The sequence below is a fragment of the Synechococcus sp. MEDNS5 genome (assembly GCF_014279875.1).
GTDB lineage: Bacteria > Cyanobacteriota > Cyanobacteriia > PCC-6307 > Cyanobiaceae > Synechococcus_C.
The window spans coordinates 1315688-1534498 of sequence record NZ_CP047952.1 but is presented as its reverse complement, the minus strand read 5'-3'; the positions used below and the strand labels follow the sequence as shown (position 1 = coordinate 1534498).

Below are 218811 nucleotides of genomic sequence, written 5' to 3'. Positions count from 1 at the left end.
TTCCGGAGGAAACAGTTCATCGAGCCAAGGCATCACCCCCAGCACGGGGATCCCGGTGTTTTGCTCCAGCCAGCGCCGGCCTTCATCGAACAATTCGCGGCGACCGCGGAAGCGGTTGATCAGCAGACCGCCAATCAGTGGGCGCTCCACGGGCCTGAGTAGAGCCAGGGTGCCCACGATCTGGGCAAACACCCCGCCGCGTTCGATGTCGGCCACCAGGAGGCAACGGGCCCGCAGGTATTGGGCCAGGCGCAGGTTCGTGAGGTCGCGGGCCTGAAGGTTCACTTCCACGGGACTGCCGGCTCCCTCGAGCACGAGCCGCCCCTCGGGGTGCTGGACCTGCAGGGTGTGCAGGCCCTGGCGGATTGCTGCCCAGCCTGGCCGGAACCAGTCGCGGTAGTAGTGCTCGGCGCGGCAGGTGCCCACCGAACGGCCCAGGTGGATCACCTCGCTGGTGCTGTCGCCCTGGGGTTTCAGCAACACCGGATTCATGGCGCATTCGGGTTCCCGTCCTGCGGCCCAGGCCTGGAGTGCCTGGGAGTAGGCCATTTCCCCGCCGCCTGGGTCCACCCAGGCGTTGTTGCTCATGTTCTGACCCTTGAAGGGCAGGGGGGTCTCTCCGCGCCGTTTCAGCACCCGGCACAGTGCGGCGGTCATCAGCGATTTCCCCGCTCCACTGCTGGTGCCGAGCACCATGAGTGGGGTGTGGGTTTGCGCCTGGCTCACGGCTGCCTCGAGGAGGGTGCTGCAGCGAAGCATCGCAGCGCGTCTGGGGATGGAGCGACTCTCACCAGCGCGGGCGGCGACGCCGGCACCAGTGCATCACCCGACTCAGCGGGCCGGCAGCAGGAATCTCCTCGGGCCAGTCAGCCAGAACATCCCGGCCCAGCGGTGTGATTCTCACCCGCTCGGTGAGCCCCTGACCATCCACTTCACGCCGCAGAACGCCCAGTTGGATCAGCCAGATGAGCAACGTTTCGGTTTCTCCTGCTCCCAGCCGCTGCGTTGTGTTCACATGCCAGTCGGGTCGGTTGGCCAGCTCCTTGCTGCTTTGGGCGCTCTCGTCCAGGAGCCGGTAGAAGCCGCGCCGGAACGGCAGGCAGCGCACGGCCTGGCGGGCCCGCCGCTGGGCGTGCTGGGTGAGTTCGCTGGGGTCCTGGGCGATCACGCGCATGCTGCTGACGCTGTCATTCTCGGGGTCTGCAGCGTTCTCTGAGGCCCCCATGCTTCTGCTGGCTTCCGCGTCCCCGGCCCGCCGTCGTCTGCTCGAGCAGGCCTGCATCCCCCATCGGGTTCAGGTGAGTGGGGTGGATGAAGACGGCATTCACCATCCCCAGCCAGCGGATCTCGTGTGCCTGTTGGCTGAGGCCAAGGCCGCAGCGGTGCATGCCCAGCTGACGGATCCAACGATCCATGCCGTGTTGGGGTGTGACTCCGTGCTGGCGTTTGAAGGTGAGGTGTTCGGCAAACCCGCCGATGCTTTGGAAGCCAAAGCCCGGTGGCAACGGATGCGGGGCCATTGGGGCGACTTGCATACCGGGCACTTTCTGATCGCGACGTCGCAAGCGATCGCGATCTCCAGCCAATGCCAATCCGTCACTACGCGGGTGTTGTTTGCCGATCTGAGTGATGCGGAGATCGACGCCTACGTGAGCAGTGGTGAGCCGTTGCAATGCGCCGGAGGATTTGCGTTGGAAGGGCGTGGCGGGTGTGTCGTTGAGCGCCTTGATGGCTGCTTTTCGAACGTAATCGGATTGAGCTTGCCGCTCCTGCGGCAGTGGTTACCGCAGGAATCTTGAGCGTCAATGGGCTGCGTTGCCATTTTTCTTTTGCCGTAGCTAAAGCAAAAGCAGGCCCTTCTCACACCTTTGGCCATGCATCGTTTTCTGCTTCCCGGACTCGGCGCTTTGCTCCTCTCCGGAACCCTTGCCCTGAGCGCTTCTGCCATGGAGCCTCTCGCCATCAACGCCACGAATCAGGCCGACGCGTCCCTCGTTCTCAGCGCTGAACAGGCTTACTTCGCTGAATCAAGCGACGACTGGAGTCGTTCCGTGCAGGGCTTCCGTATGCCAGCCGGTGGGGACAAGAAGCATCAACCGCCGCAGGGCCATACCCTGCTGGACATGAGTTTCTGATCACGCATCCTTGTTGCGCTGCTTTCGCCGATCCTTCAAAGCAGTGCTGGTGGCGTTGCTGGCTGTGGTGTTGTCCATGGCCATTCCCTCTATGGCAGCGCCCTCCAGCGGACCATCAGGCTTCGGGGTTCCTGGTTTCAATGTCGATGTCCTCAATCGCACCCTGCCGGAACGGGGGCTTTCCGTTGGCAAGTACGAACTGGCCAAGGTCAACATCCTCGGAGTTCCGGCCATCACCGTGTCGAGTTCGGTGCTCAACAGTGATGGTGGATCGCCAGCGGCCCGGCAACGCGCTGCCGTGATCGAAGGCAACCTGCGCCTTCTCTACGACCCCAACCAGCTCTGCGGGCAAGGAGAACGCTTGAGCGAATGGCTGCTCGACAGCGTGTTGGGCGGCGAGACCAACGTCTGCACCGCCGGCCTCGGTCCGGGTATGGCGATGAGTAATGGTTTGGTCAGGCTTGAGATCGTCTCCGATGGCAAAGGCAATCAGGTGCTTGAAGCGCGGCTACCTGATCGCAAGCGCGCCTTCCCGTTGCTGTCGGTCACGGAAGCCGACGCGGAGATCAACGGCGTCACCACCGAGCAGCTGGCCAGGCGCTGGCGCATGATCCTGGAGAGCAGGATCAACCATGCGCGCTCGACCCTCCGGCCGAGACAACTGGCCCAGCGCTGGCGAATCACCCTCGTGGTGGAGCTCCTCCTTCTCGGGATGATTGCGGTGTCGCTGTTGGCCTGGAGAGGGTTGCGGCGCAGGGTGTCGCGCCTGCAGCGCCGTCGCTTCACGGAGGGCTATCGGGTGCCTTCTCTGGAGGTGCACCTGCATCTCACCCACACCGTCACCCGGGTGCTGATGGTGTGGATTCTGTTTCTGCTGGTGATGATGGTGGGCCTCGGCGTGATGGCTGTGCCCGGGCAGATCCCACTGGCGCTCGAGCTGCTGCTGCAACCCTCGTTCGCTTTGATCAAGGCGGGAGTGGTCACATTGGTGGGCTTGCTGTTGCGGGCGCTCAGCACGTTTCTGCTGCACCAATGGGCCGACAATGTGGACGTGGTCGTCCAGGAAAGGGCGCGTCGGGATCAGCGCTACCGCAGCCTGCTGCGGGTGAGTCATCGACTGATCGATGTGTCTTGTCTGCTGGTGGCGGGGCTTTGGGTGTTGATCGATGTCCCTGGCGTACGCACCGCTTCCATTTCCATCCTTGTTGCAGGTGGTGCCTTGTTGGGTGCCCTGGCCTTTGTGTTCCAGGGGTTATTGCGCGACTTTGTCGCCGGGATGCTGGTGCTGATTGAGGATCGCTATGCCATCGGCGACTGGATTGAGATTGATGGCGTGGAAGGGGAGGTGGTGGATGTGGGGTTGTTCAGCACCCAGATCCGCTGCCTGGATCAGCGGGTCGACACGCTTGATAACAGCACGATCCGCCAGCTGCGTAACCACACGAAATTGCGATCAGGCAGTTTGGTCACCTTTGTGGTGTCTCACCGCCAGAGCTCCATTGATCAGGCCATCACCCTGATCCGCGATGAGATCGATCTGTTCGTGAATGACAGCGATTGGAATCACCGTTTGCTCGGGGAACCCGTGTTGCGGGGGGTGCGCCGGGTCACTCCGCTGGGCACCCATCTGGAGGTGCTGCTGATTACCAAAGCGGGTGGGCAATGGGTGAGCGAACGCGAATTCCAGCTGCGTGTGCTGCGCCGCTTTGAAGCGGAAGGCGTGGTGCTGGCCGATGGATTGGAGTTAACGCGGCTTACTTGAACAGGTTGTTCAGCATCGTGCCCACGGCCGCACCCAAAGCGGCTCCTGCAGCGTCCTGGTTTGTGCTGCCGCTGTTCTGGGTGGCCACAAGCTTGTAATCGGCAAAGCGGAACACGCCTGTGTTGCCGTGATCCACGAAGGTCACCGGCCAGCTCCCACCGAAGGAATCACTGATGGTGTATGTGCCGCTGCCGTTGTCTTTGAACACGTACTTGCTGCCGTTCTCCAGCTGAATCTTGTAACGGTTGCGATCACCCTTCGACACCTGCTTGAGCTGGCAGGGGCCATCGAACACCCGCTGTCCTCTCTGGCTGAGGCTGCAGTAGCCCGCGTCTGTGGCCACCTGGCGACTGCTGTTACTGGCACTGGCGTTGTTACTGCCGCTGCTGCCGAAGAGCTGCTTTGTGAGGCCCTTGGCCACGTTCGACGCACTTCCTTGGTCAATAGCTAAGGATCGATTTCACAAACATCAGAACGTGTTCTGCGATTGTTCTCGCCTGCGCGGAATCTCTTGCGTCAAATCTGTCCATTGGAGCTTCGTCGTCTCGTGGATAACGGGTTTCGCTATTCATCCTGCTGACAGCCTTCAGATGGACATCTCCCAGAGAGTCAGTGTTGATCCCCTGCCGCTCAATCTCTTGGACGAGTCGATCGAGTGAATGGCTATGTGGCGGTAAGACTCCAAGAGAAATCAAGATACCTTTCAGAGCTTTTTCTGCTGCTTGGCTTTAGTGGTAGCAGGCTTGGCTGTGAAATTCTTCCGCTTCAGTGAGCTTGCCCACCGCGAGGTCGCTTTCTGCTTTTCGTAACCAGGCCTGAAAGCGCGTTGTCATCCTTTCGCCAGGATTCGGACATCGCGGCCGATCGCTTGCCAATAGGGATCCTGGCTGCAACGAAGACGATCCCAATTCGCTGAGCTGAGAGCCAGCACATCGTCGGCAAGTAGATGGCTCAACACTGCATCGGCCAAGGTTTCGGCATCCGCAGGAGTGGCTGCGATGGCGAGCATGTCGACATCAGAGTACGCATCCCAGTCTCCCCTCGCCAGGGAGCCAAACAGCCACAGGCTGCTTTCCCGGTGTTGAACGACCAGTTTCTCCGCTTTCTCCTGCAGTTCCGGGGGGCTGTTCAAGTTTGTGCTTCCGCAGCTCTGCTAGTGAGTTTGAGGTTGGTGCAGGGAATGCCGTGGCCAAAGCTTAATCAGCTTGCGGCCTTCGCGTTTAAGCCAAATAAAAAACCCCTGCCTTGCGGCAGGGGGTGATGACGATTGTTGGAGGTGAATCCTTGAATCAGTCGAGGTCGGGCATCGCCAGGGTGGGCTCGGCCTGACGATCGATGCCTTTTTCGAAACCGGCAGCAGCAGCACGGGCGCGGCCCGCATGCCAGAGATGACCGATCAGGAAGAAGAAGGCCAGGATGAACTGCGTGGCAGCCAGCCATTGGCGGATGTTCACGAAGTTCACCGAGTTGGGCTCGGTGATGATGCCGCCTACGGAGTTGATCGACGCGTTGGGAGCGTGGGTCATGTACTCAGCGGCACGACGCACTTGCCAGGGCTGGATGTCATTCTGCAACTTGTCGAGGCTCAGGCCGTTGGGCCCACGCAGGGGCTCCAGCCAGGGACCACGGAAGTCCCAGAAACGCATGGTTTCGCCGCCGAAGATGATTTCACCGGTGGGGGAGCGCATCAGGTACTTACCCAGGCCGGTGGGGCCCATGGCGGAACCGATGTTGGCGCCGAGGCGTTGGTCACGCACCAGGAAGGTGAAGCTCTGGGCCTGGGAGGACTCGGCATTGGTGGGGCCGTAGAACTCCGAGGGATAAGCGGTGTTGTTGAACCAGATGTAAGCCGAGGCGATGAAGCTCATGAAGCTCAGGGCGCCGAGGCTGTAGCTCAGGTAGGCCTCACCGTTCCAGATGAAGGCGCGACGCACCCAGCCGAAAGGCTTGGTGATCACGTGCCAGATGCCACCGAAGATCAGGGTCAGACCCAACCAGATGTGGCCACCGATGATGTCCTCCATGGAATTCACACCGATGATCCAGCCTTCGCCGCCGAAGGGGGCGCGGAACAGATAACCGAAGATCACACCGGGATCCAGAGTGGGATTGGTGATCAGTCGCACATCACCACCACCGGGGGCCCAGGTGTCGTAGACGCCGCCGAAGAACATGGCCTTGAAGACCAGCAGCAGACAGCCGACGCCCAGAAGGATCAGGTGATAACCAATGATGTTGGTCATCTGATTCTTGTCACGCCAGTCCTGTGAGAAGAACGTGGAGTAGTTCTCGAGAATTTCAGGACCACGCAGGGCGTGATAAAGGCCGCCGAGGCCGAGCACGGCGGAGCTGATCAGGTGAAGAACACCGACCACGAAGAAGGGGTAGAGATCGGTGACCTCACCACCAGGTCCAACGCCGTAACCAAGGGTGGCGACGTGGGGGAACAGGATCAGACCCTGCTCATACATCGGTTTGTCGAAGGTGAAGTGGCTCACCTCGAAGAGCATCATGGCGCCGGCCCAGAACACCATCAGACCAGCGTGGGCCACGTGGGCACCCAGCAGACGGCCGGACAGGTTGATGAGACGGGCGTTTCCGGACCACCAGGCATAGCCGGTGGAGTCGAGGTCTTTACCGCCAGTGGCGATAAGACCGGAATTAAAGGGCGTTTCCACGGGGCAGAACCTCTTCAGGGAAGACGAAGTTTTCGTGCGGCTGGTCAGCCGGTGCCATCCAGGCACGCAGACCTTCATTGAGAAGGATGTTCTTGGTGTAGAAGGTCTCGAATTCGGGATCTTCTGCAGCGCGGATCTCCTGCGACACGAAGTCGTAGGCGCGCAGGTTGAGGGCCAGGCCGATGATGCCGATGGAACTGGTCCACAGGCCCATCACAGGCACGAACAGCATGAAGAAGTGCAGCCAGCGCTTGTTGGAGAACGCGATCCCGAAGATCTGGCTCCAGAAGCGGTTGGCGGTGACCATTGAATAGGTCTCTTCTTCCTGAGTGGGCTCGAACGCCTTGAAAGTATTGGCCTGCTCGCCGTCCTCAAACAGGGTGTTTTCCACGGTTGCGCCGTGAATGGCGCAGAGCAGTGCGCCGCCGAGGATGCCGGCCACGCCCATCATGTGGAAGGGGTTCAAGGTCCAGTTATGGAAGCCCTGAAGGAAGAGGAGGAAGCGGAAGATCGCAGCCACACCGAAGGAGGGCGCGAAGAACCAGCTGCTCTGGCCGAGGGGGTACATCAGGAAGACGCTGACGAACACCGCAATCGGACCGGAGAAGGCGATGGCGTTGTAAGGGCGGATGCCCACCAGACGAGCGATCTCGAACTGACGCAGCATGAAGCCGATCAGTGCGAAGGCGCCGTGCAGGGCCACGAAGGCCCAGAGGCCGCCGAGCTGGCACCAGCGAACGAAGTCGCCTTGGGCCTCAGGGCCCCAGAGCAGAAGCAGGCTGTGACCCATCGCATCAGCGGGGGTGGACACAGCAGCGGTGAGGAAGTTGCAACCTTCCAGGTACGAGGAGGCAATGCCGTGGGTGTACCAGGAGGTAACAAAGGTGGTGCCGGTGAGCCAGCCACCGATGGCCAAATAGGCCGTTGGAAAGAGAAGAATGCCGGACCAGCCGACAAAAACGAAGCGGTCGCGCTTGAGCCAGTCATCGAGGACGTCGAACCATCCCCGCTGTGGCGCGCGTCCTACAGCGATCGTCATGAGAGGAGAACGGTGCGGTTACCCGCAGGCTGTGGGATACCAGGCGACCTTAACAATCTCAACGGGCTCTGCGGGGCTGATCGCTCTCAGCTGAAATCCGTTGTATCGGAGTGTTTCTTCGCTCTTTCTTTCGTTTTTTCGCGCCCTTTTGTGGCAGCTCCTGCATGGGGCGTCCGCGCAACGGCATGAGCGTTCACAATGTGCGCTGTTTCCAGGCTTCGATGGCCGCTGAACTGCTCGAACAGCCGGTGCTGGGATCGCGCCGTCTTTCCAACGTATTGGTTGCTGCGATGGTCACCATCGGCGGCGTGGGCTTTCTGTTTGCGTCCCTCTCCAGCTATCTCGGTCGGGACTTGCTGCCCCTTGGGCATCCGGCAGGGTTGGTGTTCGTCCCTCAGGGACTGGTGATGGGCCTGTACAGCATTGCTGCAGCCCTTCTGGCCACGTACCTCTGGGCGGTGATCGCCATCGATGTGGGATCGGGTTCCAACCGCTTCGATAAGCAGGCGGGTGTGATCACCATCTCCCGCCGCGGGTTCCGCAAGCCGATCAGCGTTGAGATTCCTCTGAAGGATGTTCAGGCTGTGAAGGTGGAAGTGCGCGATGGCTTCAATACGCGCAGGCGCGTGTCGTTGCGCGTTCAGGGTCGGCGAGACATGCCGCTTACCCGCGTGGGTGAACCCCTTCCTCTCGCCCAGCTGGAGCAGGATGGAGCCGAACTCGCTCGGTTTCTGGGCGTGAATCTCGAGGGACTTTGATCTCACCATGTGCCACCGCTCACTGTTCCAGCGTTCCTTGCGCGCCCTGATCACTCTTGCGCTCTGCATTCCCCTGCTTGTGAGCTGTGCCTCCACCACCACAGCCTCCGTGCCGGATGGCTGTGAGCAGGCCTCGAGTCCCTGTCTTCAGGGCAAGGCCAGCGTTGCCATGGAGACAAGCCGCGGAATGATCACCCTTGAGCTGGATGGTGATGCGGCTCCGGTCACGGCCGGCAATTTCGTGGATCTCGTGAAGCGCGGCACCTACAACGGCACCGTGTTCCATCGCGTTGTGAGGGATCCCGTTCCCTTCGTGGTGCAGGGGGGCGATCCTGCTTCAAGCAATCCCCAAACGCCCAAGGCTCAATACGGCACTGGCAGCTTCATCGATCCTGAGAGTGGCCAAGCCAGGTTCATTCCCCTGGAGCTGGCGTTTGAGGGTGAGGATCAACCCCGTTACGGGCGGGTGGTGAGCAACCCCAGCGAACTGCTGAAGCTGAAGCTCAGCCATGCGCGCGGCGCCCTGGCCATGGCCCGATCCCAGTCACCGGATTCCGCCAGCGCGCAGTTCTACATCGCCTTGAAGCCCCTGCCGGAATTGGATGGTCGCTACGCCGTCTTCGGCCGTGTCACCGAGGGCATGGAGGTGGTGGATGCCATCCGTCAGGACGACAAAATCATCAAAGCCACCCTGCTCACGCCTGGGCTCTGATCCGATTCCCGAGTTTCTCAGGCGGGAACCCGCCCTCCTGAGATCGAGGCTTTGAGAAGTTCCGTGTTCACGCCGGAAGCCCGCTCCAGGGCGACCTTGCCGGTGCGCGCGATTTCCTGAATGCCGTAAGGACCCATCAGTCGCTCCAAGGCGACCAGTTTTCCTGGATCGCCCACAACCTCCAGGGTGAGCGCGTCGTCCGCCACATCCACCACCTTGGCCCGGAAGACCTGCACCAGCTCGAGAATGGCACTGCGCTGGCTGTCTGGCGCCGACACCTTCATCAGCATCAGTTCCCGTTCCACCGCGGGGCGCTGGGAAAGATCGAGCACCTGCAGAACATTCACCAGCTTGTCCAGCTGTTTGGTCATCTGCTGGAGCGTCTGCTGATCGCCCTCCACCACCATCGTCAGCCGCGAACGTCCGTCCGCTTCTGCAGGGCCCACGGCCAGGCTGTCGATATTGAAGCCTCGGCGGGCGAACAAACCGGCAATGCGGCTGAGGGCACCGGATTCATCTTCCACCAGAACCGACAGGGTGTGCTTCATGCCTGTTGCTCGATCCCGGATGCGTGTTCGTGTCCCAAATTACGGTCCAGCCAGTGCAGCAGCTCTTGATGAAACCGTTCGGGGGTTTCGTCATGGGGGCAGTGGCCGCTGTTCTCCACCACCTTGAGCTCGATCCACGGGTGTTCGTTTTGCACACGTTCACCGATGAGCAACGGCACGAAGCGATCTTGACGCCCCCAGAGCAACAGCACCGGTGGGGGCTGGGGGCTCTGGCGCAGCCGCTGCAGCAGAGCCGGAGCCGTGGCGCCTCTCGGACGCAGGGCCATGCCGACGCTCATTGCCCGCAGCGCCCTCGGTGCCGTGGCCCGTCGTGCCGGCTGGGCGATCAGGCGCTCCAGTTCCCGGTCCATGCCGATGGGCCGGTGGTAGGCCCCCTGGAGCCCTGCCTTGATCAGCGGCGTTCGACTGATCAGCGGCACCACCAGCTCAAGTGGCAGCAGCCTGCACAGCACCGTCACGATTGAGCGCCTGAGTTGCCTCTGCCCTCGTTTCTGGCGCGCTGCGACAGGGTTCAACAGGGCCGGGTCCGGCAGGGGGGCGGCCGCCACTGCGGCCACAAGCTGGGGGGCCAGCACTGCGGTGGTAAGGGCTGTCAGACCTCCCAGGGAATTGCCCACCAGCACCGCCGGTGATTGCACTACCTGTTCGAGAAAGGCAGCCAGTTGCCGGCCCCATAACCTGTTGTCGAGCGCTGTCCGGCGCCCAAGACCGGGCTGATCAGAACGACCGAAGCCAATCAGATCCAAGCCAAAGACCCGGTATCCAGCCTGTGCCAGTGGACCGGCGTTATGGCGCCAGTGGCTGCTGCTGGCACCAAAGCCGTGCAACAGCACCACGGCGGGAGCGCTTGTGGCTCCAAGAACCCGCCAGTGGCATTGGAATCCCTGCCATGTCCAGGTGGCCGCATCGCCCCAGTCAGCACCGGTGGAGGCAGGCTGGAGGGTGGTTGCAGGCACGCGGCTGGACTCCCGGGATCTTCACTATCGCGAAGGCGCTGCCTGTTTGCAGACGGGATCGGGTTTCTTCCGCCCTGAGTCGCGTCCATCCAGGGACCTGTCTGTTCTGCTGGCTGCCCATCAGGCCTCCAGGGCCCAGGGGCCCCAGCACTGGCTGGATCTGATGGCCGGTTGCGGCATCCGTGGCCTGCGCTGGGGGTTGGAAGGCGCGCCCCAGTCACCGCACCCGCTGGCGCTCTGGCTGAATGATGCCGATCCCGAGCGGATGGATCTTCTCCAGGCCAATCTCAAGCCTCTGTCTGGCCTCGCCGGCGTGGACCTCACGTTTAGTCAACAGCCTGCAGAACGTCTGCTGCGGCAGGCCTATCTCGATCAGCGCCGCTTCGACCTGATCGATCTTGATGCTTTTGGTTGCCCGAACGGGCTGTTGCAGTCGGCGCTTTCGGTGCTGCGCTTCGGAGGGGTGTTGATCCTGGCCAGCACCGACGGTCGCTCGCCCACAGGCCATGACCGGGTGGCCGCTGTGCGGCGGTTTGCTGCGGCGGCACGGGCCCATCCATCCAGCTGGGAGCTGGCCTTGCGGCTTCAGCTTGCGGCTTTGGCGCGGGAGGCCTGGATGTTGGGCCGAGGGCTTGAACCGCTGGCTTGCTTTAGCGATGGGCGAACCTTCCGCTTGGCCGTGCGCCTGCACAGGCGTATTGGCGCTGATGAGGAAGGCAGTCTGGGCCTCCTCGCCCGCTGTGAACACTGCGGTGATCAAGCCGTTCAGCCTGTGCTGAAGCTCAGCGGCTGGCGGGCCTGTGCCTGCCGGGCTGATTCGGGGCGCTGGGCGGTGTCGGGCCCGCTCTGGCTGGGTCCATTGCAGTCCCCGGCGCTGTTGCAGGAGCTGCTCAACCTGAGTGAAGCCATGCCGCACACCATGGCGCTTCCCAGTCGGCGTCTGCTCGAACGCTTGCAGGGGGATCCGGGGTTGCCGGTGTGTTGCTGGTCCACCGATGAACTGGCGCAACGCCTTGGGCTTGCCGGCCCGCCTCCTCTGCACAGGCTTGTGCAGGCGCTGCAAAGCGAGGGCTATTGGGCCGGCGTCAGTGGCGTGATGGCCGGGCAGCTGCGCACGGATGCGCCATGGAAGGTGTTGTTACAACGGTGTGCCGATCTGGCCTGAGGGCAGCTTTTAATAGGTGCTGATCGTGAACACATCCCCATGGCTTCGGAGATTTTCGGCATTGCAGCGGTGTTCTGGGTGCTGATTCCTGTGGGTCTGGCCGGTGGTGCCCTCCTCTTGAAGCTGCAGAAGGACTGACTCTCAAACAAGGTTGGACGCCCCTTAGGCTCCTGCCTTGGAAGAGCGAGCCCCATGCAGGTTCTGGTGGTTGGTGGAACGGGAACCCTGGGCAGGCAGATTGCCCGTCGAGCCCTGGATCAGGGTCACGATGTGCGCTGCATGGTGCGTTCTCCGCGCAAAGCCCCCTTTCTGCAGGAGTGGGGGTGTGAGCTCACCCGCGGTGATCTGCTCGAGCCGGCCAGCCTCGATTACGCCCTCGATGGGGTGGACGCCGTGATTGATGCGGCCACCAGCCGCCCCAACGATCCCCAGAGCGTTTATGTGACCGACTGGGACGGCAAACTCAACTTGCTCAGAGCCTGCGAACGCGCGGGAGTGAAGCGGTTTGTGTTCCTCTCATTGCTGGGTGCGGAGAAGCATCGTGATGTTCCATTGATGGACATCAAGTACTGCACTGAGAAGCTGCTCCAGGAATCAGACCTCGACTACACCATCCTCCAGGGTGCTGCCTTCATGCAGGGGGTGATCAGTCAGTTCGCCATCCCTGTGCTGGAGAGCCAGACCGTATGGGTGAGCGGTAGTCCCACGCCGATTGCCTACATGAACACTCAGGACATGGCCCGCTTCGCGGTGGCAGCTCTGGATCATTCGGAAACCGTGCGCGGCAGTTTCCCGGTGGTCGGCCCGAAAGCCTGGAACACAGGCGAGGTGGTTCAGCTCTGTGAGCTGGCCTCGGGGAAGTCAGCTCGGGTGTTCCGGGTGCCCCCCGTGCTGATGCGCTTGATGGAAGGCGCCTGCTCCTTCTTCGAGCCTGCGGTGAATGTGGCGGAGCGTTTGGCTTTTGCTGAAGTCACCGGTGGTGGTGGTGCCCTCGACGCACCGATGGAGTCCAGCTACAGCCATTTCGGTATCGATGCTTCGGAGGTGACCGGCCTGGAGGCGTACATCCGGGAGTACTACGACACGATTCTCAAGCGCTTGCGTGCCATGGAGGCGGATCTCGACAGGGACGCCAAGAAAAAGCTGCCGTTCTGATGACCACCACCACCGGCGAGTGGTTGATTTGTACTGGCTTTCGTTAATGTCGGGTCCCGCCCGCTCTGTTTTATGTCGGTTGCTCAAGTCAAGAATCTGCAGCGACGGCTCGATAACCTCTGCCGTGAGGCGGAAACCGAGCTCACCCGCACGTGCGGGCACGAGCTGTGGCGCACCTTGGGATTCGATGCCTTCGACGGCCTTGAAGACAGCGACCGCCGGGCCAGCGCCAATTATTACTACGGTCAATGGATGACCGCACGTGAGCTGCAGGAGGCCCTGGGGTGATGGCTGAACAATGCTGTGGACCGTCTTTGGACCAGACCCAGGCCGTTGAATCCCGGTACGGAGCAGCGGCCCATCAACAGGAAGCTTGCCTTTGCACCCCTGTCGCCTTTGACGCCTCGTTGTTGAAGGTGATCCCCACGGATGTTGTGGAGCGCGACTACGGATGCGGTGATCCCACCCGATGGGTGCAGGTCGGCGACGATGTGCTCGATCTCGGAAGCGGCAGCGGCAAGAATGCCTTTATCTGCTCTCAGGTGGTGGGTGAAAGCGGATCGGTGATCGGTGTGGATCGCAACGACGACATGCTGGCCCTGTCCTGCGCGGCGGCGCCGGTCGTGGCCAATCGCATCGGATTCGCCAACGTGCGCTTTGTGAAAGGTGCGATTGAAGCCCTGGATGCTTCAACGCCATCAGGCTCCGCCTTGATTGAATCCGCCAGTGTGGATGTGGTGTTGAGCAATTGTGTGCTCAATCTGGTGAACCCCTCGGCCCGTGCTGCACTTCTGGCCAACATCCGCCGGGTGTTGCGTCCGGGTGGGCGCGTGGCCATCAGCGACATCGTTTGCGATCGGCCTGTGCCGCTGGGTCTTCAGCAGGATCCTGAACTCTGGAGCGGTTGCATCAGTGGTGCCTGGCTTGAGGATGCCTTCCTGGCCGACTTCCGTGCCCTTGGTTTTGAGCAGGTGGGCTATGCCGACCGTTCCGACACGCCCTGGAGGGTGGTGGAGGGGGTTGAGTTCCGGGCGGTCACTCTCACCGGCGTGCTCCCTCGGTCCTGAGCAAGGCTTTGAGCCGCTCCTGTTCTGGCGGCTTGACCGGTCTCCATTGCCCGGATGCCAGGCCCTCAATGCTGAGAGGAGGGTCACCGTCCATTAGATCGACGCTGCGGCGAATCAAGCGCAGGGTCGGCAGTCCCACGGCAGCCGTCATCCGCCTGATTTGGCGGTTGCGGCCTTCGCGCAGGCTGATGCTGAGCCAGGAGGTGGGAATGGAGCGGCGCTCGCGGATGGGAGGTGTTCGCTCCGGCAGTTCACGCCAGAGACTTGGGTCGAGGGATGACGCCCGGGCCGGACGGGTGCGCTGGCCTTTGATCACCAACCCTTGTTCCAGGGCAGCCAGTTGGACGTCGTCCGCAAGACCTTCCACCTGCACCCAATAGGTTCGCCAGTGGCCGAAACGGGGGTCGGTGAGCCGTTGCTGCAGGCGTCCGTTCTCGGTGAGGATCAGCAATCCTTCACTGTCCGCGTCCAGCCGGCCGGCTGCGTACACATTCGGCACGTCAACCCAGTCGGCCAGACAGCCCCAGCGGCTGCCGGGCTCTCGGGTGAATTGACTGAGAACCCCGAACGGCTTGTGCAGCAGCAGGGTCAGGAATGGCCTCCGAAGCAGAGAAGCAGGGCCTCTCCCCAGCTGGAGGCCTTGTTCAGATGGTCGTCATGCAGGTGCTTCATTTTTTCGGCCTGCATTTTCAACATTGTTGCCTGGGTGAACTCGTGACCCTGCTCCTTGGCTAGATCCACCACATGCTGGGGGCTTCCGGCTTGTCTGACCTGCTCTCTCATCTGAGAATCAGACTGCACCAGGGATGCAAAGGCAGCGAGGGCTGATTCGGACACGGACTTGAGCGCTTTTCTCGAAGATTAAGTGGATTTCTGCCGTGACCGCCACAGATTCACAGCCCCGATAGAAATCATTAGCAGGCCTAGGTCCATCGACAGTGGGGGCAGGATCATGAACCTTGATGCGAGAAGGCTGACCCTAGGGGCGGGGTTCCGCTGCTGCGACTGAGCGCAGCGCCGGTGGCCTTCTAAAATTCAGTCATTCTTGATTCAGGTTTATTCCGGCGCATGATTGAAACCTCGGGTGTAATTGAAAAAGAGCAGGGCAACGGGTTCTACCTGGTCACCCTCGAGCAGCCCGCAGGTCATCAATGCCTCTGCCGTGCGGCTGGCAAGCTCACCAAATTCAGGATCAAACTCCTCGCCGGTGACAAGGTGCTGGTGGAGATCAGTCCTTATGACCTCACCCGAGGACGGATCACCTACCGGGAACGCAATGCCGGCGCACCAGGTGGTCGTCCCGGTGGCAACCGCCCCGGGGGACCTCGCCGCCGTTGAGCGTCAGCCCTCAGGCAGAAGTGAGCGAATCGAGGCCATGAACTCGCTGCGCTGCTTCACTCCCCGCCACTGCTGCTTGAGCTCTTTGTCGTGAAAAAGCTGCACGGTTGGTGTGCCATTCACGCCGGCTTGTTCAGCGATGGCCTGGTCGGCTTCGATGTCGATTTCGATCCCCTGGGCGCGCCCTCCAAGTTCGTCGAGCACACGCTTGAGTTGTGGCTTCAGCACGTGGCAGGGGCCGCAGCTTGGGGATGTGTAGACAACCAGAAGCGGCCGCTGGCTGTCGTGGTACAGCTTTCTAAGGGCATAACTTCCCTTCTGCCAGAGCGCATCCGGGTCGTAGCTGGATTCCGTGGTTTCCGCTGTGGCTTTGGGTGTGTCTGCCTTGGCGGGCTCGGCCTGATCGCGCTTGATCAGTTGGGCCAGGTCGTTGTGGCTGAGCCATCGCTCGGCGGCCAGGGCCGCCTGGCAGCCGCTGCCAGCGGCGGTGATGCCTTGGCGCCACTCCGCATCCGCGACGTCTCCCGCCGCGAACACACCCTCTTTGGAGGTTTCCGGGCGTCCTGGCTGGGTGATCAGATAACCGGTGCCGTCGCAATGGAGCTGATCACGCACCAACTCGGTGTTTGGTGTGTGTCCGATGGCGTAGAACATTCCCCTCACTGGGAGGTGCTCCTCCAAGCCGCTGTCCCGTCGATGGAGCCGTAACCCACTGAGCCATTCCTCGCCTTCGGCGTCGGCCACCTGGGTGTTCCAGTGGACGGTGATCTGGGGGTTGGCCTGCACCCGGTCGGCCATGGCGGCACTGGCTCGCAAGCGGTCAGAACGCACCAGTAGGTGCACATGGCTTCCGTATTTGGTTAGGTAAACAGCCTCCTCGCAGGCGGAGTCACCGCCGCCCACCACGGCCAATTCCTCGTTGCGGAACTGGGGCGTCGCGCCATCGCAGATGGCGCATGCGCTGATTCCCTGGCTCCAGAAACGTTCTTCATTCGGGAGGCTCAGGCGATTGGCGCTCGCGCCAGTGGCGATGATCAGAGCCTGGGTTTCGATGGTATCTCCGTCGGCTTCGATTCTGTAGGGCCTCTGGCTCAGGTCGATTCGGTCTGCATCAGCCTCCAGCAGGCGCGTTCCCCAACGCTCGGCTTGGGCCTTCATCAGGTCCATCAGTTCAGGGCCCAGCACCCCATCGGGAAACCCTGGGAAATTTTCCACATGGGTGGTGGTCATCAACTGCCCACCAGGAATTCCACCCCGTTGGAACCCCGTGATCAGAAGCGGATTGAGGTTGGCGCGGGCGGCATAAATGGCTGCGGTGTAACCAGCAGGGCCAGACCCCACGATCACCAGATTTTCGACCGCCATGGCTAATGCGGAGTGATTATGAGTTAAGTGTAGATGGTGGGGTGGGGCCGATGGGTTGTTTGTTCGACAATTTGGCCAGGATTTTTCCGATCGAAGCGATCCGGAATTCGGCTATTTAAGGATTTTATTAGATTTCGAGTGTGTCTTCTGCTGGATTGTCTGCGTGCAGGTGTCGGCGTTTTCCATTTGATTGCTTCAGGCTCATGACGGACTCTTCAAGCATTTCCGGATGCTCTCCGATGCAGAGGATCCATTCCCGGTATTCCTGGGTCAGCGCATAACTGTCTTCATAGCGCTCAGCGCTGTCCAGTACGGCGATCCGGGTTGTCGCCCAGCAAGTAGCGACGCTGACGCGACGTTCAAGAGCTGCGTCCATGACTGTCTCCCAGATGGTGCCCAGATTGCATGCTGATGGCTTTGCATCAGGGCTGGATTTGCAGAACGTCGCATTTTTTCTCGCGGAAAGATGTTTTCAGCGCTGCAAAAATTTCGGTAATTCCGGTGTTCGTACACGGATCACCGCACCGGCACCATCGCCGACGGCTTCCAGGGGCAGGCTGGGCCCTCGCCACGCTCCTCCCTGGCCTGTCTCCTCCGCGATCCGTGGCTCAGCAGGAGCCGCAATGCGATAGGGCTCCGTGAGCGACCAGTTGCGTGCGTACTGCATCAACAGGGGGTCGGCTGGCGCGAACACAAAGGAGGGATCGCGGGGAATCGCTTCCTTGCTAGCCCGTTCCCCGCAGAGGCGTACCGCCCGGGTGATGCCCTGGATGAAACGGCTGCGGGTGGCCACTGTCGTTAGGTAGGCCACCACTCGTAGCCGGGGAGCATCGAATCCTTCGGCGCACATGTCGATGCTCACAAGCCAGTCGGCATCGCCGCGTTCAAAGCGGTTGAGTCGATCCGAGGCGCCTGGGTCTTGTGAGTGAACCAGATCCACCCGGTCGCCCTGCTCCTCGAGAAGGGAGGAGATGGTTCGGGCGTGGTCGATGTCCCGAGCAATCACCAGGCCCGCGGCACGGGGATGGTGCTGTCGAACCCGCTCCAGTTGGGTTCGGGCCCGCAGCAGCAGCTGCAGGGCGATGCTGCTGCTGTCCGCCAGGCGAATGGCCCTGCGCAGGTTGCGCGCCCGCCAGCTCTCCCGCTGCTCAGACGACAACGGCGACACCTCCCGGTCGGGCTGACCGTCCTGGCTGTGTTCTACCCATCCATCTTGGAATCGGAATTCCAGCGGTCTAACGTCGCCGGCGGCGATCAGTTCCCTCGGCTCCACACTGAGATCCGGCTGGATCTGCTCCATCCGCTCGCCGGCCTCCTCCACCTCCACTCTCCGCGCTGCACAGAACGCCAGGTTGTCTGCGCGGAACGGGGTTCCGGTGAGACCGAGCCGCAGCCTGGCTCTCTGGCTCAGGTCCAGAAACGTGCGACCCCATACCGGCCCTTCCGGTTCTTCCGGCTCCACACCGAGATGGTGGGCTTCGTCTGCGATCGCCAGATGCTCGCCATCGCTCCATAGGGCGAGCTCGGCCTTGAGCGCTTCAGATTGTCGGCCAGCCCCCTGATAACTCACCAGCCAGCCGTCGGCCTGGAGTGGGGCACTGCCAGGACCGTTCCAGGGCTGTAGGTGCAGTCCCAGGCGCTCCGCTGCCCGTTGCCATTGCTCGAGGATCGAGGTGCGGTGACAGAACACGAGCACACGACTGAAACGCCCTTCCCGCTGCATCGCCTGGAAGGCCAGCAGGGCGCCGAGGGTCTTACCAGCACCCGGCCCCGCATGGATCAGCACATCCCGCGTTCCCGGAGCAACTGGATCCAGGCGTCGGCGCAGCAGTTGGGTGAGTTGCTGCTGCCACTGACGGGGCCGAATCGTGTGGCCTGGTGCAATTCCCTCTAGAGCAAAGGACGGCGTCGTGATGGCGAATAGGAAAGTTAGGTCTTTCTAACCATTCCAATCGCTTGCGCCACTCTTACCTTCCGACCATCAGCCCTCGGGTTTTTGCCCTTCTCTCTATGGCCCGACGTCGCTACCAGCCCATGACCGGTCCTGAATCCAGGCGCACTCTCGAGCGCTGTTGGCCCCTTGATTGTGATCTGGATCCGCTCATCCTTCGCGCACGACTGCTTCATCACCAGGGCCGCCGGCCCATGGCGCAGTCGGTGGAGCAGGAACTGATGCCCATGTTCTGAGGGCGTTCAGTTCCTGTTCGTGAGTGACTGATCGTTCGTTTTTGCTCGATCGTGCGATTCGTCTGCCTTCAGAGCGATTCGGTGTGGTTGCAGAGCAGCCGCTCCACTTCCACAAGTCCATCTTCGGCCGCCTGATGGGCACGGTCCATCCGTCCTCCTGCAGGCTCTAGCAAACGGTTGGTGAGCCGCTGGAGAAGCTGATCCCGTTGCGATTCCAGCAGTCCAAGAATCTCTTCCTCGATCAGCTGGCGCACAGCCTGGCTGCGCAGGTGGTCGTCAGACGCCTCATCAAACGTGCCCTGAACCAGCTCCTGAATGAACAGGCGGTGCACCTCACTGCTGCGCAGAAAGCTTTCCGTGGCATTGATAATGCCGTCGACCAGGGTGCGGTCAGGTTCTGAATCCTGTTCACTCAGCTTGAACTCCCAGTCCAAGTGGCGTCGCTGCCATCCGGCGGCATGGAGGCTGGGCATCACGGTCTGGGAAAAGGTATCCACAGACATTTCGTAGATGCGCTCGGCCAGCCGTTCGCACCATTCACGGCCATGGTCGGCCAACAGCTTTTCCATGGCATCGCGCTCAACGGCGTGGCCGCCGTGATGGCTATGGCAAACGCCGTCTGGGCATTCGATCGCTGTGAGTCCCATCTTGATGCAATCAGGATCCTTTCCATAGCCACAGCCAGCCATCACATATCCGCATCTTCAGAAAAGATCCAGGCGCAATCCGGCGACGGCCTAACCTCGCCTGGGTCGGCGGCATCACGATCTTGCCCATACTTTTGATCCCGGTGGAGACAGCGGCGGGGGAAACCCGCGTCGCGGCCTCACCGGAAACCGTCAAGAAGTTCATCGCTCTCGGTTGTCGGGTGGTGCTCGAACGGGGAGCCGGACGGACGTCCGGATTTCTCGATGAGGCCTACGCCGAGGTGGGTGCACAGCTTGTGACTCCCGGAGATAGTCAGGCTTGGGGAGAGGCCGACGTGCTGCTGTGCGTCCAATCGCCCTCCCCTCTCGACCTCGGCCGATTGCGCCGTGGTGCGCTGGTGGTTGGGCTACTGGCTCCATACGCCAACGTCGAGCTCGATGCAGCACTGAAGAGCTGCGGCCTCTCCGCCATGGCCCTGGAGCTGCTGCCTCGCATCAGCCGTGCGCAGTCAGCCGATGCGCTGTCTTCACAGGCCAACATCGCCGGTTACAAGTCTGTTCTGCTCGCTTCGGCCGCTCTGGATCGTTACTTCCCGATGCTGATGACCGCTGCCGGCACGGTGCAGCCTGCCCGGGTCGTGGTGCTCGGTGCAGGGGTGGCCGGTCTTCAGGCCGTGGCGACCGCGCGCCGACTGGGTGCTGTGGTCTACGTCAGCGATATCCGTCCTGCGGTGAAGGAGCAGGTGGAATCCCTCGGTGCCCGCTTCATCGACCCTCCCGAGATGGAGGACAAACCCGCCGAGTCGGGTGGTTATGCGAAACAGGCCTCCGATGCCTTTCTTGCGGCACAGCGTCAGCAGCTTTCCGATCAGCTGGCCGAGGCTGATGTGGCCATCTGCACCGCACAGGTGCCAGGTCGGCGTGCACCACGTCTGATCAGTGGGGACATGCTTGATCGCATGCGTCCCGGGGCGGTGGTGGTGGATCTGGCAGTCGCGCAGGGCGGTAACTGCGCCGACACCATTCCCTCCCAGACCGTGGATCGCAAGGGCGTGAAGTTGATCGGTGCCAACGACCTCCCCTGCTCCGTTCCGAACCACGCCAGCTTCCTTTACTCCAAAAACCTGCTGGCGCTGCTGCAGCCCATGCTTCAAGACAGCCAGCTCACCCTCGACCTCGAGGATGAGCTCTTAGCCGGTTGCCTGATCAGTCAGGACGGCAACATCCGCCGCAGCGACGTTCTCACCCCAGGAGCCAACTGATGGAAACAAGCTTTGTGGAGTTCCTCTGGGTGCTGCTGCTTGGCAGCCTTCTGGGACTGGAACTGATCGGCAAGGTGCCACCTACCTTGCACACTCCGCTGATGAGCGGGGCCAATGCCATCTCAGGCATCACCGTGCTGGCCGCGCTCACCGCGATCATCCGCTCCGGGGACAACCTGGTGCTGCTGATTCTTGGGGCCGTATCCCTGGGCTTTGCACTCTTCAACGTGATCGGGGGGTTCCTGGTCACCGATCGCATGCTGGCCATGTTCAGCCGTAAGCCCGCCCGCAAGGAGAACCGCTGATGGAATTTCTCAAGTACGCCGTTGAACTGGTTGCCGTTCTGCTGCTCGCTTTGGGCATCAAGGGCTTGTCGAAAGTGCGTTCTGCCCGCAGTGCCAACCAGCTGGCGGCTGTGGCGATGGCCCTGGCTGTTCTGGGCCTTCTGATCAACTACCTGGGTACATCAGGCATTTCGGCTGCGGCCTGGACGTGGATCATCACCGGCACGCTGATCGGCGGCGTTCTCGGTGCGATCACGGCTCAGCGGGTTCCAATGACCTCCATGCCGGAAACGGTGGCGCTGTTCAACGGCTGTGGTGGTATGTCATCGCTGCTCGTGGCCCTTGCCGCAGCCTTCTTCCCACGCCAGCTCGAAGCCGCGGGGCTGGTCGCTGTGGTGTCCATCGTGATTTCCGTGTTCGTTGGTTCCATCACCTTCACCGGATCGATCGTGGCCATGGCCAAGCTCCAGGGCTGGCTGTCCACGCCCGCCTGGATGCAGAGCAAGGCCCGTCATGTGGTCAACATCGCTCTTGCTGTGGCCTCCCTCGTGGCGGCCATCAAGCTGATCACTGATGGAAACGGCACCCAGGGGCTGTGGCTGCTGGTGGTGGCCTCCGGTCTGCTGGGGATCGGCGTCACCTTGCCCATCGGCGGCGCAGACATGCCCGTGGTGATTTCACTGTTGAACAGTTATTCCGGTGTGGCGGCAGCCGCTGCTGGTTTCGTGGTGGGGAGCCAGTTGCTGATCGTGGCGGGTGCGATGGTCGGCGCCGCCGGCCTGATCCTCACCCAGGTGATGTGCAACGGCATGAACCGTTCGCTGGTGTCGGTGCTCTTTGGCGGTGCTCTGGGCGCAAGTGCTGCATCCGGAGGTGGTGGTGAGTACACCAACATCACCAGTTGCAGTGTGGAGGAATGTGCTCTCACCCTGGAGGCTGCTGAGCGGGTGGTGATCGTGCCCGGTTACGGCCTTGCCGTCGCCCAGGCTCAGCACACTCTGCGTGAGGTCACGCGTTCATTGGAGGCTGCCGGTATCCAGGTGGATTACGCCATTCACCCCGTGGCTGGTCGCATGCCGGGTCACATGAATGTGCTGCTTGCTGAGGCCGATGTGCCCTACGAGCAGCTCAAAGAGATGGATGTGATCAACCCCGAGTTCCCCGCCACCGACGTTGTTCTCGTGCTTGGTGCCAACGATGTGGTCAATCCCCAGGCGAAGAGCGATCCCAACTCACCGCTCTACGGCATGCCGGTGCTCGATGTGCAGCAGGCCCGCACCGTGTTCGTTGTCAAGCGGGGCATGAGCGCCGGCTACTCCGGCATCAAGAACGACCTGTTCGACCTGGCTAACACCTCCATGGTGTTTGGTGATGCCAAGAAGGTGCTGGGCGATTTGCTGGGCGAGCTCAAAGAGCTTGGTGTCGGCAAGAAGTGATCAGCGGGCTCCCATCCGGCTTTTGACGGCTTCGTACGCCAATCATTCAGACAACCCCCACCTGTTGCGGCAGCTGGGGGTAGCTCCCTATCGACAACGTTTTCCCTGGATCGGAGGAGACCTTCAGACCCTGCGCGACACGCTCCGCCCTGTCGGGCTTCCTCCTGACTGTGGGGAACCGATTCCGATCGCTGTTCCTGCTCTGGCCAGTGGCGCCGCAGCCGCTGGTGAGTTGCTGGCGTTTCTGGATCGCCCTCATCCCAGCTTCGTCCTGCAAGGCGAACCTCCCCGAGCGCTGGTGCTTCTGTTGCATGGTCTCGGCGGCTCCAGTCGCCGCGAGGGCCTGAGGCGTCTTGGTCTAGCCCTCCAGAACAGCGGCTTCGCGGTGCTTAGGCTGAATCTGCGCGGAGCGGATCCCGGCCGCCATCTTGCTGGTGGCACCTACGCCGCTCACTGCAACAGTGATCTTCTTCCGGTGATCCAACGCGCGCGCCAGTTGTGTAGCGAGTTGGTCGCCCCTGCCAGGCCATTGGCCCTGTTTGGGGCCGGAGTGTCCCTGGGTGGCACCATGCTTCTCAATGCCTGCATGGCCAGCGTGGAGGAGAGAGCAACGCATGGCTGGCAAGGCCATGCACCGCTGTTGGATGCTCTGTTCTGCGCCAGCAGTCCCTTGGATCTTGCTGCTTGCAGTGCCTCCATCGAACGTCCGCGCAATCGCGTGTATCAGCGTTGGCTTCTGCAGCGCCTTGTGCGCCAGACGCTGGCTGACCCCTTCGGCGTCAGTGCCCAAGAGCAGCAGCAACTCACTGGTGAACCGCCCCGCTCGATTCGTGCCTTTGATGCGGCGGTGACGGCACCACGTTGGGGCTTCTCGTCTGTTGATGACTACTACGCCGGTGCTTCACCCTTGCGGCACCTTTTGGCGGCATCGGTACCAATCCCTCCAACCTTGATCTTGCAGGCCCTTGATGACCCTTGGGTGCCAGCGACCTCTGCGATCCAACTCCAAACCATTGGGGTCGCTGATGGCTTGCGCGCGAGTCGACGCCGCCTTGAGGTGTTGTTGACGGCCAAGGGAGGCCACAATGGCTTCCATGCACCCGGTGACAGTCTCCTTCAAGGGTGTTGGTCTGACCGCTTGGCTTGTGCCTGGTTCAACCATGAGATTGAGACCTAAGCCATCGAATAAGCCATGGGTGTGTAATTCATCCTGAAACTTTTGTCTAAAAATAGTAAGCTTCATCGCAAGAATTTTTATACACAGCGCCGCCACATCGAGTTGCGACTCTCCAAAGCGCTTCTGGGATTGGTGTGGAGTCGTAGCGCGCCAATTCAGGAAACCGTTGTCTGAGTAATGCGGTGCCCCGCCAGGCGTTGTAGTGAGGAATGGCGGAATTCACATGGTGGCAAACATGGGTGGATCCAATGCCGTGGTGCAGCAGATTGAGGACCGGGCCGTAGGGGCGATCAACCGTTTGCAGCGCTCCCTTCGCCCACGACCATGTTTTATTGGAAAAATGAGGAATGTTCTGGTCGGTGTGTTGTAGCCAGGTATAAGTGGTGAGCCATACATTGATCACCAGGTATGGCAATCCATACACGCATAGCACACGTAATGGAGACGATTGAATAGCGGCGATGATGAGAAAGGTGATCATCGCCAGGCAGCCGATGTTGGATCGCACCATCAAAGTGCGAAATGCTTCAGGGAAGAGATTTCGCTTTCCGTTTGTGAATGGATTGCCATTCCAGAAGTGAGACGTAGGAAATCCATAGTCTTCTCCGCCAGTGGCTCCAAGAAGCAGGTAGAGCTGCCAGCCGATCACTAAATGATTGAACAGAGAAATGATCCCAAACAATGTTGGGTTCAGCTTCCTTTTGAGTTGTTCTGTGATTTGACCTAGAAGCGATGTGGCCCGCGGAGGCACGTGGGTTTCTCCTTGCTCAAGGTGATTGCAGTGGGCGTGGTGAACGCTGTGGCTGCGCGCCCAGCTGTAGTAAGGCACCAGCAGTGCGCTGTGAAGCAGGAATCCAACGACGCCTTCAATGCGTCGGTTCGGGTGAAACGCGTTGTGGCCACATTCGTGGGCCAAGACCCAGCAGCCCATGGCGATGGTGCCGCAACCGATGCCGTAAAGCCCCCACAGCGGAGTGGCTTGGAGGGTGAGGGGAATTTGCGTTCCGATCCCTAAAGCAGCAAGAGACAGGCCTGCCGACATGATCAGGCTTCCCCACGCTTTGATGGGGTTGTAATGAGTGAGCTCCGGCGGTAATGCGCTGAGGAGTTCAGCCTTGCTTGGATAAGTTTCTATTGAGGAGGTGCGGTTGAAGATGGGTGTTGATGCGCGAGTGGTGGAGGTCGCCGTGGTTGCCGATGCCAAATGAATGCCCGCAAAAAGCGCCCTGAAGGACGCTTTAGATTTGCTTAATATCCTAGAGGATCGTTGAGCTCCTTGGCTTGTGGGCCGATGTCTGTTTGTGTCCCGAGCCGTGACTACTTTTTTGCCTGATCAATCTTTTGCGTCGTGAATGATTGACCGCGATGTTTTTTTATACGCTGATTCGCTAGGCCGATTGGAGTGGGCCAATTTGAAAAGGAGTGGTCTTATAAATCCATTGTTCAACTGGCTGATTGTTGATGATATGGCTGCGGAGAATGGTCTCAATTTTGTTAGACGTTACGTTGGCGTACCAAATGCCCTCGGGCCAAACCACGAGGATTGGCCCGCGTTCGCACACCCTCAGGCAGTCGACTTTGCTTCGTAAAACGATCCCCTCCTGGCGCTGTTCGTTTTCGAGCCCCAGATTTCGCAGGAGGCGCTTCAGCTCATTCCAGGTTTCCAGTCCTTCAGCGGGATCACAGCACTTCGCTTTGGAGGCTGTGGCGCAGAGCAGCAGGTGATGGCTGATCAAGCAGCCACCGCCGCCATTGACATCCGCTGGGTGCCCCGAGCCACCTGCTCACGCACGGCAAGGCGAGCCCATTGATCCACGGCCAGCACATCATCCAGCTGGGGGTGGTCGATGCGATCGGGCTTGTGCCGTTCGCAGGCCGCTTCGATCAGATCGGGAATGTCGAGGAAATGGATTCGTTCCTCGAGGAATTGGGCCACGGCCTCCTCATTGGCCGCATTCAGCACCGCTGGCATGGTGCCGCCAGCACGCCCTGCTGCGTATGCCAGTTCCATGCAGGGGTATTTGGCGGGATCGGGGCTTTTGAAGGTGAGCTGCCCCACCTGGGTGAGATCAAGGCGTTTCCAAGGGGTCTCAAGCCTTGAAGGCCAACTCATGCAGTACAGAATGGGCAGTTTCATATCGGGCCAGCCCAGCTGGGCCAGCACCGAAGAATCCGCCAACTCGATCATGGAGTGGATGATGCTCTGGGGGTGGATCACGATTTCGATGTGGTCGTAATCCAGCCCGAAAAGGTAGTGGGCTTCGATCACCTCTAGCCCCTTGTTCATCAGGGAAGCGGAATCCACGGTGATCTTGCGGCCCATACTCCAGTTGGGATGCGACGTGGCATCGGCAACGGTGGCGTTCTCAAGCTCGGCTGCGGCCCAGTCACGGAAGGCGCCACCGGAGGCGGTGAGCTGGATGCGCCGCAGGCCGGGGGTTGGCACACCGGTGGAGAGGCGGGCGTTTTCAGCCCAGGGCGTTCCCTGCAGGCACTGGAAGATGGCCGAGTGTTCGGAATCCGCAGGCAGCAGTCTGCTGCCGCTTTTCTTGAGCTCCGGCAGCACCACCGGACCGGCTGCGATCAAGGTTTCCTTGTTGGCCAGGGCCAGATCCTTGCCAGCGCGGATGGCTGCCAGGGTGGGCAACAGCCCGGCGCAGCCCACGATCCCGGTTACGACGAGGTCGGCTGTGTCCCAGGAGGCCGCCACATTCAGTCCGCTGGGACCACCAACGAGCTGAGGTTTGCATCGCGGCTGGTGTTCAGACGGCAGGGCCTGGAGGCGCTGCTCCAACTCTGGGAGCAGGGCTTCATCAGCCAGAGCCACCAGCTCGGGGCTGTGGCGTTGGATCTGCTCCACGAGCAAAGAGAGATTGCGGCCCGCCGAAAGGGCCACCACCCGGAACTGCTCTGGAAAGTCCTCAACGATGTCGAGGGTCTGCGTACCGATTGAGCCGGTGGAGCCCAGCACGCTGATGGCTTTCACACGGATCCCGGCAAGTGGAGCCATCCTCCCACTTTGATTCCGGAAGCTGGCAAACTTCCGCCGAGAGGGCTGGACAGCACGTTCATGGCGGCGGTGAGAAAAGAGCAGTGGAAGTCCGGTTTTGGGTTCGTGCTGGCGGCTGCCGGCAGTGCCGTGGGTCTGGGCAATCTCTGGGGGTTCGCTTACCGCGCATCCCAGGGAGGCGGTGGCAGTTTCGTGCTGCTTTATCTGCTGATCGTGGGGCTGATCTGCCTGCCCGTGCTGGTGGCGGAGATGGTGTTGGGCCGCAGTACAGGCAGCAGTCCTTTGCTGGCTCCCACCAAAGCGGCTGGCAAGGCTTGGTGGCCGATGGGCTGGTTGTTCATCGCGGCATCCTGCGGAATCCTGGCCTTCTACGCCGTGTTGATGGGATGGACGGGGCACACCCTCGTGCACGCCCTTCTGGTTGGTCTGCCTGAGAACAAGCAGGCTGCTGATGCGTTCTTCGCGTCCATCAGCGGGGGCAACAGTGCTCTGGCCGGTCAGGGAATCAGCCTCCTGCTCACGGCCCTTGTGGTGGCTGCTGGTGTTCAGGCGGGAATCGAACGACTCTCGCGTTGGGCCTTGCCTCTTCTGTTGCTTCTGCTGATCGGTCTGGCGATCTGGGCCAGCACGCTTCCAGGCGCTGGTGAGGGCTATCGCACCTTCCTGCTGCGCTGGGATGGGGAGGAGCTGATGAACATCACCACCATCCGCAATGCCTTCAGCCAGGCCTTCTTCTCAATCGGTACGGGCATCGGCTCGATTCTTGCCTATTCGGCCTACTTGAATCGCAAAGCACCACTGCCACAGGAAGCCGTGGCTGTGGTGGGTCTGGACACAGCCGTGGGGCTTCTGGCCGGCATGCTCACCTTTCCTGTGGTGATCAGCTTCAACCTCACCGAAGTGGTGAGCGATTCCACGATTGGAGCCATCTTCATCGCTTTACCCACAGGATTGGCCTCCATTGATGGGACGGGCCAGGTGGTGGCTGTGCTGTTTTTTGCCTTGGCCTATCTGGCGGCGATCACATCGTCGGTGTCTCTGCTGGAGGTTCCAGTGTCGTCCCTGATGGATCGCTTGAGCTGGAACCGCGGCAAGGCCACATGGGTCAGTGCCGCTGTGATTTTTGTCGTCGGAATCCCCTCCAGCATGAGTACGGAGGTGCTGGGAACGATGGATGCCCTCTTCGGCGGCGTGCTGTTGATCGCTGGTGGCCTGCTGATTGCCGTGCTGATGGGTTGGGTCGTGCCGAATCTGTTTCTTGAGGATCTCCAACAGAGCGACGCCGCTTCGCCCCTGGTCAGACGGGTGATGATGTTCTGCCTGCAATGGATCTCACCGGTGGTGATCGCCGCCGGATTGTTGATCAGCACGGTGGATCTGCTGCGCAACTGGTTCGGCGCCGCCTGATTGGCGGGCAATCCGCTGATTTAAAGCAGCCGGTTGAGCAGCGCAGATGCCATGCGCACCTCCCTGAGAAAGAACACCGCTGCAAGCATCACCAGCCCCATCGAGGCGATGAACAGAGGCACCACCACCAAGGTGAGATTCACCCTGGAGATCACACTCAGGAACATGGCGGCCACCATTGCGGCGATCAGCAGCGTGGCGGCAGTGAGCAGCTCGATCGAGCGGATCACCAATTGCATCCGGCGCTTGGCCAGTCGTCGCTCCAATTCATCCACTTCACCACCGGCATCGGCGGTGAGGCGCAACTGCTTGGCGTTATCAACGATCCTTGCCAAGCGTCCGGAGAGGACATTCATCAGTGCCCCGATGCCCGCTAGCAGGAACACCGGGGCAACAGACAGCTGGATTGCTTTAGAGAGGCTTTCCGGCTGCATGGGCGATCAACAACCTTCCTTTCCCAGAACCTAGGTCTGATCGTCGCTTGAATCCGGTAGACAGGTGCCCTGATGCAGGTCTTCCCATGCTCTGGCTCAAACGCTGGAACTTCATTGAGCGCGCTCGGCTGGAGCGGGAGTTGTGGGATGCCTTCGAAGCCAGGGAGAACCCAGAGGCCAAGATCACGGAATTGCAGGCCTGGATCGACAGTGCGGACCCTGCCGATCCCACGCTTGGCGACCAACGCTTTCGGCTTGAGGTGTGGACCACCACCCTCACGAGAATCCGCAAGATCGAAGCGCTAATGGCCAATCAGCAGCGAAAGTCCTGAGCTCTGCTGGTCAGCCCCGTCGCCACTCGGTGATTCCGCCCGGTTTATCGATCAGTTCGATGCCCTGGGCGGTGAGCTCCGCCCTGATCCGATCCGCTTCCGCGAAGTCCTTCGATTGTTTGGCCAACTGGCGCGCATCAATCGCAGCTTCGATGGCTTGGCTGTCGAGATCCGTCTCCGCCTCGTTGCCTAAGGGGCGCTCCAGCCGCAGCCCCAGAACCCCTGCGAGCTCCCTGAGCAGCAACCAGCGGTGTTGAAGCTCCTGGCCTTCATCCTCAGGGTGGTTTGGTGCGTCACCCCGATCCAGACGATTGGCCAGTGCTCTTAATGGACGGGCCAGGTCGAACAGCACCGCAAGTGCTCCGGAGCTGTTGAGGTCATCGTCCATGGCATCGCTGAAGCGCTGCCGGGCGCTGAGCAGCGTGTCGATGGCTGAGGGCTCCGAGGCGAGAACGGCTCCGCCGTCCATGGGGTCTGCAGCACCCCATCCCAGTGCTTCTGCATGGAGGTCCCCAAGGCTGAGTGCAGCGTTTAGCCCTTTCCACCCGGTCGTTGCGGCCTCCAGTGCCTCGGCGGTGAAATCGAGCGGCTTGCGGTAATGGGCCTGGAGCACAAAGAGCCGCAGTGTCATGGCGGAAAGGCCACTCTCCAGCAGGGCGCGGATGGTGGTGAAGTTGCCGAGTGATTTGCTCATCTTTTCGCCGCCCACATTCACCATGCCGTTGTGCAGCCACACGCGCGCCAGCTCCTGGCCGGTTGCTGCCTCGGATTGGGCGATCTCATTCTCGTGGTGTGGGAACACCAGGTCGGCGCCCCCGAGGTGGATGTCGATGGTGTCGCCGAGCTCCTCGCGCACCATGGCGGAGCACTCGATGTGCCAGCCGGGCCGGCCATCCCCCCATGGTGAGGGGAAGCTGGGTTCACCGGCCTTGGCACCTTTCCAGAGGGCGAAGTCGAAGGGGTGTTGCTTGCGCGCCTCTTCGGCATCGGCCACGCGCCCGTCCGCGTTGGTCTGTTGGTCGGCGAGGTCGCGGCCGCTGAGCTTGCCGTAGCCGGCGTGTTTCATCACCGCGAAGTACACATCTCCATCGGCGGAATAGGCAGCACCCTTCGCTTCCAGCTCAGCGATCAGGGCCCGGATCCCTTCAAGGCAGCGGGTGGCTCGGGGCATGCGATCGGGACGCAGGATGCCGAGGGCATCCATGTCGGCATGAAACGCCTCGATGTTGCGCTCACTCACCACCTCCATCGACGAACCTTCCTCCGCAGCACGTTTGAGGATCTTGTCGTCGATGTCGGTGAAGTTCTGCACGAAGGTGACGGCGTAGCCACTCCAGATCAGATACCGGCGCAGCACGTCCCAATTGATGTAGCTGCGGGCATGGCCCAGGTGGCAGAGGTCGTAGACCGTCACGCCGCAGCAGTAGATGCTCACCTGCCCGTCCTTCAGGGGCTGAAACGGTTCCGTGCGGCGGGTGAGTGTGTTGGTGAACCGCAGGGACACAGGCATTCGGGATCTGCGGGCGAGGCTACGGCCTAAGCGGTAAACCGCTGCATGACTGCTATTTCGCTTCCATCCAATTGCTGCCGCAGCCGGTTTCGGCCACCAGGGGCACCCTCAGCTCCACGGCCTTCTCCATGGTGGAGACCACCAGAGCTTTCACGTTGTCCAATGCAGAAGGCTCCACCTCCAGCACCAGTTCATCGTGCACCTGCAGCAGCAGGCGAGCGGGTAGGGAGTGTTGCTGCAGTGCTGCCTGCAGCTGAATCATCGCCACCTTGATGATGTCGGCACTCGAGCCTTGAATCGGTGCGTTGGCCGCGGCGCGCAGCTGCTGGGCTTCCATGCCACCGCGGCGGGCCACATCGAGATCGATCTCGAAGGGATCCTTGCCAAGGAGACGACCGAGACCGTTGCGGTCGAAGTGGAAGGGCCGGCGCCGGCCCAGGATCGTCTCCACGTAGCCACGGCTCAAGGCCAGGCGTTCCTGCAGTTCGAGAAAGGCGAACACCTTGGGATACCGCTCCCGGTATTTGCTCAGGAACTCTTTGGCCTCCGCTTGGCTCACCCCGGTTTCGCGGGCGAAGCGCTGGGCGCCCATGCCGTAAATCACACCGAAATTGATCGTCTTGCCCAGCCGGCGTTCATCGGCGCTCACTTCGTCTTTCTCAAGCAGGAGCCGTGCGGTGAGGGCATGCACGTCGTTTCCATCGCGGTAGGCCTGCAGCAGCGCCTCCTCCCCGGAGAGGTGCGTGAGGATGCGCAGCTCGATCTGGGAGTAGTCCGCACTGAGCAGAGTCCAGTGCTCCTTGGGCAGGAAGGCTTTGCGGATGCGACGGCTGTACTCGGTGCGAATGGGAATGTTCTGGAGGTTGGGATTGCTGCTGCTGAGCCGTCCGGTGGCCGTCACGGCCTGGTTGAAATCCGTATGCACGCGGCCGGTTTCGGCCTCCACCAACTGGGGCAGCGCATCCACGTACGTGCTTTTGAGTTTGCTCAGCACCCGATGCTCCAACACCAAAGGCACCACCGGATGGTCGTCAGCGAGCTTGTCCAACACTGTGGCATCGGTGCTGTAGCCCGTTTTGGTGCGGCGTGATTTCTTGCGGTCCAGGCCCAGCGTCTCGAAGAGCAGCTCACCCAGTTGCTTGGGAGACGCCAGGTTGAAGTCCACGCCGGCCGCCTGTTTGGCATTGGCTTCAAGCCGCGTCAGGGTCTCGCCCATCTCCTTGGAGAGGGTGTCCAGATAGGTGAGATCGATGCGGATGCCGGTGGCCTCCATCAAGGCCAGCACAGGCTCCAGCGGCAGTTCCACCTGATCGAGCAATTGGGTCAGCTGCTGGCTGGTGGCCTGGAGCTGCTGGCGCAGATCAAGCGCAAGCTTGCGGGTGAGGTGCACATCCATGGCGCAGTAAAGCGCTGCCTGATCGATGGGAACCTCGGCAAAGCAGCTGGCCTTGCCGTCTTTGGGCTTGCCCACCAGGTCACCGAACACCGTTGGCGTGATGCCGTAGTCCCGCTCGGCCATCACATCGAGGCTGTGTTTGGCCGCGGCATCGCGGAGGTAATCCGCCAGCAGGGTGTCCATCACCACGCCGCCCAGAAGCAAGCCGTGACGCAGCAGGATCAGGCGGTCGTATTTGGCGTTCTGCAGCGCCTTGGGATGGCTGGGGCTGTTCAACCAGGGGGCGAGCTGCTCCAACACGACCTCCAGCGGCAGCTGGGGGCTCTCGGGGTCTTGATGTCCCACGGGGAGATAGGCCAAATCGTTGAGCCCGGCCCCCCAGCACACGCCGATGCCCACCAGTTGGGCTTTGAAGGGGTTCAGATCCGTGGTTTCGGTGTCCACGGCCACCGGCTCCGATGGGTTGGTGCATCCCATCAGCCGCTGCATCAAGCCCTGCAGTTGCTCCTGCGTGCTCACCACCTGCGGCGCGAGCTGGGGCAAGGTGGATGGGGCGATGTCCTCCGCAGGCGCTGAATGCGTAGGCGCTGGATCTGTGCCTGCAGCGGCGACCTTTGACGTTGATCCCTTGCTGGTTGCAGCCTCCAGCAGATGGGCGTTCGCCGTCAGTCCGCCGCTGGAGAAGGTGGCCACGAAGCTCGGGATCTGGCGGACCAGGCTGTTGAGTTCTAGGTCCTGAAGCTGCTCCTCCAGTCCTTCACCATCCACCGGGCCCAGCTCCAGAACAGGCTCCTCGGGCAGGGGGATGTCGATGAGGATTTCAGCGAGATGGCGGGAGAGGTAGGCGTTGTCGCGATCGGCGCTGAGCTTTCCCTTCAGTGCGCCCTTCAGGGCACCACGACTGGCCTTGGGCCCCTCGGCTTCCACTTCCTCCAGCACGCTGTACACGCCGTCGAGGTCTTCGTTTTCCTTGAGCAGATTGATGGCCGTCTTGGGGCCAACCCCCCTCACGCCAGGGATGTTGTCGGAGCTGTCGCCGGTGAGGGCCTTGAGGTCCACCACCTTGTCGGGCATCACGCCCAGCTTGGCCACCACGCCGGCTTCATTGATCAGGGTCGGTCCGCTGCTCTTGGCATACGGTCCGCCCCCCATGTAGAGCACGGCAATGTCCCGCTGGTCATCCACCAGCTGGAACAGGTCCCGATCCCCGCTGAGAATGCGCACGCGCCAGCCCGAGGCGGCAGCACGGTTGGCCAGGGTTCCCAGCACGTCATCGGCTTCGTATCCAGGCGCCAGGCAGAGAGGAAGTTTCAGGCGTTCGCGCAGGATCGTTTGCAGTTGATCCAAGTCTTGGAAGAACACCTCAGGAGCCACATCGCGATGGGCTTTGTAGTTGGCATCGGCTTGATGGCGGAAGGTAGGTTCAGCGGTGTCGAAGGCGATGGCCACCCCTTTCGGTTTCAGGCCTTTGCTGTTGTCGAGCAGGGCTTTGAGAAAGCCGTAGGTCACGCTGGTGGGCCTGCCGTCTTTCGTGGCCAGTCCACCCTCACCGCCTTTGCTGAAGGCATAGAAACTGCGAAAGGCCAAGGAGTGGCCGTCCACAAGCAACAGCAGGGGTTTCTCGAGGGTTTCAGGCATGGATTCGGGCAGGTCGGATCTCGATCAGTCGCGCTTCTTCGCCCAGGGCGGAAGGTCGATGAACACCTTGGAGCCGGGTTTCACCCCCGAGAGAATCGCACTCTGGCCGCCGCTGCTCGAGCCCAGTTCCACCGGTTGGAAGCGGGGCTGATCATCCTTGCCAACGAGGAGTACGCCGGGTTGGCCGTTTTCCGTGACAATCGCCACGTTGGGAACCAGTGTGCTCTCAGCGGTACGCCCCGTTTGGAAATCCACGTCCACCGTCATGCCGATGCGCAGGGTTGGCGGTGGATCGATCAAGGACAGCTCCACCTCAAAGGAGATCACGTTGTCGGTTTTCTCGGCTCGCGGAGCGATATCCCTCACCCGGGCAGGGAAGCGCTGATCGGGGAAGGCATCCACACGCACCGTGGCGTTTTGGCCGATCCGGATGCGGCCGATGTCGCTTTCGGGAACTTTTGCGGCCACTTCCAGGCCTTCGGAGAGCTCAACGATGGAAGAACTGGTGGCTCCGGCATTCGCTGATGCGGTGGTGGTGGGTGTCACGAAGGCACCCGGTTCGGCGAACCGTTCGGTGATCACACCGCTGAAGGGTGCTCTGATCAGGAGTTCATTCCCTTCCACATCGCGCTGCTGAATGCGCTCCCTGGCTGCCGTGAGCGCTTCCTTGCTGCTTAGGAAGGCTGCGCGGTAGCCATCCAGGTCTGACCCACTGATCGCTCCGCTGTTCTCGAGTTTTCTGTAACGGATGTAATCAGCCCGTTTCCCCTCGTAGTCCGCCCGGGCTTGACGTTCCAGGGCCGAGAGCTCATCCATTCGGTCGGTGAAGTCTCCGCTGTCCATGCGGGCCAGCACCTGCCCCTTCGTGACCGCATCGCCTTCATCCACATACAGGGCATCCAGCAGGCCTCCACGCTTGGGGCTCACATTCACGCGCCGGATGGGCTCCAATTCACCACTGGCGGTGATCACTCCCGGCAGGGTCCCCCGTTCAGCAGTGGCGGTGTAGTCCGCCAGTTGGCGCCGTCCCGTGCCGGCTCCACGGCTCCAGATCAGGGCTCCGCCACCGACCACCAGAACCACAGCTGCGGCAGCAATCAAGCGTTGACGTCGGCGTTTGATGCCGCTGAGGCGGGTGAGCGGCCTGAGGGCTGCGTGCGTGGCCCCGGCGGAGGTCTCGCTCTTCTGGCTGCCCATGGCCCCTGCACATGTTTCGTTACGCAGTCTCGCGCGTAGGCGGCGCAACCGTGTAAGCCGCAGCCCTGCCGATAGATTCGCCGGCATGCTTAAAGCCGGAATCGTCGGGTTGCCCAACGTGGGCAAATCCACTCTGTTCAATGCCTTGGTGGCCAACGCGCAGGCGCAGGCGGCCAACTTTCCGTTCTGCACCATCGAGCCCAATGTCGGCACGGTGGCCGTCCCGGATTCCAGGTTGGAGTTGCTGTCTGCTCTCAGCAGCAGTGCGGAGATCATCCCCACGCGGATGGAGTTCGTGGACATCGCCGGGCTCGTGAAGGGCGCCAGCCAGGGGGAGGGACTGGGCAACAAATTCCTTGCCAACATCCGTGAAGTGGACGCGATCGTTCATGTGATCCGCTGTTTTGAAGACGACGACGTCATTCACGTGTCCGGTGCGGTCGGCCCGGCCCGGGATGCGGAGGTGATCAACCTTGAACTGGGTCTGGCGGACCTGTCGCAGCTCGAGAAGCGGCGGGAGCGCCTCAAGAAACAGGTGCGCACCAGCAAGGACGCCCAGGTTGAAGATGCGGCTCTCGAAAGAATTCAAGCGGTGCTTGAGCAAGGAGGTGCCGCCCGCAGTGTGGAGCTCAGCGATGAGGAGGCTCTGATGCTGAAACCTCTGGGTCTGCTCACTGCCAAGCCGATCATCTATGCCACCAACGTGAGCGAAGACGATCTGGCGGGTGGCAATGCGTTCTGTAAGGAGATTGTGGCGTTGGCGGCTCAAGAGGGCGCGGAAACCGTGCGCATCTCAGCCCAGGTGGAGGCTGAGTTGATCGAGCTCGGGGATGAGGAGCGTCAGGACTACCTCGATGGCCTGGGCGTGAAAGAAGGGGGATTGCAAAGCCTGATCCGGGCGACTTATCAGCTCTTGGGGCTTCGCACTTATTTCACCACCGGGGAGAAGGAAACCCGCGCCTGGACCTTCAAGGCCGGGATGACCGCACCGCAAGCTGCGGGTGTGATTCACACCGATTTTGAAAGGGGTTTTATCCGCGCCCAGACCATCGGCACCGACAAATTGCTGGAGGCCGGTTCCCTGGTTGAGGCGCGCAATAAAGGTTGGCTCCGCAGTGAGGGGAAGGAGTACGTGGTGGAGGAGGGGGATGTGATGGAGTTCCTTTTCAATGTGTGATCACATTCAGCCCTTCCTTCACAGCGCATCGAGGGCCTTCATCGCTGGGATGAAGTCAGGGCTGTTCTGATCAAAGTCGTCGCAGGTTGTATTCATGGCTTCGCTGGTGAGGGCCACCAACCGGATGGCTTGCGGCGATTTCAACCATTCAGCCTGCTGCTGCCATCCATTGCTTTTGATGCCGCTCTGCACGATCGCCTGCGCCCTCGCCCGGCTGTAGCCGGAGCGCAGCACCTTGCATTCGGCATAGGCCGCCAGTCCCACCAGAGCCTGGCGGGTTTCGCTGTCGGCGGCTTGAGCGGGTTGAACAAGCTCCCCGATGCTGAAAGCCAGCAGCGCGAGTGCGCTCGACGCCCCCGCCAGGATTTGCACGGTTGAGCGAGAGAACGCCATGGCTGTGGCAAGACTGGCGGCAGTTTATGGATCTCGCCGATCCTTCATGCCATGGACGTGGATGCGATCGGTTACACCGCTGCAGCCCTCACCACCATCAGTTTCTTCCCGCAGGCGATCAAAACCCTGCGAATGGATGACACGCGATCCATTTCGCTTTCGATGTATGGCTTGTTCACTACCGGGGTGGCGATCTGGGGGGTGTTCGGCTGTCTCACGGGGAATGGTCCTTTGATCGTGGCCAATGGCCTCACCTTCATTCCGGCGGCTTTCGTGCTTCAGAAGAAGATCCGCCATCGCCTCCTGCGCGGCGAGCGCTAATACACCGCCCCGAAGGCTTCGCCTTCCGCGCTGTGAACACCAAGTTCCTGCCGCCACTGGCGAAGGGGCTTGTCCCAGGCCTCTTCCCAGCGCTGCAGCACCAGGGGCTTCGCCTCCAATCCGATGCGGTTGCCGAAGGCAATGCTCCGGCTCACGCCGGCCAGCTCTGCCGGGGCGAAGCGGAAGGCGCGGAAGGACGCCAGGGTATTAATGAGCACGTAGGCGGGAAAGCCGATCTGTGTCGCTGTGATCGCCAACACGCCCGACTCACCAGCGCTTTGGGTGTTGAACCCGCCGATCACGTGATGGAGGTCGTGGGTGGTGGCGATCCGTTGGGTGAGCCAGAGCGCCTCACTGCTGGTATCCCGAGGGCGGAAAAAGTCTGGGTCGTAGTTGAGCTTGCCGATCATGCCCGCGTAGGCCCGGCCCAGGCTCCCCTCCGGAAGCGCCTCCAGCGCAGCAAGATCTGGCTGGAAGGGTGGATAGCGTTGCTCGATCATCTCCGCACCTCCCGGCAAGGCCTTGAAGCGCTCCAGGCAGACGACCATCGCCTCGCTGTCAATGAAGTTGTCGACCAAATCACCGACGCTCTGCAGGCCACCTTCGCTGACGGCCATCTCCCGGATGATCGAGAGATTCCTAACGGAGCGAAGCAGTTCTCGGGCTCGAGACATCGTTGGACTTCTCCAGGGGGATGGCACTCAACCCTGGTGTATAGCGGGGCCTTACCGCTTTGAGCAGCGGCACCATCAGAAGGCACACCGAAGCCATCAGGATCCAGAGCAGCAGGCCATGGCCCTGCTGATCGAGCAGGAATCCCGCCATCAGAGGAGCTCCAGTGGCGCTGATGGCAAAACACTGGGAGAACAGCGCCATCGCCAGCCCGCGATGTTGAAGGGGCGTTTCCTCCACCATCGCTTCAGCGGCGGTGGGAAGGAAGGCGGCTTCGCCGAAGGCAATCGGCAGCATGGCCAGCGCAATCAGCGCGATTCCACCACTCCAGAGCGCGGAGGCGGCCAACAAAAGGCACCCCAACACAAACCCTCCGAGCCCCATCCCCAGGCCAAAGCGCAGGCTGCGACGGGCCACCCAGTTGCCAACGGGCCATTGCAGCGTCACCAGCAGTGTCAGCTGCAGGGCGATCAGTGAGCCGCTCCAGGCTTCACTCAGGGGTGCTCTGGCCATGCCGCCGCGCACCAGATCAAGGGGAAGGGCGCTCTGCATGAGCGCGATGATTCCGGTGGCCACAATGCTCACCGCCAGTACCGGCGCCAGAGGGGGCAACCAGTGCCAGCCTTCTGAAGCCGCATCCTTGTTGATTGGGTCGTCAGCGGCGGGATGCAACAAGGCGGCACGGCCATCCGGAAGGGGGCGCAGGCTGAGCACCACCAGCATCAGGATCACCGCTGCCGCCTCCACCAGATACACCGCCCGGATCAGCCCCAAGGCGGTCACCACCGCACCGATCAGGGCTCCAACGGCGACGCCGAGGGCGTCGGCACTGCGCGCGAGGGCATACCCACGGCTGGAGTTGAATCCAGTGCAGCTCAGGGGAACGGCCAGTTCAATCGCTGGGAAATACAACCCAGCCGCAACACCGATCAGCAACTGGCCGGCGAGGTATCCGTTGAACCCCTGGGCCTGAAACAGCACCAGATCAGCGAGAAAAGCCAGCACGGCTGCTGCTCGCACAGGCCAGGAGCAGGACAGGCCCCGATCGAGCAGCACGCCACTCATCAACCGTGCTGCTGTGCCGATCAGTGCCGAAGCCGCGAGTCCCTGGCCGACTTGACTGGCGGTGAAGCTCACCTGATGGAACACCATCGGGGTCATGTAGATCACCCCTCCCGCACCGAGGGACGCCAACAAACGGATGGACGCCACTTCCTGCAGAGATGCGGGAAACTGGTTCCACCAGTGCATGGGCCTTGGCCTTGGGAGGACGCTTAACAGGACGAAGGGTGGCCGCAGGAATGGTAAGCAGTCTGCTGCTCTGGGCTACCTCTCCGCGACCAGCGCAGGCAGCCGGTGAGCTGGAGGTTCGTCTGGATGGCATGGCATTGCCGATTTCCATCGACGATCTGAGTGCCTGGGTCCGCAGTGGTGGGGCGCGTTCTTCTGAGTTGGGCGTTTGGTTCAACCTGCTTGAGGAACAAAGCAGGACAGGGGTGGTTGATCTGCTGCAGGCGCCCCTGATCAACGACAGCAGCATGACGCGCCAGATCCTCAACAGCTGGGCAGGGCGGCAGTTGTTGGATCAGTTGGGTGATCTGGTGCAGGTGGATGACGAAACAACAGGTCTGACGGTTCAGACCACCCTTGAGCAACTTCTGGAGCAGCGCCCGGAGGTGACCACGCTTGAGTTGCTGGAGGCTCTCCCGGCCAGGACGGTCCGTCTCGATCTCGATGCACTGCTGGAGGTGGCGGCCAGTTGGCGCCTGCAGCTCGAACGTCAGCAGCTGTTGGTGGAGCGTCTGGGACGCCAGCCTGTGTCCCGGCAACGCTTGGAACAAGCCAGTGAATCGGCAGCGTCCGCCGATGGGGCGCTCGAACGCTTGGCTTTGCCGGTGCCCCATCGCGAGCGTGCTCTTCAGCTGCAGCTGTGGCTGCCCGAGGCATCGATTGAAACTGAACGCCGCTCTTGGCTGGTGCTGATGCCGGGATTGGGCGGAAGCCCTGATCACTTCGGCTGGTTAGGGCGTGCTCTCAGCCGCAACGGCTGGCCTGTGGTGGTGTTGGAGCACCCAGGAAGTGATGCGGTCGCAGTGCAGGCCCTCTTGGAGGGGCGGCGTCCGCCGCCGGGCGCCGAAGTGCTTCCGGAACGTCTGCGTGATCTGCAGGAAGTGCTCTCTGCTCAGGAGAGGGGAGAGCTGCCGCTTTCGGGGGATCAACTGGTGCTTGTGGGGCACTCCCTCGGTGCTCTGACGGCTCTGCTTGCCAGTGGAGCCCAGCCGGAGCCGGGACTGGGACGACGCTGCAGGAAGGTGATGGATGACTTGCCGCTCAGCAATCTCTCCCGCCTGTTGCAATGCCAGATCCAGGATGTGGCGCTGCCAGCCTCGACTCCGCCAGCTTCATTGGCGGGTGTGGTGGGTCTCAATAGCTTCGGCAGCCTGCTCTGGCCGCGGCGCGTGCCTGTTGCCAGCGATGTTCCCGTGTTGCTCAGCGGTGGATCTTTGGATTTGATCACACCGCCGATCAGCGAACAGCTGGGTCTCCTGCGGGCGTTGCCGTCCAATCCGGGCACGCGCGCTGTGCTGGTGGAGGGCGCCAGTCATTTTTCGCCGGTGCGTGTCGAGGGGCAAAGCGGTGGCCAGGGGGAGGATCTTTTCCAGCTCGGGGAGGAGTTCGTCGGCGTGCAGCCGCTTCAGGTTCAGGCTCTCCTGGAACGAGAAATCCTGCGCTTTCTTGAAATCTTGGAAAGCGGTCGCCGGGGTGAGACCGCAGGGGGAGACGCGGAACATGTCCAGGTGGGTTCCTTGCGTCTCTATCGGTTGAATCAGGCGGGAGCAGCGCGTCTGCTTGATTGAAGCCGCAACACTCTGGCCCTGAGCTGACCCATTTTCATTTCCAGAATTGGTAGAGCATGGTGATCTCGCAGCCTGTAAATCCCCAGAGGACTTAATTTCGACTCCTTGGGGTCTGGAATCTGGCGTGGGTCTGGCACTTGGAGACCTTCGTAAACCAGACAGGCCATGTTGAAGGCTTCAGGTTCAGAGGTTTGGCGCTCCGCCATCGTGGGCCTGCTTCATCTCCTGAGATGGTGCGACTGGGATAGGCCCGCTCTTTCAGATTTCCGTGAAGCTCCACTGAGAGTTCTCTGAACAACTTTCAGCTGCGCTAGCGGCTTCAGTACTTCACCCGAGGGTCCAGCAGGGCCACAAGCAGATCCACCGCCACGCTGATTAACACCACCAGGGAGGCGACCACCACCACGATTCCCTGCACAACGGGGTAGTCGCGTTGGTTGATGCTTTGCTGCAGCCGTAAGGCGATCCCGGGCCAGGAGAAGGTCACTTCGATCAGCAGCGCACCACCGATCAACGACGCCACGGTGATGCCAGCGATGGTGAGCACTGGGAGAAGGGCATTGGGCAGCGCGTGCCGAAGCACCACCTGCGTCTCGTTCAGTCCCCGGCTGCGTGCCGCTTCCACGTAATCGGAACGCAGGCTGCGATTGAGATTTAGGCGCAGGGCATTGGTGAACACTCCGCTCAAAAGCAGCCCCAGGGTGCAGGCGGGGAGCACAAGGTGGCGCAGGCTTCCCTGCAGAGCTCGCCAATCACCGCTGAGCAGGCTGTCGGCAATCAGAAAGCCGCTTCCTTCCGGGGAAACCATCCCCGGGGGGAAACGACCCCCCACCGGCAACCAGCCGAGCATCACGGCGAAGAGAAGCTGGGCCAGCATCGCCACCCAGAATGGCGGCAGGGCGTAGGTGCCGATCCCGTAAAAACGGCCGGCAAGATCCAGACGTCCTTCCGAGCGGGCGATGGCGGTGAATCCCACAGCGAGTCCAACCACTGCAGCCACCACTAGGGCGGTGACACTGAGCTCCAAGCTGGCGGGGAGGGCCTGGCCGATGATTTCGGTGACGGGCTTTTCATCGATCAGCGAGAGGCCTAGATCGCCATGCACAAGATCCCAGAGGAAATCGAGGTACTGCTTTCCCAGGGATTGATCGAGGCCGAGTTGGGCGCGCAGTTCTGCCTTGACGTCCTCAGGTGCACGGCTTCCCAGTACCGCATCCACAGGATCGCCAGGAGCGACCCTCAGAAGCAAAAACACGAGGGTGGAGATCAGCCAGAGCATCACCGGCGCCAGAGCCAGGCGCGTGCTGACGTAACGCAGCAGTTCGCGTCCGCGACTCATCGGCGCACCTCCTCGAGTTGGGCCAGCTTGACCTGACCGTTGCCGTCGAATTCCGGCGTGGCGAGGCTGGCCTGGCTCCAGGCCCGGGCTGTGACCAGCCAAACGGGGATGTAGGCCGCTCCCTGGGCGGCCATCGTTTCGATGGCTTCGAGCTCCTCCAGACGCTTGCGGCCGAGGCTGCGATCGGACCGCTGCAAGGCTTGATCGAGACCAGGTGCTGTCCAGAAACTGCCGCTCTTCGCCGCTTCACCGCGTTCGCAGGTGGAACCGTTGGAGACTTTGCAGCTCAGCAGCGGCGAAAGATAGGCCTCGGGATCCGGATAAGGCCCGCGCCAGTCGAGCATCACAGCTGCAAAGGTTCCATCGCCCAGCTGGCGATACACGGTGGTTGATTCCACGCCGTTGAGGTCGAGAGTCAGGCAGTCGGGAAGGTCTCGCTGCAGCTGCGCTTGCCAGATCAAGGCCATCAGGCGGTCCGCCGGCACATTGGAGCGATAGGTGAAGGGCACAGTGAGCACCCTTCCATTGCAGTATCCGGCGTTCTGCAGCAATGTTCTTGCCTTGGCGATGTTGAGGCTGGGCCAAGGATCACCCTCTCCCCCCACCAGACCGGGCGGAACGAGCGAGCGCAAGGGTGGTCGCAGGCCGTGGCTGACCCTGCGGCTGATGAGGTCTCGGTCGAGGCTGAGGGCCATGGCCCTGCGCACTCGAGGGTCCTTGAACGGCGGGGCGTTGCTCAGCAGGGTGATGTATCCGATCACCAGGGCCGGACCTTTGCCTTCTCGCAGCGTCCCCTTGTCGGCCAGGCGATTCAAGGCCAGGCGCTGATCTTCGTCGATGGCATCGGAGAGAAGCACATCGACCTCGCCGCTGCCCATGGCGCCGAAGAGTGCCGTGGAATTGCTGAGATAGATCATGTCCAACCCCGCATTGCGCGGTGGCTCTCCCCAGTACTGGTCGAAGGGCTCAAGGCGCTGCTCAACCGCTCTGAAATAGGTCAGGCGGTACGGCCCCGTGCCGACAAAGCGGTCGTTGAGTGCACGATTTTCGTAATCCCGGTAGGCGGTGGGGGACACCGGCGTGAGATTCGTGGAGGTGAGCAGGTTCACCAGGGAGGTGGACGGGCGGCTGAGCTGAAGGCGCAGCAGGAATGGCTTCGGGGTCTCCACCGTGGTGATGCGTCCGCCCACGATGTAATTCAGACGTCCGATGCGTAGAAACCGGCGCAGGCTGAAGGCCATCGCTTCAGCGTCGAAGCGTGTGCCGTCGTGGAAGAAGACATCCTCACGAAGCGGAATCGTGATGGTGCGTCCGTCGGCGCTGATCTCAGGCAGGGCGGAGGCCAGGGACGGTTGCAGATCACCGTTGGCTGAGCGCTTGTAGAGCGTGTCTCCGATAGCACTCAGCAGCTGCAGAGCTCCGAAGGTGCTCGCACGGGCCGGATCGAGTGCACTGATTCGCCCCGCGCTGGCCACGATGAGGCGGTCGCTGGTGCGGCTGGGCTGACAGGCCGTCTGGCCGAAACAGAGCGCCAGGGTCCCAATGAGGGTCAGGGAACCCCTGATCCAAGGAGACGCGGCTTGGCCGCGGCCTGTCGTGCTGGATTCGCTCACGCCTGGGGGATCAGACCCGGCCATTCAAAAGCCCTGAGGCCTCAATCGGCACCTGATTCGCTGTGAATCTGATGGAGAGGCACTTCAAACACAGGCGACCCTTTGGGTTCGAGAGGCCATTGGCGCACCCAGCAGCGATCGTGATCGCCATCGATGCCAATCACCTGGAACAACCCGTGGTTGCTGCGAAGCCGGATGCAGTCCCCCTGGTGAAGGCTCATGGCGGATCTTGTTACGAGCTGTTCGCAGCGTTGCCCGAGCAGGACGGAGGTTTCGTTCGGCATGAACGGTTTGCAGCACAGATCTGCGAATGCAGATCCGCTCTGTGATGGTTCTTACGACTCTGCCCCATGCCGGGGGGTGTCCGCCAGGGGTCAGAGGCAACCCAGGTGGGATGCGAGAAGGCGAACTTCCGGTAGGGCCGTGATCGCGCTCAAGGCTTTCTGCATTGCACCGCTGCTCACTTCATGAGTGATCACAACGATCTCAGCGCCTTCGTCGCAGGCGTCGAACTGCACGATCGACTGGATGGAGACCTCTTGGTCTCCAAAGCAACTGCCGATTCGGCCGATCACCCCGGGGGCGTCATCCGTGTTGAAACGCACATAATTTCGCTGACGGATCTCCCCTCCCTGCACCAGGCGGCATGCGCGCCAGCTGCTTGCCGCCAGAAGCGGGTCGAGGCCGCCAGGCGCGGCATTGAGCTGGCGGATTCCAGCGATGTTGAGGATGTCGGCCATCACCGCCGAGGCGGTTGGCCCTGATCCGGCGCCCGGTCCGTAGAACATCACCCGACCCACCGGGTCTCCCTCGACGAGAATGGCGTTGTTGACCCCATGAACCCCGGCTAGGGGATGGTCTTTCGGAACCAGAGTGGGTTGCACGCGTACGGCGAGGGGCAGCGCCGGTGAAGCCTCGCTGGTAGTTTCAATCCGCTCAGCAATCGCAAGCAGCTTGACGCCGTATCCGAGCTGCGTGGCGTAGTCCACATCCTTGCTCTGCAGGTTGCTGATCCCGCTGGTTGGTATGGCGTCGCGATCGATCGGTCCACCGAAGGCGAGGCTCGAGAGAATGGCAATCTTGTCTGCGGCATCGTGGCCTTCGACGTCTGCGGCGGGATCGGCTTCGGCGTAGCCGAGATCCTGAGCGTCCTTGAGAACGGCGAAGTAATCAGCCCCCTCATCAGCCATGCGGCTGAGGATGTAATTGGTCGTGCCGTTGATGATCCCGCTCACCCGGTTGATCCTGTTGCTGCCGAGGGACTGCTTAAGCGGTTCGATGATCGGGATGCCACCGCCAACAGCGGCTTCGATCAGCACATACACACCTGCGGCAGCAGCGGCGGCAGCGATCTCCTCGCCATGGCGGGCGATCACGGCTTTATTCGCGGTGACCACCGACTTGCCCGCAGCGATCGCGCGCATGATCAGGGTGCGGGCTGGCTCAATCCCGCCCATCACCTCCACCACCACCTGAACCCCGGGATCGTCCACCACGGCCTCAGGATCGGTGGTCAGCCTCTCTTGAGGGATGGCGACCGGACGGGAACGATTGAGATCGCGCACGGCGACCCGAACCAGGTCCAGCTCGGCGATGAGTGGGTGGCGGCCTTCAGGACTCGTGAGAATGCTGGCTACACCGGCTCCGACGGTTCCGAGGCCGAGCAGGCCAATGCCGATCCTTGTCGCCATGGGGCGGGTCCGCTAACTGCGATGAACTCCCGACTTTAGGCAGCGGTCGACCCTGATTCGCTCGTCAGGGCTTCGGCCTGAGCTTGCATGGTGCGCAGGATGTTCAGAAAACCGTTGGCGCGTGATGGCGTCAGGCTGGCCTGCAGTCCGGTGGCGGCGATCACGCCCGGGTCCACGGCCATCACCTCCGCTGGGGTGAGATCCGTCAAGCCCTTGATCAGAAGCGCAAGAAGTCCCTTGGTGATCAGGGCATCCGAATCACCCTGCCAGCGCAGGCGTCCATCGACCAGGTCGGAGGCGATGAACACCTGGGACACACATCCCTTCACTTTGCGCTCCTCGGTCTGAAGTTCGGCGGGCATCGCCGGTAGTTTTTTGGCCAACCAAAGCACGTATTCGTAACGCTTGCGTGAGTCTGGCGTGCCACTTAGGCGCTCGGTGAGCTGATCCAGGGCTGCGCTGCCATAGCGGGTCGACGCGTTGCCTTGGTCTGCCATGGCCGAGTCAGTGATCGCGATCGTGGCCTCGAACCTTAGCCATTGTGCGCACCAAGCCAAGCAAAGCCGGTGCGGACAGCCAGGCAATCCAGGGAAGAGGCTTTGGGGTTTCAACCACTTCGTCGAGATTCACAACGCCCTGCTGAAGCGGAAGGGTGAGGTAATCGCGATGACCGGGTCCCCCGTCCACCTGAAGGTCCACCAATCCATCCTCCACTGCCGAGAGCTGAAGCTGGAGTCGCCCGTCGGCGTCGATCGTGCCAAGTTCTTCGCCAGCGCTGCCGTCAGCCTGAAGCAGCCTCACAACAGCCCCCTCCACGGGCTCTCCCGTTGAGAAACTGCTGGTCAACTCAAGTTGTCCCTCGAGATAACGCAGGCTGCTTTCCACGCCATGGGCATCAGCCGATGGCTGGTGGATCACACCGGAGATCAGGGCGACGGCGGAGAGTGCGCAAAGACGGGGCCACAGGGGCATGGGCTTCCGGGGCTCGGGTCCCCATTCTGCGGCTGATGTGGGCCTGAGGCCAGAGGGGGCGTCAGGTTTCGTTGGCAACAGCGCGGAACATGCGCCCCATGGCGTCCAGCATCAACCCAACGGCCTGGGGCTGATCCGGTCCTCGCTCGCTGAGTTCACGGGCAATCACCCTCTGGGCAAGGGTCAGGTCTTGCGGGTCAGATGAATCCTGCAGGCGCCGCGCCGGGCTGATGGGAGTGTTTGGATTCACCGGCTTGCCTTGGGATCTCTCCCTTCGACCCTACAAACGCCCCGTTCACTCGCCCATCCATCGAAGGGGCGATCCCAGGGATCGCGGGGCAAAGCCTCTTGGCTGATGCAGGCTCCTGGAAGCACCACCAAGGCCGGCACCTCGCACCAGAGTGGCTGGGCCCTGAGGCGGTCGTAGTAGCCCCCGCCGTAGCCGAGGCGAATGCCGTCTCGGTCAACGGCTAGGGCTGGAACCAGCAGCAGATCGAGCTGATCAGGCGTGAGGGGGGGGTGGTTGAGAGGGGCAGGAATGCCGCATCCGTCAGCGACTAAGGGTTCAGGGCCCCAGAGGTGATAGCTGAGATGACCCTGGCCATCGGCGGCCGGCAGGGCCAGCTTCAACGTCAGCTCGTCTTCAAGGCGGGGCTGCAGCACCGTGAGGTCCACTTCCCCGGGGAGGGGCCAGTACAGACCGAGATGTCCTCGGAATGGGCGCTGAGCATGCCGCTCGCGGATCTCGTTGAGAACCTGTTGGGCGATCACGGTCTGCAGATTGTGGTGATTGCTCAGAGCCTGCGACCGTCGCTGTCGGTACGTGCGGCGCAGCTCCCGTTTGCTGGTGTTCATCGGAATCAAGCCTCTCAGCGTTGAAACCAACCCGTCAGGGCGACAGCAAGGGCGTCAGCGGCATCATCGGGTCTTGGTGGGGTCTCCAGCGACAGCTCGCGCATCACCGCCTCGAGCACTTCATCCTTGTCCGCATGCCCATGGCCTGTGAGGGCTTGTTTGATCTGCATCGGCGGAAATTCCACGATCGGCAGTCCGAATCGGGTCAGGGTCATGATCACCACACCGCGGGCCTGAACAACAGCGATCGTGTTGCTTGAGCGGTAGAAGAAGAATTTCTCGACGGCCGCGAGCTCCGGTTTCCAGGCTCGGATGAGCTGGCGCAGATCCCGGGCGATCTCCACCATGCGTTCGCCCTCCGGACGCCCTGAATCGGTTCGGATGATTCCGCAGTCGAGCATGGTCTGCTCCCCACCTGCGGTCTCGATCACGCCGTAGCCCACCCGAGCGAGGCCGGGGTCGATGCCGAGAATGCGCACTGGGAAAGGGGGCGGTGCTCAGGCCGCCAGAGCCAGTTCGAACTCGGTGCGATCGCCGCTTTCGCTGCGTTCAAACACCTTGCAGAACACCTTCACCACCCGATCGCCGGAATCGATCTGCTCGAGAGGATCCTTGCGCAGACGGTGACGCAAACAGCAGGACGCCACGCGGGCCACGTCGTCTTCGCTGACTTCCGTACGACCCTCAAAGGCTGCGAGAGCCCGGGCCGCTCGGTTGGTCACGATGTCTCCGCGCAGTCCGTCCACATCCAGCTCACCACACACGGCGGAGATGCGCAGACGCAGGTCATCGTCGATCTCGACCTGATCCAGGCGCTGCTGCGCCTCAACAACACGCTGCTGCAGAGCTTTCTGCCCTTCTTCCACGGCGTTGGAAAACCCGTCTGGATCCGTGTCGAAGGCTGTCCGTTGGTCCACCACCTGAACACGCAGCTCGGGGTCGCGAACGGTGCGTACCTCCACGCTCATGCCGAATCGGTCGAGCAGCTGCGGACGCAGTTCGCCTTCTTCAGGGTTGCCGGATCCGATCAGAACGAAGCGCGCTGGGTGACGCACTGACACCCCTTCCCGTTCCACGGTGTTCCAGCCCGAGGCTGCTGAATCCAGCAGCACGTCCACCAGGTGATCATCGAGGAGATTCACCTCATCCACATACAGAAGCCCTCGGTTGGCTTTGGCCAGCAGGCCAGGCTCAAAAGCGCGAACCCCTTCACTGAGGGCTTTCTCGATGTCGATCGTGCCGCAGAGTCGGTCTTCGGTGGCACCCAGAGGGAGATCCACCATGGGCACCTGACGCTCCTCAGTGGTGAGAGTCTCGCCATGGTCCAGGCGCTGGCGCACATCACTGCTCTGAAGATCGGGATCGCTTGGAGAGCTGTTGTAGGGATCGCCGGCGACCACTTCGATTCCCGGCAGAAGATCAGCCAGTGCACGGATCGTGGTGGATTTCCCAGTGCCACGGTCACCCATGATCATCACGCCGCCGATGCGGGGATCGATCACGTTGAGGAGCAGCGCAAGCTTCATTTCCTCCTGACCGATCACGGCGGTGAAAGGGAAGACTCTGCGCTTGCGCGGTGCACTCACGGACGACGGTTTGAAACTGTTGAGGATTGTTTCACAGGCAGGAGGGATAAAACCTGTGGTGGGGTTGCATCCGCCGGGTAGATCAGCCTGATTCGCACCTGGCGACGCTCGCCCGGTGCCAGGGTCACCCGACCGAGTTCCGGGCCCTGCTGTCCGCGGCGCAACACCAGGTGGAATCGCCTTCGGCCTTGCGCTTGGCCCTGCGCGTCATCCAGGCCGCGGATTTCAATCGGTCCGCGGAACATCACTGGGCTGCTGTTCCCGCCACCAAAGCGAAGCTGCTTGGCGTTGCTTCCGTTTTTATCGGGTGATTCCAGGGCCAATGCCACCGTGCGCGGCGTGGAGCCTGGGTTCTTCAGGGGAAGGGTGAGGTTGTAGTCCACGCCGTAGTTGCCATGGGCGGCCCAGGCGGTGCCCTCATCAAACACCTTGAGTTCGGCCGTCTGCACCTGGCCCGTCTGCAGGTCTCCGCGTTCCAGGCTGCTGATCGGCCAGGACACGGGCTCTCCGCTCAAGGCCAGATCACTGGACCCTGGATCGGTGAGGGTGGCTGTCCAGGTGGAGCCGATCTGGACGCCGCTCACCCTGGAATAAATGATCTTTCCCGTGCTGCCGCGCGGCGTGGGGGTGTGCTCCTTCGGGCTTTGCTGGCCTGAGGCCAGCAGGCTCTGCAAACGGCTGAGCGACGGTGCCCGATCGCCTTCTCCGTAGGCGGCCACCGTGGCCAGATGCACGGGCCCGGAACTCTGAAGGCGCATCTGCAGATTGCGGCCGTTCAGGAGGGGGTCGAGACCTTCCACGGGAATCGGCAGCACCACGAGGGCACTGGCCGATCCAGGGGCGATGCGCCAGGTCTCCGGCAGTTCCGGTGCGCTCTCACCCCGCAGGATGTCTCCCGCAACACGGCTTCCAGGACCGGCAGCGATGGGGGTGCCGGTCTCGCTCATCAGTGCAGGCAGGGGCAGGAAGGGAGCCGCTGTTTGGCCCTTTTGGGTGGCCTGCGACAGGGAGGTGCTGCCTCCTAGCAGCTCCAGGGTGACGGCTGCATCGCCGGCTGGTTGCGCCAGCACCGCAAGCCAGAGCGTGGACTTCAAGGCGTCTTCTTTGCCTGCAAACACGTGATGGCTGAAAAGGTCGAAGCGACCGTTCAATGCCAGATCAAGGCCAGGTGGTTGGCGGAACGTGGACACCAGGATGCCTTCACCGGTGATCAGTTCAGGGTTGTTGTCGTTCACCACCAGCACTTCATCCAGCTGGCCAGGAAGGGCCCGCACCTGCTGGCTGCGAATCACAGCCTTGGGAGCGTTGGCCATGGAGGGTGTGCCGATCCAGGGCAACACCAGCAGGGTGAGGGCTGTTAATGCGCGCCGGGAGTGGAAACAGGTCATGGATTGATGCTGGCGGCGGCGGCGGTGTTGCGGGCCACGGCGGGTTTGGGTTTGAGAACCGGCGCCATGGCGGCAGCCAGTTTGCGGATCAGTTCTGTGGAACGGGGATCATTGAAGGGGCCCTTGACCAGAAAAGCGGCAACGGCTCTGCTGCCATCAGGAAGTTCAATCAGCCCAGCGTCGGCGTAGGCGATTCCGATATCGCCGGTCTTGTTGAGCACCCTGTACCCCTTAATCATCAGGCTGTCGTCAGGTGCACCCTGTTGACCGCCAAGTCCTCGCAGCAGCCCTTTTGGCAGCAGCGTGTTGGTCACCGAAGTGCCCATCACTTCGCGGAAGAGATCGCGGCTGCGGATCGATAGGGCTTCGCCAGTGTCGACGAGGGCGATGGAGCGGGCCAAATCCCTTGCGCTGGTCGTGTTCGTTCCCTTGAGGTCCGGCAACCAGTTGTTCACCGCCGTGGCGCTCAAGCCAAGGGTGTTGAAGCGAGCATTGAGGGCGTCCTTGCCCCCGAGCCGTTCAATCAAGAGGTTGGTGGCCGTGTTGTCGCTCACCCGGATCATTTCCGTGGCGACCTCATGGGTCGGGAAGCGGGTGCCGAGGGGCTTGGAGGCCATCCATCCCGCACCGCCGCCCACCACGGGTTTGGTGAGTGTGAGCGGTTCATTCCAGCTGAGCTTCCCCGCATCCAGTTCCTCAAGGGTCACCAGCAAGATCGGTGTCTTGATGGCGCTCGCAGCGGGGAGGGCGGTATCGGGTGACAGCTGCGCATAGCGGCCGTCATCGAGCACCAGCATGAAGGCGCTCACCGTGAGATCAGGCTCGCCTGCCGCCAGTTGCTTCCAACGCTCACTTAATGCCTTGAGCTCGTTCTTCGTCTGAAACAGTCCGAGCGATGCGCTGCGCTTGGCCCGCTGAGGCGGTTGGGCTTGCGATGCGGCTCCCGTTTCTGCCGTGGGAGGGGAACCGGGCTGGGTGAGCCATGGCGGCAGGGTGAGTTCTCCTCTTTGAACCGCTGGACCTGCCAGTTTGAGCAGAGAGCCAGTGATCACGCCGAGCCCGACGCCCATCAGGATGAGTCTGAGCAGCAACCGCAGCGGGCGTGCCCAACCCGAGGACTGGCGACTGGATCGACTGGAGGACAAGGGGCAGCGCTGGAAAACCAGAGATTACGGGCGGTGGCAACGGATCGCCCAGCGCAGTTGACGCACCATGCCGCGCAGCATGGCGAGCTCCTGCGCCTGAACGCTGGCTCGCCGCAGCAGGCCCTTGATCTTCGCCATGCGCGCTCTGGCGGTATGGGGCAGCAGAAATCCCGCCTCCAACAGCAGCGCTTCAGCGTCCTGCAGGCAGGCATCCAGCTGGGGTGGTGCCGCTGCTTCTGACGTCTGGGACGGGTGCGGATTGTCCGCTGCATGGAGATGCCTGTTGCGCTGGAGGTCATGCAGCAGGATTGCCACGGCATGGGAAAGATTGAGCGACGGGTAGTGATCGCCTGTGTGAAGCCGCACCGCGCGATGGCTGAGCAGCAACTCCTGATTGCTGAGGCCTCGATCTTCGCGACCGAAGACCAGGGCCACCTGAGCGCCGCTCCTCAGGCCTTCCTCAACCCAGGGCATCGCCTGATCGGATGTCTGCAGAGGGATGTCTCCATGGTCGATGCGCCCGCAGCTGGCCACCACGCGCTGGCAGTCGCTGAGGGCCTCAAGGAGCGTCGTGAAGCTGCTGGCCCGTTGCAGCACCGTTTGGCCATGCACGGCCATGCGCAGGGCTTGCGCATCGGCGGGGTTGCAGCGCGGGGCGACAAGCCTTAGGTCATCGATTCCGAAATTGGCGCACAATCTGGCCACGCTGCCCACGTTGAGAGGGCCGGCTGGCTCAACCAAGACAACAGCAAGACCCAAGAGCTTTAGGTAACGGTCTTGAGGTAGCTGAGCAGATCGGCCATCCCCTGGGGTTCGATCTCGAAGCGAGGCATCGGTGGCGTCTCTCCGCTAACGATCTGATGAATGATCGATCGATTGGATCGCTTTGCAGCGACCCCTTGAAGGCTGGGTCCCACAAGGCCCTGGCCTGCGATGCCATGACAGCCAGCGCAGTTGATGCGGAACAGTTGGCCACCGTGAACCACATCACCACCCAGCGACAGGGTCGCCTTGCTGTAGGGGTCGAGACGGTTCACCCCGAACATCCACACCAGCATCACCAAAGCGGTGGCCCCTGCAACGGCTACGAGTGCTGAAACCAGCCCGCGTTTGCGGTCAGCGGGTGCAGCAGTTGATGACGGAGCCGTCACAGAGACCATGAATGCATGGAACAATTGTGCTTAATCAATCAACCGGGCGCGACCAGATGATCGAACCCCTTCTATGCGGCATTGTTTTGGGGCTGATCCCGGTCACCCTTCTGGGTTTGTTTGTGGCTGCTTGGAACCAGTACCGCCGCGGCAGTGCTCTCGGGGGCTGAGAAACAGAAGCGAGCTCGTTCCGTAACGTCGACGATCCACTTCAGTCCAGCTGGCTGGTGGATCAAGTTTGTTTTCACTGGCGTACTCGCAGATCACGATCCCATCGCTGGTGATCCACTCCTTTGTCTGTAAGCGTTCAAGGGTGGATTCATAGTGGTCCGCTGCATAGGGTGGATCGACATACACATGGGTGAAGGGTTTCACGCCCACGGGACGACCAGCATCGAGCCAAGGCATCAGATCCCTCCTGATCACGCGGATCTCGACAAGCTCACCCCTGGATGCCGACACCAGTTCCAGGTTCTGGCGGCAGACAGCTGCGATGCGTGCATTGTTTTCAACGGCCCACACCCTTGCGGCACCCCGTTGAATCGCCTCGCAGCCCATCACCCCGCTGCCGCTGAAGAGATCAAGCCAGTGCGCATCCTCCAAGCCATCGGCGAGCACATTCATCAGGGCTTCGCGCACCCTCGCCGTGGTGGGCCTTGTTCCCTGACCCTGGGGACTGCGCAGGCGCCGACCACCGATCATCCGCAACTGGGCGCTGCTCACGCGGCCAAGGGTGCCCCCGCCTGAAGCCACATCAGCCAACGTTGCAGCAACACAGCGCCGGCGGGCCCTGATTTTTCAGGGTGGAACTGACAGGCGCCGACCCGTCCGTGCCAGACCATGGCCGTGGCGACGCCGCTGCCGAAACTGACATCGGCAGCACGATCCCGCTCCAGATCGGGATGGGCTGCGAAGGAATGCACGAAGTACACCCAGGGGGTGTCCTCTCCGGCGGGCAGGAGAGGGCTGAGATGGCGTTGCTCTAATTTTCCCCAGCCCATGTGGGGGATGCGTTCACCCTGACCGCTTGGCAAGCGGCTCACGCTGCCTTTGAACAGGCCTAAACCCTGGGAATCACCTTCCTCGCTGCGTTCGAAAAGAAGTTGCAAGCCCAGGCAGATGCCCAGAAGCGGTCGATCATGCTGACCCCATTCCCTGAGGTGAGGAATCAAGCCTGTGTTGCGCAGTTGCTCCATGGCCGGATCGAAGGCTCCGACACCGGGAAGGATGAGCGCATCACAGTGCTCGAGGTCGTCTGGGGCACGAACGGGCGTGAGTGTTTGGCCGAGCCGCCCGAAACACATGCTCACGGAATGGAGGTTTCCCATTCCGTAATCGATCAGGCCGACTGTTGGTGAAGCCAGTGGTGGACTCAGAGATATTTAGCAATCGTGCCAGACAGGGTTGCCTTGGGTACGGCGCCCACAACCGTGTCAACTTTCTGGCCACCCTTGAACACCATCAGGGTCGGGATGCTGCGGATCCCGAACTGACTGGCCACGTTGGGATTTTCGTCGGTGTTCAGTTTGAACACCTTGATCTTGCCTTCAAATTCCTTGGAGATCTCGTCCACGATGGGGGCCACCATCCGGCAAGGGCCGCACCAGGGAGCCCAGAAATCAACCAGCACGGGGACGTCACTTTGGAGGACGTCCTGTTCGAATGAAGCGTCGGTAACAGCGGCAGCGCTGGACATTCCGTGGCAGTCGAGATGGGCGAAATTTAGCAACCGTTTTCATGGTTGCCCTTCATTGTCATCACTCAGCGCTTGAACTGTGATGGATGACTGAACAAGACAGAAAGCCCGAACGCGTCGGGCCGGGGGGTGTGAGGAGTGTGTGGGCATACGCCCGCACACTCTGAGAGTACCGCGCGTCTCGCTTTGGCGTCATGTGTCTCGTTGCGAGACTTGTGACTATTTGCCCATGCCCAGTTGCTGGGCTTTCTGGTACACCTTGCCTTCGGTTAGCAGGGAAGGGGCCACCACCACCTCAACGGATTGCATCTCCTTGATGGTGCGGGCTCCGAGGGTCCCCATGGAGGTTTTGAGGGCGCCGAGCAGGTTGTGTGTTCCGTCATCCAGCTTCGCTGGCCCCCGCAGGATTCTCTCCAGGCTTCCAGTGCTCCCAACGTTGATCCGAGTTCCTCGAGGCAGCACTGGGCTGGGTGTGGCCATGCCCCAGTGGAACCCACGTCCTGGGGCCTCCTCTGCCCGGGCGATGGGCGAGCCGATCATCACGGCATCAGCGCCGCAGGCGATGCATTTGCAGATGTCTCCCCCAGTGACGATGCCCCCGTCAGCAACGATCGGCACGTAACGACCGCTTTCCCGTTCGTAGTCGGCGCGGGCAGCGGCGCAGTCGGCAACAGCGGTGGCCTGGGGGATGCCTACACCCAGAACGCCCCGCGATGTGCAGGCCGCGCCTGGGCCGATCCCCACCATCACGCCTGCAGCTCCAGCGCGCATTAGTTGAAGTGCCACGTCGTAGGTGACGCAGTTTCCAATCACAACCGGCACACCCATATCCCGGCAGAGCGCTTCCAGGTTCAGGCTTTCGCGACCTTCCGGGCCGATGTGCTCCGTTGAGACCACCGTGGCCTGAACGAAGAACAGATCGGCACCCGCTTCGGCAATGGCCTTGCCGAAGCGCATGGCGGCAACTGGGGTGCCGCTGACGGCGGCGATGCCGCCATTGGCCTTGATGGCCTGGATGCGTTTGCGGATCAGGCGCTCCTGCACGGGCTCGCTGTAGAGCTCCTGCATCAGCGGTACGAACGCGTCTTTCCCGACAGATGCGATGCGATCGAGGGCATCGGTGGGATCGTCGTAACGGGTTTGGACTCCTTCGAGATTGAGCACACCGAGAGCACCCAGCTTGGACAGCTGCACGGCCATCTCAACATCCACCACACCATCCATGGCGCTGGCGATGATCGGGATCTCCCGTTCAATGCCACCGAGCGTCCACCGGGTGTCTGTGACCTCGGGATCCACGGTTCGACCGCCTGGAACCAGGGCAATCTCATCGATGCCATAGGCCCGGCGTACAACCTTGGAGCGTCCGAGCTGAATGTCCACCGCAGTCGTCACAGAGTGTGATCAAGCTACCAATCGGTCGCGCAGTAGATCGCAACCATCAGGTGGATTGCTTGCCGCGCATGCTGCTCCAGAGGTCGCTGACCGCGGCGCTGATTTTGTGGCGCTCCTCGCTGCGAACCAAGCGTGTGGTGGCAAACCAGGTGGCGTAAATCACACCCACCAGCTCAAAAAGCCGTGGGGCGAGGGGAATGGTGGCAATGGCATCCAGGATCCCTCCATAGATCCTGAGCACGAGAATGAAGGCGATCAGCCCTGCAATTAGAAGAAGCGGCTTGCGCAGCCGCTGCCATTGATCGGCCAGGTCATTCTCAGCCAGCCACTGACGAACCTTGGTGCTGAGCAGATCCCATTCGCCGCCTTCTTCAGAGGCGTCGCTGCTGGAGGGCGTTTCAGGAACGCTCACCCTCTCGGCGATCGAGGGCGAGGTCAGCTCGGGGGCTGGGGCTGGATCTGCAGCCGGAGCTGGAACTGGAGCCGGGGCTGCGTTTTGAACATCCTCTTGACCCAGCACCGTGATGTCGGCTTGGGGTGGCTTTGATTCGGAGGGTGTGTCGGACGCCATCGACTGCGAAACCTGCGAGATTCGGCAAATGGTAAGGGCGTATTGCCTCTTGATCCGCCAGCGCGAGCAAACGAAAACCGGCTTGGTTGTGGCTTGCCAGGGGCGCGATAAACTGGTCTACGGCGTTTAGGTCTTGTATGGCGGATCCAGTGGGGCCAGGCAGTGGCGGTCCCGGAGATTCCGACGATCGGATCATCCAGACGGATCTGCGCAACGAGATGTCGCGCTCGTATCTCGAGTACGCGATGAGCGTGATCGTGGGCCGGGCTTTGCCCGATGCTCGCGATGGTCTCAAACCCGTGCATCGGCGCATTCTTTACGCGATGTACGAGCTCGGACTCACCAGTGATCGGCCCTACAGAAAGTGTGCCCGTGTGGTGGGTGAGGTGCTCGGTAAGTACCACCCCCACGGCGACACGGCGGTCTACGACGCCCTGGTGCGCATGGCCCAGGACTTTTCCATGTCGATGCCCCTGATCGACGGCCACGGCAACTTCGGGTCGGTGGACAACGATCCGCCGGCGGCCATGCGTTACACAGAATCGCGGCTGAAGGCGCTCACCACCGACAGCCTGCTGGAAGACATCGAAGCTGAAACGGTCGACTACGCCGACAACTTCGATGGATCTCAGCAAGAGCCCACGGTGTTGCCATCGAGGATTCCTCAGCTGCTGCTGAATGGGTCTGCCGGCATCGCCGTGGGGATGGCCACCAACATCCCTCCCCACAACCTCGGAGAGTTGATTGCCGGCCTGCTGGCACTGATCGAGAACCCCGAACTCAGTGATCAGGAGTTGATGGCTCTGATCCCTGGGCCGGACTTTCCGACAGGGGGGCAGATTCTTGGACGCACAGGCATCAAGGAGGCTTATCTGAGCGGGCGAGGGTCCGTGACGATGCGCGGAGTGGCGGCGATCGAGACCCTTGAGGTGCCTGGCCGCCCGGACCGTGACGCCGTGATCATCACAGCGCTGCCGTACCAGACCAACAAGGCGGCGATGATCGAACGCATCGCTGAGATGGTGAACGACAAAAAGCTCGAGGGGATTTCGGACATCCGCGATGAGAGCGACCGCGATGGCATGCGCATCGTTGTGGAGCTGCGCAGAGATGCCTACCCCCAGGTGGTGCTGAACAACCTCTACAAACTCACCCCACTGCAGAGCAATTTCAGCGCGCACATGTTGGCGCTGGTGAATGGTGAGCCGATCCTGCTCACCTTGCGCAAGATGCTCGATGTGTTCCTCGACTTCCGGGTCGAGACCATCGAACGCCGCACCCGTTATTTCCTGCGCAAGGCGGAAGAGCGGGACCACATCCTGCTGGGCTTGCTGCTGGCCCTCGATCAGCTCGACCCGATCATTGCCTTGATCCGGGCTGCTCCCGATACGGCCACAGCGCGCACGCAGCTGCAGGAGCGTCATGGTTTGTCTGAGGTGCAGGCGGACGCGATCCTGCAGATGCAGCTGCGGCGGCTCACGGCCCTCGAGGCGGACAAGATCCGGTTGGAGCACGAGGATCTGGTCACCAAGATCGCCGACTACAAAGACATCCTTGGCCGGCGCGAGCGGGTGTTCGGAATCATTCAGGACGAACTGGGTCAGCTGCGCGACCGCCATGCCATCCCCCGGCGCACTGAAATTCTCGATCTCGGCGGCGGTCTGGATGACATCGACCTGATCGCCAATGAGCGCTCGGTGGTGTTGCTCACGGAAACCGGCTATCTGAAGCGGATGCCGGTGAGTGAATTCGAAGCCACAAGCCGTGGAACCCGCGGCAAGGCCGGTACCCGCAGTCAGGGTGAAGAAGCGGTGAAGCTGTTCATCGGCTGCAACGACCACGACACCTTGCTCTTGTTCAGCGATCGGGGCGTGGCCTATGCGCTGCCGGCTTATCGGGTGCCGCAGTGCAGCCGTACCGCCAAAGGCACGCCGGTGGTGCAGCTGCTGCCCATTCCTCGGGAGGAGGCGATCACCTCGTTGTTAGCCGTTTCGGAATTCAACGACGAAACCGATTTGTTGATGCTCACCCAGGGTGGCTTCATCAAGCGCACGCGGCTTTCGGCGTTCAGCAATATCCGTTCCAACGGCTTGATTGCCATTGGTCTGGAAGATGGCGACGCGCTCACCTGGGTGCGGTTGTCGGTTCCTGGCGACAGTGTGCTGATTGGCTCGAAGGCGGGGATGACGATCCACTTCCGCTTGGCCGATGGTGAGTTGCGCCCCCTGGGTCGCACCGCCCGTGGCGTGCGTTCGATGAACCTGCGCAAGGGCGACAGCTTGGTGAGCATGGATGTGCTGCCAGCGGAGTTGGCCGATCAGATTGCCGCCAGTGCTGATGATGCCGGGGATGGCGACGACGCCGGAGACGTTGCTGAAACGGCTGTGGCCGCGGAAGGCCCATGGGTGTTGGTGGCGTCGGCCTCTGGACTTGGCAAACGGGTGCCGGTTACGCAGTTCCGTTTGCAAAAGCGCGCTGGCATGGGCTTGCGGGCGATGAGGTTCCGCACCGATGCCGATGAGCTTGTGGGCTTGCGGGTGTTGGGGGCTGGAGAAGAGCTGTTGTTGGTGAGTGAAAAGGGTGTGATTGTGCGCACCAGCGCTGATGCCATTCCTCAGCAATCCCGCGCAGCCACCGGCGTTCGCTTGCAGCGGCTCGATAAGGGCGATCGCTTGGCGGATGTGGTGCTGGTGCCGCCCGAGGCGGAAACGGATGACGACAGCGAAGCCAGTGCAGAGGAGTCGTCTGAACCATCAGCTGAGAGCTGAACTTGGCTGATACCGCCGATGTGTTGGTGATCGGGGGCGGTCCGGCCGCCCTTTGCATCGCTTCTGAATTGCATCAGCGCGGCGTGGTGGTTGAGGGCATTGCACCGAATCCGGTGGATGCCCCTTGGCCGAACACCTACGGGATTTGGGCCGATGAACTGAAAATGGTGGGACTCGAGCAGCTACTGGAGCACCGCTGGAGTGACACAGTCAGTTATTTCGGCGAAGGCGGCATAAAGGCTCAGGATCAGAGTCATGGCCATGGCATCGACTACGGCCTGTTCGACCGGTCTGCCCTCCAGCGCTATTGGCTGGAGCGGGCTGAAGGGGTGGTGTGGCATCAAGACACGGCGGAACGGGTGGAGGCTGGGGCTGCGACCACCACGGTGACAAGCGCGTCGGGCGTCACGTTGCAGGCGCGTTTGGTGATTGATGCCTCCGGTTCACGCACACCCCACATCCGGCGGCCGGATCAGGGGCCGGTGGCGGGCCAGGCGGCCTACGGCGTGGTGGGGCGCTTCTCCAAGCCGCCGATTGAGGCCGGCCGGTTTGTGTTGATGGACTACCGCTGTGATCACCTCAGTGAGGAACAGCGCAGCGAACCACCAACGTTCTTGTACGCCATGGATCTGGGCGAAGGGGTGTTCTTCGTGGAAGAAACCTCGCTCGCTTTGGCGCCCGGTGTTCCCTACGACGTGCTCAAGCAACGCCTGCAGCAGCGCTTGGATCAGCGTGCTGTGGAGATCACCGAGGTGATCCATGAGGAGTTCTGCCTCTTTCCGATGAACCTGCCGCTGCCAGACCGGAGCCAGCCGCTGCTGGCCTTCGGTGGTGCGGCGAGCATGGTGCACCCGGCCTCGGGCTACATGGTGGGAGCGCTGCTGCGCCGGGGGCCTGATCTGGCTCAGGCCTTGGCGGAAGTGCTGGCTAATCCAGCGTTGGGCTCAGAGGCTTTAGCGCGTCGGGGCTGGCAGGCGCTCTGGCCAATCGAGTTGGTGTTGCGTCATCAGCTCTATCAGTTTGGCCTGAGCCGCTTGATGGGCTTCAACGAAGCCTTGTTGCGCACCCACTTCGCCACCTTCTTTTCGCTGCCGCGGGAGGAGTGGTTTGGCTTCCTCACCAATACGTTGCCCTTGCCGCGCTTGATGGGCGTGATGCTGCGCTTGTTTGCCCTTTCGCCCTGGGAGTTGAGGCGGGGGTTGGTGTTGGGGGCAAGCCCTCGCAAGAAGCCCCGTTGGTGATTGAAGCGGTGGCGCATTGGATTGCGCTTAGGCAGTTCGCTTGTTGTGGTTTAAGGCTTTGATCCGTTCCCGTTTCATGGGTGCATCGTTAACTGTTCGCTCAACGTATGCAGGCCTCCAAAGACGTTTCAGCGTCTAATACTGAGACTCAATCAAGAAGCTGAGTTTTGCACTACTGGGATCAGTAAAACAAAAAGAACCCTTTACCATAACAGATGAAACAGATGAACAAACGTGCGCCTTACTCAACTTCTGAATGCAATCAAGCATCCCATTCTGCTTGCGTTTCTTCTTCTTCTTGGGGAAAGTTGTTTTGGATTTGTTGGTGCGCAAGCTCAGGCAAAGCCGCCAGGGTTTCCTGACGGTCAAACACAGCCCAAGCCTGGTCCAATCACCAGTGGCACTGTGACCTTATGGCAGCTGCCAGATGATGCCAAGGCGATTATTCAAACAGACAGCGGAGATCTTTACGGGATTTATTACAGTGCTTGGTCAAATCCCAGCAATCAATTGCCGGGTGTTTCGGACTCTCAGTGGATTAATAAAGACAATCCATATGTTCCTTGGAAGGGGAATGAGGATTTGGCTAAAGAGCTTTCCTCGAAGTACCAACTTCTTAAGGATGATCTCTTAGTTAAAAGTTGCAGTATCCAAGATCAATCGGGTTCTAATAACACCTGTGTAGACGGTGTCGAGAATCTCTATCTCTATGGCTATTGGAACGGAGGTGGTTTTGCCTATGGTTCTGGAGGGGATGCTGCGAAAAGACCTACAGACACTCCTAATTCAAAGCTTATCAATTATTACTGGAATGGAGAGGTTTATCGAACCATCGCCTCGGATCCACCCTATCGCATACAGGCATTTTATGGATGCAAGGTTGGTGCAGGGCAAACGATTAGCATGGGCACAAGAATTTCAACTTCCGATTTAGGTGCTGGTGATCAGGACTGTTACGGGGAAGATTTCGTTGCCCCTATATTTACGGGTGGAGAATTGGTAGCAGGTGAAAGTGCTGATAATGTTTTAGGTCAGGATTTTTATGTTACTTATGGAACAAGTAACAAGTTTGCTAATGCCGGTGGTATAATTAATAATAATGGAAAAGCTTTAGCATTTAATGGGTCGTTCTCGTCTTTGGGTGCTGGTTCCTATGGCAACCTAGCCTTTACAGGATCAGGTACTACAACCTTAAAAGACCAGGTTTCTTTAAGGGGAAATCTGCTCCTTAAGGAGGGAGTATTGAATGTAGATGCCTCAAATGTCATTTCGGCGACCCCTTTGATTTTCGAGGATGGAGATAACACACTAACGGTTGCAAAGAATTCAGTTATGCGTGTTACCGGTGATGATTTGGTGATTGGTTATGGGCCGCGTAAGCCAGGGGATGGTAATGCGGTTCCGATTAATGATCTTGATAGCTTTGGAAAGGGTAACCATCGTGCATCAGTGATTGCATTTGGAGATGGAAAGAATATCTTGCAGATTGATCAAGGTGGTTTGTTGGTGGCCAGTTATGTGGGTATGTTGCCCTCGGAATTCAGTGGCAAAGATGGATATTCTCAGCGTTGCAAGGAAGGCCAGCCAGAAGTCTCTTGCTATCGATCAATTCCTCAGATCGAGTTTGGTAAGGGGAATGATTCCATCATAAACAAGGGCGTTGTCGTCGGTCCGGGTGATGCTTCTACGGGAAACGCATTAGACATTAAGTTGGGGAATGGCGATGATACTGTTTTAAACGAAGGCTATTTGGGTTGTTTGACCAGTGGAGCTGATGCAGGTGGTTATAATGGATTTAAGGGTCAAAATACTTGTGCTGATGCTTCTAGTGAAGTGAATGATGTGTTGCCCGAAGATTCTGATCTTTCCCGAAACTACACTGTAAATCTTAAATTTGAGGGTGGGAATGATCTTTTGGTTAACCGAGGATATGTTCGTGGCTCGGTCAATATGGCAGGCGGTGATGACACTATTGTTTCTAGTGGCGGTCTGCGTGGTCCGATTACTTTGGGGAAAGGCAGTGATGAATTGACGCTGCAAGCTGATGGTGAATGGATTGGTTCGGGTGTTGTCGATGATTGGATTGCTCTTGGTTCGAAGAGGGAATCTGATTCTGGTGATGTAAGTGATTTAAATAAGGTGACTCTTGTTGGCCCTGCTGTGGTGGCCTATCGTAATTCATTAGGTTTTGGTAGTGCATCATGTGGTACGACAAAGAATCCTGGTGGATACGGTTGCCGTTGGGAAAATAGTGCAGCTGGAGCTGGCTTTTCTTATATCGCGATCACTGGCAGTCAGGGTGATGATCAAATTGTCGTTCGTGGTAATGGGCGTTCAGCCAAGCCTGCTGAGATTTGGGGAAAAGTTGAGTTTGGGCCTGGTAACGACAGCTTGAGTGTTGAGTCGACGGGATCCTTGAGTGCTTATGGAGATCTCGACTTTGGTAGTGGTGATGATCGCCTTGTGAACTATGGTGCGATTGCGTTGCCTTCGGGCTCAAATGTGGGCTCCAAGCTGCTTCAAAGCGGAAGTATATTGATGGGTGATGGTAATGATGTGGTGATTACAAATTCCAATATTTCTGGTGCTGGCTACATTGATGGTGGCAGCAGATCGGGCGATGTTGATGAGGTTGTGTTTGGCTCTACAGGTGATGTGATTAATGAATTCAAGGTGAATAAAATTCGTAATTTTGAGCGGGCTAGTCAAAGGTCTGGCTCTTGGGATTATGACGGTGATTATGCTGCTGCAGGTATCGGAACGATGACAATCGAAGGCGGAATCATGCGGCTGACGGATTCCGGCACAAGTATTTTTCAAGATGTTGTGATGACTGGTGGTGTCATCTTTGCCGATATTTCAGATAAAGATAGTGCGCCTTTGAAGGCTCGCTCTTTTGTCTATACCCCAACTGAAGGTAAGGATCCTGGTCAGTTGGTCATCCAGGCAGGCTCGACAACAGATCCGGAAGGCACCTATCTCATTCTTGATGTGCCCGAGACCAGTCAATCGGAAATGAACGAGTTGGCTGCTAATGCAACTTTGAATTATGACGGAGAGGTTGGTGAATTTTCGGGCCTTGGTGATGCAAATGGAATTCAAGGAACTGCCAATTTTGAGGTCTACTTGATCGAAGGCAGTCTGAATGTTCAAGTTGATGTCAAGCCAGCTTCTGAAATTATTGACGGTTTGGATGATCTAGACCCAAGTGAACCTGACCTTGGCCTGGATCAAGCCGAGCAGGACTTGGTTGAAATTATTCAAGATGGAGGCGCTGGTTCGGAAACTGTGGATGAAATCTTAGACGATGTACTAGAAAACATTGATCTTCCTATCATCAGCTATGGCACCCTTGCCAAGTTAATTGTTTCAGGTTTAGCTCCACGCAATATTGACGGCGCTGGTCGTGGGATTGCGACCTACAACAACCTGCTGACGGATGTTGTGTTTGAACGCCTCCCCCTCCGTCAGTTTGACCCAGTGGTTGTTCAAGAGACCGTGGTGGAGCAGGAGGAGGTGATGGAAGAATCAGCACCTCCAGTGCGTGGTCTTTGGAGCAAGAGTGGTGAGCTGTCTGATCAGCAGGCGCAACAGGCTCTGGATCAAGCCATTGCCCAGGCAGAGGTCACTGGCGAAACCACGATTGAGTCATTGGAAGCCTCTGGTTTCATCGAAGACACCTCACTGACTGCTCAATATGCACGCCGTGACGGGGTGAGGGCTTGGTTCCGTGGCTTTGGTGGTGATGACAATGACAGCTACAACGACAACTTCTACAACCCCTATTACGTCAACGCTGGTGGCGGTGTGCTGGGCGTTGACGTCTCAGTCACTGACAACTTCCAGATTGGTGCCTTTGCCAACTACGGCAACATCAACCTGATTCAGCAGAACGCGCTGGCCGGTGGTGGTTCTTGGAACTCCGATGGTTGGGGTGGAGGCGTGAAGGCTGACTACTGGTCCGACAATTTCTATATCCAGGGTCTGTTCAGTGCCACTGGATTCAGTGGCAACCAGAAGCGGGAGATCATTGAAATCACAGATCAGTTGGGTGATGACACTGCTTCAGGTGACAAGAGTGCCACTAGCTATGGCTTGGCCTTCCGGATCGGTGCTCCCTTTGAGGCAGGCAAGTTCGTTCTCGAACCCCAGTTCACTACCACCTGGAGCTTCAACAACGAGCACCAGTTCACTGAGAGCGGTGCTGGTCAGCTGAACCTCACCTACAAGGAGCGCTCGACCACGTACGTGCAAACCGACCTGGCGATGAAGTTCTCCTATCCGATCAACACAGGTGAGACCTCTCAACTCGTGCCTTCACTGCGTGTGGGTTGGCTGGGTGACTGGAGCGGCAACCTCAGTGATCAAACCTTGGGGTATCGCTTCACCAACAAGGAGGCGACTATCAAGTCTGCCAATAAGGACACCAATGGAGTGTTGGTTGAAGGCGGTCTGGACTACACCATCGCCAACGTCAACAGCAGCTCCTACAAGGTGTATCTCCGTGGTGGCATCGAAGCCTGGGGAGGTGCGAGAGGGACTGACTACCGAGCCTCTGGTGGCTTTGAGTGGCAGTTCTGATTGGTTGCTTTTCAGCTGGCCACGCTGACCCAGTCGGCTGGCTGAATTAAGGGGAAAACAGCATCCTCGGCTTCTACGTCCTCCAGCCAATGCTCAGGCAGGTCTTCATGCCTGTCGATAGCTGACATTAGCCGCCAGAAGCGTTCGAGGTGGCGCTCGATCCTGTCTTTGGCGAGTTCGGTGGTGGTGCCGGCCCGCAGAATGAAGCTCCAATCGGATGACTGGGCCAATAGGAGCTCTCGGCCCGCCTGATGGAGCAGCCTCAGATCGGTTTCGCTGCCCACGCCGCGGCTGCAGCGCTCCACCATGGCCCGTCCGGCTCGGCTCCATTCAGGGATGATCCAGGCATTGGTTTCATTGAGCCAGTAATCGTGAAATCCTCCCCTTCCCCAGCTGGATGGGCACGGTGCACACAGCTGCAGGTTTGGGGTGCTGGCCAAGACTCCGCGCAGGCTAGTGAAGCGCACGCCTTCTGCAGGCCCTTGACGGAAGAGCTCCCGCAGAAAGTGCGGACCCTCAAACCACCAGTGGCCAAATAGTTCGGCATCAAACGGTGCCACCAGCAGTGGCTCGGTGGCCATGCCCGCCTGCAACCGCTCAAGTTGTTCCCGCCGACCCTGCAAAAAGTGCTTGGCATGCTCCTGCGTTCGTTGGCGTGCTTTCTCCGGTTGATAAGGGCATTTGCCATCAAGCCCCCCGCTCGGATCGCTCACTCGATGCAGCTTGAGCCCCAGAGGGCGTCCCGTGGGTAGGCCATGGGCCTCGATCTGTTCTGCGGGCAGATCCCAACCCAGATCACGGTGGAATTCCCGGTACAGGGGATCCCCGGGGTAGCCGTCCCTTGCTGACCACACCGGCAGGGTGGCATCGCTGTCGCGCCCGAAGAAGGCCACGCCTTGCCGGCTCACGATCGGGGCATAGACCCCGTAGCGCGGACGTGGCTGTGCGTGGAGCAGGCCATGGCCATCAAGCACCGCGTAGCGCAAGCCGGCATCCCGCATCCAGCGGTCCAGGCCCTCGTAATAAGCGCATTCCGGCAGCCAGATCCCCAGCGGTCGCTCGCCGATCAGGCGGTGGTGTTCCCGTACGGCCGTGCGCAGCTGGGCGCGCACGGTTTCTGGGTGTTCCCGCAGCAGGGGCAGATAGCCATGGGTGGCTCCGCAGGTGAGCAGGTCGAGAACGCCCTTGCTCTGCAGAGCCGCGAAGCGGCCGATGAGGTCGCCTTCGCAGGCTTTCCATGCCCTCAGGTGTTTCTGAAACAACAGGCCGAGGTCTTCAGCAGCTTCCTGTCGATCCTCGGGTGCTTCCTTCAGCAGCGTCAGCCTGGCCTCAACCCAGGCGGGAAACCGGGATTGCAAGGTGCGGTCGGCCAGGAGCGAGAGCAGGGTGGGCGACAGGCCCATGGTGAGCCGAGCCTCTTGCAAAGGATCGGCCGCCGCTGCCTCCAGGGTGTCCAGAAGCGGCAGGTAGCACTCGATCAGTGCCTGAAAGAACCAATCCTCTTCCAGGGACTGTGGTGCAGCTCCGCGCACGTAAGGAAGGTGGGCGTGGAGAACGAGCGCGAGAGCTCCGTTGGCCACCATCCCCCTGTGCAGTGGGACGAATGTACCCGGCATCAGGGCCATTTCCCTGGTTTTTCCAAGGTCCGCTCCCCTAAAGTGGGCTAACTCATAGTCATTCCGACTAAATCGCGTCGAGGCTGTTGCCATGGCCCACGATCCAGGCCGCGTTCTGATCTTCGACACCACCCTTCGGGATGGTGAACAGTCCCCAGGAGCCAGCCTCAACCTTGAGGAAAAGCTGGCCATTGCCCAGCAGCTGGCGCGGCTTGGCGTTGATGTGATCGAAGCGGGCTTCCCCTTCGCCAGCCCTGGCGATTTCGCTGCCGTTCAGCGCATTGCCCAGCAGGTGGGTGGAGAGCAAGGACCGATCATTTGCGGTCTGGCCCGCGCCTCCCGTGGGGACATCAAGGCCTGCGCTGATGCGGTGGCCCCCGCCCCTCGCCGCCGCATTCACACCTTCATCGCCACAAGCGACATTCACCTTGAACACAAACTGCGCAAGAGTCGTCAGGAAGTGTTGGCGATCGTGCCCGAGATGGTGTCTTACGCCCGCTCTCTCGTTGACGATGTGGAGTTCTCCTGTGAAGACGCCGGCCGCAGTGACCCCGAATTCCTCTACGAGGTGATCGAAGCGGCGATTGCTGCCGGCGCCAGCACAATCAATATTCCCGACACAGTGGGCTACACCACACCGGCCGAGTTCGGCGCCTTGATTGCCGGTATCGACCAGCACGTGCCCAACATCGGCGATGCAGTGCTGTCGGTGCATGGCCACAACGATCTCGGTTTGGCTGTGGCCAACTTCCTGGAGGCCGTGAAAAACGGGGCCCGCCAGCTGGAGTGCACGGTCAACGGCATCGGCGAAAGGGCCGGTAACGCGGCCCTTGAAGAGCTGGTGATGGCCTTGCATGTGCGCCGCCGCTACTTCAATCCCTTCTTTGGCCGAGAGGACGACTCACCCACCCCCCTGACGGGTGTGCGCACCGAGGAGATCACGAAGACGTCGCGCTTGGTCTCCAATCTCACCGGCATGGTGGTGCAGCCCAATAAGGCAATCGTGGGAGCGAATGCCTTTGCCCATGAATCGGGCATTCACCAGGATGGCGTTCTCAAAAACCGCCTCACCTACGAGATCGTTGATGCTCGCACCGTTGGTCTCACGGACAACCGGATCTCCCTCGGGAAGCTGAGTGGCCGCAGTGCGGTGCGTGCCCGTCTCGAGGAGCTTGGCTACAACCTCAGCCGTGAAGACCTAGACGACGCGTTCGCCCGGTTCAAGGAGTTGGCGGATCGCAAGCGCGACATCACCGATCGCGATCTCGAAGCGATCGTGAGCGAGCAGGTTCAGCAACCCGATGCCCGCTATCAGCTCAAGTCTGTGCAGGTGAGCTGCGGCAGCAACCTGCAGCCCACGGCCACCGTCACCCTGCTGGATGAAGAGGGCCAAGAACAGAGTGAGGCGGCGATTGGTACTGGCCCTGTGGATGCCGTGTGCCGTGCCCTCAATGCATTGGCCGGGGAACCCAACGAACTGGTTGAGTTTTCGGTGAAGTCCGTCACCGAGGGCATCGATGCCATGGGTGAGGTCACGATCCGGTTGCGACGTGACGGTCAGCTCTTTTCCGGCCATGCTGCCGACACCGATGTGGTGGTGGCCGCCGCTCAGGCCTTTGTGAATGCCCTGAATCGCCTGGTGGCCGGGGCCTTGAACCCGGCCCTGCATCCCCAGCGGGATGCAACTCCTTTGGATGCCAGCCCGACCCTCTGATCCGATGGCCCGTCACCAGACCCGCGCTGTCCCGGCGAAGGACCGCATCACGCTGCGCTCGGTGCTTCAGCTTCTGTTGCTGATCCTGCTGGCTTTGGTGGTGCTGGTGCCGCTGCTGTGGCTCGTGAGCACGTCGCTGAAGGGCCCCGCCGAGGACATCTTCACCAGCCCCCCGGCGTTGCTTCCGGCTCAACCAAGCCTCGACGCCTACGTGCGGCTGTTCCAGAACAACCCTCTCGGTCAATACCTTCTGAACAGCACCATCGTGAGCCTGGTGGCTGTGGTGGCCAATCTTCTGTTCTGCTCGCTGGCGGCCTATCCCCTGGCGCGCATGCAATTTGCAGGACGGGGACTGGTTCTGGGCCTAGTGGTCGCCACCATCCTCATCCCTTTCCAGGTGGTGATGATTCCGCTGTATCTGCTGATGGTGCAGCTGGGTCTGAGAAACACCCTTCTGGCTCTTGTGATTCCCCAGGCTGCAACGGCCTTTGGTCTCTACCTTCTGCGTCAAAGCTTTCTGGGCGTGCCGGTGGAACTGGAAGAGGCCGCTCGCATCGATGGCTGCAGCAAGCTGGGGGAATGGTGGAACGTGATGATTCCAGCGGCCCGGGCCGACCTGATCACGTTGGCGATGTTTGTGTTCATCGGAACCTGGAGCGATTTCCTCTGGCCTTTGGTGATCCTTGATGATCCCCAGTTGTTCACCCTGCCCCTCGGGCTCCAGCAGCTCGCCAGCAGCTTCTCGCTCGACTGGCGCATCGTCGCGGCAGGGTCAGTGGTGTCAATCCTTCCTGTTCTGATCCTGTTCGTGCTGCTTCAGCGCTTTATCCTTCCCAGCGCCAGTGGTGATGCGGTCAAGGGCTAGGGGCTGATGGATTCGTTATGACGGGATTGGGGATCGCTGACTCGTCGGCCGATATCCCCTCCGGCGTGGATGGAAGGGTGGCGTCTTGCCTGAGGGTCTCCAGCAGGCGTGCCTCCCGTTTGGCGTATTCATTCTGAAAGCTCTGCAGGCTCTGGATGTCTGTTTGCAGCTTCTGTTGACGGGTCTTCAACACGCCCAGCTGCTGCTCCAAGAGCTGCCGGCTGTTCACTTCTTCGCGTTGTTCCAGGTCTTTCACGCGATTCGTGAGGCCCTGCAATCGGATGTTTTGGTGTTGGCTGGCTTGCCAGAGCACAACGAATAACACCAGCAAACAGCTGAAGCCTGTGACTGGAATCAGGAGCAGGAGTCGCTCACGCATGTTGTTGAGCAGCCTCTAGTTGCAGCTTTGAACGGAAATTCCGTACCCGAACCCTGTGGAGTTCGAATCGCTGATTCCGTCGCCTTCAACGGGCGGCAGAAACGTGCCGGCAGCTCCGAGCAGCACCGAGGTCAGGCGTTGGATCGCCATGGATCTGAACTGGGTTGAAGCAGTCTTAACACCGTGCGGTGATGGAATGGTGGGCCTCAACATCAGCAGCGAATGTCGCTCCAAGATCTTGATGCCTTCCTACGCCTGCGTGAAACCGACGCGGCTCTGGCGGCCAGCTTGGCCGAGCCCCTGTCGGTTGAGGCTCTGATCGAGCTCGCTCGTGGGCATGGATTCCATATCACTGATGAGGATGTTTTCTCAGCCCAGGCCAGGGAAGAAGCTGACGCCCCGTCGGCTGAGTTGCAGCGCAGGATGGCTGAAGACTCAAGGCGATTGCGCCATTTCATTCAGGGTTGATTTTGTGCCCCTGTGCACCTTCTCAGGTAGCCCTGGACACGGATATTTCGAAGCAGAAACTCAATGCTGGTCTCAGGAATAAAGCTTGAGATGTCGTTCTGGAACGAATGGTCGAGAGGTCACCGGGCAGAGACAGCAGTTGAGTGTTGCGACGAGGCCCTGGTCCCCGCCCGCGATCAACGAACTTCATCCACAGATCAGGTGGACAGTCGTCAGTTCTTGACGTGGGAAGACCTGGTCGGCCAGCGTTGAACCTGCATCAGTCAGGGATCACGCACGCAGGGCTGATATCTGCGCCATAGATCACTACCAAAGAATTGATTGCTTGAAATCCCATGGCATCTTTCACCATCACTCTTGAAGGCGGAAAGAGTTTTTCCTGCGCAGACGATCAATACATCCTTGATGCCGCAGAAGAGCAGGGTGTCGACCTTCCTTATTCCTGCCGAGCCGGTGCCTGCAGCACCTGCGCCGGCAAGGTGTTGAGCGGAAGCGTTGATCAGTCTGATCAAAGCTTCCTGGATGATGAGCAGATGGGGAATGGTTACGCCCTGCTCTGCGTCAGCTATCCCATGGCTGATTGCACCATCAAGCCTGAGGTCGAAGACGAGCTCTGATCGCGCTGATTGCTCAGCGCATCTTCACCACATCAGGGGTCTGACCATGCACTTCGCCGATCCAGAGGGCATGGGTGATGGCCCCTTCATGGCTGTGGAAATTCCAAGCGGACTCGGGGCTTTCGATCGCCTCGATCTGCTGGCTTTGGTCATTAACGCGCAGATACTGTCCGCTGCCCCTGTGGCGCAGGACGTAGCGCTCCGGGAGGGAAGTTCTCATCTTTGATCCACTGAGACTTAATTCCGGCTTAGCCAGGCTCGCGCGTCCGTGCGTTGGCTTTCAGCTTTTCATGGGTTTTCATCCTGCAGAGTTTTTTGGACGTCCTGGTAACGGGCTTCCCGCATCCAGTTCAGGGGGGCGGGGAGTGTCAGGCGCTGCTGGTGGCCACCATCTCGAAACCATGGGTCCTCGCAGGAGTGGAGTGAAATGTCGGTGAGATCCCAGGTTTCGCGCAGGTAGCGCTCCACAGCGTTGTGATCGGCAGGTTCAGGGTTCTGCCAGTGGACCAAGGCCAGCTCCTCGGTTCTGGCTTCGAGGCGGGCAATGCGTCCATGGGGTGGTGCCTCTGGGTCGGGGTTGATGGTTTCGTTGAGACTTTCGCTGGCCACAAACAGGCGTAAGGGGCTTTCGCTCTTGCGGCCATCCAGGGCGTATTTCTTGAGATAAAGGTCTCTGGCCTTCTGGAAGAGGGGGGCTGGGGCGCAGCTCAGCAGGGCCTCGTAGGCGTTGGTGAGAACGTGGCTCGTCATGGCGTTGGGGTGGATGGAGTCGGCTTCCGGGATGGCGCACCCTTCGGAAGCATGGAACACTGGTGACAGTTGCGAAAGTGGAATAGTGCCCGACTCCAGACGCCCCCTGTATCGATTGGTATCACTGGACGGCAGCCCCCATCCAGTGCTGGATGCGCCGTATGAATCGATCGCTGCTGCGGAGGCGGCTGCCAGTCGTTGGTGTGAAAGGCAGGGACGCTCCCCTTCAGCTTCTGAGCAGGGGATCGGGCTTGAAGTTCAGACAAGCTGCGGCGAGTGGCGCACTCTTGGCTACCCCAGTGCCTGTCTTCTCGGGCATGGTGATCGCTCAAAAAAAACCGGAGCTCCCTGAGGAGCTCCGCAGCGCTGGGGTTCTCGCCGGCCGTGCCGCCCCCGCTGGGCCAAGTCTGGCCTGTTGCATGGGCTTGCATCTGTCTGGGATCCTGATTAACCATGACAGGGCATGACTGGAGCCACCGATGCGCGTGAGCGTTGATCTCTGCCTCGTGCCGCTCGGTGTGGGGGTATCCCTTGCGCCCTACGTGGCGGTCTGCCAGGAGGTGATTGAGGCTTCGGGGCTCGAGCATCAGCTGGGACCTGATGGGACGGCGATTGAGGGTGAATGGGATGCCGTGTTTGCTTGCGTTAAGGCTTGCCATGAGCGCTTGCACCAGAACGGGGTTCCCAGGATCCATGCCACGTTGCGCGTCAATACGCGCATTGATCGCGAGCAGTCCTTCCGGGACAAGGTGTCCAGTGTTCAGCGGCTGAATCGGTAGAAGAACCGAACCTTCGGCCTGCATGTGTCTCTGCTGTCTCTAATGAGAACAGGAGTGGGACTGATGGATGGGATTTGCGTTTGGTCGTTCCGTTGCGGTCGCGCTGGCGATGACCTCTCTTGCATCTCTGGCCTCCGGGCCAGTGCGCGCGGAGAGCTGGGATCGCATCGGCCGCTATGCCTCTCTGATCCGGCGTGCCGGCACCGACACGATGGTCGCCAAAGATTGCCCACCCTCGCTTCTGGGCGCGTTTCACTCGCAGCGCAACGCTCTCCTTCTTTGTGCCAACAATCTTGAGAACGATCCCAAGCAGATCTGGGTGGTGCTCGCCCATGAATCCGCGCACGTGATGCAGCACTGCCAAGGTGGTGCCCTTCTCGCCGACCATCAGATCGGCGATGCCCTGGAGGCCATTGAAGCCCGATCCAGAGCAACGCTTCAGGAACTCCGTCTTTATCACCAGTCGCAGCAGCGAGAAGAGATTGAAGCCCGTTTGGTGCAGGGTCTGCCTCCCAGGGAGGTTGAAGCACTGTTTCGCAGTTTCTGCGCCGATCGTCTGCCTCGGGGCTCCGTATCGGCTCCCCCAGCGATCTCCCCTGAAACTCCCAGAGGCTGAAGCAACCATGGACGAGCCATCAGTCACTCCCATCACCGCACCAAAACTGGATGACGCGGGTCATCTCACCTATCTCGGTAACGACGGTCGCTTTTATCGGGTGCTGGACCGTCTTGAGATTGATCAAGACGCGTCCCAGCGCGTGAGTGATGTTTTGCAGGCCACAGGCCCCTTGTTCGATCAGATCGAAGCGCTCTGCCACGACTGGATCAGTCGGGTTGCCGAGGGCGCCATGGAGCGTGATGAAGCCGTTGCGATGCTGCTTAGCACCCTGGAATCCGTGTTGCACGCCGACGATGAAGAGAGCGGCGGCCACGGCCCCTTACGGTGAGCAAGTTTGCACGCTGACTCCATGGGGCCCAGGCTGCGCGGGTATTGGTTGATGACCTGGATTGGGTTGCTGGCCAATCTCCTGGCCTTACCCGTGATCGCTTGGGGGGCCTTTCAGGCTGATCAATCCACAGGCCTCAAAATCACCAACATCACCCTGGCCTTTTCGCTGGCCTGGCCTGCGGCAATCGTGGGCATCGTGGCGGCGGCCGGACTGCTGGCGCAGCGGCGCTGGGGAGTGATTCTCACCATCGTGGCCCTGTCCATGGCCCTTGGAGGTGCCTTGCCTTACGGGATCGTGCGCCTGGTGCTCGGCCCCGAGGCCCGCACCCTCGGGTTTGCTTCAGTGTCGCTTGGGCTCTTGAACGTGCTGGCTCTTGTCTACTGGTGCCGTCCAGCCCATCGGCGCGGTGGCCGTTTGTAGGCCAGGGCTCTTGGCAGACCGCCTGCTGGCTGGGCTGCCCCTCGTTCTCGATCATCCACGTTGGATGGTGGTGGACAAACCGTCAGGACTCCTCTGCCAACCCGGTCTGGGTGCTCACAAGCAGGATTCGCTGATCAGCCGCCTTCAGCTGTCGTGCCCAGACCTACGCCTGGTGCATCGCCTCGATCGCGACACCTCGGGACTCGTGCTTCTGGCGAAGGATCCAGACACACACCGATTGTTGGGGTCTTTGTTCGCAGCGCGAAGGGTCAGAAAGCTGTACATCGCTGATGTTCAGGGACAGATGGGGACTGTCAGCGGACTGATTGATCTCCCTCTGGCTCGTCTGAAGCGTCAACCGCCCACCTATGGCGTTCATCCCGATGGGAAGGCATGCATAACGCTGTGGCGTCGTTTGCAATTGGTGGAGAACAGCACGCGTCTCTGGCTCTGCCCAAGAACCGGCCGATCCCATCAACTGCGCGCCCATCTGGCGGCCCTGCACCATCCGATCATCGGTGACCCGATCTACAACCCTGGATGTGCAGCTGAGGGGCTGCGGCTCAGGGCGATGGCCTTGGGTTTTCCCGATCCTGATCATCCCGGCCATACGGTGCGCGTCCGTGCTCCGTGGCCAGCCTGGACCCACCGTTAAGCCGTGAATCGACGCTTGGCTGGGATCGGGTAGGGAATGCGGCGATGGCGCATGCGGCGCCAAACCTTCACGAACGCCCGCATCACAAGCTCGAGCTCTGCGCGACTGAGGCCGCTTTGACGCAGCTGACCATCGCTGAGCCGTGCTTCCACGATGCGTTTCACCGTGGCTCGGGCTTCCGCATCGCTCGTGTCGGGTGGCAAGGAGCGCAGGGCGGCCTCGCAACCATCAGCCACCATCATGATTCCCGTCTCCTTGGAGCGGGGAGTTGGGCCGTGATAACGAAACCGCTTCTCTGAAATCTTGGGATCCTTCAGCCGTGCCTGGTGCAGGAAATACCCCATCCGCAAGGTTCCCTGATGCTCGGGAATGAAGTCAGCGATCGGTCTGGGCAGTCGGTGGCGTCTGGCCAATTTCAGGCCTTCATCAACATGGGCTTGCAAAACGCCCGCGCTGGCGACCGGATCATTGAGTTCAGTGTGGGGGTTGTGGTCTGTGGTCTGGTTCTCGATGAACCAATTCGGCGCATGCAGCTTGCCAACGTCGTGATACAGCGATCCGGTGCGGATCAGATCAACATCGGCACCGATCGCGCGCGCGCCCTCCTCGGCCAAGCTGCAGATCATCAGGGTGTGCTCGAACGTGCCTGGAGCTTCTGAGGAGAGCCGGCGCAGAAGGGGGCGTTCCTGGTCGGCCAGCTCCATCAGCCTTGCCCGGGTCAGCAGACCAAAAGAACTTTCGAGCAGGGGAATGACCAGGATTGCCAGCATCATCAGCAGCCCCAGCAACAAGGCTTCGGATGCCAGATCTCCCGAGTTGGGAAGCAGTCGGGTCCAGTCCTGTTCCACAAGGGATCCTGCAGTCCTGTTGAGGAGAAGCAGCTCCAGGACCAGCGCTCCCAGAGGCAGGAGCACCGCCAGTTGCAAAAGCTGGGCACGACTTCTGAGCCTGCCCGCCTGAAGGGCGGCCACGGTGGCTGTTGCCGCAGCGATCAGCAGGCGCCCCTCTCCAAGGCCCGGCACCGGTGTGGGCCAGAGCAGGCTGGCAACGGCCATCCACGCCAGGGCGCTGCTGGTTCCAAGGCCCTGGGCCAGCAGCAACGTTGGCGGCACGATCACCGCCAGTGGGCTCACGGCCGCGCCGAACCAAACCTTGCAGGCCTGGGAGATCAGCAGCAACCCCAGGGCCAGCAGTCCATGGGGCGCTTCGAGGCAGGGGCGTTCGCGGCGCATCACGAGCAGGAGAATCCCGCAGGCGGCGAGGGATTCTGTAAACCGGACCAGCCAGATTCCCAGTTTGGGTCTGCGGTTCACCAGGCCAAAGAAATCGAGAACGTCGTAAGCCTGGGAACTGATCGGTTCGCCCTTCTGTGTGATCAGGTCACCTTGGCTGACCTCGATCACTGGGATGCCTTGCTGGGTGATCAGCTTCTCGATCAGCCTTTGGCTGCGTTGCGGATCGGTTTTGAGATTGCTGGCCCCCTGCAAGGTGGTGGTGAGCAGCTTGGAGCCAAGGGTTCGCGCTGGCGCGTCGGCAGCTCCGAGTTCCTCCAGCTGCAGGGATGTGGCCTGACGCAGCTGTTCTTCGGCCAGGTTGTTGACCAATCCCTGGCTGAGCATGCGTTCCAGCGCCCGGCGCAGACCCATATCCCAGTTCAGGCGTTCTTCAGGTACACGTTCCTCAAGCCAGCCCTGTTCTTCGGTGCTGAGGTTCACTGGACCGATCCGTTCGGCATCATCGCTGCTGGCGACCCGTTCCAGCTCCCCCAGATAGCGCTCGAGACGCATGCGCAGCTGCTGATCCTGCTGGTTGTCGATCACCTGAACCAGCGTGCTCGGCACCAGGCTCGATCGTCGTTGCTTCAGCGCTTCGCTGTCGACCACCCGTGCATCTTTCGGTGCCACCGCGTCAAACGGCGCTGCCAGACCTGGTCGAATGTCTGGCTCCACCAGCCATGGCCAACTCGAGATCAGGGCCACCAGCAGGCAAAGCGCCAGGAGAACACTGCGTTGCAGGCGATTCCAGCGCAGCACAGGGCGGCGAGGAGATTCACTCCTGAGCCAGGACCTCCAGAACCTTGCTAGGGGATGCGAACGCAAGATTGGTGGATACTTTCGAATGAAACGCTAGCTCTGCCGGAGCGGCATGCTGGTTTCACGTGCATCAGTCGGCGATGGCCCTCAGATTGGATGGAAAAGCTCTGGCCAAGGAGCTGGAACAACGTCTGGCACAGCAGGTCCGCAATGGTTGTGCTCAGGCCGGCCGCCCGCCGGGTCTTGCGGTTCTGCGGGTGGGTGATGATCCCGCCAGTGCGGTGTACGTGGCCAACAAGGAGAAAGCCTGCGCCAGGGTGGGAGTGGAAAGCTTCGGGGCCCACCTGCCTGCTTCGTCGCAACCGCAGACCCTTCTGAAGGCTATCCAGGCGCTCAACGCCGATGCGCGGGTGGATGGAATTTTGCTGCAGCTGCCCCTGCCGGAAGGCCTTGATGAAACCCCTCTACTGGCAGCGATCGATCCTGATAAGGATGCTGATGGTCTGCACACACTCAACCTTGGCCGGCTGTTGAAAGGTGAGCCAGGGCCCCGCAGTTGTACGCCCGCAGGCGTGATGGCCATGTTGCGCAGTCAGGGCATTGATCCCTCAGGCAAACGGGCTGTTGTGGTGGGACGCAGCATCCTTGTGGGCCAGCCGATGGCCCTGATGCTTCAGGCAGCCAACGCCACAGTCACCGTGGCGCACTCCCGCACCCGCGATCTCCCTGCTCTAACCCGTCAGGCCGACATTCTTGTGGTCGCAGCGGGACGTCCGGAAATGATCGGGGCTGAGCATGTGGCCCCCGGTGCCGTTGTTGTGGATGTGGGCATTCATCGCAGACCAGAGGGTGGATTGTGCGGAGATGTCAACGCTGCCGAGCTGGAACCCTTGGTTGCAGCTCTTTCCCCCGTGCCGGGCGGCGTCGGTCCGATGACCGTCACCATGCTTCTGGTGAACACAGTGCTGGCCTGGAGCCGACGCCATCAGCTCGATCATGATCTTGACGACCTAGTGCCGTGATCGCGCTCATGGGACCTGCGGCCTGACAGAATCCGGCCAGCATCATGTTCTTCATGACCGCCACGGCGAGAAGCCCTGAAGGTGTCACGCCGTCGGGTGAGGATCAGGCAGGTTTTGACTTCGGTGCCTATCTGGCCAAGACCCGCGACATTGTCGAGCAGTCCCTGGATGCGGCTTTAGGTCCTGAGCGACCGGAGTCTCTTCGCGAGTCGATGCGCTATTCGCTCCTGGCTGGAGGCAAGCGGCTCAGACCGATTCTCTGCCTTGCAGCCTGTGAGCTGGTCGGCGGTGATGCCTCTCTGGCGATGCCGACGGCAGTGGCCCTGGAGATGATCCACACCATGTCGCTGATCCATGACGATCTGCCGGCGATGGATAACGATGATTTGCGCCGTGGTCGCCCCACCAACCACAAGGTCTACGGCGATGCCATGGCCATTCTCGCTGGCGACGCTCTGCTCAGCCGGGCCTTCGAAATGGTGGCCGTGCGCAGTGCAGGGCTTCCGGCTGAACGGTTGCTGAAGGTGGTGGCTGAGCTTTCCCTGGTGTCTGGAGCACCGGGGCTGGTGGGTGGCCAGGTGGTGGATTTGGAAAGTGAGGGTCGCGAGGTTGACCTGGAAACACTGGAATACATCCATCTCCACAAGACCGCAGCTCTGCTCAGGGCCTGTGTCGTGACCGGTGCCTTGATCGGCGGTGCCGATGCCAATCAGGTCGATGCCATGCGGACGTATGCCAATGGAATCGGCCTGGCCTTCCAGATCGTGGACGACATTCTGGATGTCACGGCCAGCAGTGAAGTGCTCGGTAAAACAGCGGGTAAGGATCTCATCGCCGATAAAACCACCTATCCGAAACTTCTTGGTCTCGAACCGTCGCGGTCTCGCGCACTTGAGTTAGTGGCCCAGGCCAAGTCTGCCCTCGAACCTTGGAAATCCAAGGCTCAGCCGCTTCTGGCTCTCGCTGACTACGTCGCGAGCCGGGACCGTTGACCATGCTGATTGCCTCGTTGAGCGCGCCGCTTCAGCTTCTGGACAACGCCTCCCTGGCCTGGGGGCTCGCTGCCTGCGGGCTGGCTCAGCTGTCCAAGCTGTTCATCGAGTTGGTCACCCAGCGCCGCTGGCGCCCGCAGGTGTTGATCGAAACCGGTGGAATGCCATCAAGCCATTCGGCACTGGTGACCGGTACAGCCGCTGCCGTGGGTTGGCTCGATGGATTTGACTCCCCCGCTTTCGCTTTGGCTTCCACGGTGGCCTTTGTTGTGATGTACGACGCCAGTGGCGTGCGGCGGGCGGCGGGGTTCACCGCGGAGAGAGTGAATGCTCTGCCCAGCAATCTCTGGGATCCATCCCCTGACAAACCCCTGAAAGAACGCTTAGGCCACTCCAGGCTCGAGGTGTTGGTTGGAAGCTTGCTCGGCCCAGCCATCGCTCTTCCAGGCTTGGTGTATGTCGGCTCGCCCCTGCATCTGGCCCACGTCCTGTCCCAGGCGTTCGGGTGAGCTCGCCCGCCCATTCCGCGCTGGCTCTTACCAGTGACCAGCAACAGGCCGCCGATGCCTTCGCTGACTGGCTTCATCAAGCCGATGCAACCGTCCCGTTCGTGTTGAGTGGCTTCGCCGGCAGCGGTAAGACCTTCCTTTCGATGCGTCTTCTGCAGCAGGTGGAGGCCAGTGGTCTTTGCTGGACTGTCGTCGCCCCGACCCACAAGGCCGTGGGTGTGCTCAGGCAAGCCCTGGCGCTTGAGGGTCTGCGCCCAACCTGGTATCCATCCACCATCCACCGCCTGCTGCGCCTCAAGCTCAAACGACAGGGTGATCGTGAGTTGTGTGAATCCACCGAGCAGACGGCAGCAGCCCTTGAGCACCTCGGTCTGGTGCTGATTGATGAAGCCTCCATGGTGGATAGTTCGTTGTTGTCGATCGCGCTGCAGTGCGCGCACACCTTCAGCACCCGGTTGGTGTTCGTTGGGGATCCGGCTCAGCTGCCGCCGGTGGGAGAAAGCGACAGCCCTGTCTTTGCCATGACGCGGGCCGTGAATGCCTGCCTGCGGCAAGTGGTGCGTCATCAAGGCCCCGTGCTGCAGTTGGCCAGTTGCCTGCGTGATGGCCGGTTGCCCTGTGAGGTGCCACCGCTTCTGGCTCCGGTGCTCACGGATCTGGGACAGGTCGGGGTGATGAACCGCTCCGATTGGCTCAGTCGTGCTCAGGAGGCTCTGCGACAGGCGGCAGCCTGCGATAACCCCGATGCAGCCAGGATTCTTTGCTATACCAATCGCAGGCTTGAGGTGCTGGTCCCCCACGCGCGCCGGGCGATTCATGGCGAGATGGCCGATCAGATGGCGGTATTGCCTGGCGAGGTGCTGATCACCCGCACCGCGGTGATGGCCCCCGCCTCACGGGATGGTGGCGAGACCGGAGAGGAGCCCGATCTGGTGCTGGGTTCCAATCGTGAACTCGTGGTGGAGGATGTCGCCCCTGAACGCTTTGACCTGGCGGAGTTCGGCGTCGCCGGCGATGCCCAGCTCTCGTTGGCTGGTCTTGGTGCACCTGTGATTGAAACCCTTAATGCACGGGTGCGTAGCGGGGAGCTCGAACTCAATCTGCGCCTGCAGCCGCCTGCCGGCACCCCAGCCAGGCAGCAGCTGGATGCCCTGCTCCAGCAGTTGCGAACCCAGGCCCGTGACGCTGGTAAGCAAGGGGGACGTCCGCTCTGGCGCCGGTATTTCTTGGTGCGTGATGCGTTCGCTTCGCTGGGACCTGCGGCTGTACTGACCGTGCATCGCAGCCAAGGCAGCAGTTTTGGCGAGGTTTACGTCGCAGATGATGTGTTCTGGCCTCAAGACCTTGATCTGCGCAGGCAGCTTGTTTACGTGGCAGTCAGCAGGGCCCGTCAGGGCGTTTGGATGGCAGGTCGCACTGGTTCTGAAGGGGCCACGCAACGTTGGGCCAAAGCCCTCAGAGCAGGCTGAGACCGCTGATTCCCTGCCATCCCAGATAGCCCCCCAGGCCCAGGCTGACGCCTCCCACCACCAGTCCGCCTCGGGCAAACAGCACTTGCTTGCCTTTCTCCAGGATTGGAATCACCTTGTCCCGTCCGATGATCACGGCGATCAGTGGGGCCAACAGAAAAAGGCTGGCCCCAAGCGTGAAGGCCGCCAATCCCACGATCTCCTGCCAGGTGGGCAACTGGGCTGCGAGAACAACGCCTGCCGACTTGGCAAAGAGCACGAGGTCGTCGGGACTGATCACCTCCCCCGCTGCGCCAAGGAGCAGGAGAAGCGGCAATGGCATGGCCACAAAGCGGTCGATGCTGGTGGTCCAGGCTGGTGGTTCGGCTCCATCGGCAAAGGAACGCAGCAGCTCCCTGCCACCGATGGCGACCAAGGCTCCTCCCGCCAGCAGGTCAAGGCCCGTGCGGTGATGAGAGCCGTGGCTCATATCGAGAACAAGGGTGTGGCCCACCGTCACCAGCAGGGTTGCGGTGAGCAGTGTGGTGACCACCCATCCCGCAACAAACCAGCCGCCGCGGCGCAGGGGTTGGGGGCCCAGCAACAGGAGCAGCAGAACGGCAATGTGGATTGGTGAAAGGCCGATGCCTGTGCCGTAGGCCAGCAGTTCTGCCCAGAGAGTGGTGTCGCTCATCAGAACCGGCCGTCGACCGGAGCATTCCAACGAACGATCGCACGGTTTTCGCGCTCGAATCCCAGCACGCAGATGCTTCCTGTACTGAGCTTCAACAGGCTGCCACCCACAGCACCCAGACCAAGCCAGGTCCCAGCCAGCGACCGCAGCAGATGTCCATGGGCGAACAGAGCAACATCCCCTGGTTCGGAGACTTCCAGGGCGCGTTGGATGGCGATTTCGCAGCGCTTCTGCACGGCCTCAGCATCCTCCCCGTTGGGGCAACCATGGCTCCAGACGGTCCAACCCGGCACCGTCTTGCGGATCTCCGGCGTGGTGACCCCCTCGTAGTCGCCGTAATTCCATTCCAGCAGTTCCTCCATCACCTGGACTTGATCCCCAAGGCCGCCCAGTTCACAAGTGCGACGGGCGCGTTGCAACGGCGATGTGAAGACTGCCGCGAAGGGCTGCGCCTTCAGCACCGGTGCCAGCCGACGTGCTTCCTCCTCTCCCTCAGGAAGCAGGGGAAGGTCGGTGTTGCCGGTGTGGCGTCCGTTCTTGGCCCATTCCGTGGCGCCATGGCGCAAGAGCCAGAGCTGACGATGTTCGGCCATAGGTCACTGGTGACGACTTAACGGGATTGTGACCAGCAGCGCCACCAATGGAGGTGTTGCCGGTGTCATCCCAGTGCAGGTCAGTTGCGGATTTCGAACCAGTCCGCCCCTGTGATGGGCATCTGTGAGGGCCTCACCAGGCTCACCTGCGCGTCGGTGGGACCGCGTTCACACCAAAGCCGCAAGTCACTGAGCGCCATGGGAGTTCCTTCTGCTTGCACCTCCACCCGGCCATCGGGAAGGTTGCGAACCCAGCCGCTCAGGCCAAGATCCATGGCGCGACGGCAACACCCTTGCCTGAATCCAACACCTTGAACCTTCCCCTCTACGAGGAAGCGCCAGCGTTCCTTCAAGATTGTGGGCTTGTGTTTGCCTCGATTCAGGAAACGGCCGCCTTCCGCGTCGCCGCGGTTTCGAGAGCGGCGCGCCATCGGCATGAGGTCGTCGAGGAGCCGGCCCAGTGGAGGTGTACCCAGCTTGCGTGCAGGGTCGGAAGGCTCCATCCCTCGTCTCTCCGCGAGATTTTCCACCCATCAACCTGCCATAAGGGTTTCGCCTTTCCCAAGAAATCTCCGGATTCTTTGCTCAATTGCCACCGGTGGAACTCATGCCCTTTCAAACGTTCCCCTGCGCGCAGAATCAAGCCATCCTGCGCTGCGGACAGCGTTCGATAGCCCACCTGCAACGCTCCTCGTTCTGCCCTGAAGGGCAACACGCCAGCCATCGGATGGTGAGTCCCCTCCGCGTCACTCAGTGACTCACCCAGCATCAGCATGCCGCCGCATTCGGCATAGAGGGGCTTCTGGGCGATCCACTGCTGCAGGGCCGAGAGGCTGCGCTGGCATTGGCTGAGCGACTCTGCATGCAGTTCTGGAAATCCACCCGGCAGCACCAGTCCCAAGGCTTGGGGCGGTGGCGGCTCATCCGCCAATGGGCTCCAAGGAATCACAGGCATGGCCATGGCTTCCAGGCATTCCTGCATTTCCGGGTAACGAAAGTGAAAGGCCTCGTCCTGGGCGACCGCCACAGGCATGGGAGCGCGTTTGGGCTGCTGTTCCAGGACCGGGGCCAGAACGGTTTGGATGGGATCCGAGCCGGCGGCAGGTGCCCTCAGTAACGGTTCAAATCTCTGCAGATCCAGATGGGAGGACGCCAGCGCTGCCCAGCGACCGATCCGCTCCTGCATCGGTCCGAGCTCATGGGCTGGAGCCAGGCCGAGGTGTCGGCTGGGAAGACTCAGACTCGCGTCCTTTGGCAGGATTCCCAGACAGGGAACATTGATCTCGTCGAGCACGCTCTCCAGAAGCTCTCGATGGCGCTGGCTGGACACCCGGTTGAGCACGACCCCCGCAAAGTTCACGCGCGGTTCCAGGCTCTGAAACCCGCGCACCACTGCCGCCAGGGATCGGGCCTGCCTGCCGGCATCCACCACCAGCACCACAGGCAGGTTCAGATGCCTTGCCACAGCAGCTGTGCTCCCGTCGGAGCTGGCTCCGATGCCGTCGAACAGACCCATCACGCCTTCGACGACGGCCATGTCGCACCGTCCGCCAAACCCTCGGAAACTGAGATCCACCCACTCCTTTCCGCAGAGGGTGAGGTCGAGATTCCTGCAAACTCTGCCTGCACTGAGGCTGAGGAGCTGGGGATCGAGATAGTCCGGCCCCACCTTGAAGGGCTGGATGCTCTTCCTCAGACGACGCGCCCAGGCGATCAGGCAGAGAGTGAGCAGGGTTTTGCCACTGCCGCTGGCCGGAGCAGCGATCACACAGGCCATGAACTGAGCGGAACAGCGGAACGTGGGTCCCGCTCAGCGGGACATCAGATGATCAGCTTGGCAGCCAGAGGGGCAGCGGCTTCCAGCAGCGGATTGGTGGAGTCATGCCCACCCTCGAGCAGCTTGGCCACATCGGCCTCGACAGGCATGGGCTGAACCGCAACCACTTCTTCGATCAGCTCCATGCTCGCCATCCCACCGGCTTCAAGGCGCATGCAGCCCCCCGATTCCGCACAGAGGATCACGCAGATCGCAGGTTTGTCCTCGGGTTTACAGATCAGGCGCAGCCCCACGATCTGGCCAGGGTGAATACTGGGCTGCCCCATGGGCACTGGCGAGACGCGCCCTTGCACCGCTACGCCATCCGCTCTCACAAATTCAGCACTGATGCTGTGGTCGTCGTGATGCTGGGTGCGTTGCAGCTGCCATCCCAAACGATCAGCGATCCAGCTGGCCAACAGGAGGCCCTGAACCGGATGGTCTCCTTCCACGTCGATGTCCAGCTGCACCACGTGGCTGAGGGCATTGCGACGATTCGGCGGATCGAACACCATCGCCAGGGTTTGATGCCAGCTCCCGAGCCTCAGCCAATTGAGGTCGTTGACGGCCTGGCCGCTTTCGATCCTCGTTGCCAGCAGATTCAGGCAGAACCCGGGGTCTCCCAGTGCTGAATCAATAATCAGGCGTCGGGGAGTGCCTGCGAGCTGCATCAGGAGTTCGGGTGCCTCATCGAGGGCACCGTTCCACCACACCCAGGAGGGCAGATCCTCAGGAAGCAGCGGTTGCAGGATGGAGAGGCCGTCTTCTAGTAACGGTTGGCCCCCGCGCAGAACCACAACATCACCGCAGGCAACGGTTCCACCCCCCTCCTCAGGCAGTGGGCAGTAAGCGGCAACAAGGGTTTCCAAGCCCTGCTGGTCATCCAGGCTTGGGGCCAGGGTGATCAGCCGACGTGGCCTGAGGGCGCTGAGGGCTGCATCGATGTGCTGGCCCCTGAGGTCATCAGCTTGCTGGGATCCATCCATGCTGCTCAGGCACGCTGCCACCGGAGCGGTGAGCGGTGAGGTACTCAAGGGCAGATCCCCATCCACCACGGCCTGGCGACCGGCCTGAATCAGTTCGGCACGCTGTACCCCGGTGATTGGTCCTTCGAGCCGACCGGTACGGACCAGCTGCTGTTCCACCCAGGACGGTTGCCAGATCAGCAGACAGAACGTATGGGATCCAACGCCCCCCTGTTGGTCGCGTGACCAGAGCTGTTCCAGGTAGCTGGGGACCTCCGCGGGGGGGAGTTCCAGGGGGGTCTGAAGCGTGAGCTGGGGTGACATGGTTCAGCTGGTGGGGAAGGGATGGGTGTCTGTCGAGAACAATCAGGGACGGCGCCAGAGCAGGCCATCGCGGGCCATCAGAGCGTCAGAGGCTGCGGGCCCCCAGGTTCGTGACTCATAGGGATGAATCGGCAGCTGCCAGGGGCTGTCTTCAATGAGCTCAAGCAGGGGTGTGTAGAGACGCCAGGCGGCCTCCACTTCATCACTGCGGGTGAACAGGGTGGGGTCGCCGAGCATCGCATCGGCAAGAAGACGCACATACCCCTCGTCGGAGGGTTCCCCGAAGGATTCGTCGTAAGAGAATTCCATTTCCACAGGGCGGCTGCGCATTCCTGATCCGGGGGACTTCACCTCGAAACGGAATTCAGCACCCTCGTCGGGTTGGATGCGCAGGATCAGCTGGTTCGCGGTGGGACCGCCGCCTGCGGCATCAAACAAGTGAACCGGCGCTTCCCGGAAGGTGAGGACCACTTCGCTGAGACGTTTCGGCAGCCGCTTGCCGGTGCGCACATAGAACGGCACCCCTTGCCACCGCCAGTTATCGATGAACAGCTTCATGGCCACGTAGGTCTCTGTGGTGCTGTTGGAATCCACCCCCGGCTCCTGTCGATATCCGGCAAGGGGGTTCTCCTGGGTGCCACCCGGGCCGTACTGCCCGCGAATACAGCAATTCCAGGGCTCGTTTTCATCCGCCAGGCGGGCTGCCTGCAGCACCTTGGCTTTCTCGCTGCGAATGGCCTCGGGGTCGAAACGGCCCGGTGTCTCCATGGCCGTGATCGCCAACATCTGCGTCAGGTGGTTCTGCACCATGTCGCGCAGTGCACCGGAGGTTTCGTAGTAACCGGCACGCTCTTCTACGCCGACGGTTTCAGCCGCTGTGATCTGAACGCTGGAGATGTAATTCCGGTTCCAGATCGGTTCGAAAATGGTGTTGGCGAAGCGCAGAACCATGATGTTCTGCACCGTTTCCTTGCCCAGATAGTGGTCGATGCGGAAGATCTGATTCTCCTGGCCACAGCTTTGAACGATGCGATTCAGAGCCTGGGCGCTGCCGTAGTCCCTTCCGAAGGGCTTTTCAATCACCACACGGCTGCGTTGGGGATCCTTCAGCAGACCGGCATCGGCCAGTGCCCGACAGCCACTGCCGTAGAACTTCGGTGAGACCGACAGATAGAAGGTGCGGTTGCTGCGTGTAGCCCTAAGACGGTCGATGCTGTCGAGCCGGTGACCGAGTTTCACCAGATCCTCGGGCTGCTGGAGATCCACCGGCTCGTAGAACATGCCAGCTGCAAACTGGTCCCATGCCACGCGGTTCTCGTTCACCGTCTTCTCCATGGCCTGGGCCATTTTCTGACGGAACTCTTCATCGCTCCAGGGCCGACGGGCGCAGCCAAGAAGGGCGAATTCGCTCGGCAAGCGTCGCTGCAGGAAGAGCTCGAATAACGCTGGGACGAGCTTCCGATGGGTGAGGTCTCCGCTCGCACCGAAGATCACAAGGCACTGGGGTGCGATCACTCGCTCCTGACGCAGTCCGACCCTCAGCGGGTTCGTCATCGTTGCGCTCATGGCACAGATCGTTCTGACGCAGGTTTAACCAGGAATTTCCGTCCTGACAGTGCTCTAGAACAACCCGCCATGTTTTTGTTGCTGGCTTTTCCCAGCGCCTGTGCATCAAAAAAGCCCGCCATCAGGCGGGCTTCCATCATTTTCAGACGGCGAGGCAGACCTCAATAAGTCTCCACATGCCAACGATCGGCTTTCTTGAGCTGAGGGCGCAGCTCCGACCAGTCGAGACCCTTGGCCTCAGCAGCGGCGCTCATCGCCTCGTCGATTCCTGGTTCCATGCCACGCAAACCGCACATGTAAACGTGCGTTTTGGGGTTTTCGATCATCGAGAAGATTTCATCGGCGTATTCGAGGACACGATCCTGGATGTACATGCGTCCGCCCTTGGTGTTCTGCTGCTCGCGGCTGATGGCCTTCGTGTAGCGGAAGTTGTCGGGATACTCGCGCTCGTAACGCTCAAAGTCCTCGTCGTAGAGAAGGTTCGGAGTCTTCGGTACACCCATGAACAGCCAGGCCTTGCCCCGGAAGGTCCAGCCGTTCTTCTCCCGTTCTGAGGGCTCGAACATGCGGCGGAGGTAGGTGCGCATCGGAGCGATACCAGTGCCGGTGGCCAGCATGATCACGTTGGCGTCCTCGTCATCGGGGAGGAGCATCTCCTTGCCCACCGGACCGGTGATCTTCACTTTGGTTCCTGGCTCGATGTCGCAGAGGTAGGTCGAGCAGACCCCTTTGATCTCTTCGCCGGCATCGTTCTTGTATTCCAACTGGCGAACACAGAGGGACACCGTGTGGTCACCCAGGTTGTCGCCATGGCGTGTGCTGGCGATGGAGTAGAGCCGCAGCTTGTGGGGTTTTCCCTTCGCGTCTTCACCTTCGGGAATGATGCCGATGGATTGCCCTTCGACGTATTCGAGATGGGGATCACCGCCGCTGAGGTCAAAGGTGATGTGCTGCACTCGTCCGATCGCCCCTTCTTTCAGCAGGCTGTAGTTCCCCGTGACGGTGCCCATGAAGGGTGCCCTGGGCTTGTAGAGGTTCACAGGCACAGCCTTGTGTGCAGGCTTGCGTGGGGTTTCGGTCACGGCGGAGGAGGCGGAGGCTTTTGAGACGTTGGAGGCTGCCGAGCCAGTGGCGTGGGCTGCGGCAGAAGCGGTGCCGGCTGTCACCGACAGAATTCTTCCACCACAAGCATTAACGCGCTGAACGGTGGACTGCAGGCGGTCGTAAGACACTGTGAAGGTTTGTTCTGACCGGCGCTGCTTTGACGTCTGCAGGCCGACAACAACCAACGTGAACACCCGTTCGTTGTAGGTGTTGTTCGCTGCAGAGCTGACGCGCATGAGATCCCGCTTGCCTTCAAGACGGCGCGATCATAGGCATGACCTTGGATTCTCATGCGGTCTGTCGTGGTCCAGCTCAATGCGCTGGTCGGACGGCTGACTTTCATTAAGATTCCATTGCTATCTTTCTCAGGTTGACCATCGAAGTCTCCTTGAAGACTCTCCAGCGCCCTTCTCTGGGCCAGCACCAGCCGATCGAGCAGACCATGGAGCGCCTTCCCCAGGGCATGCGTCGTTTGGCCGTGCAGCTGCGGACTTCGCTGCCAGTGAAGGATCTTTGGTCGGTGTTGACCGACTATGAAGCGCTGAGCGAGTTCATCCCCAACCTTTCGCGCAGCACTCTTCTGGCGCGGAAAGGCAGTTTGGTGACGCTCTCCCAGATCGGCAGTCAGCAGCTTCTGGGGCTGAAGTTTTCCGCTTCTGTTCAACTTGAGTTGACTGAACATCGGCCGGAAGGGCTGCTTCAGTTCCGCATGCTGAAAGGCGATTTTCGCCGTTTCGAAGGATGTTGGCGACTTCAGGCTGTTCCCGATGCCACACTTCTCCTCTACGACCTAACGGTGCAAGGATGCCTTGGCATGCCTGTGGCGCTGATCGAACAGCGCCTGCGAACTGACCTCACTGAAAATTTACTTGCCGTAGAAAAAGAAGCGATCCGACGACGTTCTCTTTAACTCAAAGTTTCAATCAATCCCTTAATTGAGTTAAATAACAAACTCATTCATTGATACCCCCAAGGGGATTCGAACCCCTGTCGCCTCCGTGAAAGGGAGGTGTCCTAGGCCTCTAGACGATGGGGGCGAGGCCGTGATCTTTGGGTGTGCTCCCGATCACCAAATGAAATTACGGGGCCAACTGACCCTCCGTCAAGACTGTGGACATCTTCTCCTGACCCTGTCCTTGCCAGACAGGAACAGTGAAGGTGAAGCATGCACCCTTACCCGGTTCGGAGATCACCCAGATGCGTCCGCCATGCACCTCCACGATGCGCCTGCACACCGATAGCCCGACCCCGAACCCCGATGTTCCCCCGGAGGTCTGCGGAAGGCGGACCCTGTCGAGAAAAATGCGTTGCTGCTCCTGTTCTGGAATGCCTGGACCACTGTCGCTGACGCTGACCTGGATCCACTGACTGGTGCGGTGCATCATGCTGACAGCAATCGTTCCGCCGTCCTGGGTGTATTTCAGGGCGTTTTCCAGGAGATTCAGAAGCACTTGGCGCATGCGCCGCTGGTCGGCGTAGGCCAGGGGAAGGTCTGCTGGGATGTCGGTGTGAATGGTCACATTCCTGCCGAACCAAAGCTTCTCCAGCTCCAGAATCGCCTCAGCTGCCACGCTGGCAAGGTCAAGCCTCTGAGGGTTGAACAAGGCTTCCCAGCGGGTGCTTCCGACCTCCAGCAGATCTTTCGACAGCAAAGCGATCTCCTCGAGGCGCCGTTTCAGAACATCCCTGAAGCGATTGAGATCGATTTGCCCCCGTTGTTGACTCTGCAGCGCGAGGGTGGCCGCGGTGAGTGGCGTTCGCAGTTCATGGGCCACCATGCGAAGCAAGCGTTCCTGGGATTGCAGGCGGTCGATCAGCGTTTCATTTTCCTGACGTAGAACAAGAAGTTGATCTTCCAATTGGAGCTCTCGCTGTGTGCGACTGCCATCCAGCTCCGTTGGCTTGAGGCTAAGCCCGAGCCCACTGACGACTTCGTCCTGCTGCCAGCGCGGTAGCCATCCCCTCAGCTGCTGAAAAATGCTGCTGCCGGCAAACACTTGCTTCGGAACCGGCTGAAGTTTCACCAGCGCTGGTGTCACAACCAATCGGTGAAGCTCCAGCAATTCAGGCTGCTGCAGAGGATCAGCAACCTGAAGCGTGACGTCGAAACCGCAGTCCTCATTCTCCAGAAACTGGATCAGGGAGCGCAGATCACCGCTCGAAAGGTGGTGACGACCAGCAACAAGAAGAAGGCCCAGTTGCTGTCGTGGTGTGGGATCCATCCCGACCACCAGGTGAGGCTCCCAAAGTTGAGCTTCACCTTATGGGTTTTTGCAAAGAGCGGCAGAACCGCTAAGACTTTTTTGTACAGACTGTTGTCACCCAGGACACAGCATGCCCCTTCTGCCTGTCGAACGTCGCGGCGCACAGCCGCCAGAAGGGGATTCCCCCGCCTCTCCGCGTGTTCCCCTCGACGGCAACCTGCGTCGTTGGTTTGCGCGCAATTTGGGACTTTGGCGCTCCCGGCGTCAGTACGTTTTCAAGAACGAGGAAGTGTTGTTCCTCGACATGATGATTCGAGTGGAGATCTTTGCGGAATCCCGCGTCGGCAAACCGCGTTACCGCATGAGTTGGTGGCCTGAACACGACACCGACTTCTTCGAAAAAAAACCTCGTTATCAGCAGGAGGGGGTCATGGAGGCCACCCTGCTGGGCCATCAGCTGCAGCGAAGCCGTGCCTATCTCGAAGAGGTGGAATCCAAAACGCGTATCCGTCAGGTTGACGAACATGAGGTTGTCTTCGAGTCCCATTATCTCGACTGGGACGTGCAGGAGTACACGCGCTTGATTGATCAGGATCGTTTCCGCTCAAGAGCGATCTACAGCTGGCAGAAGGGAGATTTGGAAATCGTGGAACATCACCATGAAACGCGTGTGGAAGATGCGTCCGCACCGATTCCCGGCTAATGAAAGGGACGGTTCAGCTTCAGTGCCTCACCCAGTGGTGCGAATCCTTAGGAATGGTGCAGCATGGCTGCGTTAATTGGTCAGGATTCTTGGCTTCACTCCTTCAATTCCGTTCCGTGATGGCCGCTCCTCTGGCCATATTGTCTCTTGCTTTGGTGGGTCCTGCTGTTTTGGCCCAGGGTGCAGCCAAGCCCCAGTCGAAGCCTGCCTCCGATAGCGACATTTTTCTCTACCGCGGTATGGGCTCCTCCTACGTCTGCAACGCCAGAACCGCTGGCGTTGAGTTCCCGAAGGCTGTTGGTATCGCTGCAGCGACCTATGTGCAGCTGCTGAACGGCCGCCATGGTGGTCTTGTGGCATCCACCGGCAACAAGAAGCTCAGCAATGAACAGCTGTTTGCGGGCGCGGAGTTTCAAATCATCACTGGGGCACTTCAGTTCTGCCCAGACAAAGTGCCTGCCGATGTCAAGACCAAAGTGGAGGAAGCGCTGAAGAAGCAACAGGCGGGCGGTCAGTAATCAACGGATTCGGGGGTGAGGTTTTCACCCTCGTCAGCACCGTGATGGGGGAGTCAGGATCTGTTCAGCGTGAGACGTTCATGGTCAGCAGTCCCTCCCCTCAGTCCACCGTTCGTCTTGAGGATTACCGGCCGTTTCCCTTCAGGATTCCGAAAACTGAGCTCAACGTCGTGATTCAGGAGCACGACGTTCTGGTCACGGCTGACCTCCATCTTGAGCCGGTCCTGCAATCCCCCGAACCCCTGCGTCTCCAGGGCGTTGATCTTGATTTACTCTCGGTGGCTCTTGATGGCCATGCCCTCGATGCTGACGCCTACAGCTTGAGCGGTGACACACTCCAGATTCAGGCAACGCCGAATCAACCCTTCACCGTGACGACGGTGTGCAAGCTCGATCCGGCAGCTAACGGTTCGCTTGAAGGGCTTTATGCCAGTGGGGGCATGCTCACCACACAATGCGAAGCCGAGGGATTCCGGCGCATCGCCTTTCATCCCGATCGTCCGGATGTTCTCAGTCGCTTCCGAGTGCGCATTGAGGCGGATCGTGAGCGTTTTCCAGTTCTTCTCTCCAACGGCAATGCTGTCGAAGCCGGGCCAATGCCCACGTTCCCATCGCGTCATGCGGTGGTGTGGGAAGACCCGTTCCCGAAGCCGTCCTATCTCTTTGCCCTAGTGGCTGGAGACTTGAAGGAAATCAGAGATCACTTCACCACTTCATCAGGCCGTCGCGTGACTTTGCGGCTGCATGTGGAAGCGGGGGATGAGCCCTACACCGCCCATGCCATGCAGTCGCTCAAGCGATCCATGGCTTGGGATGAACGGGTTTACGGTCTCGAGTACGACCTGGATGAGTTCAATACGGTTGCGGTGCGCCACTTCAACATGGGCGCCATGGAGAACAAGAGTCTGAATATTTTCAATTCGAAGCTGGTTCTCGCTGACGCAGAAACGGCCACTGATGGAGAACTGGAACGCATCGAGAGCGTTGTCGCTCACGAATATTTCCACAATTGGTCGGGGAATCGGATCACTTGTCGCGACTGGTTTCAACTGTCGCTGAAGGAAGGTCTCACCGTGTTCCGCGACCAGTGCTTCACCGCTGATCTGCATTCCTCAGCGCTTAAACGCATTGAGGATGCCGCGATGCTGCGCAACACCCAGTTTCGCGAGGATGCTGGACCCACAGCGCACCCAGTGAAGCCTGATGCGTACCAGGCCATCGATAACTTCTATACAACGACGATCTACGAAAAGGGCGCTGAATTGATCCGCATGCTGCGCACCCTTCTGGGGAATGAGCGCTTCATGCGGGGGATGCGTCTGTATTTCCAACGCCACGACGGAGACGCCGCCACAACAGAGGATTTTTTAGCAGCGATTGTTGAGGGCGCGACTGAGGAAGGAACTCCTCTCAATTTTCAGCCTGAGCAGTTCAAGCGTTGGTATCACCAGGCCGGCACTCCTCATGTGACCGTTGATCGGCACTGGGAGCCAACGGAAGGGCGGTTGACGCTCAAGTTTCGCCAGTCCACGGCGCCTACCCCCGGGCAACCAGACAAGCTGCCAGTCGTCATTCCTGTTCTCTGGACTGTTCTGAACGCTGATGGTGTCGCTGGTGATGAGCGCTTGCTTGTTCTTGATCAAGACCAACAGACCGTCGTTCTCGAGGGATTGGCCAGCACGCCCCGTCCCCCAGTGCTCTCGCTGTTTCGGCAGTTTTCAGCTCCGGTGACCTGGACGGCTGATCAGGCCGACGATGACCTGTTTGCTTTGTTTGCAGGGGACACCGATGCGTTTGCCCGCTGGGATGCGGGGCAGCAGATCTGGAAGCGTCTCCTGCTGGCTCGGGCATCAGGTGGTGACGATTCACATCTGGAGGAGCGGATGCTGGACGCACTCAGCCAGCTGCTGTCGCCTGCTGGGGAAAAGGATCCCGCCGTTCTCGCCACACTGTTGGCCTTCCCCGGATTGGCTGAGTTGGAGGCCTTGCAGGATGAGGCCGATCCACCGGCTCTGTTTCAGGCCGCCTGTGCGCTGCGCGAACTGTTCGGATCCCGACTCGCCGACGCGCTGCGGCAGCGACTGGCGTCCAGTGCGGAATCTCTGCAAGCGCAATGGCCTGCGGGGCAGGGTGAGCGTCAGCTCACAGCCCTGATCTGGAGCTGGCTGGCGGCGTCTGGCGACGAAGGGGTGCGCGATGCTGCGCTGGCGGCTGTGAGCGGCCCATCGATGACCCTCGCCCGTGCAGCCCTGCGAGCCCTTCAGCCGATCGACTGTGCCCAGCGTCTGCAAGCGCTCCAGGTGTTTCATGACCGCTGGCAGGACCGCCCAGTGATCTTCGATACCTGGTTTGCGTTGGAAGCATCCACTCCTCGATCGGATGCACTTGCGCGCGTTGAGGCTCTTCTGCAGCACCCTCGATTCGATCCGATGGCTCCCAACTCCGTGCGGGCCGTGCTGGGTGGGCTTGTTGGCAATCCCAGCGTGTTTCACGCGCTGGATGGCAGCGGCTACCTATTCATGGCTCACCAGATCATCGCGGTGGACGGCAGGAATCCGATTACAGCCTCAAGGCTGGCCAAGGTCTTCAGCCGTTGGCATACCTACGGACAAGAGCGCAAAGCTGCTGTTCAACGAGCCTTGGCTGTGCTGGCGGAGGCTGATCTCTCGACCAATACCCGTGAAGTGGTCACGCTGATGCAGGCCTGAGAAGGCCAAAGCCTCGGCGTTCAATCCTGAGCACCGAGGCTTTGAAAAGCATCAAAGCGGAAGGCCGGCCCTTCTTTTCCGCTGTATTTTCCCCAGAGACCTTCCCAGTAGAAGTAGATCACTCCGTAGCCTTGTTGGTTGCTGAGCCGTTGTTTCTCAGCCAGCACAGGAATCGGTGTGGTGCGTTTTCCAAACCCCGCGAGGATGCCAATCTGCACCGGCATTCCCCATTGCCGGGCTTTGCGCAGCGCCGGCTGATTGAGATCTTTGGCGAAACCTTTGAGGGAGTAAGCGTAATTCTGAACGACGAGATCATCGATCAACTCGCCAACCGCCCAGAGCTCCCAGTCCTGAAGCCAATGGTTGTAGGCAAATCGAAAGGGGCCTGGTGAGAGGCTGATTCTCTGTGGAAGCGATTCGTCATCCAAGCGCTGGCGTAGCTCGCGCAGTAGTCCAGTCAGCTGACGCCGTCGCCAGGCCATCCAATAGCGATTGGTGTGGTCTTTCGGCGGTCGAACCCCGGTGTCTTGCTGGTAAAGCGCCGATGTGTAGGAGTCATAGCCCAGTTCCACTGGCCAGGCGAAATGATCATCGAGCTGCAGTCCATCCATCTTGCAGCGCTTCATCACTTCCACCACAAGACCGATGAACCGCTCGCGCACTTCAGGGTGGGCTGGGTTGAGCCAAACCATCTCTTTCCCGTGCATGGTCATCACGGGATTGCCGTTCCGGCGTGTCAACACCCACTCGGGATGCTGCGCCACCACCGCGGCACTCGCAGGCTCCATCAGGCCATATTCAAACCACGGAATCACCTTCATGCCGCGTTTGCGGCCTTCCTTGCTGATGGTGCAGATCGGGTCAAGATTGAGTCCCGCCTTGCGGAGGGCTGGTTCCACCGGTGCGAACCGACTGCGATGAAAGGTGGTGCCTCGGCTCCACACATTCGGATACAAAGCTGTGAATCCTGCCTGCTGCAGTTCGTCCATCGCCTTTAACAGCCTTGTTCGGTCGTAGTACAGAGGGCTTGGGCTGTTGGTGAGCCAGACACCCAGGGTGCGTTTCGGCTGAACGGAGGGGAGTCCGGCCTGAGCGCCCGTCGTGGTCATGACCATGGCCATCGCAGCGATGGCACCAGCGCTGCTTCGACGAAAAGTTCGTGGTGAAAGCATCACAACCCGAGTTCAGCGGAACATCGAGCTGACGGAACTCTCCTCATGAATGCGCCAGATCGCTTCTCCGAGCATGTTGGCGACCGACAGCACCTGGAGTTGGGGGAACATGCGATCCGATGGGATCGGAATGCTGTTGGTCACCACAACCTGCTCAAACAGTCCATCCGTTGCCAAGCGCTCGGACGCTGGCGGCGAGAACACGGCATGGGTCGCGCAGGCGATCACTCGGCTGGCCCCCTGTTGACGCAACAACCTGGCACCGGCGCAAATGGTGCCACCGGTGTCGATCATGTCGTCGATGAGGATTGCGGTGCGTTGGTTTACATCCCCGATCACCGTGAGGCTCTCGGCCATGTTGTGACCCGTGCGTCGTTTGTCGATGATGGCCAGCGGAGCATCGTTCATTTGCTTGGCAAAGGCTCTCGCCCGTGCCACACCACCGACATCCGGTGAAACAACCACCACCTCGCCGAGCTCCTGGGCGGAGAGGTAATCCACGAGCACTGGGGAGCCGTAAATGTGATCGCAGGGAATGTCGAAGTAACCCTGGATCTGCGCGGAATGAAGATCCATGGCCAGCACCCTGTCCACTCCTGACTTGACCAGGAGATTGGCTGTGAGCTTGGCCGTGATGGATTCCCGACCTGCGGTCTTCCGATCCGCCCGTGCGTAACCGTAATAAGGGACGACTGCAGTGATCTGCCTCGCTGAAGCACGACGACAGGCGTCGACCATGATCAACAGCTCCATCAAGTGATCATTCACCGGAGCACAGGTGGGCTGGATCAGGAAGACATCGCAGCCTCGGATGGATTCCTGGATCTGCACGTAGAGCTCACCGTCGGCAAAGCGTTTGCAGACCCTCGGACCGTCGGGGACACCCAAATACGCTGCGATTTCCCGAGCCAAAGCGGGATTCGACGTGCCGCTGAACAGGCGGAGTCGCCGCGTGTCGTGCTGGATCTTCTCCTGTTCGGCGCGGGCTGCAGTCAGGAATCCGGTCACGATGCCCGCGAACGAGAAACTTGGTATTCCGATGGTAGTGGTGCATGGGACACCCCAACCACACCTCTTCCACCCATCCACGGCTTCTAAGGTGCCGCCATGGCGAACAACCTTCTCGTGGTGATCGGAGCCGGAAGGCTTGGTGAAGGGTCTATGGCCTCCGCGTCCCGCAGTCTGGCGGAAGCGTTTGGAGCCACCCTGATCGAACAGGCCTCGGGAGCCGCACCCCACCCCTGTCTGCAACAAATCACCAGCCGATCTTCAGGCGGATCATTGGAGCCCACGCTCCTGCGGGTGAGTGGTGATGTCGCCGTGGATGAGTGCGGGGAAGGCAGCTGGCTTGAGGCTCTCGCCTGCTGGCATGTTCCTGTTCTGATGCTGGCGGAGCCACGGAAGGACGGACGTTTCGCCGGCATCGTTCCGGCGTCGGTGGCCCTGGCCCGATCGCTTCAGGTCGAGCTGCTTGGTCTCGTGCAACTGGGCGGATCCTGGAGCCGTTCCGCCCGCAGGGCCGATGGCCTTCCCTGGTGTGGATGTCTTCAAGGAACCGATGATGATCTCTGCGGTCTGATCAGTTGCCTGCGGTCGCGTTGGGCTCAGGTGGCCAGAGAGGAAGGGCCTGATCGGGCTTGAGCTCGCGAAGTTGCTGCTGGCCGGCCCGTGCTGCCAGTGTCAGCTGGCTGATCACAGGGGGCTCGGTGCTGCTTAGGGCCGCTGCCGCAAGGCTGAGCATTTCGGAGGGGGTGAGATCGGTTGAGACCTGCGCTGAAACCTCGCCGATCACATCCGGGAGCAGGGCGATGGCATTGGGTTGCCTGAGCTGATCGTGGATACCGCGCACCAGGCGCTGTTGGCGGGCTCTGCGAGCGCCATCGTCATTGGGATTGGAGCGGTGTCTTGCCAGTTGTTCAGCTTGACGGCCATTGAGCGTCTGGCGACCGGCCTGCAGATTGACGGTGTAGTTCTGCGCTTTGTCCTGGCGGTTGTACGACTGGTTGAGGCTCACCTCCACTTCACCGAGGCGGTCCACAAGGGCTCGCAGGGCCTGACGGGGCATCACCAGGTAACGATCGGGTTCGCCCGCAGGGAGTCCCACGACTTCGGCGATGACGTCGGCGGTGAGTGCAACCCCCCCCTTCCGATAGGCCCTGGCGAGGGGCTGCACCTCTTCGCGGCCAGGCAGTTGCACGGCCAGCTCCGTTGGCACCTGAAGCACTTGCAGCGCTTCTCCAGCTGTGACAAGGATCAGCATCAGGCTGTCTGCGTTGGCCGGTCCTTTGGGGGCTGCACGGTTTGATGGATCGTTGATGGCTTCCGAATCAAGGCCAACCAGCAGCACCATGACCGACCGCTCCGGGAGGGGGGCCAGGCTGGCAGGGTCATCCGGGGAAGGTGGAGCAGCGGCAATCGGATCAGGTTTTGGCCAGATCAGGGCGAGCCCTCCTCCAATCAGTCCTGCACCAATCACTGCAGCGGCAATTCTCAGCACAGTTCGGCTTGGTTTCGTCCCCAGCCATCGCTTCACACGTTTCTGTGCCGCGTCTCCTGCCGGTGCCGAACCCTCCATGACGCGCTGTGCTTGCTTTTGGCATACCAGTCTTGCTCAACTCTCACTGATTAGCGTTGACCTCTCTCCAGGCTTGAGCTGTCTGTGACGTCTTCCCCCGCTTCACCGCTTCCCCACGACCAGGCGCGGCCGATTCCCCGCGATCGGATCCGTCCTGCCAAGGACCTCTGCAGTGATTGCGGACTCTGTGATTCGCGCTGGGTTGCTTATGTCCGCCAGGCCTGTGCCTTCCTTCATCAGGACTTCGATGGCATGGAACGCAAGGCCCACGGCCGTGTCCGCAATCTCGATCAAGAGAATGAATTGTATTTCGGTGTGCAGCAGCGGATGCTCACTGCGCGTTTGCAGACACCGATCGATGGAGCCCAGTGGACCGGGATTGTTAGTCGTCTGGGAGTCCGCGCGTTGGAGACCGGTCTCGTTGATGCTGTGCTCTGCGTTCAGCAGAGCCCTGACGATCGCTTCACGCCGATGCCCGTTCTGGCACGCACTCCGGAGGAGGTTCTTGCGGCAAGGGTCAATAAGCCCACCCTGTCCAACAACCTCTCGGTTCTTGAGCAATTGCCAGGCAGTGGGATCAAACGCCTCCTTGCGATCGGTGTGGGTTGCCAGGTTCAGGCGCTGCGTGCCGTGCAGAACACCCTCCCGCTTGAGGCGCTGTACGTGCTGGGTCTTCCCTGTGTGGACAATGTCTCCCGCGAGGGGCTTCAGACCTTTTTGGAGAGCGCCAGTGCTTCACCGCACACGGTGGTGCACTACGAATTCATGCAGGATTTCAGGATTCATTTCCGGCACAGCGATGGTCATGTGGAGACGGTCCCCTTCTTCGGTCTCGACACGCCCGCTCTCAAGGACGTCTTCGCACCAAGCTGTCTGAGTTGCTTCGACTACGTCAATGCCGGTGCTGACCTAGTCGTTGGCTACATGGGGGCTGAATTCGGACGCCAGTGGTTGGTTGTGCGTAATTCACGAGGGGAAGAATTGCTCAAGCTGGTGGAAGCGGAACTCGATCAGGCGCCGGTGTCGAGCCGAGGTGATCGCCGCCAGGCTGTGCAGCAGGGCATCGACGCCTATGACAAGGCCCTGCGACTGCCCATGTGGCTTGCGGAGGTTGTGGGCTGGATCGTGCAGCGGGTCGGGCCGAAAGGGCTGGAATACGGCCGCTTCTCCATCGATTCCCACTTCACCAGAAATGCGCTCTGGCTCCGGCGGCATCATCCTGAGGTGGTGGAGCGCCATCTGCCCGCCTTTGCGCGACGCATCGTTGAGCGCTATCGCTTGCCCGCCCGCTGATTCATCGCGTCTATGCCCCATCCAAGAGGGACCGCATCGAGTCGCAGGGTTGGTGTGCTCCTGCACCCCACCGCTCTTCCTGGATCACCGGTGTGCGGCAGTTTTGGTGCTGCGGCTCGCGGTTGGCTTCATGCGCTCGCTCGCCAGGGCATCAGGGTGTGGCAAGTACTGCCGCTGGCCCCACCGGACGGCACGGGTTCTCCCTACAGCTCACCATCCAGTTTCGCCATCAATCCCTGGTTGCTCGATGCCCAGGATCTGAGCGACGAGGGGTTCATCGCCCCCGATGATGTGTTGGCCCTTCCCCAGGGGACTGCGGCAGACGGAGAGGGTGGCGATCGCCTTGATTTCGCCTTAGCTGATCAACGGGCCAACGCGCTGGCCAGATCACTGCGTCTCCGTTGGTCAGAGCAGTCTGCCGATCGCCACCAGGCCTTTCAGCGGTGGTGTGTCGATCAGGCGCGTTGGCTCCGTGATCACTCCGCCTTCATGGTGCTGCGTCGTGAACGTGCAGGTTTGCCGTGGTGGGCCTGGCCACACGAGTTGGCGGTCCACCGCGATACGGCATTGGAGCAATGGCGTTGCACTCATCAGAAAGACCTGCTTGAGCAGGATCTTCTTCAGTGGCATCTCGATCGTCAGTGGCGCCAGCTCCGTGCCCTGGCGAGCGACCTTGGCGTGGAAATCCTCGGTGATCTTCCTTTCTATGTCGCCCGCGACAGCGCCGATGTCTGGAGTAACCGCTCGCTGTTTTCGATCGCGGCTGATGGACGTCTCCATCAGCAGAGTGGTGTTCCTCCGGATTACTTCTCTGCCACCGGCCAGCTCTGGGGAACACCCGTTTACACCTGGGGCCGGCATCGTCAGACAGGATTCCGCTGGTGGCGTGATCGCTTAAGGCGTCAATGGGACCTCGCCGACAGGCTGCGTCTTGACCATTTCCGTGCCCTGGCCGCTTACTGGTCGGTACCCGGCGACGATGACACGGCCATCAACGGCCGCTGGAAACGCTCCCCCGGTGGCGCACTTCTGGCCTCTCTGAGGCGTGATGCCGGTGGATACCTGCCCATCGTGGCCGAGGATCTGGGCGTGATCACTCCTGATGTGGAGCGACTTCGTGATCGTTTCCATCTCCCCGGCATGAAGGTTCTGCAGTTCGCTTTTGACGGGAATGCAGACAATCCTTACCTCCCAGGCAACATCAAGGGCAAAGGCTGGGTGGTTTACACCGGAACCCACGACAATCCCACGAGCCTGGGTTGGTGGGAGCATCTGGATCAGTCATCAAGGGACCAGTTCACCGCCACGCTTGGGCGCACCGTTGAGGCCCCCGGATGGCAACTGCTTGAACTGGGCCTCTCCACATCTGCTGCGTTGGTGGTGGCCCCTGTGCAGGATCTTCTTCATTTGGATGATTCGGCCCGTTTCAACACACCGGGCACGGTGGGCGGAAACTGGATGTGGAGATTGCCAGCCTTTGATGCAGCTCTCGAAGGTGCACTGGAGGGCTATGGATTGCGTGCCGAGGTCTGGTCCAGGCGGTAGAGCCCAGGTTTGTCTTTCACAGACTTCTGAGCGGCACCATCCCAGAGGACGGATCCTGCTTGCGGAGCTGGCTGGATCGTGATCTGCACAGGCGGCAGGAGCTGGAGCGTGAATGTACCGATCACGCCTTGCAGCTTGGTGCGATCCCCTCCTTTGCTGCTCAGATCAACACGGCTTGGCTGATTGAGTTTGATTTCCAGGACCCCCGGTAGAGGTTGGGGAGCCGACAGATCGGGAATCGCCTCAGCAGGGCTCGCATTGCGCAGATCCTGGAGAGGGCGAAGCCCTTGCAGTAAAGCCTCGGACTCGCTCGTGAGATCCAGGGGAACGGGCGTGAGTGTGATCGCGTTGTTGATGGCCAACTGACGTTGTTGGTGATTGAGGGCCAATAGCGATCCAACGATCACCACCCCGTAGAGAACACTCCCCTGCCAGGTGGTGAAGATGTCGATGCTGCCAACGGTGAAGCGAGTGCGCCGTGTTTGTGGAGAACCCTGAAATTGAAGCGCCTGTTCCGGCAGGGCTCCACTGAGACTGCCTGGCTCAAGTTCGAGACTCTCTTCCAAGCGATGCAACATCGCCACCAGATAGGCAGCCTCCGGCAGGCGCTCTGGCCAGTTCCGCTCCAGCGCTTCCAGCACAGGAGTGGTGATGCGCACTTGTCTGGACAGGTCCCGCAAGCTCAGGCCACGTTGCTCGCGCTGTTGTCGCAAAAGTTGCCCGGCGGCTTCAGCGGGGTCTGCATGACTGGTCGCATTCGAACGATCGATTGCGTCCTTGCTGGATTGGCGGCGTCGCCATGGGAGAAAGCGTTTGATCAAAGCCATATCTGGGTTATGACCGATCGGCCTCGGTGCTGATCAAACCTGACCATTCTTGCCTGGAAAGTTCTCTCCAGCAGCCTTCCCGCATCGAACCGAGGGTGAGATCACCGATGGCGATGCGCTGGAGATCGAGGACGCGATGGCCCAGAGCGAGCGCGATTCTGCGGATCTGGCGGTTGCGTCCTTCCCGCAGGATGACCTTCAGCACACTGGTTTGGGGAGTCCCTTTCAAAAGTTTCACCTCGGCAGGGCGCGTGACCGTCCCGTCGAGAACGACTCCGCGTCTCCATTGATTGAGCTGCTCGGCATCGGGCAAGCCAGCCACCGTGACCCGGTAGGTCTTGTGGTGGTTGTACCGGGGATGGGTCAGTTTCAACGTGAGCTCCCCCTGGTTGCTCAGAAGCAGGGCGCCTCGGCTTTCTGCATCCAGCCGGCCTACGGGATGAAGGCCCTCTCTCAGATCCGCTGGCACGAGCTCGAGGACTGTTCGACGTCCCTGTGGGTCCCGGCAGCTGCTGATCACTCCCGCTGGTTTGTTCAACAAAAGCACCCGGGCTGGGGGGGCTTTCTGAAGCGGGCGGCCGTCCACCTCAATGGTGTCAAGGTTCAGATCGGCCTGGTCTCCGATGGTTGCCAGCTGCCCATTCACTCGGACCCGATGTTGTCGCAACAAATCCTCGGCCTTGCGTCGGGAGCAGACCCCTGCAGAAGCGATCAGTTTCTGCAGTCGTTGGCGCGTCACCGTTGCGCTCCGCTCATGCCTGTCTTTTCGGTAGCAGAAGTTCCATGGATGTCCCCCCGTCAGGATGATTTCTGGCCTGGACGCGGCCGCCATGGTTCACCGCGATCTGTTGAACGATGGCCAGGCCGAGACCACTGCCACTGCGGTTGGATCGGGCCCTGGAGGGATCGCCCCGATAAAAACGCTGAAACATATTGCTGAGATCGCTTTCGCTCAGCCCTGGCCCGTGATCTCTGACAGAGAGCAACCACCATCCGCCGCTGGGAACAATATCCACTTCCACGGAGCCGCGATCGGGTGAGTAACGCAGTGCGTTGTCGAGGAGATTGAGAACGGCTCGATGCAGTCGGCGTTGATCGCCCAGAAGCAGCCCAGGCTCATCGGTGTTGATCGATAGAGACACTTCCCTTTGATCAGCCAGAGGACGAATACTGTTCCAGGCTCCTTCAACAAGATGCTCCAGATTCAGGGCCGAATAATCAACTTGATCCCGAGGAAGGATGTTCTCAAGGCGAGAAAGCTCCAGAAGATCTTCCACCATTAACTGCAAACGGCGGAGTTCTCTTTGCAGGCGTTCCACCAGAACGCCATCGTCTTCGCTGACTGCTCCCTCGAGCCGGTCACTCACCAGCATCAATGCCGTCAGGGGGGTTTTGAGTTCGTGGGCGACGTCGCTGACCCATCGCTCCTGCTGCTGCTGCTGGGCTTCCAGGGACTGCCTGTTCTGAAGCAGGACCAGCAGCCATTCATCCGAACCCGGCAGCACGATCGCTTCGAGCGGAATTCTCTGCTGTTCCCACTCGCAGCGTTGCGGTCGCTGTTGATGGCGCACACTGATGATCGCCTCTTCCAGCTCAGGCACTGAGAGCACCTCCTCGAGTGCCTGGCCGCGGACCAGCAGATTGCTGGAGAACTGCAGTAAGCGTTCAGCCCGGGAATTGATGTATCCGATCGTCAGATCAGGCGTGAGGATCAACCATCCCTGGGTGGCCGCATCGATCCAGGCCAGCAATTGGGGTGTGGTCAGCGCATGACCTGACAGCACCGATGGCGTCAGATGCGCTTTGGAGCCTCTCGCTGCTGAGCCTCGTTGTCTGCTGGCGAGAAGCCAACCTCCAGCACTTCCGATGATGAGTCCGAGGACAACTCCAGTTCCTGCGCTCACGATGGTTAGCCGAAGCGGTAGCCGAATCCCCTAACGGTGCGGATGTGTTGAGGAGAGGAAGGCTCCTCCTCAATTTTTTCTCTCAACCAGCGGATGTGGACATCAACGGTTTTGGTGTCTCCGACAAAATCGATCCCCCAGATTCTTTCCAGCAGCTGGTCTCTGCTCCAGACCCTCTTGGGATTGCGGATCAGCAGTTCGAGGATTTTGTACTCCTTCGGTGAAAGCGTGAGGTCCTCACCGTCGCGGGTGACGCGGCACTCCTGGGCGTAAAGACAGAGATTGCCACTCTGAACAACCTGGCGATCCTCATTCGGGACGGATGCGATCTGTTGGGAGCGCCGCAGCAAGGCCCGACAGCGTGCGACCAGTTCTCGCAGGCCGAAGGGCTTAACAAGGTAGTCGTCAGCGCCCACTTCAAGGCCGAGCACCCTGTCGGTTTCACTGTCCCGCGCACTGATGACCAAAACGGGGGTGTGGTTATTGAGTTTGCGAAGTTGTCGGCAGAGATCGAGCCCGCCAAGGCCTGGAAGCATCAGGTCGAGCACAAGCAGATCCACACCTTTGGTGTCTGGTTCGTTGAGGAGAGCCATGGCGTCGGCCCCATTGCCGCATGACTTCACATCGAAGCCTTCAGCACGAAGGGCTTCCTCCACGGTTTCTCTGATCGAATCATCGTCTTCAACAACGAGCAGTTTTGCAGTGCCCACTGTGCTCGTTGCGGAAGCAACCACGAGAAAACATTTCGTTGAAGCCATTCTGGCCACGGATCCGCCTTTTTGGCTTTGAAACCACGTTCTTTGGTGTTAGGTTAAGAAACATTCTGGTTTCGTAACTGATGGCGCCCTTGGCCCTGCTCCCAGACGCAGACCTGGTGCGTTCCTATCTGCGCGACATCGGCCGTGTGCCGTTGCTGAGCCATCAGCAGGAGATCACCCTGGGCCGTCAGGTGCAGGAGCTGATGGAGCTGGAGGCGACAGAAGCGGAGCTGCAGGAGAAGCGTGGTGGAGAAGCCGTGCCTGCAGCCGAGCTGGCGAAGGCAGCTGGATTGAGTGCTGTGCAACTGAAGCGCAAGTTGCAGGCGGGCCGCCGCGCCAAAGAGCGGATGGTGGCGGCGAATCTGCGTTTGGTGGTGAGCGTGGCCAAGAAATACACCAAGCGGAACATGGAGCTGCTGGATCTGATCCAGGAGGGAACGATCGGTTTGGTGCGTGGTGTGGAGAAGTTCGACCCAACGCGGGGCTACAAGTTCAGTACGTATGCGTACTGGTGGATTCGCCAGGGAATCACACGGGCGATTGCGGAGAAGAGCCGCACGATCCGGCTGCCGATCCACATCACCGAGATGCTGAACAAACTGAAGAAGGGGCAGCGCGAACTGAGCCAGGACCTGGGCCGGACGCCATCAGTCACGGAGCTGGCGGCATTTGTGGAGCTGCCGGAGGATGAGGTGAAGGAACTGATGTGCCGCGCCCGTCAACCGGTGAGCCTGGAGATGAAGGTTGGGGATGGTGATGACACGGAGCTGCTGGATTTACTGGCAGGTGATGGCGAGCTGCCGAGTGAGCAGGTGGAAGGGGAGTGCCTGAAGGGCGATCTGCGTGATCTGCTGGGCCAGCTGCCGGAATTGCAGGAGCGTGTGCTGCGGATGCGTTACGGGATGGACGGCGAGGAGCCGATGAGCCTCACTGGTATTGCAAAAACGCTCAAGATGAGTCGCGATCGCACCCGCCGACTCGAGCGTGAAGGCCTTGAATCGCTGCGTCAGGATCCGCTTGAGCTCAAGGACTACACCGTGGCTGCCTGAACACTATCGATCAGAAGAATTCGTCGAAGTTGTCGAAGTCGACAGCTTTGAAATTCCCGCTTTCCACCTGGGTCATCAGGCTTTCCAGCTGCACCCAGAGCGCACCACCGGTAAGAACCGAGAGCAAGAAGGCAATCAGATAAGCCGCACCGGATGCAAAGCCGAACACCTGCAGTGATCCGCCGATGAACAGGCTGATTCCGATCAGTGTTCCCGCAAAGCTGATACTGGTTTCAGCGTTTCCCAAGGGGAGCATCGCCAACCGGTCATTTTTCCAGCCGTCCAGACGATTCTGAACAAGCCTGGCGAAGGTGAGCCCGCAGAGCACACCGATGGCTAACCCGAGGCCGGCAACGAGGTATGGAGGCTGCTGGAGCGGGGCGAACTCCAGAAGAATCTCATCAGCGCTGAGATCACCGAATGCTCCTGAAAGAAAATCAAGGTCGGCTTGGTCAAGATCGATCGGTGCGAAGTCTGGTGCGATCGACATGAGAGGCCGTACGTCTGAATCAAGTTGGCATTATCACCGCTGGAACCTGGGCCCGGAGGGTCTGAGGCAAGCTCAGGCCGCGAGCGGATTGAGACTCTGGAGCATGCCTTGGGCGAGGCGGGCCGGTCCAAAGGTTCTGCGCATGAGATCGGTGAGATTTTTCAAATCTGTTGTGTCCAGTCGATCGTCCTTGATCAGGGTGAGCAGAAGCCTTCGGCGCAGGTCGCCTCCATCGCGTCCCAGCAGCAACTTCAGGCCTGCCCCTGCCACTGGAATCAACTCTGTTCCGACTTGCGTCGGCTCTTTACCCACAACGTCCAGAAGGCTTTCAAGTCGTTCAAGCCTCAAGCTGCCATCGCCGTCGAAAATCACTTCCATCAGTTTCTCCCTCATTTCACGGGTGTCGCCAGCAAGCAATCGCTTGGCCACGTAGGGATAGGCCACGGCAATGATCTTGAACTGTGGGTCGAGGCGCAGGGCCAAGCCCTCCTGGCTCACTACCGCCCGGATGATCAGGGCAAAACGGGCTGGGACTCGGAAGGGATAGTCGTACATCAATTCTGAAAAGCGATCAGTGATCGCTTTGAAATTGAATGACCCCACAGAATCACCGAGGCTTCCTCCCAAAACATCCTCAAGCGCCGGAATGATCGGAGCAAGGTCGGCGTTACTCGAGAGAAAACCAAGCTCCTGAAAATCGCGTGCGACAGCCTCGAAGTCACGGTTGATGAGGTGCACAACGGCGCCAGTCAGGGTGAGACGGTCGCTGTCGCTGATGGAATCCATCATGCCGAAATCGACGTAGGCCACATGCCCGAGGTCACCGCTGCGGCCGCTGAGTGCGAACAGATTGCCTGGGTGGGGGTCGGCGTGGAAATATCCGAATTCAAGGAGTTGTTGCAAGCCACTGATCACGCCGGTTCGGATCAGAGCGGTCGGATCCAGTCGTTGGGATTTGAGTTCCTGTCGATCGCGAAGTTTGGTTCCATGAATCCAGCTGGTGGTCAGGACTCGCCTGCTCGATAACGAACGTTCCACTGTCGGGATCGTGACAGCAGGGTTGTCGTCAAACAAGGTTGCGAAACGCTCGGCATTGTCGGCTTCGCAGAAGTAATCAATTTCTTCAAACAGGCTGCGGCCGAATTCATCGATGATCTCTCCAAGGCCGAAGCCAAGGTTCAGCGGTAGGAACGGGGCTGCAAGCACGCCCAGGCTCCGGATCAGCACCATGTCGCGCCGGAGGATGAACACCAGATTGGGGCGCTGCACCTTGACGGCAACCCAGTGCTGACCATGAGCCCTGGCTTTGTACACCTGGCCCAGGCTGGCGGCAGCAACAGGACAGTCGGGAAACTCTTCAAAGAGTTGATCGGCCGGTGACCCCAGCTCGGCTTCGATTGTTTTCAGGGCTATTGCATGGCTGAACGCAGGCAGGTCGTCCTGAAGTTTCGTGAGTTCATCGAGCCAGTCCCGTCGAATCAAATCGGGGCGGGTGGACAGGGCCTGCCCCACCTTGATGAAGCAAGGGCCAAGATTCGTGAGTGTGCGCAGGAGCATGCGCGCCAGATTTTTCTGAACCTTGGGATCACTGCTGTTGCCACGGATCAGCAAGCTCAGCACCAGCCCGGATAACGCCCAGACAATTTCGAAAACACGGGGTACGGAGATCCATGGGCGCAGCAGCAGCCAACGGGCATCTCGGCCAGGGTTGTACCGCACAGACTCCACGCTCAGATCTCAACACCTTCATGAAATCTTAGAGAGTTCGCTTAAACAGGGCGCCCAAGCCCGCGATCGCCGAACCACTGGACCAATTCAGCCATCACCTGGACAACCACAACAACGACGCCGATCAAAATCAGTGAGTCGATGTGATGGGAGACGAGAGGTGATGTGGTGAAGGCAAAAAGAGCGAAACCGATCCCGAGAATCATGGTGATCAACGACCAGGTCGGTCTTAGTTCGCTGGGATCAACCAGCTGACTGAGACGGTCGAAGGTGAGGCTGGCCGTGAGCCAGATCCAGGCACCCACGCAGAACGTGGCTGCAGCCAGAACAGAGGCGTTGCTCCCAGTCAGGAACAGAATGTTGCCCAAGAGACCTAGGCAGGCCACCACCGGCAGTAACACCACGGTGGGCCAGCGCCGCGGAAATGTGCTCGCTAGCAAGGATCCAGTTGTGCAGCCAGCACCAAACACGGCCAGCGATGTGCTGCTCATCATGGGTGAAGCCCCTAAGCGCTCACTCACAAGCAGGGGTTCGTAGAGCGCGACTGGCGTCTGTCCCGCCCCGAGCAGCAGGTAGCCCAGCGTCAACGCTGCCAGGGGCAGCAGTGACGATGAAGGGATCTTGGGGTCTTCCCCCCGGGCCAACGGTGCCTCGGGATCGTGCCTTACTTCGTCTCGGAACCCGACCAGCAGCAACCAGCCCACCGGAATCGCCAGGAACGCAGCCACCGTTCCCAGCACCACCCAAGCAAGTTCTACCGTTTCCATCGGCAGGCTGCCCACACTCAGTGCTCCAAGCAGTGCACCGATCCCTGCTCCTGCCATCACCAGCGCACTCGCCCGTCGTCGCTGACCATCTGCACAGCCAAGGGTCGCTAAGTGGGGGATCCCGCTCATGAGATGCCCTGAAGCCCAGCCGGCCAGAATTCTCCAGAAGGCATGCATCGCCAGGGTGCTACTCAGCCCCTCTGCAAAAAGTGAGATCGGGACGGTGAGCAGGGCGATCCAGAGAGTGACGCGACGGTCCCGCAGGATGCGCAACTGGGAATGATGCAGGCAGCCGAGGATGTATCCGGCCAGATTCAGCGAGGAGAGCTCTCCGATCGATGACGCGCTGAAGAGTCCGCTTTCGATCATCAGACGCCCAACGATCGCGAAGTCAAATCGCACTACCCCCAGGCCGATGCCGATGGCACAGCTTCCGGCTAAGGCCTTTGCGTACCGGTATTGCGCCATGGGGCGGACAGGGTTGATGTCACGATTCAGCTTCTAGCCGCAGTTCGAGCGGGTGTCTGCGGTCTTCTCGATTTTGTGCTGATGTCACTGCTGAGGATCCTGTTCGATTCAAATCCGCGATTCGCTCTGCATCTTCCCGTGCATGGCCGGGGTGAAGCCTTGCCTCCGCGGCTCAAAGACTTGTTGCATCGGCAGCCTGGTTGCTGGGATCTGCCTGAACTGCCGGAAATCGGAGGACCTCTGGACGTCGATGGGGCTGTCGCAGAGAGCCAGGCTCTCTTTGCTGCCCGCATGGGTGTGGATTGCTGTTGGTTTGGTGTGAACGGGGCCACAGGTCTTCTGCAGGCAGCACTGTTGGCGATGGCCGCTCCTGGCGAGGCTGTTCTGCTGCCTCGCAATGCGCACCGCAGCCTGATCGGCGCATGTGAACTAGGAGGAATGCTGCCGGTGTTCCTGCCGGTTCCGTTCGATGAGGACCGGGGCCACCCCGGGGCCATGACGGCCGATGGTCTGAGCCGCTCCCTCGAGGCCCTGCCCGATCTTTGCTGTCGCCTCGCTGCAGCCGTGCTGGTTCATCCCACGTATCACGGGTACGCCGCAGAGATCGCTCCTCTGGTGGACCGGCTGCATGCGCGTGGATTGCCCGTGTTGGTGGATGAAGCCCATGGCAGCCATCTCGCCTTTGCCCCGGGGATGGGATTGCCCCCGTCTTCCCTGACCACCGGGGCTGATCTTGTGGTGCATTCATTGCATAAATCAGCGCCTGGGCTGGCTCAGACCGCAGTGCTCTGGCAGCGGTCGACGCGCATCTCCTCAACATCGGTGCGTCTGTCCCTCCAGCGTCTGCAGAGCAGCAGTCCCAGTGCCCTGTTGCTGGCGTCCTGTGAAGCAACCCTGGATTGGATGCTTTCAACCCAATGGATCAGGATTCTGCAGCGAAGGCTGGAGCAAGCCCGCAGGCTGCATGAATGTCTTGATCGCCATGGCGTGCCGCTGCATGAAAGCGATGACCCCCTACGGCTGATTTTGAATACAGCCGCCGTTGGGGTGAGTGGCTTGGAGGCGGACACCTGGTTCATGAACCGTGGGGTGATTGCTGAGCTGCCGGAGCCCCTTTGCCTGACCCTTTGCCTGGGGTTTGCCAGGCATCGCGGGCTTGCAGCGCGGCTTCGGCATCTCTGGCCGCTCTTCATCAAGGAGCAGGGCAGGCCATCCCTCGCTGCCGTTGCGGCGCCTCCCCTTGATTCGGTACAGGTTGCGGAGTTATCTCCTTCGTCTGTCGCCCATCGGCCCAGTCTTGAGCTTCCATTGCATCAGTGTGCTGATCGGATCGCAGCGGAGATGATTTGTCCCTACCCCCCTGGGATTCCCTTATTGGTGCCTGGAGAGCGTATTGATCACCTCAGGGTGCAGTGGCTGCAACTGCAGCACCGGCGCTGGCCTGAGCAGGTGCCGGGTATGGTGAAGGTTCTGGCCTGACAGGCCGCGGGATCCAACGGGTGGTTGCTGACGGCAAAACCAGCGAGGCGATGCTCAGGCGCAGTGGCGTCGATCGCAAGCGTCTCAGCAGTGGTCTTCTGGCTGGCGTGTTCGGGGTTGTGGTCGTTGGTTTGGGCGGTTGGTGGTTCACCATCGCCCTTGGCGTGATCGTGCATCTCGCCCTGCTGGAATTCTTTCGGATGGCCCAGTTCAAGGGCATGCGTCCAGCCACGAAAACGACTCTGGTGGCCTGCCAGCTCCTGCTCGTCAGCACCCAGTGGTCTGTGAACGGCGGACTGGCCTCTCATCTCGCTGATGCCGTTTTGCCCCTCTCAGGTGCTGCGATCTGCGGTTGGTTGATTCTCCAGCCCATCACAGGATCAATCGCCGATATCGCCGCATCGATCTTCGGATTGTTCTACCTCGGGTTTCTGCCCAGTCACTGGTTGCGTCTGCGCAACCTCGTGACCCCAGATGCTGCGCCGATCCTCCAGTCCCTTGATGGATCCTGGATCAGCTCCGGTTTGCTGATCACCTTTGCGGCTTGTCTGATGGTGGTGGCCAGCGACATCGGTTCCTATGCCATCGGCCGTCGCTTGGGATCCCGTCCTCTCTCGCCGATTTCACCGGCCAAGACCATTGAGGGTGCCTATGGCGGTCTGGCCTCTGCCATCTTGATCGGGGCCTGTACCGGTGCGCTGTTGATGTGGCCTCTGGGGTGGTTCACGGGGGGATGTCTCGGCGCTCTTGTCGCTCTTTTCGCCCTCGTGGGTGATCTCACCGAATCGATGATGAAGCGGGATGCAGGCTTGAAGGATTCCGGCGATGCCTTGCCAGGCCATGGCGGAATCCTGGATCGCATTGACAGCTATCTGTTCACTCCTGCCGTTGTTTTTTATGCCGTCACCCTGGTGTTGCCGGTGCTCTCCTAGGGCTGAACGCTGGCCGTTCCCTTCAGCAGCAGCTGACCGGCTTGGAGACGGGCTTCCTCGATCTGGATCGCAGGATCCATGGGAATCAGCATGCCGCCTTCAGCGTCACAGTGATCAACGCGGATTGTTCCCTGTTCGGCGTTCAGGCGGAAACTGCGGTGTACGGGGTCTTTCCCCGTGATCACTTCAGCCGTCAGCTTGAGGATGTCGTTGTCAATGGTGAGAGATCTCAGGGGAGTCAGTCCCATCAATTGTTCCGAAAGCAGGTCGCCCAACCAGCGCCAGCGATCGCTGGCGAGGGCTTGGTTGAGTTCGACACCCGAGAGCACCACTTCTCCTGATATCAAGAAGGGTTCTTCCAATTGCACCGGTTGATTGGGCTGACCCGGCCGCAGCGAAGCCTTCAGCTCGCTCGATTGAAGGTCTGCCCTGACCAGAGGCAGTTGCTGGAACTGAACACGTTTGGCCTGCAACGTCACACCCTTGAGGCGGCCTTTTAATAACGCGAAGGCGGATCCCTGCAGTGAGAGATTCAAGTCCTCAACGGAGTCGCACTGGGCTCGGATCCACCGCTGTAGACCGCTGGCCAGCAGCTGTAAAACCGGGCCTGAACTGGTGCTGGACATCGATCAACCAGGCAGGAACACAGTGTTGCATCGTTCCGAGACGTCCTGAGGTCGATCAATGTGCGGGAGATGACCACAGGCATCGAGGCCTTCCACTGGATGCTCCAGCAGGGCGCTTAAAGCTTGTTTTTGTCCTGCCCTCAGAATCCTGTCGTTGTTTCCCCAAAGCACGTGCATGGGCTGTTGCGGGAGCGGGTGACCGCTGCCTGAGAAGCCACCGTTGCGGGCAAAGGCCGCCAGCGCTTCGCTCCAGCCTGGACATTGAAGATGGAGAGACGCAATTTGCTCTTCCGCAGGACCGACATCACTGTCCGGATCGGCAAACGCCTGTCGGCAGAGACCACGGCGCACGCCCGGGCGGCTGAGAAACCAGGCACCGAGTCGATCCAGTGGGGGTGGGACAGGCATTGGACGCCCTGTCAGTCCAGCCGGTGCCAGCAGCAGCAATGTGTTGATCCGATCTGGTTGGCGACGGGCGATTTCCACCGCGACAGCCCCTCCCATCGATGCGCCGACGACACCGATCGGACGGTTGCCGGGGATCCGTTGAAGAACACTCTCCAGATGGAGCAGAACCGGTTCTCTGCCGTAGTGAGCCGTGCGTGGTCTTGGGCTGAAACCGAAACCAAACAGGTCGGGGATGAACAACTGGAACCGACTGCAAAGCAGTGCTGCGAGCCGTCTGTACTCCAGAAAACTGCTATCGAATCCATGGAGCAGCAAGAGGGGCTGCCCTTGGCCGAGAACGGCAACCGGAAAGGGAGAATCGATCCCCAGTTCAGGGAGGTCCCACCACTGCAGCTGGTCGAGCAGCGTCACGGCCTGGGGGTCCAACAGATTGGAGCGGATGGCCTCGAGTTGGGTTTTCAAGGGCGTTGAACGCTGGGTTCGGCTGCTCCCACAAGAGCTTCTAGAAGCGCTCCCGGCGTAACGGAGAAGGGAAGATGGTGAAGATCTGATCCTTCACGGCAGGCAAACTCACAAACCTGCTGAAGGTCACTCAAGCTGACATCGGAGAGACCGAGATCGTCGAGGCTCACCGGTAGTCCGAGTTGGCTGAGCAGGGGTAGCAACTGGCGATGGGCTTGTGCTGCCAAGCGATTGCCACCCAAGCGTTCTTCGAGTCGCAACTGAACCAGCACTCCGAAGCCCACCTTTTCGCCGTGGAGGGATCCGTGGCAAGCTTGCAGTTGGGTGAGCCCGTTGTGGACAGCATGGGCTGCAACCGTGCGGCAACGTGCCCCCCCCAGTCCTCCGATCACGCCGGCTGTCAGCCCGCAGGCTTCAATCACCCGCACCCAGGCATCTCCGCCGGGGGACTGCATGGCATCCACACTGTCAATCAGAAGCTGATCCCGCAGGACCCGCGCCATCTGGACAGCTTGCTGAATGAGTCCATCGTGGCTTGCGCCGCTGCTGACAGAGGCTTCGTACCACTTGGCCAGGGCATCAGCGATGCCACTGGCGAGGGTGCGGGGTGGTGCTTGGCGAAGCAGATCGTGGTCGAACACCAAAAGATCAGGACAGCGTTTCAAGGCCTGATCACCAAGAAAGGCCCCTTCAGGGCTGTAGAGATTGGAAAGCGCAGTCCAGCCGGCACAGGTGGAAGCACTCAGTGGCACGGTTATGCAAGGCAGATTAAGACGATCGGCGAGGAGCTTGCCAGCATCCAACACCTTGCCTCCGCCTGCGGCGATCACGGCATCACTGCGGTGAACTGTGAACGCTGCTTCGAGACGACGCAAATCTTCTTCGCAGCAGTCGTGATTCAGGCCGGTTGGTGTGACCTCAAGTCCAGCTGACGCCAGGCTGAGCTTGAGTTCGTTGCGCAGTGGTTGGGTCGCTGGGCTTCGACCCAAAAGAAGTGGTCTGGAGCCAAGCTCACGAATCCCAGGAAGTGCGTTGAGCCATGCACCGGAGCCACGAATCACGCGGCCCGGTGCGATGGAGTGATGAGAGATCAAACAGCTGTTGTCTGTTGTGGACATCCAGGTCAGCGACCGGCACTGGCCAGCTCAGGGGTCTCGGTGGCTGCGCGATTTAAGTGTTTGACAACCACCTTGCCATCTTCAACGTCGACCTCTGCTTCGTCCCCGTCCTTGATGCGACCAGAGAGAACTTCCTCGGCAAGGCTGTCCTCGAGCAAGCGCATGACGGCACGACGCAGTGGTCTGGCGCCGTAGGCGGGGTTATAGCCCTCCTCCACGAGTCGTTCCTTGAACGCATCGGAAACCGTGAGGATGATCCCTTTCTCACCGATACGACCGAAGACTTCACGCAGCATGATTTCAGCAATCTCTTTCACCTCGTCGCGGTTGAGCTGCCTGAACACGATGATTTCATCGAGTCGGTTGAGGAATTCAGGGCGGAAGTACTGCTTCAGCTCTTCGTTAACCAGAGAGCGAATCCGATTGTATTGATTCTCTTCGGCGTTTTCACCGGAGAATTCGAAACCGAGGCCGCCGCCACCCTTCTCAATCACTTTCGAACCGATGTTCGACGTCATGATGATCAGGGTGTTTTTGAAATCTACGGTTCGGCCCTTTGAATCGGTCAGACGGCCATCCTCGAGGAGCTGCAGCAGCAGATTGAACACATCAGGATGTGCTTTTTCGATCTCATCAAACAGAACCACGGTGTAAGGCCTGCGTCGCACGGCTTCGGTGAGCTGGCCACCTTCATTAAAACCCACGTAACCCGGAGGTGATCCGATCAATTTGCTGACGGTGTGACGCTCCATGAATTCCGACATGTCGAGGCGGATCATGGCGTCTTCGCTTCCGAAGAAATAAGCAGCTAGCGCTTTGGTGAGCTCGGTTTTGCCCACACCAGTCGGGCCGGAGAAGATGAAACTGGCGATAGGGCGATTTGGATTTTTTAGACCTACGCGAGCCCGACGGATCGCCTTGGACACGGCTTTGACGGCTTCGTCCTGACCGATCAAGCGCTTGTGCAGCGTCTCCTCCATGTTGAGAAGTTTCACCGACTCACTCTCCGTGAGTTTCTGAACGGGCACACCCGTCCAGGACGCCACGATCTGAGCGATGTCTTCCTCATTCACAACCGGTGTGGTGCCGGCTACTGCCAATGCCGTGGCTCCCGATTCATCAGTTGGCGCAGTAATGACTTGCGTTGAAGCGTCTTCCGAAACTTGCCCTTCTGCAGACGACTCCTGGCGTGTGGACTGCAGCAGAGAACGGATTCTGTCCCGCAGTTCAACCTCCTTGTCGCGCAGTTCACCGGCACGGGAGAAATCTTGCTCGCGGACTGCATCCTCCTTTTCCTTCTGAACAGTACGGAGTTCCTTGTCCACCTCTTTGGCTTCCGGCGGAAGCTTGGAATTCATCAGGCGAACACGACTGCCTGCCTCGTCGATTAAATCGATGGCCTTGTCGGGAAGGAATCGGTCGGAGATGTAGCGATCACCCAGAGTCGCAGCGGCCTCAATCGCCTCATCGGTGATTCTCAGTCGGTGATGCTGTTCATAGCGTTCGCGCAGACCCTTGAGGATTTCAATGGTGTCCTCGATGGAGGGCTCGCCAACTGTGACCGGTTGGAAGCGTCGCTCAAGAGCAGCATCACGTTCGATGTGCTTGCGGTACTCATCAAGCGTGGTCGCTCCGATGCACTGGAGCTCACCTCGCGCAAGGGCTGGCTTGAGGATGTTGGCAGCATCGATGGCACCTTCGGCAGCACCGGCTCCGATCAGGGTATGAACCTCGTCGATCACGAGGATCACATTCCCGGCGGACTTGATCTCCTCCATGATTTTCTTGAGCCGCTCCTCGAATTCACCTCGGTATTTCGTACCGGCAACCAGCAATCCGATATCGAGGGTGAGCACTCTTTTGTCTTCAAGGATGTCAGGGATCTCCCCCTGCTGAATCCGTTGCGCCAGGCCTTCGGCAATAGCGGTCTTGCCGACGCCGGGTTCCCCAATCAGAACTGGATTGTTCTTGGTGCGGCGGCCAAGAATCTGAATGACACGATCGATCTCGCTCTGACGACCAACCACGGGATCCAACTTGGCTTCGGCTGCAAGCTGGGTGAGGTTGTTCCCAAATTCATCGAGCGTTGGTGTTTTCGTGGAACCTTTGCCTCCCGATCCACCTCCACCAGCTCCAACTTCTGCAGTTTCTCCGAGCATGCGGATCACCTGGGTTCTCACCTTGGAGAGGTCCACCCCGAGATTCTCCAAAACCCGGGCAGCGACGCCCTCGCCCTCGCGAATCAGCCCGAGCAGCAGATGCTCCGTGCCGATGTAGTTGTGACCGAGTTGACGCGCCTCCTCAAGGGAGAGCTCGAGCACGCGTTTAGCTCGTGGCGTGAAGGGAATCTCCACAGCGACGAAGCCAGAGCCGCGTCCAATGATTTTCTCAACCTCAACCCGGGCGTCTTTGAGGTTCACGCCCATGGATTTGAGGACCTTGGCTGCAACTCCTGTGCCTTCACCAATCAAACCCAGCAGGATCTGCTCAGTGCCAACGAAATTGTGGCCAAGGCGACGAGCCTCTTCCTGGGCCAGCATGATCACCTTGATGGCCTTCTCGGTAAACCTCTCGAACATCGTTCAGGCCGGCAACTGGTGCTACCAAGCTATCAGGAGTGTCGGGTCAGTGTGGCCACTCCCGCTTCAGCAGGAAATCCCAGTGATGTTCTGGGTTAGACGCCGCAAAAAGTATTAATCAATGCCGAAAAGTATTCGAGTTATCTGTTTGATCAGTGTGGATATCCCTACTGTTTTCGATTTTCAGCCACTGCAGGAGTGCGTCGCTCCCATCTCGGTAATACTTCCGTCGGGATCCGGTGGTCACGAACCCCAAACTTGCGTACAAAGCGATCGCGGCTCGGTTGGTGCTGGCCACATCCAAGCTTGCCTGTACAGCCCCAGCGATCCCTCCCCGCTGGATCAGGGCCTTCATGATCTGAGTTCCGAGCCCCTGCTTGCGCTGATGGGGGGCAACGGCGACAGCCGTGATCTGAAGTTCGTCAGCCACCAGCCAACCCGCTGCGAGGGCAATCAGCTGGCTCTCCGCATCCTCGATCCCCAGTGCAATCCTGTGGTCGTCGGTCAGTTCTCGCGTCCATTGCTTTGATGTCCAGAGACCGTTGAGAGCCATGCGATCAAGTGCCAGGCAGGCCTCCAGGTCCTCGATCCCGAGAGGGCGCGGTTCGTTTTGGCCTTGAGAGCCCTCCATTCACCTTTCCGGACAACGTGCCTCTTACCATTGCCCATCGGTTCTGTCACACGCTCCATGTCTCAGCCTTTTGAACTCGGGTGTGACACAAACAGTCCCAATCGAAACCTCGCTCCGATCACGGCCGAGATCGATGCACAGGGAAAACTCACGGTTGGTGGCTGTGCGTTGAGCGACCTGGCAGAGCGTTATGGAACGCCCCTCTACGTGCTCGACGAAGCCAGTATTCGCCAAGCTTGCCGGGCCTATCGGGAGGCCCTTGAACGTCATTACCCCGGTCCTTCTTTGGCGATCTACGCCTCAAAGGCCAATAGTTCGATGGCCTTATCGGCCTTGGTTGCGTCGGAAGGGCTCGGCCTGGATGCTGTTTCTGCCGGAGAGTTGATCACAGCCCTCGATGGAGGCATGCCAGCTGATCGCATGGTGCTGCATGGCAACAACAAGTCGTTGGAGGAGCTGGCACTCGCTTATCGCAGCGGCGTGATGGTGGTCGCCGATAACCAGCACGACCTGGATCTACTGCAAACCCTCGTTCCGGAGAATGGCGAGCCGGTGAGGCTCATGCTCCGCTTCACTCCGGGAATCGAGTGCCACACCCACGAGTACATCCGCACTGGACATCTCGATAGCAAGTTCGGCTTCGATCCGGACGAGCTCGAACCTGTGCTCCGCTCTCTGCAAGGTGCGTCTTGGGCCAGGGTCGAGGGTTTGCACGCCCACATCGGCTCGCAGATTTTTGAGCTGGAACCCCATCGCGATCTTGCCGCCGTCATGGCTGATGCCCTTGGCTTGGCCCGCGAGCTCGGACATCCAGTCCGTGATCTCAATGTGGGTGGCGGTTTGGGGATTCGCTATGTGAGCAGCGACGATCCACCGAGTATTGATGCCTGGGTTCAAGTGGTAGGAACGGCGGTGGCATCGGCCTGCCGGCAGCGCAATCTGGATCTCCCCCGCCTCTTGTGTGAACCCGGTCGGTCGCTTGTGGCGCCTGCAGGGGTGACCGTGTACACGGTTGGGGCTCGCAAGGTTGTGCCCGGAATCCGCACCTACCTCTCTGTGGATGGGGGCATGAGCGATAACCCCCGGCCAATTACCTATCAATCGCAGTACACAGCCTGTTTGGCCGACCGACCCAAGGCGGAGCCTGAAGAGACGGTCACGATTGCCGGAAAGCATTGTGAGTCTGGGGACGTCCTGCTGAAAGATCTGGCGTTTCCGGCTTGTACCAGTGGAGAGATTCTCGTGGTGCTCGCGACCGGGGCCTACAACGTTTCGATGAGCTCGAACTACAACCGCATTCCCAGGCCTGCCACGGTGTTGGTGAAAGGTGCTGAAGCGGAACTGGTGCAGCGCAGGGAGCAGCCAGAGGATTTACTGCGATACGACCTGCTGCCAGAACGCTTGCGATCGGTAGTCTGAAAATAGAGAGAGCAGGTGTGGATGAACGTGTTGGCGGTGTTGCAGTTGCGCCAGCTGTACGACCAATTGTCATCCTCACTTTTTCAGTGGCGCCTTCTCGATGTCTTTTGCGCCGTTGTTCTCGGCTTCCTGCTGTTTTCCCGCGTCAACGAACAGCGAACGCTGTGGTTGCTCAGGGGGTATCTCTTCCTCGTTTTTTTGGGGTGGTTTGTCCAGTGGTCCGAGACGCTGCCCCTGACCTCAACGTTCATTGATGCGTTGGTGCTGGCCTGTTCCCTCTCTCTGGCCATCCTCTGGCAGGGGGAACTGCGCAGGCTGATGGAACTCTTGGGCACGGGCAAGCTGGCTGTGCTGCTTGGCAATCCTCAAAGCCGACTGAGAACGACCGCGAGCACGGTGGCTCAACTCACCGACGCTGCGGGGCGTTTATCGAAGAGTCGTCGTGGTGCACTCATCGTGATTGACCTTGGCAGTGACCTTCGGCCTGAGGACTTTCTCAATCCGGGGATCACCATTGATGCTCAGCTCAGCAAAGAACTGCTGCTGAATCTGTTCGCATCCGATACACCGCTGCATGACGGTGCGGTGGTGATCAAGGGAAACCGCATTATTTCGGCAGGGGTGATCCTGCCCCTGTCAAGACAAGGGGTCAGTCGCTATGGAACTCGACATCTGGCCGCACTCGGGATTACCGAACGCTTTGATCGCTGCATCTGCGTGGTGATTTCTGAGGAATCCGGCACCCTGTCCCTCGCCAATCAGGGCAAGCTTGAGCGACCCATTACCAGCTCTCGTTTGCAGGACCTGCTCACTGAACTGATCGCCGGCTCGGTTTCATCGGCGGCAGTGAAAGCACCATCTCCACGTAGCGTGAAGAAAGGAACTCAGGAATTCCTGCCTTGAGTCGTCAACTGGCCACCAGTGCCGATCAGCTCGAGTCCAGGCGTTGTCCCGATGGTCTGGACCCCTCCAGGCTGCCTGGCCATATCGCGGTGATCATGGACGGCAACGGTCGCTGGGCCAAAGCGCGCGGCCTGCCCCGGGTGATGGGGCATCGGGCTGGAGTGGAAGCCCTCAAGACCACGCTCAGGCTCTGCAACGACTGGGGCATCGGTGCTCTCACGGCCTATGCCTTTTCAACGGAGAACTGGTCGCGCCCTGGTGAGGAGGTGAATTTCTTGATGACGCTGTTCGAAAGAGTGCTGCAGCGGGAGCTGGATGCACTGGAATCAGAACAGGTGCGCATCCGCTTTCTCGGAGATCTTGAAGCCCTCCCGTCGCGTTTGCAGGCGCTGATCGCTGATGCCACAGCGCGGACGGCCGCCAACCGAGGCATTCATTTCAATGTCTGCACCAACTACGGCGGACGACGGGAACTGGTCCGCGCTTCCCGTCGCCTCGCTGAACGGGTCGCAAGCGGAGAACTTCAGGCTTCACAGATTGACGAGAGCGCTCTTGCAGCAGAGCTTTACACCGTTGGAGAGTGCGATCCAGATCTCCTCATTCGTACCAGTGGAGAGCAAAGGATCAGCAATTTCCTGCTCTGGCAGCTGGCCTACGCCGAGATTCATGTCACCGATGTGTGCTGGCCTGATTTCGGTACTGATGCCCTCCTTTCCGCTCTGACCGACTACCAAAGCCGTCGTCGCCGCTTCGGCGGACTGGATGGGGTGATGCCCGACGTTCTGGGATCCTGATCACTGCAGGACACGTGGCTGGTGCGATGAGCGAACGGGTAGAGCAACGCCATAACTGGTCTTTGGAAGAGATCGAAGCGCTTCTCCAGAGCCCTTTGATGGATCTGCTGTGGAACGCTCAGGCTGTGCACCGCACCGCCAATCCCGGCTACAGAGTGCAGTTGGCTTCACTGCTCAGCGTCAAGACCGGAGGCTGCGAGGAGGACTGTGCGTACTGTCCGCAGTCGATGCATCACAGCAGTGATGTCACAGGCCAGCCTGATCTTGAGGTGCAGGCGGTCCTCGACAGGGCCCGCGTGGCTGCTGAAGCCGGTGCTGATCGCTTCTGCATGGGCTGGGCCTGGCGTGAAATCCGCGAGGGCCCTGCATTCGAATCGATGCTGTCAATGGTCCGTGGCGTGAGGGGGCTTGGCCTTGAGGCCTGCGTGACTGCCGGCATGCTCACCGACAGACAGGCTGAACGACTGGCAGAAGCCGGGCTGACGGCCTACAACCACAACCTCGATACCAGTCCGGAGCATTACGACAACATCATCAGCACGCGCACCTATCAGGAGCGTTTGGAAACGCTTCAAAGGGTCCGAAAGGCAGGCGTGACGCTCTGTTGCGGCGGCATCATCGGCATGGGCGAGTCGCTCCGTGATCGCGCCTCAATGCTGCGGGTGTTGGCGTGTCTGGATCCCCATCCTGAAAGTGTGCCAATCAATGCGCTCGTTGCTGTGGAGGGCACCCCACTGGAGGCCGAACCAAGCATTGACCCCTTGGAGCTTGTGCGCATGGTGGCTGTTGCCCGGATCCTGATGCCCTACAGCCGCGTGCGGCTCAGTGCCGGGCGTGAGCAGCTCAATCGCGAAGCGCAGATTCTCTGCCTGCAGGCTGGAGCCGACTCGATTTTCTACGGAGACTCCTTGCTCACCACCAGCAACCCTGCGGTTGAGTCCGACCGTGCCCTTCTCGATGCAGCCGGAGTACAGGCCAGCTGGCAGGAGACTTCCGCTGCATGAGCCCGCTGCCCCCAGCTCCATCGCGGTTCCTGGTGGCTGCGTTCTACGCCTTCACCCCGCTGGAGAGGGACACCCTCTCTGCGTTGTTGAAGGAGCTTCCAGCACTGGCCGCTCAGGGGACTGTTCTCGGTTCCGTGCTGCTTGCACCCGAGGGGGTGAACGGAACCATTTCCGGTCCTGATGAGGGTGTTGAGCAACTTCTCAAGCGCTTGCGGTGTGATCTAGACCTTGGCGAAGCGCATTTTGAGCGCCTTCAGGTGAAATTCAGCCGCTGTGACCGTCAGGCCTTCCGGCGCTTCAAAGCGAGGCGGAAAAAGGAAATTGTGACCATGGGCGTCCCGTCCGTCGATCCGCGCGCGCGGGTTGGCACGTACGTTTCCCCATCCGACTGGAATGCTGTGGTCGATGATCCCGATACGCTCCTCATCGACACGCGCAATCGCTACGAGGTGGCCATTGGCAGCTTTGAGGGTGCTGTCGATCCAGGCACCGACAGCTTCCGAGAGTTTCCGCAATGGGTTGAAAAGGAACTTCGCCCGCTGGTGGAGCGCAAGGCTCCGGCTCGGATCGCCATGTTTTGCACCGGTGGCATCCGTTGCGAGAAAGCCAGCAGTTTTCTGATGCAGAACGGTTTCCCTGAGATTCATCATCTGCGGGGAGGAATTCTCAGCTACCTGGAGCAGATTCCCGAATCCGCAAGCCGATGGAGAGGGGAGTGCTTTGTGTTCGATCAGCGCGTCGCCCTCAACCATCAGCTTCACCCAGGGCAGCACAGGCTTTGTCATGCCTGCGGCCTGCCGCTCACGCCTGAGCAACGGGCGATGCAGAGCTATATCCCCGGGGTGCAGTGTCTTCACTGCAGGGACCAGTTCTCGGATCAGGATCGTGCCCGTTTCCGTGAACGCCAACGCCAGTGGGAGCAGCAGCACGCAGGTGGTCACTGACCATGGCACCCCTGCCGATTCTCTATAGCTTCCGGCGCTGTCCCTACGCCATGCGAGCCCGCTGGGCCGTTCTCGAGGCAGGTCTCCTGGTGCGATGGCGGGAAGTAGAACTCAAGGCCAAGCCCGCCGCCATGCTGGAGAGGTCGCCGAAGGGGACCGTTCCTGTTCTTGTGCTCGCCGACGGGACGACCATCGCCGAAAGTGTGGATGTGATGCACTGGGCCCTGCACCAGGCTGATCCCCGTGATCTCGCCCGTCGGCCGTGCCTCAAGCAGCAAGCCGAGATCCGGGAGCTCATCAACGCCAACGATGGTGCGTTCAAGCATCATCTGGATCGCTTCAAATACACCGATCGTTATGCCGGAGCCTGCAAAGAACAGCACCGACAGGCTGGTCTGGAGATTCTCCATCGCTGGTCGCAGCGGATCGACGGCTATGGAGGCTGGCTTCTGGAGGGTGGATGTTCGCTGGCGGACGCTGCCTTGTTCCCATTTGTGCGTCAGTGGCGGATTGCCGATCCGCAGGGATTCGACAGTGATCAGGGGTTAAAGGGCCTGCGCGGCTGGTTGCAGGGCTTCCTCGACAACCCTGGATTTGAACGCTTGATGCAACGGGCCGATCCATGGGCTCCAGGGGGGCATCAGCCCCATTTCCCAGCCGATGCCATCGCCGTACCCAAAAACGAACCTCTGTTCCATCTGGCTCTTGCAGAGGACTGGTCGCAGGCCGAGCGTTGCGGCCACTACTCCACCTCAACCCGGGGGTTGTCTGTGGAACAGGTGGGTTTCATTCACCTGTCCTGGCGAGACCAGATACCCGATACATTTCGGCGTTTTTACGCTGATGCCGGTGATGTCCGCTTGCTCACCGTTGATCCGATGCAGATTCAGGCCCCCTTGCGCGCTGATGCCGTTCCCAGTGGAGAGCTGTTCCCCCACCTTTATGGCGCCTTGCCTGTTGAGGCGGTGACCTCGGTCACCTCCTACCCCTCAGACTGAGCCGATGCTGGATCAACTTGAACGTGAGGCTTGCAGCCGCGACCTTCTGCTGAGGCTGCAGGTTGGGCGTCCCCTGGGCCTGTGGAGTCTGCGGCTGGTGGTGGCGCGCTCCAGCGAGGAGAGGCTGCAGTTGCTGGGGGAGATGAAAGCCTGGGCCTATGGACGGGCCGGTGGACTTCAGCTCGACACGCTGCGAGTTCTCCCCGGTGCACCGGCGGGATGCGCTGATCTGATTTGGGCCGCGACCATGGCCTGGGCCCTTGAAGCAACCCCTTGCCGCCGTGCCCGTCTGCTCGCGATCAGAGATGACGAGCGTCAGCATCGGCGACTGGTCCGCTACTTCCAGGCCAAGGGATTCCAGTCGGTGCGGGAGGTGCAGGCTGCTCTTTTGGATCTCCCTCTGCGCATGGTGTGGGGCGGTGCAGGTGAACTGATGGTGGGCGACTGTGCAGTTGTGCTCGAAGGCGCTCTAGGGCGTTGGCGTGCTCAGGCCGCGGCGTGATAGCTGCTGCGCACCAGTGGAGCGCTGCGCACCACGGAGAAGCCGAGTTCCGTGGCGATATGGCCCAGTTCTGAGAATTCATCCGGATGCCAGTAGCGGGCGACGGGAATGTGGGCCAGGGAAGGCCGCATGTACTGACCGATGGTGAGGCGTTGGCAGTCCACAGCCCGAAGGTGCTCCATGGTTTGGATCACCTCCTCTCGGGTTTCGCCCAGTCCGAGCATCAGCCCACTTTTGGTGGGGATCGATGGTGCGAGTTCCCTGGCAGCGGCCAGCAGTCCCAGCGAGCGTTCGTAGGTCGCACCCCGTCTCACCTCGCCCTGCATGCGCTCGACGGTTTCCAGATTGTGGTTGAAGCAGATGGGGGAGGCGTCGAGAACCGTTTTCAATCGCCGCCGCTGCATCTGGATCCCTTCACGCTGGTCCGGCTGGCCGCCCCAGAAGTCTGGAGTGAGCACCTCGATCGCGATCAGCGGATTGCGCTGTCGGATCGCTTCCATGGCCGTGGTGAAGAGAGAAGCGCCATGGTCCTCAAGATCGTCGCGGGCAACAGCGGTGAGCACCACATAACGGAGCCCCATGGTGATCACGGCATCCGCCACCCGCTCCGCTTCCAGGGGGTTCAGGGCTTCGGGTGCCCGGCCCTTGTCCACCTGACAGAACGCACAACTGCGTGTGCAGATGGACCCACCCAGCAGAAATGTGGCCGTACCGGCGGCGTAACATTCGCCCCGATTCGGGCAGCGTCCTTCTTCGCAGATGGTGTGAAGGGCGTTGGATTTCACAAGGGTTTGAACACGCTCGATCGCGGAGGCGTCGCCGATGGATCGCCGCAACCACTCGGGCAGACGTTCCCGCGGCGGGATCGAGGAGTAGCGACTGATCTGACCCATGCCCATCACTCCACAGCCCGCCGCCCTTCGAGCGCCCGGCTGAGGGTGACGTCGTCGGCATATTCCAGCTCACTGCCCACCGGCAGCCCATAGGCAATCCGACTGACACGGGTGAACGGCTTGAGCAACCTGGCCACATAGAGGCTGGTGGTGTCGCCTTCCACACTGGGCGTGAGCGCCAGGATCACTTCGTCGGTGTTGTTGGCTGCGACCCTCTTCACCAAGCTGGAGATCTGAAGCAGGTCGGGGCCGATTCCATCCATGGGTGAGATCAGGCCTCCGAGAACGTGATAATGACCTGAAAATTCCCGGGTGCGTTCCAGTGCCAGGAGATCGCGTGAATCAGCCACCACGCAGATCTGGCCGTTGGACCGTTCCGGATTACGGCAGATTTCACAGATTGTCTCTGCGCTGAGGTGGTGGCAGGTCTGGCACTGGCCAACCTCCGTTCGCGCCGCCAGGAGTGCATCGGCAAAACTGCGGATCTGCTCCTCCGGTTGGCGAAGCAGGTGCAGGGCCAGTCGCTGGGCAGTGCGTGGGCCAATACCAGGCAACCGTTCGAATTGATCGATCAGCCGTGCCAGTGGGCGGGTAAAGCCGCTCAGAACTCTTTGGCAAGTGTCCGGAATCTAGGCAGGCATTTGCACGGGCAGAATGCTCCCATCCTGACGATGTCCCGATGCGTTTTCCGCTGCACTCTTCGCTCAGAACATTGTGCGCACTTCTCTGCGTCTTGATGCTGACCGCGTGCAGCGGAGCGGGGGCGGGGCTCAACTCCTTTAAGAGCCCCGACGGACGTTATGCCTTCCTCTACCCGGCTGGGTGGACCCGCGTGGCCGTGACCGGGGGGCCGCAGGTGGTCTTTCACGACCTGATCAATAGTGATGAAACCGTCAGCCTGGTGGTTTCCGATGTGGATCCAGACAATGACCTTGAAGGGCTGGGAAGTGCCGTTGCCATCGGCGAACGACTGCGTCGTGAGGTGATTGCTCCCGACGGCAGCGGCCGTGATGCTGAACTCATCGAAGCGCGCGAACGGGAGAGCGCAGGTCACACGTTCTATGACCTGGAATACGCCGTTCATCTTCAAAACCGCGATCGGCACGAGCTGGCCACGGTTGTGGTTGATCGCGGTCGCCTCTACACCCTGGCCACCAGCACCAACGAAGAGCGCTGGACGAAGGTTCAGGGATTGTTTGAGTCAGTGATCACCTCCTTCACCCTGCTGATTTGAATCGATGCCGTCGGCATGAACTGTCCTCCTGCGTGCAGCGGCAGTTGCGAGTCAGCAGCAGGATGCCCCTATGACGACATCCAGCCGGGTTGAACGACTCAGAGGTCGCTGGAATGGCCTCTCCGAGCACCAGCAAGTTGGTGCATCCCTGGCAGGTGTCGGTGGATTGTTTGGCCTTTGGCTGATGTTCTGGCCTGTTCCCACGCAAGTGGAAGGTCAGGGCGTTTTGATTTACCCCGACAATGCGGGCATCCTCAATGCCCGCTCGGGAGGGCAGGTTCTGAGCCTTGACACCAAGGTGGGTGACCGGGTGCGCCAGGGGCAGGTGTTGATGACCCTGTATCTCCCAGTGCTGGAACGGCAGCTCGATCAGCAGCAAGGCAATCTCGAGCAGCTAATCCTTCAGAACGAGGAGCTCAACAAACGCGACGCTCTGCGTATCGCCACTGCCAAGGCAGCCCTGGACACGGCTCTCGCCAAGCTCGATGACGATCAGAAACGGCTGGCTCAACTGCAATCCACCTACACCAGCAAGCTCAAGAATCTCGATTGGCTTGCCCAGCGCGATGTGGTGGCGCCGCTGTCAAGGGCTGTGGTGTCTGCAGAGCAAGGTCTGACGACGACCAGTGTTCAGCTGGATGACATCAAGATTCAGCGCAAGGATGAGATCACACAGTTCCAGCAGATCAAGTTGGGCATCGAAACCGAGCAACTCGATCGAACCTTTCAGATCGACGATCTCAAGCGCCAGATCAAGGTGACGGAAGCCAAGATTGCCTTCGATGGCAAGGTGATCGCCGAGCGCAGTGGAACGGTTCTCGATTTACAGGTCATTGCCGGTCAGACCGTGAAAACCAGTGACCGCCTCGGCACCATTGGCCGAAACCAAGCACCAGCGGCTAATCAACGTAAAACCGGAGGCGATCTGATTGCTGTCTCCTACTTTTCTCCGGCGGATGCCCGTCGTCTCCCGCTCGGGCTTCCAGTGGAGGTGGTCCCACACTGGAACCAGCGTGGTCGTTTCGGTGGGATCGAGGGCAAAGTGCGCAGTGTGCTCACGCTGCCTGCGACGCAGGAAGACATCTCCACAACCGTCGGCAATGGTCAGCTGGCCGAAGAACTGGTGAAGGATGGGCCGGTGATGCGTGCCGAGATCGAACTCGATCGTGTCCCCGGCAGCGATGATGGTTACCGCTGGACCTTGTCTCAAGGCAGCGGCGTGTTTCCGATCCGCGATGGCCTCACCGTCGATACATTTGCCTACGTCGAATGGCGATCTCCGATCACCTACATCATTCCCGGTTTGCGCTCGCTGACCGGTGGGTTCCGCACCTTCCGCATCGATCGTGTCTGGGATCTGCCCTTCCTAAGGCAGCCCGGAACTCCACAGTGATGTCTTAACGCCATGGCCATCCGTCCTCTTCTCCGTCAGGAGCTTCCTTGGCTTATTTCTGAGATCGTTCTGCTAATCGTTCTGTTGAATGCCAACCCCCCAGAACTGTGGTTTTGGTTGGTTGTGTTTCTGGTGGTGTTCGGCTATCGGATCGAGCGTTGGTGGTCTTCAAGGCCAGGGAGCTGATCGAAGCGACGACTGCTCGAGGGTGAGGGTTGCTGGAATGGCCTGCTGCGGGTTGCGAGGCATGGGAAGCAGTTCCCTGAGCAGCTGGGCGTAGGTGACATTCACATCCACGGTGGCGATCAGGCGATTGACCAGGGAGTTCACCAGCTGGGTTTGGGTGACGGAGAGATCCACTTCATTGGCAAGGCCTGTTTTGTAGCGAAGGGTGCTGTCACGGAAGGCTTCCTTGCTGGCTCCCACGGCACGACGCGCTGAAAGCAGCTTGGCGAGGCTGGCCTCATGGTTCAAGAAGGCCCGTTCAAGGCGAAGGCGGATGGCATTGCGAGTGGCCGCATAGGCCTGGGTTGCGGCTTGTTCCTGGATGGACAGCGCTTTGACGGCATTGGAGGTGACACCGGCATTGAAGATCATCCAGTTGAACGCCAGACCGACCGACCAGTCGTATCCGGCGACCTGCTCCAGCGGCAGAAATGTGGCGCCACAGCAGCCGCCACCGATGAGGGAAAAGTTGAAGATGCGCTCCACAGAGGCCAGTCCGCCAACAGAGGCAAACAGGCTGAGCTGGGGAAGCAGCTGGGCCGCAGTCTCGTCCTGGCGCAAGGCCAGCGCCCGCCTTGTGGCAAGGATCGCGTCGAGTTCTGGGTTGTCGTCATAAGCGGCCAGCAGCGTCTGTTCAAGATTCAGGGGCCAGGCCGGTGAGAGGGTGATCGGGTCAGCGGCGCTGGGAATCACATCAGCAGGCAGATTGAGCACGCTCCAGAGAGCCCGTCTGGAGACCGCGCGGTCAGCAAGAGCCTGGATGAGATCTTCCTGATCTGTGGCGAGGGTGGCACTGCGGCGCAGCAGGTCAACGCGTGGCACCAGACCAGCCTGTTTGAGATTCAGGGTGTCTTCCAACACGATCAAATCCGTTCTCACCACGGCGTCGCGGATGCGCACCAACTGCTCGTTGAGTTGAAGCTGGTAATAGGCCTCGCTGACTTCCAACTGCAGGGTCCGAAGCTGGTTGGCGTACTGCTGCTGGAACTGTTCGAGCCTGGCTTCAGCGGCCCGCACCCTGGGGGTGCGCGCGAAATCGATCACTGCATAATTCAGTTCCAGTCCAGCCTGGGATTCCACTCCGTTGGCTACGGTATAGAGGCCACCGCCGGCAGGAACGAAAAAGGGTCCTGCCTGCTCATCACTCCCCGTGGCGCTGATGTTGGTGAGGGCAAGATTTGGTGCCTGTCCTTGTTCGGCAAACAAAGGCCCGAATCCAAACGAGTTGTTGGCGTAGGGCGAATAAGTCGTGCTGCCGCTTTGGAATCCCTCGGCGTCGGCAAACACGCTGATCGTGGGCCAGTAGGTGCCGGACAGCGACGCCACCCTGGCGGCCTGGGCTTCGATCCGTTCACGCTGCACCTGCAGGGAAGGATTGTTGCGGAAGGCGATGGCGACTGACTGCTCCAGGGTGACCGATTGCACGGGGGTGGCCGTACTGGCGCTGCCCGGAAGGGCGAGGGGATTGTCTGGCCGACTGTTGTCGTCCAGCAACGGACCCTCTGCCGGTCGGTTGGCGTCCATCAGATTGGCGGGTAACTCCGGAGTCAGGAGGTCATCGCTTGCATCCAGCGCTGGTGCAGGTCCGAGCAGGGTGTCAAGGCTGTCGAGCTGTTGATTGAGGCGTTCCCAGCTGCGTTCCAGTTGCAGCGTGCTGCCGCCAAGATTCAGGGGAGGTGCAGCAGCGCCAGCCTGTAAAGGAGCGGAGTGAACAACGGCAGGCAGGACGCCTCCTATCACTGGGATCAGAAGAGTTCCTTGGATGGTGATCCTGATCAAGGAACTGTCCTGACGTTGCTTGTCCACGATCCTGCCAAGCTGCATGGTTCAGACCTTTAAGCAGTGACAGGCGTTGAGCTGGCCATCCCCGGTTTGCAGTTGCGCAGTGCTGAAGCTGCGTGATCGATCAGTGAGGCCCGTAGAACAATTTGTCGCATTCTTGCGGCGGCGATCGCTTGGGCGTCGTGGTCCTGAAGTGTGTCTCTTTCAAGACTCCTCATCAATTGGCCTGAAACGGCATCCAGGTCGCGGTTGAGCTTGCTGAGCGTGTCCAGATTGAGAGTCTGTTTCTCTCCCAGAGATGGTTGGCGCAGATCCATGGCCAGGGTGTTGAGGAGGACGATCAGATGGCGCAAAACCTCAGCCTCTCGTCGATGCAACGCTTTGATCACTGCTGGGGAATGAATCGGGGCAGGCAGACCGCGAAGCCCATCCAGAACGGACAGCAGTTGGGAGCAGAGAAGATCCAGTTCGCTCCAGAGCTCATGCAGAGGGTGATTTTCAGGATTGACTCCCAGCTCCAGCTGCGCGCTCTCCCGCTGGCTGCGGATGGCGGTGAGCTGCCTGAGCAACGCTTCGCGACGTTGCCGTCGGCTGGGCATCGACAACCGTGCTGGTGTGTCTTGTTCAAGACGCTCGGCTTCAAGAGAAAACTCCCCACTCAGGGCATCCACCAACGTGGCTAAGCCCTGGTTCTGGTTGGGGATGCTGTTGCTGGGCCAGATGCTTCGGGTGGCCCAAAGCGACAGAACAATGCCGACCGCCGTCCAGAAAAGCCTTGCTGTTCCCCAGCTGGTTTCAACTGCTTCATGGACAAGCCAGCCCATTACCACGATATTGCCAGCCACCTTGTAGCCCACTTGCAGACCGAGCGCTCCACCCAGGAGACGTACCGTTGCGAGGGCTAATCCGAGCGCCAGAGGGAGGGGCATCTGAATGCCTCGGGAAAAAACAGCGAGCACGACAATCCCAAGCACACTGCCAAGCATCCGTTGGATGCTGAGATTCAGGGAGTTGCCGTAGCTGCTCGATAAAACCGCTGCGGTTGTCAGGGGGATGTAATAGCCAAAGTCGAGGGGGCTGAGCAGTCCGAATCCCGCGCCCAACCCTGTGATCAGTGCCAGGCGGAGATCGGAGCGAAGCACCCAGGGACGGGCTGAAGAGGGTTGTTTACTCATGGCTGATGGGCTCGGTCCAAAAGCTGTTGGCTGCGGATCAGCCGCCGGAAACGGGTGACCTGTTCTTCAAGGGCGATGCGTTGAGGAAGCGCTAGCGGGGATCCGCTCGACTCCAATCTCAGCGCTTCTGCTGGGGCTCCCGGCTCACTGAGGTGATGGCTCAGGTAGTGACTCAGCTCGGGGAGCGTGTTCGTTCCCAAGTCCTGATGCACGCGCTGGATCAGCCTCTCCACCAGAAGCCAGCGCACCTGTAAACATCGCCAGAGGCTCATCCGCTGAGCCCAGCGCAAGCGCTTCAGCGTGCGCGCATGTCTGTCGCCCAGGCTGTTTTCAATGTTGATCAGGCGTTGCAGTTCCAGAACCTGCCGGGTGATCGCTTCCGCGTTGATGGCCGGGGGCGTGAGGCCTTCTCCCCTGAGTGCGGTGCTGTGAATGTCGAGCCGTTGATGCAGGGTGCTTTCAAGTTTCTGATGCAACTCCTGCATGCGGGCCAAACGGTTCTTCGGCCAGAGCAGCCGTCCCATCATCAGCGCCACCGCGATGCCCACGAGCGTGTCGACGGTGCGGTTGAACACGTAGCTCCAGTTGAGTTGGGTGTACGCATCGATGCCGAGAAACATCACCGTCACCACAACGGCTGTTGAGAGCCCACTCGACCAACCCATGCGTCTGAGCAGTGGAACGGTGATCAGCAAGCTCACAAGGATTCCGATCCAGCCCGTGAGGATGGAATGAACCAGAAAGGTGACGAGGCCTCCAACGGCTGTGCCAAGCATCCTGCCGCGCGCCGCTTGCAGGCTGTTTTCATCCTGGTCATCGACCACGGTGATGACGGCCAGCAAGGGGTACCAGAGGTAGGTGATGCGTTGAAAATGTTGGGCAATGGCACAGGTGATCAGGATGCTGAGACCCAGTCGAAGACTTTGTTTCAGCAGATTTCCGTCCAATGCATCCCTGGCGTCGCCAACAGTCTGGTCGGAGTGTGGTGTACTGGCTCAGAACAGAAAGCGGTAGCGCCAACTGCTGGATTCAGTGGCGTCGCTGCCCCGGGGCCTCTCACCCGGCCACTCCGTCTCCAGATAACTGATGCCGTTGCGAAAGAAAGGCCGCGCCGGCAGCCGTTCAGTTTCAAGTTCGGTGAGTCCCATGGCTGTGATCAACCCTCCCAGTTCCATCGCGCCGAGATCCGTGTCGAGATTGCTGCCCGCTGCGTTGATCAGCGCTGGGAGCTTCATCAGATGTTGGGGTTTCGTCAGGGTGCTGAACAGGCTCTTGAGAACCAGCTTCTGGCGTTCGAGTCGTCCGAGGTCTCCTTCGCCGTCATGGCGCCAGCGCAGGAATCCTTCCAACTCACGGCCGCGGAGCACCTGGCGGCCCGGCTGTAGATCGATCAGTAATCCCTGGCTGTTGTCGCGGTAGTAAAGACGCTTTGGAACATCCACCTCAACGCCGCCCACCAGATTGCTCAGGGTGCGGATCCCTTCAAGGTTGACGAGGATGTGGTGGTCGATCGGACGTCCCATCAGTCGTGAGAGCTCCTTCTTCACGGCATCCGCACCACCACGGGCAAACAGGGCATTGGCCTTGAGCGGCCCGAAGCTGCGTGAATCGATATAGCTGTCCCTTGGAATCTGGGTGATAGAGGTCCGGCCCGCCTCGAGCCTCACGGTGAAGATGGCGTCGGTGTTTCCGCCTCCTTCATCCACTCCCAATACCAAAACCTCGCGATTGTCGAAGACTGACCAGGCCGAGAAAGGATTGCTCACTGGAATCAGTGGCGGGACGTCTGCTTCCGGCATCAGAGTCCGACTCAGCGGAATCGCCAGCAGAAATCCTCCAGTCAGCCCTGCGGCTGCTGCCGTGAGGAGGGTTTGGGTTCCGACGCGTTGCCGGTGGTTCATCGCCTTAACTTAGGGCGTTATTTCCTAGCTCTTAAGCTTTTCTTTCTGTTATTGCTCAGAGGAGTGGGTCGCTGATCACCAGGGATGAGCATTTCAGCTGGTTCACCAGATTGCTGGTGCGGTCACTGGCGGGGATCGGCAGACCGGCAACGCGGCGTCGCTGAGAGCGCAGGATCACCAAGTCGTGATGACGGCTCAGGCGGTGGATGATGCGATCGACTCCAGGCCCTTCACAGAGCTCAATGCGCAGGTCAAGTTCTTCGGCGTCGTCCCGAGCGGACCAGCTGAGGAGCTCACCGCGCATCCATGACCGGTCATGCCGATTAAAGCGTGGGTCATGAATATGCAGGAGGGTAATGCGGGTGCTGCTGGTTTCGGTTGCGTTGTCTTGAAGGCGCAAGGCCAACTCGAACTGTTCCCGCGCACTGGAGGAGAGATCCTTGATTGGTACAAGGATTCTGCGGAATCCTGTATCGGGTTCTCGCTTCAGATTCACCACCACCACCGGACAGTGAGCTGTTCTGCAGACTCCATCCACCAAGTCGCCGAGTAACCAGTTGCGCAGGCGATCGGGACGACCTGCTCCGATCAGCAGCAAATCGGCCCCTTGCTCCAGGGCGCTGCGGCTCATGCCTCCAGGGATGTCCTCATCCAGGCGCAGCAGGCAGCGGGTGGTCACGGTGAGGTTGTTGCCGATCACTGACGCTTCTTTGAGGCGCTCTCTGGCCGCGGCGAGGGCTCTGTTGAGCCCACCTCTGGCATCCTCGAGATTGGGGCTGACAAGCGCGAGGGGCAGCAGCTGTCCGCTCTTGTCATCGTCTCCTTTGAGCAGGCGTGCCGCGATGGTCAGAAGGCGCCCCTCGGTGGCTGGATTCGAGATGGGCACAACGATCTTCAAAGGCCTTCGCACAACGGCTCGGCTGGCTGAGGTGGCGCTTGCGTGCGCTGTTGTGCTGGTGAGGATCGGTTTGGAGATGCTCTCGTCTGGTTCCATCAGCGCCACCACGGAGCGGGTGGTGAGCGTCGGGCCCAGGGTCGCCGTTACCACCATCACAGCGAGCACACTGTTCAACACCGTGGCATCAAGCAGTCCGGCTTGAAATCCCACGAAGGCTGTGGCCAGCGTGGCGGCCACCTTCGGCATCGCCAGGGACCACATCAGCAGGATCTGATTGTTGCTGTATCCGAACCAGCGGCCGGCGATCAGCGCGGCCAGGGCCTTGCAGCCCAGGGCCCCAACCAGCATCAAGGCAGTGAAGTCGAGCGTGTTCACACTTGCGGCGAGGTCACCGAGATTGAGCAGCAGCCCAAGGTGAATGAAGAAAATGGGGATGAAGAGCGCGCCGCCCACGAAGATCACCTGCTCCTTCACTTTCCCTTCAGGCAGCACTGAATTCACCGCCAGTCCGGCGAGAAAAGCGCCGACGATTTTTTCGACACCCGCGAGTTCAGCGCCGAGGGAGGCAATGAACAGGGCCAGCAACACCGTGAGAAACACGCGGTTTTCATCGGTGATGCTGCGCATCCAGAGACGTCGCCCGAGCCAGCGGATCGCCCAGACAACTCCCACTGAGAAGATCGCGATGCTGGCGAACAACCCCGTCATCCCTGCAGCCGTCAGGTTTCCGCGACCAAGACCGAGGGCGACAGCCAGCAGGAGCAGCGCGGCGATGTCCGTGAGGATTGTGCTGCCGACGCTGACGATCACCGATTCATCACGCTGGGCTCCGTAGCTGCGCACGATTGGATACCCCAGGGGGGTGTGCGTGGCCATCAGAGCCCCGAGCAGCAGGCTGGGGACCAGGGAGAACCCGAAAAGCTGTCCAATTCCGACCCCAGTGGCCACACCAAAGGCAAACACCAAGAATCCGAACCCAATCGAGCGGTTTTTGACGCGGTTGAATTCCTCGAGATCGATCTCCAGGCCGACGGTGAACAGCAGGTAGATCGCGCCGATATCGGAAAGCAGGGTGATGGTTTCCCCCTGGGCATCAAGCCATTGCAGGCAGTGGGGGCCTACCAGAACACCTGCTGCCAAAAGGCCTACGAGGTCTGGCAGTCGCAGGCGTCGGGTGAGGGGAGGGACCAGCACGGCGATGGCCACCAGCAGGGCAAAAATGCCCAGCGGGTGTTCCATCATGTGATGCAAAGAAGCTGCCATCAGCTCCGGTGCTTAAAGGGCCAGAGCTTCGTCGCCTCGCAGGCCAGCTTGAACGCGCCAAAGGTCTGCGTAGGCACCTGGCTGATGCAGGAGTTGGTCATGGGTTCCGTCCTCAACAATGCGTCCCTGATCCATGACGACGATTCGATCGGCATGACGCACCGTGCTGAGGCGATGGGCAATAACCAGTGTGGTTCGGTTAACGGTGATGTGCATCAGGGACCGCTGGATCGCCGCTTCAGTGTCGTTGTCAACGGCGGCTGTCGCCTCATCGAGCACCAGAATCGGTGCATCTTTGAGGATCGCGCGAGCGAGAGCGATGCGCTGACGCTGTCCACCTGAGAGCCTCTGGCCTCGCTCGCCCACCACCGTGTCGAAGCCATCCGGCAGGGCATCGATGAAGTCGAGCGCTTCCGCCTGGCGGGCCGACTCACGGACTGCATGGTCTGTGGCCTCGGGAGCTGCGTAGGCGATGTTGTCGCGTACGGTGCCGTGGAAGAGGTAGATGTCCTGGCTGACGAGAGCGATCGCCCGCCGCAGGTCACCGAGCTGCAATTGATCGATCGCGATGCCATCAAGAAGGATCTGGCCTCCGCTCAGGGGATACAGGCGCAGGAGAAGCTTCACCAGAGAGCTTTTGCCTGATCCGGTCGCGCCGACAATTCCCAGGGTGCTCCCTGCCTGAATGGTGAGATCGAAGTGTTTCAGGAGCGGTGGCCTGTCCCGATAGGCGAAGTTCACGGCCTCGTAACGCACTTCACCCTTGATGCGAGCGTGATCCAGGGTCCGAGTGCCCCCGGAGATGCGAATCGGCGTGTCGATCAGATCCAGCACCCGGTGAGTGGAGGCCATGGAGCGCTGGTAATCATCGAGCGTGCGGCCGAGCGTGGTGAGGGGCCAGAGCAACCGCTGGGTAATGAACACGAGAAAGCTGTAGGTGCCCACAGCGATCACCCCCTGCCACGCCTGGAGACCTCCGATCAGGAGGATCGCCAGGAACGCGAACAGAATCGCGAAGCGAATGAGAGGGATGAAAGCGGCCGAGATGCGGATGGCGCTGCGGTTGCAGTGCCTGTAAGCGTTGCTCTCCTGCCGCAGTTGCTCCAGCTCCCAGGCTTCATTGGCGAAGCTCTTGATCGTGAGCATGCCGCCGAGGTTGTTGCTCAGCCGGGCTGCCAGGTTGCCGGCCCGTTCACGGACCTCGCGGTAGCGCGGGGCAAGCTGCCGTTGAAAACGCAGAGACCCCCAAAGAATCACAGGAATGGGAAGAAAGCTGAAGAGCGCCACCCCTGGGGCCACAACGGTCATGGCACTACCGACCAGCAGCACGGTGGTGATCAGATGCAGGATTTCGTTGGCACCGTGATCAAGAAAGCGCTCGAGCTGGTTGATGTCGTCATTGAGAACAGTCAGCAGCCTGCCGCTGCTGTCGCGCTCAAAAAAATCCATCTCCAACTTCTGGAGATGGTCGTAGGCCTCAAGCCGAAGACTGTGCTGCGTGGATTGGGCCAGATTGCGCCACAGCACGCCGTAGAGATATTCAAAAAGTGATTCAGCTGTCCAGACGATGAATGACAGGACTGCCAACACGGTGAGCTGGGTTGGCACCGTTGTGGCTCCGAGCTTGGCCAGCCAGGACGTGTCCTGCTGGACTACCACATCCACCGCCAGCCCGATCAGCACTGGCGGAGCAAGGTCGAAAATTTTGTTGATCACTGAGCAGCTGGCCGCCATCCAGACTCTCCGCCGATAGGGCCTCAAGTGGAGAATCAGGCGGCTGAGTGCGGCCGGACTTTGTGCTGGAGCAACAGAGGACGGCATCCGTGAATTCTGCAGTCCTTGTATTCAAGCGTTGTGTTGCACCTGAACATCCACAGGAGCAAGGGCGCTGTAGACCGGAAGAAGAACGAGGAGGACCTATGGCCCGTTCACGAGACAACACCCGATTCAATCGTTACCTGGCGAAGAATCATCGCCAAGCGTTGCGGGGAATTGTTCCATCACAGCGTCAAGACGCCGTTCATGTTCCTGCGGTTGACGACAGCGATCGACTGATGCAGCGAGCGATCAGCCTTGATCAGACTCTGGATCTCTTTTTGGAGGAAGAGCCGGCTGAATGAGCCGGCTCCGGCAACGATCACCAGCGGTTTCCACCGCCTTCGTAACCGCCGCCGCCGCCACCGCCGCCGTATCCACCGCGGCCGCCACCGCCACCGCCACCGGTGCGCTCGCGGGGTGTGGCCTTGTTAACGCGGATCATGCGACCCATCCACTCAACGTTCTGAAGGTCATCGATGGCCTTCTGTTCGTCTTCGTCGGTGTTCATTTCCACGAAGCCGAAACCGCGCTTGCGGCCGGTTTCGCGATCGAGGGGAAGGCTGGCACTCTTCACCTCGCCGTACTGGCTGAACAGATCGAGCAGGTCTTCCTGCTCGGCCTGAAAGGAGAGGTTGCCGATGTAGATGGTCATTTCCTGGTTGGACCGATGGACATGTGATCAGTGAAGCCGTGGTCCGAATTGGAAAGTCCTTGATGCTGAAGCCGGAAAGCTGAAGCCTGGGGGAGCGAGCCGTTCAGAGCCGAACGCTGAATCTGATGCATCTCCAAGTTACAGCTTGGCCTGTAGCTGCGTCACGGCAATCTGGAGGAAATCGGAAGATGCGCGGCTTCAGCCCCCGATCCCGTCATTGTCAGGAGACCCTGACGGAGTCGCCGGTGTCTGGACTCAGCCTTCGTTGCCTTGGATGGACTGCCGACGGTGAGCTGATGGCAGCTGATCAGTTTGAGCTGCTGCAGGAACTGATCACAAGCTCCCAGGCCGATGTGCAGATCGAGATGATTCACCTGATCGAGGCCACCGTGCTTCGTCAGCCCTGCGCAAGCCTCGACATCACACCGACGCCGAGCTTTTAGAGCTTGTAGCGCGCGGCTGCTTTCTGCTTGCAGGTGGCCTGGGCAGACTGGATCGAGCCTCCTGCGTTCACTTCATCGAGAAAGCATTTGCAGGTGTAGTCGCCCATTCCCGCCGGGGGGGTCTTACCGGCATGGGACATGGCGGCGTTAAAGCCAGCCAGGCACAAACGGGTGATCGTGTCGTTCTCTCCCGCTGCAACAGCGGGAGAGAACGGTGCGACAAACAGGCTTAGTGCCAGGCTGAGGACAGAGAAACGAGCGTTCATCAAAGTCAGGAGGCTTGGGTGATCTGCAGTTCTCGATTCAGCACCTTCAGGCGTCGGAGTGCATTGAAAACATCCTCGGGCATCCCCTGCGGAAGATCGACAAAACTATGGGATTCAAAAATCTGAATTCGGCCGATCATGCGGCCCTGAAGGCCTGACTCGTTGGCGATGGCTCCCACCAGATTCCCGGGCTTGACGCGGTCCCGGTGGCCAACCTCCACCCGGTAACGCGTCATGTTCTCTTCAGGCGGGCGGGCATCTCGCTCGGGGCGACGACGATCCCGTCCGCGGTCCCCCCCCCGCCGGTCATCGCGGCGGTCGTTACGCACAGGTGCCTGAAGCCAACTCTCATCACCACTCACCAGAAGCGGTTGATCGCCAACGGCCAGTTTCAACGCAGCTAGAGCCAGTTGATCTGCTGTGAGCTCCTGCTCCTGGCCCACACTTTGAATGAGTTCCTGCAAGAGGGAGGTCTCGTCATTGGCTTCGCAGGCGGCAGCCTGACTGAGACGATCCCTGAGTCGATCCAACCGGCTCTGATTGATCTCCGCGTTGCTCGGAATGTCCATCGGCTCGATGGACTGGTTCACAGCACGCTCAAGGTTGCCCACAAAACGTCGTTCGCGCGGCGTGACGAACAAAATCGCTTCCCCTGTTCGACCGGCGCGTCCGGTGCGGCCGATGCGGTGCACATAAGCCTCGCTGTCGAACGGCATGTCGTAGTTGATCACCAAACCGATGCGGTCCACATCCAATCCGCGTGCAGCAACGTCAGTCGCCACGAGAATGTTGACGGTCCCCTTGCGCAGCCGATCCACGGTGCGCTCTCTCTGGTTCTGCGGAACGTCTCCATTGAGGACGGCCACATCGTGTCCCGCTGCTTCAAGAGATTCGGCCACCGTGAGGGTGATCGCTTTGGTGCGGGCGAAAATGATCACGCCCTCACCGGTGACCGCCTCCAGAACCCGGTTGAGTGCTTCGATCTTGTGGGAGTTCTGCAGGGTGATTGAGCGCTGGCGGATGCGCTTCGCCTCCCGATCCTTGGTTTTGATTGTGATTTCAGCCGGTTCGCGCAGGTAACGCTTCGAAAGGCGGCGGATTTCGTTCGGCATCGTTGCCGAGAAGAGCACCACCTGCCGTTCCTCGGGGAGCTGGTCAAGGATCCACTCCACGTCGTCGATGAAGCCCATGCGCAGCATTTCATCGGCTTCATCAAGCACCAGGCTGCGAAGCCCGGTGGTGTCGAGGGTGCCTTGTCGCATGTGATCCATCACCCTCCCTGGGGTGCCCACCACCACATCGACCCCGCGTTTGAGGGCATGGATCTGGGAGCGGAAATCGGATCCCCCGTAAATCGCCAGCACGTTCAGGTGGGGATGACCGGCGGCATAAGCCTTGAATGAGTCAGCCACTTGCATGGCCAGTTCCCGGGTTGGGGCCAGCACCAGCACCCGAGGTTGGGTGCTGCGACCGTCCAGACGCTCAAGCAGGGGCAAGGCGAAAGCCGCTGTTTTGCCCGTGCCCGTCTGGGCTTGACCCACAAGGTCACGACCGAGCATCAGCTCGGGAAAGGCTGCTGACTGGATCGGTGAGGGTTCCTTGTAGCCCTTGGTTGCCAGGGTTTGCAACAGCGCTTCGCTGAAGCCAAATCCGGCAAAGCCAGACGCTTCCTCAGCGGACTCTTCATCGCTTCTCTCTGCAGGCTCGGCGTCGTTGCAGGGAGCGATCACGGTGGTGAACAGCTCCTCATTCGGCAGTGATTGAGGAGGATGCTCAGAAACAGTGAGATCCACGGCGCAAGGCACTGCGGCCTGCGGGGGTGTCTGGGTCATAGGAAAGGGCTCTCAGCCTGATTGATCCTTCAAATCAGGCTTGCAACGTCCCATCGGCAAATGCCGCGCAGTATTGCTTGCCGTCTGTTCAAAGGTGAATCTCTAATTTATCACCCGGCCAAAGTCATCTTCCAGGCGTTCGATATCACTTTCCTCGAGTGTGCTCCCGTGTTGAACTTCGATGATCAGGAGATCGCCCGGCCCGCCAATGGCGCGGTGTATCGAGCCGCAGGGAATGTGAAAGGTGCTTCCTGCCGTCGCGTCCACCGAGTGGCCATCACAGAGCAGCTGTCCCGATCCAGCCACCACGGTCCAGTTCTCGCTGCGATGGCGATGGCGCTGCAGGCTCAGTCTGCAGCCCTGGCGCACCAGCAGTCGCTTGAGTTTGTAGCCGGGGCCTGAGAGCAGATCTTCATACCAACCCCAGGGACGTTCCACCCGTGTTGACACGCTTTGAACCGTCGCCGCTTGCATCACAGCATGCCGTCAATGACGGCATGCGCCAGGCGGTACAGCATCAGCCGTTGGCGTGCACGGGTTATCGCTGTGTAGAGAAGGGATGAAGCATTCGACGCATCCTGCGGGGGCCACAGCACGACCACGTTGGTGACCTCACTTCCCTGCGCCTTGTGGATGGTGAGGGCCAGAGCTGGCTCCAGCTGGCGGATGCGCGCAGGATGAATCAGGCGGAATAGGTTGCCTGCATTGCCGTCGTTGCAGCGGAATAAAAACCGTCGCGACGCACCCTTGCCGATCGTGAGACCCAGGTCGCCATTGGCGAGTCCTAGATCCATCTGATTTTCACTGCACAGCACCGGCAGACCTTCAGGCCATCCCGCCGGATCATCCTCCTGGAGCAGCTCCCGATGCAGGGCATCAACACCCCAGGGGCCCCGGCGGCGAGGACAAAGAACAATGAGATCGTCGAGCCGACTGAGCAGTTCTGCGCTGATTATCGGGTTGGGTTGGCCCTCTGAGTCCGTGGACAGCTGGACCGTTGAGCGGGCGAGTTCCGCCAGACGGTTTCGCAAGAGTTGAATCACGGTGTCGGGGATCAGACGGTCATGGCAGATCTGGAGGGCGACATTTGCCTGTTGATCCAGCCCGTTGCATGCGTTCCAGAAGGCCTCTTCCCCCGCGTTGCGCAGCAGGCTCCCCAGCCGTGCCAGATCCCCTCTGTTGCGATAGATCCGGTGCAGGCTGATGGCAGCAGCACCGAAACGGTGCCTGCGTTCTGGGTGCTGGAGGTGTTGCCAAACCGCTCCAACGCCGATGGGCGGCAGTTGGTTGGCGTCTCCCACAAGCACCAGTTGTGCCTCTTGAGGCAGGGCTGCCAGCAGTGCCTGAGCCAGGTTGAGATCCACCATGGAGGCCTCATCAACCACGAGCAAATCAAGATTCAGGGGGTGCCGGCTGTTACGGCCGAAGCCCCCTGGGCGCGCTTCCAAGAGGCGGTGCAGGGTGGTGCAGGGCAGGCCCTTGGTTTGCGGGTCGCTCTGAAGGGCTTCCTCCAGGCGTCGGGCTGCCTTGCCGGTGGGTGCAGCCAGATGGATGCGCAAGGCCTCGCGTTCAGCCATGGCCTGGAGCAGCATCGCCTGCACGGTGCTGGTCTTCCCCGTCCCCGGGCCGCCGCTCACCATCACCAGGCGATGGCGTGTGATGGCTTGGACGGCGGCCCGTTGCTCCGCATTGAGCGTCCCAAGATCTGGAGGATTCATGGTGTCGGCTCGGCTGCCGCTGGGCAGGGCGTGACTGCGTTCGATCAGTTCCAGCTCCAGGCACTGCATGGCTTGATGCCATCGCCTCCAGTGCAATTGATCGCCATCGAGAACCATCACCTGGGGCGGATCAGTCAGCCACCCGCTGCGCTCGAGGAGCTCGCGCTGGCTGTCCTCGATGCTCAAACTGGTTTCTCCCGCGCTGAGAGCTGCTGTGAGTGCCTGAACGAGCTCTTCGAGCCCCTGTTGATCCTTTGGTGAGAGGTCGGTCTCAGGTGGACGGCGGCGGCGGAGCATGGCCATGACTCCATTGGCGAGTCGTTGGCTGAGTTGTGCGCTTTCGCTGCGGTTCATGGCTGGATTCCTTGGAGCAGCTGGTTCAGGCTTTCAATCCGCTGCAACGGTGCAGGTTCAATGATCACGCCACTCCCCCCCCGCTCGCTGACACCGCGAAGAAAGACGTAGGCATAGCCACCGAGATGGCGATCCGGGGAGTAGTCGACCAGGCGCCACTGCAGGAAGCGATGCAGGGCCACCAGGTAAAGGTGGGCCTGAAGTGGGTAGTGGTGCTGGAACATCTGCTCCTCCATCGCGGATTGGGTGTAGTGCCGTGGGCCGCAATGCAGGGGCTGTCCTCCGCCGTCCCGCTCGCCGATCCAGTTGCTCTTCCAATCGGCGACCCACCAGCGGGCGGTGGTGAGGTCATCCCCATCGGTGAACACCAGATCGATCGAGCCTGTGAGGAAGCCCCGGCTGTGAATGTGCAGGGCCTCCAGCTGAGCGGCATAGTCCGCACCGAACCGCCGGTGGGGGTCGCTGCGGAAGGCACTGGCGAGAGCCGATGCCCGCACAGCTCTGCCCGTATGGGCCACTGGAAGATCGAAGCTGAGTTCATGCAGGCGCCGACCGTTGTGGAGATCAGCCAGGCGCAGACTGCTGAGGGGGCCGCCAAGGGGTGAGTGGAGCACCGTGTTGATGGCCTTGAGAACGTCATCTTTCAATGTGAGATCCAGGCCGGAACGACTCAGCTCGCGCTCGACGAGCTCATGGTTGCTGGGTTGCTCGATCGGCTGATCGAAGGGAATCTGCTCCAGGATCCGGTGCAAGCAATCGCCTGCTGACGCTCCACGCGGAAACGTACCGAGAAAGCCAGTGCGCGGCAGTGGCTCTCCGCATGACCCCTCGTCTGGTGCGCGAGTGGATGGTGCGTCGGTTCCGGCATCCACATCCCGGCCTTCCTCAAGTTCGAGGGGGTTGTTGCGATTGCTTTGGTGTGGGCTGGAGGCACTGGCAATCCATGCCGAGTAGCTGCTGCGTCCCCAGGAGCGATCCATGGCTTCCTTCGGTACCGGACCGCACTGAAGCGACTGTGGTTTTCTCGATGGGCTCCAACGCAGGTTTGGAGGGATGGAACGGGGGTGATGCACGCTGATTCGTGGATCGTCATCGCCTACGAGTGCATCCAGCCAGGAATCCAGAGGATTGCCGCTGGGGTTGGCTTCACCGGCACTAAAGAGCACCAAATGTCGTTCAGCGCGGGTGACCGCCACGTAGGCCAGGCGTTCGGCCTCCGCCCTGCAGTCCAGGTCATCGGCGCAGGCGGCTGCTTGGCCGCTTCCCCAGTGCGGATTCAGGGCCACCCTCCAGCTTCCTGAGCGATCACCTGCGGGAAGACGCCACAGGGGCCCTTTGCCAGGAGATGGCGCCTCCCAGAGGTAAGGACAGATCACCACGGGATATTGCAGACCCTTGCTGCGGTGCACCGTGACCACGGCCACTGCGCTGGCCGCCAAATCGCTGTACGGCTGACGCTGCTCCGGCACGTTATCCGGAGGATGCAGGCGTTGCCGGCGCAGCCAGTCGGCTCCACCTGCAGCATTGAGCCCCTGTCGGTGCATGGAGTCCTGCACCAGGCGTGCGCACTGCTGCAGATCTCCCAGGAGACGTCCGCGGGTCGACAGGTCTGCCAGGGTTTCCCCTTCCAGCAGCTGGGCCAGGCAGCCCATCAGTCCGAGCCGAGGCAAGGCATCGGCGAGGGCCTGGAGCTTGGCGGCGAACAGGTCGAGTTGCCCGTTTCGATCGCAGGCTTCCAGGGTGTCGGCAGGCCATTGCATCAGGGCTCCTGCCGCCAGTCGACGCAGTCGCTCATTGTCCGCCGGGCGGGCCAGACCATCGAGAAACCATTGCAATTCACTGGCTCCACGGCTGCTGAGCACATCCCCGGGGCTGATCAGGCGGCTGGGCAGCCCCACCCTTGAGAGCTGGTCGCGGATTGCTTCAGCTTGCCGGTGGCGACTGACAAGAATGCACAGGTCTGCAGGGGTAAGGGAGGTGTCGTTGCCCAGGATCTGCAGCAGCAGATCCGCAGCGTCGAAGGGGATGCTCGCCTCCAGATCGGTCCGGCTCCTGCTGCCGCCGGCATCATCGGGATTGAACGCGAGGACCTGCAACGGTGCCTCGTCTGCGGGCAGCGTCAGAGGGGTGCAGCTGGCCTTCGCCGATACCGCTGGAACGGTCAGTTCGGAGTGCTTGAGTCCTGGAGACATCAAGCGATTCATGGCCTCCATCAGTGGAGGTGTGGTGCGCCGGTTGTCGAGCAGATCGTCGATGCGATCGACCTGATCGCGTGCGCTCTTGTAGGTGTTGAGATCGCCACCACGAAAGCGATAGATCGCCTGTTTGGGGTCGCCCACCATCAGCAGGAGATGGTCGCTGGAGGCAAAGGACTGGTGCAGGAGTTTCCACTGCAGCGGATCGGTGTCTTGAAATTCGTCGATCAATGCAACCTTGTAGCGGGTCCGCAGGGCTGTGATCCACGCTTGCGACCTGGATGGATCCGTGGGGTTCAGGGCATCCAGCAGGCCGGAGAAACCCACCACTCCGCGACGTTGGCGTCGTTGATCGATCTCGTGCAGACCGCGCTTGAGCAGATAGCGCCAGGTCTGCTCCCCTGGACCATCCCAGAGCGCAGCGATGGCTTGCATCAGCTCAGGTCGAGGCAGGCTTGGGGTGGTTTCGCCGCATTTGCGGGCTGTTTTGGAGAAGACGCCTGGGTGGAAAAAAGTGCCAAGAATGGCCTGATTGCGCACGTCTGCGTAACGAATGAGTAACGATTGCGTGTCGCCAGTGCTGTCGAGCCAGCTGCTCAGCAGGGCGGCGCGATTCTTTGTGGGTTTGCGGCTGTAAGGCTTCGTGTCCTTGCAGCCGAGGCTGTGCCATTCCTGGGCGCAATCACGAAGGCACTGCTCCAGTTCAGCGCTTTCGCTGCTCCACAGCTCGCAGAAGTGCAGCCATCGCTGCTTGAGCCAGAGGGGAAAGACATCCCGCAGAGCGTCCTCAGGATTAATGGCCTCGGCGTCTTCGGCGATGCACACACCGCAATCGCCATCAAGACGCAGGAGCTCAGCCGTCAGGGTTTCCTCCCGCAGTCCTGTCTGCAGGAGCCCGGCGACATCCCCGGGGTCAAGCGTGAGAACCTGTTCTCGCCAAAGGTCATGGGCCACCTCCTCCACCAGGGTCTGAGGGTCATCGTCGAGTGAGAGATCCAGGCTCCTGCCACTCTCCAGGGCCTGACGTCGCAGGGTGCGTCGGCAAAAGCCATGAATGGTGGTGATGTCGGCTCGCTCAAGCGCTTCGAGAGCTTCAAGAAGCAGGCTGGCCTTGTTTCTACGCCCTGCTCGATCGCGGCCGTGCTCCTCCAGCCACTCCTGGAGAACCGCATCGCTTGCCGTTGTTCCGCCATCGTCTCCCTGTTCAAGACGCAGGAGTCCTTGAAGTGCTCCGTCGAGTCGCTTGCCGATGCGGTCGCGCAGTTCATCGGCCGCTGCTTCTGTGAACGTCACCACAAGGAGTGCATCGAGTTTGAGCTCTCTTTCCACCACAAGCCGCATTGCTAAATGGGCCAAGGCAAAGGTTTTGCCGGTGCCTGCGCTGGCCTCCAGCAATCTCAGCCCCGGGGTGAGCGGGTAGCGGTTCGGCTCAAACCGGATGGTGCGTGCTTCCTCTTGGCCTGTCATTGGCTTCTGGCCTCGAGAAGCGGGGCATACAGGCTGTCGAATGCGCTGTCGAATCCTGGGCTGTTCAGGAGATGTTCCGCATCACAACCCTCACCGAAACAGGCCTGGAGATCACTTCGCTCCCGTTCTGCCCAACGCTTGACCCCGCCATGCCAGCAGGTGCTGAAGGCGCGGTCGGCTACATCCTTGCCTTTGGCCAGGGTGACAGCCCTGGCCAGTCCGCTTTCCGGGGGGATCGGCCAGCAGATCCGGAGCCCCTCATCAGCCAGTGCAAACAGGTCGCTGAGCAATCCATCAGCCAGCTGCGGCTCCATTGGCATCCAGCGCATGGCGATGGAGAACGTCTCGGCTTTGCTGCTGCTGTCACCGCGGCAGACCACCACGGTCGGAGAGCCTCTGCCCTGCCGCTGGTTCAGCAGATGCTTGAACCAGCCCTCGAGCACGGTGCGGGCCTGAAGCTTGGAGGCGCTGATCATCACAGCGGTCTCCCCCGCCTTTGGCAGTGGTGGAATCGCGAGCCCCTCCCATCGCGGAGGTTGCTGCAGGGGGCCGATGCTGAACAGGGCGGTCTGCAGGTTTTGCCAGCGCTGTTCCAGGCGGCTGTCGTCCAGCGCCCCCCCAGCCCCAGGCGGCAGCAGCCCCCGGCCGCAGCTCCATCGCATCCAGTCTCCAGATTTGGAGATGTCCCACCGGGCTTCAGGGTCTCTCGTGAGCCCATCGAGCTCATCACGCAGGCGCTCGGTGATCACGGCGCGGAGTGCTCGTTCCGGTAGGGCCAGCGGTGATCGATCTTCAACGGCATCACACCATTCCCCAGCTTCGATGCCCCGCTGCCGGAGCCAGGCCCGTTGGGGAGCCTGCAGCCAGCGTTCCAGCTGTTCCACTTGGTCGCTGTTCAGCGTGTTGGCGTGCGCTGCCGCGGGCTTCGCTTTCAGGGTCCAGTGAATGGGCAGGGCGAGGCCGAGGGGGGCACGACCTGGAGCCGGGCGTTGCGGATCATCGAGGCACTGCCTGGCCTGAAGCAGGCGACGATCACAGCTCAACGCATCCGTTTTGGCAGGGATGAAGTTGGCTGCGTCCAGTGGGTTGGCCGGTGGTTCGATCAGCACCTGGGCCATCGCCTCCTCGCTGAGCTCCTGTCGCAGCAGGCTGAGCCACTGCTGCACGGGCGGACAGGGTGGCAGCGTGTCTCCGCGTCGTTCATCACGGCTGCTCCAGCTGATCAACAGGTGCTGACGGGAGGAGAGCAGCGCCTCGAGCAGCACGTAGCGATCCTGATCCGTACTGCTTGGATCCCCAAGCCTCCGCTGCCGCTCCAGCAGATGAAATCCCGGGCGTTCCTGTGTACGAGGAAAGGAGGCGGCATCCAGCCCCATGAGCACGATGACCCGATGGGGAATGGCACGCATTGGTTCGAGGGCGCTCACGGTCATGGCACCGCTGCGGTGCCCGAAGCGGCCACTGTCGGCCGAAAGTGCTTCCTCGAGAACCGCGATCACCACTGTGGTTTCCAGGTTGAGTTCGCAGTGGCCTGCCTGCAGCACCCAGCTGTCCAGGCATTGCTGGATGGCTTGCAGTTCCCAGTCCCAGGTACCACCGTCGCCGAAGAGATCGGAGAGCAGCCGCCGCAACCGTTCCACCCACTCAGAGCAGCTTCCGCTTTGGCGCAACTGAGAGATCGATCGTGCGACCTGATCCAGGAGCGGCCACCAGCGCTCGAGCTGCTGAAGGCTCAGATCCGGCAAAGCGGGAGCACAGGTGCCGAGTGCCAGGCCAGGCTCATCGGGGAGGATCAGGCCGATGAGCCAGCGATCCAGGCACCAGCGCAGGCTGTGGGTGTCATCGCCATGGCGTTCCTCACGATCGAGCCCCCAACGGAAGCCGCTGCGTTGCAAGGCAGCGGTGATGTCCATCGCCTCCTGTGCTTCGAGACCCTGAAGACTGAGAAACGCCGGATTGGTCATCAGTGCTTCCAGTCCGGTGGCGGTGAGACGCTCCGCACTGAGCTGAAGCAGGGTCATGAAGGCCTGCTGCAATCCAGGGCTGTTCTGCTGACTGCGGTCGGTGAGGCGCCAGGGCAGATCCACTCCGGTGGCGTCCTGGTCAGAGAGCACGGAGGCCAGCAGCGGTGCATAACGCTCAACATCAGGCGTCATCACGAGGATGTCCCGTGGTTGAAGTGTGGGATCGTCGGCCATCCAGTGAAGAATGTGATCCCGAACCAGCTGCACTTCCCGCCAAGGACCTGCACAGCCCATGAACAGCAAGGAGCGATCGGAGCTCTTGCGCTGCAATCGAATGTGTTCGGTGCTTGCGAGCTGCTGTTGCAGCTGCTCCAGCAAGGACCCCTGCCGGCCTTCGGAGGCTGCCATCGCCACCGGGTCGGCAAACAGATCAGCCTGATCCGTGCTGCTGAGCAGACAGTCGCCACTGCCCTCCAGCAGCAGCTGGAATTCCCCTCCCATGCGGCCGAGGATGGCTTCCAGTTTCGGGGCCTCGATCAGCCAGGTTCCATCTGGGGATGCGGTCCAGTTCTCCCCCAGTTGGCGCCGTCTTCGCGCTGATCGCTCCCACAGATCCGGACAGGGCGTGAGCAAATAAAGCTCCACCTGCATCACCCCGGCAAGCGCCTGAAGCAGATCAATCTGCACTGGGGCGAGATTGCTGAGACCGAACAGCCTCAGACCCTTCGGCAGCGGTGTGGCTGGCGCTTGCCCCAAGCGGAGTTGATCAATGGCCCGTTGAACCTGTAAGCCGAAGGGATCGCTTGGAAGCCGGTCAGCGAGCGCACGCACGAGAAGCGGCTGCCAGCGCAGAACGTCCGGGAGGTTTCCCCCGTCATCGCCGGCCATCCAGCCGGCGATTTCCTGAGGTCGGTAAAGCGCGTAATCATCCACCGCATCCGCCAGTTGGCGTGCGAGCAACCACTGCTCCCGCGACAGAACCTCGGATGCAGTGCGGTGACTGTCCCACCACTGCCTGAGCTGTTCAGCCTCCTCGCGTTGCATCAGTTGCGGAAGCACAGCGAGCACCGTCCAGACCAACCGTTCGGCTCGCCAGGGATCATCAACTGGGGGCTCCGTGCTCAGCACGGCTTGCACCAGTTGGCGGAGGCGGCTCCCGGGAAAAGGGAAGCGCACGAGGGCGCTGATTCCGTTGAAGCTGGCCAGTCGTTCGCCAAGCCAACGGCTCGTAGGCCAGGTGTTGACCACAACCTCCACCTGTTCGAAAGGTGCGGGAGGGTTCAGATTGAGATCCTGGGCGAGGAGCTGAGCCAGAAGCTCTGCTCTGTTGCTGCGATAAATCCTTAGCAAGGCAGCCCTGTGGCCAGTTCCCTTTGGTGAGAGGGACTTTCAGAGATGGCCCTCGGTCCATGCACCTGAACCACCGCATCGGTTTCAGGGCAAAAGGCCGTCAGCAAGCCGCCGTAGACGGCGCCGGTGTCGATCATCACGATGTGGCCTTGGCACTCAACAGCTGGTCGCGGGGTATGACCGACAATGACCCTGCCGTAGCGACCGTTGTAGTGATCCCAGAAGGGTTCACGGATGTGCAGGTCGGGGCGACCGGAGTCGTCAAATCCGGCGTGGGGGCGACCCATCCCTCGCCCTGGAACACCTCAGGAAGCTGCCGCAAACGCTGCAGCCACTGACGCGAGAGACCGTCTCCGAGTTGGCGATAGGTGTCGATCGTCAAGAGTTCGCCATGGCCGCTGGCGGGGGATTGCTCAAGTCCCTGGATCAAGGTCTGCTCGTGGTTGCCGCGCAACCATGTGGCCCGTCCTGCGCAAACCAGTTCCCAAACCAGATTCATGCAGTCGGCAATGGCTGGACCTCGATTGATCACATCACCGCAGAAAACCAAGTGGTCGTTGAGCGGTAGAACCGACAGCAACCTGACCAGGGTTTCGTGGCATCCGTGTACATCACCGATGACCCAGTGTTGTCCCTGAACGGCTGCCATCGTCATGAACAATCTCCAAAGATTCTGCCCGTTGCGGCTGCTCCTGTCAGCGAAGCTGGTTACGGTGAGCGGCTTTCGTAACCGTTATGGATCCTCGTGCACTGCCTGTGGCCCGTCGGGTCGCCCTGTTGGTTCAGGCTCTTGATGGAGCGAAAAAAACAAACGAGGCCCTGGCCCGCTGCAGCGACGGTGAGGAAATGCTCGATGTTCTCTTGGGGGCGTCCCAGAAGCTTGGGCTGGGCCTGACGCGTGAGCAGTTGAGCAACACCCCACCCATTCGCGACTGGGTTTGGTGGAAAAACAAGGAGGCGCCGATCACGATTGGGCGTTGAACGACGGGTTGTGTGTTTATGTTTAAATTGGGTGAAATCGTATGGAGATCAATTTTGCCGCGAATCATCTCCGTACTTTTTGCTGGGCTTTGGAGTTTGGCCCCCTTAGGTTTAACTATCGGTGCTTCGCCCTCGCAGGCATCTTCACCTCAGGATGAGGGTTATGAATATATTGTGGATGCAGAAGATGGAACTTTGTATTTTGCGAAAGTTGAAACAAAAATCGCTGGAACAGTTGTTATCAAAATGCGAGTAATTAATGATCCAGATACTGAAGATAAGGATTATACTATGATAAAAGCCTTCAAGTGTCGAGAACGGCTTGTGAAAGGTGATGGTCAGTGGAATCCTGTTAAAAAAAGTTCTGTGGGTGCATACATGCTCGACTTTGGCTGCTAAAGATTCTATCTGGATAAATGCTTTAAATTGATTGTTTGACGCACTGTTGTCTTGTCTGGTTTGGTTCGGTTGGTTTTTAAGTTTCTCGGGTGAATCGAGTCTTTTCTTGGCGTGATTAGGGAGTGGTGGACTTTACTACGCGGCTTGCTTCTGGACAACAGTTTTCTGCTTTGTCAACTCTCTCCACCAACGAATAAAACCCCGCCGATTAAACGGGGCGACGCTTTAAGCCAAACCTCAACACCCTCCCCTGTGATTACCACCACCAGCAATGGCGGTGAGAGCAACAGCATCCAGCTCGATGTCATCAAATTCGTCGTCCTCATCCACGGCATTGAGGAAGCCCTGGACCTCATCAACGCTGATGGTCATGCCTTGTTCAGCGGCAATCTCGACCATGCGCTGAAACGACGCCTGCGGGTCCTTGGTCATCAGGCTGAACAGCTCGGACTGGGTTTCAGCTGGCACCTGTGCCCGTAAGGCACGAAACTCCTTAAGGGTCGGCATGGCGACGATCGCTAGTGCCCAAGGTTAATGGTGTTCTAGGTATCGGTCAGCCCTTCATTTGACGGTGGCAGTGCTTGAAGGTGTCAGGGTCATTGGCTTGCAGTGAAGCAACCAGTTCAGCCAGTAGGAACAGTGCGATGCGGGTGTCTTGAGGCATCGGTCAGAAACTAGAAGAGGGTTATTCCATATCTCTGATTGAGAGGGTCAAACGTGACTCGCCAGGTACCAACTGCCTTTTATTCACCGACCGCGAATCTGAAGCAGTAGTCCGTGACGCCATTAATTCTGGCGCTGCTGGTGTTTGCTTCTACAGCGCCATCGGCCTGGGCGAAGAAGGTGACTTGTTCCAATCGCTCATGGCGATGAAACGGGGCGGCGTCTATTACCCGCCCGCCATCCGTGAAACGGCTGCATTTCCGATCAAGCAGTTACCCGACCTGAGTGCCCGTGAGCTTGATGTCTTGAAGCAGCTCTGCCTTGGGCTCTCTAATAAAGCCATTGCAGAGGAGCTGGTCCTTTCAACAGAGACTATCAAGAGTTACGTCTCCCAAATCATTGGAAAGATGGGTGCAACGGACAGGCTTAGCTGTGTCGTAATGGCGATACGGTCTGGTTTCTAGGTTTGAGCTAGGGCCCCGTAGGTGCCTGTGCTCAGGATTTCTTCGTTGCTAGTATGAATATCTGTGCGCTCAAAACGCCTGTGAATACGACTAAACCTTCCTTCACAAGAACCCATCCAATACCACGCAGGACCACTGCCATTGCTGCAGCATTGTCTGTGCTTGCTCTTGGGTCGCCGTTGATTACCGCTTGTTCTAACCCTTTGGCGGTCAATTCGTTTAATAGTGGATTGGATAAATATAACCAAGGTGATTATCAAGGAGCAATTGCTGATTACAATAAGGCAATAGAGATTAATCCTCAGTATGCCGGTGCTTACATTAATCGTGGCAATTCTAAGTACAGATCAGGGGATCTTCAAGGCGCAATTGCTGATTTCAATAAGGCAATAGAGATTGATCCACGGGAAGACAAAGCTTACAATAATCGTGGCAATTCTAAGCTCAAACTTGGGGATGTTCAAGGCGCAATTGCTGATTACAATAAGGCAATAGAGATTAATCCTCAGGATGCCAATGCTTACAACAATCGTGGTTCTACCAAGGATGATTCAGAAGATTATCAAGGAGCGATTGCTGATTACAATAAGGCAATAGAGGTTAATCCGCAGTATGTCTCTGCTTATAACAATCGTGGCAATTCTAAGCGCAAACTTGGGGATGTTCAAGGCGCAAGTGCTGATTACAATAAGGCAATAGAGATCGATCCTAAGTATGCCACTGCATACTCTAATCGTAGTCTGTCCAAGTATGCACTTGGAGATAAAAAAGGTGCCTGTGATGATGCGAGAAAAGCAGCAGATCTTGGTGATGAACGCTCTGCTGAACGAGTTAAAGAATGTTTGGCAATGGGTTTTTGATCACATGAAAAAGATCACTGAAGATAAACGATACACCCTGCTTGTAATCATCTCGGATAACGATTACACGGACAGTATTCTTGGTGACGCGGATGCTGAAGCCAAGTGGGAGCCTGTCGTTGACAAAGCAACAGATACAAAGCTTTGGAGATTTACTGCCGGCAAAGCTTTGCTTGATGGCAACGGTGAGCGTCTAACAACAGAACAGCTGGCTCAAGCGTTTGGACTTGACCATGAAATTCTTACCACCCATCACCAAGGCAAAGGGAGAGGCGGCAACCATTAAAAGGCCGATTAGTTGGCAAACATTACCGCTGTGAGAAGTTGCGTTACGTGCCTTTGCGAATTGGTAGTTAACTTCATCCTCAAAAGAGCTATTAGCGGAGATGTTGGATGGTCTATCCATCTACTCATGGATTGGATCTAAAGGTTTGAGCAGCAGGTCGTACGCCTTCTTAAAGAGATTCATAGTGAGTGCCTTTCGGCTGTAGTGGCTGGTGTCTCTCACTTTAAAAACACTATTGCATTTTGCACGGTTACCCCCTCCCCGTTTAGGTAGATTTTGGTGAGATTGCTCTGAGTGCAATCCCCCAGTTGAGCTAAAGGCTCACCCCAAGGTGCCAACCGACCAGCCTGTCCGCTTCTTCTGTTGTGAGGATTGGGTTCAGTCCGTCGAGCATCAGCTCAATCACTGCTGGCTCACCAAGCTCATGGACGCCTTCAGCAAGCCAGCCCTTGAAGCCATCGGGGTCGTTGGCACGTAGCGACAGGAGCAGTTCCTGCAGCAGCGCAAGGGTCATCTGGGTGTCGAGTATCCTTGGTGAGAAGCGACTGCTTAGAGCATTCCCCCGTTCAGGTAGTCACAGTCTCGGATCTATCCCCCAAAAAAATTGAGGTCATAAAAAACTCCTTTCATTAGGTTTTACACTTCACGCATCGAACCGGTGCAACGTCACAGGAAACAATGCAACATATTATCAATGTTCTTTATTTCACGTTTATTTTCTATATCGTTCTCGAACTGTTTCTTAGATTGAATGCCTACTGTGAACGAGTTGGAAGGAAAAGACTAGAAGCAGAGGGTAAGCGTCATAAAGGTCTTTGCAGAGAGGCCAAAGGTCTGATGGTTTGCTATTCGTTACTGATTAGTCTTTACTTTTATGTTACTTACTTCTACCAATTGGGAATCATAGTTATTCCCAGAAGATTCTGACTTACCCCTAACAATAAAATGCATTTCAAGCAATCCATAGCTCCTGAAGCAGAGCCAGCTTCATCTGGGTGTCGAGGGTCATGGTTCAGATGTGTCTGCCTGCAGTGTTCCCCGCTCTGCTCAAGCAACAAAAACCCCGCCATTGCTGACAGGGGCTAATTGTGAATCAAGCCAGGTTGAGTTGCTCTGCTGTGCAGGGGGAAGTACCGCTGTTGATTGTGCCGTCAGGGCAGGTTGTGTTGCCCCAAATTGTGCTAGTCAGGTACGACCCCAACGCTGTGCTCAGCAGGTTTGCGCAAATCAGGTTCGCGCCTTCACAATTAGGCAAACATTGTGGAAGTGATTCATCAATGAATTGTGACGACCAGATAGCCGTTTATTGCTAAGGCGGGTCAGCTCAAGATTCAATTAAATTCATTAAGAAAGAGCCTTGATTGCAAACCAAAACGTACATATTGCATACGCTAAATTTGCAAGTTTGCTTCCGTATCTGGGATTTTTAACTTCTTTCAACTCAAGAAGGTGTAAAACTGCCGCTTGGAGCATATAGATTCCGACGAGTAGCACCAATGCCCCAAGGGTTTCTGTATCCCATCCTTGGAAAATGCCAACGATGGCTACAACACCCCATGCGAGATTTGCAAAACCAACTTCAAGCTGAAAGTCGTTTCGTTGTCCATAGTCCCAGCCCATTCGCACCGCATCGCTTCTGTGAAAGACGGCATGCCGAATAAAGGACAAAAGTCCTACGCCTCCGATAGCCCACCCTGATATCCATTGAGTTGCAGTTTCGACATCTCCAGAACCAATGGAGTTGAAAGCATTCCAGAAGCCAATGCCACCGATAATCCATGTGAGCTGCAATAACACTTTGGATACTTTTGGATTGTTTGTTAAAGGCATTGTCGGGACAATCTATTGCTTTATGGTGGCATAAGCATCTTCAAATAGCAATCTTAATTTCTCCCCTAGTGCCATTCAGGGCAAGAAGGCGTAATCCTTAGCGAGCGGAACAACAAAAGCCCCGCTATTGCTGACGTGGCGACGGTATAAGCAAAACCTCAGCAAGGTCCCCCTTCGCCTCTTGCGCCACCAGCAATGGCAGACAGGGCAACAGCATCTAGCTCGATGTCGTCAAATTCTTCGTCGTCTCCATTGCTCTCAGGAAGCCTCTGACCTCCTCGTTGGACACCGATATCCCCTAATCGGCAGCGATCTCCACCATGCGGCGAATGGAGGCATCGGGGTCTGAGGTCATCAGCTGGAACAGCTCCCCTTGAACCTCAATGGGTACACCATCACGCGATGCCTTGAACTCTTCCAGCTTACGGGGTCAATCTCACAGTCAGCTGGCTTGCACTGGCTGTCATACGAGCAGGCATTCGCGTTCTTCAGCGGTGAGGGGAGTCGGCTGATCCAGCAGCTCTGGCTTTCTGCCGATCACCAGCGTGCACATCGGCCTCTAAGAGCGGTCTGAGTGCGCTCTGGGCATCACTATGGAATCTCGATGGTTGCTGTGGTGGGTCGCCAGTTGCGTCTTTATTTCATCGTTCATGCCATCCTTGTTTTCGTTTGGTTGGGCAGTGGGCCTGGATCCTTCTGGCCGATTTGTTCGATCGCCTTTTGAGGCATTTCTTTGCTGATCCAGGGATGGAGTGTCAGCCACCCTGGTCGAGCGCTCCTGAAGGATGCCAAGGCAAGATCAGCGAATTGAAAGACGCTTTTCTTGAGGATTCAAACATGAAACACCCGTTTTAAATGGGTGATGGGATTGGTTTGGTCACCCCCGCGCAAAATCCAGCGTTCCGTACTGCCGCTTCTTAGTAAGGCTCGGAAGTCTTCAGCCTCAATCAGAATGCCTAACTCAACCGATAGCCGAACAATTTGCTCTGGAGTGTTAGCGATATAAAAATTTCTCTGCACCTCCGGGTCGTCTTCAACCTGTAGGCAGAGGTGATCCAGTGCGTCCAGTAGGGGTTGTGGGGTCCTATCCGTCTTGCCCTCCCGAGGCAAGTTCCAACAGTACTCAGGCAGCAGACCCCCTCGACCCATTCAGGCCTTTCGGTAATACGTGGGTCACCAGATCAGCGTTGACCCAACGGACAACACCCGTGTCCACATCAGCGATCTGGAACAGCGTAAAGATGGCTGGATCCCTCGCTCCTCCGTTGCAGTGGAGCACAAGTCCCATCCACCAGTCTTTGTCCTGCGTTTCTCCCACCAGGGAATCGTGTCGCACGATCACGGTCATGCCTGGCTTTAAGCCAAGGAAGATTGGACGGTGCTCAGGATCCAGCGGCTTTGGGAGCGGGGAGTGCTCTTCGGACATTGCACAAGCACAGGTGTACTAACGCTAGCCGGGAGGCGCTTTTGTTGCTCAACTTGCCGGCGGACCCGGTGGTGATGGCGATCGATCAGTCCAAAAGGGCTACGGATTGTCGATATCGAGACTTTCAAGGCCAATCAAGTTGCGTGGGTTGAAGAAGAGGGGCATGCAATTCAATCAACTCAGACTCGTTCAATCACAGCGCCGAGACTTCGATGATCTGAGGGATATGGTTGCGTCGTTCGCAGAAATTTATTGGTCTTGTTGTTGAATTTTGGCTGGCTGTTCCTTTGGTACTGAGTCGAGCAACACCACATCGAGTTCACCAATCCAGGCCACGATTGCGATCAGTCCAATGATTGATCCCAAAGCCAGTACCAGTCGGTTCACGGTCATGGCTTGGTTTCACTGTGAAAAAGAACGGAGAGGGTGGGATTCGAACCCACGGATGCTTTCACATCGCTGGTTTTCAAGACCAGAGCCATCAACCACTCGACCACCTCTCCCAACGCAACCCTCAAAAAGGGTTGAAAAGACATCTTAAAGGAGTCCCTTTGCAGGGACTCCTCCAGCGTGGTCAGGAGTTTGGCTTGGCCAGAGGAAGCAGACACTTGTCGGAATCGCAGCCAGCAGGGCCCGCCTCGCTGATCTCACCCATGTCGTAACGCTGCAGGGCTTCGAAGAAGTCCGAGCTCACGCGGCGCTGGATCACCTCATTCTGCATGCGCTCATAGGTGTCGGCATCAATGGGCTCGAAGGGGAGCCGGGGGAACGTTGCATTGGCGTCGAAACGGGCCAGCAGGGCCGCTGAGATGTAGCCGTCGCCGTTTTCGATGGTCTTGTGAAGAGCATCGGTGAGGGTTTCGATCTCGTGCTCGCGGAACTCGATGGTGGCTGAGGTGTTGTGCGCGGTGTAGTGGGTCTGCACCTGCATGTAGAAATCGAACTGCGCCATGGCCGAGAACGCGTTGATGTCCACAGCATCGGCACCGGGAAGATTGGCCCAGCTCACTTCTGTTGGGATTTCCACCAACCATTCGGTGCAGCGGGGATCGAAGGGATCATCCAGCAGGCGGCCCTGATCATCTTTGTCAGACTGAGAGGGCACCACGGTGTAGCCGTAGTCCATGCAAGCCATGGCCACGGGGTCGTTCTTGCGGAAGGTGATCCGGCGGGTGAAGCGCTGGGCTTTGGGGGGGTGCCAGCCGGGTGCTGCACCGGTGAGCAGGCTCTTGGTGCCTGCGGGTTGCACGGTGGTGCAGCGGTTGGGGCGACGCAGGCCATGGCGGTCGCAGTACTCCCAAACGGCCTCATTTACCGTGGCTTTCCAGCGGGAGAGGAACTCGGCTTCCCGCTGCTTGAACGCGAGGCCTTCGTCGGTGTCGGGACGACCGGCTTCCCACCACTGCAGCCAGGGGGTGCCGAAGGCATGCACGAAGAAATCGAACAGGCCGGTGAAGCTCACGCCCACAATTGGATCCCAGGCACGGCTCTGGCGGTAGCGCTCCACTTCGAACTGATGGTTCAGGAGGCAGGCCACTGACAGCGCAGCGGCTCTGAAAGCATCGCGCTGGCCCTCGTCATCGCTTGGGTCGATCTGATTGAGGTGGATCTCCGCCAGGTTGCAGTGAAAATCGGCACCGAGAATTTCGCCGCAGGGGTTGAGGCCGTAACGGCCAAGGCGATGCTCCAGTTCGGCCGCATCCATGGGCCCGTGGTGAAGATCGAGCCAGCGGCTGGCCTCGTCCCGGCCTTGATCGCAGTAAATCTCGATGAACTCCCGGCGCAGTTCCGGTGTGTTGAGGAGATCGGCGTTTGAGCGTGCGATCGCCTCAGGTGCGAACTGAATGGCACCCTCGCCACTGTGGAATTGGCGAGTCACAGCCTCCAGCAGTACCTCACGGGTGGGACGCGTGTGGTACACGCGGGTGTGATTGGCCATGCGCAAGGCGTCCCGTTCCGGATCGATGCGCCAGTTGCCGTCCCCATCCTGTTGCCAGAGATTGTCCTTGGCACCGGCTGCGCTGGAGTCGTTAGAGGCGAACTGACGCATGCCAGCGCTGCGACGGATGTTGCCGGCAACGATGGTGACGGCGGCTTCATCGATGAGCAAGCAGCACTCAACGGAGGTGAGTTTGCGGCCGACCGCTTTGCCGAGAAGCCGGGCAACCCTCCCATACAGGTCCTTGAGCTTCACCGGATTGGCCATTCCGCCAAAACCTTTGAGGGTTTCGCCGACTGGACGCACATCAGACAGATCCACATCAACCTTGACGGTTCTTCCTGCAAACCGTTGATCACTGCTGAGTTCAAGCAGTAGTTGGTAGCTGTCGACCCAGCCGCGACGGGTGTCGCCGACCTTGATAGAGACAAGGTCTTCGTTGATGGTGTGGCTGGTGTACTCCTGGCGCTGACCCGCCGGGGTGACGCCGATGTCGGAAACGTTGAGGATTTCGATCGGGTTGCTGACCACCGGCAATCGGTCGATCAGATGGGGCTCGATGATGGCGCCAGTGCCACAGCCCATCATGGCCAGGTCCATCATCAGGCCGAAGGCTTCCCAGTCCACGAGATTGGTGGATGTGCAGTTGTAGGCGCCCGAGAAGTTTTCTTGTTGTTCGATCCAAGGTGTGCCGCCGATCCACAGCCACCGTCCTGATGGGAGCGCTTTCTTCTCGGCCTGCATCCGAGCCATCAACTCCATTTCCTCGGTGGTGAGGTTGCCGAGCTTCTGCAGTCCGCCAAGGTTGCGTGCGCCGACCTGCGTCCAACTTTCCCGGCCCACGCTGCTGCGACGGCTGTAAGTCCGATAAAAAACGGGATTGGCGGCGGGGGCAGTTGCAGGGAAATCGCCATTCCCAGACAGCGTTGTTTTGGTGTCCGAGCTGACGCTGCGGCTTGGAGTCAGGGTCACAGGAGTTGTGGTCAGTGCTCGCACCCTAACGCCAGCAATGGGGGCAGCAAGGGGTTGGCGGCACCACCCGCAGTGTTCAGGGCGCGGTGTCGTCGGCCTTGGCAGCATTGGCGACATTCCCGCTCCTGGTCGATGCCGAAGCAAAGACGCATTCCCGCTGGCTTGTTTTCAAGGCCAGGGCGTTTTCTGCTGATGGTCTGCCTGTCTTGTTTGCTGGGCCTGTCGCCGGTTCTGGGGCAGCCTCAGGCTCCTGGTGCGCCGTCTGGAACGAGGTCCGCAGGGGATCAGCTGATTCCGATCGAGCAGCAGCCCTATTTATCCCCAGCTCCAGCGGGATGCGGATGATTGGAGCGATGTGGTGCTGGACCAGGTGGTGGGAGATAGCCCTCGCTCCACTCTCTTAAATTTCTACGCCGTGATGGCCGAGGTGGGGCAACGGGCCGACCGACTCGGGCAGGCCCCTGGGGCAGATCGTGATGGAGGGTTGGCGAGACAGGAGCAGATTGACGACACTGAACTTCTGTTCAATCTGTTCGCTGGACTCTCGATTCAAACCGACAGGCCGCTGCGCGTTGGTGAATTTTGCGAGGTGGGAGGCACGCTCGGGTTCGTGACAAAAATCGGTCTGCGGTCGATGGAGCTGCAGACCCTGGAGAGTCGCGTCACCATCCCCAATTCGGTGGCAGATGAAGCCACCATCATCAACTTCTCCCGGAGAGGACTCAGCCGGGATCGTCCGCCGACGCAGGGGCTGGAGGTGCGTCTTCCAATCCGTGATCCTCTGTCTCCCTATCAACTCGAGGAGCTGTTGCGGCAGGCCCGCAAGTTGCTCCAGCGGTAGTCATTTCAGGGGCAGCTGGCTGCGTTGCATCAGCCTGTGGTGAGCCTGGGCCCCGCCGACGATGGCGCGAACGAACTGATTGTGTTCGTGATGGTGGAGCTGCATGGGTGGGAAGCCTTCCTGCGCGTGCGGGAAACCTTGATGCTTGCCCTGGAGGAGCTACTCGAGCGGGTTGATCTCTCAGAAATCCTGGTGGGTGTCGCTTACAGCACCACCTCCGAGCAGCTGCAGCGAATTCCAGAGCTGCTGCGTTCCGTGGTGGCTGAAGATCCACAGCTCAACTACGAAGCCTGCCGGCTCGTGCGCATTTCGGCCTTCAGCTACGACCATGAGCTCGAAATCTCGTCCACGCACGATCTGCATGACGATTTCGAAGACAGCATGCACCGCCTTAACCGCCGCATCCTTGCCATCCTGGCCGCCAACGGCATCGAGATTCCCTTCCCCACCCAGACTCTCGAACTGCATTCCACCGACTCGACGCCATGATCCCGCGCACGCCCGAGCCGGAGCTCATGAACGAACCGCAACAGGTGCAGGCCTATGCGGCAGCGGACTTTGAATCCAGCGACCAGGCTCTGGTGGAGTGCATCGACCAGCTGCTACTGGATTCGGGTCGTCGATTCGTTCCTGGGGATTGCTTGGTCGATCTGGGTTGCGGTCCGGGCAACATTAGTGAGCGACTGGCCAGGCACTGGCCAACCTGTGCGGTAGTCGGAGTGGATGCCGCCTCTCAGATGATCGAGACGGCAGAGTCCAGCCGTCGTCGGGCCGGCATGGCTCGCGAGCGCCTCCGTTACGTTCTGGCTCCGCTTCCCTGGCATGGTCTTCAATCCCAGGCGACTCTGATCGTGAGCAACAGCCTGCTGCACCATCTGCATGATCCGCAGAAGCTCTGGAGTTGCCTTCGCCCGCTGGCCGGCGATCAATGCCTGGTTCTGCATCGAGATTTGAGGCGCCCATCCACGGCGATGGCCGTGGATCAGCTCTGTGAGCGCTATGTGGCAGATGCTCCGGAGGTGCTCCAGAGGGACTACAGGGCTTCGCTTCAGGCCGCGTTCACGGTTGAAGAGGTGAAAGCGCAACTGCGGGACGCTCAACTCGATCACCTTCAGGTTCGAGAACTGGAGGATCGCTATCTCGAAATCAGTGGCTGGATCGCGGGCTGTCAGTCTGGTCTTGATCAGCCCAGCGCATGAGCACGGAATCAGGTCCACAAGACGGCAAGGAACTCCTGGAGGCGGTGGCCCGTCGCAGAAATTTCGCGATCATTTCCCATCCAGACGCCGGCAAGACCACCCTGACGGAAAAACTGCTGCTGTACGGCGGTGCCATTCAGCAGGCGGGAGCTGTGAAGGCTCGGGGTGAGCAGCGCAAGGTGACCTCTGACTGGATGGAGTTGGAAAAGCAGCGGGGAATCTCGATCACCTCAACGGTTCTGCAGTTCGATTACACAGGCAACACCATCAATCTGCTCGATACACCGGGGCACCAGGATTTTTCAGAGGACACCTACCGGACCCTGGCGGCGGCTGACAATGCCGTGATGCTTGAAGATGCGGCCAAGGGGCTGGAGCCTCAGACGCGCAAGCTTTTCGAGGTCTGTCGGATGCGGCAGATTCCGATTTTCACCTTCATCAACAAGATGGACCGTCCGGGGCGTGAGCCTCTGGCGCTTCTCGATGAAATCGAAGCAGAACTGGAACTGACTCCCTGGGCAGTGAACTGGCCGATCGGAAGTGGCGAACAGTTTCGTGGCGTGATCGATCGGAGGACCCGTGAGGTGGTGTTGTTCAGCCGCGCTGAACGCGGAAGGCAGTCAGAAGAACGTCATCTGTCTCTGGATGATCCAGAACTTCTGGATCTGGTGGAGTCCGACCTCCTGGATCAGGCGGTTGAGGAGATGGAACTTCTGGACGCTGCCGGAGCAGAGCTCGACCTGGAGCTCGTGCATGCCGGTGAGCTCACGCCGGTGTTCTTCGGGTCTGCGATGACCAATTTCGGTGTGCGTCCGTTCCTCAATGCTTTTTTGGAGATGGCGCAAAAACCGGTGGCTCGTCTCGGTCATGACGGGCCTGTTGATCCCTTGAGCCCAGATTTCAGTGGCTTCGTGTTCAAGCTTCAGGCCAATATGGATCCACGCCATCGCGATCGTGTGGCATTCGTGCGGGTGTGCAGCGGCAGGTTTGAAAAGGACATGACCGTTCGCCATGCGCGAACAGGCCGCTCTATCCGTCTCTCCCGGCCCCAGAAGCTCTTCGGTCAGGATCGTGCTGTGGTGGAGGACGCCTATCCCGGGGACGTGATCGGCCTTAACAATCCAGGCATGTTTTCGATTGGGGACACCCTCTATGTGGGGCCCAAGGTTGAGTACGAGGGCATTCCCTGTTTCAGTCCGGAGATTTTTAGCTGGCTGCGCAATCCCAATCCCTCAGCCTTCAAAAACTTCCGCAAAGGGGTGAATGAGCTGCGGGAGGAGGGCGCTGTTCAGATTCTCTACGACACCGATGAGAGCAAGCGCGATCCGATCTTGGCGGCCGTTGGTCAGCTGCAGCTTGAGGTGGTACAGCACCGTTTGGAAAATGAATACGGCGTGGAGACCAGGCTTGAACCTCTGGGCTACCAGGTGGCCCGTTGGGTGAATGGTGGATGGCCAGCGCTAGAGAAGGTGGGTCGGATCTTTAACTGCAAAACCGTTCGCGATGCCTGGAACCGCCCGGTGTTGTTGTTCAAGAATCAGTGGAACCTCAATCAGCTGAATGAGGAGCACCCGGCTCTTGAGCTGAGCACGGTTGCTCCTGTGGTGAGTGGCGTCGAGCCGATCAGCCTTTGAACCAAACATGGATCAGGGCTTGTAGCCAGGTCCTGACGTCGTGGGCAGCAGCCTCGGGCCAAGTGCCTGGTTCAAACGCCAATGGCTGGCTTTCACGCGTGGATGGGGTATGGGTCAGGGTTTGCATTACAACCTCTTTCATCTGCATTCAGTCTTAACCCACTCTTTACTCGCGTCAGGTGCGGCTGTCCGTATCCCCGGATGGTCCTCACGGCAGCAGGTCCAAATCGCCAGACTGCGTACTCTCGTGCGGTGTGGTTTGGACACCCTCTGGCTACTTCGGCCCTGTGATGACGGAGGGACGGATTACGTTTGCTTCCGTGATTGCAGAGATCGCGTGGAGGTGCTTGAGGGATATCATTTGCCACCGCAGATGCCGTTGATCAAGCATCGCCAGTTGCTTCTCAGCGCGGAAGTTCCAGGATGTCGCCATCGGTTTGAACGTCAGCAAGGGTTTCGCCACGGTCCTCCCCTGTTCTGAATCGTCTTTTGATGGCGGTTGATCGACTCGCCTGCCCTTCTTCCTCGATAGCCTTAACTGAGCAGAGAGACCACCGATGGCGGCAGGGCTGAAACCCGGTGACGACACCGACGGACAAGATCCTTATCAGCAGTTGCAAATTCGATCCGATGCCAGTTTTGACGAAGTTCAACGGGCTCGTGATCGCGTTCTCAAGATCTGCGGAGACGATGCTGTAGCCCGCGCGAAGGTCGAAGCCGCTTATGACGCCGTCCTGATGGATCGTCTTCGTGATCGTCAGTCCGGCCGACTGAGTGCTGAGGCAGCGACTGCATCGCGCGTGGAGCGTCAGCAGGCCGAGGGAAGTGTTGTGCAAACCACCAATGGGCCGGCGGCTCTGCTCACCCGTTTCCGCAATCTTTCGCTTCCCGCTCCTTCTTTCAAAGGATCGGCAATGGTGCCGGATCTCACGCTTGTTGAAGGTCAGGGTCTTGTGGTCCGCCTCTCCCTTGGCGCGCTCGCTCTGCTGCTGTTGCTGTTTGCGGTGCAAACGATCGAACTGCTTCTTGCTTTGGGAACGATCGGTTTGTTTATCAGTCAGATCCGGCGTGGACGCCGTCCCCTCAGTTCCCTGGGTTGGAGTGTCTTGCTGCTGATCCTGGGGCTGGTTGTCGGGGCTTTGCTCAGTGCTGCGGTGGCTGGTTCTGGTCTGCCTCTCACCGTGGAACAGTTGCAAGCACTGCCTGCCCTGCTATTTCTTCTCGCGGGAACGCTTCTGCTGGCCTGATCAAGTCAGGGTCTTGATCAGTGCCTCAAGCTCAACCTCATCCACCTTGTACACCTCGCTGCAGAAGTGACAGGTGAGCTCTGCTCCTCGATCGGTTTGCAGCATGTCGGTGAGCTCGTCATGGCCGAGCAGGGTGAGTGCTCCCAGGCTGCGCTCTCTGCTGCAAGGGCAGTGGAATGCCACCGGTTGTATCGATTCGCCGCTTGGAATTGGTTGCGGATCCAAATCGGGGAAAACCTGTTGGATCAATTGCTCAGGATGATCAGCGCAACGGTTGAGCTGCTCGCTGAAGTTCTGAATCTCACGGCAGCGTTCCTCGAGTAAGGCCACCAAGGCCGGCTCTTCGGCGGCTTTCGGGAGAACCTGCACCAGCAGTCCACCGCTGCTCTGCAGGCCGTCGCTATTGATGGTCTCACCCACGAATACGGCGGATGGCGTCTGTTCGGAGTGCAGGAGGTAGGACGCCAAATCCTCACCGATGCATCCGCTCACCAGCTCCACCGTGCTGCTGAAGGGTTCACCCTTTCCTTCGTCTCGCACGACGTGCAAGTAGCCCGTTCCTGCGGCCGTTGTGAAGTCAAAACTGGCTTGGCCGTTGGTTGACAGAACTGGATCGAGTTCCAGTCCTGGATTGCCCACATAGCCACGCACCCGTCCATCCCGACCGGCGTCCACCGAGAGACCTCGGATGGGCCCGTCCGACCCCAGCCTGAGATTCACGCGTCCGTGGCTCACCTTCATGGAACTGGCCAGAAGCAGCCCCGCACTCATCGCCCGACCAAGCATCACAGTGGTCAGGTAGGACAGCCCGTGACGAGCTTGGGCATGCCGGGTTGTGTCGCCGGTGGTCACGGCGACAAGCCTGATTCCTCCCCCCGCTGCGGTCGCCCGCACCAGCTGATCAGCCATGGCCTCCCTGCATCGCAGCGGTCATGGTGACAGAGGGAGCAGATGGCCGTCGCGCAGCTGCCTTTGCTCGCTGTTCCAGCTCAGGAACAGTTCCGGTTCATGGGTCACCACGATCAGAACACGCTGTCTGGACAGGTTGAAGAGCAGATCCAGCACCTCACCACGAACCGACCAGTCGAGGCCCGCGGTGGGTTCATCGAGGAGCAAGACCTCCGGTTTCCTCAGGAGCTGCACGGCCAAGGCCAGCCGTCGTTGTTGCCCACCACTGAGCCGCTCCGGAGCCTGTCGGCTGTCAACTCCATGCAGTCCAACCTGGCTGAGGGCCTCAATCTGGTCGTCACCACTCAGTCGGCGGTGACCCAGTTTCAGTTCCTGGCCCACGCTCAGTCCCAGGAAGTGGCGTTCAGGGAATTGGAAGACGACACCGCAAAGCCAGCGTCGCTGGCGTTGATTCAGAGTTGATCCCTTCCAGTTGATGGTGCCGGATTGGGCTGCCACCATGCCGCTGATGATCTCCAGCAGGCTGGTTTTACCACTGCCGCTTTCTCCTGAAATCAGCAGGGGACTGCCCTGTTGTGCCGTCAGGGACACTCCTTCAAGAATGGTTCTTCCTGAAGTTGCCGGTTTGTAGTGGATATCGGTGAGTTCCAGCATTTCCGAAAACGCGCTGCATCCCCCTAACAAGGCAAACCCAGCATGGTCGATCCGCCAGAAGCCAGCGATGATGCGGGGGTCACCTGAAGGCCATGCACGTTCGCTTCCGAGAGGTTGATCCCTTCAACTGCTGGCTCTGGCTGCGCTTCAGCGAAATTCCTAGTCAGGGGGAGCGCAACTACGTCGATGGCATCTTCGACAGCTGGTATGTGCTGGGGCGGCTCGGAGGATTCAATGCGGAATCCATGCAGGTGCATGAGGAAGGTGATGAGCTCAGTTGGATGAGTTACGACAATGATGAGTCCACCTCAGTGATGCCGGCGTTGATGCACAACATGGGTCAACTCGAGTACGAGCAGGACTGGGCTCGTTGCTGGGTTGATCTTGGAACAAGTGACGGGTTTTGCCTTGATGTGCTGATCAATGCCTTGCGTCAACTCGATTCCGATCTTGTACAGATCGAGGAACTGTTGATCGGAGGCGTGAATGAGGATTGGCCGGTTGAAGACCATCCAGACAGCATTTTCCCCGGCATGACTTGAGCGGCTGTGGCTGAGCGACGGCGGCTGCTGATCGAACCCGCCAGGCTTCGGGGTGCTCAGGCGCTGAGCCGCATTGGGCTCACCGTTTCGGAAGCGCGTTATCTCAAGCGGGTGCTCCGCCTGCGGCCCGGTGCAGAGGTGCACGTCGTGAGTGGTTGCGGCCAGTTGTTCAGCACGCGACTCACTGCCGAGGGTGATCTTGCGCTGGACAGTGATCTCGGCGCGCTCTCTCACGCCGTTGCAGCACCCCAACCGCCGCTAGGGCTGGCCGTGTCCTTGATGCGTCGCGGCATGGATGAGGTCATGCGCATGGCCTGCGAGCTGGGGGTGGATCGCTTGCAACCTCTTCAGGCCCAACGCTGTGTACCGCAGGCGGAGTACAGGCCTGATCGCTGGGGGGTGATCCTGCGCGAGGCGGTTGAGCAGTGTGAACGTCTCTGGGCTCCTGAGCTCTTGCCTGTTTTGTCCACGGACGAGTGGTGGGGCAACCTTTCAGCGGAGAACCTTCGCTTGATCGCGGTGACCCGTGATCAAGCGTGTGCCGATCTGTCGCCCCTCTTGGCAGCTGAAAAGTTCTTGCCTGGTGGCTGCTGGATCACAATCGGTCCTGAAGGTGGTTGGACCAGCACAGAGCTCCAATCCGCTGCCGAGGCTGGCTGGTGTGGTGTTGGCCTTGGCGACACGATCCTGCGCAGCTCAACGGCCGCAGTGGCTGCAGCCACTGCTCTCTGCAGTTGGAGACGAGAGCTTCAGCGCACCTGACGCTTGTAAGCATCCATGAGCTGGCGACCCTGGACCCCCATCCGGCGCAGCCGGGCGATGCGTGCGTTCGTTAGTGGTTGCTCGCGGGGCGACCTGGGCCTGGTCTCCTCGGGATTGACACGATCACTGAGCCCGATCCAGCTCAATAAGCCAGCTGTTCGCTTGGATTTCAACGTCATCTCCGGTGATTAGGCCTGGCTCAGCTCTTGAACAGCTCGGAAGCCATCGAGCGGAAAGTGGAGAGATTGCGACCGGGCTTGCGCTTGCTAGGGCGAATTCTGGTGCCGGGCTGAAGGGCTTCCGGCGCAAAGGTGACGTATTGAACGGCCGGACGGGATGCTTCGGCAGCAGCCAGTTCCGCGGCGATGGCCTCGGCAGTGGTGAGTGAGGGTTTTGGATCGGTGCTGGTGGACGTCGCCTGAACCATTTCTGCAACAGGCGCTGCTGCGCTGGCCGTAACGTCCGATTCCTCGGGGGATTCGGGCACGACTCTCACGGTGCCGAGCTGGAGTTTCGGAGTTCCAGCCGCCTTCTCCGTATCGAGCTCGAGATAAAAACCCTTGCGCAGCAGCACCATGCGGATCTGGAGTGACACCACTGATGATTATCCGCGCAAGCGAAGCAATCAGCGTTGATGCTTAGGGCAGTGCAACACAAGCCATGGCCTTTCCTTCGCCAGATTTTCCAACCCAGGAGCCGATGCTCTGGCTGACGGCGTTGGTGGTGAACGGTGTTCTGATTAGCTTGGCGCAGCGATTTCCTGTGCTGACCCGAGCCGGCTGGTGTCATGCGGGACTTCTTGGCACCGTGCTCTGGGGATCCTTGGGTTGGCGCGGTTGGCTCGCCGTGGTGGCCTATCTGGTTTTGGGCTCGCTGGTGACCAAGCTCGGATTCGCGCGCAAGCGAGATCTGGGTCTTGCCGAGGCCCGGGGGGGACGGCGCGGTCCTGAGAATGTCTGGGGTTCAGCCTTCACCGGTCTGGTGCTGGCGATGCTTGTTGCTGCTGGACTGGGATCAGAGCATCTCTTGCTGATCGGTTTTGCCGCCAGTTTCGCGGCCAAGCTTGCCGATACGTTCGGCAGTGAAATTGGTAAGCGCTGGGGGCGCACCACCCTGCTGATCACCACGTTGCGGCCGGTCCCGGCCGGCACTGAGGGGGCTGTGAGCGTGGAGGGAACCCTTGCCAGTGCTGTTGGCAGTCTGTTGATGACCGTGGTGATGGCACTGCTTGGTCTGCTCACTTCGGCATCCGCCATCGTGCTGGTGTCGGTTGTTGGACTGGTGTCCACGCTGCTGGAGAGTCTGCTGGGGGCCACAGGCCAGGGCCGATGGCCCTGGCTTAGCAATGAACTGGTCAATGGCTTGCAGACGGCTTGGGCTGCGTTGTTAGCGATGGCAGCGGCAGCACTTTTGGGAGTGATGCACTGATCGCTGATTCCGCTCTGCAGCGCAGGTCCCGCAGTGTGTCGCGCAGGATTTTCGATAAATTCCGGCGATCCATTCGTTCCCTCTCAGCCAGCTGGCTCAGGGGAATGCCGTCGATCCAGTACGACCAGAGCCAGCGGCGATGATCGGGATCTAGGCCTTGGAGGGCCTCCTGCAACCAACGTTGTTGTGGGTCCTGTCCATTGCTCCCAGCACATGGAAGCTGATCGATCCGTTCGCCTGCATCTGTTGCTTCTGCTCTGTCTCCCCTAGAGTTCGGCGCGTTCAGCGACACCAGGCGTTGATCTTGATGGGCGCTCTTCGCCTGCTGCCAGCGGCGAGGGGACACTCCCAGAGCGGCTGCAAGATCTATATCGCTGAAGGGTGCCTGGCCTGCATGCAGGCGCTGCTCCTGCAGCCGCATGCCGCGGCTGTGCAGATCGCTTTATGTCCAACGTATGCCACGCACCCAAAACCCGCAGGAGCAGGGCTAATGCAATTTGCTTGGAAGGGGCAAACATTCCCGACATTCCCTGGGAATCAGATTGACGCGCTGGCACCCGAATGCCCTGTGGTCTACGGGCTGGTGACTCCAGAAAACGAGATTTATGTGGGTGCATCCAGAACGCCTAAGGCGCGGTTGCGTGCGCACCTAGCCAGTTCGAGCTATTCCGATTGGCTCAAACGTCTAGTTGAGCGTGCGAAGCCAACGCCAGATGGCTGGGAAAGAATCAGCTCCCGTTGGTGCTGGACAAGCGAAGAAGACTTCAAGAAACTCTGCGGCGTCATGCAGTCGATGACCCGCTGGTGCGTTTTGCAGGTTTTCGACGACGACTGTTACGCCGAAGACATCGGAATCGCTGAAAAAGCCTGGATTAAGGCCCTGGAGGCATCCTTAAATTCGCAGGAGTCAAAAGGCACTTACTACAACGGTGAATCCCGCGGTCTTGGCACGCAGGAAATTGCCAACGCTGTGGAGGAGCTGATTCCGGTGCTGCCGACGATGAAGCCGTGGCAACCCCAAAGCCCTGCGTTCGACCCTTCGATGTTGGTGGGCGAGATGAAAACAGCTGGCCTCACGGTTGTCGACAAGCCCAAGCCACAGGGCGATCGGTATTTCGAGCTGAGCGAAACGGATGTCGACGCGCTGAACAGTGTTTTTGAGTTCGCCTACTTCTGTCTCGATATGAAGCGAGAGTTGGTGCCCGAGGTTTCGCGGATCGGCGCTGACATCGAGAAGGTCGAACTGGTGCTGGCCGGCATCGACAAAGAGGTCGCCAGTCGAAAGCGCCATCGCGAACGCGGTTTCGATGCTTTCTGGCGGGAGGTGGCCTGATGGCAAAGCCAAAACTCGACCCACAACTGCTTGATCGCCATTTCTTCCGAATCCAATCGGCAGAATCAGCCAATGAGCAGGAGGCAGCATGACAGCAACACCGATCCCAGATCTCGATCAAGCCTGGCGCGATCATGCGATCCAGGCAGCAGCAGTGCGAGAAGTTGCTGAGGATTTGGACTCTGTACTGAAGCAGGCTATTCGTTCGCTGAAGGCTTACCGGCTGCACAAGACTCGAACGACAACGCCAGAGTCCTGTGACTACGGGCTTTTGGTTGATTTGATGCTTGAGATGGAGAAAACTATCCAAAATCCTCGCTGTTAATAGATTACTACAACCCCAAGAGTTGCAGTGGCGCGTGATGATTAATCCGCGCCTTTTCTATTGGCGTCGGTGTTATCAATCACTATCATTTAATTAGGGCAATTGCCTCTTTCCTTCCCCCATGTCCAAGATTTTGAGAGAAGATCTTTCGGATTTTCAAATCCGCGAAAAGTCGTTCCCGTGGGCGGCTGAAATTCAGGTCGGTGCACGAATCACCCAACCGATGAAAGCTCGGCTGACGAAACTGACTGTGGCGCAGGGCGTCTCCGAGTCTCAGCTGATCAGATTCCTGCTCATGAAAGGATTGTCGGAATACGACATCGACGCGCTCAAAGCTTCGTAAGCATCAAAAAAGCGCCCCAGTCGAAGGACGCTTTCTCTTCATCGGTTTAATTTCTCCTTCCCCAAGGATCCATGTCCGACTCCTTTACTTTAAATGATCAGAGCCCTGCTGAAAAGGACCGGGCTCAACGTGTTGAAAGCATCATCGCCAGCGCCGAGCGTCTCTACCGCTTGGAGACGGCCCGGCCCCACTGGCCCACAGAAGGTTCTGACCTTAGTTTCCTGCTTCCAAAGCACGATCGTGCATACAGCTGGGAAACCTGGCAGCTCTACTTCATCGACTGCGCCATCTGGCCAGAGTTCTACGAAACCGGCACTGTTCGGCCACTAAGCAAGTTGCTGCACGGGTCGATGCAGTTGCCGAAGGTTTATCTAAAGGCGGCTCACCACCGTCTATTCGGTGAGAAGACTGACTGCCCGACACTGACTGGAATCACCACTGTCGCGGCAGCACTGTTCAACCCCGCTTTTGCAACACACGGCCAGGGCTACACGCGCTGCACCTGGTCGGAGATTGTGCGCAAGGCGAATGTTCTGCACGAGCAAGAACTGAACGCCCAGCGGGAAATGGAAGACCTAATCAAGAACTGGGGTTGATTGATTGATGGATACTTCATTTGATTTCGACCCCCTCGAGGAGGGTGCTTTTGAAGCTGCCGAAAAACGGCGGCTGGAACTCGATGAGCAGGATCGAACCTGTTGGGAACGGGAGCAGGAAGCATGGCTAATCGATCGGCCCAACACCGCCACCGACGAGAAGCTGCTCAAAGCCCTTGGATTGGTGGGTCCTGCTGATGCTCTGCCGAAGCACGACCCAGACAAAGAAGCGTACGAAAAGGCTTATGAAGTCTGGAAGTCGCGTTGTGAGGACTCCTCGGCTCAAGAGGCGTTTGCCGAGACTTTCAAGACCTTCAAAGCTGAACGCGAACATTCTGCGATTGAGGTTCAGGCGGTTGCCTCCCCTGAGCAGGAAGCAGGGCTGATCGACACGGATCAGGCCGACCGGATGCTGAAGGCCCTGGGCATCACCAAGGTGATCGCTTGCGCCTACGGGGCGACGAACCACTACACACCCCGACGGCGCCAAGACGGTCGCTACCTCTGGGATTCGATGCCCGCCGTGGTGGATTGGGCTGCGGTGGAGCGTGATCTGCAGCGGCCTGGTGACTGGAGCTTGGGATTCATCAGCTGCCCTGGCGGCACCCGCACGCTGGACAGACCAGGGCGGCCAGCGGAAATCTTCGAGTGCAGCCTGCTGGTCTACGAAATCGATTCGATCGCCAAAGCCGATCAATGGAAGCTTTGGGAGCAGGCAGGGCTGCCCGAGCCCACCCTGGTGATGGACAGCGGCCGCAATTCGCTGCACGTCTGGTATCGGCTGGCTGCGCCGGTGTCGGTGGAGCAGGGCCGGATTGCGCGGGAGCGATTGGCTGCGGCAATCACCGAGGTGCTGCCCGGCGAGGCCAAGGCCGACACCTCGATGGTGAGCCCCCACCAGCCTGCACGATTGGCCGGTGGCATCCACCCCAAGACCGGCGAGCGCAGCACCATCGTTTTGGAGACGGGCAACGTCTTCGAGCTGGACGCGCTGATGGCCCTGTGCCGCGAGTTGCCCGAGAAGGTCAGCTCGGATCGCACCGGCACGATCTGGCGCGATGACGAGGACTGCCAAGTGGACAGGGCTGATTTGCCGGAGTTGCCGTTGTCGAAGCCGGTGCCGTTGTCGCTGGCCCTGGGTAATACCACCGTTGAGTTAATCGCCAGTGGCATGGAACCAGGCCAGGGTGGTCGACGTGTCGCTGCCAATCGACTTAGCAAAACGCTGCAGGCAGCCGAAGCGCAGCTGCAGGAGCTGGGCCAGCCGTTCGAGGGTTCAGCCCTGGAGCTATGGCAGCAGTTTCTGGAGCGCAGCAACAGCGACGGCGATCTGGATGATGTCGATCAGGTTTACGACGCGCATTGGGAGCAAGACCACATCGGTGAAGGCGACCTGAGCCAAGCAGGGCTGCTGCTGCGGTTGCGCCAATTCGCCATCGACAACTGTGGGTGGGATCCCGATCACTGGATCAAGAACCCGGCGCCTGGCGGGTGGATCGCAAGGGCCAGGGCCTTTACGCAGCAGAACCTGGAGAAGCTCCGCGAGCTTTGTTCTGAGGGCAATCGCCGCAACCGCGAACGTGTTGTCGCGAAGGAGGTGAAGGCTGTGCGGCCTGCCTTCTCCACCCTGATGGAAAAGCTTTACGACGCGGTGGTGAAGGAAGACGAAGACCGCGAGATGAGCATTAGGGCGGAGCTGTGGGAGAACTACAGATGCCGCGAACAGACTGTTGAAATCCGCCTGTTCAAGTTGCTGCAGAAGCGGGCCATCGGGTTCAAGCCCAACCAGAAGACGAAGCGTCGGGGCGTCAGTTTCCGCAGCATCGCAGGGACTGAATGGAAGCTGCCTGGCTTCTTGCCATCCAACGACATCACGCTTGTGTGGGGGATGCGGGGATCGGGCAAAACACGCCTAGCCCTGGAGATTTCTGTGCAGGGGATGCAGGGCCAAGGCTTGTTGGATCGTCCCGCGAACCTCAACCCCACCAAGGTGCTGTTCATTGCTTCTGACTCCGGTGGCGATCCCCTAAAGGAGGAGCTGCAGGATATGGGCTTTGACGTGGACAACGATCCACTGTTTGACCCCTCCACCGATCTGTTCGAGCTGTGGTGCTACTCGCAGGAGGAGCAGCAGGAGGCTTGGGGTTGCGGGATTCGTGGCCGCATCGAGCTGTTCGAGTGGGCCAAGGCCAACAAGGGTGCTGTGGTGGTGATGGACAGCGCCAAAGCCATCACGGCGAAGGGTGGTTGCGATTACACCGACAACGCCACCGTGACGGAATTTATGACCTTCCTAAAAGAGTGCGTCTGTCCGTTCGTCACCGTGCTGGTGGTAGCTCACGACGGCACCAGGCCAGGCAGGGCTGGTGGTGCTGCTGCCTGGGAGGAAATCCCATCAATGGTGATTGGTTGCGAGAAACCCAAGGATGAAGACGGCAAGCCAATGGCAAGCCAACGCCTGCTGACCGTCCACAAAAGCCGCAAAGCTGATGAGCGTGGCTTCTCCTACAAGGTGGCTGAAGACGGCCGCCTAGCCCTGTGCCCTGGGGCTGAGGTTGTGGGTGACATGCGCACCGCCATCGTCAACCAGATGGTGGAGTGGTGGGACCAGGGCCGACCGACAGCCACCACCGATGAACTGGTGGAGGCCCTGCGGGGCAAGCGCTTCATGTTGAGCCGCAAGACGGTGCAGAACAACTGCAGCGATCTGATCCGTGGCAAGACACCCAAGCTTCAGCGGGTGAAGGGAAAGCAGGGCACCTTCAAGGTGAACCCGTATTGGCTGCGCTCGAACCGCTGAGGGGTTTCCCCTATAGGCGTGCCCATTTCTCGGGAAGATTTGCCCATCCCACTGGTCAGATACCAGTCGGGGAGGGCTTTTTCATTGATTGTTTCCCTTCCCGCTTCCCGGAGATTTGCGGGAAGATGCAGGGCAATCTCACTGCAGCGCAATGGATCTCGGCTAAAGGTTCCCGCCGGGAAGATTTGATCTAATCGCTGAGATGGTTGTTGTAGCAGTGGATTTCAAAGAAACTTTCCCTACAACAACACCCCCCTATAGGAGGGAGGGAATAAGTAGAGAGACAGGGCGTCTCATTATTGTCTCAAAATGAGAATCACCAAGACGCAGGGCTGGGGGTGGGGCGGTCGGTCGGTCGCGGTCGGTCGGTCGGTGATCGCAGCGATCGGTGTTGATGAGGTGAGCAGCTCGATGAGAGCAGGCAGGGCTAAATGGTGGGATGTTGATTAAAACCCGCTAGTCTGGCTTTAAGTAATACTTAAACCGACAAAATGGCGATTAAAGTAGAGAAACTCCGCAAATCTCGCCGAGATCGCATCACAAATGTCGTCGCACCTTTGGTGGCGGAAGGTGCAACAATTACTCGCATTCAGGAAGTAACAGGATTAAGCCGCAAGATTTGCTGGGAAGATTCACTCGCGGCAAAAGAGATGTTTCAAGATACCTATGAATTAGATTTTGAAACTATTCGCGGAGAATTGGCGGCAAAGCACAACATGCTGTTCAACTTTGCGCTACAGGATTACAAGAAAGGTGCAGGCACCAGGGCATTAGAAACCGCAGGCAAGCAGTTGGATTCACTGGCGCGCATTTATGGCGTTGCCGGTGGCATCAGTCTCCATGCCCACAATCACCAGGGCAGCATCACCGTGACCACCGAGGCAGTTGGCGATCTGTTCAAGCCATTGGATGCTGGAAGCTACGCCGAGATGGTGGCCGCTAAGGCATTGCCACCATCCGAAGCGCAAGAGCTGCCCGACGTGGAGCTTGAAGCCGAAGACCTGGGCACCGACGACTGGGGCTCGGCTGTCACGACCCCCGGCGTGATGGAGGTCGATGAGCCCAAGGCCAAGAAGACGGCACGTCCCTACCCCTTCCGCAACTGAGGCATTTCGGCACCAACTTCCGACACCACCAAATCCATTGCGCCACGGTTGCTCTGCTTTCGTGCCGAATGTCGTGACATCCGACGCGCTGAAATGCTATTATTGGCAAAGTTCCGACACACCCAACGAGCTAACCCCGCTCCACTGACTCAGCCACAGGGCTGGAGCGACCCACCACCCCACCTCGACGGGGGGCAGGGTTGCGATCTGAGCGAAGGGGGCATGCCAACGAGTTCTCGCCAACACCCAGAACCCCTCCCAATTTTTTGGGGGTCTGAATTCCGTTTTCTACTGTGCTAACCCGCCATGACGCTTATTGGATACGCCCGCTGTTCCACCACCAAGCAAGACACGCAGGCCCAGCTCGACGCATTGGCTGGAGCGCAATGTGATCAAATTTTCAGCGAACACATCTCCGGCGCAGCACCGTTTGATCAGCGTGTGGAGCTGCAGAACGCCATTGCAGCCTGTTCGTCTGGTGATGTGCTGGTGGTGGCCAAGCTCGACCGCCTGGGACGCTCCATGGAGGACTGTGTGTCACGAGTCGCAGGGCTTCTGGATGACGACATCCACGTCCGTACCCTCGACGGCCGTGTTGACACCAAGGGCCTGGGCAAGATGGCGAAATTGGTGGTGGGCATCCTGGCCGCCGCTGCCGAGATTGAGCGCGAACTGATCCTGGAGCGCACTGATGAAGGCCGCCGCAGGGCTCAAGACGCTGGAGTGAAATTCGGCCGCAAGCGCACCTGGACACCGGAGTTGGCCGCCACGGTGAAGCAGTTCCGCGATCAAAAAATGAGCTACGGCGCAATCGCCAAAGCGTTGAACATCAGCATCAGCAAGGTGCGCCGCATCCTCGACGCCGCCTAAATCCCCCAGTTGGGGGATATGCCAAAAGCATCTTGATGCGAAAATGCTATTAGCTATTCAGCGTGCATGTTCAGACTCATCTCCTTAGCTAGTGCTGTCGGCGGTGTTGTAGTAACCATCGCAGCGCTGGGTTCTCCAGAGCAAGAAAGAATCGAAATGTTTGTAGGGGGATCTGGTCTTTTCGCTGGCTCGGCAGTCGCGGCTTTATTGGCTGATGCAGGAGTACGCAGAAAATTCAAACCAATCCTTGATGTCGAAAAAGAAACTCGATACAGGCAAAGGCTTGCTCAAAAAGGATTGGAAGATGTTCAGAAGAAGATAGAACATCAACGAAAGCTTGCTCAGGAAGAGCTCGATAAAATCGATCAAGCAAAAGTTGCCGCCAATAACAAGGTCAGACTTGCTGATGAGCATCTGGATCTGCTTCAGCATGAAGTGGCAGATATGAAGAACCAGAAGAAAGGACTCCAGGATGAAAATGCAGGACTTCGTCAGCGAATTAATGACTTAAATCAGGATGTCGAAGACCTTTTGGACCTTGATGATGCGGGTTTTGCTGCCCGTCGCTATCCGGGCCTTGATTCAAAGCGCCTCGCTGATTTACTTAAACAAAACCGAGAGAAGCAAAAGGCTCTAGGCAAACAGCTTCTCCAAGAATGTAAATTGACTGAAGTGACCGTTGGAGGGTCTCGCACACAAGGAGCTGCCTTCGTTCGTCAAACAGTGACTGCTCTTCTACGCGGCTTCAACGGTGAATGTGATGCTGCAATCTCAATGCTTAAACATTCCAACGACTCGACTGTTCTCGGCAAGATCGAGCGCGCCTTCAAGTTCTATGAAAAGCAGGCAAGGACTCGTGTTGAGATGCCATGGGATAGTCGCCTTTCAGAGCTGAAGGTTGACGAGGCTTACCTGGTTCACGAAAACGCCTTGACTAAGCAGGCTGAGCGGGAAGAGCAGATCGAACTCAGGCGCCAAGAGCGTGAAGAAGAACAAGCTCGCCGAGAGGCAGAGGAGGCTAAAGAAGCTGCGGAGCGCGAGGCCGAGAAGTACGAGCAGTTATTGGCTAGAGCTCGTGAAGAGGCTGCTGCTAATGACCAAAGTGAGGAGTATCTCGAAAAGATCAGAGAGCTAGAGCGTCGTGTCCAAGAAGCCGAAGACAACAGAGAGCGAGCTATCAGCCGCGCACAGATGACCCGTAGTGGTCACGTGTATGTCATCAGCAATATCGGCTCCTTTGGCCACAATGTCTTCAAGGTTGGAATGACTAGGCGTCTTGAGCCGACTGACCGCGTCCGTGAGCTTGGAGATGCCTCAGTTCCTTTCCCATTCGATATCCACGCGATGATTTTCACTGAGGATGCGCCGGGCTTGGAAAATGCGATTCACAATCGAATCAGCGCACGCCGTCTAAATCTGGTGAACCTCAGACGAGAGTTCTTCACCATCACTTGGGAGGAATTGGTTCGCGAAGCCGAAGCTGCTGCGGAAGAAATCGGAGTCACAGCAGAAATTCGATGGACGCGCATCGCGGAGGCTGAGCAATACAGGCAGAGCGTCTCTGAGCGCGCCGATACAAATCAGCCCCTCAGGTTCCTGGAGCAAAAGCGTCTTCAAAAAGTAGATGCAAATGCTTTTGCGAGTTCATCAACAGGAGTTGGCTAAGTCCTTAGCTGAAGCGTGGCATCAGCATGCGAACTAAAGCAACGCGTCGACTTCTCAAATCGTTTTGCTGAATTTACTTGCCACAATGAAGTGATGCAGCAGGACTGTGACCGAAGCAACTGGAACGCGATACCGCCGCAAACCGAACCAACCGCCAAAGGCTGACGACAAGCGCCTGAAGGCCAACAAGAACAAACCACCCGCCAACGTCAAGGTCGAGACAGGGCTACCGGAACTGCTGGACCACCAGCGAATGGCGATTTCAGTGCCAGACGATCACTGGCTGTTGATGGCGGGGGGCCGCGGGGGTGGTAAGTCGTGGACGCTGGCCCTGCTGCTGGTGCGTGATGCACTCAGATTCGGCAAATCCTTCCGTGGAGCGCTCCTCCGAACCGATCTCGCCGGCCTAAAGAAACTGCAGCAATTAATCGAAGAATTTTGCAACCAAATCCCCCAACTTGCTGGAACGCGCTATTTAGTAGGCCAAAAGACCTTCGAGTTTGCGAACGGCGGCAGGTTATTTCTCCACTACCTAAAGGACGAAAATGCCTTCGCCCGATTCCAGGGTGAGGATTTAACGCACTGTGCGATCGATGAAGGCGCGATGATCAGTGAGCCTGGTCCGATCCTGCGACTCTGCAGCTCGCTCCGCTCACCAGACCCCAATATCAAGCCACGGCTGCTCATGACAGCCAACCCCGGCAACCTCGGATCACTGTGGATTTTCGAGAACGTAATCAGCCGCGCCACCCCATGGCAACCCTTCCACAACGAGCTGTTCAACCACAGCTTTGTGGTCTGCCACTCAACGGTCCACGACAACAGCTTCTTAGACGTCGAAAGCTACGTCGCAACCCTGAAGGCATCGGCCAACAACGACCCGGCCAAAATCCTCGCTGAAGTTTGGGGTGACTGGAGCGCTACCCCCGCCAGCTTCTTCGGCCATGCGCTGAGCGAACAACGCTCGAAGGTGCCCTGGATCGGCGACCAAATCCGCCACCTAAAAGACTTCAGCACCAAAGACCTCTGGATCGGCCTGGATTTCGGCGTGAGAGCCCCATCGTCGGTGGTCCTGGCCTACCGGACCCGCAGCCCGATCAACCTGCCTGACGGGCGTGTGATCGCCCCACGATCAGTGATTTTGCTCGATGAGTATTACAGCTGTCTTCGCGAAAAAGACGGCACCCGCCGCTGGGAACTAGGCGACGCAACGTTGACGGTGCAATCCCTCGCGCACCACATCGAACATCTGCTGGAACGCAACGGCATGGTGCTGAATGCGATCCCCCAGCTCCACCGCATCGCCGATGCGCAGATCGGTGCCGCAACCGGCGGAATGGACGGCAGCATCGGCCATCAGCTGGGACGCTACGGCTGCAAATTCGCTGCCGGCCCCAAAGGAAGCAGGGCCACCGGCTGGGCGTTGATGTCGTCAATGATGGCCAACGCTGGAACGGAACTTGCTGGCCTGTATGCCACCGAACGAATGGAATCGTTCTGGGCCACCGCCCCACTGGCGCAACACGACACCAGCAAACAGGACGACCTGCAGCTCAATGCCGACCACACCCTGGATGCCGTCCGTTACCTGTTGATGGCCACTGCCGACCAGCGGTACAGCGGCCAAGCAGGCCAAAGCGGCATCCGCGTGTGGTGAGTTTAAGAACTGATTAAGCCACCAAGCGCACGACTGCTGCCCATCAGCGGACGGTGGACCACCTCCTAACTGTGGGAAATAGCACAATAGAGCCATAAAAAATGCCCGCTAAAATGGCACTAATAAGCCCATTTAGTGGTCGATCGTGGCAAATTTCAACGCCGATATTCTCCTTAAGGTAAATTCCACCGCTGCAGAGCGGCAAATTAAAAAAGTAGATCGCAATCTGCAGAAAATTGAGGAGACAACCAAGGATATTCTGAGCGTCGATAAACAAATCGTCCGTGAACGCAGAGCATTAACACGCGTCAGCGCCGAACAAGCCACCAGGGCAAAAAAGCGCATTACCGACCTGCGGCTGCAGCGAACTGAGCTGGCCCTACAGAAACGCGAACTGCAGCAGATCAGCAGGCTTGAACAACAGCGTGTCAAGAACTCCAGAGCCGGTGGAGCTGGACTCGGCAAAGCTGCTGGCGCTGGTGCTGCCTTCGCAACGGTCCCAGGCCAGGACTTCCTGCAGGCCGGTGCTGCTGGTGCGTTAATCGCAGGGCCAAAGGGTGCAATCGTTGCTGCCGCCGTCGCAGGGACGCTGAAGGCTGCCAACGCTTTGGGTGAACTAGGCAAAGAATCCTCAATCACCGCAGCTGAAGTCGGGAAACTGGAAACAGCTCTTCGGGGTGTTGCTGGCTCGAATTTCGATAAGTCGCTGCAGCTGGCCCGTGAAGTGAGCGAAGACTTCAACGTTCCGCTGAATGAAGCGATCGGCAACATCACCAAGATCACCGCAGCCGCCGACTCTGTTGGTCTGAGCTTCAAAGACATCGACACGGTCATTCGTGGCCTAAGTGCCAGCAACAAGGCACTGGGCGGCGACCAAGAAAAACTCAACGGCACTCTGAACGCAGCGATCCAGATCCTCTCGAAAGGCAAGGTTCAAGCCGAGGAACTTCGCGGACAGATTGGCGACCGATTGCCTGGTGCGTTTGGACGCTTTGCCGAGTCTCTGAAGATCAGCACCGCAGAGTTGGATAAGAGACTTAAGGACGGCAAGGTCACGGTGGCCGACTTCGTCACCTTCACCCAGGGCGAGCTGGATAAGTTCGGCGAAAACGCAAAAGTGATTGCCGACGGTCCCGATGAAGCCGGGGCACGACTGAAGCAATCCCTCACCAACTTGAAGCTGGCCCTGGGACCGCTGACCAAGTCGATCGGCGCGACTTTCCAAGACCTAGGCACAGAAATCGTCAAGGGTCTGACAAAGGGTGCAGAGGCAATCCAAGACCTTCAGCGTGGTGCGCTCCAAGGCCAGTTGAAGATCGAGCAGGGCCTGAAAACCAACATCGAAAAGCGTCTGGCCGAAGTTGCTCCAACGGACCAAAGCGGGCCACAGGTTCGAGCACTCGAAAGACGTCTGGAGGCATCAAACGAACGGATTCGAGAACTGCAGCGACTCCTTCAACCGCTCCTTGCACAGGATGGATTCATCGGACCACCAGCGCCGACAGTCCCCAAAACAAAAACCGAGCAATACAAGCAAAAACCCGACCCCGATGCAGTCAAAAGGGCAGCAGACGCAGAGAAACGGCTCCGTGCTGCAGAACAGGCAGTGTTCACCCAGCGAGAACTGAATCGACTGGCTGCTGACCTGGCACGTGCAGAACTTGCCGGGAACGATGCGCTTGCTGCCCGACTGCAGGGCATCAGAGACGAACTCAACATCCGAAACAGGTTGTTCGGCCAGCTGGAGAACGAAGCAGACGCAAGAGTCCGCGCTCAACTAGAAACCAAAGCGCTGCTGGACATCGATAACGTCCGAATCGGTGTTGGCCAAAAGCTTGCCCAGATTGAAAAGGACCGCACCTCACAGCTGAAGGACCAGCGCAACCTTCTGCTTCAGATTGCGGGCTTCGAGCGCACCATCGCAGGTGCCAGTCGTATCGGGGGAGATCCAACGCAGGGCCTTAGAGACCAGCTGCGGAGCCTTCAAAACGAGCGCAAGTTTGGCGGCGATGCCGATTTAGCTGCGCAGGTTGAGGATCTGGTGCTGAACAAGGGGGTCCCCTTCAACGAGGCATTCGATCTTGCAGAACAGGTAAAGGCACAACGGGAACTCAACGCCGAAACCGAGCGTTACAACCAGCTGATTCAAAGCGTCGGCAACACCATCGAAACCGGCATTGTTGACGCGATCGGATTAGCAGTCACCGAGACGGACCGACTGGGTGAAGCAATGAAGAGTCTTGCCAGCGACATTTTGCAGGCAATCGGCAAAGCACTGATCCTGAATGCTGTGACGGGCGCTGTTAGTGCCCTGGGCGGCAAGGATGGCGTTGGTCTGTTCTCAATCCTCAGTGGGAATTTTGGGAAAGTTCCCCGTTTTGCTGATGGCGGCGTGCTGCCCAGCACAGGGCCAGCGATTGTGGGCGAGGAAGGTCCAGAGCTGGCGCTTTCAAGTGGCGGTCGGACGACAATCGTGCCGATGTCCGATGCGATGGCGCGATACAGCCCGAGCAACGGCGGTGGTCGAGCTGCAGGTGCTGATGGAAGCAGCATCAGCGGCGGTGCTGCTGGTGGGCAGAGCGGCCCGATCCATATTGAAACGACCGTCATCAACTCCGTTGAATACCTGACCGTCGATCAAGGTGTTGCCTTGGCGCGTGAAGCTGAAGAGCGTGGGGCCAAGCGTGGTGCTGCAGGTGGCTTCACCAAATCAATGAACAGTCTGAAGAACAGTCGCAGCCAGCGCAGCCGATTGGGCCTTCGCTGATGGAACGCGGCACCTGCTCGGAGTGGTTGGCTTACTTGGATGAGATGGATCCACCGCCAGAGGCCTGGAGAGACCCGGAGTTTGTGAACGCTGTTAGTTGGATTCTCATTTGCTTTATCCCTCGACGGCTCGGGCAGCGATTAATTGATGCTGGCTACAGTAGCAATGTATAAACAAAGCTTATAATAATTGAGACAGCAAAAGATTTAGTTTCATGGCTTGGTATTCAACTTGTGACAGCGTGCTTAGGCGCTGGTCTGCCGTTAGTGAACGCCCCATGCCCGATGAAGGTTTCGGTGGATTTGCAGACCAGTTTGTCACTGAATCATTTCAAATTAGGCTTGCTGACCCAGAGCTGGTCTCGATCTTGGATGGAACTTGCAACGCAGGGCTAAAAGCTGATGTTCTTGCCGGCAAGTGGGATTCAGTTCGCCCAACTGATGAGCAGCAAGCCGAAGCAGCACGCAAAGCAGAAGCACAACGATTGTTTGATAGCAACCCATTTGCTAATGGTGGAAATCTCACCGACCAAATGAAATTGCAGCAGTTAGCACCAGAGGCAGCTGCACAACTTCAGGAAGCAGCGGCCAGACAACAGCAGCCAGAAATGAATGAGATGCGTCTCAAGCAGATGGAAGCCGAGCAACGGAAAGCTCGTGAAGCCAGCATGTTGAAAGGGATGGCCATGGCCCAAGCCGAGGAAAATATGCGTCTGCGCCGTGCGCAATTGCTCCGCCAGCACCAGGGCGATGTCCGTGCAAACCGGGTTCGCTGATGAGAGTTAAATACGTCGGCGATGTTGTTCCCCACCTAAAGAATCAGTGGGTTGATATTCCAGATGATTTGCATCTGTACCAAGCCACCAGCTGGATCGAAGTAAACCTCAAGGAACCTGAAATCGATGCTTACGAGCCACAGGGACAGGAACTGGAAGCGGAGGTCGCCGAACGAGTTGAGGATGTGGATGAACTGGGCGAGATGCGAGAGCAACTCGCAGCACTCCACGATCGTCTATCCGAGCCCGATGTCAGCAGGGCAGCAGAGGCCATCTCATCGACGGCTCGAGCCATGCAATCCAGTTGGAATATCAGCCAAGACCTCAAAAAACTCGAAGAGCAAGCCCGCTCTCAAACATCCCATAATCAGGCACTCCAAGAGCAAGCCCAATCTTTCGCCAAATCAGCAGAGAAGGAAAGAAAAAAGACGACAGACTTAATTGCAGCGAACCAGAAGATAGTGAATAACGCATTTAATTCTTACTCCAGTGAGATGAAAGCCCTACGCAACAAAATTGCAGAAGCAGATCACGAGATTCGAATGCTGAAACAAGCAGCATCCGAGAACAGCGCCCTCCTTAAAAAAGCAGGCAAAATAATCAAGGAATGGGAGGCCAGGGCATGAGTGGACGATCACCGACGGCGTATTTCACTCAAAATTCTTTACAGGAGTTCAGTCGCAGATACGCATCGCTCACAGCATCACTTCATTCCCTAGCCATGGAGGTGGAACAGAAAAAGTTCCCAGGTAGTAGTTGCCGGGAATGGAAGCATCGAGCAACTGCAATCTCATCAGCGGTGAAAGTATTAATCGACGGAAAAACCCCACCGCCCCAACTGATCAGGATGGGACGTCCCAAGAAAGGTGAGTTGGATGACTGAACAAGAATATCTCGACCAACAGGAATCATTCCTACGTGGCGTCGAAAAGGACATCGCTGCACAGGTTCGACCAGAAATGGAAGCCGCCATCCGCACGATGGAAAGCCTGCCTGATGACGCCAGCAAAGCCGAATACGCTGCTGCCCTGGCAGGGCTAAACGACACGCTCGCCGATGCAATCGGTGCCGCAATGTTCACCCATCAGCGTCGCATCGCGGAGGGTGCACAGGCCATCGGCGGTGGAACGATCCCCCCAATGAAATCCCCAGCCGAATTGCTCAGATACGGCACGGTCGATTCCGAGAACATCGCCAATCAATTCGAGAGGAAGACCGATGTTTAGTAATTGGATGCAGAACCTGTTCGGCCAGGGCAGGAAGCAAATCGAGGCTCAGGTCACTGCAGCCATTGCAGCCGGCGTGTGGGGCATCAGCAGCCAAATCGAGCTGGATACCTGGAACGCATCAACGTATCGCTGGGTCACCAAAGAAGACGAAAAGGTCTGTCCAACGTGCCGGCCAATGGACGGAATGTTGCTGCTGAAATCAGAGCTTGCCGCCCACCCAGCCCATTGGTCCTGTAGGTGTGCATTGCTGCCCGAGGAATCGGGTTGATCTCTGCAGAACGGAAGTCAGTGGCTTTCGGCGGGCGTGATCAGGGCGCGATCGACGGATCCGGTAGTGCCGGGGGCACCAGCACTACCGAGCCCACCAAACACCGACCCCCAGTGGTCCGATCAACTAGCAATTCAGTGCAGCCCTGCCTGTTCCAGCGTCAGCTGTATCTGCTCGGCCGTCACCGGAATCAGCACATTGTTCTGGTCCTGCGGCAGTGGAGCCTCGGCAGGGCTGGTGCGACAACGGACAGCGATCACCCTGGCAGTGTTCACACCTTCCCCAAGGTCCACGACGATTGAATCCAGCAGCTGGTGCAGCACGTTGTTGAGCTCGGCATCTTCCTGAAGCCAGAACGTCTGCGACCGAAGCGCACCAACGAGCAAACGGACTGGTGCGGTGTTGTCCACATTCCGTAGCCGTTGAATTTGGCGTTCTTTCTCTTCAATGACCGCTTCAGTGCCGCTGATCGCTTTCAGCTGGGCAATCTCAGCCTCGAGCGTGAACACTTCGGGTGGGTCAATATCTGGCCGTGCCAGCAATGGCACCATGGCCAGGGCGTGAAGGTTGAGCGCGTACTGCAGAACGCTGAACACCTGATCTACGCGGATTGATCTGCTGTTCTGAGTGCAAACCCGATTGGCACAGCGCAGGTATTGCAGATCTGGCCGGTGATACCGATAGGTGAGAACGCATCCGCAAGCAGAACAGCGCCCCAGTCCCGTGAGTATCCGTTGCTTTCGCCCTGCGCGGCCTTGATTGTTCTTTCCCTGCTCCAGTCGGATCTGGATGGCCTTGTGCTCGGCATCAGTCACCAGGGCCGGAAATGTTTGCTCGGACGCAACCTCATCGCAGTTTTTGGTTTGGTGGTTCGCTTTCCACGTCAGTCGGCCAGTGAGCATCGGTGAGGCCAACCACTTGGCCATTTGCCGATGACTCATGCTGTGGCCGGGTTGTTTATCCACCACCCGCCGATACAGGGCCATGACGGAATCACCGGCCAGAAACCATTCAATGCGTTGTCTGGCAAGCGGGCCTGTGACTGGATCGATCTCGATGGCAACGAAACGGCCGCTGTCGTTGCGCACCTTCCGGTAACCGAAGGGCAGCTTCGAGCGTGCCGGCAGTCCCTGCTCCCGGGCCGACCGCATCGCCCTGCGGACTTTCTCGCCGTAAAGCCTGGAGCGGTGTTCATCCAGAGCGCCAATGATGGTGGTCATTAGTCGGCCGTCGGCCGAATGCACTTCCAATTCACGGCCGTTGAGATCCACCAGGGCCACTTTCTGGATGTGGCAGAGCTGAACAAAATCCAGCACTAGATCCAGGTTTCGGCCCAGTCGATCCTGCGATGGGCAGATCACTTGCGACACCTTGCCGTCGAGGATCCATTCCCGCAGCTGCCTGAACTTGGGGCGGTGTTCGTCTGAGCGGCCGCTGCCGACTTCCACCAACACGGTTTCGGCCCCGGCGCGTTCCAGCTCGATGGTTGCTGCCTCGAGCGGGTTCGTGGACATCTGCTGCTGGTCCGAAACCCTGCTGTATCCGACGCGCATCACCGCAACCCGCTGCAATCACTATGCGCTACGTTAGACCCGGTACTCCTTGATCCGCCAAGGAATCCTCAGGGTGTGCAAGCGATCACGCCTGTAATGAAGAATCTGTCCCGTTGCTTTTGGCATCGCATAGCTGCTCACCTGGTGGCCTCGGGAGGGCTCGAAGCGGTCCAAACTTTTGACGAGTCCGAGACAGGCTTCCTGGCAGAGGTCGTCGTACTCGCCACCGCCGCGGGGCAGCTGTCGATTGGCGGCATGGTGAGCCAGCCCCAGGTGTTGCAACACCAGTCCGTTGCGCTTTTGAATTGATGCAGGAATTGGTCGGTGCTGCTCCCGGCGCTGGAGACGTTCGAGCCGGCGGCAGGGCTGCGTTGGTACTGGGGTGGAGGTCATTTGTGGGCATGGCGTTGGAACCTTTTCACCGTCCGCTGCCTGTGCCTTTCTCTGCCTCCCCCCTGGGGATGAACGCCTTTCATCCTTTAGGGGGATGCAGACCCAGAACCCTCTTCAGTGCTTGCCCGTGCGACCGATCAGATAGGCGCTGAAGGCCAGCATCAGCACCCCGGCGCAGTACTGAAGGAGTTCGGTGATGGTTTTCACCTCGAAGCTCACCATCAGCTTGAAGGCGGTGACGATCAGGGCAACGATGATCACTTTGGTGAGTTTCTGCTTCAGCCCATCAAGGGATTCGATGTTGAGGAGATTGCGCCGTTCCTGGGAGTTGTCCTGCTGGCGGACATCGATGTCGGAAATGATCAACTCGTAGATGCCATACCCGAAAATCAGTAGGGCAATGCCGATCAGGTAGAAATCAATCCCACCAACCACCTTGCCGATTAACAACGTGCTGTTGGCGTAGGTAAAACGGCCCTGAAACACCTTCGAGAGCACAGCCAGCTCTTCGTAGGTTCCGAGCACGAAGCAACTGATGCTGCCCATCAGGCTCATCACCACAGGAATGAGCGTGATGAGGCGAAACCTCCAGATCGCGTTCTCGAAGCGACGTTCCATCCGGGGTTTGCGTATCGGTTTGAGGTTGTCGCCCATGGTGTCGCGATCTCTCGGTCCTCCTTAGCAGCCAACTCGCCTTCAGGCCGTGGTCTGGGACGCCGGCGGACGTGGGGCCGGCATCGGGGTGAGCAAGGCTGGGATGGAGATCGCGATCAAGGCGGATCCAACCGCCAGCAGCACCAGCAGAGGACCGGGCCGCACTAGCGGTTGGCGCTCCATCACGGTGCGACAGCGAGCACACACCGGAACCGATCCCTTCGGTGGATGAAGGACGATCGCAGGACCGCAACAGCATTCAGGGCAGCGGTAGCGGGGCATAGGAAGCGAAACCTGTGGCAGCGCACGAAGGCGTGCAGTGGATTGCGACAATCATGCGTTGCCGCTTGTGGTCACGCCATGCCCCTCAGCTCCTTGGTGCGTCTGCTGCAGACCTCGGCGCTGAGCGGTGAGCTGTGTGATCGAATCGAGCGTGCTGACCGCTTGCTGCTGCGTGGTGCTGGTCGTGCTGCCCGCGCTTTGGTGGCCAGTGCCATGGCCCGCCATCAGGACAGGCCCCTGCTGGTGGTGGTGCCCACCCTGGAGGAGGCCGGTCGCTGGACCGCGCTGCTTGATCTGATGGGCTGGCGCAGTGCCCAGCTGTATCCCACCAGTGAAGGCTCTCCCTATGAACCCTTCGATCCCACCAGTGAGATCACCTGGGGGCAGTTGCAGGTGCTCAGTGAATTGCAATTGGAGGGGCAGAGTCGCGACCTGGCGATCGTGGCCACAGAGCGCTGCCTTCAGCCGCACCTGCCGCCACCGCAGGTGCTCGCTGACCGCTGTCGCACCCTGCGCAAAGGCGACACCCTCGACCTCGAGGCGTTGGCCATTTCTCTCAGCCAACTGGGCTACGAGCGGGTGTCGACGATCGACCAGGAAGGCACCTGGAGTCGGCGCGGGGACATCGTGGACGTGTTTCCGGTCAGCAGTGAGCTGCCGGTGCGGCTTGAGTTCTTCGGCGATGAACTCGACAAACTCAGAGAGTTCGACCCCGCCAGTCAGCGCTCTCTGGATCCGATCGACAGCCTGCGGTTGACCCCGACAGGTTTCAGTCCCCTCATCGCTGAAGCCCTGCGCGAGTCGATGCCCGATGGACTGGATCAGCTTCTGAGTGAGCAGGCTCTCAATGAGCTTCTCGAAGGCGGCACCCCGGAAGGCATGCGTCGGTTGCTCGGGCTGGCTTGGCATGAGCCTGCGTCTCTTCTCGACTATCTCCCCGCAGGATGCTGTGTTGCTATTGATGAGCGCCGCCATGGGCGTTCCCATGGCGAGCAATGGTTCGACCATGCCGAAGAGCAGTATGGCGATCTAGGCCTGCCCATGCCGAGGCTTCACCGCCCGATCGATCAGGCCATGGCTTTGGCCGCTGACTTCCACGGTTTCGATTTGGCGGAGCTCCAGGAGCGTGACGACCATCCCAATGCGTTTGATCTCAACAGCCGGCCGGTGCCGGCGTATCCGAATCAGTTCGGCAAGCTTGGTGAGCTGATCAAGGGCTACCAGCAGGAGAAGCAAGCGGTCTGGCTGCTGTCAGCTCAGCCGAGTCGTGCCGTCGCCCTGCTCGAAGAACACGACTGTGTCAGTCGTTTCGTACCCAATGCGGCCGATGCCGCAGCGATTGAACGCCTGGTCGAGCAGAGCACACCGGTGGCTCTGAAAACCCGTGGTACCGCTGATCTTGAGGGACTGCAGCTGCCCGCATGGCGCGTGGTTCTGATCACTGACCGCGAATTCTTCGGGCAGCAAACACTCACCAGCACGGGGTATGTGCGGCGGCGCCGGAAGGCGGCCAGTCGAACGGTGGATCCCAACAAAATGCGCCCCGGCGATTTCGTGGTGCATCGCAACCATGGCATCGGGCGTTTTCAGAAACTTGAGAAACTGGCCATCAGCGGCGAGGTGCGCGACTACCTCGTTGTGCAGTACGCCGATGGCATCCTGCGGGTGGCCGCAGACCAGCTGGGAAGTCTGGGCCGATACCGGGCCAATAGCGATGCCCCGCCTCAGCTGAGCAAGATGGGCGGCACGGCCTGGGTGAAAGCGAAGGAACGGGCAAGCAAGGCCCTGCGCAAAGTGGCGCTCGATCTGGTGAAGCTCTACGCCGAGCGTCATCAGGCGCCGGGGTTCGCCTTTCCTGTGGATGGTCCCTGGCAGACCGAGCTTGAGGAGTCGTTCCCCTACGAACCCACGCCCGATCAGCTCAAAGCTACGGCAGAGGTGAAGAGGGACATGGAGAAGTCTCAACCGATGGACCGGCTGGTGTGTGGTGATGTGGGCTTCGGCAAAACCGAGGTGGCGATCAGGGCGATCTTCAAGGCAATCACCGCTGGGCGTCAGGTGGCCATGCTCGCCCCAACGACGGTGCTGGCCCAGCAGCACTGGCGCACCCTCTCCGAACGTTTTGCCCCATACCCGATCAAGGTGGCCTTGTTGAACCGGTTCCGCACGGCTGGAGAACGCAAGTCAATCCTTGAGGGATTGAAGAAAGGCACCATCGATGCTGTGGTCGGCACCCATCAGTTGCTCAGCAAAAGCACGGCGTTCGACAAGCTCGGCCTGCTTGTGGTGGATGAAGAGCAGCGCTTCGGGGTGAACCAGAAGGAAAAGATCAAGGCTCTACGCAAGGACGTCGACGTTCTCACGCTGTCAGCAACACCGATTCCGCGAACGCTTTATATGAGTCTTTCGGGTGTGAGGGAGATGAGCCTGATCACCACACCGCCTCCGTTGCGGCGTCCGATCAAGACCCATCTCGCTGCTCTCGATGACGAGGCGATTCGCAGCGCGATCCGTCAGGAACTGGATCGTGGCGGGCAGGTGTTCTATGTGGTGCCTCGGGTGGAAGGGATTGAGGATGTGGCTGGTCAGTTGCGCCAGATGCTTCCTGGGCTGAAGCTGTTGGTGGCTCACGGCCAGATGGCTGAGGGTGAGCTTGAAAGTGCCATGGTGGCTTTTAACGGTGGTGAAGCCGATGTGATGCTTTGCACCACGATCGTGGAGAGCGGCCTCGATATTCCTCGGGTGAACACGATTCTCATCGAGGATGCGCATCGTTTCGGACTCGCCCAGCTGTATCAGTTGCGCGGACGTGTGGGCCGCAGTGGCATTCAGGCGCATGCCTGGTTGTTTTATCCCGGCAATGCCTCCCTGAGTGAGGCCGCGCGTCAGCGTCTGCGGGCGATTCAGGAATTCGCTCAGTTGGGAAGTGGTTATCAGCTGGCCATGCGCGACATGGAAATTCGCGGCGTCGGCAACCTGCTCGGTGTTGAACAGAGCGGGCAAATGGAAGCGATCGGCTTCGATCTCTACATGGAGATGTTGCAGGAGTCTTTGGCGGAGATTCAAGGGCAAGACATTCCTTCAGTGGATGACACCCAGGTGGATCTGCAGGTAACGGCCTTCATTCCTGCGGATTGGATCACCGATGCAGACGAGAAGATGGCTGCGTATCGCGCTGCAGCGGAATGCCTCAGCAGTGATGAACTCGTGGAGCTGGCTGCTCTTTGGGCCGACCGTTACGGAGCGCTGCCAGGACCGGTTCAGTCATTGCTGCAGCTGATGAATCTGAAGCTTCTGGCCAAGCGCTGCGGTTTTTCCCGCATCCGTCCAGAGAAGCCGAACATTGCCCTGGAGACGCCGATGGAAGAGCCTGCCTTCAGGCTGCTCCGGCAGGGCTTGCCCCAACATCTACACGGCCGGTTGGTTTACCAAGCCGGAACAGGCGCTTCGGCCAAGGTGCTGGCGCGGGGGCTGGGGGTTCTGCCGATGGACAAGCAGCTCGACGAGCTCAAGGGCTGGCTGGAGCAGATGGCTGCTCAGATCCCTGGTACCGACGGTTTGACCGCCGAACAGCGAGAGCAGCAGCAGAGGGACCAAAACGAGGCTGTTCTGAGCGTCTGAGCCATGGGTGCGCTGATGGACCAGGAAAATGAGAAGCTTCCGACACATTGCGCAATTCTTCGTTACAGTGATTTTCAGATTTAGGGAACCATGGGCGAATTCATCGATCCGATCAGTTCCGTGGGCTCCTTCGGCCTGCTGTCCAGCCTCGTTGGAGCTGCAGCTCTTGGTATTTATGCCCTGTGGCAAGACGATTCTCAAAATGATGACGACGACTCCAGCCCCGGTGGTGGTTTGATGCAACCGGTTGCCTGAGCCGCACCGTCTTCCGGAGTCAGTCATATCTCGTCAAAACCATCACCCAGTTGGGTGATGGTTTTTTTAATGCGCCGTCCGAGGGTGGATGAGTCCCTTGCTGAGGTCTCTCTCCATGCCTTCAAGGTGTCAAGCCCTTCTGTTGGGCGGTGTTTCTGTTGTTGTCTTAATTGTTCTGCCCGCTCGCGCGACGTCCTGGGATGCCATCGATGCCCTGCGGGGAAGACTGACCCGCGCCGGTGTGCGTGTTGTTCAGCAGGACTGCTCTCGCCGCGGTTTGCAGGGCCTTTATCACCCCAGAAGTGACACCCTCGTGGTGTGCCGATCCCATCAGACCCCTGCTCAGGTTTGGGACACCCTGGCCCATGAAGCTACCCATCGCATGCAGCAGTGCGCTGGTGGGCCGATCACCGACCAGCGGCATCACCGATCGATGGCGGCCGCTCTCGTGCGCAATCATCCCGCCGAGATCCGTTCCATGCGTGCCTATCCCCGGGAGCAGCAACTGGCGGAGCTGGAGGCCCGGTACACAGCGAAGCTTCCTCCTCAGCAGGTTCTTCAGCTGTTTGACCGGTACTGCGGATCGCAGGTACGCGTCTAGGGGATTGGAGCCAATAAATCCCGTTCTTTTCTTCTCGTTTCGAATGAATTCACTTCTCATGCAACTTGCCATGGCCGCACTCGGTCAATTCGCCAATGGTGGAAGCGGCATGCCCATGGGCATGCCCGTTGGTGGCTTCCCGGCCGGCGTGGGTGTTCCTGCGGCACCGGTTCTTGGGCCTCGCCGCTCCGGACCTGCCATGCCCCCCACTGGCCAGACCTCCTCACTCCAACTGGCCTCCTTGGCCACAGTGACCTGCCTGTTGCGTGAGGGTAAGCTCAGCCGCAACCAGGCGCTCACCATGCTCAGCCGTCAGGGTGATGCCTGGGGATGGGATAGCCAGTGGGGACGGCGCATTCCGATCGCTCGGGTTGATCAGGCCATCAGCGCCGCTGGTGGGTGTGCGGCGATGGTGACCCGGATTCAAGAAACAACGCCAATCTCTCCTTACTCAGCCGTTGTTCCAGTCAGCGAACGGCCGCTTTTCGGCGGCAGTCGCAGTGAACAGGAGGGATTCGGTCTCTATCCCTACCGCTGAAGGGCTGACTGCAGATTGGCGCTGCCCGGTTGATAGGCCTGACCCTGACCGGGCGAGCGGAGAGCCTTGATCAACGTGGTTTCTGCAGCTCTGTACTGACTGTCCTTCCCTGTCCCCAGCTGTTCGACGGTGAGCGATTGAATTTCCTCTTCGCTCAGTTCGACCGGCACATCAGGACGGATCCCGTTTTTGTGAATGTCCGTGCCCTTCGGGGTGAGGTACTTGGCGATCGTGACGGTGAGTCCGGAACCATCGGAGAGTCCCCGAACCGACTGAACCAATCCCTTGCCGAAGGTTTTCTGACCGACCAGCACAGCTCGGTTGTTGTCCTGAAGAGCACCCGAGAGAATTTCACTGGCACTGGCGGAGCCCTCATTCACAAGCACCACCACGGGGCGGTCCGTGACCGCACTACCGGTGGCGCGGCGGACGTCTTGAATCCCGTCCCGTGTTTTGGTGCTGACGATCGTGCCTTCGTCCAACCATTGACGAGCGATATCCACGCTGGCTTCCAGGAGGCCGCCGGGATTGCTGCGTAGATCGAGAACAAAACCCTGGGCACCTTGCTTCTCAAGGTCTCGAATCGCGGCCCTCATCTCCCGAGAGGCTTTGGCATTGAACTGCTTGAGGCGGATGTAGCCCACCTTTGTGCCGTCTGAACCGGTGTTGAGCCGGCTCTCGACGGCGTTAATCTCAATGCGAGCACGTTTGAGGGGAACGATGACCACGTCCCCTTTGCGGCGCAGTCCAAGGGTGACTTCGCTGCCTTCCTGATCGCGGATCAATTTCACCGCGTCTTCGGTGGTCATCCCCTTGGTGGATTCCCCATCGATTGAAACGATCACGTCCTTGGGTTGCACGCCAGCCTTCGATGCTGGAGTTCCCTCGATCGGCGACACCACCACGATGTCTTTGGTGTCCTTGTCGAGAGTGATCTGAATGCCCACCCCGGTGAGTTCACCGGAGGTGTCAATCTGCATCTGTTTGAACTCTTTCGGGTCCAAAAAGCGCGTGTAGGGATCGTCGAGGCTGGCAAGCATCCCTCGAATCGCTTCATACGATTCATCAGTGCCTGCGTAACTCTTGGTCAGCAGGTCACGGCGCAGGGTTGTCCAGCGCTCTGGTGAGTAGTTACCGGTGGAATCCAGGTAATCGCGATACACGATTTGCCAGACCTGATCGATCACCTCCTTCGGGCTGTCAGTGATCGACGATGACGTTGTACTCGGAAGACCCAATCCCGGTGCTGCAATCGCCACGGCGGCCGCGATGCCTCCGGCACCGAGAATCAGCAGCAAGCCTTGGCGATGGGACTGCTCAGGGCTCAGGCGGGGGGTGGGCATAACGTCCTAGAGGACTGATTCTTCAGAGTAACGACATCAGACGGGATCCACCCAGCGTCCGTCTTCCTTGATGAGCTGGATCAGTGCTTCAACCCCTTCGGTTTCCGGCACCTTGCGGATCTCATCACGCCCTCTGTAGAGAGAGATGACCCCAGGGGTCTTGCCGACGTAACCGTAGTCAGCATCAGCCATCTCACCCGGACCATTCACGATGCACCCCATCACGGCGATGTCGAGACCGGTGAGGTGGGAGGTGGCATCCCGAACCTGATTCAGCACCTCCTCGAGATTAAACAAAGTGCGACCGCAGCTCGGGCAAGCCACGTATTCGACCATCGTTTTACGCAATCCCAGGGCTTGAAGGATTGAAAAGCAAACAGGGATTTCTTTCTCGGGTGCTTCGGTGAGTGAGACGCGAATGGTGTCCCCGAGGCCCTCGGCCAGGAGCGTGGCGATACCGGCGGTGCTTTTGATACGGCCGTAGTCCCCATCACCCGCTTCCGTCACTCCGAGGTGGAGGGGGTAGTGGAATCCCTCGCGATCGAGGGTATCGGCCATCAGGCGGTAGGCCGCAAGCATCACCGGAGCTCTGGAGGCTTTCATCGAGATCACGATGTTGTGGAAGTCGAGTTCATCGCAGAGACGGACAAACTCCATGGCGGATTCCACCATTCCCTCGGGCGTGTCGCCGTAGGTGAACAGCATCCGTTCGGCCAGTGACCCATGGTTGACACCAATGCGTAGGGCCTTGTTCTGAGTCTTGAGGATTTCCACCAGGGGAGCGAAGTCATCCTTGATGCGCTGACCGATGGCTTCGAATTCTTCACGGCTGAAGTCCTGCCGATCCGGGTCGGGTTTATCGAACACAAACAGTCCCGGATTGATGCGCACCTTGTCCACGTGCTGGGCCACTTCAAGGGCGATGCGAATGCCGTTGTGATGCACGTCCGCCACCAATGGGACTCCGCAGCCCTGGGCCCTGAGGGCTGCGCGAATGTCTCCCATGGCCTTGGCATGAGCCATGGAGGGCGTGGTGACGCGAACGATCTCGCAGCCTGCTTCGGCGAGCCGGCGGATGCCTGCCACGGCACCCTCGATATCAAGGGTGTCTTCGTTGATCATCGACTGAACGGCGACAGGGTGCTCACTGCCGATCGGCACGTCACCCACCATCACGGTGCGGGTCCGGCGCCGGTGAATGACCGTGTCGTAACGCTGACTCCGAGCGGTGTCAGTGCCGGTCTGAGAAGCGGTGGCCAGGGTGCCAGTCATGGATCGTTCAGGGACCTTGGCCAAACCATGGCATACCTATCCCCCCTGTGCGCTGAGCCTGCGTTTCGCTTCCTGTAAATCCTGGAGGGTCAGGGTCTGGGGGGAACCGGCCTCCCGCGATCGAAACCGCAAGAGATAAGAGGGATGAAACACCGGCATGAAGGTCCTTCCCTCCTGCTCGTGCCACTGACCTCTCAACTTGCTGATTCCGCTTTTGATCCCGAGCAGCGCCTGTAGAGCCGTTGCTCCAGCCAACAGCACCAAGGAAGGATTCACGAGCTCGAGTTGTTCCCTCAGCCAGGGTCTGCATTGCCTCATCTCCTCAAGCGTGGGCTTTCGGTTATGGGGAGGTCTGCATTTGATCACGTTGCAGATGTAGAGGTCTTGGTCCTCATCCAGATCCGCTTCCTTCAGAAGTTCACTGAGCAGCCGGCCAGAACGGCCGACGAAAGGAAGCCCCAGATTGTCTTCGTCGGCTCCGGGAGCTTCGCCGATCAGCATCAGATCGGATCGTGGGTTCCCTCTCCCCACCACAACCATCTTCCGGTGATGAGCGAGATCACAGCGCTGGCAGGCTGCACATCGATTTTCAAGCGTGTCGAAACCCTTCACATCGCCTCCTGTGGAGCCTCCTTTGATTGGATCACCAAAAGCAAAAAGCGTTGACCTTCGGGATCTTTGAGCCAGCATTCCGCGCCGAAAGATTCCTGGCGGGGTTCTTCCGTGCTGGATCCGCCCAGGGCGATGACTCCATCGCGCCAGGACCGGAGGTCCTCCAGGCTGTTGTGGCTTGTCACCCGCTGAAGGCAAGGTGCCAGCACGGCGCCTGAGGCAGGCCATGGGCGACGTCGTGACGGCGTGTAGATCTGCAGCGACCCTCCCTCCGGTAAGGGAACGATCCAATGGTGTTCCGCCAGTCCCGTGCAGGCTTCGGTCTGAAGCAGACCGGCATAAAACGCTGCCAGTCTTTGAGGGTCCCGCGCGGCCAGGACCCAGCTGAGGGTGAGCTTTGGGTCTTGCATTTCACTATGTTCCTTCCTCGGACAAGAGCCTCTCAGCATTGGCGCTTGGTTGTCTGTGACACAACATCAGGCAGGATGAGAACTCTCGTACCTGCGCATCCACTGGAGGGGTGCCGCGCTGATGTCACGCCCGCTCTCTTTGTCCAGCCGGGCTGAAGCCCTGCATCCATCGCTCACGCTGGAGATCAATGCTCGGGCCAAGGCCCTGCAGCAGGAGGGGCGCGACATCTGCAGCCTCAGTGCTGGCGAGCCTGATTTCGATACTCCCGACTTCATCGTTGAGGCCTCCATCGAAGCCTTGAGAAACGGAATCACCCGCTACGGCCCCGCTGCTGGCGATCCCCATCTGCGTGAATTGATTGCCGCCAAGATCAGTAACAGCAACGGAATTCCCACCACAGCAGCGCAGGTTCTGGTGACCAATGGCGGGAAGCAGGCGATCTACAACCTTTTTCAGGTTCTCTTGAATCCCGGCGACGAGGTGTTGATCCCTGCGCCCTACTGGCTCAGCTATCCGGAGATGGCCCGCCTCGCCGGTGCCCGTCCGGTTGCTGTTCCCTCGTCGGCTGACGATGGTTTCCGCCTTGATCTGAATGCTCTTGAGGCCGCCATCTCACCGGCCTCCAGGGTGCTTGTCATCAACTCTCCCAGCAATCCAACAGGAAGGGTCCTTAGTCGCGAAGAGCTGTTATCCATCGCTGAGCTGGTGCGTCGTCACCCCCGGCTTGTGGTGATGAGCGACGAGATCTACGAGTACCTTCTCGACGACGACGTGACGCACTTCAGCTTTGCGTCTCTTGCTCCTGATCTGCAGGATCGCTGCTTCATGGTGAATGGCTTCGCCAAAGGGTGGGCGATGACCGGATGGCGCCTGGGGTACCTCAGTGGTGATCAATCCGTGATCAAGGCCGCCTCCGCTCTCCAGAGTCAGAGCACCAGCAATGTGTGCAGTTTTGCCCAGCAGGGGGCTGTGGCCGCACTCTCCGCTCCGATGGACTGCGTAGAGACGATGGCCGAAAGCTACAACCGCCGCCGCGCCTTTCTTGTGACAGGTCTTGAGAAGCTGAGTGGTATCACCCTGGTGCCGCCTCAGGGTGCGTTTTATGCGTTCCCTCAGTTGCCAGAGGCTTGCGGCGACTCCATGAGCTTCTGTCACAGAGCACTTGAGGAAGTGGGATTGGCGATTGTTCCCGGGGCCGCCTTCGGCGATGACCGCTGTGTGCGGGTGTCTTGTGCGGTCTCGCGTGAGACGATTACGGATGGCCTGGCCCGATTGGCCCGCCTGCTTGCTGTGAATTGACACCCTTTTCGCAGTTGCCGAAGCATCGTTTCACCAGAAACCAGTTCATGCCCATTCGAGAACGAGGGGCCGTCGCCCTTCTGGCTTTGTCTCTCTGCCAGGGGGTAACGGTCCTGCCGTCCATGGCCAAACCGGCGCTTCGCGTCGGTGCCATTCCCGATCAGAACCCCGAGCGACTGAATCGTCTCTACGACCAGCTTGCTGATGAGCTTAGCGACCGTCTGAAGGTGACCGTTCGCTACGTGCCGGTGAGCAATTATCCCGCCGCAGTGAGTGCCTTCCGGACCGGAGGCCTTGATCTGGTCTGGTTCGGTGGCCTGACCGGAGTTCAAGCGCGGCTGCAGACCCCTGGGGCCAAGGTTTTGGCGCAGCGGGATATCGATGCCCGCTTTCGCAGTGTGTTCATCGCCAACACTTCAGCTGGTCAGCAACCGATCCAGTCCATCAACGGTCTGGCCAGTTTGCGGGGGAAGCGGTTCACCTTCGGATCGGAGAGCTCAACGTCCGGACGTTTGATGCCGCAGCATTTTCTGGCGAAGGCAGGGGTTACTCCCAGTCAGTTCAGCGGAGGCCGGGCGGGCTTCAGTGGCAGTCATGACGCCACCATCGCTTTGGTGCAAAGCGGGGCTTACCAGGCGGGTGCTTTGAATGAGCAGGTCTGGGCGTCCGCTGTGAAGCAGGGGCGGGTGAACACCGACAAGGTCGCCGTGATCTGGCGAACCCCTGAATATGTGGATTACCACTGGGTGGCTCGCCCTGATCTTGATCAGCGCTTCGGCTCTGGTTTCACAACACGCCTGCAAAAGGCGATTCTGGCTTTACAGCCAACCACCCCCCGCCAGACCACGATTCTCGAGCTGTTCGCTGCCAAACGCTTCATTCCTGCGGATGCCAGCCAGTACAAGCCGATCGAAACCGTGGGTCGCCAGCTCGGCAAGATTCGTTGAGTTCGCTGCTCCAGCTTGAACAGGTTCAGTTGGCCGGCTCTCAAAGAGACCGGCTGACCAGCCTGTCGCTGCGGATCCACAGCGGTGAGCGTGTGGCTCTTCTGGGGCCCAGCGGCGCCGGCAAGAGTTCATTGATTGCCGTGATCAATGGCACTCTGATCCCTCAAGAGGGAACGGTTCTCTGGCGCGGCCGCAGTCTTCAGCAACGCAACCGCCGGCAGCGTTGTGAGATCGGCACCCTCTGGCAAGACCTGCGTTTGATTGAAGAACTCAGTGTTGGGCAGAACATCAATGCCGGCGTGCTTGGTCGGCGTGGGCTTCCCTGGGCGTTGGCAAATCTTCTCTTCACCATCGGCGCTGAGCCCTGTCTGCAGTGCTTGCGTCAGGCTGGATTGGAGCCCCAGGTTTTGGGCTCCGAAGGTTTGGATCGGCCCGTGCAGCAGCTGTCGGGTGGTCAGCGACAACGGGTTGCCCTGGCTCGGTTGTTCCGGCAACAACCATCTCTGGTTCTTGCCGATGAGCCTTTGGCCAGTCTGGACCCAGCCATTGCCGCCGAAGTGCTCGATCGCCTTCTGGAACAAGATGCTGATGGCTCCCTCGCCCACGGTGCGGAAGCGGTGTTGGTGTCGTTGCATCGACCGGATCTGATCCTTCGCTTTGACCGGGTTCTCGCCCTGCGGGATGGGCGCCTGGTGATCGACGCACCGGCAAGGGCAGTGACGCCTGGGGAGCTTCGGGATCTCTACGCACTGTGATGGCTCTGCCCCGGCTCAGTTCACCCGCGCTCGCGCTGCTGCCAGCCCTGGCACTGCTGCCGGTCTTGATCACCGTTCTCGCTGGGATTCACGCCGGTGGCGTTGAGATCTTGACGGCATTTGCCTCTGCAGCGGTGCATCCGTCCCTTGACCCACTGCTGCTCAAAGCTCTGTTGAGAGCTCTGCAGGTCACGCTGGCGATGGCTTTGGCTGGATGGAGTCTCAGCCTGGTTCTTGGGGTGCTGCTTGGGTGCTTTGCCTCAGAACGGCTCATGCAGACCTGGAGTTGGCCAACCTGGCCAGCGTGGATCCTTCGCCGTTCCCTGGCACTGCCTCGATCAGTGCACGAACTGATCTGGGGACTTCTGCTCCTGCAGGTTCTCGGCCTGCATCCCTGGGTGGCGGTCGCGGCAATCACGATTCCCTATGCGGCCCTGGTCGCTCGCGTTTGGCGCGACCAGCTGGATGCCCTTGATCCATCCAGGCTTCAGGCTCTGCTGCAGGGCGGTGCGCCTCCCCTTGCAGCCTGTTGCACTGCACTGTCCCCCGCCATGGGCACGGTGTTGGTGAGTTATGGCGGGTATCGGCTGGAGTGCGCGTTGCGAAGTGCCACGCTGCTGGGTGTCTTTGGCCTGGGTGGCCTGGGCACTGATCTGCAACTCAGCCTGCAGTCTCTGCAGTTCCGGGAGCTTTGGAGTGGGCTTTGGTTGCTGGGCCTTCTCAGTGTTTCTCTGGAGGTCCTGCTCACGCTTTGGCGACGTCGATCCCGCCAGGCCCAGGCAGGCCAGCGGCGCCTGTGTCTCTTCCTCGCCGGCGTGATTTTGGCGGTAATCACAGGAAGTATCTGGCTCCATGAGTTGCTGCCGGATTCCGGCAGTGTCGTCTGGCAGGGACTGGCATTTCCGGACTGGAGTGGTCTCACGCAGGCGGCTGCGGAACTTCCCTGGTGGCGGCTGATCTCTGAGACGCTCCTGCTCACAGTGCTGGCCGCTGGGATTGCAATTGGACTGCCTCCGCTGGCGATGTTGTTGGTCCCTTCGCGGCCGTGGCAGGTCGTTTTCAACGCTGTTTGGGCTCTCGTGCGTCTCATCCCCCCACCGCTCACTGTGTTGCTTCTGCTGCTGAGCAACCGTCCAACCCTTGCGATCGGTGCGTTGGCGCTCGGATTACATAACGGTGGGGTGATGGGACGTCTGTTGCGCGAGGAACTTGAGCAGCAGCCTGCTGATCAACAGCAGGCCATGGACGCGTTGGGCGCTACGGCACGGCTCAGCTGGCTCTATGGCCTGTTCACGCCGCGTAGCCCCGGATATCTGGCTTATGGGGCCTATCGCAGTGATGTGATCCTGCGGGAGACCGTTGTGGTGGGCCTGATCGGTGGAAGTGGACTGGGCTGGCAGTTGCTGGAATCGCTCAGTTCGTTCCATTGGGATGCTGTTTTGGTGTTGATCGGGGCCTACGCCTTGATCACCCTGCTCGGGGAGTGGCTCAGTGATCAGTGTCGGAACCGTTGGCTGCAAAGCTGATCACCCGTTGTGAGTGACTGAATCCATGCGCCATCCCCGTCAACTGGTGGTGATTGGTGATAGCGGCGTGGTCGGTTGGGGAGACACCGAGGGTGGCGGCTGGTGCGAACGGTTAAGGCGTTCCTGGATGGCGCTCCCGGATGCACCTGTGATCTATCCACTGGGGGTTCGCGGTGACGGGCTCGAGTCGGTGTCGCAACGATGGGAAGCTGAGTGGGCCTGTCGCGGTGAGCTGCGACGCCAATATCCGAAGGCTTTGCTGGTGGCAGTAGGCCTCAACGATTCCGCCAGGGTTGGGCGTGCCGACGGCCGGCAGCCGCTTGATGCTCAAGCCTTGCGCTTCGGGTTCGAACAGATGCTTCATGCCATGAGGGCTCGAACCCAGGTGTTTGTTCTGGGACTGTCGCCGGTGGATGAACAGGTGATGCCATTTGCTGACTGTCTCTGGTACAGCAACAACGACATTGCCGTGCATGAAGCTCAGATTGAAGAGGCCTGCCTCGAAGTAGATGTCCCCTTCTTGCCTCTTCACGCGGCCATGCAGACAGAACCGGGTTGGCTGGGATGGATTGAGCCTGACGGCATCCATCTCAACACTGCCGGGCATCACTGGATTGAGCAGCGGGTTCGGTCGTGGGATGCGCTCCAACGCTGGGCAGGTCTGGAGTTGCAGGCACAGCTCACCTGGACCTGAGGCCCATCAGAATTGCTGGAGTTATGAGATCAGGCATGCGCGTGTTTGTTGTTGTCTTGGTCGCCGCACTTCAGGCGGTGCCAGCCCTGGCGCAGCAGGATCCGGTGACCTGTGAAGCGTTTTCCAGTGGTTTCACCACCGCTGATGGCTGTCTGGATGGGACGCAACCCTCATCGGGGCCCATTCCCAAGGATCAGTGGAGTGTGGATTACGACGATGATTTCTGGCCAGACGGTTGGTATGGCCCAGGCATCGGAGACACCTTCTGAGTCGAGGCGACATGCTGATTCGCTCGCTTTGGTTGGCGTTGATGGTGGGGGCACTGATCAGCACCGAGGTTCTTGGTTGGAGTTCGCCTGCACGGGCTCAATCATTGGATGAGCTTCAACGCCAGCGACTGATTACACCTGCTGTGCGGGATGTTCTTGAAAAGCACGATGCCCAGACTCCATCCCAGCGGCAGGCCGTGCTGGATCAAGCCTGCAGAACCGGTGAGCTCTCCCCCTTGGATTGTGATTTCATCGGTCGCGGAATCCGCCGCCGTCGGCGTGATCAGTGAGTGCGCTGGCTGTTGAGCAGTTGAGCAAGCTCACCAAGGGGCCATCCCAGATTTCTGAGATGGCGCAGCAGGCCTTTTGAAGCCTGGTAATACCCATCGCTGTACTGAGGCGCGTAGCCAATTTCCTTCAAGGTGAGCATCAACAAGCGATGTTCTCGTCGGGTTCCCTCCCGCTCTTCCAGAATTTGAAACCCCCGTTCCTCAAGATCAATTCGGGTTTGCCCACTGAGGTCTTCACTGAAGCCGAGCTGGATCACGTGGTCGATCTCCCGGTAAGCAGTGAAAACACGTGCTCCCTGGTGATCCTCCAGAAATTGATACCGCTCAGTCACGGCGATCACCGCTTCCATGCACGGTGCCAACAAGGCCTGCTCAAGGGTGGCTTGCTCGAAGGTCATGACAGGGCACCTCCGGCGGTCAGGCGCTCTTCGCATGCCATTTCGTAATTGCGGATCGCACCGGCGGGAATGGAACCGTTGCTTTTCAGTTGACGTACCGACAATTCAACGCATTGCAAAACAACGCTGGTGAGTTCTCGGCCCTCGCACAGGGCCCAGCTGCGCAGCAGCACGTGCAGGCTTGGCGGAACGGAGACCGTCAACTTCACCTGGTTTTCCCGGGGGACGGCCATTGCTCGGGACGGCTGAATGTGTTGATCCTAGCTCAGAGTGACTGTGGGGCAACTGTGAGGTATCTCTGAAGTGGCTGTGTGGTGGCTCTGTTCGCCGGGGCAATGCAGGGGTTACATCAAGACCAGTTGCAGAGAAGACGCCACGGCAATACTCACGCCAACGCCGACGCTGGCTTTGAACAGATCTCTGACCAGTTGTTTGATGGCGTGCCCTGGGGAGGATTGATGCAGCCTTGCCACCAGGGCCAGCTCCCGACCGGCCAGTAAGCCAAGGAACACCCAGGTGGTGCTCAGGGGAATCATCGACATGCTGAGTGCCCTGGTGAACAAAATCATTCCGAACACGAGGTCGATCAATGTTGCGGATCGGATGTCGTGGATATTGATCTTGCGACGAATGATGCTTTGGATTGGTCCACCTCCCCAGGCAAAGATCAGGGCGAGGGCCGCGCAGATCACGGCAATGCTTAAAAAGAGTTCCGCGAGGCTCAATCGCCTCGGCAGATACACATACAGGCTGGCGGCGTTTTGAATCATCCACTGACACCACAGCCAGGCTGTACTCAACCACTGCAGAACGACCCACCGTTTCGGCAGCGTTGTTGAAGCAGGTTTATTGCTGCGGCTGAACTGTTGCTCCAGCAGCCAGAGCCCCAGCCCATAGAGCAGCAGGCTGATAACCAGTGAGAACAGGTATCCCAGTGCTGAAGTCTTCACAAGCGCCGTGGTCTGCATCGGTGCAAATGCAGAGAGCACCAGGATTGAGGTTCCGATCGGAGCTCCCCACCAGGTCAGTGCTGCAATCGTTAGCGGTGGGATCAGATAAAACCAGCTGAATGCGTCCGGCGGAGGGAATGATCCCAGTCGATCCCATGCCGGATCGCCGTGATACCTGATCCATCCAAAAATCAGGATTGCTGCCGTTGCCAGGCAGATCCAGAGCACTTGCAACCAGAGCGGTGTTCGTCCCCGATTGCTGACCAGGAATGTCCCCAGGGTCTGCAGGGAATCGTTGGCCGTGCAGGCCACCACGACGAGCACAAAGCCCAAGCCCTGAATCAGTGTGCTTCCCATTAAAAGAGCAAGCTTCTATCGCTCAAAAAGGATGATTCTGTTGTTTGATGGCATCGAGCGAATGTCTTGAAGAGAGAGTCCTGCCCTTTGGGCTTCTGCAATCACGGCTTCTTGATCGCGCACCCCCCAGCTCGGATTGCGTTCTCTCAGCGAGTCGTCGAAGTTTTGATTGCTTTCGCTCACATGCTCCCCTTCAACGCGAAATGGCCCGTAGATCAAGAGGCGGCCGCCGGGGGATAAGTGTCGAGCTGAGCCGTACATCAGGGCCTGCGTGCACTCCCAGGGAGAAATATGCAGCAGGTTCACGGCCACAACCATGGCCGGTGCAGTCGGCAGATCATGCACCCAGTCGGGTGCACACACATCCAAGGCCAGAGGTTGTGGCATGGCAGACGTCAGCTCCGTGTGGGCAATCCAGGCGCTGATGCTGAGGCAGTGGTCGGGGTCTGGATCGCTGCATTGCCAGGTGATCCTGGGAAATCGCTGTTGGAAGGCAACGCCGTGTTCTCCCGATCCGCTGGCCAGTTCGAGGATGAGTCCATCGGCAGGGAGGGCGTCGGCCAGTACGTCTCCGATCGCGTGTACATTGCGCTGCGTTGCCGGGAAGAACAACCGTGCATCGTCACTGAAACGCTCCATCGGCCTTATTCAGCGCAGCTGCTTGCAGGGGTTTCACAGGAGCGGGTGAGTTCCTTGAGCCAATTTTGCAAGGCATCCAGTGCTTGCGGCCGGATGCGGTAATACACCCACCGTCCGCTCTGACGATCACTGAGTAGTCCTGCTTCTTTCATCACCTTGAGGTGAAAGGAGAGGCGCGACTGGGATAGAGCGAGGGAACTGGTGAGATCGCAGACGCAGCGCTCACCGGTGGAGAGCTGGTCAAGAACCTGGAGGCGCAGGGGATCAGACAGAGCCTTGAGAAGGCTGCAGGCTTGCGTTGCCCTGAGAGGGTGTTGCGTGGCCTCGATGGATGGCATCGGCGAGGCAACAGCTGGTTTCAACGTTAGCGGTGCCGGTGAAACGCTTTGTGTGATCCAGGCACTTGCGGAATGACACGCGACTGATCAAGTTTATTTGGTGAATGCACGGCACAGTCCCATGCGGATCGGCATCAATGGTTTCGGGCGGATCGGTCGCCTTGTGTTCAGAGCCCTTTGGGGACGCCCCGGCATCGAGCTTGTTCATGTGAATGACCCAGCCGGTGACGCCGCGACCGCCGCCCATCTTCTGGAGTTCGACTCGGTGCATGGCCGCTGGGCTCGGAGCATCAGCAGCAGCGCTGAGGGATTCACTGTGGAGGGTTCCTTTCTCACATGGTCATGTGAGAAAGATCCCACCGCTGTGCCCTGGGCCGAGCGCGGGGTGGAAATGGTGCTCGAGGCCAGCGGCAAGATCAAAACACCGGAGACCCTCAACCCCTACTTCGATCAGGTTGGGCTGAAGCGCGTGGTGGTGGCTTGTCCTGTGAAGGGTGTCGTCGCCGGTGCGGAAGCTCTCAACATTGTTTATGGCATCAACCATCACCTCTACGAGCCTGATCAGAACCGGTTGGTGACCGCTGCCTCCTGCACCACCAACTGCCTGGCGCCGGTGGTGAAGGTGGTGCACGAGAGCTTCGGCATTGAGCACGGAATGATCACCACCATTCACGACATCACCAACACCCAGGTGCCGATCGATGCCTTCAAGAGTGATCTGCGCCGGGCCCGCTCCGGCCTCACCTCTCTGATCCCCACCACGACAGGATCTGCCAAGGCGATCGCGATGATCTTCCCTGAGCTCAAGGGCAAGCTCAATGGTCACGCCGTGCGTGTACCGCTGCTCAACGGTTCCCTTACCGATGCTGTATTCGAGCTCAAGCAAAGCGTCACGGTTGAACAGGTGAATGCAGCCTTTAAAGCAGCTGCAGAAGATTCACTGCAGGGAATCCTGGGTTATGAGGAGCGCCCGTTGGTGTCTTGTGATTACACCAACGACAACCGCAGTTCGATTATTGATGCGCTGTCCACGATGGTTGTTGATGGCACCCAGTTGAAGGTGTTCGCGTGGTACGACAACGAATGGGGATACAGCTCGCGAATGGCTGATCTCACCTGCCACGTGGTGGAGCGCGAGGCATGAAGCTCTCCGCCCTGAAGCAATACGGGATTGTGACCGCCAATTACTGGGCGTTCACGCTCACTGACGGCGCTTTGCGCATGTTGGTTGTATTCCACTTTCACGAGCTCGGATACTCCACTCTCGAGATCGCCTTTCTGTTTCTCTTTTACGAGTTCTTTGGGGTGCTCACCAATCTCTATGGAGGCTGGATCGGAGCCCGTTACGGATTGCGGCTCACCCTCTGGGTCGGGACGCTTTTGCAGATTCTGGCGTTGTTAATGCTGGTTCCCGTTGCGGAATCCTGGCCGAAGCTTCTGAGCGTGGTGTACGTGATGGTCGCCCAGGCGATCAGTGGGATTGCTAAAGACCTCAACAAGATGAGCGCGAAGAGCGCGATCAAAACGGTTGTTCCTGAAACGCCGGATGATGCTCAGAAGGGGGAGACGCAGTTGTTCAAATGGGTGGCGATTCTCACCGGTTCCAAAAATGCCCTTAAGGGGGTTGGATTTTTTCTCGGAGGAGTGCTGCTTACAGCGCTGAGTTTCAATGCTGCTGTGGCCTGGATGGCTGCGGGTCTGGCTCTGGCTTTTTTAGTCACCCTGGTCTTGCCTGGAGAGATCGGAAAGATGAAGGCCAAGCCGGCGTTTTCGTCTTTGTTTTCGAAGAGCAAGGGCATCAATGTTCTCTCTGCGGCCCGGTTCTTTTTGTTCGGTGCCCGCGATGTTTGGTTTGTGGTGGCTCTCCCAGTGTTTCTCGAAGCCTCTCTCGGCTGGGGTTTCTGGGAAATCGGCGGCTTTCTCGGCCTCTGGGTGATCGGATACGGCATCGTGCAGGGAACAGCCCCGGGGCTGCGTCGTCTCTGGGGACAGCGTGAAAGTCCCGGGGCATCGGCGGTGCAGTTCTGGAGCGCGGTACTCACGGTGATTCCCGCGCTGATCGCCATCGCCCTTCTTCGTGAGGTCGACGTGACGGTGGCGATCGTCGGTGGGCTGGCGGCTTTCGGAGTTGTGTTTGCGATGAACTCCTCAATTCACTCCTACATGGTGCTGGCCTACACCGATCAGGAGAACGTGAGCCTCAATGTGGGCTTCTATTACATGGCCAACGCGGCTGGTCGTCTGGTTGGAACCCTGCTGTCCGGTGCAGTGTTTCTGATCGGCGGAACGCCCACCTCAGGAATGCAGGCCTGCCTCTGGACTTCATCGTTGTTGGTGTTGCTCTCGTGGCTCACCAGCCTGCGGCTTCCCGCTGTGCGGAGGTCGGCGGCTTAGCGTCGAGTTAACGAGCTTCATCCCGTTGCCCTGCGGGTTTTTGCACCATGCCCCATCCCGCCCGTCTGGCTGCACTTCAGGCCATCCAGCAGCGCACGCCGTTGCACTGTGCGCCCGCGCAACCCCTGGAAGAGGTTTGGGCGAGCGACGTGTTCACGCTCGCAAGGATGAAAAGTGCCCTGCCCAAGGAGTCCTACAAAGTGGTCCGCCGCGTGATCCGCGATGGCGGGCGCCTTGATCTCGCTGTGGCGGATGTGGTCGCCCAAGCGATGAAGGACTGGGCTGTGTCCCAGGGCGCGCATTATTACGCACACGTTTTTTATCCCCTCACCAACTCCACTGCGGAGAAGCACGACGGTTTCATCAGCCCGCAAGGTGATGGTCAGGCGATCCATGAGTTCTCAGGGAAGCTCCTCGTGCAGGGTGAACCTGATGGCAGCTCCTTCCCCAATGGAGGCATCCGTTCCACCTTCGAGGCTCGTGGTTACACGGCCTGGGACATCACCAGTCCGGCTTATTTGATGCGCACCTCCAACGGAGTGACGCTCTGCATTCCCACGGTGTTTGTGAGCTGGACAGGTGAGGCTCTTGATAAGAAAACGCCTCTGCTCCGTTCGAATGCCGCCATGAACCGGCAGGCGAAGAGGTTGCTTCACCTTCTTGGCAACGAAGAGGTGGCTCCTGTGAACAGCTCCTGTGGGGCCGAGCAGGAATATTTTCTGGTGGACACTCAGTTCGCCACCCTCAGGCCTGACCTTCTGCTCGCGGGTCGCACGCTGTTCGGCGCGGCATCACCCAAGGGTCAGCAATTTGATGATCACTATTTCGGTGCGATTCCGGAAAGAGTGCAGGTGTTCATGCAAGACGTGGAGAGCCAGCTTTACAGACTCGGAATTCCAGCCAAGACCCGACACAACGAAGTTGCACCTGGCCAGTTCGAGATCGCGCCAGTTCATGAAGCCGCCAATGTCGCCACGGATCATCAGCAACTGATCATGACCACGCTGCGCAGTACCGCCAAGCGTCATGGGTTCACATGCCTGCTACATGAAAAGCCTTTCGCTGGAATCAACGGGTCCGGAAAGCATGTGAACTGGTCGGTTGGAAACAGCACCCAGGGCAACCTGCTGGATCCCGGCCGCACTCCCCACGACAACCTTCAATTCCTGTTGTTCTGTGCTGCAGTGATCCGCGGTGTGCATTGCAATGGTCCCTTGCTGCGTGCCGTTGTGGCGACGGCGGGCAATGACCATCGCCTCGGTGCCAACGAAGCCCCTCCAGCGATCATTTCCGTGTATCTCGGACAGCAGCTGGAGCAGGTCTTCCAGCAGATTCAACGGGGAGAGGTCACAGGAAGCTCCCACGGGGGAGTGATGCGTCTGGGTGTGGATACCCTCCCGGAATTCCCCAAAGATGCCGGAGATCGCAACCGCACCTCCCCCTTTGCCTTCACCGGAAACAGGTTTGAGTTCCGTGCTGTTGGCTCCGGCCAGTCTGTCGCTGGGCCCCTCGTGGCGATGAATACCGTGCTGGCTGACTCCCTGGAATGGATCAGCGATCGCCTTGAAGCTGAGATGGGCTCTGGCCAGAGTCTCGAACAGTCTGCGGCGGTGGTGATTCGGCAGATCATGGATCAGCATGGTTCCGCCGTGTTCGGCGGTGATGGTTACTCCGACGCGTGGCATCGGGAAGCGACCGACGATCGTGGCCTGGAAAATCTCCGCAATACCGCCGAAGCTCTGCCAGTGCTGCGCCGCGAGGAGGTGCGAAGCCTGTTCCAGCGCCATGGCGTGATCTCATCGGTGGAGATGGAAAGCCGCTACGAGGTGTATGGAGAGCAGTACTCCCTCGCGATTGAAGTGGAGGCCAAAGTGGCCCTCTCCATGGTGCGCACGCAAATCAGCCCAGCCGTTCAGAAGCATCTGAGCGCCCTGGCGCGCAGCCTGCAGCAGCAGCAGTCACTCGGACTTCAGCCTGAAACCCGCGATCTCCATCAGATCGCTGAGTTGCACAAGCGTATGGACGACCATGCAACGGCTCTGGCAGGGGAATTGCACCAGTTGCACAACGGAGACACCGCCGCGGCCATGAACCACTGCGCGGGTGTGTTGCTGCCTCGGCTGCAGCAGTTGCGTGAGGCCGTGGATGCCTTGGAGGAACACGTGGACGACGATCGCTGGCCCCTGCCCTCCTACCGGGAGATGCTCTTCGTTCGCTAAAGCTCCAACCTGGCTGATCCCGATAAGGTGAAGGGTGTGGGGACTTTCGCCTTGCCGCTCAACTCAGTTGCTGACTTACTCGACTGGGTCATCAGTTTTGATGCCCGCAAGGTGCGCTGTGAAGTGGATCTTCTGCGCCGCCGATATCCAGATGCCACAACCTATGAGCTCGCTGAACGTGCATTCAGCGATGCGCGATTGCGCGTGATTACGGCGGGAGCGGCGATGGGGTTGGCTGCGAATCCCGTCCTCAGTGTGGCTGGGGCGCTGGCGGATCTCTCCGTCACGACCCGGACTCAGCTGTTCGCTGCGGCCTGCGCCGCCGAGCTCCTGATTCCAGGTTTCCTTGAGAGTGAGAATGCTCGCCACGAGTTGCTGTTCCCGGTCTTCGGCTCCAGTGTGATCAGCCAAGTGGGTGTGGAGCTGGGGTTGAAGGCTGCGCACACGGCCACCCGTGAGATGGTGTTGAAACTGATCAACAAGCGCAGCCTCGCTCTGATTAACGGCGTGATGACCAAGGTGTTCGGGCGCAGAGTGAGTCAACGTGCTCTGATCACCAAGACGATCCCGCTGGTGGGCTGTGTGATCGGTGGCAGCTGGAATGCCATTGAGGTTCAGTTGATCCGCAACCGAACGCTCCGCTATCTCACGGCACAGGCCATGGAATCCGGTGAGTTCATCGACGTTGAGGTGGTACCAAGCTGATGGGGAGATTTCAACGACGGCACATTCGGGGTTCCTTGATCCTTGGTGCTGCATTGACCCTTTCCCCAGCGATCCTTCCTCCCAGGGTCGTCGCTGACCCTCATCCCCGTCAGGAGGTGACGGTTTTGACGGTGAACAACGGCCAGGAAGTACTTGTTGATCTTGAGGGTGAGGGACGTGCCGTCAGGCTGGCTTGCATTCAGGCACCGCTCGTCGAGCAGAGGCCATGGGCACAAAACGCCACAGATCAGCTTCGCCGTTCCCTTCAGCCTGGAAACGGCGTTGTTCTGGAGCTGCGTGCAAGGGACGTGTACGGCAGGATTGTGGCTCGATTAATCAACGATGGGGCTGATGTGGCTGCTCCACTCTTGAAGCAAGGTGCAGTTTTTGCCTACGACGGTTATCTGGGGCAGTGCAATGACGTCGATTACAACCGTCTTGAGCGTGAAGCCAAAGCGGCCCAGCTTGGGATCTGGAGTGTTCAAGGAGGCATTGAACGCCCATGGAATCTGATTGAGGCGTCCGGAGGACGACTTGAGCCTTGATCAGGTCGAAAGCGTCGTGGTTGACACAGTCGATCTGAACTGGTTGCGCCTAAATGAAAAGAGTCTCAAGAACGCGATGAGTTACGAGCCTGGCAGCCTGGAGTGTCGTTTGCTGATTGATGCCAAGCACCATCTTGAACTTGCGTTGGCATCCTTAAGCTCGCTTCCACAGAGTGATCACATTCAGCGGCAGCTCAAGGCCGTGCACCAGCAGCTTGAGGGTATGCATGATCTCAAGCGCAAACAACCGCTTCACTCCCCCGTCTGAACTGGAGCTGCTTGAACAGAATGGAGGGCCCGATCGGCTCTTCGATGTTTGAGAACAACAACCGCCCTGCATGGGTGAATTGGCTCTTTCTTGGAATCTTCTTGTGGTCCAGCTGGCAGCTTGCCGGGTTTTGGTTTGCCCAGCTCAATGGCGGAAGCTGACCGTGAGCACGACGCTGGTCTTCAGTGTTTCGGACTCATTCCCAAGTGACCGTGCAGCGGTAAGTGCTCGAATTTCCTGCGGTTCCAATCACTTCGCAGGATGTATCGGTCACGGTTTTGCCTGATGGAACCTTGGCTAGTGCACGATTGGTCGCAATGGCTTCACTGACGCCGCCCACCGTCACAGATCCCGCATGGGCAACCATGCTGTTGGAGAGAACCAAAAGCGTCGCCAGTGGAAGCAGTCGTTGCGCACAATTCATGGCTGTTGATAACTCATTCATTGAGACGTCGTGTATCGATGATGCGGGAGAGTTCGAGCACGTAACCGGCTGTACACCAGCGTCCATGGCTGCGGGCTCTGTTTTCAGGGTCTGATCGGATCTCAGCCGTTTCAGCCATCAACAGATCCAGGTCTCCCTGCGACAGTTCGTAGAGATCCTGTAACTCCACTTCCCTGCCTAGCAAATGACTTCGGAACCATTTGCGTGTCTGTTCTTGCGCGGGGATGTCATGAGGCATTCAACAATCTCTCCGTTTTTCTAGGTGTAGGGGTAGGCATTCGGCACGAAGAACTGTTCGTTGATCGGTGGGCGGGTGTAGTTGCCCTGTTCCGGCCGCGGCGGAAGTTCGATTGCTGGTGGGGTCATGTCTTCCCAGGGAACCTTGCTCAGTACATGTCGCAGGCAGTTGAGGCGTGCTCTGCGCTTGTCGTCGGCTTCAACGGTGAACCAGGGAGCCTCCGGAATGTTGGTGTGATTAAACATGGTGTCTTTCGCCTGGGAGAACTCCACCCAACGATTACGTGCTTCCAGATCCATGGGACTGAGCTTCCAGCGTCTGGTGGGGTCGTCGATTCGCGATTGGAAACGGGCCTCCTGTTCGGTGTCGCTCACCGAAAACCAATATTTCAGCAGCAGGATGCCGCTCTGCACCAACATGCGCTCGAATTTGGGCACGTCATCAAGAAATTGCTCAACCTGTTCAGGAGTGGCGAAGCCCATCACTCGTTCCACGCCTGCACGGTTGTACCAGCTGCGATCGAACACCACGATCTCACCGGCTGCAGGGAAATGTTCCACGTAGCGCTGGAAATACCATTGCGTTTTCTGTCGCTCGGTCGGCGTTCCGAGGGCAACGACACGGCAACCTCGGGGATTCAAGGGCTCTGTGAGACGTTTGATCGTGCCACCTTTTCCTGCCGCATCCCGCCCTTCAAACAGAACGATCATGCGGTAGCCGGTGTCTTTGATCCAGTACTGCATTTTCACAAGCTGGGTCTGGAGTTTCACCAGTTCGGCTTCGTACAGCTTTTTATTCAGCCGTTCGATTTTGTTATTCCGACCTTCCAACAGGTCGTCCAGCAGTTCTGCCGGACTGGCGAGATCCTGCTCGCTGCCCGCAAAGCTATCCAGGACGGTATCGGGAAGCTTGTCTCCGCTGTCCTTTTTTTTGTCATGGGCCTTGTGCTTGCCCTTGTCTTTGTCCTTGTGCGCCATGGTTTGGGAAGCCTTTCATTCATTGGTGACTGATTCCGCGCGTCACCCCTTCAGTGCAAATGTTTTTCTCAGCTTTGTGTGGGTTCTGAGCATTGGCGATCAGCAGGCAAGGGGAGGCTGAGGCGAATGGCGAAGCGTCCTGGAGGGTGCTGTTCGGAACAGAGATCCCCCTGCAGACACTCCAGGCGTCCCCCGTGAAGATTCGCCACGTGGGAGACGATCGCGAGCCCGAGCCCGCAGTGACCTTGTTGCCCTCGGGAAGAATCGAGGCGGTGAAAGGGCTGAAGCGCCTGTTCCCATTCGCTGGCTGGCATGCCTTCACCCTGGTCCCAGATTTCGATGTTGCAGCGTGAGTTCAGTTCACGCAGTCGCAGAACCACAGGGGCTGTTCCGTAAGAGAACGCATTGTCAATAAGGTTGGCGATCGCCCTGCCGAGGGCCACCGGTTTCACGGCCATGGAGAGAGGCATGAGATCCAGATGGAGTTGATCAGCTGGATGACTGCTGGCCACTTCTGACAGCAGCTGCTCGAGAGGAACCTCGACCGAGGCTTCACTGTCTCCACCTCCTGCAAACAAAAGAAACTGCCCCGTGATCCGCTCGAGGGACTGAAGATCACCAGCGCAGCGCTCTCGGTCTTCCGCCGTGAGTTGAGGCATGGAGAGCCGGAACTGAAGGCGCGTGATCGGTGCCCTTAGGTCGTGGGCAATTCCGGCCAGCATGGTGGCCCGTTCTTGGCGACTTGTGGCTAGGCGCTGCACCATTGCGTTGAAGCGCTTCGTGAGTCGTTGTACTTCCGGCGCGCCTCGAGCCGGTACAGCATCCGGTCCGCCCCCTTCCCCGACCCTGGCAAGGGCCTTCTCCAGGCTTCTCAGAGGGCCCTCGACCTCCACGAGCAGAAATAACCCGCCGCAGATGATGCCCGATCCAACCAGTGACAGTCCTAAGAGGGTTGGCTCTGGGGGCCAACGCATCATCGAGGGCACATTCACCTTCAACCAGATGGGCTCCAGGGGTGAAATCAGCTCAATCCAAATGCTGCGTTCATCCCCAGCTGCGCGGTGGGGATGGGCCATCGGGCAGTGGGACAATCTCTGACAAAGTTGTTGCTGTAGTGCCTCAGACTGACGTTTGAATCCTGCCGATGGATCCATCGGCGACGGTTCGGGCCGCACGGTGACCACCAGATCCAATCCGGTGAGTTCCGCCACCAGATGGGGTGGGTATCGCTCCAAGGCCAGTTCTGTGAGCCTGACGTTGAGGGCTAAGTCACGACCGAGCTGAATGGTCTGAAGCTGCTCCAACTGACGTCCAAACAAGGCCTGGAAGACCAGCAGACAGAAGGCCGAACTGCCGAGCGCCAGGGTTCCCCATCCCAGCAGTGAGCTGATGCGCTTCTGCCAGGACGGAGACGGCATGGGAGAGAGTCAGCGAGAGCGAGGTTGACCGTCGGGAACAAACACGTACCCATAGCCCCAGACGGTCTGCAGGTAGCGGGGACGTGTGGGGTCAGGTTCCACCAGTTTGCGTACCCGGGAGACCTGCACGTCCATGCTGCGGCTGTCTGTGTCACAACCAGGCCCGCGTGCCAGCTCAATGAGCCGTTCCCTCGACAGCGGACGGTGTGGGTGCTGCACAAAGGATGCCAGCAGGCTGAATTCACCACTCGTGATCACCACTGGTTTGCCGTCGCGGGTCAGCGTCCGGGCGGCAAGATCGAGCACGTTCTCTCCGAACACCACATCGCCACCTTCCGCGAGAGGAGTTCCAGCCGGGAGGGAGCTGCGGCGCCGAAGAACGGCTTCGATTCGCGCGGAGAGTTCCCTCGGCAAAAAGGGTTTGGCGAGATAGTCATCAGCACCCTGTTCAAGACCGATGATGCGGTCAACGCCCTCGCCGCGGGCGGTCAACATGACCACTGGCAGGTCGTCTCCAGCGTCGCGGAGACGACGAAGGGCTGTGAGACCGTCGTCTCCAGGCATCATCAGATCGAGAACGATCAGATCAGGTCGCTGGAACTCGAGTCTTGCCTCGAGCTGTTTGACGTCACTGAGGCTGCGCACGTCGTAGCCCTGGTCGATCAGGTAGGTGCCCACCATCTGGCGCAGCTCAGGATCGTCGTCGACCACCCAGATCATTGAGGAGCGTCCCACCGTTCCATTCCCGCAAGAGATGACCTGATCGTATGGATGCATCAGCATCCTGTCGCCAAGGAATTGACCCTGTCACAGCTGATCAGGGTCCTGTCATCACTCAGACATCCCCTGGCTTCTGGTTGCCCATAACCTGAACGAATGTTGATTTGGCTGCCATCACTGAAGATCGGGGCGTTTGGGCTCCTGATCACTCCACTTGCTGCTCTTCCGGGGTGGGCTGAATCCAGACCCGTCCACTCCTATGGGCAGCGGATGGAAGCGCTGTTTATTCGCAGGGATGTGAATGGTGATGGACGCTTGGAGACTGGTGAAGTGAAGGGTGACCCATACCTTGAACGCAGACTGCAACGCCGTGATTCCCGGGGCTTCCTTTTGTTGGAAGATCTCAGACCATCAACGCCTCATCCCAGTGGCAGGCGTCTACAGCAACGCTTCCGTCAGGCCGATCGCAACGGCGATGGTCAGTTGGATCGATCGGAATGTCGTTCTTTGCCCTGGCTCAACCGCAACTTCACCAGCTTCGATCTTGATGCGAATGGTGGATTGACACTTGAGGAGCTTTGGATTGTTCAGCGTTCACTGGCCCCTCGATCACCTGCTCCCTGAGCTCCTCACGCCTTTCAGCGCTTGATCTTTGACGCTGAGCGCTTCGTTTTCACGTGAGGATTTGTCGTTCCGCGCATCAGCCGGCTGCATCCCTTAAAGAGGCGGATGGTTCCTGCGATGATCGATACGAACGCCAGCACCAGCAGCAGGGCGATCAGAATCACGGCCGCAAGGCCCAGCGCTGCTTCAAGAAGCTGACTGAGACCACGGATCAGGTCGGCGATCGCTTCGCTCACGACCACCATGGCGTCGAGTTTCTGCGGCAGCCAGCTCAGGAAGGTGAACGCACCGGCACCAAAGCTGAGCAACAAAATGGACTCGAGGAGTTGCCTGCCGACGGATATCGGTCGGGAGGAGCGTCCTTTCGTGAACACTTTTCTCTGTGACGTTCCCTTGCGCAGAGGGGGGATCTTGGGTGGGTTCATGACATCGCCTGGTGTCCGGCCCCTCGCATCCAGCGCTCAAATTCCGTGAGCACGAGTTCGTTGGGACAGTCGATCAGGGTGAGGTCACCAACAGTGCAGTCTCCATAACCACTGTGGTGGAGAGTGATGTGATACCCGGAACCACTGAGACCGCAAACTTCCGGATCGCTCCGGACGACGACATCAAGCGAAGCTCCGATGCGTGCAACGCGACGACGGAGATCTGACCAGCTTGATGCCATTCCCACATTCATCTGACCTGATCATTCTGAGGATCTCTCTGCTGAGGTCAACGCTCTCAATCAGCTTGTGCAGGATTGCTAATCGGTGGCTCTCGTCGCTCTTCCTGCTCTTCGAGCTGGGGAGTGGTCTGCGGGGTCTCGGGTGTGGGGATTGGCACAAGCAGACCGACCAGTCCAAGAAGCAAAAACGTGCCGGTGCCCAGCACTGGTGCTGCCAAGCGTTGAAGCAGGGGTGTTCGTTCTGCCAAATCTCGCTTCGGCAGAGGAGCATGGTTGATCAGAGGCCACTGGATGCGAACCCTTTCGTCGTGGCGCAGGGCATCGAGACAGCGCACCAGGTCTGCAAGATCCGCATCATCGAGTTGAAGGATCAGAGGAGGAACGCCACTGCGGCTACTGATCAGTTCCAGTTGATGTCCTTGCTCGAGAGGGAGGATTCGCACAGGCCCCCCATCCTGGCCTTGAATTCTGGACACCCCCGAAAGTTGAAGACGGGCATAGGGAATGACCGCAGCCATGAGGGCTTCCAGGTGCTCCCGTTTCCCTTCCATTTCGGGGCCACTGATCATGGTGAGTCTCCAGCTGGAGAGAATGCCGATCGCATTGGTGCCATGGTCGGCAGAAAAGTCTGGAAGACCATCAACCTCCAAGCGTGCAGCGGTTTGGTCGTATCGGAAGGACTGTTTCAGCATCACCATCAGGGGGTCGGATCGAGAAGGCTGGCGCGGAGCCGATCGACTCCACCTGGACCGGCAGCCAGGGCCAGTGTGAGCACGAGTTGGCGCTGAAGGGGCATGGCCTGTTGACCATCAAGCAGGCGCTGAATGGCTCCCCTGCGGAGGTTCATGCGCTCTTCGATTAAGTCGCCGAGGCGCTGATCCAGGAGTGCCCAGCGTTGCTCTGTGAGGTGTGCAGGTTCCTTGCTTGACAGCAGTTGATGCAGCAATGGGTAGAGACGATCCGCCATGGCGCAGAGAATGCGGATCAGGGCTTCAGTTTCAACCGCTGCAAGAGATCCACGGCGGGTTGATCGCCTGAGTGGGTTATGGCACCGGCGCTTCCAGAGTTCGACGCGGTTGGGAAAAACCGTCTCAAACCCGAGCTGTCGGGTTGCCCACAGCATGGCCTCACCTCCGTTGAGATCCAGTGACTCCACGGTCAGCAACAGAAGATCCAGGCGTTCGAGCGCCCGTCGGCCGAGAACGGCTTCGGGTTGAGACGGATCGGATACCGCCGGAACTGAAACATCGGTCATGGCTGCGATGATGCCAGGGTTAAGGCCTTTCCGTCACCACCTCGTGGATCTTCGTCAGTACGTTCGCGATATTCCCGACTTCCCTAAGCCCGGAATCTTGTTCCGAGACATCTCTCCCTTGCTCAAGGAACCCAGCGGATGGGATGAGGTGATCCGGCGCCTGACCGCTGTGTGTGATCGATGGCAACCGGATCTGATCGTGGGCATCGAATCCAGGGGGTTCATTGTTGGAACGGCACTGGCAACCCAGTTGAAGAAGGGGTTTGTACCCGTGCGCAAGCCCGGCAAATTGCCTGGTGAGGTGATCGGAATCAATTACACCTTGGAGTACGGCAGTGATCGACTGGAGATTCATGCTGATGCTCTGTCTGATCATCCGAGGGTGATGCTTGTGGACGACCTTCTGGCCACTGGCGGTACGGCCTCGGCATCGGCTGAATTGGTCACCAAGGCCGGCGGAGTGCTTGTGGGATGCGGATTCGTGATCGAACTTGCGGATCTCGCTGGGCGCAAAAAACTTCCAGCTGGTGTACCGGTCGAATCACTGATTATTTACAACTGAGCTCTCACTCATGCTGGTGTTGCCAGTCGAGAACGTCCTGGTATTGGCTGAGATTCAGAAGACCGAAGCTCCAAAGCACGACAGGGAGAGGAGCCTGTTCCAAAGTGGCTTGACGCAATCCCAGATTGATCGCGTTGTCACTAAGTCCCATTTTCTGCTGAAGAAAACTGAGCAGAGCGGGATTCGGCTGGGGTTGTGGATCGCTGCTGGTCACCATGGCGGGCAATCCTCTGCCCACACTCTGGCAAGCGGGAGAGCAAGGTGCCAGGACCGTCGGTCATGGCAGAAAGACTGACGCGTCGAACCCATCTGGCCTGCGCCAGAAGCTTGATGATTAGGAACCGCACCGGCAGCATTAGTGGTTGCCGATTGGAGAACAATCGGATCAGAAGGTCTGTGGAGAGCAGAACACTGATCAGATCAGGAAGCCGTCGCCAGGTGTAGAGGCGCCCCAGGTTTGAAGGCAGAGAACCGCTGAGAGTTCTCGATTTCGTGAGATCAAGCAGGTCGCTCACATCCCGCCAGCAGAGGTTCAGTCCCTGGCCACCAACGGGGTGGCAGCGATGGCCCGATTCTCCGACCAACAACAGGTCTGCGGCATTGAGTTGCGGGGCAAGGCTGAGTTCCAAAGGGAACGCCCCAGGTTGATCCAAAAGAGCTGTGGGACGAATCCCCACTGGAAGAACGGCTGCTAGTTGCTGCAGCAGTTGATGGTCTTGCAGGTTTAACCGTTCACGACAGTGCTGAAGAGGAGCACTCCAGACCACTTGGTACAGCTTGCCGCCAAGTGGCAAGACAGCCATTGGACCTTCGGCTCTGAACAATTCATAGGCACATCGTTGCTCAGCCCCATCGAGGGAAACTTTGGCTGTGAAGCAACCTTGCTCGTAGGAGTGACTCCAAAACGGCATCGCCTTAGAGCGACGAAGCGTCGAGCGAGAACCATCAGCAGCGACAGTCCAGTTGAAATGCTCTCGCTGCTGCTGTAGGGAACGGGAATCAACGCTGAAGTGAATGTTGACCAATGCGTTGTTTTCAAGCTCGTGCAGGAGCGTTGTCATCAACGGCTTGTGATCCAGGATCCAGCCGATCGCCTCAGACCCTCTATTGCCGGGTCTGAGATCGCGGCTGCGAAACCATGCAGTTAATTCCAGAACTCGGTCGTCGAGACGAAGAGACTCAAACGGGGATAGAAAACACCGCAGTTGATCCCACACATCCAGGCGTTGAAGCAATCGCCTGGATGAATGGGTTAAGGCGTATGCACGACTTCTTTCAATTAATTCGGGGCGCGCCTGATGATCAACCAACAGGACGTTGAATCCCTGCCGTGCAAGACCAAGGGCGAGAAGGGAGCCCGTTGGACCGGCTCCAACAATTAGGAACCGGTCAGTTGCCGTGACATCTGGCAAGGAATCAGCCGATGCCCAGCAGGCCGCGGGTGAAGGCTTCTCCGCCCATGGCGAATTCAGTCGCAAGCAGAGCAATGAAGCCGAGCATGGCCATGCGTCCGTTCAGCTTCTCGGCGCGCTCGTGGAACCCCCAACCACTTTCGGTGGTTACCACTTCCATTCTGGGCTCTGTGGCGAATGCATTCAAACGGCCACCATCTTCTGTTGTGACTGTTGCTCCACGGATGACCGGTGCATTTGCAGGTACTTCGGACATTTGTCTCAGGCGTCTTTACATAGCGTAACGCATCTTTTCAGGACTATCGGTCCCGGGTGTTCCCGCGCAGGCGCAGTCGGCAAAGATCCTCGAAAGCAGGCCTCAGCAGGAATGGGTAGTCCCCAACCCAGAGGCGGGCCTCCGGTAACCAGGCATCGGTCAGCGCTCCCAAGCTGCTGAAGTCCTTGCGATCACTGAGCACGATGCAACGCACCACCATTCCCGGTCGGATTGATCCGTGGGCCTTGGTCATCGGGAAACTGATCCTGCCGAGGTAACCATCCTCATCGGCAAGGTCGATCACCATCCAGGTTCGCCGGTTCTCGACCAGTTCGAGGCGGCCGTTGGCATCGGCCTGTTCACGCTGGTTCTCCACGCGTTCTTGGGTGAATGCTTCCGCAACCTCGCCTTCAAATAAGGCTGCTGCTGGGTAGCGCCGCAGCTGGGCATTGCGACGACCTGCTTCAACGATCGGACCCCAAAGGATATAAAGAAGCAGGACGACTCCAGCGATCAACCAAACCGATCCCCAGCGGTTGAACGACAAGCTCTGGCTGATGAGAAGCGTGATCACCCCGCCGATTCCTGAAATCAGCAGGCGCTGAAGAATTTTGCGGGGATTGCCGAGGGATGCTCTGAATTGCGTCCCCGTGGCGACTGCCGGAATCAGACGCTGGAGTTCTCCCGGTCGCAGAGGCAGAAGCATCGTGAATCAGATCAGGCGTTCAAGGCCGTAGACCAGCCCCTCGAGTTGACGGACCCGGCGCACGCACAGCAGCACCCCTGGCATGTATGCAGAGCGATCGATCGTGTCGTGGCGAAGGGTATACGTTTCGCCAGGGGCTCCGAACATCACTTCTTGATGTGCAACCAAGCCCGGTAGCCGCAGAGAATGAAGGCGAAGTCCACTAGGACGACGTCCACCGCGGCTCCCTTCAAGGGATTCATGTTCTTCGACCTCGTCGGGGTTGAAGGATTTGCCGAGTTCCTCCATCAGTTCAGCGGTTTTGATGCATGTCCCGCTGGGTGCATCGGCCTTGCGATTGTGATGAAGCTCGGTGAGTTCAGCATGGTCGTAAAAGCGCGCTGCTGCCGCGGCTGCCTGTTGCAGCAGCACCATTCCCACGGAGAAATTGGGGATCACAGCGCCGCCGATGGATGCTTTGCGCGCAAACTCACTGAGATCGTTCAATTGTTGTGGTGAAAGCCCGGTGGTGCCGATCACGGGGTGCACGCCGTAAGCGATTGCGGCGCGGGTATTGCCGTAAACGACTGACGGGTGAGTGAAATCCACCATCACGGCACCGTGTCCGCGACCGTCGTCGCGTACGGCTTGGCTACACGCACAGAGGCATCCTTCTAAATCGGCGGTCACGGCGACCTCGAGGGGCCCTAGGCCGAGACAATCGCCAACGTCGTGTCCCTCTTTGCCAGGCGTGGTGTCCACGGCACCGACGAGATGGCAGTCCTCCGCGGCTTGAATAGCCCTGATCACTTCAGCACCCATCCTTCCAAGCGCTCCTGTGACCACCACAGGGATCGAACCAGCCGCTGCTGAACTCATGGCACTGCTGTCACTTGCTTGAGCCTATGGGCTCGGGGGTCTTGTAACACCAGACCCCAAACACTCGCATCTTGAGCACGGCCCGCCGTAATGTTCTTCACATTGCTCAAAGAGTGCAGATGTTCACACAGGTCCGCTCCGCTGATCGTCGCGTTGCTCCTGTGGAGGGTCAAAACCACAAGTCCGTGATGAAGGCGGTGTACGTGGTTCTGGAACCTCAGTACCAAAACTCACTCACCCAAGCCGCCACTGCTCTGAACGCCGCTCAAGGCGATCTTGGAATCGATCTTTGTGGCTACCTGATCGAAGAACTGCGCGATCCCGACAATTACGAAAATTTCAAGAGGGATGTCAGCGAGGCGGACGTATTTATCGCCTCGCTCATCTTCATCGAAGACCTAGCGCAAAAGGTGGTCGAGGCGGTCGCCCCGCATCGCGATCGTCTCAAAGCGGCTGTGGTGTTCCCCTCGATGCCCGAGGTGATGCGTTTGAACAAGCTTGGCTCCTTTTCAATGGCGCAGCTTGGGCAGAGCAAAAGCGCCATTGCCGGCTTCATGAAAAAGCGGAAGGAAGCCGGTGGTGCTGGCTTTCAGGACGCCATGCTCAAGCTTCTCAACACGCTCCCGACTGTTCTCAAGTACTTGCCGGTGGAGAAAGCGCAGGATGCCAGGAGCTTCATGCTCAGCTTCCAGTACTGGCTTGGCGGAACTCCAGACAACCTCAGGAATTTCCTGCTGATGCTTGCCGACAAGTATGTCTTCCCTGCCGCTGAAGGTGAGGAGCGTCCAGCCATGGTGGTGGCGGAGCCGGAAGTCTTCCCCGATTTGGGGATTTGGCATCCCCTTGCGCCCAACATGTTCGAAGATCTCAAGGAGTATCTCAACTGGACGTCAAGCCGAACCGATCTCTCCGATGAAGCCCGTCAGGGGCCAGTGATTGGTTTGGTGCTGCAGCGCAGCCACATCGTGACTGGTGATGACGCGCACTACGTCGCAATCATTCAGGAGCTTGAGTTCCGTGGTGCACGGGTGATCCCGATCTTCTGCGGCGGCCTCGACTTTTCCAAGCCTGTCAACGCCTTCTTCTTTGACCCGCTGAACCCAGAACAGCCATTGGTCGATGGAATCGTGTCGCTG

Annotated in this window: 234 protein-coding genes, 2 tRNA genes and 3 pseudogenes (2 of these 239 only partly in view); 111 read left to right on the top strand and 128 right to left on the bottom strand. The window is 59.6% G+C overall.

Annotated features, from left to right (window positions below; translation table 11 throughout):
- On the bottom strand, window positions 1-696 hold the 5' end (the start) of the coding sequence (locus SynMEDNS5_RS08220; RefSeq protein WP_186585927.1) for a cobyric acid synthase. The gene continues 789 nt to the left of window position 1, outside the view; the window shows 696 of its 1485 coding nt (coding positions 1-696); it begins with the start codon at window positions 694-696; the stop codon falls past the left edge of the window.
- 91 nt (window positions 697-787) lie between these two features.
- Window positions 788-1174 carry an Npun_F0494 family protein gene (locus SynMEDNS5_RS08215; protein WP_186585926.1) on the bottom strand — a complete coding sequence of 129 codons (387 nt, stop codon included), beginning with the start codon at window positions 1172-1174 and terminating at the stop codon, window positions 788-790.
- A 49-nt stretch (window positions 1175-1223) separates the two neighbouring features.
- Here SynMEDNS5_RS08215 and SynMEDNS5_RS08210 point away from each other — a divergent pair, with 49 nt between their 5' ends.
- The 3 genes from SynMEDNS5_RS08210 (at window position 1224) to SynMEDNS5_RS08200 (ending at window position 3897) form a co-directional block, all read left to right on the top strand.
- Window positions 1224-1799, top strand: coding sequence for a nucleoside triphosphate pyrophosphatase (locus tag SynMEDNS5_RS08210; protein WP_186582925.1), 576 nt, complete (start codon window positions 1224-1226; stop codon window positions 1797-1799).
- 75 nt (window positions 1800-1874) lie between these two features.
- Complete coding sequence (locus tag SynMEDNS5_RS08205) at window positions 1875-2135, top strand: hypothetical protein (RefSeq protein WP_186582924.1); 261 nt, start codon at window positions 1875-1877, stop codon at window positions 2133-2135.
- 10 nt (window positions 2136-2145) lie between these two features.
- Window positions 2146-3897, top strand: coding sequence for a mechanosensitive ion channel family protein (locus tag SynMEDNS5_RS08200; RefSeq protein WP_255440091.1), 1752 nt, complete (start codon window positions 2146-2148; stop codon window positions 3895-3897).
- Here SynMEDNS5_RS08200 and SynMEDNS5_RS08195 read toward each other — a convergent pair.
- The 5 genes and pseudogenes from SynMEDNS5_RS08195 to psbD form a co-directional block, all read right to left on the bottom strand.
- Window positions 3890-4318, bottom strand: coding sequence for a hypothetical protein (locus SynMEDNS5_RS08195; RefSeq protein ID WP_255440090.1), 429 nt, complete (start codon window positions 4316-4318; stop codon window positions 3890-3892). The genes SynMEDNS5_RS08200 and SynMEDNS5_RS08195 overlap by 8 nt on opposite strands.
- 19 nt (window positions 4319-4337) lie before the next feature.
- A pseudogene (locus SynMEDNS5_RS13255) lies at window positions 4338-4610 on the bottom strand (HEPN domain-containing protein); the annotation flags it as partial.
- A 116-nt stretch (window positions 4611-4726) separates the two neighbouring features.
- The gene (locus SynMEDNS5_RS08185; RefSeq protein WP_186582922.1) at window positions 4727-5029 is read right to left on the bottom strand and encodes a nucleotidyltransferase family protein; all 303 of its coding nucleotides are present in this window, start codon (window positions 5027-5029) and stop codon (window positions 4727-4729) included.
- 157 nt (window positions 5030-5186) lie between these two features.
- Complete coding sequence (psbC, locus tag SynMEDNS5_RS08180; protein WP_186582921.1) at window positions 5187-6575, bottom strand: photosystem II reaction center protein CP43; 1389 nt, start codon at window positions 6573-6575, stop codon at window positions 5187-5189.
- A complete protein-coding gene (psbD, locus tag SynMEDNS5_RS08175; protein WP_006041823.1) occupies window positions 6559-7614 on the bottom strand; it encodes a photosystem II D2 protein (photosystem q(a) protein) in 1056 nt (351 codons plus the stop codon). The genes psbC and psbD overlap by 17 nt, the downstream gene beginning before the upstream one ends.
- A 221-nt stretch (window positions 7615-7835) precedes the next feature.
- On the opposite strand from psbD, the gene SynMEDNS5_RS08170 reads away from it, so the two are divergent.
- The gene (locus tag SynMEDNS5_RS08170; RefSeq protein WP_186585924.1) at window positions 7836-8372 is read left to right on the top strand and encodes a photosystem I assembly protein Ycf4; all 537 of its coding nucleotides are present in this window, start codon (window positions 7836-7838) and stop codon (window positions 8370-8372) included.
- Between the two features lie 7 nt (window positions 8373-8379).
- Window positions 8380-9084 carry a peptidylprolyl isomerase gene (locus SynMEDNS5_RS08165; protein ID WP_186582920.1) on the top strand — a complete coding sequence of 235 codons (705 nt, stop codon included), beginning with the start codon at window positions 8380-8382 and terminating at the stop codon, window positions 9082-9084.
- A 17-nt stretch (window positions 9085-9101) separates the two neighbouring features.
- Here SynMEDNS5_RS08165 and ilvN read toward each other — a convergent pair whose 3' ends face one another.
- Both ilvN and SynMEDNS5_RS08155 read right to left on the bottom strand, forming a co-directional pair.
- Window positions 9102-9632 carry an acetolactate synthase small subunit gene (gene ilvN, locus SynMEDNS5_RS08160; protein WP_186582919.1) on the bottom strand — a complete coding sequence of 177 codons (531 nt, stop codon included), beginning with the start codon at window positions 9630-9632 and terminating at the stop codon, window positions 9102-9104.
- Entirely contained in the window at window positions 9629-10609 is a 981-nt protein-coding gene (locus SynMEDNS5_RS08155) for an alpha/beta fold hydrolase (protein ID WP_255440089.1), read from the bottom strand. The genes ilvN and SynMEDNS5_RS08155 overlap by 4 nt, the downstream gene beginning before the upstream one ends.
- Here SynMEDNS5_RS08155 and SynMEDNS5_RS08150 point away from each other — a divergent pair.
- From SynMEDNS5_RS08150 to SynMEDNS5_RS08130, 5 genes are all read left to right on the top strand, one after another.
- Window positions 10596-11774, top strand: coding sequence for a N2,N2-dimethylguanosine tRNA methyltransferase (locus tag SynMEDNS5_RS08150; protein ID WP_255440087.1), 1179 nt, complete (start codon window positions 10596-10598; stop codon window positions 11772-11774). The two genes, SynMEDNS5_RS08155 and SynMEDNS5_RS08150, sit on opposite strands and share 14 nt — an antisense overlap.
- Window positions 11775-11813: 39 nt before the next feature.
- Window positions 11814-11912, top strand: a complete 99-nt coding sequence (petM, locus tag SynMEDNS5_RS08145; RefSeq protein WP_011933540.1) for a cytochrome b6-f complex subunit PetM — start codon at window positions 11814-11816, stop codon at window positions 11910-11912.
- Window positions 11913-11966: 54 nt separating this feature from the next.
- Window positions 11967-12929, top strand: a complete 963-nt coding sequence (locus SynMEDNS5_RS08140; protein WP_186582918.1) for an NAD(P)H-binding protein — start codon at window positions 11967-11969, stop codon at window positions 12927-12929.
- A gap of 72 nt (window positions 12930-13001) precedes the next feature.
- The gene (locus tag SynMEDNS5_RS08135; RefSeq protein ID WP_186582917.1) at window positions 13002-13217 is read left to right on the top strand and encodes a hypothetical protein; all 216 of its coding nucleotides are present in this window, start codon (window positions 13002-13004) and stop codon (window positions 13215-13217) included.
- Complete coding sequence (locus tag SynMEDNS5_RS08130; RefSeq protein ID WP_186582916.1) at window positions 13217-13996, top strand: methyltransferase domain-containing protein; 780 nt, start codon at window positions 13217-13219, stop codon at window positions 13994-13996. The genes SynMEDNS5_RS08135 and SynMEDNS5_RS08130 overlap by 1 nt, the downstream gene beginning before the upstream one ends.
- On the opposite strand, the gene SynMEDNS5_RS08125 is transcribed toward SynMEDNS5_RS08130, so the two are convergent.
- Window positions 13971-14627, bottom strand: a complete 657-nt coding sequence (locus SynMEDNS5_RS08125) for a pseudouridine synthase (protein ID WP_370593592.1) — start codon at window positions 14625-14627, stop codon at window positions 13971-13973. The two genes, SynMEDNS5_RS08130 and SynMEDNS5_RS08125, sit on opposite strands and share 26 nt — an antisense overlap.
- A complete protein-coding gene (locus SynMEDNS5_RS08120) occupies window positions 14585-14833 on the bottom strand; it encodes a Nif11-like leader peptide family natural product precursor (protein WP_186582915.1) in 249 nt (82 codons plus the stop codon). Before SynMEDNS5_RS08120 ends, SynMEDNS5_RS08125 begins: the two co-directional genes overlap by 43 nt.
- Before the next feature lie 231 nt (window positions 14834-15064).
- Here SynMEDNS5_RS08120 and infA point away from each other — a divergent pair, with 231 nt between their 5' ends.
- Window positions 15065-15334 (top strand): translation initiation factor IF-1, encoded by a 270-nt coding sequence (gene infA, locus SynMEDNS5_RS08115; RefSeq protein WP_006041809.1) that lies wholly within the window; start codon window positions 15065-15067, stop codon window positions 15332-15334.
- Between the two features lie 3 nt (window positions 15335-15337).
- Here infA and trxB read toward each other — a convergent pair whose 3' ends face one another.
- The 3 genes from trxB to SynMEDNS5_RS08100 form a co-directional block, all read right to left on the bottom strand.
- Window positions 15338-16699 (bottom strand): thioredoxin-disulfide reductase, encoded by a 1362-nt coding sequence (gene trxB, locus SynMEDNS5_RS08110; RefSeq protein ID WP_186582914.1) that lies wholly within the window; start codon window positions 16697-16699, stop codon window positions 15338-15340.
- Between the two features lie 127 nt (window positions 16700-16826).
- A complete protein-coding gene (locus tag SynMEDNS5_RS08105; protein WP_186582913.1) occupies window positions 16827-17075 on the bottom strand; it encodes a hypothetical protein in 249 nt (82 codons plus the stop codon).
- A gap of 96 nt (window positions 17076-17171) precedes the next feature.
- Entirely contained in the window at window positions 17172-18530 is a 1359-nt protein-coding gene (locus tag SynMEDNS5_RS08100) for a DEAD/DEAH box helicase (RefSeq protein ID WP_255440381.1), read from the bottom strand.
- A 179-nt stretch (window positions 18531-18709) separates the two neighbouring features.
- Here SynMEDNS5_RS08100 and SynMEDNS5_RS08095 point away from each other — a divergent pair, with 179 nt between their 5' ends.
- A complete protein-coding gene (locus tag SynMEDNS5_RS08095; protein ID WP_186582912.1) occupies window positions 18710-18886 on the top strand; it encodes a hypothetical protein in 177 nt (58 codons plus the stop codon).
- A 68-nt stretch (window positions 18887-18954) separates the two neighbouring features.
- Here the strand turns inward: SynMEDNS5_RS08095 and SynMEDNS5_RS08090 are convergent, their stop codons facing one another.
- Entirely contained in the window at window positions 18955-19533 is a 579-nt protein-coding gene (locus tag SynMEDNS5_RS08090) for an EF-1 guanine nucleotide exchange domain-containing protein (RefSeq protein ID WP_186585919.1), read from the bottom strand.
- Between the two features lie 122 nt (window positions 19534-19655).
- Here SynMEDNS5_RS08090 and SynMEDNS5_RS08085 point away from each other — a divergent pair, with 122 nt between their 5' ends.
- From SynMEDNS5_RS08085 to SynMEDNS5_RS08070, 4 genes are read left to right on the top strand one after another with little or no spacing between them, the layout of a single operon-like run.
- Window positions 19656-20795 (top strand): NAD(P) transhydrogenase subunit alpha, encoded by a 1140-nt coding sequence (locus SynMEDNS5_RS08085; protein WP_186582911.1) that lies wholly within the window; start codon window positions 19656-19658, stop codon window positions 20793-20795.
- Window positions 20795-21100, top strand: coding sequence for an NAD(P) transhydrogenase subunit alpha (locus SynMEDNS5_RS08080; RefSeq protein ID WP_006041802.1), 306 nt, complete (start codon window positions 20795-20797; stop codon window positions 21098-21100). Before SynMEDNS5_RS08085 ends, SynMEDNS5_RS08080 begins: the two co-directional genes overlap by 1 nt.
- Window positions 21100-22515, top strand: coding sequence for an NAD(P)(+) transhydrogenase (Re/Si-specific) subunit beta (locus SynMEDNS5_RS08075; RefSeq protein ID WP_186582910.1), 1416 nt, complete (start codon window positions 21100-21102; stop codon window positions 22513-22515). Before SynMEDNS5_RS08080 ends, SynMEDNS5_RS08075 begins: the two co-directional genes overlap by 1 nt.
- Before the next feature lie 22 nt (window positions 22516-22537).
- A complete protein-coding gene (locus tag SynMEDNS5_RS08070) occupies window positions 22538-23692 on the top strand; it encodes an alpha/beta hydrolase (protein ID WP_222929778.1) in 1155 nt (384 codons plus the stop codon).
- A gap of 46 nt (window positions 23693-23738) precedes the next feature.
- Here SynMEDNS5_RS08070 and SynMEDNS5_RS08065 read toward each other — a convergent pair whose 3' ends face one another.
- The 3 genes from SynMEDNS5_RS08065 to SynMEDNS5_RS08060 all read right to left on the bottom strand — a co-directional run bounded on the left by SynMEDNS5_RS08065 (window position 23739) and on the right by SynMEDNS5_RS08060 (window position 26678).
- Window positions 23739-24896, bottom strand: a complete 1158-nt coding sequence (locus tag SynMEDNS5_RS08065; protein ID WP_186582908.1) for a fatty acid desaturase — start codon at window positions 24894-24896, stop codon at window positions 23739-23741.
- Window positions 24897-25080: 184 nt separating this feature from the next.
- Entirely contained in the window at window positions 25081-25413 is a 333-nt protein-coding gene (locus SynMEDNS5_RS13135; RefSeq protein WP_255440380.1) for a ferredoxin, read from the bottom strand.
- Between the two features lie 11 nt (window positions 25414-25424).
- Window positions 25425-26678 carry a 1-deoxy-D-xylulose-5-phosphate reductoisomerase gene (locus SynMEDNS5_RS08060; RefSeq protein ID WP_186585918.1) on the bottom strand — a complete coding sequence of 418 codons (1254 nt, stop codon included), beginning with the start codon at window positions 26676-26678 and terminating at the stop codon, window positions 25425-25427.
- 84 nt (window positions 26679-26762) lie between these two features.
- Between SynMEDNS5_RS08060 and SynMEDNS5_RS08055 the strand changes: the two genes are divergently transcribed.
- Window positions 26763-28109: a sodium-dependent transporter gene (locus SynMEDNS5_RS08055; protein WP_186585917.1), complete on the top strand. Its 1347-nt coding sequence runs from the start codon at window positions 26763-26765 to the stop codon at window positions 28107-28109.
- A 20-nt stretch (window positions 28110-28129) separates the two neighbouring features.
- Here the strand turns inward: SynMEDNS5_RS08055 and SynMEDNS5_RS08050 are convergent, their stop codons facing one another.
- A complete protein-coding gene (locus SynMEDNS5_RS08050) occupies window positions 28130-28543 on the bottom strand; it encodes a DUF2721 domain-containing protein (RefSeq protein WP_186582907.1) in 414 nt (137 codons plus the stop codon).
- An 86-nt stretch (window positions 28544-28629) separates the two neighbouring features.
- Here SynMEDNS5_RS08050 and SynMEDNS5_RS08045 point away from each other — a divergent pair, with 86 nt between their 5' ends.
- A complete protein-coding gene (locus SynMEDNS5_RS08045; RefSeq protein WP_186582906.1) occupies window positions 28630-28875 on the top strand; it encodes a hypothetical protein in 246 nt (81 codons plus the stop codon).
- 10 nt (window positions 28876-28885) lie between these two features.
- On the opposite strand, the gene cysS is transcribed toward SynMEDNS5_RS08045, so the two are convergent.
- Genes cysS through SynMEDNS5_RS08030 form a run of 3 tightly spaced genes read right to left on the bottom strand, consistent with a single transcriptional unit; the run spans window position 28886 to window position 34616 of the window.
- Window positions 28886-30385: a cysteine--tRNA ligase gene (gene cysS / locus SynMEDNS5_RS08040; protein WP_186582905.1), complete on the bottom strand. Its 1500-nt coding sequence runs from the start codon at window positions 30383-30385 to the stop codon at window positions 28886-28888.
- Window positions 30386-30437: 52 nt separating this feature from the next.
- The gene (polA, locus tag SynMEDNS5_RS08035) at window positions 30438-33419 is read right to left on the bottom strand and encodes a DNA polymerase I (protein ID WP_186582904.1); all 2982 of its coding nucleotides are present in this window, start codon (window positions 33417-33419) and stop codon (window positions 30438-30440) included.
- Window positions 33420-33443: 24 nt separating this feature from the next.
- The gene (locus SynMEDNS5_RS08030) at window positions 33444-34616 is read right to left on the bottom strand and encodes an efflux RND transporter periplasmic adaptor subunit (protein WP_186582903.1); all 1173 of its coding nucleotides are present in this window, start codon (window positions 34614-34616) and stop codon (window positions 33444-33446) included.
- A gap of 85 nt (window positions 34617-34701) precedes the next feature.
- Here SynMEDNS5_RS08030 and ychF point away from each other — a divergent pair, with 85 nt between their 5' ends.
- Entirely contained in the window at window positions 34702-35793 is a 1092-nt protein-coding gene (ychF, locus tag SynMEDNS5_RS08025; protein WP_186582902.1) for a redox-regulated ATPase YchF, read from the top strand.
- An 18-nt stretch (window positions 35794-35811) separates the two neighbouring features.
- On the opposite strand, the gene SynMEDNS5_RS08020 is transcribed toward ychF, so the two are convergent.
- Window positions 35812-36186: a hypothetical protein gene (locus SynMEDNS5_RS08020; RefSeq protein ID WP_186582901.1), complete on the bottom strand. Its 375-nt coding sequence runs from the start codon at window positions 36184-36186 to the stop codon at window positions 35812-35814.
- 51 nt (window positions 36187-36237) lie between these two features.
- On the opposite strand from SynMEDNS5_RS08020, the gene SynMEDNS5_RS08015 reads away from it, so the two are divergent.
- A complete protein-coding gene (locus SynMEDNS5_RS08015) occupies window positions 36238-36507 on the top strand; it encodes a SemiSWEET family sugar transporter (protein WP_186582900.1) in 270 nt (89 codons plus the stop codon).
- On the opposite strand, the gene SynMEDNS5_RS08010 is transcribed toward SynMEDNS5_RS08015, so the two are convergent.
- Together SynMEDNS5_RS08010 and SynMEDNS5_RS08005 are read right to left on the bottom strand one after the other, a co-directional pair.
- The gene (locus tag SynMEDNS5_RS08010; protein ID WP_255440081.1) at window positions 36504-37181 is read right to left on the bottom strand and encodes a Coq4 family protein; all 678 of its coding nucleotides are present in this window, start codon (window positions 37179-37181) and stop codon (window positions 36504-36506) included. The genes SynMEDNS5_RS08015 and SynMEDNS5_RS08010 overlap by 4 nt on opposite strands.
- Window positions 37147-38340: an MFS transporter gene (locus SynMEDNS5_RS08005; protein WP_370593591.1), complete on the bottom strand. Its 1194-nt coding sequence runs from the start codon at window positions 38338-38340 to the stop codon at window positions 37147-37149. The genes SynMEDNS5_RS08010 and SynMEDNS5_RS08005 overlap by 35 nt, the downstream gene beginning before the upstream one ends.
- 140 nt (window positions 38341-38480) lie before the next feature.
- On the opposite strand from SynMEDNS5_RS08005, the gene SynMEDNS5_RS08000 reads away from it, so the two are divergent.
- On the top strand, window positions 38481-40037 hold the full coding sequence (locus SynMEDNS5_RS08000) for an alpha/beta hydrolase (RefSeq protein WP_255440080.1): 1557 nt from the start codon (window positions 38481-38483) through the stop codon (window positions 40035-40037).
- A 319-nt stretch (window positions 40038-40356) separates the two neighbouring features.
- Here SynMEDNS5_RS08000 and SynMEDNS5_RS07995 read toward each other — a convergent pair whose 3' ends face one another.
- The 12 genes from SynMEDNS5_RS07995 to SynMEDNS5_RS07940 form a co-directional block, all read right to left on the bottom strand.
- On the bottom strand, window positions 40357-41376 hold the full coding sequence (locus tag SynMEDNS5_RS07995) for an ABC transporter permease (RefSeq protein ID WP_186582897.1): 1020 nt from the start codon (window positions 41374-41376) through the stop codon (window positions 40357-40359).
- Window positions 41373-42989, bottom strand: coding sequence for an ABC transporter substrate-binding protein (locus SynMEDNS5_RS07990; RefSeq protein ID WP_186582896.1), 1617 nt, complete (start codon window positions 42987-42989; stop codon window positions 41373-41375). The genes SynMEDNS5_RS07995 and SynMEDNS5_RS07990 overlap by 4 nt, the downstream gene beginning before the upstream one ends.
- A 41-nt stretch (window positions 42990-43030) precedes the next feature.
- Entirely contained in the window at window positions 43031-43273 is a 243-nt protein-coding gene (locus SynMEDNS5_RS07985; protein WP_186582895.1) for a hypothetical protein, read from the bottom strand.
- Between the two features lie 90 nt (window positions 43274-43363).
- Window positions 43364-44680 carry a homoserine dehydrogenase gene (locus SynMEDNS5_RS07980; RefSeq protein ID WP_186582894.1) on the bottom strand — a complete coding sequence of 439 codons (1317 nt, stop codon included), beginning with the start codon at window positions 44678-44680 and terminating at the stop codon, window positions 43364-43366.
- A gap of 35 nt (window positions 44681-44715) precedes the next feature.
- The gene (locus tag SynMEDNS5_RS07975; protein WP_186582893.1) at window positions 44716-45177 is read right to left on the bottom strand and encodes a SufE family protein; all 462 of its coding nucleotides are present in this window, start codon (window positions 45175-45177) and stop codon (window positions 44716-44718) included.
- Window positions 45178-45184: 7 nt separating this feature from the next.
- Complete coding sequence (locus SynMEDNS5_RS07970) at window positions 45185-45652, bottom strand: hypothetical protein (RefSeq protein WP_255440079.1); 468 nt, start codon at window positions 45650-45652, stop codon at window positions 45185-45187.
- Window positions 45653-45713: 61 nt separating this feature from the next.
- Window positions 45714-45902, bottom strand: a complete 189-nt coding sequence (locus SynMEDNS5_RS07965; protein ID WP_186582891.1) for a hypothetical protein — start codon at window positions 45900-45902, stop codon at window positions 45714-45716.
- Window positions 45899-46507, bottom strand: coding sequence for a 5-formyltetrahydrofolate cyclo-ligase (locus SynMEDNS5_RS07960; protein WP_186582890.1), 609 nt, complete (start codon window positions 46505-46507; stop codon window positions 45899-45901). The genes SynMEDNS5_RS07965 and SynMEDNS5_RS07960 overlap by 4 nt, the downstream gene beginning before the upstream one ends.
- A gap of 14 nt (window positions 46508-46521) precedes the next feature.
- Window positions 46522-46986, bottom strand: a complete 465-nt coding sequence (ruvC, locus tag SynMEDNS5_RS07955) for a crossover junction endodeoxyribonuclease RuvC (RefSeq protein ID WP_186582889.1) — start codon at window positions 46984-46986, stop codon at window positions 46522-46524.
- An 18-nt stretch (window positions 46987-47004) separates the two neighbouring features.
- Window positions 47005-48093, bottom strand: coding sequence for a magnesium chelatase ATPase subunit I (bchI, locus tag SynMEDNS5_RS07950; protein WP_186582888.1), 1089 nt, complete (start codon window positions 48091-48093; stop codon window positions 47005-47007).
- Complete coding sequence (locus tag SynMEDNS5_RS07945) at window positions 48090-49481, bottom strand: DUF3370 domain-containing protein (protein WP_186582887.1); 1392 nt, start codon at window positions 49479-49481, stop codon at window positions 48090-48092. The genes bchI and SynMEDNS5_RS07945 overlap by 4 nt, the downstream gene beginning before the upstream one ends.
- The gene (locus tag SynMEDNS5_RS07940) at window positions 49478-50551 is read right to left on the bottom strand and encodes a serine hydrolase (protein WP_255440078.1); all 1074 of its coding nucleotides are present in this window, start codon (window positions 50549-50551) and stop codon (window positions 49478-49480) included. Before SynMEDNS5_RS07940 ends, SynMEDNS5_RS07945 begins: the two co-directional genes overlap by 4 nt.
- 4 nt (window positions 50552-50555) lie before the next feature.
- On the opposite strand from SynMEDNS5_RS07940, the gene SynMEDNS5_RS13130 reads away from it, so the two are divergent.
- Window positions 50556-50687, top strand: a complete 132-nt coding sequence (locus tag SynMEDNS5_RS13130; protein ID WP_255440077.1) for a hypothetical protein — start codon at window positions 50556-50558, stop codon at window positions 50685-50687.
- Here SynMEDNS5_RS13130 and SynMEDNS5_RS07935 read toward each other — a convergent pair.
- Together SynMEDNS5_RS07935 and SynMEDNS5_RS07930 are read right to left on the bottom strand one after the other, a co-directional pair.
- Window positions 50651-51385: an RNA methyltransferase gene (locus tag SynMEDNS5_RS07935; RefSeq protein ID WP_186582885.1), complete on the bottom strand. Its 735-nt coding sequence runs from the start codon at window positions 51383-51385 to the stop codon at window positions 50651-50653. The two genes, SynMEDNS5_RS13130 and SynMEDNS5_RS07935, sit on opposite strands and share 37 nt — an antisense overlap.
- A 5-nt stretch (window positions 51386-51390) precedes the next feature.
- A complete protein-coding gene (locus tag SynMEDNS5_RS07930) occupies window positions 51391-51786 on the bottom strand; it encodes a cytochrome c (RefSeq protein WP_186582884.1) in 396 nt (131 codons plus the stop codon).
- A 47-nt stretch (window positions 51787-51833) separates the two neighbouring features.
- On the opposite strand from SynMEDNS5_RS07930, the gene petG reads away from it, so the two are divergent.
- Window positions 51834-51947 carry a cytochrome b6-f complex subunit V gene (gene petG / locus SynMEDNS5_RS13125; RefSeq protein ID WP_006041770.1) on the top strand — a complete coding sequence of 38 codons (114 nt, stop codon included), beginning with the start codon at window positions 51834-51836 and terminating at the stop codon, window positions 51945-51947.
- Window positions 51948-51957: 10 nt separating this feature from the next.
- On the opposite strand, the pseudogene rsmD reads toward petG, so the two are convergent.
- The 5 genes and pseudogenes from rsmD to SynMEDNS5_RS07905 all read right to left on the bottom strand — a co-directional run.
- Window positions 51958-52479, bottom strand: a pseudogene (gene rsmD / locus SynMEDNS5_RS07925) (16S rRNA (guanine(966)-N(2))-methyltransferase RsmD); the annotation flags it as partial.
- 17 nt (window positions 52480-52496) lie between these two features.
- Window positions 52497-53105 carry an imidazole glycerol phosphate synthase subunit HisH gene (gene hisH / locus SynMEDNS5_RS07920; protein ID WP_370593515.1) on the bottom strand — a complete coding sequence of 203 codons (609 nt, stop codon included), beginning with the start codon at window positions 53103-53105 and terminating at the stop codon, window positions 52497-52499.
- A gap of 44 nt (window positions 53106-53149) precedes the next feature.
- Entirely contained in the window at window positions 53150-53473 is a 324-nt protein-coding gene (gene trxA / locus SynMEDNS5_RS07915) for a thioredoxin (RefSeq protein WP_006041767.1), read from the bottom strand.
- Window positions 53474-53692: 219 nt separating this feature from the next.
- Complete coding sequence (locus tag SynMEDNS5_RS07910) at window positions 53693-54856, bottom strand: GuaB3 family IMP dehydrogenase-related protein (protein ID WP_186585913.1); 1164 nt, start codon at window positions 54854-54856, stop codon at window positions 53693-53695.
- 58 nt (window positions 54857-54914) lie between these two features.
- The gene (locus tag SynMEDNS5_RS07905) at window positions 54915-55439 is read right to left on the bottom strand and encodes a CAAD domain-containing protein (RefSeq protein ID WP_186582883.1); all 525 of its coding nucleotides are present in this window, start codon (window positions 55437-55439) and stop codon (window positions 54915-54917) included.
- 137 nt (window positions 55440-55576) lie between these two features.
- On the opposite strand from SynMEDNS5_RS07905, the gene gyrA reads away from it, so the two are divergent.
- The 3 genes from gyrA to SynMEDNS5_RS07890 all read left to right on the top strand — a co-directional run bounded on the left by gyrA (window position 55577) and on the right by SynMEDNS5_RS07890 (window position 64029).
- On the top strand, window positions 55577-58207 hold the full coding sequence (gene gyrA, locus SynMEDNS5_RS07900) for a DNA gyrase subunit A (protein WP_186582882.1): 2631 nt from the start codon (window positions 55577-55579) through the stop codon (window positions 58205-58207).
- 2 nt (window positions 58208-58209) lie between these two features.
- On the top strand, window positions 58210-59448 hold the full coding sequence (crtL, locus tag SynMEDNS5_RS07895; protein ID WP_186582881.1) for a lycopene beta cyclase: 1239 nt from the start codon (window positions 58210-58212) through the stop codon (window positions 59446-59448).
- A gap of 234 nt (window positions 59449-59682) precedes the next feature.
- On the top strand, window positions 59683-64029 hold the full coding sequence (locus SynMEDNS5_RS07890; protein ID WP_186582880.1) for an autotransporter outer membrane beta-barrel domain-containing protein: 4347 nt from the start codon (window positions 59683-59685) through the stop codon (window positions 64027-64029).
- 11 nt (window positions 64030-64040) lie between these two features.
- Here SynMEDNS5_RS07890 and SynMEDNS5_RS07885 read toward each other — a convergent pair whose 3' ends face one another.
- A complete protein-coding gene (locus tag SynMEDNS5_RS07885) occupies window positions 64041-65612 on the bottom strand; it encodes a glycoside hydrolase family 57 protein (protein ID WP_186585912.1) in 1572 nt (523 codons plus the stop codon).
- Window positions 65613-65736: 124 nt separating this feature from the next.
- Between SynMEDNS5_RS07885 and SynMEDNS5_RS07880 the strand changes: the two genes are divergently transcribed.
- A complete protein-coding gene (locus tag SynMEDNS5_RS07880; protein ID WP_186582879.1) occupies window positions 65737-67359 on the top strand; it encodes a 2-isopropylmalate synthase in 1623 nt (540 codons plus the stop codon).
- 4 nt (window positions 67360-67363) lie between these two features.
- Entirely contained in the window at window positions 67364-68224 is an 861-nt protein-coding gene (locus SynMEDNS5_RS07875; RefSeq protein WP_186582878.1) for a carbohydrate ABC transporter permease, read from the top strand.
- Here the strand turns inward: SynMEDNS5_RS07875 and SynMEDNS5_RS07870 are convergent.
- Together SynMEDNS5_RS07870 and SynMEDNS5_RS13120 are read right to left on the bottom strand one after the other, a co-directional pair.
- Window positions 68214-68603 (bottom strand): signal protein, encoded by a 390-nt coding sequence (locus tag SynMEDNS5_RS07870; RefSeq protein ID WP_186582877.1) that lies wholly within the window; start codon window positions 68601-68603, stop codon window positions 68214-68216. The two genes, SynMEDNS5_RS07875 and SynMEDNS5_RS07870, sit on opposite strands and share 11 nt — an antisense overlap.
- Before the next feature lie 15 nt (window positions 68604-68618).
- Window positions 68619-68753, bottom strand: coding sequence for a hypothetical protein (locus SynMEDNS5_RS13120; RefSeq protein WP_255440076.1), 135 nt, complete (start codon window positions 68751-68753; stop codon window positions 68619-68621).
- Window positions 68754-68825: 72 nt separating this feature from the next.
- On the opposite strand from SynMEDNS5_RS13120, the gene SynMEDNS5_RS07865 reads away from it, so the two are divergent.
- Complete coding sequence (locus SynMEDNS5_RS07865) at window positions 68826-69071, top strand: Nif11-like leader peptide family natural product precursor (RefSeq protein ID WP_186582876.1); 246 nt, start codon at window positions 68826-68828, stop codon at window positions 69069-69071.
- Window positions 69072-69406: 335 nt separating this feature from the next.
- Complete coding sequence (locus tag SynMEDNS5_RS07860) at window positions 69407-69688, top strand: 2Fe-2S iron-sulfur cluster-binding protein (RefSeq protein WP_186582875.1); 282 nt, start codon at window positions 69407-69409, stop codon at window positions 69686-69688.
- Window positions 69689-69701: 13 nt separating this feature from the next.
- Here SynMEDNS5_RS07860 and SynMEDNS5_RS07855 read toward each other — a convergent pair whose 3' ends face one another.
- Window positions 69702-69908: a hypothetical protein gene (locus SynMEDNS5_RS07855; RefSeq protein WP_186582874.1), complete on the bottom strand. Its 207-nt coding sequence runs from the start codon at window positions 69906-69908 to the stop codon at window positions 69702-69704.
- A 68-nt stretch (window positions 69909-69976) separates the two neighbouring features.
- The gene (locus SynMEDNS5_RS07850) at window positions 69977-70438 is read right to left on the bottom strand and encodes a hypothetical protein (RefSeq protein WP_186582873.1); all 462 of its coding nucleotides are present in this window, start codon (window positions 70436-70438) and stop codon (window positions 69977-69979) included.
- Between the two features lie 85 nt (window positions 70439-70523).
- Here SynMEDNS5_RS07850 and SynMEDNS5_RS07845 point away from each other — a divergent pair, with 85 nt between their 5' ends.
- From SynMEDNS5_RS07845 to SynMEDNS5_RS07820, 6 genes are all read left to right on the top strand, one after another.
- Window positions 70524-70790, top strand: a complete 267-nt coding sequence (locus SynMEDNS5_RS07845; RefSeq protein WP_186582872.1) for a hypothetical protein — start codon at window positions 70524-70526, stop codon at window positions 70788-70790.
- A 127-nt stretch (window positions 70791-70917) separates the two neighbouring features.
- Window positions 70918-71217 carry an MTH1187 family thiamine-binding protein gene (locus SynMEDNS5_RS07840; RefSeq protein ID WP_186582871.1) on the top strand — a complete coding sequence of 100 codons (300 nt, stop codon included), beginning with the start codon at window positions 70918-70920 and terminating at the stop codon, window positions 71215-71217.
- A gap of 67 nt (window positions 71218-71284) precedes the next feature.
- Window positions 71285-71833 carry a hypothetical protein gene (locus SynMEDNS5_RS07835; protein ID WP_186582870.1) on the top strand — a complete coding sequence of 183 codons (549 nt, stop codon included), beginning with the start codon at window positions 71285-71287 and terminating at the stop codon, window positions 71831-71833.
- A gap of 7 nt (window positions 71834-71840) precedes the next feature.
- Window positions 71841-72164, top strand: coding sequence for a hypothetical protein (locus SynMEDNS5_RS07830; protein WP_186582869.1), 324 nt, complete (start codon window positions 71841-71843; stop codon window positions 72162-72164).
- Between the two features lie 21 nt (window positions 72165-72185).
- Entirely contained in the window at window positions 72186-72587 is a 402-nt protein-coding gene (locus tag SynMEDNS5_RS07825) for a hypothetical protein (RefSeq protein ID WP_186582868.1), read from the top strand.
- 64 nt (window positions 72588-72651) lie between these two features.
- Window positions 72652-73242: an RluA family pseudouridine synthase gene (locus SynMEDNS5_RS07820; protein ID WP_186585911.1), complete on the top strand. Its 591-nt coding sequence runs from the start codon at window positions 72652-72654 to the stop codon at window positions 73240-73242.
- Here SynMEDNS5_RS07820 and SynMEDNS5_RS07815 read toward each other — a convergent pair.
- On the bottom strand, window positions 73239-75344 hold the full coding sequence (locus SynMEDNS5_RS07815) for an HDIG domain-containing metalloprotein (protein ID WP_186585910.1): 2106 nt from the start codon (window positions 75342-75344) through the stop codon (window positions 73239-73241). The genes SynMEDNS5_RS07820 and SynMEDNS5_RS07815 overlap by 4 nt on opposite strands.
- Before the next feature lie 71 nt (window positions 75345-75415).
- Between SynMEDNS5_RS07815 and folD the strand changes: the two genes are divergently transcribed.
- Genes folD through SynMEDNS5_RS07795 form a run of 4 tightly spaced genes read left to right on the top strand, consistent with a single transcriptional unit; the run spans window position 75416 to window position 79267 of the window.
- Complete coding sequence (gene folD / locus SynMEDNS5_RS07810) at window positions 75416-76297, top strand: bifunctional methylenetetrahydrofolate dehydrogenase/methenyltetrahydrofolate cyclohydrolase FolD (RefSeq protein ID WP_186582867.1); 882 nt, start codon at window positions 75416-75418, stop codon at window positions 76295-76297.
- Between the two features lie 53 nt (window positions 76298-76350).
- Window positions 76351-77289, top strand: a complete 939-nt coding sequence (crtE, locus tag SynMEDNS5_RS07805) for a geranylgeranyl diphosphate synthase CrtE (RefSeq protein WP_186582866.1) — start codon at window positions 76351-76353, stop codon at window positions 77287-77289.
- Between the two features lie 2 nt (window positions 77290-77291).
- Window positions 77292-77798: a divergent PAP2 family protein gene (locus tag SynMEDNS5_RS07800; RefSeq protein ID WP_186582865.1), complete on the top strand. Its 507-nt coding sequence runs from the start codon at window positions 77292-77294 to the stop codon at window positions 77796-77798.
- Window positions 77795-79267: an AAA family ATPase gene (locus tag SynMEDNS5_RS07795; protein WP_186582864.1), complete on the top strand. Its 1473-nt coding sequence runs from the start codon at window positions 77795-77797 to the stop codon at window positions 79265-79267. The genes SynMEDNS5_RS07800 and SynMEDNS5_RS07795 overlap by 4 nt, the downstream gene beginning before the upstream one ends.
- Here SynMEDNS5_RS07795 and SynMEDNS5_RS07790 read toward each other — a convergent pair.
- From SynMEDNS5_RS07790 to SynMEDNS5_RS07760, 7 genes are all read right to left on the bottom strand, one after another.
- Window positions 79254-79940, bottom strand: a complete 687-nt coding sequence (locus SynMEDNS5_RS07790) for a GAP family protein (protein WP_186582863.1) — start codon at window positions 79938-79940, stop codon at window positions 79254-79256. The two genes, SynMEDNS5_RS07795 and SynMEDNS5_RS07790, sit on opposite strands and share 14 nt — an antisense overlap.
- Window positions 79940-80533, bottom strand: a complete 594-nt coding sequence (locus SynMEDNS5_RS07785; RefSeq protein ID WP_186582862.1) for a histidine phosphatase family protein — start codon at window positions 80531-80533, stop codon at window positions 79940-79942. The genes SynMEDNS5_RS07790 and SynMEDNS5_RS07785 overlap by 1 nt, the downstream gene beginning before the upstream one ends.
- 80 nt (window positions 80534-80613) lie before the next feature.
- The gene (locus SynMEDNS5_RS07780) at window positions 80614-80964 is read right to left on the bottom strand and encodes an acylphosphatase (protein WP_186582861.1); all 351 of its coding nucleotides are present in this window, start codon (window positions 80962-80964) and stop codon (window positions 80614-80616) included.
- Window positions 80913-82310, bottom strand: coding sequence for a cobyrinate a,c-diamide synthase (locus SynMEDNS5_RS07775; RefSeq protein WP_186582860.1), 1398 nt, complete (start codon window positions 82308-82310; stop codon window positions 80913-80915). The genes SynMEDNS5_RS07780 and SynMEDNS5_RS07775 overlap by 52 nt, the downstream gene beginning before the upstream one ends.
- 44 nt (window positions 82311-82354) lie before the next feature.
- Window positions 82355-83638 carry a glucose-6-phosphate dehydrogenase assembly protein OpcA gene (locus SynMEDNS5_RS07770; protein ID WP_186582859.1) on the bottom strand — a complete coding sequence of 428 codons (1284 nt, stop codon included), beginning with the start codon at window positions 83636-83638 and terminating at the stop codon, window positions 82355-82357.
- Between the two features lie 42 nt (window positions 83639-83680).
- Window positions 83681-85204, bottom strand: a complete 1524-nt coding sequence (gene zwf / locus SynMEDNS5_RS07765) for a glucose-6-phosphate dehydrogenase (RefSeq protein ID WP_186582858.1) — start codon at window positions 85202-85204, stop codon at window positions 83681-83683.
- A 161-nt stretch (window positions 85205-85365) separates the two neighbouring features.
- Entirely contained in the window at window positions 85366-86544 is a 1179-nt protein-coding gene (locus SynMEDNS5_RS07760) for a phycobilisome linker polypeptide (protein ID WP_186582857.1), read from the bottom strand.
- Window positions 86545-86750: 206 nt separating this feature from the next.
- Here SynMEDNS5_RS07760 and SynMEDNS5_RS07755 point away from each other — a divergent pair, with 206 nt between their 5' ends.
- Window positions 86751-87218, top strand: coding sequence for an SRPBCC family protein (locus SynMEDNS5_RS07755; RefSeq protein WP_186585909.1), 468 nt, complete (start codon window positions 86751-86753; stop codon window positions 87216-87218).
- 54 nt (window positions 87219-87272) lie between these two features.
- Here the strand turns inward: SynMEDNS5_RS07755 and SynMEDNS5_RS07750 are convergent.
- Window positions 87273-87345 (bottom strand) — tRNA-Glu (locus SynMEDNS5_RS07750).
- 42 nt (window positions 87346-87387) lie between these two features.
- Entirely contained in the window at window positions 87388-88530 is a 1143-nt protein-coding gene (locus tag SynMEDNS5_RS07745; RefSeq protein WP_186582856.1) for a histidine kinase, read from the bottom strand.
- A gap of 112 nt (window positions 88531-88642) precedes the next feature.
- On the opposite strand from SynMEDNS5_RS07745, the gene SynMEDNS5_RS07740 reads away from it, so the two are divergent.
- The 3 genes from SynMEDNS5_RS07740 (at window position 88643) to pepN (ending at window position 92441) form a co-directional block, all read left to right on the top strand.
- Complete coding sequence (locus SynMEDNS5_RS07740; protein ID WP_186582855.1) at window positions 88643-89215, top strand: hypothetical protein; 573 nt, start codon at window positions 88643-88645, stop codon at window positions 89213-89215.
- A 53-nt stretch (window positions 89216-89268) separates the two neighbouring features.
- Window positions 89269-89733, top strand: coding sequence for a cAMP phosphodiesterase (locus tag SynMEDNS5_RS07735; RefSeq protein WP_186585908.1), 465 nt, complete (start codon window positions 89269-89271; stop codon window positions 89731-89733).
- A gap of 80 nt (window positions 89734-89813) precedes the next feature.
- Window positions 89814-92441: an aminopeptidase N gene (gene pepN / locus SynMEDNS5_RS07730; protein ID WP_186582854.1), complete on the top strand. Its 2628-nt coding sequence runs from the start codon at window positions 89814-89816 to the stop codon at window positions 92439-92441.
- Window positions 92442-92461: 20 nt separating this feature from the next.
- Here the strand turns inward: pepN and SynMEDNS5_RS07725 are convergent, their stop codons facing one another.
- Window positions 92462-93613 carry a glycoside hydrolase family 10 protein gene (locus tag SynMEDNS5_RS07725; RefSeq protein ID WP_370593513.1) on the bottom strand — a complete coding sequence of 384 codons (1152 nt, stop codon included), beginning with the start codon at window positions 93611-93613 and terminating at the stop codon, window positions 92462-92464.
- A gap of 12 nt (window positions 93614-93625) precedes the next feature.
- Window positions 93626-94621, bottom strand: coding sequence for a ribose-phosphate pyrophosphokinase (locus SynMEDNS5_RS07720; protein WP_186582853.1), 996 nt, complete (start codon window positions 94619-94621; stop codon window positions 93626-93628).
- Between the two features lie 99 nt (window positions 94622-94720).
- Between SynMEDNS5_RS07720 and SynMEDNS5_RS07715 the strand changes: the two genes are divergently transcribed.
- Window positions 94721-95254 carry a hypothetical protein gene (locus tag SynMEDNS5_RS07715; protein WP_186582852.1) on the top strand — a complete coding sequence of 178 codons (534 nt, stop codon included), beginning with the start codon at window positions 94721-94723 and terminating at the stop codon, window positions 95252-95254.
- Here the strand turns inward: SynMEDNS5_RS07715 and SynMEDNS5_RS07710 are convergent.
- Entirely contained in the window at window positions 95193-96188 is a 996-nt protein-coding gene (locus tag SynMEDNS5_RS07710; protein WP_186582851.1) for an LCP family protein, read from the bottom strand. The genes SynMEDNS5_RS07715 and SynMEDNS5_RS07710 overlap by 62 nt on opposite strands.
- An 84-nt stretch (window positions 96189-96272) precedes the next feature.
- Here SynMEDNS5_RS07710 and SynMEDNS5_RS07705 point away from each other — a divergent pair, with 84 nt between their 5' ends.
- Complete coding sequence (locus SynMEDNS5_RS07705; protein WP_186582850.1) at window positions 96273-97481, top strand: Coenzyme F420 hydrogenase/dehydrogenase, beta subunit C-terminal domain; 1209 nt, start codon at window positions 96273-96275, stop codon at window positions 97479-97481.
- 12 nt (window positions 97482-97493) lie between these two features.
- Window positions 97494-99026 (top strand): 4-alpha-glucanotransferase, encoded by a 1533-nt coding sequence (malQ, locus tag SynMEDNS5_RS07700; RefSeq protein WP_186582849.1) that lies wholly within the window; start codon window positions 97494-97496, stop codon window positions 99024-99026.
- On the opposite strand, the gene SynMEDNS5_RS07695 is transcribed toward malQ, so the two are convergent.
- Genes SynMEDNS5_RS07695 through SynMEDNS5_RS07680 form a run of 4 tightly spaced genes read right to left on the bottom strand, consistent with a single transcriptional unit; the run spans window position 98990 to window position 102515 of the window.
- Window positions 98990-99853 (bottom strand): RodZ family helix-turn-helix domain-containing protein, encoded by an 864-nt coding sequence (locus SynMEDNS5_RS07695; RefSeq protein ID WP_186582848.1) that lies wholly within the window; start codon window positions 99851-99853, stop codon window positions 98990-98992. The genes malQ and SynMEDNS5_RS07695 overlap by 37 nt on opposite strands.
- 7 nt (window positions 99854-99860) lie before the next feature.
- Window positions 99861-100592: a pseudouridine synthase gene (locus SynMEDNS5_RS07690; protein WP_186582847.1), complete on the bottom strand. Its 732-nt coding sequence runs from the start codon at window positions 100590-100592 to the stop codon at window positions 99861-99863.
- A 13-nt stretch (window positions 100593-100605) separates the two neighbouring features.
- Window positions 100606-101757, bottom strand: coding sequence for a cell wall metabolism sensor histidine kinase WalK (locus SynMEDNS5_RS07685; protein ID WP_186582846.1), 1152 nt, complete (start codon window positions 101755-101757; stop codon window positions 100606-100608).
- Between the two features lie 5 nt (window positions 101758-101762).
- Window positions 101763-102515, bottom strand: a complete 753-nt coding sequence (locus SynMEDNS5_RS07680; protein ID WP_186582845.1) for a response regulator transcription factor — start codon at window positions 102513-102515, stop codon at window positions 101763-101765.
- Between the two features lie 80 nt (window positions 102516-102595).
- Here SynMEDNS5_RS07680 and SynMEDNS5_RS07675 point away from each other — a divergent pair, with 80 nt between their 5' ends.
- Window positions 102596-103564, top strand: coding sequence for an RpoD/SigA family RNA polymerase sigma factor (locus SynMEDNS5_RS07675; RefSeq protein ID WP_186582844.1), 969 nt, complete (start codon window positions 102596-102598; stop codon window positions 103562-103564).
- A gap of 10 nt (window positions 103565-103574) precedes the next feature.
- On the opposite strand, the gene SynMEDNS5_RS07670 is transcribed toward SynMEDNS5_RS07675, so the two are convergent.
- The 3 genes from SynMEDNS5_RS07670 to SynMEDNS5_RS07660 all read right to left on the bottom strand — a co-directional run bounded on the left by SynMEDNS5_RS07670 (window position 103575) and on the right by SynMEDNS5_RS07660 (window position 107017).
- On the bottom strand, window positions 103575-104054 hold the full coding sequence (locus SynMEDNS5_RS07670; protein WP_186582843.1) for a hypothetical protein: 480 nt from the start codon (window positions 104052-104054) through the stop codon (window positions 103575-103577).
- Window positions 104055-104126: 72 nt separating this feature from the next.
- Window positions 104127-105773, bottom strand: coding sequence for an AarF/ABC1/UbiB kinase family protein (locus SynMEDNS5_RS07665; RefSeq protein WP_186585906.1), 1647 nt, complete (start codon window positions 105771-105773; stop codon window positions 104127-104129).
- A gap of 50 nt (window positions 105774-105823) precedes the next feature.
- Window positions 105824-107017, bottom strand: coding sequence for a YbfB/YjiJ family MFS transporter (locus SynMEDNS5_RS07660; RefSeq protein WP_186582842.1), 1194 nt, complete (start codon window positions 107015-107017; stop codon window positions 105824-105826).
- A gap of 81 nt (window positions 107018-107098) precedes the next feature.
- On the opposite strand from SynMEDNS5_RS07660, the gene SynMEDNS5_RS07655 reads away from it, so the two are divergent.
- Together SynMEDNS5_RS07655 and SynMEDNS5_RS07650 are read left to right on the top strand one after the other, a co-directional pair.
- Window positions 107099-108496, top strand: a complete 1398-nt coding sequence (locus SynMEDNS5_RS07655) for an aminotransferase class I/II-fold pyridoxal phosphate-dependent enzyme (RefSeq protein WP_186582841.1) — start codon at window positions 107099-107101, stop codon at window positions 108494-108496.
- Between the two features lie 50 nt (window positions 108497-108546).
- The gene (locus SynMEDNS5_RS07650) at window positions 108547-109428 is read left to right on the top strand and encodes a phosphatidate cytidylyltransferase (protein ID WP_186585905.1); all 882 of its coding nucleotides are present in this window, start codon (window positions 108547-108549) and stop codon (window positions 109426-109428) included.
- Here the strand turns inward: SynMEDNS5_RS07650 and SynMEDNS5_RS07645 are convergent.
- The 5 genes from SynMEDNS5_RS07645 to SynMEDNS5_RS07625 all read right to left on the bottom strand — a co-directional run bounded on the left by SynMEDNS5_RS07645 (window position 109425) and on the right by SynMEDNS5_RS07625 (window position 115252).
- Window positions 109425-110054: a DUF2993 domain-containing protein gene (locus SynMEDNS5_RS07645; protein WP_186582840.1), complete on the bottom strand. Its 630-nt coding sequence runs from the start codon at window positions 110052-110054 to the stop codon at window positions 109425-109427. The genes SynMEDNS5_RS07650 and SynMEDNS5_RS07645 overlap by 4 nt on opposite strands.
- A gap of 3 nt (window positions 110055-110057) precedes the next feature.
- The gene (locus SynMEDNS5_RS07640) at window positions 110058-110924 is read right to left on the bottom strand and encodes an alpha/beta fold hydrolase (protein ID WP_186582839.1); all 867 of its coding nucleotides are present in this window, start codon (window positions 110922-110924) and stop codon (window positions 110058-110060) included.
- Complete coding sequence (locus SynMEDNS5_RS07635) at window positions 110921-112042, bottom strand: iron-containing alcohol dehydrogenase family protein (RefSeq protein WP_186582838.1); 1122 nt, start codon at window positions 112040-112042, stop codon at window positions 110921-110923. Before SynMEDNS5_RS07635 ends, SynMEDNS5_RS07640 begins: the two co-directional genes overlap by 4 nt.
- 5 nt (window positions 112043-112047) lie before the next feature.
- Entirely contained in the window at window positions 112048-114621 is a 2574-nt protein-coding gene (locus SynMEDNS5_RS07630; protein ID WP_186582837.1) for an ATP-dependent Clp protease ATP-binding subunit, read from the bottom strand.
- Between the two features lie 118 nt (window positions 114622-114739).
- Window positions 114740-115252, bottom strand: a complete 513-nt coding sequence (locus SynMEDNS5_RS07625) for a GNAT family N-acetyltransferase (RefSeq protein ID WP_186582836.1) — start codon at window positions 115250-115252, stop codon at window positions 114740-114742.
- Between the two features lie 57 nt (window positions 115253-115309).
- On the opposite strand from SynMEDNS5_RS07625, the gene lysA reads away from it, so the two are divergent.
- From lysA to SynMEDNS5_RS07590, 7 genes are read left to right on the top strand one after another with little or no spacing between them, the layout of a single operon-like run.
- Window positions 115310-116671, top strand: coding sequence for a diaminopimelate decarboxylase (gene lysA, locus SynMEDNS5_RS07620; protein WP_186582835.1), 1362 nt, complete (start codon window positions 115310-115312; stop codon window positions 116669-116671).
- Window positions 116672-116692: 21 nt separating this feature from the next.
- Window positions 116693-117574: a diadenylate cyclase CdaA gene (cdaA, locus tag SynMEDNS5_RS07615; RefSeq protein WP_255440070.1), complete on the top strand. Its 882-nt coding sequence runs from the start codon at window positions 116693-116695 to the stop codon at window positions 117572-117574.
- Window positions 117571-118368, top strand: a complete 798-nt coding sequence (locus SynMEDNS5_RS07610; RefSeq protein WP_186582834.1) for an isoprenyl transferase — start codon at window positions 117571-117573, stop codon at window positions 118366-118368. Before cdaA ends, SynMEDNS5_RS07610 begins: the two co-directional genes overlap by 4 nt.
- 26 nt (window positions 118369-118394) lie before the next feature.
- Window positions 118395-119372: a biotin synthase BioB gene (gene bioB / locus SynMEDNS5_RS07605; RefSeq protein WP_186582833.1), complete on the top strand. Its 978-nt coding sequence runs from the start codon at window positions 118395-118397 to the stop codon at window positions 119370-119372.
- Complete coding sequence (locus tag SynMEDNS5_RS07600) at window positions 119369-120316, top strand: rhodanese-related sulfurtransferase (protein ID WP_186582832.1); 948 nt, start codon at window positions 119369-119371, stop codon at window positions 120314-120316. The genes bioB and SynMEDNS5_RS07600 overlap by 4 nt, the downstream gene beginning before the upstream one ends.
- 2 nt (window positions 120317-120318) lie before the next feature.
- Window positions 120319-121314: a DUF952 domain-containing protein gene (locus SynMEDNS5_RS07595; protein WP_186582831.1), complete on the top strand. Its 996-nt coding sequence runs from the start codon at window positions 120319-120321 to the stop codon at window positions 121312-121314.
- Window positions 121315-121318: 4 nt separating this feature from the next.
- A complete protein-coding gene (locus SynMEDNS5_RS07590; RefSeq protein WP_186582830.1) occupies window positions 121319-121816 on the top strand; it encodes a hypothetical protein in 498 nt (165 codons plus the stop codon).
- Here SynMEDNS5_RS07590 and lipA read toward each other — a convergent pair.
- Together lipA and recR are read right to left on the bottom strand one after the other, a co-directional pair.
- Complete coding sequence (lipA, locus tag SynMEDNS5_RS07585) at window positions 121801-122700, bottom strand: lipoyl synthase (RefSeq protein WP_186585903.1); 900 nt, start codon at window positions 122698-122700, stop codon at window positions 121801-121803. The genes SynMEDNS5_RS07590 and lipA overlap by 16 nt on opposite strands.
- 14 nt (window positions 122701-122714) lie before the next feature.
- The gene (gene recR, locus SynMEDNS5_RS07580) at window positions 122715-123293 is read right to left on the bottom strand and encodes a recombination mediator RecR (protein ID WP_370593590.1); all 579 of its coding nucleotides are present in this window, start codon (window positions 123291-123293) and stop codon (window positions 122715-122717) included.
- A gap of 95 nt (window positions 123294-123388) precedes the next feature.
- Between recR and psbP the strand changes: the two genes are divergently transcribed.
- The 3 genes from psbP (at window position 123389) to SynMEDNS5_RS07565 (ending at window position 125522) form a co-directional block, all read left to right on the top strand.
- Window positions 123389-123943, top strand: a complete 555-nt coding sequence (gene psbP / locus SynMEDNS5_RS07575) for a photosystem II reaction center PsbP (protein WP_186582829.1) — start codon at window positions 123389-123391, stop codon at window positions 123941-123943.
- A gap of 70 nt (window positions 123944-124013) precedes the next feature.
- The gene (locus SynMEDNS5_RS07570; protein WP_186582828.1) at window positions 124014-125336 is read left to right on the top strand and encodes an NHLP bacteriocin system secretion protein; all 1323 of its coding nucleotides are present in this window, start codon (window positions 124014-124016) and stop codon (window positions 125334-125336) included.
- Between the two features lie 12 nt (window positions 125337-125348).
- Window positions 125349-125522, top strand: coding sequence for a hypothetical protein (locus SynMEDNS5_RS07565; RefSeq protein ID WP_186582827.1), 174 nt, complete (start codon window positions 125349-125351; stop codon window positions 125520-125522).
- Here the strand turns inward: SynMEDNS5_RS07565 and SynMEDNS5_RS07560 are convergent.
- From SynMEDNS5_RS07560 to SynMEDNS5_RS07535, 6 genes are read right to left on the bottom strand one after another with little or no spacing between them, the layout of a single operon-like run.
- Window positions 125505-127385: a TolC family protein gene (locus tag SynMEDNS5_RS07560; RefSeq protein WP_255440069.1), complete on the bottom strand. Its 1881-nt coding sequence runs from the start codon at window positions 127383-127385 to the stop codon at window positions 125505-125507. The genes SynMEDNS5_RS07565 and SynMEDNS5_RS07560 overlap by 18 nt on opposite strands.
- Before the next feature lie 11 nt (window positions 127386-127396).
- A complete protein-coding gene (locus SynMEDNS5_RS07555; protein WP_186582826.1) occupies window positions 127397-128518 on the bottom strand; it encodes an FUSC family protein in 1122 nt (373 codons plus the stop codon).
- On the bottom strand, window positions 128515-129465 hold the full coding sequence (locus SynMEDNS5_RS07550) for an FUSC family protein (protein ID WP_186582825.1): 951 nt from the start codon (window positions 129463-129465) through the stop codon (window positions 128515-128517). Before SynMEDNS5_RS07550 ends, SynMEDNS5_RS07555 begins: the two co-directional genes overlap by 4 nt.
- A 48-nt stretch (window positions 129466-129513) precedes the next feature.
- Window positions 129514-130419, bottom strand: coding sequence for an LCP family protein (locus SynMEDNS5_RS07545; RefSeq protein ID WP_186582824.1), 906 nt, complete (start codon window positions 130417-130419; stop codon window positions 129514-129516).
- Between the two features lie 55 nt (window positions 130420-130474).
- Window positions 130475-132580, bottom strand: a complete 2106-nt coding sequence (locus SynMEDNS5_RS07540; protein WP_186582823.1) for a cation:proton antiporter — start codon at window positions 132578-132580, stop codon at window positions 130475-130477.
- A gap of 12 nt (window positions 132581-132592) precedes the next feature.
- Complete coding sequence (locus SynMEDNS5_RS07535; protein WP_186582822.1) at window positions 132593-134401, bottom strand: ABC transporter ATP-binding protein; 1809 nt, start codon at window positions 134399-134401, stop codon at window positions 132593-132595.
- A gap of 98 nt (window positions 134402-134499) precedes the next feature.
- On the opposite strand from SynMEDNS5_RS07535, the gene SynMEDNS5_RS07530 reads away from it, so the two are divergent.
- Complete coding sequence (locus tag SynMEDNS5_RS07530) at window positions 134500-134700, top strand: hypothetical protein (RefSeq protein WP_186582821.1); 201 nt, start codon at window positions 134500-134502, stop codon at window positions 134698-134700.
- Between the two features lie 17 nt (window positions 134701-134717).
- Here SynMEDNS5_RS07530 and SynMEDNS5_RS07525 read toward each other — a convergent pair whose 3' ends face one another.
- Complete coding sequence (locus SynMEDNS5_RS07525; RefSeq protein ID WP_186582820.1) at window positions 134718-135050, bottom strand: RNA-binding protein; 333 nt, start codon at window positions 135048-135050, stop codon at window positions 134718-134720.
- A 188-nt stretch (window positions 135051-135238) separates the two neighbouring features.
- Between SynMEDNS5_RS07525 and SynMEDNS5_RS07520 the strand changes: the two genes are divergently transcribed.
- Window positions 135239-135493 (top strand): hypothetical protein, encoded by a 255-nt coding sequence (locus SynMEDNS5_RS07520; RefSeq protein WP_255440068.1) that lies wholly within the window; start codon window positions 135239-135241, stop codon window positions 135491-135493.
- Here SynMEDNS5_RS07520 and SynMEDNS5_RS07515 read toward each other — a convergent pair.
- The 7 genes and pseudogenes from SynMEDNS5_RS07515 to SynMEDNS5_RS07485 form a co-directional block, all read right to left on the bottom strand.
- On the bottom strand, window positions 135490-135768 hold the full coding sequence (locus SynMEDNS5_RS07515; RefSeq protein WP_186585899.1) for a hypothetical protein: 279 nt from the start codon (window positions 135766-135768) through the stop codon (window positions 135490-135492). The genes SynMEDNS5_RS07520 and SynMEDNS5_RS07515 overlap by 4 nt on opposite strands.
- On the bottom strand, window positions 135765-137591 hold the full coding sequence (locus tag SynMEDNS5_RS07510) for a DEAD/DEAH box helicase (protein WP_186582819.1): 1827 nt from the start codon (window positions 137589-137591) through the stop codon (window positions 135765-135767). Before SynMEDNS5_RS07510 ends, SynMEDNS5_RS07515 begins: the two co-directional genes overlap by 4 nt.
- Before the next feature lie 102 nt (window positions 137592-137693).
- Entirely contained in the window at window positions 137694-138065 is a 372-nt protein-coding gene (locus SynMEDNS5_RS07505) for a phosphomannose isomerase type II C-terminal cupin domain (RefSeq protein ID WP_186582818.1), read from the bottom strand.
- Window positions 138065-139663 (bottom strand): ATP-dependent RecD-like DNA helicase, encoded by a 1599-nt coding sequence (locus SynMEDNS5_RS07500; protein WP_186582817.1) that lies wholly within the window; start codon window positions 139661-139663, stop codon window positions 138065-138067. The genes SynMEDNS5_RS07505 and SynMEDNS5_RS07500 overlap by 1 nt, the downstream gene beginning before the upstream one ends.
- Window positions 139660-143325, bottom strand: coding sequence for a UvrD-helicase domain-containing protein (locus SynMEDNS5_RS07495; RefSeq protein WP_186582816.1), 3666 nt, complete (start codon window positions 143323-143325; stop codon window positions 139660-139662). Before SynMEDNS5_RS07495 ends, SynMEDNS5_RS07500 begins: the two co-directional genes overlap by 4 nt.
- Window positions 143322-146639, bottom strand: coding sequence for an exodeoxyribonuclease V subunit gamma (locus SynMEDNS5_RS07490; RefSeq protein WP_186582815.1), 3318 nt, complete (start codon window positions 146637-146639; stop codon window positions 143322-143324). The genes SynMEDNS5_RS07495 and SynMEDNS5_RS07490 overlap by 4 nt, the downstream gene beginning before the upstream one ends.
- Window positions 146633-147288: pseudogene (locus SynMEDNS5_RS07485) on the bottom strand (metallophosphoesterase). Before SynMEDNS5_RS07485 ends, SynMEDNS5_RS07490 begins: the two are co-directional and overlap by 7 nt.
- Window positions 147289-147374: 86 nt before the next feature.
- On the opposite strand from SynMEDNS5_RS07485, the gene SynMEDNS5_RS07480 reads away from it, so the two are divergent.
- Both SynMEDNS5_RS07480 and SynMEDNS5_RS07475 read left to right on the top strand, forming a co-directional pair.
- Window positions 147375-147620, top strand: coding sequence for a hypothetical protein (locus tag SynMEDNS5_RS07480; protein WP_186582814.1), 246 nt, complete (start codon window positions 147375-147377; stop codon window positions 147618-147620).
- A gap of 27 nt (window positions 147621-147647) precedes the next feature.
- Entirely contained in the window at window positions 147648-148019 is a 372-nt protein-coding gene (locus tag SynMEDNS5_RS07475; RefSeq protein WP_186582813.1) for a hypothetical protein, read from the top strand.
- Between the two features lie 237 nt (window positions 148020-148256).
- On the opposite strand, the gene SynMEDNS5_RS07470 is transcribed toward SynMEDNS5_RS07475, so the two are convergent.
- Window positions 148257-148451, bottom strand: coding sequence for a hypothetical protein (locus tag SynMEDNS5_RS07470; RefSeq protein ID WP_186582812.1), 195 nt, complete (start codon window positions 148449-148451; stop codon window positions 148257-148259).
- Between the two features lie 431 nt (window positions 148452-148882).
- On the opposite strand from SynMEDNS5_RS07470, the gene SynMEDNS5_RS13250 reads away from it, so the two are divergent.
- Genes SynMEDNS5_RS13250 through SynMEDNS5_RS07455 form a run of 3 tightly spaced genes read left to right on the top strand, consistent with a single transcriptional unit; the run spans window position 148883 to window position 150292 of the window.
- Window positions 148883-149146 (top strand): response regulator transcription factor, encoded by a 264-nt coding sequence (locus SynMEDNS5_RS13250; protein WP_186582811.1) that lies wholly within the window; start codon window positions 148883-148885, stop codon window positions 149144-149146.
- Window positions 149147-149199: 53 nt separating this feature from the next.
- Window positions 149200-150006, top strand: coding sequence for a tetratricopeptide repeat protein (locus SynMEDNS5_RS07460; protein WP_255440067.1), 807 nt, complete (start codon window positions 149200-149202; stop codon window positions 150004-150006).
- Window positions 149957-150292, top strand: coding sequence for a hypothetical protein (locus SynMEDNS5_RS07455; protein WP_186582810.1), 336 nt, complete (start codon window positions 149957-149959; stop codon window positions 150290-150292). The genes SynMEDNS5_RS07460 and SynMEDNS5_RS07455 overlap by 50 nt, the downstream gene beginning before the upstream one ends.
- Window positions 150293-150605: 313 nt before the next feature.
- On the opposite strand, the gene SynMEDNS5_RS07450 is transcribed toward SynMEDNS5_RS07455, so the two are convergent.
- From SynMEDNS5_RS07450 to nrdJ, 6 genes are all read right to left on the bottom strand, one after another.
- Window positions 150606-150806, bottom strand: coding sequence for a hypothetical protein (locus SynMEDNS5_RS07450; RefSeq protein ID WP_186582809.1), 201 nt, complete (start codon window positions 150804-150806; stop codon window positions 150606-150608).
- An 830-nt stretch (window positions 150807-151636) separates the two neighbouring features.
- On the bottom strand, window positions 151637-152122 hold the full coding sequence (locus tag SynMEDNS5_RS07445; RefSeq protein ID WP_186582808.1) for a DUF6790 family protein: 486 nt from the start codon (window positions 152120-152122) through the stop codon (window positions 151637-151639).
- 1123 nt (window positions 152123-153245) lie between these two features.
- Window positions 153246-153548: a DUF3104 domain-containing protein gene (locus SynMEDNS5_RS07440; protein WP_186582807.1), complete on the bottom strand. Its 303-nt coding sequence runs from the start codon at window positions 153546-153548 to the stop codon at window positions 153246-153248.
- Window positions 153549-153797: 249 nt separating this feature from the next.
- Complete coding sequence (locus SynMEDNS5_RS07435; RefSeq protein ID WP_186582806.1) at window positions 153798-153941, bottom strand: hypothetical protein; 144 nt, start codon at window positions 153939-153941, stop codon at window positions 153798-153800.
- A 25-nt stretch (window positions 153942-153966) separates the two neighbouring features.
- Window positions 153967-154051: transfer RNA gene (locus SynMEDNS5_RS07430), tRNA-Ser, on the bottom strand.
- A 71-nt stretch (window positions 154052-154122) separates the two neighbouring features.
- On the bottom strand, window positions 154123-156459 hold the full coding sequence (gene nrdJ, locus SynMEDNS5_RS07425) for a ribonucleoside-triphosphate reductase, adenosylcobalamin-dependent (protein WP_186582805.1): 2337 nt from the start codon (window positions 156457-156459) through the stop codon (window positions 154123-154125).
- Between the two features lie 132 nt (window positions 156460-156591).
- Here nrdJ and SynMEDNS5_RS07420 point away from each other — a divergent pair, with 132 nt between their 5' ends.
- From SynMEDNS5_RS07420 to SynMEDNS5_RS07400, 7 genes are all read left to right on the top strand, one after another.
- Window positions 156592-156804: a hypothetical protein gene (locus SynMEDNS5_RS07420; RefSeq protein ID WP_186582804.1), complete on the top strand. Its 213-nt coding sequence runs from the start codon at window positions 156592-156594 to the stop codon at window positions 156802-156804.
- Window positions 156805-156817: 13 nt separating this feature from the next.
- Window positions 156818-157300, top strand: coding sequence for a mechanosensitive ion channel family protein (locus SynMEDNS5_RS13115; protein ID WP_255440065.1), 483 nt, complete (start codon window positions 156818-156820; stop codon window positions 157298-157300).
- Window positions 157301-157339: 39 nt separating this feature from the next.
- On the top strand, window positions 157340-157789 hold the full coding sequence (locus tag SynMEDNS5_RS13110; RefSeq protein WP_255440064.1) for a hypothetical protein: 450 nt from the start codon (window positions 157340-157342) through the stop codon (window positions 157787-157789).
- Window positions 157786-158499, top strand: a complete 714-nt coding sequence (locus SynMEDNS5_RS07410) for a trans-aconitate 2-methyltransferase (protein ID WP_186582803.1) — start codon at window positions 157786-157788, stop codon at window positions 158497-158499. The genes SynMEDNS5_RS13110 and SynMEDNS5_RS07410 overlap by 4 nt, the downstream gene beginning before the upstream one ends.
- Window positions 158496-160133 carry a peptide chain release factor 3 gene (locus SynMEDNS5_RS07405; protein ID WP_186582802.1) on the top strand — a complete coding sequence of 546 codons (1638 nt, stop codon included), beginning with the start codon at window positions 158496-158498 and terminating at the stop codon, window positions 160131-160133. The genes SynMEDNS5_RS07410 and SynMEDNS5_RS07405 overlap by 4 nt, the downstream gene beginning before the upstream one ends.
- 259 nt (window positions 160134-160392) lie before the next feature.
- Entirely contained in the window at window positions 160393-160614 is a 222-nt protein-coding gene (locus SynMEDNS5_RS13105) for a hypothetical protein (RefSeq protein ID WP_255440063.1), read from the top strand.
- A gap of 76 nt (window positions 160615-160690) precedes the next feature.
- Window positions 160691-161380: a CPP1-like family protein gene (locus SynMEDNS5_RS07400; protein ID WP_186582801.1), complete on the top strand. Its 690-nt coding sequence runs from the start codon at window positions 160691-160693 to the stop codon at window positions 161378-161380.
- Here SynMEDNS5_RS07400 and hslO read toward each other — a convergent pair whose 3' ends face one another.
- Window positions 161381-162289: an Hsp33 family molecular chaperone HslO gene (gene hslO / locus SynMEDNS5_RS07395; protein ID WP_186582800.1), complete on the bottom strand. Its 909-nt coding sequence runs from the start codon at window positions 162287-162289 to the stop codon at window positions 161381-161383.
- A gap of 21 nt (window positions 162290-162310) precedes the next feature.
- Entirely contained in the window at window positions 162311-162943 is a 633-nt protein-coding gene (locus tag SynMEDNS5_RS07390) for an ABC transporter ATP-binding protein (RefSeq protein WP_186582799.1), read from the bottom strand.
- 92 nt (window positions 162944-163035) lie between these two features.
- Between SynMEDNS5_RS07390 and SynMEDNS5_RS07385 the strand changes: the two genes are divergently transcribed.
- Together SynMEDNS5_RS07385 and SynMEDNS5_RS07380 are read left to right on the top strand one after the other, a co-directional pair.
- On the top strand, window positions 163036-163485 hold the full coding sequence (locus SynMEDNS5_RS07385; protein ID WP_186582798.1) for a DUF3531 family protein: 450 nt from the start codon (window positions 163036-163038) through the stop codon (window positions 163483-163485).
- A 6-nt stretch (window positions 163486-163491) separates the two neighbouring features.
- On the top strand, window positions 163492-164247 hold the full coding sequence (locus SynMEDNS5_RS07380; protein WP_186582797.1) for a 16S rRNA (uracil(1498)-N(3))-methyltransferase: 756 nt from the start codon (window positions 163492-163494) through the stop codon (window positions 164245-164247).
- Here the strand turns inward: SynMEDNS5_RS07380 and SynMEDNS5_RS07375 are convergent.
- Window positions 164235-164426, bottom strand: coding sequence for a hypothetical protein (locus SynMEDNS5_RS07375; protein ID WP_186582796.1), 192 nt, complete (start codon window positions 164424-164426; stop codon window positions 164235-164237). The genes SynMEDNS5_RS07380 and SynMEDNS5_RS07375 overlap by 13 nt on opposite strands.
- A 20-nt stretch (window positions 164427-164446) precedes the next feature.
- Complete coding sequence (locus SynMEDNS5_RS07370; protein ID WP_255440061.1) at window positions 164447-164842, bottom strand: hypothetical protein; 396 nt, start codon at window positions 164840-164842, stop codon at window positions 164447-164449.
- A gap of 65 nt (window positions 164843-164907) precedes the next feature.
- Here SynMEDNS5_RS07370 and SynMEDNS5_RS07365 point away from each other — a divergent pair, with 65 nt between their 5' ends.
- The 15 genes from SynMEDNS5_RS07365 (at window position 164908) to SynMEDNS5_RS07295 (ending at window position 181409) form a co-directional block, all read left to right on the top strand.
- Window positions 164908-165675: a TIGR00297 family protein gene (locus tag SynMEDNS5_RS07365; RefSeq protein ID WP_186582795.1), complete on the top strand. Its 768-nt coding sequence runs from the start codon at window positions 164908-164910 to the stop codon at window positions 165673-165675.
- 394 nt (window positions 165676-166069) lie between these two features.
- The gene (locus SynMEDNS5_RS07360) at window positions 166070-167008 is read left to right on the top strand and encodes a GIY-YIG nuclease family protein (protein ID WP_186582794.1); all 939 of its coding nucleotides are present in this window, start codon (window positions 166070-166072) and stop codon (window positions 167006-167008) included.
- An 88-nt stretch (window positions 167009-167096) separates the two neighbouring features.
- Complete coding sequence (locus SynMEDNS5_RS07355) at window positions 167097-167333, top strand: hypothetical protein (protein ID WP_186582793.1); 237 nt, start codon at window positions 167097-167099, stop codon at window positions 167331-167333.
- 121 nt (window positions 167334-167454) lie between these two features.
- A complete protein-coding gene (locus SynMEDNS5_RS07350; protein WP_186582792.1) occupies window positions 167455-167676 on the top strand; it encodes a hypothetical protein in 222 nt (73 codons plus the stop codon).
- 71 nt (window positions 167677-167747) lie between these two features.
- Window positions 167748-168272, top strand: coding sequence for a hypothetical protein (locus SynMEDNS5_RS07345; RefSeq protein ID WP_186582791.1), 525 nt, complete (start codon window positions 167748-167750; stop codon window positions 168270-168272).
- A 7-nt stretch (window positions 168273-168279) separates the two neighbouring features.
- Window positions 168280-171072 (top strand): AAA family ATPase, encoded by a 2793-nt coding sequence (locus SynMEDNS5_RS07340; protein WP_186582790.1) that lies wholly within the window; start codon window positions 168280-168282, stop codon window positions 171070-171072.
- 491 nt (window positions 171073-171563) lie between these two features.
- A complete protein-coding gene (locus SynMEDNS5_RS07335) occupies window positions 171564-172178 on the top strand; it encodes a hypothetical protein (RefSeq protein WP_186582789.1) in 615 nt (204 codons plus the stop codon).
- A 306-nt stretch (window positions 172179-172484) separates the two neighbouring features.
- Window positions 172485-173048, top strand: coding sequence for a recombinase family protein (locus SynMEDNS5_RS07330; protein ID WP_186582788.1), 564 nt, complete (start codon window positions 172485-172487; stop codon window positions 173046-173048).
- 66 nt (window positions 173049-173114) lie between these two features.
- Window positions 173115-174713, top strand: coding sequence for a DUF4041 domain-containing protein (locus SynMEDNS5_RS07325; RefSeq protein WP_186582787.1), 1599 nt, complete (start codon window positions 173115-173117; stop codon window positions 174711-174713).
- Window positions 174714-174819: 106 nt separating this feature from the next.
- Window positions 174820-176370: a phage terminase large subunit gene (locus SynMEDNS5_RS07320; RefSeq protein ID WP_186582786.1), complete on the top strand. Its 1551-nt coding sequence runs from the start codon at window positions 174820-174822 to the stop codon at window positions 176368-176370.
- 145 nt (window positions 176371-176515) lie between these two features.
- Window positions 176516-179137 carry a tape measure protein gene (locus tag SynMEDNS5_RS07315; protein WP_186582785.1) on the top strand — a complete coding sequence of 874 codons (2622 nt, stop codon included), beginning with the start codon at window positions 176516-176518 and terminating at the stop codon, window positions 179135-179137.
- A 277-nt stretch (window positions 179138-179414) separates the two neighbouring features.
- Window positions 179415-179912, top strand: a complete 498-nt coding sequence (locus SynMEDNS5_RS07310) for a hypothetical protein (RefSeq protein WP_186582784.1) — start codon at window positions 179415-179417, stop codon at window positions 179910-179912.
- Window positions 179912-180538, top strand: a complete 627-nt coding sequence (locus tag SynMEDNS5_RS07305) for a hypothetical protein (RefSeq protein ID WP_186582783.1) — start codon at window positions 179912-179914, stop codon at window positions 180536-180538. Before SynMEDNS5_RS07310 ends, SynMEDNS5_RS07305 begins: the two co-directional genes overlap by 1 nt.
- 249 nt (window positions 180539-180787) lie before the next feature.
- Window positions 180788-181138 (top strand): hypothetical protein, encoded by a 351-nt coding sequence (locus tag SynMEDNS5_RS07300; protein WP_186582782.1) that lies wholly within the window; start codon window positions 180788-180790, stop codon window positions 181136-181138.
- A gap of 7 nt (window positions 181139-181145) precedes the next feature.
- A complete protein-coding gene (locus SynMEDNS5_RS07295) occupies window positions 181146-181409 on the top strand; it encodes a phage minor head protein (protein ID WP_186582781.1) in 264 nt (87 codons plus the stop codon).
- Window positions 181410-181543: 134 nt separating this feature from the next.
- Here SynMEDNS5_RS07295 and SynMEDNS5_RS07290 read toward each other — a convergent pair whose 3' ends face one another.
- From SynMEDNS5_RS07290 to SynMEDNS5_RS07275, 4 genes are all read right to left on the bottom strand, one after another.
- Complete coding sequence (locus SynMEDNS5_RS07290) at window positions 181544-182962, bottom strand: recombinase family protein (RefSeq protein ID WP_255440058.1); 1419 nt, start codon at window positions 182960-182962, stop codon at window positions 181544-181546.
- Window positions 182963-182995: 33 nt separating this feature from the next.
- Entirely contained in the window at window positions 182996-183355 is a 360-nt protein-coding gene (locus SynMEDNS5_RS07285; RefSeq protein ID WP_255440057.1) for a sigma-70 family RNA polymerase sigma factor, read from the bottom strand.
- 114 nt (window positions 183356-183469) lie between these two features.
- Window positions 183470-184009, bottom strand: a complete 540-nt coding sequence (locus tag SynMEDNS5_RS07280) for a YqhA family protein (protein ID WP_186582779.1) — start codon at window positions 184007-184009, stop codon at window positions 183470-183472.
- Between the two features lie 42 nt (window positions 184010-184051).
- On the bottom strand, window positions 184052-184291 hold the full coding sequence (locus tag SynMEDNS5_RS07275) for a hypothetical protein (protein ID WP_186582778.1): 240 nt from the start codon (window positions 184289-184291) through the stop codon (window positions 184052-184054).
- A gap of 78 nt (window positions 184292-184369) precedes the next feature.
- On the opposite strand from SynMEDNS5_RS07275, the gene mfd reads away from it, so the two are divergent.
- The 4 genes from mfd (at window position 184370) to SynMEDNS5_RS07255 (ending at window position 189306) form a co-directional block, all read left to right on the top strand.
- Complete coding sequence (gene mfd / locus SynMEDNS5_RS07270; protein WP_186582777.1) at window positions 184370-187912, top strand: transcription-repair coupling factor; 3543 nt, start codon at window positions 184370-184372, stop codon at window positions 187910-187912.
- A gap of 90 nt (window positions 187913-188002) precedes the next feature.
- Entirely contained in the window at window positions 188003-188167 is a 165-nt protein-coding gene (locus SynMEDNS5_RS07265) for a hypothetical protein (protein ID WP_186582776.1), read from the top strand.
- Window positions 188168-188282: 115 nt separating this feature from the next.
- A complete protein-coding gene (locus SynMEDNS5_RS07260; RefSeq protein ID WP_255440056.1) occupies window positions 188283-188768 on the top strand; it encodes a hypothetical protein in 486 nt (161 codons plus the stop codon).
- 43 nt (window positions 188769-188811) lie between these two features.
- A complete protein-coding gene (locus tag SynMEDNS5_RS07255) occupies window positions 188812-189306 on the top strand; it encodes a hypothetical protein (RefSeq protein WP_186582774.1) in 495 nt (164 codons plus the stop codon).
- On the opposite strand, the gene SynMEDNS5_RS07250 is transcribed toward SynMEDNS5_RS07255, so the two are convergent.
- From SynMEDNS5_RS07250 to SynMEDNS5_RS07235, 4 genes are read right to left on the bottom strand one after another with little or no spacing between them, the layout of a single operon-like run.
- Window positions 189297-190649, bottom strand: coding sequence for a S41 family peptidase (locus SynMEDNS5_RS07250; RefSeq protein WP_186582773.1), 1353 nt, complete (start codon window positions 190647-190649; stop codon window positions 189297-189299). The genes SynMEDNS5_RS07255 and SynMEDNS5_RS07250 overlap by 10 nt on opposite strands.
- Window positions 190650-190685: 36 nt before the next feature.
- The gene (gene ispG, locus SynMEDNS5_RS07245; RefSeq protein ID WP_186582772.1) at window positions 190686-191921 is read right to left on the bottom strand and encodes a (E)-4-hydroxy-3-methylbut-2-enyl-diphosphate synthase; all 1236 of its coding nucleotides are present in this window, start codon (window positions 191919-191921) and stop codon (window positions 190686-190688) included.
- 36 nt (window positions 191922-191957) lie between these two features.
- Entirely contained in the window at window positions 191958-192533 is a 576-nt protein-coding gene (locus SynMEDNS5_RS07240) for a uracil-DNA glycosylase (RefSeq protein WP_255440053.1), read from the bottom strand.
- Window positions 192530-192943 carry a VOC family protein gene (locus tag SynMEDNS5_RS07235; RefSeq protein ID WP_186582770.1) on the bottom strand — a complete coding sequence of 138 codons (414 nt, stop codon included), beginning with the start codon at window positions 192941-192943 and terminating at the stop codon, window positions 192530-192532. Before SynMEDNS5_RS07235 ends, SynMEDNS5_RS07240 begins: the two co-directional genes overlap by 4 nt.
- A 121-nt stretch (window positions 192944-193064) precedes the next feature.
- On the opposite strand from SynMEDNS5_RS07235, the gene SynMEDNS5_RS07230 reads away from it, so the two are divergent.
- Genes SynMEDNS5_RS07230 through SynMEDNS5_RS07200 form a run of 7 tightly spaced genes read left to right on the top strand, consistent with a single transcriptional unit; the run spans window position 193065 to window position 198724 of the window.
- Window positions 193065-194243: a pyridoxal phosphate-dependent aminotransferase gene (locus SynMEDNS5_RS07230; protein WP_186582769.1), complete on the top strand. Its 1179-nt coding sequence runs from the start codon at window positions 193065-193067 to the stop codon at window positions 194241-194243.
- A 47-nt stretch (window positions 194244-194290) separates the two neighbouring features.
- Window positions 194291-195190, top strand: coding sequence for a putative selenate ABC transporter substrate-binding protein (locus tag SynMEDNS5_RS07225; RefSeq protein WP_186582768.1), 900 nt, complete (start codon window positions 194291-194293; stop codon window positions 195188-195190).
- Window positions 195187-195945: a phosphonate ABC transporter ATP-binding protein gene (locus SynMEDNS5_RS07220; protein ID WP_186582767.1), complete on the top strand. Its 759-nt coding sequence runs from the start codon at window positions 195187-195189 to the stop codon at window positions 195943-195945. The genes SynMEDNS5_RS07225 and SynMEDNS5_RS07220 overlap by 4 nt, the downstream gene beginning before the upstream one ends.
- Window positions 195945-197471, top strand: coding sequence for a phosphonate ABC transporter (locus tag SynMEDNS5_RS07215; RefSeq protein WP_186582766.1), 1527 nt, complete (start codon window positions 195945-195947; stop codon window positions 197469-197471). The genes SynMEDNS5_RS07220 and SynMEDNS5_RS07215 overlap by 1 nt, the downstream gene beginning before the upstream one ends.
- A 25-nt stretch (window positions 197472-197496) precedes the next feature.
- On the top strand, window positions 197497-198165 hold the full coding sequence (locus SynMEDNS5_RS07210; protein ID WP_186582765.1) for a GDSL-type esterase/lipase family protein: 669 nt from the start codon (window positions 197497-197499) through the stop codon (window positions 198163-198165).
- A 35-nt stretch (window positions 198166-198200) separates the two neighbouring features.
- Window positions 198201-198434 carry a hypothetical protein gene (locus SynMEDNS5_RS07205; RefSeq protein ID WP_186582764.1) on the top strand — a complete coding sequence of 78 codons (234 nt, stop codon included), beginning with the start codon at window positions 198201-198203 and terminating at the stop codon, window positions 198432-198434.
- A gap of 11 nt (window positions 198435-198445) precedes the next feature.
- On the top strand, window positions 198446-198724 hold the full coding sequence (locus SynMEDNS5_RS07200; protein ID WP_186582763.1) for a hypothetical protein: 279 nt from the start codon (window positions 198446-198448) through the stop codon (window positions 198722-198724).
- Here the strand turns inward: SynMEDNS5_RS07200 and SynMEDNS5_RS07195 are convergent.
- The 5 genes from SynMEDNS5_RS07195 to SynMEDNS5_RS07175 form a co-directional block, all read right to left on the bottom strand.
- Window positions 198718-199122: a hypothetical protein gene (locus SynMEDNS5_RS07195; RefSeq protein WP_186582762.1), complete on the bottom strand. Its 405-nt coding sequence runs from the start codon at window positions 199120-199122 to the stop codon at window positions 198718-198720. The two genes, SynMEDNS5_RS07200 and SynMEDNS5_RS07195, sit on opposite strands and share 7 nt — an antisense overlap.
- Window positions 199119-199355, bottom strand: a complete 237-nt coding sequence (locus tag SynMEDNS5_RS07190) for a hypothetical protein (protein ID WP_006041641.1) — start codon at window positions 199353-199355, stop codon at window positions 199119-199121. Before SynMEDNS5_RS07190 ends, SynMEDNS5_RS07195 begins: the two co-directional genes overlap by 4 nt.
- Before the next feature lie 111 nt (window positions 199356-199466).
- Complete coding sequence (locus tag SynMEDNS5_RS07185; protein WP_186582761.1) at window positions 199467-200429, bottom strand: hypothetical protein; 963 nt, start codon at window positions 200427-200429, stop codon at window positions 199467-199469.
- A gap of 15 nt (window positions 200430-200444) precedes the next feature.
- A complete protein-coding gene (locus SynMEDNS5_RS07180; RefSeq protein WP_186582760.1) occupies window positions 200445-201068 on the bottom strand; it encodes a DUF938 domain-containing protein in 624 nt (207 codons plus the stop codon).
- Between the two features lie 5 nt (window positions 201069-201073).
- Window positions 201074-201406 (bottom strand): helix-turn-helix transcriptional regulator, encoded by a 333-nt coding sequence (locus SynMEDNS5_RS07175; RefSeq protein WP_186582759.1) that lies wholly within the window; start codon window positions 201404-201406, stop codon window positions 201074-201076.
- 121 nt (window positions 201407-201527) lie between these two features.
- Between SynMEDNS5_RS07175 and SynMEDNS5_RS07170 the strand changes: the two genes are divergently transcribed.
- The 6 genes from SynMEDNS5_RS07170 to SynMEDNS5_RS07145 are packed head-to-tail and all read left to right on the top strand — an operon-like array spanning window position 201528 to window position 207537.
- A complete protein-coding gene (locus SynMEDNS5_RS07170; protein WP_186582758.1) occupies window positions 201528-202550 on the top strand; it encodes an ArsJ-associated glyceraldehyde-3-phosphate dehydrogenase in 1023 nt (340 codons plus the stop codon).
- Window positions 202547-203800, top strand: coding sequence for an organoarsenical effux MFS transporter ArsJ (gene arsJ, locus SynMEDNS5_RS07165; RefSeq protein ID WP_186582757.1), 1254 nt, complete (start codon window positions 202547-202549; stop codon window positions 203798-203800). The genes SynMEDNS5_RS07170 and arsJ overlap by 4 nt, the downstream gene beginning before the upstream one ends.
- Before the next feature lie 47 nt (window positions 203801-203847).
- Window positions 203848-206019, top strand: coding sequence for a glutamine synthetase III (locus SynMEDNS5_RS07160; protein WP_186582756.1), 2172 nt, complete (start codon window positions 203848-203850; stop codon window positions 206017-206019).
- A 36-nt stretch (window positions 206020-206055) separates the two neighbouring features.
- Entirely contained in the window at window positions 206056-206724 is a 669-nt protein-coding gene (locus SynMEDNS5_RS07155) for a hypothetical protein (RefSeq protein ID WP_186582755.1), read from the top strand.
- A gap of 53 nt (window positions 206725-206777) precedes the next feature.
- Window positions 206778-207269 (top strand): thermonuclease family protein, encoded by a 492-nt coding sequence (locus tag SynMEDNS5_RS07150; protein ID WP_255440052.1) that lies wholly within the window; start codon window positions 206778-206780, stop codon window positions 207267-207269.
- Between the two features lie 16 nt (window positions 207270-207285).
- A complete protein-coding gene (locus tag SynMEDNS5_RS07145; protein WP_370593512.1) occupies window positions 207286-207537 on the top strand; it encodes a hypothetical protein in 252 nt (83 codons plus the stop codon).
- 196 nt (window positions 207538-207733) lie between these two features.
- On the opposite strand, the gene SynMEDNS5_RS07140 is transcribed toward SynMEDNS5_RS07145, so the two are convergent.
- The 5 genes from SynMEDNS5_RS07140 to SynMEDNS5_RS07120 form a co-directional block, all read right to left on the bottom strand.
- Window positions 207734-207961 (bottom strand): hypothetical protein, encoded by a 228-nt coding sequence (locus SynMEDNS5_RS07140; protein WP_186582753.1) that lies wholly within the window; start codon window positions 207959-207961, stop codon window positions 207734-207736.
- A gap of 13 nt (window positions 207962-207974) precedes the next feature.
- On the bottom strand, window positions 207975-208220 hold the full coding sequence (locus tag SynMEDNS5_RS07135; protein WP_186582752.1) for a hypothetical protein: 246 nt from the start codon (window positions 208218-208220) through the stop codon (window positions 207975-207977).
- Between the two features lie 20 nt (window positions 208221-208240).
- Complete coding sequence (ppk2, locus tag SynMEDNS5_RS07130) at window positions 208241-209197, bottom strand: polyphosphate kinase 2 (RefSeq protein WP_186582751.1); 957 nt, start codon at window positions 209195-209197, stop codon at window positions 208241-208243.
- Window positions 209198-209265: 68 nt separating this feature from the next.
- A complete protein-coding gene (locus SynMEDNS5_RS07125) occupies window positions 209266-210615 on the bottom strand; it encodes an ATP-binding protein (RefSeq protein ID WP_186582750.1) in 1350 nt (449 codons plus the stop codon).
- Between the two features lie 9 nt (window positions 210616-210624).
- Window positions 210625-211335 (bottom strand): response regulator, encoded by a 711-nt coding sequence (locus SynMEDNS5_RS07120; protein WP_186585895.1) that lies wholly within the window; start codon window positions 211333-211335, stop codon window positions 210625-210627.
- Between the two features lie 156 nt (window positions 211336-211491).
- Between SynMEDNS5_RS07120 and SynMEDNS5_RS07115 the strand changes: the two genes are divergently transcribed.
- A complete protein-coding gene (locus tag SynMEDNS5_RS07115) occupies window positions 211492-211959 on the top strand; it encodes an EF-hand domain-containing protein (RefSeq protein WP_186582749.1) in 468 nt (155 codons plus the stop codon).
- Between the two features lie 14 nt (window positions 211960-211973).
- Here SynMEDNS5_RS07115 and SynMEDNS5_RS07110 read toward each other — a convergent pair whose 3' ends face one another.
- Genes SynMEDNS5_RS07110 through SynMEDNS5_RS07095 form a run of 4 tightly spaced genes read right to left on the bottom strand, consistent with a single transcriptional unit; the run spans window position 211974 to window position 213881 of the window.
- Entirely contained in the window at window positions 211974-212384 is a 411-nt protein-coding gene (locus tag SynMEDNS5_RS07110) for a hypothetical protein (RefSeq protein ID WP_255440051.1), read from the bottom strand.
- The gene (locus SynMEDNS5_RS07105) at window positions 212381-212626 is read right to left on the bottom strand and encodes a hypothetical protein (protein ID WP_186471346.1); all 246 of its coding nucleotides are present in this window, start codon (window positions 212624-212626) and stop codon (window positions 212381-212383) included. Before SynMEDNS5_RS07105 ends, SynMEDNS5_RS07110 begins: the two co-directional genes overlap by 4 nt.
- 56 nt (window positions 212627-212682) lie before the next feature.
- Complete coding sequence (locus SynMEDNS5_RS07100; RefSeq protein WP_186582748.1) at window positions 212683-213318, bottom strand: DUF4335 domain-containing protein; 636 nt, start codon at window positions 213316-213318, stop codon at window positions 212683-212685.
- A gap of 5 nt (window positions 213319-213323) precedes the next feature.
- A complete protein-coding gene (locus tag SynMEDNS5_RS07095; RefSeq protein ID WP_186582747.1) occupies window positions 213324-213881 on the bottom strand; it encodes a DUF3038 domain-containing protein in 558 nt (185 codons plus the stop codon).
- Here SynMEDNS5_RS07095 and SynMEDNS5_RS07090 point away from each other — a divergent pair.
- Window positions 213880-214443: an adenine phosphoribosyltransferase gene (locus SynMEDNS5_RS07090; RefSeq protein ID WP_255440050.1), complete on the top strand. Its 564-nt coding sequence runs from the start codon at window positions 213880-213882 to the stop codon at window positions 214441-214443. The two genes, SynMEDNS5_RS07095 and SynMEDNS5_RS07090, sit on opposite strands and share 2 nt — an antisense overlap.
- A gap of 4 nt (window positions 214444-214447) precedes the next feature.
- On the opposite strand, the gene SynMEDNS5_RS07085 is transcribed toward SynMEDNS5_RS07090, so the two are convergent.
- Genes SynMEDNS5_RS07085 through dapB form a run of 5 tightly spaced genes read right to left on the bottom strand, consistent with a single transcriptional unit; the run spans window position 214448 to window position 217675 of the window.
- Window positions 214448-214660 carry a DUF2949 domain-containing protein gene (locus SynMEDNS5_RS07085; RefSeq protein ID WP_186582746.1) on the bottom strand — a complete coding sequence of 71 codons (213 nt, stop codon included), beginning with the start codon at window positions 214658-214660 and terminating at the stop codon, window positions 214448-214450.
- Complete coding sequence (locus SynMEDNS5_RS07080; RefSeq protein ID WP_186582745.1) at window positions 214584-215855, bottom strand: FAD-dependent monooxygenase; 1272 nt, start codon at window positions 215853-215855, stop codon at window positions 214584-214586. Before SynMEDNS5_RS07080 ends, SynMEDNS5_RS07085 begins: the two co-directional genes overlap by 77 nt.
- A gap of 4 nt (window positions 215856-215859) precedes the next feature.
- On the bottom strand, window positions 215860-216111 hold the full coding sequence (locus tag SynMEDNS5_RS07075) for a high light inducible protein (protein ID WP_186582744.1): 252 nt from the start codon (window positions 216109-216111) through the stop codon (window positions 215860-215862).
- A gap of 43 nt (window positions 216112-216154) precedes the next feature.
- Window positions 216155-216817 carry a hypothetical protein gene (locus tag SynMEDNS5_RS07070; RefSeq protein WP_186582743.1) on the bottom strand — a complete coding sequence of 221 codons (663 nt, stop codon included), beginning with the start codon at window positions 216815-216817 and terminating at the stop codon, window positions 216155-216157.
- 6 nt (window positions 216818-216823) lie between these two features.
- Window positions 216824-217675 carry a 4-hydroxy-tetrahydrodipicolinate reductase gene (gene dapB / locus SynMEDNS5_RS07065; RefSeq protein WP_186582742.1) on the bottom strand — a complete coding sequence of 284 codons (852 nt, stop codon included), beginning with the start codon at window positions 217673-217675 and terminating at the stop codon, window positions 216824-216826.
- Window positions 217676-217794: 119 nt separating this feature from the next.
- Between dapB and SynMEDNS5_RS07060 the strand changes: the two genes are divergently transcribed.
- Window positions 217795-218811, top strand: partial view of a magnesium chelatase subunit H gene (locus SynMEDNS5_RS07060; RefSeq protein ID WP_186582741.1) — the 5' end (the start) only. The gene runs 2991 nt beyond the window's last position; only the first 1017 of its 4008 coding nucleotides appear in the window; its start codon is at window positions 217795-217797; its stop codon lies beyond the right edge, outside the window.

Bases quoted from the DNA above. Each gene is read 5' to 3' on its own strand.
- SynMEDNS5_RS08215 (WP_186585926.1), bottom strand. From the start codon at position 1,174: ATGCGCGTGATCGCCCAGGACCCCAGCGAACTCACCCAGCACGCCCAG.
- SynMEDNS5_RS08210 (WP_186582925.1), top strand. From the start codon at position 1,224: ATGCTTCTGCTGGCTTCCGCGTCCCCGGCCCGCCGTCGTCTGCTCGAG.
- SynMEDNS5_RS08205 (WP_186582924.1), top strand. From the start codon at position 1,875: ATGCATCGTTTTCTGCTTCCCGGACTCGGCGCTTTGCTCCTCTCCGGA.
- psbD (WP_006041823.1), bottom strand. From the start codon at position 7,614: ATGACGATCGCTGTAGGACGCGCGCCACAGCGGGGATGGTTCGACGTC.
- SynMEDNS5_RS08170 (WP_186585924.1), top strand. From the start codon at position 7,836: ATGGCCGCTGAACTGCTCGAACAGCCGGTGCTGGGATCGCGCCGTCTT.
- SynMEDNS5_RS08165 (WP_186582920.1), top strand. From the start codon at position 8,380: ATGTGCCACCGCTCACTGTTCCAGCGTTCCTTGCGCGCCCTGATCACT.
- ilvN (WP_186582919.1), bottom strand. From the start codon at position 9,632: ATGAAGCACACCCTGTCGGTTCTGGTGGAAGATGAATCCGGTGCCCTC.
- petM (WP_011933540.1), top strand. From the start codon at position 11,814: ATGGCTTCGGAGATTTTCGGCATTGCAGCGGTGTTCTGGGTGCTGATT.
- SynMEDNS5_RS08140 (WP_186582918.1), top strand. From the start codon at position 11,967: ATGCAGGTTCTGGTGGTTGGTGGAACGGGAACCCTGGGCAGGCAGATT.
- SynMEDNS5_RS08135 (WP_186582917.1), top strand. From the start codon at position 13,002: ATGTCGGTTGCTCAAGTCAAGAATCTGCAGCGACGGCTCGATAACCTC.
- SynMEDNS5_RS08130 (WP_186582916.1), top strand. From the start codon at position 13,217: ATGGCTGAACAATGCTGTGGACCGTCTTTGGACCAGACCCAGGCCGTT.
- infA (WP_006041809.1), top strand. From the start codon at position 15,065: ATGATTGAAACCTCGGGTGTAATTGAAAAAGAGCAGGGCAACGGGTTC.
- trxB (WP_186582914.1), bottom strand. From the start codon at position 16,699: ATGGCGGTCGAAAATCTGGTGATCGTGGGGTCTGGCCCTGCTGGTTAC.
- SynMEDNS5_RS08105 (WP_186582913.1), bottom strand. From the start codon at position 17,075: ATGGACGCAGCTCTTGAACGTCGCGTCAGCGTCGCTACTTGCTGGGCG.
- SynMEDNS5_RS08095 (WP_186582912.1), top strand. From the start codon at position 18,710: ATGGCCCGACGTCGCTACCAGCCCATGACCGGTCCTGAATCCAGGCGC.
- SynMEDNS5_RS08090 (WP_186585919.1), bottom strand. From the start codon at position 19,533: ATGGGACTCACAGCGATCGAATGCCCAGACGGCGTTTGCCATAGCCAT.
- SynMEDNS5_RS08080 (WP_006041802.1), top strand. From the start codon at position 20,795: ATGGAAACAAGCTTTGTGGAGTTCCTCTGGGTGCTGCTGCTTGGCAGC.
- SynMEDNS5_RS08075 (WP_186582910.1), top strand. From the start codon at position 21,100: ATGGAATTTCTCAAGTACGCCGTTGAACTGGTTGCCGTTCTGCTGCTC.
- SynMEDNS5_RS08055 (WP_186585917.1), top strand. From the start codon at position 26,763: ATGGCGGCGGTGAGAAAAGAGCAGTGGAAGTCCGGTTTTGGGTTCGTG.
- SynMEDNS5_RS08050 (WP_186582907.1), bottom strand. From the start codon at position 28,543: ATGCAGCCGGAAAGCCTCTCTAAAGCAATCCAGCTGTCTGTTGCCCCG.
- SynMEDNS5_RS08045 (WP_186582906.1), top strand. From the start codon at position 28,630: ATGCTCTGGCTCAAACGCTGGAACTTCATTGAGCGCGCTCGGCTGGAG.
- cysS (WP_186582905.1), bottom strand. From the start codon at position 30,385: ATGCCTGTGTCCCTGCGGTTCACCAACACACTCACCCGCCGCACGGAA.
- polA (WP_186582904.1), bottom strand. From the start codon at position 33,419: ATGCCTGAAACCCTCGAGAAACCCCTGCTGTTGCTTGTGGACGGCCAC.
- SynMEDNS5_RS08030 (WP_186582903.1), bottom strand. From the start codon at position 34,616: ATGGGCAGCCAGAAGAGCGAGACCTCCGCCGGGGCCACGCACGCAGCC.
- ychF (WP_186582902.1), top strand. From the start codon at position 34,702: ATGCTTAAAGCCGGAATCGTCGGGTTGCCCAACGTGGGCAAATCCACT.
- SynMEDNS5_RS08020 (WP_186582901.1), bottom strand. From the start codon at position 36,186: ATGGCGTTCTCTCGCTCAACCGTGCAAATCCTGGCGGGGGCGTCGAGC.
- SynMEDNS5_RS08015 (WP_186582900.1), top strand. From the start codon at position 36,238: ATGGACGTGGATGCGATCGGTTACACCGCTGCAGCCCTCACCACCATC.
- SynMEDNS5_RS08010 (WP_255440081.1), bottom strand. From the start codon at position 37,181: ATGTCTCGAGCCCGAGAACTGCTTCGCTCCGTTAGGAATCTCTCGATC.
- SynMEDNS5_RS08005 (WP_370593591.1), bottom strand. From the start codon at position 38,340: ATGACCCCGATGGTGTTCCATCAGGTGAGCTTCACCGCCAGTCAAGTC.
- SynMEDNS5_RS08000 (WP_255440080.1), top strand. From the start codon at position 38,481: ATGGTAAGCAGTCTGCTGCTCTGGGCTACCTCTCCGCGACCAGCGCAG.
- SynMEDNS5_RS07995 (WP_186582897.1), bottom strand. From the start codon at position 41,376: ATGAGTCGCGGACGCGAACTGCTGCGTTACGTCAGCACGCGCCTGGCT.
- SynMEDNS5_RS07985 (WP_186582895.1), bottom strand. From the start codon at position 43,273: ATGCCGAACGAAACCTCCGTCCTGCTCGGGCAACGCTGCGAACAGCTC.
- SynMEDNS5_RS07980 (WP_186582894.1), bottom strand. From the start codon at position 44,680: ATGGCGACAAGGATCGGCATTGGCCTGCTCGGCCTCGGAACCGTCGGA.
- SynMEDNS5_RS07975 (WP_186582893.1), bottom strand. From the start codon at position 45,177: ATGGCAGACCAAGGCAACGCGTCGACCCGCTATGGCAGCGCAGCCCTG.
- SynMEDNS5_RS07970 (WP_255440079.1), bottom strand. From the start codon at position 45,652: ATGCCCCTGTGGCCCCGTCTTTGCGCACTCTCCGCCGTCGCCCTGATC.
- SynMEDNS5_RS07960 (WP_186582890.1), bottom strand. From the start codon at position 46,507: ATGAACACCAGCAAACGGGAGCTGCGCCGCACGTACCGACAGCGACGG.
- SynMEDNS5_RS07945 (WP_186582887.1), bottom strand. From the start codon at position 49,481: ATGACCTGTTTCCACTCCCGGCGCGCATTAACAGCCCTCACCCTGCTG.
- SynMEDNS5_RS07940 (WP_255440078.1), bottom strand. From the start codon at position 50,551: ATGGGCGTCGGGCTCGGCGTGATCACTGGCTCTCTGCTCAAACTGGCA.
- SynMEDNS5_RS13130 (WP_255440077.1), top strand. From the start codon at position 50,556: ATGAGTCTGAGCAGCAACCGCAGCGGGCGTGCCCAACCCGAGGACTGG.
- SynMEDNS5_RS07930 (WP_186582884.1), bottom strand. From the start codon at position 51,786: ATGGTCTCTGTGACGGCTCCGTCATCAACTGCTGCACCCGCTGACCGC.
- petG (WP_006041770.1), top strand. From the start codon at position 51,834: ATGATCGAACCCCTTCTATGCGGCATTGTTTTGGGGCTGATCCCGGTC.
- hisH (WP_370593515.1), bottom strand. From the start codon at position 53,105: ATGGGAAACCTCCATTCCGTGAGCATGTGTTTCGGGCGGCTCGGCCAA.
- trxA (WP_006041767.1), bottom strand. From the start codon at position 53,473: ATGTCCAGCGCTGCCGCTGTTACCGACGCTTCATTCGAACAGGACGTC.
- SynMEDNS5_RS07905 (WP_186582883.1), bottom strand. From the start codon at position 55,439: ATGGCGTCCGACACACCCTCCGAATCAAAGCCACCCCAAGCCGACATC.
- gyrA (WP_186582882.1), top strand. From the start codon at position 55,577: ATGGCGGATCCAGTGGGGCCAGGCAGTGGCGGTCCCGGAGATTCCGAC.
- SynMEDNS5_RS07885 (WP_186585912.1), bottom strand. From the start codon at position 65,612: ATGGTGGCCAACGGAGCTCTCGCGCTCGTTCTCCACGCCCACCTTCCT.
- SynMEDNS5_RS07880 (WP_186582879.1), top strand. From the start codon at position 65,737: ATGGCCCACGATCCAGGCCGCGTTCTGATCTTCGACACCACCCTTCGG.
- SynMEDNS5_RS07875 (WP_186582878.1), top strand. From the start codon at position 67,364: ATGGCCCGTCACCAGACCCGCGCTGTCCCGGCGAAGGACCGCATCACG.
- SynMEDNS5_RS07870 (WP_186582877.1), bottom strand. From the start codon at position 68,603: ATGCGTGAGCGACTCCTGCTCCTGATTCCAGTCACAGGCTTCAGCTGT.
- SynMEDNS5_RS13120 (WP_255440076.1), bottom strand. From the start codon at position 68,753: ATGGCGATCCAACGCCTGACCTCGGTGCTGCTCGGAGCTGCCGGCACG.
- SynMEDNS5_RS07865 (WP_186582876.1), top strand. From the start codon at position 68,826: ATGTCGCTCCAAGATCTTGATGCCTTCCTACGCCTGCGTGAAACCGAC.
- SynMEDNS5_RS07860 (WP_186582875.1), top strand. From the start codon at position 69,407: ATGGCATCTTTCACCATCACTCTTGAAGGCGGAAAGAGTTTTTCCTGC.
- SynMEDNS5_RS07855 (WP_186582874.1), bottom strand. From the start codon at position 69,908: ATGAGAACTTCCCTCCCGGAGCGCTACGTCCTGCGCCACAGGGGCAGC.
- SynMEDNS5_RS07850 (WP_186582873.1), bottom strand. From the start codon at position 70,438: ATGACGAGCCACGTTCTCACCAACGCCTACGAGGCCCTGCTGAGCTGC.
- SynMEDNS5_RS07840 (WP_186582871.1), top strand. From the start codon at position 70,918: ATGCGCGTGAGCGTTGATCTCTGCCTCGTGCCGCTCGGTGTGGGGGTA.
- SynMEDNS5_RS07835 (WP_186582870.1), top strand. From the start codon at position 71,285: ATGGGATTTGCGTTTGGTCGTTCCGTTGCGGTCGCGCTGGCGATGACC.
- SynMEDNS5_RS07830 (WP_186582869.1), top strand. From the start codon at position 71,841: ATGGACGAGCCATCAGTCACTCCCATCACCGCACCAAAACTGGATGAC.
- SynMEDNS5_RS07825 (WP_186582868.1), top strand. From the start codon at position 72,186: ATGGGGCCCAGGCTGCGCGGGTATTGGTTGATGACCTGGATTGGGTTG.
- SynMEDNS5_RS07820 (WP_186585911.1), top strand. From the start codon at position 72,652: ATGGTGGTGGACAAACCGTCAGGACTCCTCTGCCAACCCGGTCTGGGT.
- folD (WP_186582867.1), top strand. From the start codon at position 75,416: ATGGCCCTCAGATTGGATGGAAAAGCTCTGGCCAAGGAGCTGGAACAA.
- crtE (WP_186582866.1), top strand. From the start codon at position 76,351: ATGACCGCCACGGCGAGAAGCCCTGAAGGTGTCACGCCGTCGGGTGAG.
- SynMEDNS5_RS07800 (WP_186582865.1), top strand. From the start codon at position 77,292: ATGCTGATTGCCTCGTTGAGCGCGCCGCTTCAGCTTCTGGACAACGCC.
- SynMEDNS5_RS07790 (WP_186582863.1), bottom strand. From the start codon at position 79,940: ATGAGCGACACCACTCTCTGGGCAGAACTGCTGGCCTACGGCACAGGC.
- SynMEDNS5_RS07785 (WP_186582862.1), bottom strand. From the start codon at position 80,533: ATGGCCGAACATCGTCAGCTCTGGCTCTTGCGCCATGGCGCCACGGAA.
- SynMEDNS5_RS07780 (WP_186582861.1), bottom strand. From the start codon at position 80,964: ATGGCGCGCCGCTCTCGAAACCGCGGCGACGCGGAAGGCGGCCGTTTC.
- SynMEDNS5_RS07775 (WP_186582860.1), bottom strand. From the start codon at position 82,310: ATGGCCTGTGTGATCGCTGCTCCGGCCAGCGGCAGTGGCAAAACCCTG.
- SynMEDNS5_RS07770 (WP_186582859.1), bottom strand. From the start codon at position 83,638: ATGTCACCCCAGCTCACGCTTCAGACCCCCCTGGAACTCCCCCCCGCG.
- zwf (WP_186582858.1), bottom strand. From the start codon at position 85,204: ATGAGCGCAACGATGACGAACCCGCTGAGGGTCGGACTGCGTCAGGAG.
- SynMEDNS5_RS07760 (WP_186582857.1), bottom strand. From the start codon at position 86,544: ATGCGCGTCAGCTCTGCAGCGAACAACACCTACAACGAACGGGTGTTC.
- SynMEDNS5_RS07755 (WP_186585909.1), top strand. From the start codon at position 86,751: ATGGAGCGCCTTCCCCAGGGCATGCGTCGTTTGGCCGTGCAGCTGCGG.
- SynMEDNS5_RS07745 (WP_186582856.1), bottom strand. From the start codon at position 88,530: ATGGATCCCACACCACGACAGCAACTGGGCCTTCTTCTTGTTGCTGGT.
- SynMEDNS5_RS07740 (WP_186582855.1), top strand. From the start codon at position 88,643: ATGCCCCTTCTGCCTGTCGAACGTCGCGGCGCACAGCCGCCAGAAGGG.
- SynMEDNS5_RS07735 (WP_186585908.1), top strand. From the start codon at position 89,269: ATGGTGCAGCATGGCTGCGTTAATTGGTCAGGATTCTTGGCTTCACTC.
- pepN (WP_186582854.1), top strand. From the start codon at position 89,814: ATGGTCAGCAGTCCCTCCCCTCAGTCCACCGTTCGTCTTGAGGATTAC.
- SynMEDNS5_RS07725 (WP_370593513.1), bottom strand. From the start codon at position 93,613: ATGCTTTCACCACGAACTTTTCGTCGAAGCAGCGCTGGTGCCATCGCT.
- SynMEDNS5_RS07715 (WP_186582852.1), top strand. From the start codon at position 94,721: ATGGCGAACAACCTTCTCGTGGTGATCGGAGCCGGAAGGCTTGGTGAA.
- SynMEDNS5_RS07710 (WP_186582851.1), bottom strand. From the start codon at position 96,188: ATGGAGGGTTCGGCACCGGCAGGAGACGCGGCACAGAAACGTGTGAAG.
- malQ (WP_186582849.1), top strand. From the start codon at position 97,494: ATGCCCCATCCAAGAGGGACCGCATCGAGTCGCAGGGTTGGTGTGCTC.
- SynMEDNS5_RS07695 (WP_186582848.1), bottom strand. From the start codon at position 99,853: ATGGCTTTGATCAAACGCTTTCTCCCATGGCGACGCCGCCAATCCAGC.
- SynMEDNS5_RS07680 (WP_186582845.1), bottom strand. From the start codon at position 102,515: ATGGCTTCAACGAAATGTTTTCTCGTGGTTGCTTCCGCAACGAGCACA.
- SynMEDNS5_RS07675 (WP_186582844.1), top strand. From the start codon at position 102,596: ATGGCGCCCTTGGCCCTGCTCCCAGACGCAGACCTGGTGCGTTCCTAT.
- SynMEDNS5_RS07670 (WP_186582843.1), bottom strand. From the start codon at position 104,054: ATGTCGATCGCACCAGACTTCGCACCGATCGATCTTGACCAAGCCGAC.
- SynMEDNS5_RS07660 (WP_186582842.1), bottom strand. From the start codon at position 107,017: ATGGCGCAATACCGGTACGCAAAGGCCTTAGCCGGAAGCTGTGCCATC.
- SynMEDNS5_RS07655 (WP_186582841.1), top strand. From the start codon at position 107,099: ATGTCACTGCTGAGGATCCTGTTCGATTCAAATCCGCGATTCGCTCTG.
- SynMEDNS5_RS07650 (WP_186585905.1), top strand. From the start codon at position 108,547: ATGCTCAGGCGCAGTGGCGTCGATCGCAAGCGTCTCAGCAGTGGTCTT.
- SynMEDNS5_RS07645 (WP_186582840.1), bottom strand. From the start codon at position 110,054: ATGTCCAGCACCAGTTCAGGCCCGGTTTTACAGCTGCTGGCCAGCGGT.
- SynMEDNS5_RS07635 (WP_186582838.1), bottom strand. From the start codon at position 112,042: ATGTCCACAACAGACAACAGCTGTTTGATCTCTCATCACTCCATCGCA.
- SynMEDNS5_RS07630 (WP_186582837.1), bottom strand. From the start codon at position 114,621: ATGTTCGAGAGGTTTACCGAGAAGGCCATCAAGGTGATCATGCTGGCC.
- SynMEDNS5_RS07625 (WP_186582836.1), bottom strand. From the start codon at position 115,252: ATGGAGGGCTCTCAAGGCCAAAACGAACCGCGCCCTCTCGGGATCGAG.
- lysA (WP_186582835.1), top strand. From the start codon at position 115,310: ATGTCTCAGCCTTTTGAACTCGGGTGTGACACAAACAGTCCCAATCGA.
- cdaA (WP_255440070.1), top strand. From the start codon at position 116,693: ATGAACGTGTTGGCGGTGTTGCAGTTGCGCCAGCTGTACGACCAATTG.
- bioB (WP_186582833.1), top strand. From the start codon at position 118,395: ATGAGCGAACGGGTAGAGCAACGCCATAACTGGTCTTTGGAAGAGATC.
- SynMEDNS5_RS07600 (WP_186582832.1), top strand. From the start codon at position 119,369: ATGAGCCCGCTGCCCCCAGCTCCATCGCGGTTCCTGGTGGCTGCGTTC.
- SynMEDNS5_RS07595 (WP_186582831.1), top strand. From the start codon at position 120,319: ATGGCACCCCTGCCGATTCTCTATAGCTTCCGGCGCTGTCCCTACGCC.
- SynMEDNS5_RS07590 (WP_186582830.1), top strand. From the start codon at position 121,319: ATGCTGGATCAACTTGAACGTGAGGCTTGCAGCCGCGACCTTCTGCTG.
- psbP (WP_186582829.1), top strand. From the start codon at position 123,389: ATGCGTTTTCCGCTGCACTCTTCGCTCAGAACATTGTGCGCACTTCTC.
- SynMEDNS5_RS07570 (WP_186582828.1), top strand. From the start codon at position 124,014: ATGACGACATCCAGCCGGGTTGAACGACTCAGAGGTCGCTGGAATGGC.
- SynMEDNS5_RS07565 (WP_186582827.1), top strand. From the start codon at position 125,349: ATGGCCATCCGTCCTCTTCTCCGTCAGGAGCTTCCTTGGCTTATTTCT.
- SynMEDNS5_RS07560 (WP_255440069.1), bottom strand. From the start codon at position 127,385: ATGCAGCTTGGCAGGATCGTGGACAAGCAACGTCAGGACAGTTCCTTG.
- SynMEDNS5_RS07555 (WP_186582826.1), bottom strand. From the start codon at position 128,518: ATGAGTAAACAACCCTCTTCAGCCCGTCCCTGGGTGCTTCGCTCCGAT.
- SynMEDNS5_RS07545 (WP_186582824.1), bottom strand. From the start codon at position 130,419: ATGAACCACCGGCAACGCGTCGGAACCCAAACCCTCCTCACGGCAGCA.
- SynMEDNS5_RS07540 (WP_186582823.1), bottom strand. From the start codon at position 132,580: ATGGCAGCTTCTTTGCATCACATGATGGAACACCCGCTGGGCATTTTT.
- SynMEDNS5_RS07535 (WP_186582822.1), bottom strand. From the start codon at position 134,401: ATGCCGTCCTCTGTTGCTCCAGCACAAAGTCCGGCCGCACTCAGCCGC.
- SynMEDNS5_RS07530 (WP_186582821.1), top strand. From the start codon at position 134,500: ATGGCCCGTTCACGAGACAACACCCGATTCAATCGTTACCTGGCGAAG.
- SynMEDNS5_RS07525 (WP_186582820.1), bottom strand. From the start codon at position 135,050: ATGACCATCTACATCGGCAACCTCTCCTTTCAGGCCGAGCAGGAAGAC.
- SynMEDNS5_RS07520 (WP_255440068.1), top strand. From the start codon at position 135,239: ATGCGCGGCTTCAGCCCCCGATCCCGTCATTGTCAGGAGACCCTGACG.
- SynMEDNS5_RS07510 (WP_186582819.1), bottom strand. From the start codon at position 137,591: ATGACCCAGACACCCCCGCAGGCCGCAGTGCCTTGCGCCGTGGATCTC.
- SynMEDNS5_RS07505 (WP_186582818.1), bottom strand. From the start codon at position 138,065: ATGCAAGCGGCGACGGTTCAAAGCGTGTCAACACGGGTGGAACGTCCC.
- SynMEDNS5_RS07500 (WP_186582817.1), bottom strand. From the start codon at position 139,663: ATGAACCGCAGCGAAAGCGCACAACTCAGCCAACGACTCGCCAATGGA.
- SynMEDNS5_RS07495 (WP_186582816.1), bottom strand. From the start codon at position 143,325: ATGACAGGCCAAGAGGAAGCACGCACCATCCGGTTTGAGCCGAACCGC.
- SynMEDNS5_RS07480 (WP_186582814.1), top strand. From the start codon at position 147,375: ATGGATCCTCGTGCACTGCCTGTGGCCCGTCGGGTCGCCCTGTTGGTT.
- SynMEDNS5_RS07470 (WP_186582812.1), bottom strand. From the start codon at position 148,451: ATGACCAAGGACCCGCAGGCGTCGTTTCAGCGCATGGTCGAGATTGCC.
- SynMEDNS5_RS13250 (WP_186582811.1), top strand. From the start codon at position 148,883: ATGGCGATGAAACGGGGCGGCGTCTATTACCCGCCCGCCATCCGTGAA.
- SynMEDNS5_RS07460 (WP_255440067.1), top strand. From the start codon at position 149,200: ATGAATATCTGTGCGCTCAAAACGCCTGTGAATACGACTAAACCTTCC.
- SynMEDNS5_RS07455 (WP_186582810.1), top strand. From the start codon at position 149,957: ATGAACGCTCTGCTGAACGAGTTAAAGAATGTTTGGCAATGGGTTTTT.
- SynMEDNS5_RS07450 (WP_186582809.1), bottom strand. From the start codon at position 150,806: ATGACCCTTGCGCTGCTGCAGGAACTGCTCCTGTCGCTACGTGCCAAC.
- SynMEDNS5_RS07445 (WP_186582808.1), bottom strand. From the start codon at position 152,122: ATGCCTTTAACAAACAATCCAAAAGTATCCAAAGTGTTATTGCAGCTC.
- SynMEDNS5_RS07440 (WP_186582807.1), bottom strand. From the start codon at position 153,548: ATGTCCGAAGAGCACTCCCCGCTCCCAAAGCCGCTGGATCCTGAGCAC.
- SynMEDNS5_RS07435 (WP_186582806.1), bottom strand. From the start codon at position 153,941: ATGACCGTGAACCGACTGGTACTGGCTTTGGGATCAATCATTGGACTG.
- SynMEDNS5_RS07420 (WP_186582804.1), top strand. From the start codon at position 156,592: ATGCCGAAGCAAAGACGCATTCCCGCTGGCTTGTTTTCAAGGCCAGGG.
- SynMEDNS5_RS07410 (WP_186582803.1), top strand. From the start codon at position 157,786: ATGATCCCGCGCACGCCCGAGCCGGAGCTCATGAACGAACCGCAACAG.
- SynMEDNS5_RS07405 (WP_186582802.1), top strand. From the start codon at position 158,496: ATGAGCACGGAATCAGGTCCACAAGACGGCAAGGAACTCCTGGAGGCG.
- SynMEDNS5_RS07400 (WP_186582801.1), top strand. From the start codon at position 160,691: ATGGCGGCAGGGCTGAAACCCGGTGACGACACCGACGGACAAGATCCT.
- hslO (WP_186582800.1), bottom strand. From the start codon at position 162,289: ATGGCTGATCAGCTGGTGCGGGCGACCGCAGCGGGGGGAGGAATCAGG.
- SynMEDNS5_RS07390 (WP_186582799.1), bottom strand. From the start codon at position 162,943: ATGCTGGAACTCACCGATATCCACTACAAACCGGCAACTTCAGGAAGA.
- SynMEDNS5_RS07385 (WP_186582798.1), top strand. From the start codon at position 163,036: ATGCACGTTCGCTTCCGAGAGGTTGATCCCTTCAACTGCTGGCTCTGG.
- SynMEDNS5_RS07375 (WP_186582796.1), bottom strand. From the start codon at position 164,426: ATGACGTTGAAATCCAAGCGAACAGCTGGCTTATTGAGCTGGATCGGG.
- SynMEDNS5_RS07365 (WP_186582795.1), top strand. From the start codon at position 164,908: ATGGCCTTTCCTTCGCCAGATTTTCCAACCCAGGAGCCGATGCTCTGG.
- SynMEDNS5_RS07360 (WP_186582794.1), top strand. From the start codon at position 166,070: ATGCAGGCGCTGCTCCTGCAGCCGCATGCCGCGGCTGTGCAGATCGCT.
- SynMEDNS5_RS07355 (WP_186582793.1), top strand. From the start codon at position 167,097: ATGACAGCAACACCGATCCCAGATCTCGATCAAGCCTGGCGCGATCAT.
- SynMEDNS5_RS07350 (WP_186582792.1), top strand. From the start codon at position 167,455: ATGTCCAAGATTTTGAGAGAAGATCTTTCGGATTTTCAAATCCGCGAA.
- SynMEDNS5_RS07345 (WP_186582791.1), top strand. From the start codon at position 167,748: ATGTCCGACTCCTTTACTTTAAATGATCAGAGCCCTGCTGAAAAGGAC.
- SynMEDNS5_RS07340 (WP_186582790.1), top strand. From the start codon at position 168,280: ATGGATACTTCATTTGATTTCGACCCCCTCGAGGAGGGTGCTTTTGAA.
- SynMEDNS5_RS07335 (WP_186582789.1), top strand. From the start codon at position 171,564: ATGGCGATTAAAGTAGAGAAACTCCGCAAATCTCGCCGAGATCGCATC.
- SynMEDNS5_RS07330 (WP_186582788.1), top strand. From the start codon at position 172,485: ATGACGCTTATTGGATACGCCCGCTGTTCCACCACCAAGCAAGACACG.
- SynMEDNS5_RS07325 (WP_186582787.1), top strand. From the start codon at position 173,115: ATGTTCAGACTCATCTCCTTAGCTAGTGCTGTCGGCGGTGTTGTAGTA.
- SynMEDNS5_RS07310 (WP_186582784.1), top strand. From the start codon at position 179,415: ATGCCCGATGAAGGTTTCGGTGGATTTGCAGACCAGTTTGTCACTGAA.
- SynMEDNS5_RS07305 (WP_186582783.1), top strand. From the start codon at position 179,912: ATGAGAGTTAAATACGTCGGCGATGTTGTTCCCCACCTAAAGAATCAG.
- SynMEDNS5_RS07300 (WP_186582782.1), top strand. From the start codon at position 180,788: ATGACTGAACAAGAATATCTCGACCAACAGGAATCATTCCTACGTGGC.
- SynMEDNS5_RS07295 (WP_186582781.1), top strand. From the start codon at position 181,146: ATGCAGAACCTGTTCGGCCAGGGCAGGAAGCAAATCGAGGCTCAGGTC.
- SynMEDNS5_RS07290 (WP_255440058.1), bottom strand. From the start codon at position 182,962: ATGCGCGTCGGATACAGCAGGGTTTCGGACCAGCAGCAGATGTCCACG.
- SynMEDNS5_RS07285 (WP_255440057.1), bottom strand. From the start codon at position 183,355: ATGACCTCCACCCCAGTACCAACGCAGCCCTGCCGCCGGCTCGAACGT.
- SynMEDNS5_RS07280 (WP_186582779.1), bottom strand. From the start codon at position 184,009: ATGGGCGACAACCTCAAACCGATACGCAAACCCCGGATGGAACGTCGC.
- SynMEDNS5_RS07275 (WP_186582778.1), bottom strand. From the start codon at position 184,291: ATGCCCCGCTACCGCTGCCCTGAATGCTGTTGCGGTCCTGCGATCGTC.
- mfd (WP_186582777.1), top strand. From the start codon at position 184,370: ATGCCCCTCAGCTCCTTGGTGCGTCTGCTGCAGACCTCGGCGCTGAGC.
- SynMEDNS5_RS07265 (WP_186582776.1), top strand. From the start codon at position 188,003: ATGGGCGAATTCATCGATCCGATCAGTTCCGTGGGCTCCTTCGGCCTG.
- SynMEDNS5_RS07260 (WP_255440056.1), top strand. From the start codon at position 188,283: ATGCCTTCAAGGTGTCAAGCCCTTCTGTTGGGCGGTGTTTCTGTTGTT.
- SynMEDNS5_RS07255 (WP_186582774.1), top strand. From the start codon at position 188,812: ATGAATTCACTTCTCATGCAACTTGCCATGGCCGCACTCGGTCAATTC.
- SynMEDNS5_RS07250 (WP_186582773.1), bottom strand. From the start codon at position 190,649: ATGCCCACCCCCCGCCTGAGCCCTGAGCAGTCCCATCGCCAAGGCTTG.
- ispG (WP_186582772.1), bottom strand. From the start codon at position 191,921: ATGACTGGCACCCTGGCCACCGCTTCTCAGACCGGCACTGACACCGCT.
- SynMEDNS5_RS07235 (WP_186582770.1), bottom strand. From the start codon at position 192,943: ATGCAAGACCCAAAGCTCACCCTCAGCTGGGTCCTGGCCGCGCGGGAC.
- SynMEDNS5_RS07230 (WP_186582769.1), top strand. From the start codon at position 193,065: ATGTCACGCCCGCTCTCTTTGTCCAGCCGGGCTGAAGCCCTGCATCCA.
- SynMEDNS5_RS07225 (WP_186582768.1), top strand. From the start codon at position 194,291: ATGCCCATTCGAGAACGAGGGGCCGTCGCCCTTCTGGCTTTGTCTCTC.
- SynMEDNS5_RS07215 (WP_186582766.1), top strand. From the start codon at position 195,945: ATGGCTCTGCCCCGGCTCAGTTCACCCGCGCTCGCGCTGCTGCCAGCC.
- SynMEDNS5_RS07210 (WP_186582765.1), top strand. From the start codon at position 197,497: ATGCGCCATCCCCGTCAACTGGTGGTGATTGGTGATAGCGGCGTGGTC.
- SynMEDNS5_RS07205 (WP_186582764.1), top strand. From the start codon at position 198,201: ATGCGCGTGTTTGTTGTTGTCTTGGTCGCCGCACTTCAGGCGGTGCCA.
- SynMEDNS5_RS07200 (WP_186582763.1), top strand. From the start codon at position 198,446: ATGCTGATTCGCTCGCTTTGGTTGGCGTTGATGGTGGGGGCACTGATC.
- SynMEDNS5_RS07195 (WP_186582762.1), bottom strand. From the start codon at position 199,122: ATGACCTTCGAGCAAGCCACCCTTGAGCAGGCCTTGTTGGCACCGTGC.
- SynMEDNS5_RS07190 (WP_006041641.1), bottom strand. From the start codon at position 199,355: ATGGCCGTCCCCCGGGAAAACCAGGTGAAGTTGACGGTCTCCGTTCCG.
- SynMEDNS5_RS07185 (WP_186582761.1), bottom strand. From the start codon at position 200,429: ATGGGAAGCACACTGATTCAGGGCTTGGGCTTTGTGCTCGTCGTGGTG.
- SynMEDNS5_RS07180 (WP_186582760.1), bottom strand. From the start codon at position 201,068: ATGGAGCGTTTCAGTGACGATGCACGGTTGTTCTTCCCGGCAACGCAG.
- SynMEDNS5_RS07175 (WP_186582759.1), bottom strand. From the start codon at position 201,406: ATGCCATCCATCGAGGCCACGCAACACCCTCTCAGGGCAACGCAAGCC.
- SynMEDNS5_RS07170 (WP_186582758.1), top strand. From the start codon at position 201,528: ATGCGGATCGGCATCAATGGTTTCGGGCGGATCGGTCGCCTTGTGTTC.
- arsJ (WP_186582757.1), top strand. From the start codon at position 202,547: ATGAAGCTCTCCGCCCTGAAGCAATACGGGATTGTGACCGCCAATTAC.
- SynMEDNS5_RS07160 (WP_186582756.1), top strand. From the start codon at position 203,848: ATGCCCCATCCCGCCCGTCTGGCTGCACTTCAGGCCATCCAGCAGCGC.
- SynMEDNS5_RS07140 (WP_186582753.1), bottom strand. From the start codon at position 207,961: ATGAATTGTGCGCAACGACTGCTTCCACTGGCGACGCTTTTGGTTCTC.
- SynMEDNS5_RS07135 (WP_186582752.1), bottom strand. From the start codon at position 208,220: ATGCCTCATGACATCCCCGCGCAAGAACAGACACGCAAATGGTTCCGA.
- ppk2 (WP_186582751.1), bottom strand. From the start codon at position 209,197: ATGGCGCACAAGGACAAAGACAAGGGCAAGCACAAGGCCCATGACAAA.
- SynMEDNS5_RS07125 (WP_186582750.1), bottom strand. From the start codon at position 210,615: ATGCCGTCTCCGTCCTGGCAGAAGCGCATCAGCTCACTGCTGGGATGG.
- SynMEDNS5_RS07120 (WP_186585895.1), bottom strand. From the start codon at position 211,335: ATGATCTGGGTGGTCGACGACGATCCTGAGCTGCGCCAGATGGTGGGC.
- SynMEDNS5_RS07115 (WP_186582749.1), top strand. From the start codon at position 211,492: ATGTTGATTTGGCTGCCATCACTGAAGATCGGGGCGTTTGGGCTCCTG.
- SynMEDNS5_RS07110 (WP_255440051.1), bottom strand. From the start codon at position 212,384: ATGAACCCACCCAAGATCCCCCCTCTGCGCAAGGGAACGTCACAGAGA.
- SynMEDNS5_RS07105 (WP_186471346.1), bottom strand. From the start codon at position 212,626: ATGGCATCAAGCTGGTCAGATCTCCGTCGTCGCGTTGCACGCATCGGA.
- SynMEDNS5_RS07100 (WP_186582748.1), bottom strand. From the start codon at position 213,318: ATGCTGAAACAGTCCTTCCGATACGACCAAACCGCTGCACGCTTGGAG.
- SynMEDNS5_RS07090 (WP_255440050.1), top strand. From the start codon at position 213,880: ATGGCTGCGATGATGCCAGGGTTAAGGCCTTTCCGTCACCACCTCGTG.
- SynMEDNS5_RS07095 (WP_186582747.1), bottom strand. From the start codon at position 213,881: ATGACCGATGTTTCAGTTCCGGCGGTATCCGATCCGTCTCAACCCGAA.
- SynMEDNS5_RS07085 (WP_186582746.1), bottom strand. From the start codon at position 214,660: ATGGTGACCAGCAGCGATCCACAACCCCAGCCGAATCCCGCTCTGCTC.
- SynMEDNS5_RS07075 (WP_186582744.1), bottom strand. From the start codon at position 216,111: ATGTCCGAAGTACCTGCAAATGCACCGGTCATCCGTGGAGCAACAGTC.
- SynMEDNS5_RS07070 (WP_186582743.1), bottom strand. From the start codon at position 216,817: ATGCTTCTGCCTCTGCGACCGGGAGAACTCCAGCGTCTGATTCCGGCA.
- dapB (WP_186582742.1), bottom strand. From the start codon at position 217,675: ATGAGTTCAGCAGCGGCTGGTTCGATCCCTGTGGTGGTCACAGGAGCG.